The organism is Acinetobacter sp. IK40 (genome assembly GCF_035615075.1).
Taxonomy (GTDB): domain Bacteria; phylum Pseudomonadota; class Gammaproteobacteria; order Pseudomonadales; family Moraxellaceae; genus Acinetobacter; species Acinetobacter courvalinii.
On record NZ_JANBOE010000001.1, the window covers coordinates 57,672 to 288,357 of the forward strand.

Genomic DNA, 230,686 nt, shown 5'->3' on the forward strand with positions numbered 1-230,686 from the left:
TTCAACAAGATGACTCCAGAATTGAATCGGTTTTGGAGTGGCTTGCGGTTGATCAAACAGTGTTTTATTTAGTTTGAATTCATTACAAAAGTAATTGATCAGGTCTGTTCCATAATAAATAATATCGGTTTGCATGATTGAAAATATGGGATTTCCCTTTTCAAGGGGGGTACTCGGAATATAACGATGAGAGTAAACAGGGATCATTTTCGGATAAGCTTTAAACTGCTCCTCAAATATTACCAGACGGTCTGAGATTTCCTCTGGTGCGGCACCCCATTGATCTAACCAAAAGCCATTTTTAATATCAAAGAGAATGCCTTCATGAGGCCCGTTGAGCTGCGCTATCAACATATTTTTCGCTTTATCGCTATGAAGTGCTTCTCTCCAGCGAGGAAATTTCCATTCATTTTCTGAAACAGGAAGTCCGTACTTTAAAAATAGCTTCAAATCAGAAGGAAAGTGAAATCTAAAAAGCTGCTCTATTGCTTCTATTTCAGTTTCTGTTAAGCCAGTGTCAAACTGGATACCGTGCTTTAATAGTTCTGTATGAAGCAATTGAATGTTCATTAGCCCACTACTTCAATCCGACTCGAACCTGATCCAACAGGTTGTACCTGAATCTGCACGGGAATCCGTTCATGCATTTCCTGAATATGCGAAATTAAGATTACTTTACGACCTTGGCTTTGCAGCTGATCCAGCGCATTCATCACCATGTGCAAGGATGAGGCATCCAGCGTCCCAAAACCTTCATCAATGAACAGGGATTCGATTTTCATAGAGCCAGAGGCCATATTGGCAATCGCCAGTGAAATCGCAAGGGCCGTGAGGAAGGATTCTCCACCAGAGAGTGAGGCAACCGAACGGGTTTCACCATCCATATCATGGTCGATAATTGCCAGACTGAGTGAGTTTTCCAAGCGCTTTAATGTATAACGTTGCGATAGCATCGCCAATTGCTGATTGGCATATTCCAGCAAAATATCCAGATTATATTGTTGTGCCAAATCTCGGAAATCTTTGCCTTTAGAATCGCCAATCAAGCTCGAAATTTTATTCCAGCGATGTTCCTGTTGCTGAATTTGCTGGATCTGATCGGCAAACTGTTTTTGCTTGGCAAGGTTTTGCTGATGTAATTCGAGTTGAACTTTATATTGATCGCGTTGTTCAAGTTGCTGTTGTAGTTTTTCCTGATTTAGCTGAATCAATTCGATCAATTGTTCATGTTGAATCTCAGGCTGTTGCTGCTGATGCTCATTGAATAGCTGTTGTGCAGTTTTAAGCGCATAGGCTGCTTCACTCAAGACACGATCTGCATTTTGTAACGTTAAGCGAATCTGCTGTTCCTGCGTTGAAGAAATGGCTAGCAACTGACTGAGTTGCTGTTCTTCAAAATGCACATGCTGCTTCAACCATGCACCGATTTCTGTTGTGCATTGTGTGAATGATTGTTGGTTATGCTGATGCTGTGCTTTGAGCTGCTCTAGTTCATTCTTGTGTTGCTCAAAGTTTTGTCGTGCCTGTTCAAAATTCTGTTTCACCTGTTGGTATTGATGCTGCACTTGCTGGCGTTGTTGATCATGTTGATGCAACCATTCATTGGCTTTCAATTCAGTTGAACCAGCCATTGCCAGAATGAGTTGATTGGCAGCCTCACTATTTTGTTGACCCTTTTTCGCAATTTCCTGCAATTGCTGATTTAGCTCAGTATGTTGCGTGCTTAAACTATTCAGATTTGATATTAATAAATTGAGTTGTTGTGTGCTGTGCTGTTGTTGTTTGCTGAGTCCATCGGCATGATCAAGCTGTTGCAGGCGTTGTTTTAAACGCTGCACAATCTGTTGTGACTGGCGAAGCGGTTGTTCCAGCCAAAGTGTTTTTTCATTGATTTCCAGACAATCCACAATATGCTGAATCTGTCGCTGTAACTGCTGTACAGTTTCCAGTTGGTAGGCAGTGTTCTGGATAGACTGATTTAAATTAAACTGCTGTTTACTGGCCTGATTGAGCTGTTGTAATTGCTGATCAATCTGTTGTTTCGTTTGTGTAGATTGAGCGCTTAAGTGCTTTAATGATGCCTCAAGCTCGTGTTGAGCTAAATTGAAATCGAGTTGAATATGACTGTGAGTCAAATATTGCTGTAACTCTCGCTGTTGAGCGTTTAATTTTTCCTGAGTTTGTTGCAAGACTGTTTGGCGCTGTTTTTGCTCAGATTGAAGTTGGGTAAATTGTTGCTGTGTATTCTGCCAAAGCTGGAAGCACTGTTGCTCTTGCTGTAGCGCCTGTTGTTCCTGCTGTTGCTGTAATGCATATAGGGCTTTTGAAACAGAACTTTCATCCTCGCGATAGGGGTGTTCAGTACTGCCACAGACCAGACAGGCTTCACCTTGTTTCAGTTCAGCACGTAAATGTTCAATATTCTCGGCATGGAGTAAGCGTTGCTGTTGCAGGATATGCTGTAATTTTTCCCGCTCGGTTTTTGCTGCCTGAAATTCATTTTCTGCTGTTTGAGTATTTTGCTCGAGCTGTTGATACTGAACTTGTATCGTATTTAGTGTGTGTTGCAGCTCTGACACTTCATTTTTTAATTGAAAATGATGCTGTAGTTTTTGTTGAATCACATCCATTTGATTCAGCTGAGTCAACACTTGCTCTTTCTGTGTCTGTTTCTGCTCAAGGGTGCGATCAATCTGCTGCGTTATACCAAACTGCGAGATTAATTGCTCAAGTAAGCTTTTATCTTGCTCAAGTTTGCTTTGAGCCTGTTGAATATTCCCCAGCGTATTTTCAACTTTTTGATAATGCAGAATAAACTGCTCTAATTGTTGTACATGAGCATGGAGGCCCTTATCCAAAACCGAGAAGTGGCCACTGTGCTGTAATTGCTCAAGACAGGTTGCCTGTTGTGTACTCAAATTTTGAATATTTTGCTCAAGCTGCTGCTGCTGTTGTTGTAGAGGTTGTTGCTGAGTTTCAACATGTGCCAGTCTGCTTTTGGTCTTTTTATAATCTTCTGCAATATAGTCACGTTCTTGCACATATTTACGGACCTGATTCAACTCATCTTGATGTTGCAACTCAAAATTCTGAAACTGTTGTAGCGCCGTTTCTGCTTGCGTATAGCGGACTTTTTCCTGCTCAAATTCTGTAGTTAAGCGACTAAAATCTTGCTGTTTCTGCTGCAGTTGTGGTTCAAGCTGCTGCAATACTTTTTGGATTTGCTGCTGTTGAAAAGCAACAGGGCGAATCTCGGAAAAGATATCCAGTTGTTCGAGCAGTTGGCGATCTGTTGCTAATCCAGCATGGGCATTGAGTTGCGTCTCGTGCTGCTGTTGTTTGAAGATAACTTCACTTTTAAGCTTTTGTTGCTGCTCAAACCACTGTTGTTGTTGTTTAAGCTGGTTTCGCTCGTTCTCAAGTTGCTGGACTTGTTGTTGGAGCTGTTGAAACTGAGCCTGTAATTCGACAACTTCCTCATCGGAACGAATTTCGATATGGCCTAAAACATTTTCCAGCTGTTTGCGCTGATTGGTGATTTCTCGGGTCTTTTCAAAAGCCAGTTGTCCAATTTTGGCAAAGATACTGGAATTGGTCAGATACTCCAGCAATTCGCCCCGTTCGGTATCACGGGCTTTTAAAAATGCCGTGACCTCAGACTGCGCCAGTAAAACGGCTCGGGTAAACTGTTCAAAACTGAGTTGGGTAATCTGCTGGATATGGCTTTCGACGGCTTTGGTTTTGTCTGCCACCACCACACCGTCGGTGAGACATTTAAGCGAGCGCTGCACACTTTGCAGTTTCCCACTGGCATTTTCACGGGCACGTTTAATTTCCCAACGCGCCTGATAATGTTTTTGGTCTTGTGCCACAAAACACAGTTCAGCAAAGCCGTGTCCTGTACCGCGACGTAAAACGGTCAGGGGAGAGTTGGTCAGTAGCTCCGAACCATCCACATCCAGAAGCTTGCCATCACTTTCTTTAAGCCGGGGGATTTTATTAAACAGGGCCAGACACATGGCATCTAAAATAGTAGATTTACCAGCCCCAGTTTTGCCGACAACGGCAATCAGTCCCGCATTGGCCAAAGGGTCGCATTCAAAATCAATAAAGTGTTCACCCGCAAGAGATGCCAGATTTTTTAGTCGAATCGATAAAATTTTCATGGCAAATCCTTAAGAACTTTGATCATGTTCAAGTTTTTTCTGTGCTTCATTCACCAGACTTAAGAAATCTTTGGTGACGTCATCATCGGCGTGATAGCCCTTTTTCTCCCAGATCTGCTGGAATAATTTTTCTGGTGTCGGTGGTTCCAGGCTAATGCTCTGCTTGGTTTCAGTATTATTTTCATTGGATAAATACTGTCTGGAAATACGCACCAGACGATAGCGATCCTTCGGCAAGGCATCTTCAAATTGTTGGCGTAAATTCGGCTGTGGGGGAATCGCGGTATGATATTCGATATCAACATATTCACGATGCTCGAGATTTTCGATGGGGCCACTCGGTAGGTTTTTAAGCTGCTGCATGACCGCTGTGAGTTCATCTTTAATTTTATGCAGTTGAATACTTCGCGGAATTGTCAATGCTTCAAAATTTAGCTTATTTACTGGTTGGGTCGAGTCAATGGTGACATCAAGCACTTGATGCTTATAATTAATTTCACTAAATGACAGTGGAATTGGAGAGCCGCTATAACGAATATGTGGATGTTGTACCTTTTGCGGTTTATGCAAATGACCCAGCGCCACATAATCAATGCTGTCATCGAACAGGCTGATCGAAAGTGCTTCTTCATTGCCAATGATAATTGGGCGTTCAGAATCAGAAGTTTCCCCGCCTTGCATATGTGCATGCGACATCAGAATCAGCGCTTGATCCTCGGTTTTACGACGTTTGGCTTCTTCGATTAATTGTTGGTGTAGATAAGCAATGGCATTCTGGCTATTGGTGGTATGTTCATTAAATCCCGTGATTTCGGCAGAACGCAAGAAGGGTAAGGCAATACACCACGCGACAATCTGTTTTTGCTCATCATAAATCGGCAGAATTAAACGTTCCAGATCCAGTGTTTTATCTTCCTTCCAGCGAATCACGCCAACCGTTTTGGCATTATATTTGTTCAATAAGGGCTCAACCTGTTCAATTCGGTAGCCTGAATCGTGATTGCCTGCGATCATGAGGGTTTGCATATGCGGTGCAAGTTCATGCGCATCGGCAAGGAATTGGTAGAGCTGTTTTTGTGCCTGAGAACTCGGATTGATGACATCAAAAATATCACCTGCAATCAGCAAGGCATGTGGCTGTTTCTGTTTGATTTGCTCAAGTAACCATGTCAGAAATTGTTCATGTTCATAATGGCGGGAATGATTATAAAAGAATTGCCCCAAATGCCAGTCAGAAGTATGAAAAAAACGCACAGTCATAAATGAATCTAAAAAAAGAATTGAACCAGAATAAGGTAGCACGTATTTAAGTGGAAAGGAGAATCTTGCTGAGCAGAAAAGTAGTACATGATCGCGCTTGATCATTTTTAAACGTTGCTCTAGTTTGAAGATAAAGTCATGCAATAAAAAATGAGGCATCGAGATGAGCTTAGGTAAAGTAAGCCGTAAAGTGACGGATCAGATTATGTTGATTGGGCTGGATCGTGTGGAAAAACGGAATGCTTTTGATAGTCATATGATTCAGGATTTGTCACTGGCGTTAACCGAATATGAGCATGATCCTGAACTTCGTTGTGCGGTAATTTTTGCACATGGCGACCATTTTACAGCGGGCCTGGATCTGGTTGAGTTACAACCGAAGATATCCGAAGGCATCTTTAATTTTGCTGAACAACAAATTAACCCGTGGGGAACAGCGGGCCGGCATCGCAGTAAACCCGTGGTGGTGGCAGTACAGGGAATTTGTTATACCGCAGGAGTTGAGTTGATGCTAAATGCCGATGTGGTCATTGCCAGCGAGAATACCGTCTTTGGTCAGCTTGAAGTGCTACGTGGCATCATGCCATTTGGAGGTGCAACGGTGCGCTTTGTGCAGGCTGCGGGATGGCAAAAAGCCATGCCCTATTTATTAACCGGCAAAACTTTTGATGCGAAAACGGCGGATCAACTCAATCTGATTTCTGAGATTGTGGAAAATGGTCAACAGTTGCAGCGAGCCATTGAAATTGCCAAAGAGATTTGCCTCTCCGCACCACTTGCGGTACAGGCTTTATTAGCTTCTGCAACCGATGCGCTAACTCAAGGGCAGACGGCGGCCTTTGAAAAGATGAACAGTTATCTGATGCCATTGTTTGAATCGCAGGATGCACAAGAGGGCGTCCATGCCATGTTAGAAAAACGTCCGCCGCAGTTTAAGGGAAAATAATCATTTTGACTTCACTTGAGCCTGATCAGTTATTGCGCATTTTCATCGATTTCACAAATACCAAAGGTATTGTGGTCAGGATCAAGAAAATAGCCCTGCCAGCAACGATTCGGGATTGCGAATTTATCCATTGCCACAATGCCGCCGAGGCTAAGAATTTTAGCTGCTGTTTCATCAAAGTTTTCGACTTCTATGGTGCAGGTAAAGGCATTGGTCCCGCATCCTGTGGATGGAATCGCCACTGGGCGTTGTAGTAAGCCGCCGTGAATTCCCTCTGTTTCAATGCGATAATATTCAATCGGCAGGCCTTCCACTTTTTCAAAATGCCAGTCAAATGCAGACTGGTAAAAATGGACGTCGCGTTGAGGATTGGATGACTGAATTTCAAAATAGGCAACAGTATTCATGATTCTATTCCTTGGTCTTTATTGTGCTTGATTCATTCTAGACAGAACTGGCATGAGCGTGCTAAAGCTTTATGTAAATGAGTAAACTTGTCCTTTCTGATTTGATTACTCAAATAAATTTTATGAGTTTAACTAAAATAGCGGAGATTGATTAAACCTTGATGAAGATAATGAAGTTAGCCGATCATCCTAAGCTTTTGGATCAGGCTGCCAATTGGTTTTCGCAGAAATGGGAGATTCCTGTTGAAGCATACCGTGACAGCATGCAGACCTCGATTGAACAGTCACAAGCCATTCCACAATGGTATGTGATTCTGGATGACAGGCGGCACATTATTGCGGGTGCAGGGGTGATTGATAATGACTTCCATGACCGCAAAGACCTGACACCAAATTTATGTGCCTTATTTGTTGAAGAGACTTATCGAAAGCAGAATATTGCCAGACAACTATTAGATTTTGCTCGGACAGAGATGAAAAACGCTGGATTTAAAAAGTTGTATCTAGTGACAGATTTAAATGATTTCTATGAAAAATGTGGCTGGACATTTTTAACGAAGGTCACCGAAGATGATGGTGAGTTGATCAATATGTATGTTGCCGATACCTGAACAAACTCAAATCGCAGGCAAATAAAAACCGACGATTCGAGTGATGATAAATCGTCGGTCAAAATCTTTTTCAATGGTTATGGCTGCTAACACAACCATTGTTAAAGATGGAGAGTCATAATGAAAGGTCACCGAAAACATTGCGGATGCCGTGCAATGTCCAATCGGTTGCTGCGACCTTGTACCCTATATAACGCTGCTGGTTAAGGATTGGTTGACATAAAAATGAAAAAAAAGTGAAAAAAATTTATAATTATTTCTTAAAGCCAGTCTAATTAGGTTTATCTTTATGATTTCATTGCGTTTGTATTATCTCTGGTTTTTTATTATTTGTTTGGCCTCGACGTTAATTGCCGGTGTGCTGGCCGCGATTCTACCGAATAGCTTAGGTGGGGTACTCACTGCAATTCCTTATCTGATCGCGATTATCTTTGTTTTGTTTAAATTTCTCAAGCAACAGCGCCGTGCACCCAATGCGCAAGAGAAAAAGCGCTTAAGCATTGGCTTTAGTCTGATCTTTTGGGGGTACAATGCATGTGGTCTGTTACTCGGGCTATATATTTTTGCGCGTAAAGATCCTGAAATTTGGCAGAACTTCCTGCTTTATTTAAAACAGCCACAATTTTTACTTGCTGTATTGGGTATGTGGTTGGTGATTGCCTTACCTTTATTTCTCATTACTTATTGGTTTTATGGACCGCAGGCACAGAGAATGGCCACAAAGATGTTTCACTAATTAAAGAAAGTTTACTTGTCATTCACTTTTATTCTGCTAAGACTTAGGCATTGATCTGATCAATATCATGCAGGATGAGGATGTAATGCAGAAACAGACAGTTTTAATTACAGGCGCTAGCGGTTTTATCGGTTCGTATTTGCTGCCTTTCTTGTTAGAGCGGAACTATCAGATCATTGCACTGACCCGCCAGCCCAATCGGGTATCGTCGCATTCAGCACTGCGTTGGGTAACTGATCTTGATCAAATTGAAACACAACACATTGATTATGTGATTAATCTGGCGGGCGAAAATATTGGTGCAAAACGCTGGACGGAACAACGTAAGCAGCAGTTGATACACAGCCGTGTGGCAATGACTGAGCAGCTGTATCAATGGCTGGAACAACGGCAAATTTTTCCGACATGCATTATTTCCGGTTCTGCGATTGGTTATTACGGGATTGATCCTCAACAGCAATGGAAGCTTGTTTGTGATGAAAATACGCCACCACAGACGATTTTTATGTCTGAGTTGTGCCAGAGATGGGAGCAAACGACTTTAAAATTTACCCAGCAAAAGACCAAGATTATTCGTTTAGGCGTGGTTTTCGGGCAGGGCGGAATTTTGCCGCAGATGCTGTTACCGATCCGGTTAAATGCTGTTGCCAAAATTGCTTCAGGACAGCAACCGGTGGTGTGGATTCATATTCAGGACGTACTGAATGCCATCCTTTTTCTGCTGCAATCGGATCATCGCCAAAAGGTGTATAACCTGGTTGCTCCTGATCAGGTCAATCAACAACAGTTTGCTCAAGTGGCTGCCCACATTTTAAAGCGCAAACCTTTTATGACCCTGCCCAAATGTGTGTTTACATTGCTATTGGGCGAGCAATCACAACTGATCCTCAATGGACAGTATGTGGTTCCCAAGGCTTTGCTGGAACAGGGCTTCCAGTTTCAATATCCTGATTTAAATACAGCCTTAACCGAAATTCTAACAAGACATTAAATTCTGTTGTTTTAAGCGCAAGGGTGAATAGGCTTGGGGATCAACAATTGTCTCTTGTCCCAACAGCAGTTGGCGTAACAGTCGTGCTGAGCCAGAACCCATGCATAAGCCGTTACGGAAATGTCCAAAATTAGCCCAAAGGTTTTCCAGTTCAGGCATGGCACCAATATAGGGAATCCCTTGTGGTGAGCTTGGACGCAATCCAGCCCAACGTTTTACGATGGGGAATTGCGCTAACTCAGGAACCATCTCTAAGCAGGCAGCAAGAATATCCTGCTGGGTCTGTTCATCTAGCGCAGTGCTAAAGCCTGTATCTGCCATGCTTGAACCGCACACAATGTGTCCATCCTGACGTGGAATCAGGTACATCACCCGATTCATGCACATGGTTGGTAACCAGTTTTCAGGAGTTTTAAATAACAGCATCTGTCCTTGTACCGGTTGCACAGGAATATGGCATTGCAGTTGTTCGGCCCATTGCTGACTCCATGCACCAGAACTGATGACCACATGATCTGCCATAAATTTTCGGCCATCGTCAGCTTGTAGACCATAAACTTTTTTATTTTGAATAATCAGTTTTTCAATCGGACAATGTTCAAAAAAACGCACCAGTGGATGTTGCTTTAAGTAGCAAATTAATGATTGTAATAAACGTGGATTGCGGACATTGGAGAGTTGCGGGAAGTAGATAGCTTGCTGGAATTGTTGGGAAATATGGGGGTTAATCTGTTCGAGTCTGGAGCGATTGAGCAACTCGCATTGCTGCATCGGTTCATGATGTCGAGTGGCATAATTCAAGCCAGTTTCGAAATCTTCCTGATCAAAGATCAGCATGCCGGTATCGTGGATTTGAAAATCAATGCCAGTGACGGGGAGTAACTTTTCGTTCCAGGTTTGGTACAGTGATTTTCCGTATTGCGCCAGTTGATTGACTTCAGGCGCATAACGCCACGGATACATCGGGGAGAGAATACCGCCCCCTGCCCATGAGGCAGCTTGACCTGCAAGTTGTTGGTCAAAAATATCGACAGAACAGCCTTGTTCAGCAAGTTCCAATGCTGACATTAAGCCACTAATACCCGCACCAATGATGGCAATATGCATAACTTTAATTTAAGTGGTTTCTAAGATAAAACGTATCTTGAAATTTGCTACACGGAAGACGTCATTCGCAACCTGCGTGATATACGCTAAGAGAAGCCCTGTTATACATCCTCAATATCAGAAAAATGTAAGAAGTGAACAGGTTTTGCGAATGACAATGGTTTTGCCTACTTTTCCCGAAAGAAAAGTAGGTCGAGCCGAAGGCTAATCCAGAAATAAGGATGAGAGCTCAACAAGACTCTGGAGTAGATACTATCATTTTCAGATAGATGAAATATAACTTCTATTACATCTCTTTTAATTTACGTGCTGCATCTTCAGCAAAATAGGTCCAGATCCCATCAGCACCGGCACGACGGCAGCACATTAAGGATTCCAGAATTACGCTGTCAGATAACCAGCCGTTCTGAATCGCACCCGCTAGCATGGCATATTCACCACTGACCTGATACAGGAAAGTTGGCACGCCAAAAGTATCTTTGACTTCACGCACCACATCCAGATAAGGCATGCCTGGTTTAACAATCACCATATCTGCACCTTCTTGCAGATCCAGTGCGATTTCATGTAAGGCTTCGGCACGGTTGCCAATATCCATTTGGTAATTGTATTTATTACCGCCTTTCAGGTTGCTGGCAGAACCCACTGCATCACGGAAAGGACCGTAGAAGCTGGATGCATATTTCGCTGAGTAGGCCATGATGTTGGTATAGATAAAATCGTTTTGCTCGAGTGCTTGGCGAATCGCACCGATACGGCCATCCATCATGTCACTTGGTGCAATCACATCAGCCCCAGCTGCAGCATGACTGAGTGCCTGTTTCACCAGACATTCAACCGTTTCATCATTTAACACATAGCCTGTGTCATCAATAATGCCGTCTTGACCGTGTGTGGTATAAGGGTCAAGCGCACCATCGGTAATCAGCACCATTTCTGGTAATTCTTTTTTGAGTAGACGACAGGTGGTTTGAACTAAACCATTTTCGTCCCAAGCGGCTTCCGCTGTTAAACTTTTGTCTTGTTGTGGCGTCACAGGGAATAAAGCAAGTTTCGAGACACCGAGTTCAAGCAGGGTTTCCGCTTTCTTTAGCAGTAAATCAGCCGATAGACGTTGCACATTCGGCATGCTTGGAATGTCTTGAGTTTGTTGTTGTCCCGGTAATACAAACACTGGATAAATCAAGTGATCTGCCGTTAAATGCGTTTCGCTGACCATGGCACGAAGTTGGTCATTTTTACGGATACGGCGCATGCGAGTCGCAGGAAAAGCTGGACGATTGAACGTATAAGTCATAACAATCTCGATGTTCAGTATTACACTAGGGGAATAATTGAGGGATTCAGCCACGCTTGAGGGAGAGTTCAGCGACATCGCTCAATTACGAACCCCGCTATTGTAGCCCCATATTTTTAGATTTGTGCAAAATAATGGAAAGTTATTCTTTCCATTGAGTGTAGGCCGCGTATGAATGATGTAAAGAAAAACTGGACTGGTAATATTCAGTTAGGTGCCAAGGCAGATCACCAGGTGGTCTTGAAACAGCTATGTAAGGCTTTTAATGCCTGTCCATTTTTTAAATACAGTGGCATGGTCATGCGCGTGGTCGATGATCAGATTGAAGCCTATGTGGAGATGCAGCCAGAACTGGTCGGGAATCTGGCATTCCAGATTTTACATGGTGGTGTGGCGGCTACGATTCTGGACAGTATCGGTGGTGTAGCAGCGATGGAGCAACTTTATCGCCGTGCCGCACCCGAAGATTTGCCTGATACCATCAAGAAAGTATCCCGTCTGGCCACGGTGGATATGCGGGTCGATTATCTGGCGCCAGGGCGTGGCAAATATTTTATTGCCCGTGCTGAAACCTTACGTCTAGGTCGTAAAGGCTGCACCATGCGCATGACCATGGTCAATGATGAGGACAAACCGATTGCTACTGCAATCGCATCGTATGCCTATTAACCGGTTACTGCTTAAAATAGAACGATGTGAAGGCCTCTTATACCATGTTTGAGAGGCTGATTTCATTTCAGAAGCATTTTATTCTCCATTCCTATTATTTTATAGCAGGCCTAAGGCCTGCTTTTTTTGTGCCTGAATATTTGCATCGCGAGCTGGGTCAAAATGATTCACAAACTGGATAGAGATCTGGAAAAAGTGGATAGAGTCCAGCCATAAATCAGGCTTCAATCAATAAAAGGTTTTTATGGATTGGAGGAGATAAAAATGACGACACGTAATATTGCCGAATGGCAGGACTTTGTGAGTGGCTGTCTGGACTTTCGTCCGAAAGATGGAGTGTTCCGTATTGCGCGCGAGATGTTCACTGAAGCTGAACTGTTCGATTTGGAAATGGAATTTATTTTTGAAAAAGTCTGGATTTATGCCTGCCATGAAAGTGAAATTCCCAATAATCATGATTTCCTAACCGTTCAGATTGGACGCCAACCGTTAATCATTAGCCGTGATGGTCAAGGCCAACTGCATGCCATGATTAATGCCTGTGAGCATCGCGGTGCGACCTTAACCCGTGTGGCCAAAGGCAATCAGTCCACTTTTACCTGTCCCTTCCATGCGTGGTGCTATAAATCAGATGGTCGTCTGGTCAAAGTCAAAGCGCCTGCGGAATATTGTGAAGATTTTGATAAGTCCAGCCGTGGACTCAAGCAGGGGCGAATTGCCAGTTATCGCGGTTTTGTCTTTGTCAGTCTGGATACACAGGCTACGGATAGTCTCGAAGACTTCTTGGGAGATGCCAAAGTCTTTCTGGACTTAATGGTAGAGCAGTCACCGACTGGTGAGTTGGAAGTCCTGCAAGGCAAGTCGGCCTATACCTTTGCAGGAAACTGGAAACTGCAAAATGAAAATGGACTGGATGGCTATCATGTCAGTACCGTGCACTATAACTATGTCTCCACCGTACAGCATCGCCAACAGGTTAATGCAGCCAAAGGTGATGATCTGGATACCTTGGATTACAGCAAATTAGGCGCAGGTGATAACCAGACTGATGATGGCTGGTTCAGTTTTAAAAACGGTCATAGTGTTTTATTCAGCGACATGCCCAATCCAGCGGTGCGTCCTGGCTATGATACGGTGATGCCGTATCTGCTGGAAAAATATGGTGCCAAGCGTGCGGAATGGGCCATGCATCGTCTCAGAAACCTGAATCTTTATCCAAGTCTATTCTTTATGGATCAGATCAGTTCACAGCTGCGCATTGTCCGTCCAGTGGCATGGAACAAAACTGAAGTGATTAGCCAATGTCTGGCGGTAAAAGGCGAGTCAACCGAAGCACGTCGTAACCGTATTCGCCAGTTTGAAGACTTTTTTAATGTTTCAGGCTTAGGTACGCCAGATGATCTGGTGGAATTCCGTGAACAGCAAAAAGGCTTCCAGGCGCGTCTGGAACGCTGGAGTGATATCTCTCGTGGTCATCATAACTGGTGTTATGACATGACCCAAAATGCACAGGATCTTGGAATCCGGCCTGTGATTACAGGCCGTGAACTGACGCATGAAGGCCTATATGTCAATCAGCATGGTCATTGGCAACGTTTAATGCTGGATGGCTTAAATCGCAACGCTTTAAAAATGCAGGATATTACCTATCAACTTGATACAGCAACGGAAGAGGTATAAGTCATGACTGCTGAATTACATTTTGCTGTTTCACAATTTCTTTATCAAAAATCAGAGTTATGCGACCGCTATGACTGGGATGCCTATCTGGAACTGTATGATGAAGATAGTGAATATCACATTCCGCAATGGATTGATGATCATCGTTATGTCGTAGATCCAAATCAGGGCTTGTCTTATATCTATTATGCAGACCGTTCGGGTCTGGAAGATCGCGTATTTCGTATCCGTACGGGTAAGGCGGCCTCAGCGACACCTTTACCACGCACCCAGCACAGTATTCAAAATCTACAGGTTAAAAGCCTGCCAGATGGCTTGATTGAAGCCAGAGTCGGTTGGAGCACCTTATATAACCGTCAGGGGCTGGAAGGTTGCTTCTATGGCCATGCCACTTATCTGTTAAGACCAACCGCTGAAGGATTCCGTATTCGCCGTCAGCACACGATTTTGCTGAATGACAAAATTGATTCGGTCTTGGATTTTTATCATGTTTAAGGGAGCATCATGATGGAACATTCAGTTGCGCTTAATTTTGCCGATGGAAAAACCTTTTTTATTTCAGTCCAAGAGAATGAGTTGTTGCTGAATGCGGCCATTCGTCAGGGCATCAACCTACCCTTAGATTGCCGTGAAGGCGTGTGCGGAACCTGTCAGGGACAGTGTGAAACAGGCATTTATGAGCAGGAATATGTGGATGAAGATGCGTTAAGTGAACGTGACTTAGCAGAGCGAAAAATGTTGGCTTGCCAAACGCGGGTTAAATCCAATGCGGCATTCTACTTCGATCACAATTCTGAAATTTGCAACGCTGGCGAAACACAGAAAATTGCGACGAAAGTGACTCAGGTTGAACTGGTGTCCGAGACAACCGCGATTTTGCATGTTGATGCCAGTGCATCTGCCAAGCAACTCGAGTTTTTACCCGGCCAATATGCGCGTTTGCAGATTCCCGAGACGGATGACTGGCGTTCTTATTCTTTTGCCAATCGTCCGAATCAGACCAATCAATTGCAGTTTTTAATCCGCTTATTACCCGATGGCGTGATGAGCAATTATTTACGTGAACGTTGCCAAGTGGGTCAAACCATTTTGATGGAAGCACCTTTGGGTAGTTTCTATTTACGTGAGGTTGAGCGACCGCTGGTGTTTATTGCGGGTGGAACCGGGCTGTCGGCTTTTTTAGGCATGCTGGACAATATTGCGGAACAGGCAAATGCACCTGCAATCCAGCTGTATTACGGGGTCAATCAGGCAACCGACTTGTGTGAACAATCCCGTTTGCAAGGCTATGCGGAACGTTTACCAAATTTCAATTATCAACCTATTGTCACACAAGCTTCGGAGGCTTGGGCAGGCAAAACCGGTTATATCCACGAGCATCTGAATCGGGAACAACTCGCTGAACAGCCGTTTGACATGTACCTATGTGGCCCACCGCCGATGATCGAAGCGGTCAAAAGCTGGCTAGATGAGCAAGCATTAAGTAATTATCGCCTCTATAGCGAAAAGTTTTTACAAAGCAATACGGCTGGTCATTGATTGGCTGCGTTGCCAGACGATGAATACAAAACAGGGGGAGAGGAAATCCTCCTGGTTAAGATAAATAAGCCGTTTGAAAAATTAAAATCTCAACGTGAGCATACGTTGAAACATCGACTTTTAAGGGAATAAAAATGAAGACAATTGATGTGAATCATGTGATCAATCGGGAGCGGCTGTCTCCCTTACAATGGCTGGTGTTTGCCTTGGGCTTTCTGGTGTTTTTCTGTGATGGTTTGGATACCGGAATTATCGGTTTTATTGCGCCTGCCTTGCTGGATGACTGGGGTATCAGTAAACCTGAATTGGCGCCCGTGCTGAGCGCGGCACTGGTGGGGATGTCGATTGGTGCAATTATTTCTGGGCCTTTGGCGGATAAATTTGGACGTAAAGGCGTGATTGTATCCACGACTTTATTATTCTCTATATTTACCATCCTGTGTGGATTTGCTTCTTCTACACAAGACCTGATGCTTTACCGTTTTATTACCGGTGTGGGGTTAGGCGCGGCCATGCCGAATATCAGTACCATTGTTTCAGAATATATGCCTGCAAAACGCAAAGCTTTTTTAACAGGGCTGGCAGGTTGTGGATTTATGCTGGGCATTTCTTGTGGCGGGGTGTTGTCGGCCTATTTACTGGAAAATCTGGGCTGGGCCAAGGTGGTGATTCTGGGTGGGATTATTCCTTTATTTTTAGTGGTCGCTTTAATCTTGAAATTACCAGAATCTGTACCGTATTTGATTAAAAAAGATCAGCAACATAAAGCCCAAAGCATTCTGGAAAAAGTTCAGGGTCATGCTTTTGCTGATACGGTCAACATCGAATTAGCCCAAGTTGATGTCAATCATAGCGATAGCCCGGTCAGAACCGTACTAACGAAATATCTCTGGGGATCGGTGATGTTGTGGCTATGCTGTTTTATGAGTCTGTTGGTATTCTATTTACTGACCAGCTGGATGCCGACGATTCTAAAAACAGCGGGCTTTAGTACCCAGCAATTTAGCCTGATCGCTTCCATTTTTCCTTTTGGTGGTGTAATTGGTGCGGTGATCATGGGCTGGTATATGGATAAGCTCAATCCAACTCAGGTGATTAAATATGCCTACCTGACTGCATTTGTGCTATTCATTGTTGCAGGCTTTGTCAGCTCCAGTATCGTGTTACTCGGCATCAGTATTTTCCTGATCGGGGCATTGCTGACAGGAGCACAATCGTCACTACTGCCTTTGGCTGCTTTATTTTATCCATCACAGTGTCGTGCAGTGGGGGTGTCGTGGATGCATGGGATTGGACGAGTTGGCGCAATTTTCGGGGCATTTTTCGGTTCGTATATCTTTACCTATGACATTAGCCTCGGTGGTATTTTCTACCTTTTGGCCTTGCCGACTTTTATTGCCTTTGTCGCGCTCAGCCTGAAAGCGATGCATCAAAACAACAAAGCCAATCCAGTGTTAAGCACCAGTTAATGGCAAGAAAGCCCAGTACGTTGACTGGGCTTTTTTATTTAACAATGCTTACTCATGTTTATTTCGGGTTTCACTCGGTTTTTCGCCAAATTCATCTTTATATTCTTGAGCGAAGCGGCTGAGATGATTAAAGCCCCAGTCATAAGCGAGTTTGGAAATGGAAATTTTTTGATGCTTGGCGGCATTACTTAATATTTTATAAATTTGTTGTAGGCGATATTTACGTAGATAGGCCATCGGACTCAGACCATAATGCTGCTGAAACTCTGCATAAAGCTTGGATTTAGAGACACCTGCCAGGCGCTGTAAACTCTCGACATCGAAGGATTCACGTGCATGTTGCACAATAAAATTCTTCACTTTACGGATATAGGCGGGTTCCATCTGATTGCTGCGTTCATGCAGGGCTGCCGAATAATTATTTTCCTGAGACAGGAGCAGGGCTTTAATCACAAAATTTTCATAGTCTTCAGAAAACATCGGTAAGCCAGCAAAATCAGCATAATGTGATTTCAGTTGTAGAAAATTTTCAATATTATGCCACCAGGCTTGCATTAATCCGGTCATGCCGAGCGAGATTTCAGGGTTAAACACCAAGGCCTGCTCAAGCGGTTTATTCAGTAGTTCTGCAAGGACCTGATGCAGACTCTGTTCAGGAATCACCACCTGAAATTTTTGGCAATCCTGATGAATGACCAAGTCCTGTAAATCCTGATTGGAAACAATGAGCCCTGTATGGGCATCGGATTGGTATTTGGCGCCACCAATACTCAGTGTCTGCTTGCCATGAAAGGGCAGACTGATGCTATAGGCTTTCAGGTGGGAAATATTGATCGCGACATTGGCCCCATAACTGATAGTCCCGATGGCCATTTTTTTATGCGGGAGCCGCATACCATCATAATGGAAGTCGAGTGTCTCCCGACACAGCGTATCCAGACGGTGTTCGCCACAGATCATCGACATTACATTTTGTGCAAAATCGGCTTGATGCGAATGATGGATAAGATCCATATTTTGGCTGAGTGATGTCATCGTCCTTTCACCTAGCGAAGTGCTTATTGTTTTAGCAGCAAGAAAAATGCCATTTTGTTCCATAAATGACGCCATTTACGCTCATTGCCAGCAATCGGGAATTGAGCAGAAACTCTGATCCAGCTTGGTTTATTAGAACAAATTTGGCTCAATACGCAAGCCCGTAGGGAATATATCTTTATGCTTTATAGGTATGTTAAATGCTGTGATCTGCCAGATTGTATGGTTCGCTTAATCAATCAATAAGCAAACTTAAAGTTTTTAATCGTCATTAAAATATCAATTTATAAGAATTGAACGCATCAGTTATTTTTTTTAATCTCGTCATATGATTTTTTGCCGTTAAAATGCGAAATAATTTTTGTGCTTATGTTGCACTTTGGTTTTTAACATTCAGTTAAGTTTTTAAAATTAAACTGATCGGCTGATTAAACCAAAAGTTAAAAATCTCTTTAATTTTCAGGAATAACTTATGACTGACGCTCAAGCCAATTCACAGGATGCTGCTTCAGATTCGGCATCAGATGATGCAATGAAAGCAAAACGTAAAAAATTTCTCGGATTTTTCGCGCTCATTCTCATTCTTGCTGCAATTCTGTATGGCATCTGGGCGTTATTCTTTAATCATTCTATCAGTACCGATAATGCTTATGTGGGCGCTGAAACCGCACAGATTACCTCAATGGTGAGTGGGCAAGTTTCTGAAGTCTTGGTGAAAGATACCCAACAGGTGAAAAAAGGCGATGTGCTGGTGCGCATAGACGAGCGGGATGCCAAGATTCAACTGGCACAGGCACAGGCCGAACTGGCCAAAGCACAGCGCCAATATAAGCAGACTCAGGCAAATAGTAGCTCTTTAAATTCTCAGGTCGTGGTGCGTAATGATGAAATCAGCAGCGCACAGGCGCAAGTGACCAAAGCGCAGGCGGATTATGATCGTGCGGCATTGGAGCTCAAGCGCCGTAATGAGCTGGCTGCAACAGGTGCGATTTCTAAAGAAGAATTAAGCAAGGCACAAAGCGCAGTTTCGACGGCTAAGGCCAGTCTGGATCTGGCTCAGGCCGGTTTGGCGCAGGCTACCTCTAGCCGTAAAGCCGCTGAAAGTACTTTTGCTGCCAATGAGGCCTTGATTCAGGGGGTAAATGAAGCGTCAACACCTGATGTACTGGTGGCCAAAGCCCATGTGGAGCAGGCTGCGCTGGATCTGGAACGTACCGTGATCCGTGCACCTGTGGATGGGGTAATCGCGCGTCGCAATATTCAGATTGGGCAACGTGTCGCACCCGGTACCGTGATGATGTCTGTGGTGCCTTTATCGGCACTCTATGTCGATGCCAACTTTAAAGAAAGCCAGCTGGCGAAAGTGAGAGAAGGCCAGAAGGTCACACTACGTTCCGATCTGTATGGCGATGATGTGGTCTATCACGGGACGGTGCAAGGTTTCTCGGGTGGAACTGGCGCTGCATTTGCCTTGATTCCAGCGCAAAATGCGACAGGCAACTGGATTAAAGTGGTACAGCGCTTACCAGTACGTATTACTCTGGATCCCAAAGAGCTTGCACAACATCCATTGCGCGTCGGGTTGTCGATGCAAGCGGATATTGATCTCGCAACGAAGTAATCAGCCATGAAAACGCAAACTCCTTTTGCAGAACTCAGTGGCGGGCGCTTACTACTCGCAGCTTTTGTGATCGCCCTTTCAAATTTTATGGTGGTCCTGGATACCACCATTGCGAACGTGTCTGTCCCGCATATTACCGGCAACCTTGCGGTTTCCAGTTCCCAAGGGACCTGGGTAATTACCTCTTATGCGGTTGCCGAAGCGATTTGTGTGCCTTTAACCGGCTGGCTTGCAGGGCGGTTTGGGACAGTCCGTGTGTTTATATTCGGGCTGATTGGTTTTACCATCTTTTCATTCCTCTGTGGCTTAGCCACCTCGCTGGAAATGCTGGTGTTTTTCCGTATTGGACAAGGTCTCTGCGGTGGCCCGTTAATGCCACTCAGTCAAACCCTGCTCATGCGAATTTTCCCTCCCGAAAAACATGCACAGGCGATGGGTCTTTGGGCCATGACCACGGTGATTGGACCGATTCTCGGGCCGATCCTCGGGGGCTTGATCAGTGATAATCTGTCTTGGCACTGGATTTTCTTTATCAATATTCCGGTTGGTATTGTCTGTGCCTTAGCTGCCGTGCGCTTATTGTCTGTAGCTGAAACCAAAACCGAAAAATTGCGGATTGATGCTATTGGCCTAGGTTTGTTGGTGCTGTGGATTGGTGCACTGCAATTAATGCTGGACCTCGGACATGAGCGCGATTGGTTTAACAATACCAGTATCATTATTCTGGCGTTGGTGGCCGTTGTTGGTTTTATCGTGTTTATGATCTGGGAGCTGACCGAAAAGCATCCTGTGGTTAATCTGTATGTGTTCCGGCATCGGGGTTTTGCGGTTTCGGTACTGGCGCTGGCCTTTGGTTTCGGTTCCTTCTTTGGCAGTATTGTATTGATTCCCCAGTGGTTGCAGATCAATCTCGGCTATACCGCCACATGGGCGGGTTATCTGACCGCCACGATGGGCTTTGGTAGTCTGACCATGTCACCGATTGTGGCGAAGCTGTCGACCAAATATGATCCACGCGCACTAGCAAGTTTTGGGCTGGCCTTGCTCGGCGTGGTTACTCTGATGCGGGCATTCTGGGTCACTGATGCTGACTTTATGGCCTTGGCGTGGCCTCAAATTCTGCAAGGTTTTGCCGTGCCATTCTTCTTTATTCCGCTGTCGAATATTGCAATGGGCTCGGTATTGCCCCAAGAAATGGCATCTGCCGCAGGCTTGATGAATTTCCTTCGAACCATGGCTGGTGCGATTGGCGCATCAATTGCGGTCACCATTTGGGATGATCATGCCAAAGTGGCACGCAGTGAAATGGTCAATAATCTGCATCCGCAAGAAGTGCAAAACAGTTTACTGCAGAATGGATTTTCTCCCGATGCAACGCTGGGCGTGATTGCCAATCTGGTGGATAAAGAAGCGATTACCATGTCAGCCAATCATGTGTTTATGCTACTGGCGATTGTATTTGTCTTTGCCAGTGCCTTGATCTGGATGAGTCCAAAACCGAAAGGCAATAGCGGTGGCATGCCGACCCACTAAAAATTCTGAACCAAACACGCATCTCTCAGGAGGTGCTTTTTTTATGTATAAAAATAGTGTCTTAAGCCAGAATTGATAGATTTTGCCTGTTTTTATTCAGGCAAGGCATGCCAGAATTCAGCTGCAAATGATGAAAAGACATAATCAAAACAGGGAGGAGCATTGCTGGTAGAGGAACGTCAGCGCCAAATCATTCAATATTATTAAAATTTTATTTTGAGCAAAGATTAAAAGTTTTATCCCTGAGAACAAAGTTGCCCGCATGAAAATTGCATGGATTGGCATACACATATAGTGGAGTTATCACGTGAATCATCGATATTCATTTTGGTTGAGCAGCGTATTGGCTGCTGGTTTATTACAAGGATGTGGGAATGATTCCTCATCAGATCAATCAGGCACAGATCCAAATACAGGCCATCCTTCAACCCCCAACCTGATCGTTGATCAGGACCCAAGTAGCTGTAGCAAACGGGCAGAAGATGGCTCAAGTGTGGTGGTCGGTTCGGATCAGAATGGTGATCCCGCAGCGCCTGAAGGCGCATCGGGCTATCGGTTAAACAATACGGTGAAATATGCCGATAAATATATGGTGGTCGCCAACACGCCATTGGCCGTAAAGGCGGGCTGTGAAGTCTTGAAAGCGGGCGGCAGTGCGGTGGATGCTGCGGTTGCAGTACAGGCGGTATTGGGCTTGGTAGAACCGCAATCCAGTACCATTGCAGGCAGTGGTTTCATGATGTACTACGATGCAGAAAGCAAAACGGTCACTGCCTATGACGGACGGGAAACCGCACCTGCTGCTGCCAATGAATATTATCTGGTTCGACAGGATCTGCATGATCCGGCATCACCCGCACCGGTACCGAGTGCCCGTCGTAGTGGCCGTTCGATTGGTGTCCCTGGGGTCATGCGCTTGCTGGAACAGGCACAACAAGAGCATGGCAAACTGAAATGGGATCGGCTTTTTGATCAGGCCATTGAACTTGCCGATCATGGCTTCCGTATTCCTGGGCGTCTGGCAGATGCAATTGCCAGCAATGCAGACCATCTGGCACTGGATGCCAATGCAGTCGCAACCTATTTTTATCCAGATGGTAGCCCTCGAAAAGTGGGTGAGACCATGACCAATAAAGCTTATGCCAAAACTCTGGAAGCACTTGCGAGCCAAGGGGCAAAGGCCATGTATAGTGGGCCGATGGCGAAAAATATTGTGGCTAAAGCGGGCCAAATGGTCGGGGATGATGCAGCTCGGACACCCATCACTCCAAGTTTGATGACCTTACAGGATTTAGCGGATTATAAAGTCAAAAAACGCACGCCAATCTGCACCACTTACCGCGATCAGTACTATGTGTGTACCATGCCACCGCCATCATCAGGTGGGATTGCAGTTGCACAAACACTGGGCATTTTAGAAAATTTCGAGATGAGTAAATATCCGCCTAAAAAACCAGAGAATGAAGGTGGAATTCCGGATGTCATGGGCGTGCATCTGGTCACAGAAGCTGAGCGATTGGCCTATGCAGACCGTGATAAATATGTGGCAGACACTGATTTTGTAGCTTTACCAGCGAAGGGCATCGCCAGTTTGATTGATAAAAATTACCTGAAACAACGTGCCGGATTGATCAATCCAGATCAAAGCATGGGCGTGGCGCCAGCAGGTCAATTCAACTCAAATGCAGGGATAGATAAGACCGTTGAACATGGCACCACTCAATTCACCATTGTCGATGCTTATGGCAATGTGGTGTCGATGACCTCCACTGTTGAATCGAGTATGGGTTCATTCCATATGGTGGATGGTTTCCTGTTATCCAACCAGTTAACCGATTTTAGTGCCAATCCGGTCGATCAGACGGGTGCATTATTGGCGAATCGGGTGGAAGGTGGTAAGCGTCCACGCAGCACCATGGCACCAACGCTGGTGTTTAAAGGAACAGCACCTGGTGATTTTTATATGGCAACCGGTTCACCGGGTGGCGGCACCATTATTCAATATGTGGTAAAAACGCTGGTGGGGGCATTGGACTGGAACCTGAATGCACAACAAGCCACGTCTTTGATGAATTTTGGTGCGACCAACAGCCCAAATACCAATATTGACAGTTCAAATAGCCAGTTATCCTTACTTGAACTGATTGATGCTTTGAAAGCCAAAGGACATGGTATTTCCAATACGGCACAAACCAGCGGTATTGCGACAATAATGAAAGTGGATATTGATAAGCAAAGCAAATATGCGGGTGGTGTCGATCCACGCCGAGAGGGCATTGTATTAGGCAATGGTGCTCTATAGGTCAAATTGAAAAAAGCTGTCCCTGTGGCAGCTTTTTGATTTGTAGCTTGAAAAATGTCGTGCAGTCGCCATATACAGCAATAAGCGTATATTTTGCTGATTGGTTAGAAATTAAGATTTAAATTCTAACGATCTATGTTATGATTGCGCTGTACTTTGGGGATGTTTCTGGCTTCGACGCTGGTGATGAAACTCATAGATGCATGCCGAGAGCGCATTTTCTCTCGTAAATAAAATTTGCATTTTAATAGTCGCAAACGACGAATCATACGCTCTAGCTGCCTAAGGGCAGCTTGTCCGCTTCACTGAATACTTGTGGTCAGTGAACCCGACTGAAGCGCACGCACACAAGTCCGTATAGTGTTGAGCCTCGGGACACTATACCAAATCTAGAGGATCGCGCTGAGTACCCTGTTCGTCGGGTCGCTTAGCGTTAAAACAATAGACGATATCTAAGCATGTAGTATTCTCGAGCGTAATGCTGGCGGACGCGGGTTCAACTCCCGCCATCTCCACCAAAATTCTTTATAAAAAACAGGAACCTAATTAGGTGCCTGTTTGCTTTGACAGGTTTTTGACAGGTTTAGTCTGTCTTGAGTTTTCTCATCTCTATCTTGTTCTTATCGCCGTGCATCCATTTTGCATAATCTTTAATCATCTCCCAAACAAATAGATGAGTAGAGCAAAGCCATAGGGTTTTATTAGGAAGCTTTAGATCATGTAGCTCGACAAGGCTATGGCAATGCCAGCTTTGAGATGGGAGAAAGAGGCTGGATATTGTTGAAGAGTTTTACACAGATGAATCAAAATCAAAGTCGCATCAACAAGCCTCTGATTTAACTGAGGTGCAACATATTCAAAAAGGATTGCATTAGTTGGTTCACGCTTTGAAATGAGTGTTGAAAATGGAGTGTAATCGTTCTCAAATAACACTTAACTTTAAAAATAATTAATCCAAAAAGATTATTTTGTCGCTAAATGCGACCTTTTACCTGCAAAATGTCAGCTACAACCTCTTATCTTCAAAAAAAGATTATTTATAGTGAAGGACATGCCAATAATGAAATGTTAGGAGGACATATGTATAAGGCATTCAATTTTATCGCAAGTCTTTGTTTAATTACGGTTGGTTTATCCGCATGTGGAGATAATTCTAATGATCATGTAGTAAGTATCCCACCACCTGTTGAATCCAGTGATTGTTTTTGGCAGGGGCCCTATGTACGAGAAAATCCAGCCACGAACTTTGCTTTTCCAGACACTGGCAGTACCTACTGGAGTGCAAAATATACCTTACCAGAAGGAGCTATACTCAGATTGAAAGGTGAGTTCCCTTATGCTCGGTATATGTCAATTAATAGTTATAAATCCGATACATCCCCAGCAGATGCGATTAGTGATAGCAGTATTATTCCAGATGCAAACGGAATAAATCCTTTTGTTGATGGCAATGTCAGAAATAACCCAAATCGCTCATATACGTTAAATATTGCTGCGGGTGAGGCTGTACAAGGCCGACCAGCTAATACCATGTATGATTATGCAAAAGACGGCGCTGCAGCAGTATTGTTATATCGTGTGTATGTGCCAAATAAAGGTAACAATCAACTTGGTGGAGTTAAATTACCAAAAGTAGAACTTACAACAAGGCAAGGACAAGTCTTAACAGGACAAGAAGCATGTAAGGCATTAAATAGTGAAAATAAAATACTGAATATCCCTGTTATTCCAGCAGAGACTTATGCTAAAGCTCGACAAAATAACCCGGCTAAAGAAATTCCTGTGTGGCGGGCAAGTTATACAAGTGCCTTTACACTTCAATGTGAGTTCTATGGAATATGCGATACCAATCCTGTTCGTAGTGTGGCTTACTATGCAAATTTAGACAATCAGTATATATCCACTTTCTTGGATCGTAGTATCAAGCCCATTGTTGTGATTCGAGGAAAAATCCCTAAAGTGCCAAAAACATGGGATGGGGAAGATCGTTTTGATAGTAAGAAGGCACAGCTTCGTTACTGGTCGATATGTCAAAATGAATACTACTCACAGAAAGTGACAGATTGTTTATTCGATGAAAATACTTCGATTAATCCTGATGGGAAATATACAATTGTGACTGGTTTAGAGAGTGACCGCCCAAGTAATGCAACAAAAGAGTGTGGTGTTGACTTCTTAAAATGGCCTGAAAATGGAGACGGTTTCTCACTTGCTGAGGGACGTCAAGATAATAAAAATGACGCAAGGATTATTATCCGTAATATGCTGCCTGCAAGCAATTTCCAAAATGCGATTCAAAATACCAAAACTCCTGGTGATGAAAGTGCTGTAATGGGCGAATACTTGCCACAAGCTCGCTACTATACAAAAGCCGAGTTCGAAGCTTTAGGATGTAATGCTTACCAAAAGTTAAACTTCTAGAGATAGATGGCTATATTACAAGACGGGATTTAAAAATCTCGTCTTGTATTCTTTTGGAGTCATACCAAACCAAGTCTGGAAAGCTTTTAGGAACTGACTTTTAGCTTTATAACCTAGTAGTGTACTCATGTGTTGAGAAGTAAATTGCTGAGTCTTTAGGTATTCGATTACTCTTTTTTTTCTTTCTTCCAAAAGAATTTCATTAAAGCTCGTATCTTCATCCTTTAATCTTCTTTGAAGTGTCTTGACACTAAGATTCATGGACATGGCTATATGTTTAATATTAGGCGTAAGCACACCCAGTGTCGTACACAGAATTAAACTGATTTTTTCCTTGTAGGAAACTTCAGGAAACTGATTTTCTATAGAGTTTATAAAAGGATTGATAAATATGGATACATTCATAACAGTATAAGCAGTCGCATTGTAAATGAGTTTATTATCCTGTTTTTCAAATAGTGGATATCCTCTAAAGGTCTTGAGATAGATATTTAAATTGACAGGTTGAGGTTTGTGTTGGAACTCAATTTGATGAGGCCAATATTTTTGCAATTTGGCTATAAGTCTCGCTACGCCGAACATGGCGCCTTCAATTTGATGATAACTAAAGATTTCAGGTAAATTGGGCTTAAATATAAGACTGATTTTATCTTGATTTTCTTGCAACTCAATTGAGACAACTTCTGTCAATATTTTGAAATAGTGTACGACTAAACGGACAATAAAAATAAAAGGTAAGCTAATGTTCTTATTCAAAATTGGCCCGAGTGAGATACTCATAACTTTATATAATGGTGACTGCGTAACGTCCCCACTTGCGATAACTTCTAGGCCTAAATTGGGCTCATTGGCTAAAGTGGCCATTTTATTTATTTCATTGCTTACTATCTCTAGTGGAATACGATCACCAGGAAAACTGTCCAGTGAGGCCCATTCTTTTGAAATTGATTCGAATAGCTCATGCTTGCCACTTTTAATTGTCCATAAATAGAATCCTTTTCTATTATTTGAAACGACGTACTTATGAACACTAAATCCTTTTTTCATATTTAAAATATGTATTTGTGAAAGTAATAGATTATCTATTAATCAATATAAAAAACAGATCCCAATAAAAATAATTTAAATAAAATAAAAAATATCAATAGTTTATTTGATTTTAATATTTGGCTTAGCATTCGGGTTGATGAGCAGAGCAGCAACGTTTTATAGGGATGTTTTTTTATCATCATAGTGTGAAAGGACCTACAAAATAAGCTTTAAGTGGAGGTTAGAAATAGGGGGGTGTTATATTTGAGAATTTTTATAAATATAAATTCGGCTTTTAATCCAGAGGTCTCTTGGCAAAGTCAGTGATTGATGGGTTTTCATAATCTCAACAAAGAGACAGAGCAACCACTGAAAATGAGAACTTACCACAAATACTGAATTCCTTTTAAATTCCAGTTTTTCTTAAAAAATGCTTTTTTTCATAATGATTGACCTTTGTATATTTTTTAACTAACATCAATTAGTCCATTTGGATTAATTTCTGCATTTAAGGAAAAAGAGGAAATAAGGGATGATTTTAAAAACAAAAAAATTGAATATACTGCTGTTCACGGTGATGAGTGGCTTAGCCTTATCAGCATGTAATGATAATTCAGATGGTTCGAAAACTGTGGTCGAGAATCCGAAAGCAGAATTAACAGATTGTATGTGGCAAGATTCAGCAACAAGCCAAGATGGAACAGGAGGGGCCAATCCAATGAATTATGCCTTTCCTGACTCTAATGTAACTTATTGGTCAAGTGAGTTTACGGTACCTGAAGGAGCAAAAATCTTAATTGAAGGTGACTATCCATATGCCCGTCATACTTCACTTGTCAGTTATACATCCAAAGGTGAGCGTGTTAACTCTTTGCTAGATGCCCAGATTAAGCCAAATGCTGGATCGGTTAATCCTTTTATTCCGGGTAATAATCGTCTCAGTAAGGATCGTGGATATAAAGCAGAGCTGGTTTTAGGTGATCTGCCTGCCACTCCTCAAGAAAATACTTTGTATGCCCCAAAAACAGATACAAATGACGTTGCATTGATTTATCGTATTTATGTTCCAAATAAAGGCTTTAATGCCAAAGCAGGGGCGTCATTCCCACGATTTAAGGTGCAGTTAGCCAATGGTGAATCAAAAACAGGATCTGAGGTATGTAACGTCTTAAAGGTCAAGAAAAAAGCCTTGGATAAAGTTTTATCGGTGCCACTTGAAACCTCATTGGCCTTGTACAATAAACAACCTTATGTCGGTTTCCCAGCCCAGCAAGTACCAACCTGGTATACGGCGTATAATGGCCCTGCAAATATTAGTTGTATCTATAAATACAAGATTGATCAATGTGAGGGCTTTAAAACTGAGCGCAAAGTAAATCAATGGGCAACACCTGACAATGAATATACCTATTCGGTGATTAGCCGAAAACTAGGTAAGGTTGTTGTACTTAAAGGTAAGCTTCCTCAAATTGCTCCTACTACCAATAATGAACCTATTCTGGCTAAAGGTGATCTGCGTTATCTATCCATTTGTACCAATGAGTTGATCAGCACAGCGACAAACTTCTGTATATATGATGAGCAGATTAAACATAAGGATAAAGATGGGTATTACACCATTGTTGTATCCAGACCAGAAGATCGACCTGCAAATGCAAAAGATGAATGTGGTATTTCTTACCTGCCATTGAGTGAGCGTGGCGATGGCTACACCGGGGCTGATGCTGAAGAAAAAGGTCATACTGATTTAGGCTTCCTTATCATGCGAAACCTTCTACCTTATCCTCACTTTGATCAAGCAATTCAGAATACAAAAGTTTGGGGGGATGAAAAGTCTGTTATGGGTGATTATTTACCAGACATAACCTATACTTCAAAAGAAGATGTTGAAGCATTAGGCTGTCAAACTCTAAATTAAACAGTAAGCAAGTTAGAAGCCGGTCATAGGATGGGCTTCTAACTTTAATTTTTTATGTGTTGTAAATATGAACTCAACTAAACTTAAGTTAATTAAAGCAGCTATCCAACTCTATTCTGAAAATAATATCGAGAGTCTGTCTGTACAAAAAATTAATGAAATGGCAAAAGTTTCTAATAAATCTGCACTGTACTATCACTTTAAATCAAAGTCTGGTCTTGTTGAGGCTGCACTTGATCATATTCTTGACTCGTATGTTCATGAAGTTGAATACCTTATTCAACAAATTGATGAGGATACTGTACAAGTTAGCGAGGTTATCGACGCTTTAATGACACCCATGATTAAAATGCTTTTAGAAGAAAATGGTGTCATGAAATTAAAGTTCTTTTCAAAAGTGATTAGTGCTGGCGATGAAGGACGTATTTGGGTATCCAAAAAGGTAGGACCTGCTTCAATTATTGCTGTAGATCTGATTTGTAAGGCCTTACCACAAGCCAATCCAGACGAAATTTCCTTAAAAATCTTATTCACTTTTAATACGCTTATCAATATTGTCAGTGATGTTGGGATCGAGAATTTCTGGCCGACAAAAATCAAAGATCGCAAAGAAATAGGGAAATATTTGAAGAACTTTATTGAAGGTGGGTTGATCCATAGCTTACATCAAAAATAGATTGCTAAAATTAAGATAATTTAAAGTAAATTGAACCGTCTAAGAATAATGGACTCATATTGAGTTAAAAGAGAGCTTTGGGTCATTTTCCGTGAGCTATAACTTGTCACAGCCAGTTCATCAATAACTTTAAATAGCACTTATATATGAGCTATTGTCACGCTTACGATTACAACTCACTCTAAGAGAAAAAAGCCCTACGCAAATTTATTCTACCGGATGGATTTGATTTTTGTAATTCAACTATTTGATTTTAAATATATTTATTGCAATCATCTAAAATATTTTTGATCAGTTCAGGCTGAGTCTAAAGAAGGTTAAGACCTAGAAGCTCGATATTTTTAGCTCATATTTGCCAAAGTGGATGCTCTAAAATCAATTCATCCAACCATTCACGGAAAACCTTTACACGCTTGGGTATGTAACCAGAATAATAATATACAAAACTAATAGGCATGGCTTGCAGTGGATAATCTGTCAATACTTCTACCAAATCACCCTTTTTGAGATATGGCATAGCAAAAGCGAGTGGTACATAACCGATGCCTAATCCCGCTAATATAGCTTGGTAATAAGTTTGAGCGTTGTTGTAGGTCTGCTTTGGTGAGCCATGAAATAAATGGCCATCGATAACTTGAGTCTTGGACGTATCATCAACTATGACTTTAGCAATTTTACCTGTAGAAGCAAATTTAAAGGCAAGATAATCATGTTTTTGAAGATCTTGTACAGTATGAATTGGTGGATGAAGCTGTAAATAATTGGCTGTAGCACACAAGCAAAAAGGCATTTTCCCTATCATTTTTGCGACTAAATTATCATCAGTAATTACACCGCCACGCACGGCGCAATCAACACCTTCAGTCATTAAATCGCTTATTCGTTCACTACTACCGATTTCAACGCGTAATTGTGGATATTTGGCTAAAAAAGAGGGCAAGTTCGGCACAATAAGAAAATCTGCGACAGGTGATGGTAACTCGAGTTTAAGTAAACCAGAAATACTATGCTGCTGCTGTATTTCTTGATTGATCTCATCAAGTTCATCTAAAAGCGGCAAAATCTGTCGATAATATTGTAGGCCATCTACTGTGGGGAATACTTTTCGAGTAGTGCGGTGGAGTAATTTAATTCCAAGATATGTTTCAAGACTTTGGATTTGCCCTGAAAGTGTAGTCGAGGCGATATTCAAAGTATCTGAAGCTTTTTTAAAATTCCCGGTTTCAACGATGCGACAAAACGCACGCATAACTTCTAATTTATCAAACGCCATATAAGTGCTCTTAATTAACCGAGAAATCGTATAGATAAACCTTATTATCTATATTTTTGCTCATAATTGAAATAACTATAATGTTTGTATAGTCATAAACCAACCCGAGGTAAGCTATGAAAAAGGTAGCCGTACTTTTAACTACAATAATGTTAGCAAGCCAGTTAGCAATAGCTCATGACATTCAAGATACAGGTGGAAAGGGAGAAGTCGTTACTCCAATTACCGCTGTACAATTGCCGCAAACAAGCTCCACTAAAGCTACAGCATTACGAGTAGATTATGCTCCTGGAGGCTATTCAGGTGCACACAGACATCCAAAGCATGTTTTTGCGGTTGTTGTAAAAGGTGCTGTAGAAATAGGTCTAAACTCAGGAAAAACAAAAATTTATCATGAAGGTGAAGGGTGGTATGAATCTCCATCTGATATTCATAGTGTAAGCAGAAACGCCAGCCTAACTGAACCAGCCACTATCGTTGCATGGTTGCTTTCAGAGGGGAATCAAGAACTCGTTGTTCCAGAAGCTAAAGTAAATCTAACCAATGGGAAACCGTAACCATAAGATTCAAGCAGCTTTTTTCTTCACTTAATTAACTGGTTCTTATAGGAAAAAACCAATGGCGACCTTATTGATCAATGCTCATCCAAAGCCGCACTCTTCAAGTTATACGCAGAAAATGCAAAACTATTTTATAGAACAGTGGCAAAGATTGAACCCAAATGAAAAAATGACAATCATTAACTTATCTGAAATAGATATACCTTCTTTAGATGAAAGTGTATTAAATCTTTTTTCTAAACAAATCGCTGGTTTAAAATTAGATGATTTAGAACAAAGCCTTATGCTTAGAATGAAGCAAATTTTAGTACAGTTTAAGGCTCATCACCGTATTGTCATTGCAATGCCTATGCACAATTTTAATATCACTGCAAAATTAAAAGATTATATGGATAATATTTTAATAGCTCGGGAAACTTTTCGATACACTGAAAATGGTTCCATTGGCTTGATGACGGATGACCGTAAGATCTTTCTATTACAATCCAGTGGGGGCATCTATGTGGAAAATGAACGTTATACTCCCCTAGAATTTAGCCAAATGTATTTAAGAGAGATGTTTACTAATATTATGGGTTTTAACACCTTCTATATCGCTAGAGCTCAGGGAACTGCACTTCGTTCAGAAAGTGATGTATTAAAGGAAGGGTTCGAACGTATTGATTCTCAGCTGGTTAATTTCTGCCAATAATCAATATTTAGCTTCGATATACTTTGCTTCACAGTTCGTTTCGACAGGGATTAAGCAAAATTGATTCTTTGTCCAAGCATGGCGGAAGTTTGGCTTGGAAGCAACTGTTTCAAATCTAGCGTTATGTGTTACGAACTTGCTTTAGGTCATCTGCCTAATTTGGTACCAAACCAAAGCGGGCAGATCGCCATTTAATGCGGTGCTCGGTTGCGATGAGGATAGGGCGGCCGTAACCGAGATATAAATCAGCTTTAGAGTTGAATGTTGGCTCAAGAAGATTGAGCAAGTGAGCTCGGCTTTTGGCAATCGCTTCACTGTTGGCACAACTTACTAACGCGCATTCAAGATTACTACTGAAATGATCTCTAAAGATCAGATGCTAGAATTTGATCAAGCCCTGTAAAGAATTTGTTTTTGCCATGCAGTCCTCTATAAAAAGGGGAATTTCATGCATTTAACTCATTGTTATATTCGATTTGGTTAAAGATTAAAAATATCATAAGGGATTGTAAAAAATTACAAAATTTAATTACTAGGCAATGGATTAAAAATTGTTTTAAGTAATGCAATAATTTTTTCAACATCAGGATTATCAATTCGATAATGTAAAGTTTGTGATTCACGACGATAAGCCACCAAGCCTTCTTCACGCATTTTGGCTAAATGTTGAGATAGCGAGGATTGACTAATCGTGACTCTTTGCTGTATTTCACCTACGGTCATTTCTCCCTGCTCAATCAACAAACATAACACTAAAAGCCGATGTTCATTACTAATCGCCTTTAAAAGACTTGATGCTTTTTGCGTACCTTCAACTAAAAAAAGATCATTCGCATGTGAGGAACTCAGCGTCATATCAACCTCATATCAGTAATTAATGCTTAATTATAGCGGATAACAACATTTAAAATTGTATATTAGTAAAGTATAAATTAGATATTGATAAATTATAAAAACATAATATAATGCAATTCATCGTTCGTGGAGGCTACCTGATGGAGCGTGCAGTAAACATACAAGCTTTTCTTCATACTGAAAGTCATACCGTGACTTATCTTGTTTCTGATCCCGAAACTCATTTCGCTGCGATTATTGATCCTGTTCTTAATTATGATCATTTCACAGGAAATATCCGTACTCAGTCTATTGATCAAATATTAGATGCAGCGGATGAGCAAGCTTTAAAAATCGTTTGGGTATTGGAAACACATGCGCATGCAGACCATTTGAGTGCTGCACCTTACGTCAAAAAGTTGACCGGTGCTCTAATTGCGATTGGTGAGCATATTAAAGAAGTTCAATTATTGTTTAAGTCTCAATTTAATCTTGATGATGTTTCTGGTGAGGGCAGGGAGTTTGACCGTTTATTGCGAGATGGAGACAGCTTTATGCTCGGGCATTTAACTGTTGAAGTATTACATACACCGGGTCACACCCCTGCATGCGTTTCCTATCGAATCGGTAATGCTGTATTCGTAGGAGATACCTTGTTTATGCCTGATTATGGGACAGCACGAACAGATTTTTCAGGCGGAAGCGCGCAAATCCTATATCGCTCGATACAGAAATTATTGGAACTTCCACCAGACACCCGTCTATTTATGTGTCACGACTATATGACGCCAAAGCGTCCATATTTTGCCTGGGAAACGACCGTAGCAGAAACACGTATGGATAACATACATGTGAATCAGGCTATTTCTGAAGACGCTTTTATTCAGATGCGCCAGCAACGTGATGCCGGTTTGGCTCCGCCAAAGCTGTTGATTCCGGCCATTCAAGTTAATATCCGTGCTGGATATTTTCCTGAAGCAGAATCCAATGGGCGACAGTATTTAAAAGTGCCTTTGTCTTTTTAAGGATCTAAAGTCAGTAAAACACTGACTAATTTCATCTAACTCAATCTTCTTGATCCCGTTCTCTTGTTATTGCCTGCAATGAGCGTGGTGTCACTTTGCCTAAAAATTGGAAACTTGGTTATGAATACACCAACATGGGTACTACTCGCTTTTGCTGGATGGACATTGCTGATCTTGTTTAGCACGGTAGGAGTTTATCGCTGGTCTCGCATTCTTACTGGTCGTGCCACGGTGAGCGAATGGCAAGCAAATCAACCACAAGGGAGTGACTGGTATCAGCGAGCAATGGCAGCACATCGAAATTGTATTGAAAATCTCCCTGTATTTGCGGCTATCGTTATTTCTATCAATGCCTTAGATCTTCATGGCGCAGTTTTAAATAATTTAGCGCTGGCCATATTGATTGCACGTATTGCTCAAAGCCTTATCCATATTTGTCTTATTCAAACTGATCGGGTTGCAACTTGGCGCTTTATCTTCTTCTTCACTCAAATTGTTGCCATGATTTGGATGGGAATTTATATCGTACTCAAGCTTTGATGAGTTGTTTAAACACTTCAATGTGCGATCCAGAGGATGATTTGAATTGCACATTGTCTGAAGGTAGGAGAGTTTTATTGATGAATGAAATCAACTTATTGACCTTAGATAATTTTTCAACTTTGGTTACTGATAGACCTCATCAAGAAAAAGCAGCAGTCATTCTGTTTTCAGCATCTTGGTGTCAACCCTGTAAAAATATGAAACCGATTTTTCAGCAGGTTGCAGATGAAATGGGTACACAGGGAATCCTGTTTGGTGCTGTTGATATTGCACAATCACCAAGCTTAGCACAGCAATATGCCATTAAATCCGTACCATCGATTGCGCTTTTCAAGAGATCTGAACTAGTGACTGTGATTGCAGGCGAGAGCACGGTCAGTCAGCTTATTGCGCACTTAAAACATGAGCTAAAAGTTTGAAATTTTTTTGATTAGCTATCGGTTTAATTACAACGTTAGCCGTTCGCTAAAAGCGTAAATTGCAATAATATTTGCCGGGAAAATATCGACATGTGGATATTGGTTTTAGAAGGTTTATTGATTGGTTGTTTACTGGGCCTGACGGGTGCAGGTGGAGGTATTTTAGCTGTTCCTGTCTTAATGACCAGTCAGGGATGGAGTGTCGCGCAAGCCGCACCGATAGGCTTACTTGCGGTCACCTTATCAGCGTGCATCGGTATGCTACAGGGGCTTATAAAGCAGATCGTCCGTTATAAAGCTGCTTTATGGATTGCCTTGATAAGTATTCCTGCAGCAAAATATGGTCTCTATCTTGCGAAAGAGATTCCTGCTTTATGGCTTACATTAGGTTTTAGCCTGATTATGTTCTGGATTGCCTATCGTCTTCTATCAAATAAAATAAGTGATTTTGAGAATGCACCTTGTAAAGTAGATCAAGCCACTGGACGGTTTATCTGGAACTTTAGAGCCGCCACAATACTGGGCGGGATTGGTCTTGTAGCTGGACTCATGACTGGATTACTGGGTGTTGGCGGCGGTTTTGTGATTGTCCCTGGATTGCGTAAAACCACTGATCTGGATATGAAAAGTATTGTAGCAACCTCATTGATGGTCATTTTTCTCATCGGAGGCATTAGTATTACAATTAATATCCTTGAGGGTTTCCATTATCCGGCTAACGTTACATTAAGTTTTGTGCTGGCCTGTATATTGGGAATGTTGATTGGACGAAAGATCATGACATTTGTCAGCATTCAGAAAGTTCAAACTATTTTTGCAATCGCCCTAATCTTTGTTGCCAGCTATCTTATTTATTCAATTAAACAAAGTTGAGGGCAAATAAAGCTATGTTTTATCCTGACTATATGCTGTTAAAACATGTATAGATTGCTAGATTCTCTTATAAGATTGTTTCAGTATAGAGCCAGACTCTCGAATTAGTAGGACAATGATCATGGCAGTGAAGCATCGTATCTTTTTAAGGTATCTTTCTATTTTCGGTTTTGTAGCAAGTTCAGTTGTGACAAGTGTGACTTTTGCCAGCTCGGAGCAGGCATGGAACAAGCATGATCAGGAAATCAAAACGGCGTGTATAAAAGCCAGTCAACTTAAGAATGCCAAGGTAATGAGCAATATCATGTTGTTTGATGATCGTGTCGGATATTCTGCACTGTTGATTCAAGGGAAATATCCTCAAGCACATATGAAAAACAAAACGGGTCAAGAGCTGTGTTTATGGAATAAGTCTTCGAAGAAAGCTTATTTAAGTGAAACCAGCATAAAAGTAGGTTAAAACGATAAAGGGAAAATTGGATAAATTTTATATTTTCCATAAATAAAACAATAATTTATTTGTGTAACTCAACTCCCGCTATCTCCACCAAAATTTGCAATAAAAAACAGGCACCTAATTAGGTGCCTGTTTGCTTTGACAGGTTTTTGACAACTTTAGTCTGTTGTCAGTTTCCCCATCTCTATCTTGTTCTTATCGCCGTGTTTCTACTTTGCATCGTGTTTCATCATCATCTCTAAGCAATGTCCCCTCTGGTTGGATACAAACATGCTGTTCAATCCCTCAGCATCATAGCCACTTATCTGTAGCATTTATCGTCAGCAGTATAGGGACGAATACCGCAACCTTTTAAAGCAGTAATAAGTCTGTTGCGAGGTAGTTGCTCATCAAAGAAAGATTTCCCAGTCACAGGACAAATCATAAAATATAGCTTTCGAGTATTTTGATTCTTTAAGAGGGTTTGTAATTAAAAAATAATAAATATTAGTAACTTATGTTGATGTTTTGATTCTGGATAAATTAAATAAAACCAATACCGGAGTTAGAACTTGATGTATATAGATGCCCTTTAACTTCTCAATAATTTTTACTAATGATTTGGCATGAAATGATGAATGGTAGAGATTAATGTCAATTGTTCATTAATTTACTATGCTAATTTTATTTCAGTTTTAAGGTGGATAGGTTGGGTTGTTGATTTTATCAATGAACTCTATTTAAGCTATAAAGGGTTTAAAATGAGAAGGTTTATTTTGGTTGTAATCATTGCTTTATCTTTCACTGGCTGCTCGAATGCATCAAAAGTAGATCCTGAACTTGATAATATTGCTCATCTCATTTAATTAAAAATCAGCTTTAAATTGAAATTTTATTGTATTCGGTTTTTGAAGTTCATCATAAATATAAAACACATAAAAAAGAGAGCCTCTATCAGCTCTCTTTTTAAGTTTGGTTATTTACTAAAGCAATAAAACCAAGAAGTTATATTATTCTATTAAAATAAACTAAAACTTCTCTCTCACCCAGCCATAGGCCGCAGCAAAGGGGAGTGCAGTTCTCGCTAGATAAGGTACATGCCACAGACCGCCATGATTGGCATTTTCCATAATCAGCTGTAAAGGATGTTCGAGCTGTGTTTCAGGATTGGTCGCACTCTCTGGATTATTTAAATCATGTACCCACAGCGCAGCCATAATCGCATTTGTGGTTTCGGGACTAAAGGTTTCGACCTTAAACAGATCTGCACCTGAAAAAGCCGCTTTCAGGATCGGATTCTTCACCACCGAATGGGTGGTGGTAGAGGGCGCAATATTGATCACTGTTTTTTGACCACGCGCGCGGCTACAAATGGCAAACCACTGTTGCAGGCGTTTCGCGAGGGCATAGTTGGGCCCTTGCTCAATCACCATACAATCGGAAATACCATATTTTTGGCCATTATCCGATTCAATCAGCTGCTCAATATTCGACTTAAAAAAATGTCTTAAGGAAATATTGTGAATCGATTTGGTTAGTAACTTTTCAAGCAGTGGACGCTGCTTAATTTTTTGCTGGATCGACTGTACAACCGATGCTGGGATGGCATAAATATCAGTAGGCGTTAGCATAAACATGATACTGCTATCTGCTTTTTGACGACTCACCTGTTCCATGATGCTGATCATGGCAATTGAAACACGCACATGTTTCTCACCATCCAGATACGCAATCCCAGCCAGATCTAAGCTTTGCTCAAATGTAGTTAACCAGTTCGCAATCTCCGGCGTTTGAGTCAGGAGATTTGCACCGAGCTGCTTTTCACCATTTTCCGAGGTCATTTGGGGTGCAATAAGCGTGGCATTGCCTTGTTGAATGGTGCTGGTAATTTTTTGCCAGATTTTTGGATTCGGTAAATCAATCGCGACAATATTGGCACGCCATTTTGCTAACCAGCTTAAAGGCCCGGCTTCTGAGGCTGCACCGAACAGCACCATGGTACGTGAAGACAAGTCAAACCACTCAGGATGAGCCTGTAACAGGCGTAGGGCTTTGGCATGACTAGGTTCGATAATGTGTTGCTGTTCCCAGCACTCAATCTGCTTGAGTAAGGCTTGGCCTTGCAGTTTTTGCCCTTTAAAGGGGATAAACCAGGGTTCAATGCTAGGGTCGCCTGTTCCTTTGAGCACATAGCTTTCAAAAGGCTGGTCTTTAAAAACGGCCATGGCCTGTTCTAAAGAACTTTGCTGACCAGCACGATGAAAATTAAAGGACTTTTTCGCACTCTCCAGCCCGTGTTGGGCAATCCGTAGAGGATGTTGAACAGAACGAATACCTGTTTTCACCAGTTCTTCAAAATAAACCGGATATTTCTTTCTCCAGTTCTTTTCAGCTGTTAATTCAGAGGCATAAGGTGAATCGACACTTTTCAGTGCGGCATATAAGATATTCTTTGCGGTGGCTGTTGTGCTGGGCTTGTTTTTGCCAGATTGAATCGGAAATTGTATTCCATCCATATTTGACGATGATTTATTACTCAATGCGCTGCTCCAATCTACTGAATGCTAAAATTCAAAAAAGTAGAGGGACTCTTTGTCTCATCCATATTTATGTTTCCAGCATAAGTCGAAATGATGAAATTAAAAATAGCGGAAATAGGGCAATTCATCACGATTTTGGAACAACATAAAATGGAGAAAAAAGACCAGATCACACATTAAAAATAGTAATTACAGTGGTTTAGGTGCAGAATTTGGCTTAATTCTGTTTGTCCCAGATAGGTAAAATGTTACTTTGGAGGGGCTACAAACACTTTTAACTGTCTGTTTAGAGTAAATCACACATCATATTTTGGCTGAAGTTCATGCAGGACATGATTACTTAAATCCCTTTAAATCTTGCATAGCAAATGAATATCTTCAGGCTCGAGTTGCCATAGCTGCTGATCGGGTTTATCCAATACTTCTGCGCCATGTTTTAGATAAAAATCAACGGTTCGTTTGCTAGGCGTTGCAGAAATATACAGCTCGTTTCCACCCAGTTCTATTGCAGTGTTTATTGCTGCTTGCATGAGTTGCGCACCTATGCCTTGGCCTTGCTGATCGGCATCAACATAAAAGTAGTGCAGAAGTCTGGCTTCGGGGTAATCTTGAATGTGTTGATTCGAGACCACGCAAATGCCGACCAGTCTTGCTTGCAGGTTAAAAGCTCCGATGAATGCGGCATGCTCATGGTAGAGCTGTTTTAATTTCTGCGGATCATTTTGTAGATGGTAAGCATCCCAATGTTGTACATCATAAAAGCAGTCCATCAGTTGTAATGTCTGTTGTTTGACATAATTTTGGGTGATCAGTTCTCGCCGATTAATCTGTTGCCAGATCAAGTCAATTTCTGAATATTGAAGCGGTCTTAGAATAATAGTGATAGTGTTTTCCTTGTCATACTATTTATTTATATTTTAACGGCTAAGCTAGGCTTTAAACAGTTTATTTACATTAGAGACAATCTGTTAAGCAAATCAGCTATACCTCTCCTATAGATCAACTTATGCTAGCTGTAGTCATTAAAATAACAAGGAAAATCTCTGATGTCTTTACGGTTGATCTTCTCCCTGACTGGAACCAGTCTGCTTTTGATGTTTTCAGGCTGTACGCCATCTTCAAAATATTCAATTGCCGATAGTTTCGGCCCACAGCCCATTTTACCTAAACCTCAATCCAGCCTGATTCCGACGGTTAATATTGCTCCGGCCAAAGGCTGGCCGAAGGGCAAAATGCCCACTACGGTTGAAGGGCTGAAAGTTCAGGCTTTTGCCAGTGGACTGGATCATCCAAGATGGCTGTATGTATTACCAAATGGTGATGTGCTGGTGGCAGAAACCGATGCGCCGCCTAAACCGGAAGACAGCAAGGGCATTCGTGGCAAAATCATGAAAATGGTGATGAAACGTGCCGGTTCATCATTACCCAGTGCCAACCGCATCCGCTTATTACGGGATACGAATGGTGATGGTATCGCAGATCAGAATACGGTTTTTCTACAGAATTTGAACTCGCCCTTTGGCATGGCATTGGTGGGGGATATGCTTTATGTGGCCAATACCGATGCGCTGATGCGTTATCCCTATCAGGAAGATGCAACCCAAATCACGGCAAAGGGCACCAAGGTGCTGGATTTACCCGCTGGTCAGCTCAATCATCACTGGACTAAAAATGTGATTGCCAATCCACAGGGAAGCAAACTTTATATCACGGTCGGCTCGAATAGTAATGCCGGGGAGAATGGTCTGGATCAGGAACAGGGACGGGCACAGATTCTGGAATATGATATTGCTACTGCCAAAGTAAGGCCTTATGCAACCGGACTACGTAATCCGAATGGTATGGGTTGGCAACCACAGGGCGGAAAACTCTGGACAGTGGTTAATGAACGGGATGAACTCGGTAGTGATCTGGTTCCAGATTATATGACCTCAGTGAAAGAGGGAGCGTTTTATGGTTGGCCATATAGCTATTATGGCCAACATATCGATAAACGGGTCAAGCCACAAAATCCTGAGCTGGTGAAGCGGGCGCTTAAACCTGACTATGCCTTGGGTAACCATACCGCATCTTTGGGGCTGGCATTCTATGCGACCGAGCTTATGCCACAGTATCGCGGTGGTGCATTCATTGGGCAGCATGGGTCATGGAACCGAAAACCGCATAGTGGATACAAAGTCGTTTTTGTGCCTTTCCGAAATGGACAGCCTTCGGGTCAACCGCAAGAAGTGCTGACCGGTTTCTTAAGCGAGAAAGGTGAAGCTTATGGCCGTCCTGTGGGAGTGGCGATTGATTTTTCTGGTGCGCTTTTAGTCGCTGATGATGTCGGCAATACGGTTTGGCGAGTCTCGCCTGTTGCGCAAACCACTTATGAAAGCCCAATGCAAAAGTATCGGCAGTAAGTTAGATTTATGATTTAAATTTTACTTGGTGCTATCCAAATTGTCGTTATTCATATAAAGTCTATAGAAAATACATCTTCATTGTAAAACATTACAAATCTACTAAACTTTTCGTTCCATACTCAGTGGGACATAACAACATCAAGGATAGCGTCATGCCACAGTATTTGCGTATCGCTGATAATATTTACAGGCATTTTGAAGAGGAGAAAAAGTTTCATGCTCCGCTGCAAGATTGCCTAAATTTCATTGTTAAACAGTTACGTGAAGAACTTAAAGATACTGACTTAAAATTATTGTATAACTACATCGATTTTGTGGAAGGTTTTCAGGACAGGCCGACCAAAGACCATATTTGTATTGATGTCAGTTTAGTCCCCAACTATAAGAATAAAGATGAGTTTGTGTTGTGGTTAGCAGGGTTTATTGAACGTATCACAGAAGGTGGGGTAAAGAGGCTGCCACCCATCCATGAAGAAATACCGGCAGAGTTTACATTTGAACGTGACCTGAGCATTATTCTGGATCAGTTGAAAACCAGTTCTGCCGAACAGATCAAATCCTATTTTGAAAGTGATGAATTTAAGAATAGTTAGTGGGAATTTATGGAACCATCATTTTTAGTTTTAAGACTTTTAAAGTGCATCTTTATTTAATGATGCACTTTTTTATTTGTATCTTTGATCCACCATTTATAAGAGCATAAGATTTTCCTGTTGTTATCCGAATAATAGAATTAGAACATTTAAAATCAGCTGAGCTAAGACATGGCCGTTAGACGATTTTTTAAGATATCTAGTGAAATTAAACATATTAGGCCTAGTTTTTTTACATTATAATTATTTAGATTTTCTAATATACTTATCAAGTATAAATAAATACCTGTGAGACTCTATTCTCAATTAAAAAAATAATTTAGCTTAATAAGCATCAAAACTAATTTTTATTTTTCAAATATATAAATTTGAAAACTATTTTTAAAAGGACAAATTTTAAAAGGATTACAACAATGAAGACGGTCGATAACCCAGATGCGAGGACGAAAATTCATGCAGTTGAAATGCTCAGTGTGCATGAGTTTTCAGGTGGTATTGTTGGACCCAGTTTAAAAATGTTAGGTCCATTAAAGGATAGAGGGATTTTAAAAGCGGGTACTCCACCTGGCTGTTGGGGTCCAATGATTACCCCTGCTTTTCAAGGTGGCCATGAAGTCACTTTACCTGTAGCAATAGAAGGGGCTGAGATTGGAGATGCCGTTGCTCTAAAAATTAAAAGCATGAAGGTGACATCGACGGCAACATCTTCTGGTGTGATGACTTTTGTGGAAGGGCGTTATCACGGCGACCCATTCGTTGCGAAATACTGTGGTGCCTGCGGGGTGAATCAGCCCGAGAGTTATGTTGATGGCATCGGTCAAAATGCGATTCATTGTCAGCACTGTGGTACAGAAGTCAGTGCATTTCGGTTTTCTCATGGTTATGTGATTGTGTTCGATCAGAAAAACAACCTGAGCTTGACGGTTTCCCAGCCGATTGCCAATCGATTGGCTGGACAGGCGCATGAAATAGCAGCCTTGCCTGCGCAGGCAGCGCAACATTCTATTTTGTCATTGGCGCGTGCAGATATGCCTGGTGTTGCTGCGCATATGCGACCTTTCCTCGGTAATATCGGCACCAGTCCAGCCCGAGATCTGCCAGATTCGCATAACTGTTATGACTTTGGTCAATATCTAATTCAGGCACCTCATCAATATTGCATGACTGAGCAGGAACTTTGGGCTGCCAAAACCGATGGGCATATGGATACCAATTCGGTACGCCCTGGCTGCATTGTTATTTGTCCAGTCAAAGTTCCGGGGGCGGGAGTTTATTTAGGTGATATGCATGCGCAGCAAGGCAATGGTGAGATTGCTGGACATGCAACGGATGTATCGGGCGAGACTGAGCTTGAAGTACAGCTGATAAAAGGGTTGACACTTGAAGGGCCGATTCTCTTGCAAGCACTGGAAGATCTTCCTCTGCTGGCACGTCCGTTTACCGCGGAACAGAAGCTACAGATTCAAGCACTTGCGGCGAAATGGGGGCAAACAGAAGTTGAGGAGAGTGGTCCTATTACTTTTATGGGTACAGGTAAAAACCTGAACGAAGCCACTGAAAATGCTTTACAGCGCGCAGCCAAAACCACTGGACTTGCCTATGAGGAAGTGCTCAATCGCTGCACCATTACGGGTTCAATTGAAATTAGCCGCTTACCAGGCATGGTCCGTGCCACATTTCTTTGCCCGATGCCCATTTTAGAAAAAATGGGCATTGCAACCCTAGTTCGGGAACATTATCAGCTTTAAAAGAGGGAACTTAAATGAATAGTACAGCTCAATTACGCTGGGGAAACCTATATCCAGAATTAGGTCAGGACCCGATCCCTACCGAGGCGTGTATTTCGCCTAAAATTTTTGAACAAGAAATAGAGAAAGTCTTTTCCAAAGTCTGGCTTAAAGTCGGCAGGGTTGAAGAGATTGCAAACAAAGGTGATTACAAGGTTAAACGACTTGATTTTGCCAAGACTTCAGTGATTTTAATTCATGCTAAAGATGGACAAGTCCGTGGCTTTCACAATGTCTGCTCACACCGCGGCAATAAAGTCATTGTAGAAACGGGTGATGAGACCTTTGGACATAGTAAAGCTGCAGTGGTGAGCTGTCGTTTTCATGGGTGGGTATATGATGCCAAAGGTGACTTGGTCAATGTGCCAGAAGAGGAAAAATTTTCGGCATGTTTTGAAAAGAAAAACAATGGGCTCACGCCTATACGGACTGAGGTCTGGGAAGGATTTATTTTTATTAATCTGGACGCTGAGGGCGGGCAGAGTTTAACTGAGTTTTTAGGGACAATGGGACAGCATCTCGCGAGCTATCCTTTTGCCGAGATGGAGGAGTGTTTTGCCTATAACACGGTGTTGAACTGTAATTGGAAAGTGGCCCATGACGCTTTTGCCGAGGCCTATCATGTCGCAACCATACATGCAGGTTCTTTTCCAAATGTCTTCGCTTCAGGCTTACAAGATGTTCAACTCTTAGGGGATCATCGTACCTGCGCTGTCTGCCTTACTAAAAACGCGCATCCGAAACCGGCTGCAAAACTGTCTGGTGAAATTACAGGTGCTTCTTTAGTTCATCACTATCAACGTCAGCAATTACCGCCATCTGTTAATCCGCATGATCGGGATGATTTTTCTTTTGAACTCTCCGTGATTTTTCCGAATATTCTGGTCCATGTGACAGAAGGAGTCTGGTTTACCCATCAGTTTTGGCCGATCAGTCATAACCAGACTCGGTGGGAAGGCCGCTATTATTTACCCAAGGCCAAAACATATTCAGAACGATGGGCTCAGGAGTTTGCACAGATTTTACAGCGTAACGCCTGGCTGGAAGATACGGCAACCATGGAAGATACACAATCGGCACTTGAATCCCAAGCCAAGAAAGTGATGCACCTACAGGATGAAGAAATTTTAATTCGACATGGTTATCACGTTTTAGAACAGTATCTGAATGGTCGTAAGGAGCACATCGCATGAGTAAATGTATTTCTCAATTACCTGCAGATTTTTCCATGCTGCAACCTTTTGTGAAGATGTGGGCGTTGAATACAGCCCAGCAACGACATCGACAGCGCTTGAATGCTACTACAGATGCTTTGCATCTTTTCTACAACGCCATGTTACCTCAAATGCGTCATTTGCTAGCCATGCTGGATACTTATCCATTGGGACACCTGCCTGACGAACTGCATCCATTGTACTGGCTAAGTCACAGTTTTGCAGAGGTGGCACCACATATTGAACTGTATAAAGGACAAGTCGGTGTCCCTTTTGCCTTTGAAGAAAAAAGGTTTATTTATGAAAAAGCTGAACTTGTCGATTGCTGAGAGTGTGTAAGGTGAATATTAATAGTTTGCTGCAACGCCTGGAATATCTAGAGGCTTGTAATGCGATAAACCAGTTAATTGGCCGTTATGCCACTGCAGCAGATCAGCGGAATAATCCACAGATCATGCATAACTTATTTCATGAAGATGCGATCTGGCAAGCAGCGGGATTTGGCGCCTATCAAGGACGCCAAAGCATTGTGGCGGGTTTATCTGAAATTGCGCGTGAGCAAATTTTGTGGAGCCTGCATGTAATGGGTGTTCCTAATCTTGAGTTTTCCGAAAACCAGCAGCAGGCAAAGGTGCAGTGGGTACTCTGGGAAGTTTCAACTATAGCTGGTAGTGAGGCTTCACAAAATTATTGTCTAGGTGGGTTTTATCAAGCCAAAGCTAGAAAAGACTCCCAAGGAATTTGGCGTTTTGATGAGGTGCTACTGAATATCGCACTTAAGTATCCAATTGCGGCCAATCTTTATCAGGACAACTCAGCCTAAATAGAAGTTGTTGTGGCGAAGGCAATTGATGATTGAACTAAATCAGGGAGAGATGAGAAATGAATCATACTTCTATAAATTGTATTGTTGAAAAATTTCTTTGCAATACTGCACAGGTCGAAGCAGGAACAGGGTTACAAGTAATCCTGCAAGGATATCCCCCTTTGGCCGTCTTCCATTTGAACAATGGTGAATTTCACGTAACTGCCGATACTTGTACCCATGGTAATGCGTCATTGGCAGATGGTGAGCTAGAAGGTGAAGAAGTGGAATGTCCATTTCATGCAGGTAGTTTCAACGTTAAAACCGGAGCCGCCTGTAGCGCGCCATGTCATATTCCTCTCAGAATCTACCCAAGTGTAGTTGAGAATGGTCAGGTATTCTTGCTGGAGTAGGGTATGACATTCAAAATCACATTGGCAGAAGATCACTATTTTCACTGTGGGCAGAATGATGTCATTTTACGTGCGGGCTTACGGCACGGATTCGGCATGCCGTATGAATGTAATACGGGCGGATGCGGGACCTGCAAAATCGAAGTAGTAGCAGGTGAAATTGAGAATTTATGGCCTGAAGCGCCGGGATTAACCGATCGCGATCGACGAAAAGGTCGGGTATTGGCGTGCCAGAGTCGACCTAAGAGTGCTTGTAAAATCAAAGTGCATCTGGACGAGCAATGTAAACCTAATATTCAGCCTAAACAACATCGTGTACAACTTATTAAAGTTACCCCAGTAACACATGATATCGTTGAAATACATTTACAATCTCAACAGGCTGCTGATTTCTTGCCTGGACAGTATGCGCTGTTGCAGATAAATGGTGAATTACAGCGTGCTTATTCCATGGCAAATTTACCGAATAAAGAAGGACGATGGGTTTTTCAAATCAAGCGAGTCGTGGGTGGCCAGGCTACTGGTCTTCTGTTTGATGAGCTGCAACGACAACAGTTAGCCATTGTGCTGGATGGCCCCTATGGTTTGGCTCATCTCCAGCCTGAAGAGGGCTCAGTACGACCGATAATCTGTATCGCTGGTGGTTCTGGTTTGGCCCCAATGTTGTCTATTGCACGGGGTGCGGCTCAACAAGCACGCACACAGCAACAAAAGCTTTATTTTTTTCATGGTGGAAGGGAAGCACGCGATTTATTGAATCATTCCATTTTAAATGCATGGACTGGGCTGGGAGAGCAGTTGGTTTATGTTCCTGCGACCTCATTTACAGCGATTGCTGGAATCTCGCATGGTTTTATTCATGAGGTAGTGCAACAACATTTAGGCCAATCTATTGCTGATTATGAGGTGTATTGTGCTGGCCCTCCACCCATGGTGCAATCGATTGAGCAAATGGCACATGCCATGGGATTGCCTAGAAAGTATATTCATTTCGACCGGTTCTTCTAGCTTTAACTATTCACGTGATGAATGTATCTGAAAATGGGAGTTGAGAATAAAATAGGAATAGATAGACGGTTATGTATAGTTTGTGTGACGCATTATGTATTTATAAAATAAAGCGTGATATAAATAGCGCATTAACGATGAGCTTCTTTGATGAATGTCTATATCGTAATCCCATGTTCTTCCCCAAGAGCTTGGGATTTTTTTTATGTGCAAATTAATCTATGGCAGAATCAGAAAGCACAGTGTGGATTAGGAGGGGAGATATAAAGGAAAAGGATGAGCAACTGTTGTCGAGTTGAATGAAAGCATCTGGAGAACTGGTCTAAACACGTATCCTCCAAATGAGTTCACTGGTATGAAATATTATTTTTTTTGCTTAAAACGGTATTTGCATTTCAGACAGCGATAGTCCTGAAAAATATTTTTGTCGACCATGACACCTGCCTTTTTCCCGAACATATTGCCAATCACGCCCCCTGTGATTCCTGCACTGATCGCACCGACAAAAGTGCCGACCGTACCGCCAACAATCACACCTAAGGGACCAGCAACCGTACCAATTGCTGCACCGATGGATGCACCACCTGCAGCACCACCGACCGTACCTGCTGTCGTTCCTGCGGCTGTCAGTAACACACCACCTGTAGTTTTCAGTAATTTGTCATGATTACGTGTTTCAACTTCGGTGGAACCACATTTCGGGCATAGTATAGGTTTGTCCATAAAACTATCCTGTTTTCTCTATTGATAACGACATTCAGTGTATTGAGCAATTGCCGATAGCACTGGGTCAGGCTCAATTCTAGCTGATCGCTGCAATAAGTATTTATAGTTCATGTAAATACTTTTACCCTTATCCTAACTCCCGAGATTTGAAGCTTTTAAGTTCACAATAGAACTGCGGAAGAATAAGGCGAGAGAGGGGTCCTTATTCTTCAGTAGAAATAATAGGCTATGCAACCTCAGCCAGATTAGCTCAGGGCTGCAGCGTTGGCTTCGATCGTTAGCTCTAATTCCTGACCCAGTTCGAGCGCAAGCTGTTCTGCTTTGGCATAAGCATCAGCGACAGACTGACGATGTCGATCATCTGCAAATTCCTGATATTCAGAGGCAATTTCATAAATTTTGTCGACCCCCAAATATTTGCTGACGGTGTGCAGATGGGGCACCAGATGGCTCATCTGTGCTCTGATTCCACCTTGTTCAAAACCAAACTCACCACTTGAGGTGATAATCAGCAAGGTTTTACCAGACAAGGTTGGCTGTAAAGGAAAATCACCCCGTGCAAGATCAAAATCAAAGGTCTTGTTTACCCGGGCAATTTGGTCAAACCAGGCTTTGAGTTGAGCTGGCATGCCATAGTTGTACATCGGTGAGGAAATAATGATGAGGTCAGCAGCGACAATTTCAGCAATCAACTGATCAGAGAGCTTGAGTATGTCATGTTGTTGTGCCGTTCTATTTTGTTCTGGAGTAAATGCAGCTCCCATCCATTGCTGGGTAATAAAAGGCGGTGGATTGATACCGACATCACGATAGATATATTCATCTATGGCATATCGTGTTTTCCAGGTCTGGATAAAGTGATGGGCAATATTCTTTGAAATGGAATTATGGTTCGGGTTGGGATTACTGGCCGCACGGATACTGGCATCGATATGTAAAATGGTACTCATGTGATCGGACTCTACTGCGTTCAAGATGACACCATTCTGGAATGATACAGAGCGCTAGACAAACGAATAAATCACAGCTATAGATGATTTTAAGTCATCTATTATTTCTATAGGAGCGTGGCATGCAAGTTTCTTTACAGGCATTAAAAGCATTTGAGTCAGCCGCGCGTTTAGGTAGCTTTAAACTGGCCGCTGAGGAACTTTCACTGACACCGACAGCGATTTCACATCATGTTGCCAAGCTTGAGCATCGGTTAAGCGTTGATTTATTCCATCGCGAAGTCAGAAAAATTGTACTCACCGAAGTCGGTGCAAAATTCGCGAAGCAGATTTCAGAGGGATTTAGAAGCATTGAGGAGGCAGTAGAGCAGATCAGTCTGGCAAGTCATGTGGTGAACGTGACCACGACTTCATCTTTAGCGGCTCTGCTTTTAATACCAGCCCTGCATGAATTTTCTTTGATTCACCCTGAGATTTCTGTAGAAGTTTCAACAGGGGAGAGCTTGGACAATCAAGTTTATTATTTGCCTGTACGTTTGGGCAATATTGCGTCAGTACCTGCCTCCGAGATTATACGCTACGAAACATTTAATCTGTTCGGCCGAGCACAGCTTGATCTGCTTACTGCTGGCGATGAACCGATGCTGATTTTTACCACAACGTGGAAAAACAAGGCATTGGCTGCGCCCCCTTTGGAGGAGTGGTGTGCGCTAAATGGCATAGCGTCTTCAAATATTATCGTGAAAACTTTTGATCAGGAGCTGTTTGGTATTCAGGAAGCACTGGCTGGCAATGGATTTGTGTTTGCCTCTACCACCTTAGTGAGCCGATTGCTGAAACTGAACCAGCTGCAGGAATACCAGACCAAACCCATCCAGTCCGAACTATGTTATTACATCCCGAATAAAGCAAAAGTGAGCAATCGTAACACTCGCGATCTGATGGAGTGGCTGGAACAAAAATTAAATGAATGATTTCGGTTCAACCTCCATATTTGATGATTGCTCATCAATGAGTGCGCTTAAACCCGTCACAGTCTGAATTCAAGGCAAGAAAGTTTCTTGTAAATAACTCCACAACATTTTGCCATCAATTTCTTCAATCAATGCACAAGAACGGCGGATCAGAATGCCTGAATCTTTGGTATGTTTTTCGGTGTAGGTGAGTACGATCGCATCAGGTTTTTGCATCAGGATCTGTTCATCATAGATTTCAATCTGGATATCTGGCATCTTGCCCTGATTGTTGGCAAATAGACCTTTCACTTGTTCGAAAGAAATACGTTTACCGGCCGCACCGACCATTTCAAAATGATCAGCAAAATAGTCAATCAGTAGGGGAAGGTCTTGTTCTGAGTGTTTGCCGCTAAAAATTTTTTCGATCAAGACGTGCATGCTATGAATGCTTTCGATTGCCTGTTCTTTGTTAAGCGCCATGTTCATTTCCATTGAAAATTGATTATTTCATGTTATTTTAAAACAAAAATAAATGTAAAATTCAATATCATTTTAAAATAAATTTAGATTCCCTCTCTTGGGGCTGACTCTACATTTAACCTTTTTCTTTAAAGAACAGCTATTTTTTCAGTCGCTTAGCAGTATTTGAACTGGTTTTAAATCCTGATTTTACCTTCAAATGAACAATATTGCGTGCTGAATAGGTAAAAAAGGTATAACTTTATACCTGAAATATTATGGAAAATTCCATGTAAAAATAATAATTATAGGAGGGAGAAATTAACCTTATTGAAGCTGAGCCAGAAAAGGAGATGAATTCTGGTGATTACACCCTTCAATAAGCAGACACATGAGAACAATGACATGGACAAGGAAGCAAAATGGATACGCACTCAACCGAGCCAGCACGTGCTCACTCAAATCTATACGCCTGGTATGTGGTACTACTGTGCATGCTGGCCTATATCTTTTCATTTATCGACCGGCAAATACTGGCGCTGATGATCGAGCCGATCAAGGCCGATCTGGGTCTTTCCGATACCCAGTTCAGTCTACTCCATGGTTTGGCCTTTTCATTGTTTTATGCCTTTATGGGCTTGCCGCTGGCCTATCTGGCGGACCGGTTTTCACGTCCAAAAATTATTGCCATCGGGGTGGTGTTCTGGAGTATTGCGACCGCATTTTGTGGTCTGAGCAAGAATTTTATCCAGCTTTTTTTAAGTCGTATGGGCGTGGGTGTCGGCGAGGCTGCTTTGTCACCCGCAGCTTATTCGATGTTTAGTGATATGTTTAGCAAGGACAAGCTGGGCCGTGCGGTAGCGGTGTATTCGATCGGTTCCTTTGTCGGTGGCGGTATTGCTTTTCTGGTCGGTGGCTATGTGATTGGCTTGCTGAAAAATATGGACAGCATCATAGTTCCGGTATTTGGTGCACTCAAGGCTTGGCAAGCAGCCTTTATTATTGTGGGGCTGCCTGGGGTATTTATCGGTTTACTGGTGTTGTTGACGGTGAGAGAGCCGCAGCGTAAAGGCCAGCGTTTAAATGCGCAGGGGCAGGTTGAAAAGACCAGCATGAAAGATGCATTTAAGTTTATCAAAAAGCATGGGCGTACCTTCAAATGCCATTATTTAGGTTTTACCTTCTATGCAATGGCCTTGTATTGCCTGATCAGCTGGTCACCCGCATTTTATATGCGTAAGTTTGGATTAACCCCGACTGAAGCGGGTTATATGCTCGGCAGTGTGTTACTGGTGGCCAATATTCTAGGCGTATTCTGTGCGGGTTGGCTGAATGACTGGTTTATTCAGAAGGGGCGTAAGGATGCACCGATGATCACTGGTGTGATTGGGATTGTCGGTTTAGTGATTCCAATCATGGTGTTTACGCAAGTGAATGAGTTATGGCTATCGGTGGTGTTTCTGGTACCTGCAATGTTCTTTGCTTCATTCCCGATGCCGATTTCTACCACAGCCATGCAAATGCTGGCGCCAAACCAGTTACGTGCACAAATCTCGGCAGTATTCTTGTTGATCAGTAATCTGGTTGCGGTCGGCATTGGTACCACATTGGTGGCATTGATTACCGATAAAGTGTTTGAAAATCCATTGATGGTTGGAACGTCCTTGTCGATTGTCGGTACGATTTCTTGTGTATTGGCCTTTATTTTATTGAAAAAAGGCTGTCAGGCATTTAGCGACAGTATGCAGCAGGAACATGCTTCTTGAGCTGACCCGAGTGCAAGCATAAAGCCCATTCTTTTGTAATGGGCTTTGTGCTTTGCTGGCGAAACCCATAACAAGGGAGTGAAGTGATGCACGCGACATTTAAACTGGATCATTTGCATTATCTGGACGAGTTTTTATTATTTCAGTCCAGTGATTATAAAACCATTAAAGATCAAATCAGTCATTATCTCTGCCCGCATCGTTTTGATGTTGAGACCCAACAGCCGCTGAATACGCGCCTGAATGGTTTTAGCTTTGGTCATGCGGCACTGTATGATCTGAAATATAGTGCACCGGTCGTCATCTGTATTGATGACAGTTCGAGTTTTTACCTGTTCAGGATCACCCTGGAAGGGCAATGTCAGGTCGGGGGCGCAAATCAGCAACTGCTACAATCTGCAGGCATTATGTCGGTGACTCATCCGCATACCCGACAGCAGATTGTGACCAATCAGCATTGCCGCAATATTATTTTAAAATTACCCCAACAGGAGGTCGAAACCCAGCTGTTTAAAATGCTGGGCCATACTTGTCAGGCGCCCGTCTGCTTCGATAGTGGTCTATCCTGTACCGCAGAAGGGATGAGTGCCATTATTGAAACACTAAATTATCTCTGTCATGCTTATTACAATATTCAGAACTGGAGCTTTATCTCAGCCAGTTTTACCCAATACCTGATCGAGCTGATTTTGCTTAAAATCCCCAATAATTATAGTGAGCAGCTGAATGCACAGCGTCAGCAGCTTGTGCCAGGTTATATCAAAAAAGCGCAGCAGTATATTCAGGACAATCTGCATCAAGCGATTTCATTGGCAACGTTGAGCCAATATTGTGAGGTGTCGATCCGCAGTCTACAAAAGGGCTTTAGTCAATATTTACAGCAGACACCCGTTGAATATATCCGTGAGCAACGATTGGAACGGATACATTTGGCTTTGCAGCAGGCACAGACAGATGAAACCGTCACCGATATTTTACTGGATCATGGCATCCAAAGTTTTGGGCATTTTTCTACCTTGTATAAAAAGCGCTTCGGCTGTCTGCCTTCACATACCTTAAAAATGAATCCTGTACAACTCAGTGAAATGCGGTCGTAAATGGAATAATCACTGCGCATTTGGATAAGCCGGTTTATGCTGACCGTTCTATGCTGAATGACAAATCAATCAGCAGGAACGCACATGAAAATTACAGTACTCGGTGGTGGACACGGATGTTATGCCGCAGCAGCAGAGATGGCAGAAAAAGGCCACGAGGTGGTGCTATGGCGCCGTGACCGTGAGGCTTTGCAACAGCTGGCAGCAACCGGTGAACTCAAGATTAAAGATTATCAGGGCGATCGTAGCGTCACGGCCGGTTTTGAGCAGAGTCAGATTAAACTGACCGATGATTTACAACACGCCATCCAGCATGCCGAGCTGATTATTATTCCTTTACCCGCAACCACACATCTGGATTTGGCTCAGCAGGCCGCGCCGTTCTTTCAAACAGGACAGGTGGTGTATTTACCGCCTGCAACCTTTGGTAGTTTTATTTTTGCCAAAGCCATGCGTGAGGCAGGTAACACGGCTCAAGTGGCCTTTGCCGAAACCGGCACCTTACCGTATCTGGTACGTAAGCATGGCGTCAATCAGATCGTGGTGAGTGGCTATGCAACCCGTTTACCAACGGGGGTATTCCCAAGCAGCTTGTCCGAGCATGCATTTCAAATTTTGAAACAGGCCTATCCAAGTGTTGAGCCGATCGAAGACAGTCTCAGCGGTGCCTTGATGAATGCCGGGCCGATTATTCATCCACCGTTGATTTTGATGAACGCGGGGCCACTGGAACATTTTGAGGCTTGGGATATTCATAATGAAGGGACACAACCGTCGATTCGCCGTGTCACCAATCAGCTCGATGCCGAACGTATGCAAGTGCGGGAAGCACTTGGCTATGCTGCACCGCATTTTCCGCTGGCCGATCACTACAATAAAGCGGGTGAAGGCGATGAATGGATGTATGGCCGTGGCGCGCATGGAAAATTGACCGATAGTGGGGACTGGCGTGAGGACATTGACTTACAGACACACCGTTACATGCTGGAAGATACGCGTCTGGGGCTATCCTTTCTGGTTTCAGTGGGACGTTGGGCGGGTGTCGCGACACCTGTAGCAGAAGGGCTACTGAATATTGCGTCTGCGGTTACAGGCAAGGATTTGTATCAGGACGGACGGACGTTTGAGAATCTGGGACTCGCCGATAAAAGCAAGGCTGAGTTGCAAGCGACTTTGCAGCAAGGAGTCTGATATGACATCGATTCAACAGGTTGCCGTACTCGGCGCTGGGCGAATGGGCAAAGCCATTGCAATTGCCTTTGCCTATGCGGGACTCAAAGTAACTTTAATCGATGCCCGACAACGTTCGGAGTCTGAGTTTGCTCAATATCAGACCCAGATCCAAACCGACTTAAAACAAGAATTGCAGTTGCTGGAAAGTATCCAGTTTATTCAATCTAAACAAACCGTATTTATTCTGGATCAGATTAAGATTTTAAGTCGCACCGCTGCAATATCAGTCTTAGCCCACTGTGATCTGGTTATGGAAGCCGTACCCGAGCTCAGGCAAGCTAAAGAAGATATTTTTACTTGGCTGGATCAATATATTACCCCCACCTGTATTGTCGCTTCGACCACGTCAACCTTTCTGGTCACGGATATTGCGCAGATGATTTCTCATCCAGAACGTGTGGTGAATGCACACTGGCTCAATCCTGCCTATCTGATTCCACTGGTTGAGTTAAGTCGTTCTGAGCAAACTTCTGATAGGGTCGTTACACAACTGAAAAGCTTTCTACAGCTGATCGGTAAAGTACCTGTGGTGTGTCATGCCAAAGCAGGCTATATCGTGCCACGGATTCAGGCCTTAGCCATGAACGAAGCGGCGCGGATGGTGGAAGAAGGCGTGGCTTCGGCAGAAGATATCGATATCGCCATTCGGACCGGATTTGGTTTGCGTTTTTCTGTATTGGGCTTGCTGGAGTTTATTGACTGGGGAGGTGGCGATATTCTGTATTACGCTTCCCAATATCTGGAAAAAGAGCTTGGTGAACGTTATCGCACGCCAGAAATTATTGCCGAGAACATGCGACAGCAACGCAATGGTCTACGTGAACAGCAAGGCTTTTATGATTATCAGCAGGTCGATATTGCGGCCTATAAACAACAGGTTTTACATACTTTTGTAGACCGGATTGCCGCAAATCAGCTGAAACCACCGTTTAATATTTTAAATCCGTAGTCGGCCTGGTTTGAACTTTTGCCCATCTCTGTAGCGACATGGGCTTTTGTTGTTGCCTTAACTTGAAGGCATCAGATCAAACAGCTTTTTTAATTGACCGTTGAGCTGGTGCAATTCAGCATCGTCAAACGCATTTAGAATCCCGGAGAGGGTGACCTGACTGATCTGGTTAATTTGTTCAACCATTTCTTTTCCTTTATCGGTCAGTTTCACCATCGAAATCCGTTCATCTGACTCAGATGAAAAGACTTGCACAATACCGTCTTCTACCAGTCGGTAAACGGCTTTGGTTGCCGTGGTCAGCTTGAGGGTAGAGAGGTTGGCAATCTCGGTAATACTGGCTTGTTCAAGTGCATTGGTACTTAAAATGATTTTACGACGGGTATTGTCAATTCCTAGTTTTTTAATTGATTTTTCAATAAGTTGTGTGTATTTACCATTCACCTGCGAGATCCAGAAAAAAGGATAGCTTTGTAAGCTGCTCGGTTCATTGTTGGGTAGAAATTGTTCTAAATGCGTAAGCATAGCCAAGTCATTACTTTTATAAAAATGGACATTCAGTATTATACAAAAATTAGAAACATTTTCTTGATTCTTCGTATCGAAAAATACTTGACAATTACATTACTTTTTCCGATATTTGTATTAAGTATAAAAATACATGGAAAAGTGAATGAATATTATTGTACAAGAGGTACAAAAAGGTGCAGGCGCTTTGAAAGTGATGGTTAAGGATTCCATTGATATTCAAGGCATGAAGACCATGGCAGGCAGTCAAGCTTTAATGCAAAGCCAAGCAGCACCCGCCAATGCCGAAGTAGTGGATCGTATTCTGGCTGCAGATTGTCAAATTACCGCGAAAACCAATCTGCACGAACTGGCGTTTGGCATCACAGGGATTAACCATACCTTTGGTACGGCGATTAACCCGAAATATCCTGAACTGATTCCGGGCGGTTCTTCGAGTGGCTCTGCGGCAGCGATTGCGGCTGGTCTGGCAGATTTCACCTTAGGTACAGATACCGGTGGCTCCATTCGTATGCCAGCAGCGTGTTGCGGTGTGTATGGTTTAAAACCCACCTTTGGCCGTGTCAGCCGTGCTGGCGTACATCCTGCAAGCAGTTCACTAGATTGTGTTGGCCCTTTTGCAAACTCAGTCGAAATGCTTGAAAGCGCCATGCAAATCATTGATCCCACCTTTCATGCACAGGCTGAATTAGTACAGGCACCAAAACTGGCGTGGCTCAATGTCGCTGCTGATTCAGCCGTGATTGAGACGATCCAGCAATATCTGACCCAAGCCAATTTGACAGTGTCAACTGTAACGCTGGAAGGCTTTGCAGCGGCCTTCGATGCGGGCATGCAGATCATTAATTATGAAAACTGGCAGGCTTACGGTGAGTTGACCCAAACAGGCTTGCTCGGTGCAGACGTCAATGGGCGTTTATTGAAAGCCGCCGATACCACTTTGACCCAGGTCAAACAGGCGGAGCAGGTGAGAGCAGATTTTACCGCCGAACTTGATGCCTTACTGGCTCAATACGATGCCTTGATTTTACCGACTTTACCGCAGCTGCCACCTAAGCTGGCTGATGCTGAAAATACCGTGGCTTTTTTAAATCTCACCGCTTTGGTTCGACCATTTAACCTGTCTGGACATCCTGCGATTTCAGTACCGCTGCAAACAGAACAAGGTCAGCCCGTGGGGTTGCAGATCGTGGCAAAACGCAATGCCGATGAATATTTGTGTGCGCTTGCGAAATATATCGTCAGCGCTGCGCAATAAATCACAAGGAATAAGGGAATGAATCATTTAGCGACAAAGGAATTTGTAATGGATAGCAATACAACGCAATTAGATGCCTTATGTCAGGAAATTCGTGAACGTGCCTGTAGCGGAGAGTTTGATAATCAGGCCTATGTCAGTCAGGACATCATCGAGAAACTCAAACAGATTGGCGTTTACCGTGCTTTGGTTCCAAAACGTTTTGGCGGCAATGAATGGTCACCCAAACAGTTTTGTGAATTGATTGAACAATTGTCCAAGGCCGATGGCTCCGTCGGTTGGGTCGCAAGTTTTGGTATGAGTCCTGCTTATTTGGGCAGTTTGCCAGAAGCAACGCTTGAGCAGCTGTATAAAGATAGTCCTGATATTGTGTTTGCAGGTGGCATTTTCCCTCCACAACCCGCTGAAATTACCGATGCAGGCGTGGTGGTGAGTGGACGCTGGAAATTTTCCAGTGGCTGTATGGGTGCGGATATTGTCGGGGTCGGGATTTCTCCACAAAAGGACAATGAAGCACAAGGTTTACCGCGTATGGCGGTGATGCCAGCCAATAAAGCACAAATCGATATGACGTGGGATACTGTTGGCCTAAAAGGTACAGGTAGCCATGATCTGGTGGTGAAAGATGTGCTGGTGGCGAAGGAATGGACCTTTGTCCGTGGCGAACCTTCAAAACTGTCTGAGCCATTTTTTAAATATCCCTCTTTATCTTTAGCCACTCAGGTCTTAACCGTAGTCGGGATTGGTGTGGCAGCCGCAGCGATCGAAGAATTTCAAAAACTGGCACCCGGTAAATCTTCAATTACTGGCGGTGCGGAAATTGCCAGCCGACCTGTAACCCAATATGAATTTGCCCAAGCTGAAGCCGAGTTTAAGGCAGCGCGCGTCTGGTTCTACGACACCATGCAAATCGTCTGGAATGAAGTCGTCGCAGGACGTACCCCAAGCGCAGAACAGATCAGTGATATGCGTTTGTCCTGTACCCATGTGGCCCGTGTCTGTGCCCGTGTCACCCGCAAAATCCAGATGCTGGCAGGCATGACCGCCATTTATACCCATAACCCATTTAGCCGCTTTGTCAACGACACCAATGTGGTGACCCAGCATGCCTTTATGGGCGATGCCACTTTGCAAAATGCAGGTCTGGTCAGCTTCGGTATGAAGCCAGCACCCGGTTATTTATAAGCCGGACTGAATTAAAGAGAGTGATGGCAAGGATGAATGAGATGAATACGCAAGTGGATTTAACGGTTTTGTTACAACGCCTACAACAGCTTGAAGCCCAAAATGCGATTCGTAACTGCATCAATCGTTATATGGAAATTTGTGATGCCTTGAATGCCGATACCGACCTGAATGAATTGATGGATTTATTTGATCAGGACAGCATTTGGGAAGGTATAGGCGAAAAATATGCGCAGTCTTTTGGTCGTTACGCTTCATGGCAAACCATTTATGACATGTTCAAAAGCTATACCCAACAGCAGTCGCATTTTGTCATGAATGCGCATTTTGTTAGCTCAGAGCAAATCTATATAGAAGCAGATCAGGCCAATGCCAGCTGGTTGATGTTGCAAACCTCAACCTTCCGTGATGGGCGTAGCCATTTAAATGCCGCCAAACTCACGGTGCAATTTAAACAGCAACGCGATGATCGCTGGAAGATTAAACATTTTCAGACTGAAAACATTTTTAGTCGCCCCGTATCTCACTGGGACAGTACAGCCGCATTGCCAGTACCGTCGCAGCAATAAACAATGGATAGACCGAAAAGGATCGTGGATATGAACAGCAATATTATTCCAATGCAGAATATTGAGATGGATTACAGTAGCTTGGTGCAAAGTGATCGTGCGCATACCTCGTTATACAAAGATGAACGTATCTTTGAAGATGAGATGGAAAAGATTTATTACAGCACTTGGGTCTGGGTCGCACATGCCAGCGAGATTCCTGATGCAGGCAGCTATAAAACCATCAATATTGGCAAGCAACCTGTGGTGGTGGTGCGTGATCGTAAGAAAAAAGTGCATGTCTTACTAAACCGTTGTCGCCATCGTGCTGCAACGGTCTGTGAACATAAAAAAGGCAAAACCAATAGTTTTGTCTGTCCATATCATGGCTGGAGCTATGCACTGGATGGTTCATTACGTGGCGTACCTTCTCCTGAAAGTTATGGCGAATGTCTGGATAAATCAGAGTTTCCATTGATCAGCCTACGGGTTGAAGAATACAACGGCATGATTTTCGCCACCTTTAAACAGGATATTGAACCTTTAGAAAATTTCCTCGGCGCTGCGAAAAAATGGATCGACTTATTCATGAAACAAGGTGCAGGTTATCCGATCAAGGTGTTAGGTGAGCATCGTTTCCGTTTCCCGGGCAACTGGAAAATCCAGCTGGAAAATACCACCGATGCTTATCATTTCCCATTGGTACACAAGTCATTCCTCAGTTCAGTCGATGAAAAAACTGAAGAATTGTTTAACTTTGAAAATCAGCCCGGCTATGTCGAAGACCTCGGCAATGGTCACAGTGTGATGGTGATGATTCCTGAACTGGTTGATCTGGATGAAGAATTAATGGAACGTCCGATTCAGGAACGTTTTGAAGACCTGGCTCAAGCCTTGCGTGATGAAGGACATGAGGAACTGGAAGTGCGCCGTATTGTCCGCGCGGTGGGTGGTTCTGGATTTAACTTGAACATTTTCCCGAATATTGCCTGCTCAATGGCGTTCTTCCGAGTGATGCAACCCATTTCTGTGAATGAAACTGAAATTCACCATTCCGTCATTACCATGGATGGTGGCCCACAAATTGCCAATCAGTATCGTTTACGTCTGCATGAACATTTCCAAGGGCCATTTGGTTTTGGTACACCCGATGATTCAGAAGCATGGGAGCGTGTACAACATGGTGCCAATGCGGGAAATGATTTATGGATCATGCTGAATCGCGGTCTGCCCGGTGAAGTCAAAACTGAAGATGGCTTAAAGAGCGATGTCAGTGCTGAAACAGGGATGCGTGCTGCTTATCAGCAGTGGAAAAAGTTGATGACGGCTTAAGGAGAGCGCCATGAAAATCGATCTAAATTTACTCAATGAAGTGACCGCTTTTATCTGGGCCGAAGCCGATATGCTGGACCATTCTGAACATGATACTTGGCTGGACCTGTGGAATGAAAAAGGCGTGTATATCATTCCGATTGATCCGAAACTGACTGATTATGAAAATAATCTGAACTATGCCTATGACGATCATCACATGCGTAAATTACGCGTTGCCCGTCTGGAAAATGGTGAGGCGATTTCAGCTTCGCCAAAAGCCAATACGGTACGTAGCGTGTCACGCATTCGTATTCTTAAACATGAAGATGGCGAAATCGTCTTACGTTGCGCACAAAACCTGCGTGAGTTCCGCAAAGAAAATCTGAAACATTATACTGCTGACGTGACCTTTCACTTGGTACGTGATACGGAGCAAGGCTTTAAGATCAACCGCAAAATTATCAATTTAGTGAACTCGACCGATAGCTTGGCGGGTATCAGTTACATTCTCTAGGAGCAAAAAATGAAACAGGTTGTTTTAGTCACAGGTGCCGCTTCAGGTTTGGGGAATGTCATTGCCGAATATTTTGCAGCGCAAGGGCATCAGGTGATCCTGTCTGCCAGTACTTTAGAGAAAGCAGAGCAAGCCAAAGCACGTAGTCCGCATGCAGAGAATCTGTTCCCGCTGAAACTGGATATTTCGGTTGAAGCCGATTTTCATGCCGCCGTGCAGTGGATTCAGCAGACATTCTCAAAACTGGATGTGTTAATCAACAATGCCACCATGACCAAGGCAACGCCTGTTTTAGACATTAGCGCGGCGGATTTTGACATGATCACGCAAGTGAATCAGCGTGGCACGTTCCAGTCATGCCAGATCATTGGCAAATATATGGCAGCGCAAGGTTATGGCCGTATCGTCAATATGGCGTCTCTGGCCGGTCAAAATGGTGGTACCGCAACTGGTGCACATTATGCAGCCACCAAAGGTGCCATTATTACCCTGACCAAAATCTTTGCCAAGGAATTTGCAGCCAAAGGGGTGACGGTAAATGCGATTGCGCCGGGGCCAATGGAATCACCGATTGTGCATAGCGTGGTCTCTGACGAAAAAATGGAACAGTTCATCCAGAATATCCCGGTCAAAGCACTCGGCAGCATGGCGTTTATTGCCGAGACCTGTGCTTTATTGGCCAGTCCAAGTGCAGCCTTTGTCACTGGGGCGACATGGGATATTAACGGTGGATTATTTATGCGTTAAGCCTTGGGCGAGATGCATATCAGGGAGAGAAATCATGACGAAACTGTATAACGTGGTGGTAAAAAACCGTCATGTCGAAGGTGGGAATGTTGCAGTGATGGAATTTGAATCTGCAAATTCGAGCCTATTACCCAAAATTGAAGCGGGGGCGCATATTGATGTGCACCTCCCGAATGGCATGGTGCGTCAGTACTCATTGTGCCAGAACCCGAATGATGTCGGTAAGTTCCGACTCGGCATTCTACGTGATCCGGAATCACGTGGTGGTTCAGTCTCGGCCTTTGATGATTTAAAGGATGGCATGCAGATTCAGGTCAGTGAACCGAAAAACCTGTTTCCTTTAGTGAAATCTAAACATGCTGTGTTGGTGGGTGGCGGTATAGGGATTACCCCACTGATTACCATGGCTTATCAGTTGGCACAGGAAGGCACTTCTTTTGAACTGCATTACTGCGGTGCAAGTCCAGAACGCTGTGCTTTTGTCGATGAAATTAAACATGGCATCTTGGCGCCTTTCACGACCTTTCATTTTAAATCGGAAGGGGCCAGCCACCGTGAGTTTTTCCAATCCGCTATTCGAGACATTGATAAAGACAGCCATATCTATACCTGTGGCCCGAATGGTTTTATGGACTGGGTCATCAATTTGGCCCTGACACAGAACTTCCCTGAGCAGCAAATCCATAAGGAATATTTTCAGGTTGAGGTTGAAACCGGCGGCGATGCCTTTGAAGTGGTGGCACAGCAAAGTGGCAAGATCATTCTGGTCAATGCTGAAGAAACCATTTTGCAGGCCTTGGCACGTGAAGGTATCGAGATTGAAATGTCATGTGAACAAGGTGTGTGTGGCACCTGTATGTGTGATGTGATCGAAGGTGAACCTGATCATCGTGACGTGTATTTTACCGATGAAGAAAAAGCCAGTAACGAGCAGATATTGGTGTGTTGTTCACGTTCTAAGTCAGCACGATTGGTACTGGATATTTAAGCGATTTAATCAGGATAAATCTGTAGCAAATATTGGCCAGAAACAGGATAAAAGATTCAGGAGAGAATAATGAATTCACTAAAATCAATGGATGAAATCACAATAGATCCAATGCGATTCAGACGTGCTTTGGGGAATTTTGCCACAGGTGTCACCATCATGACCGCGCAAAATGAACAAGGTGAAAAGGTGGGCGTAACTGCCAATAGTTTTAATTCAGTGTCTTTAGATCCACCGCTAATTTTATGGAGTATTGATAAAAACTCATCTAGTTTCCCGGTATTTGAACAGGCTTCACATTTTGCCGTGAATATTCTATCGGGCTCGCAGATCGAGTTATCCAATAAATTTTCACGCCGTAATATCGATAAATATGAAGGCACCAGTTATCAGACTGGGGCAGGTCAGGCGCCGATTCTGGACCACTGTTCTGCGGTGTTTGAATGTGAGCGCCATCAGATTATTGAAGGCGGTGATCACTGGATTATTATCGGCAAAGTGGTGCGTTTCCGTGATGAAGGGCGTAGTCCATTGGTCTATCACCAAGGTGCTTACTCTGGTGTAATTCCTCATCCCTTACTTCAGTTAAAAGACACAGTGGAAGCAGAGGATATCGGTGAAATGCATCAGGGCCATTTATATAGCAATGTCTGCTATCTGATGAGCCGTGCGTTCAAGTTCTATCAGACCGATTATATTCCCAAGCAACTGGTAACGGGATTCCGTACCAGCGAAGCACGTTTACTGTTGGTGCTGGGTAGTGGAACTGCGTCGAATAAGGCAGATTTGCCACGTGATATTGCCATGCCGATGCGTGAAGTGGAGCAAGCTGCATCGATTTTGCAAAAGGATGGTTTGCTGATTGAAAGCGACGGATTTTTTAAACTGACCGAAAAAGGCAAGAAAACCGCCCATTATCTGTTTGATATTGCAGATAGCCATCAAAATGAGGTGTTTGAAAAATACTCAGATGAGCAAAAAGATATTTTTATTACCATGCTCAGGGATTTTGCTGGTGTAGCATAAGCAGGATGAGGCTGATAAGTTGAACTGATTTATCAGCTTTCTGATATCAATTCTCTAAGCAATCAATAAAAAGAATGTGCAAGGACGTATATTTGACAGAAAAATTTAACGTGTGAATACCGTGGCAACAAGGACGTGAGCGGATGAACCAATATGTAAGTGATGCACTGTTAAGCTGGACGCATCATATTAAAAATGTATGCGGCAATTTTGAAACGGATTTTGATGGTACCCGTAATTTATTCATTGGTGAGGTGCAGTGTTTTTTATTGGGCGATACCGAGATTGCTTTCATTAAAAATAACGCCAATAAAATTGTCCGAAAGGCGGATGAAGTTGATCGGGTCAATAATCGCTTCTGTTTTTTGATTTTGCAGAATTCGGGCAAAATGTTGCTCGAGTATAAAAATGAAACCTTAAACCTGAATGAGGGTGATATTGTTTTACTTGATCCTGTTGAAACCATTTCGATGTTTCCACAGGGGTTGGTCAGTCAAATTTCGGTGCATCTGTCGCGGGAAAAGTTACTGAATGAGCATATTAGTTCGGAATATTTTGGTAAGTTGATCACCCAAAATATGAGCGGGTTTTTACTCAAGAATATTCTGAAAAATATGTCGCCTGAAAATATTAAGCTCTGGTATGCGAGTGAAGATGGCAATGCCTTTGAAGATGCGCTGATTGCCCTAATCAAGCCGACTATTAATTATAAAAATATGAGTCATGCCGATAATCTTTTAGAAAAAGCTGAGCGCTATATTATTGAGAATTTAGCTAAACCTGATCTTTCTCCCAAGCTCATTGCCGCACATATTGGTGTGTCGCTACGGCATCTTTATCGATTATTTGTGCAGGAAAACCTATCGATTAATAAATATATACAGCTCAAACGTTTGGAAAGAGTCAAAACAGATCTGCTGGATAAAAAGAATAAACAAAGTTCGATTACCCAACTTGCCTTGAAATGGGGCTTTTGGGATGGTGCGCATTTCTCAAAAATCTTTAAAAAAACCTATGGCATCTCTCCGAAAGAATTTAGGGAAACGATGTTGGCTTAAGCATTTTTGATGTCATTTTTAGACAAGTTCGAGGTCATTCCTGAACAAGCTAGACCGATGCAACTGTGTTGAAATTAAATCAATAAGAGAAGGTTGGAACGATCAAAGAAAACCAAAATCGTAGGTTGATCTTACCTGTTTCACACATTGGAAAGTGCATTTTAACGGTCCATAAAAGATCGTTCAGGGATAGACAGAAAAGGATGAAGATGATGCTTAAACAACAGTTATTCAAAGAGATACAAAAAATATTAGCGCTTAACCTATCCATTGCTGCAAGTTTTTGGGGACTCAATACTCAAGCGTTTGCGCATGGTGGGCATGCTGAAATGGTACCGCTTTATCAAAATATGAGTGAGCAGGGCGCCAAAGTCGTTAAAGATGATTTTACCAATAGCTATACCATCAGCAAAGGTTCCATGCAGGTCAGAGCCAAACCTAATTCGGATCAGGTCTTGGTGAATGGGAAACCATTAAAACTAAGTGTCCCGTTACTCATTAAAGATGGCAAACCTATTATTGGTAAAGACTTTTTCAATGAAGTGTTTCAGTCGGGTTTAGATCAAACTTTTAAAGTTGAAAATACCTTTCATCCTCTCAATAGCCTCAATACAGATGAAATCAAAAAGACCTTTGATGTGATTAATCGCTCAAAGTATGCCTATAAAAATATGCGTTTTGCCGAGTTAAAACTGAAAGAGCCAGAAAAGGCTAAAGTCTGGGATTTCTTTATCAATCATAAAGAATATAAAGATGACCGTGTGGCATCGTTCATTTTATTGAAAGGCAATCAGGCGATTGAAGGTGAAGTGAATCTGAATACACAGCAAGTCACGACATGGAATGTCCTTAAAGATACGCACGGCATGGTGTTACTGGATAACTTCGAGACCGTACAACGTGTGATTGAAGCAAGCCAAGAATATCAGGACGCTTTACGGAAACGTGGCATCACCGATGTCAAGAAAGTGATTACCAATCCATTAACCGTTGGCTATTTTGGCGGTAAAGATGGCTTGGATAAACAGCTGAATGTTTTAAAAGTGGTGTCTTATCTCGATACAGGAGATGGCAATTATTGGGCACACCCGATTGAAAATCTGGTTGCTGTGGTGGATCTGGATAAAGAAAAAATTATTAAAATCGAAGAAGGGGCAATGATTCCTGTGCCAATGGTAGATCGTCCTTATGCCACCAAAAATACCAAAGCACCGAAAATTAAGCCGCTCAATATAAGTGAGCCTGAAGGCAAAAACTTTACCATTACAGGACAAACCGTACATTGGGGGAATTGGTGTTTCCATGTCGCACTAGACTCTCGTGTAGGTCTGCAACTTTCAACCGTGACCTATAAGGATAAAGGTGTAAAACGCAAGGTCATGTATGAAGGTAATCTGGGCGGTATGGTGGTTCCTTATGGTGACCCAGATATGGGATGGTACTTTAAATCTTATCTGGATTCAGGTGAGTATGGCATGGGAACCCTAACCTCAAATATTCAATTGGGTACCGATGCACCAGAAAATGCGGTGTTACTGGATGCAGTGATTGCTGACTATAAAGGCCAGCCACAAGTGATTCCAAATGCAATCGCCATCTTTGAGCGCTATGCAGGGCCTGAATATAAACACCAAGAGATTTTTGGTGATCAGGATGCCAGTGAAGCCCGCCGTGAACTCGTGGTTCGCTGGATTAGTACGGTGGGTAATTACGATTATATGTTTGACTGGGTCTTTGCCCAAAATGGCGTGATTGGCATTAATGCGGGTGCGACAGGAATTGAGGCGGTGAAAGGCGTTAAAGCCCGTACCATGCATGACAGTACCGCCAAAGAAGACACTAAATACGGCACTCTGATTGACCATAATATTGTCGGTACTACCCATCAACACATCTATAACTTCCGTTTAGATCTGGATGTCGATGGAGAGAACAACAGCTTTATGCATATGGACCCTGTGGTAAAGGCCAATGATCGAGGTGGTGTGCGTACAAGTACGATGCAAATTGACAGTAAAGTGATTAGCAATGAGCAAAACGCGGCTGAAAAATTTGATCCATCTACCATTCGCTTACTCACCAATTTCAATAAGGAAAATAAATTAGGCAATCCTGTTTCTTACCAATTGATTCCGTTTGCGGGTGGCACTCACCCAGTGGCGAAGGGTGCCAATTTTGCCCCGGATGAATGGCTATTCAAACGCCTCAACTTTATGGATAAACAAATTTGGGTGACGCAGTACAATCCAGATGAACGCTATCCTGAAGGGAAATATTCGAATCGTTCGACTCATGACACAGGCTTAGGTCAATTCATTAGCAACAATGACAATATTGAAAATAAAGACCTTGTAGTATGGATGACTACAGGAACCACCCATGTGGCACGTGCTGAAGAATGGCCGATCATGCCAACAGAGTGGGTTTATACCTTGATCAAACCGTGGAATTTCTTTGATAGTACCCCGACGTTGAATTTGGGTGAAGAAGAGCAAAATACGCAGCACGACCATCACTAAAAGTGCAGATGAGCCAGAAAGGGTAACCTGAGGTTACCCCGAGCTGAGCGTCCAGCAGCCCGCTGACAAAAAAGGAATTTTGTATGAAAACGCTACTTTCTCAAGTTATGAGAGGGACTCTCTTTGTCTCATTTTTTTCAACTGTACATGCAGGTGAGCTAGAAGTTAAACCGACTTTTGAAGCAACTTTTGGGGCTTTTAGTAGTGCTAAAAGCTATAACGGTGAAAACCTTGATGATGAACGAATCAATTGGCAAGAAGGTCATCTTAAATATGGTGCCAAAGGGCAGCAAACACTTCAAAACCATCAGCTCTATGCCAGTTTAAGCGGGATCAGCTCGGCAACCTTTGGGGATGGTGATGCCGGCCAAAACAGTAATGGCAAAGAACGTAAAACAGATCTGAATGAATGGATCATTGGTTTTAAAGACGGTACCAACAAAGATGAGTTGACGACTTATGATTTAAGTATTGGTCGACAAAATATCATGATTGGTGACGGGTTCTTCATTGCGGGTGATGCGTTAAACCTCGGTAAAGCACCTGCGGATGGCAAACTCGATCGGGGTGGTGCCTATTATCTGGCAGCCCGTCGAAGCTTTGATTTTACCAGTTTGCTTCAGTATAAACCGCAAGAAAATACAACTCTAAAGCTGGCTTATTTAAAATCGGACAATAAAGCACAATTTTCACCTGAACTGTTTGTGACTGATCTGATGTTTCAGCTTAAAGATAAGGGCATTGGTTTCACTTACTTAAATGTATTAGACCTTGAAGATACTGAACAGGTTTCAGGGCGTGAAGATCTTAAGAATTATGCTTTACGCTTGAATTATCAACCTTTGCCAGAACTACAAGTTAAAACTGAGTTTGTGGTGCAAGATAAAAAAGAGGGTCATGAAAATGCCGGCTATTTGGCACTGAACTATAATTTTTTATCCTCAAAATATACGCCTTCTTTAGGCTACCGTTTTAGCCATTTTTCCGACCAATATGATCCGATGTTTTATGGTAATACAGTTGGGTTCGGTACCTGGTTTCAGGGCGAAGTTGCTGGAAATTATGCTGGTCCATTCAATAAAAATGCAGATATTCACCAAGTTTCTTACAGTATGAATCTAAAAGAAAATTTTATGCTGGGTGCTTTGGCCTATAAGTTTCAAACCGTAAATAAGTCTTTAGGCAATGTCGATGGGCATGAGCTGGATGTGTTTTCGGTCTGGTCGGTCAATCAAAAATTCAACGTTATTCCTTTAATCGGTCTCTATAAACCGAAACACGATATCCATAGCGGTGGTACTCAAAACTACGATGACAAAACCAATGTGTATGCGCAGTTGATTCTGCAATACATCTATTAAATCAGGGCAAAGCAGAGCATGTTTATTGGCGGTGCATTGATAGAAATAAAATGAGGATGAAATCAGATGAATCAACAATATGACTATATCGTGATTGGTGCTGGCTCGGCAGGTTGTGTGGTTGCAGCACGACTATTAGAAGCCGAGGCAGGGCGTGTTCTTGTATTAGAAGCAGGAAGCCGAGATAGCAGTCTATTCCATACCATCCCTGCCACAGTAGTTAAAGTATTCCAGCAAAAATCATGGCAATACATGACTGTTCCGCAGAAATATTGTAATCATCGTAAAATGATCCTTGCACAAGGAAAAGTGTTGGGAGGTGGAAGCTCGGTTAATGGCATGATCTATTGCCGAGGTCAACGTCAGGATTATGATTTATGGGCCTCGGAATGGGAATGCAATCAGTGGTCGTATCAACATGTGCTGCCTTTTTTTAAGAAAGCAGAAAAAAATGAAAGTCTTGCTGATGAATATCACGGACAAGATGGCATTTTACCTGTCAGTGAAAACCGCTATCGCCATCCTTTAACGCTTGCTTGTATTAAAGCAGCTCAACAAATGGGCATGAATTACGTCAATGATATCAATGGCTGGGATCAGGCGGGTGTAGGGTTTTATCAAACGACCACTCAAAACGGTTCTCGGGCCAGTACCTCAAAAACTTATTTAAAGTCAGTCGAAAACCACCCAGACCTTACGGTTATTACGGATGCATTAGTTCATAAAATTGAAACTCAAGGGGATCAGGTGACTGGGGTGACTTATAGTATTGGCGGAAAATCACCGATTACGGTACAGGCTCAAAAAGAAGTCATTCTGAGTGCTGGTGCCATTGGTAGCCCAAAAGTTTTATTACTTTCTGGCATTGGTCCAAAACAGCATCTAGATGAACTGGGTATCCAATGTATTCAAGACCTACCTGTAGGTGAAAATTTTCACGATCATTTGCATATGTCGGTGAATGCGACAGTAACAACCCATAATAGTCTGCTCGGTGAAGACCAAGGTTTAGCCGCAGTACGACACTTTTTACAGTGGTGTTTCACCCGTTCAGGATTGCTAACCACCAATATTTTAGAGGGTGGTGGCTTTATTGACACCAATCACAATGGTCGACCTGATGTCCAGTTTCATTTTTTACCTGTACTGGATAATTTCGATAATACCCCTGGTGAAAAAGCAGTTGCTCAGGCACATGGCCTGACCATTAAAGTCGGACATGTACAGCCAAAAGCACGTGGGACTTTGCGTTTAAGCAGTAAAGATCCCAAAGATTTACCTATTATTGACCCTAATTATCTAGGTCATCAAGAAGATATTGACGCAAATATCCGTGCCGTACAGGCCGGACTTCGCCTATTACAACAACCGGCATTGAAAGCAATTGTCAAAGAAGTGATTGAGCCTGCAAATATCGATCCTGATGATATTGAAGCGATTGATCGATGGATGCGCCAGAACATTAAAACGGTCTATCACCCCGCGGGTAGCTGCAAAATGGGCAATGCTCCGCAAGATTCGGTCACAGATCAGACCCTTAAAGTACATGGTTTTAAAAACTTACGTGTGGTGGACTGTTCGATTTGCCCGCAAGTTCCTAGCGGTAATACCAACGCAATTGCCATCATGATTGGTGAACGCGGTGCAGACTTTATTTTGAATCAGGTCGCTTAGTTGCTGTCATAACAACATTTTAGAAATGAAAAGAGGAAAAGAACATGAGTGAAGTTCAGATTTTAGCAAGCGTACAGCAATTTATGGCACGTCAACATGGACATTTTATTGATGGAAAATTAGTTGCTGCCGAGCTTTTAGATAAAGTGGATATTGTGAATCCATCAACTGAACAAGTGGTTGCTCAAATTAGTATTGGTAGTCAACACGAGGTAGATAGTGCGGTGAAAAGTGCTGAACATGCTTTTCAACATGCTTGGGCTGAAACAACGCCGTATCAGCGTGGCGTTAAACTGAACAAGCTCGCCGATTTAATTGAGCAATATGGTGAAGAACTTGCACAGCTCGAGTCGTTATCTACTGGAAAACTTATCAATATTTCCCGCCATCTTGAAGTCGCACAATCTGTTATTTTCTTAAGATATTTTGCGGGTTGGGCAACTAAAATTAATGGTCAAACCATGCAGCCCTCTATCCCGTCTATGCAAGGTGAACAATATACGGCCTTTACTTTAAGACAACCGATTGGTGTGGTTGCAGGGATTGTGCCTTGGAATTTTTCACTGATGATTGGTGTCTGGAAAATCGGTTCAGCGTTAACCACGGGTTGTACCATTGTGCTGAAACCAAGTGAGTTTGCCAGCTTATCTTTATTACGTTTAGCCGAACTTGCCATCGAGGCAGGTATTCCAGCCGGTGTGATTAATGTGGTGACAGGTAAGGGGGAGACGGGACAATATTTAATTGAGTCACCCTTGGTTAAGAAAGTCTCATTTACAGGTTCAGTCCCAACAGGTATTGCGATTGGTAAACTTGCGATGAGCAGTGATTTAACCCGTGTCAGTCTGGAATTGGGGGGTAAAAATGCCATAGCCATCTTGGCTGATGCAAATATTGATGAGATTTTACCGACTTTATTGCAAGCAACTTTTGTGCATCAAGGCCAAGTTTGCGCATCCCCAGAGCGGTTTTTTGTACACCATACCAAATACGATGAGTTGGTCGAAAAACTCTCTAAAGCACTCTCTAGTTTCAAAATTGGACCGGCGATGGATGAGGCAAGTATGTTTGGTCCACTTGCTAACCAGCCCCATTTTCATAAAGTAAAACATTATTTAGATCTGGCCAAAGCCAACAAGCAGATTATTGCGGGTGGTGAGGCTCTAGATCAGACAGGGTATTTTGTACAGCCGACTTTAATTTCCTTTAAAAACACCGCTGATCCTTTATTTTCTGAAGAAACTTTTGGTCCAGTGGTGGGGGTGATGCCATTCGACACGGATGAAGAACTTGTTCAACTGATGAATCAGTCGCGTTTTGGCTTAACCGCAAGTATCTGGACCAATGACTTATCTAAAGCTTTGCGGTTAATTCCTAAAATTGAAGCAGGGACTCTATGGGTCAATATGCATACGTTCTTGGATCCATCCGTTCCATTTGGCGGGGTAAAAGCTTCAGGAATTGGCAGAGAGTTTTCAGATGCATTTATTGAAGATTACACCGAATTAAAATCGGTGATGATTCGCTATTAACTGAAAATGAGGTTTGTCATTAAATAACAAACCTCGTTTTTTAAGATCAGTTGAACTAAAAACTAATAATTTAACGTGATAGTTTGCTGGGCTGCTTGATCGATTTGCTTTTGACTCACCGCATCCTCTTTACATTTATAATTTTCAAATAAAGGCAGTTGATCTGCAAAGTGAGCATCCAGTTTTCCATTTTGATGGATAAAGCCACTTTGACCCGGGGCCAAAATTGAACACATGCTGACCTGATTTGGATTTAACACCACTCTAAAGGTCGCACTTCCCGTATTGCCATAAGTACTGAGCTGTTGTTCATGTGATGGATCAGCCCATGGAATACCGACCGAATTTTTGCTGGAAAAGCCCATGGTTGCCACTGGAATTTTCCAGTCATTCGGGTCAGTCGAATGATACTGTTTTGAAAGTTCAGTCAGTGCGTTTTCTAAAGCTTTTAACACCACATCATCTGCTGTTTGTCCTTTTAAGAAATCAACCGTCTGGGGAACACTGGCCTGTTTTCCTTGCAGCGCATTCCAGATTAATTTTGAAGCGCTGGCTGGCTGGGCACTACGCGGATCATGATTGACCGGATAAAGCGTATCGGTATAACGCTGATAAATATTTTCAGACAAGTTCGGTTTTAACACCAACACAATCATCTGATTCAGCCATGCACGCATAATCGCTGGTGCTGCACCCTGATAATACTTTGCTTCACGATCTGGGCGTAATTTTAGATCCCATTCTGCCAACAGTGGTGCGACTTTTTTAGCCTGTGTTGAGGCTTTGTCACTTTGTGCGGCCCTGATCATAGAGGGAATAAAATAGCGTGCATTCAGATCCGACCAGGCACCTGTTTTATTGATGTCCCAAATCTCTTGCTGGCTTAACTTGGGTTTGCTTTCTAAAGGTTCAATCAGTTCATTGACACGATCAACATAAGAGAAATTCGAGGAATCGGAACGTAACCCTGCAAAGGCTTTATTATTCCAGCTACTGATATAACCTTTTTTGGGATTATATTGTTTAGGGTTATGTGAGAAATCGTAGAAACCCTGCCATTCCATTGAACCATCGCCAAGTGCTGGAAGCTGAATATGCTGGTTTTCAGGACGGATCGGTAAACGGCCTAAAGCAGCCACTCCGATATTATTTTGGGTATCGGCATAAAACCAGGTGATTGAAGCTGCGACACGTTTGGCTTGGGCAAGAAACTCATTCCAGTTGCTGGCTTTGGCTGCATTGGCCCAGCCTAATAAGCTTTCAATTTCTACACCTTCCCAACTCCGTTTTTGAGCATAGGCGGTATGATTTTTTTCATCCCATGTACTGACGAAACCTTGTTTACTTTGATAAACATCTAAAATATGGTCGGCCTGATTTTTCACTTTTATTTTTACTTGTTTGTGCTCAAATGGAATATAAGCGCCTTTGTATAAATATTCTTTTGAATTGCTTGGATTTAAAGTGAGTTGGTAAACATCATTAGTATCCAGTGAACCGACGGTCGAGCCCCATGCGATTTTGCCATTGGTGCCAAATAAAATTGCGGGTAAACCCACAGGGGTAATTCCGGTTAAGTCATAGCCAGCGCCGTGTAGGCCAATTGCATAGGTAATGGCAGGGGTATACCAGCCTTGTTGTGGCCCATTATATAAAACAGTCTGGCCTTCGATGGTTTTATCTGCCTTCACCACCCAGGCATTGCTGGCTGTTGGAACACCATCAATCACGCTTTTTCCCATGGCAATACGGGCTTGGGCTAAATATGTTTCGGCCGCATGACTGGAGATCGGTAACACCTTTTTCGAGATAGTTTGCTGCCGTGCTGAAAACTGTGGGGCTTGTTCGGACTGAATAATGGTTGGGGCTTGAGGATCATCTAGCCAACGTAATTGTTGATAGACTTTAAGACCCTCAGCTTGCCCTTTTTCTTTTTGCAGTTGGGTGAGTAAATCTAGATTTGAAACCTCAGAACTTGCTGAAAAAAAGCGGTTGAGGATGAGGCCGACCCAAACCATGGCGATATCTTCTGATGCCCAGAGGGAGGGTTTAAAGCCATAATCAACAAACTCTTTGGGCATGAGTGCTGGATTGGCTAGTACTTCTTTGACCCGTTGATTAAAACCTGCTGCATAGCCCTCAAAAATTGCACGGTCTTCAGGTGAGAGTTGTGCAATTTGTTGTCTGATATTTTCTGGATTAAAGCGACTATGCGTGGCGATATCATATTGCAGATAGTCAGGACCCAATACTTCAGCCACAGTACCTAAACCTGTGCGCTTCGACATCTCCATCTGGAATAAACGATCGGTTGCAACCGCATAGCCATAGCCGTAAAACAGGCCAAAGCTATCTTTGGCATAAATATGAGGTATACCAAAGCTATCACGTTTGATGGTGATTAAATTTTTGGGCGGTGTCACTTCTGAATTCGAAGATGAATGACAGCCGATGAGAAAGGCGCAACCTAATGCCATGATTCCATTTTTCAGCACAGTCGGTTTATAAAAGGGGGAATGCTTGATCAATTTTAACGATCCTTATTGTTGCTATTGTTTAAATGTAATGTCGAGTCAATCTTCTGCTGGAAGCTGACGAGATATACCCATGAACATGCCTTGTTCATTAAATAAAATTATGATGATTTATCTATGTAATTTTCCATTACCTTGTGGGTATATCTTTATACTTTATAAGACAAGGCTTTTATCGGTTGATTGAAAGATTGATATGAAAAAAATCAAAACAAAAAACATTTAGGTCTGTTGAGCTGACTCAGATGATTTACGGATACAACAATGATTAGCACAGTAATTTTTTAGCCAGCCGATCCGGGTTGAGATAGACCATATTGAGGATTCCCACCACAATCAGATAAACACCTATAGCGCTAAAACCCTGATTCATACCCATGATTAAATTTTCTATCATCTGTGGACTAAGCGGAACGCCTTTACCCGGGTTGATATAACCTGCGTGATCCATCAAATATCCAATCATGGTTGGGGAAATCATTCCGCCTATAGATGCGGTTGCCACCAGTGTTGCCATAACTGCGGCACGTTGCTGCGGGCATACACTATAACTGACGGTCATGGTCGCCAGCGGAAAACACATCGAAAATCCGGCTGCTACCGTAATCAGGATCAGATTAAGATTTCCCGTTGAGTAAGGGAGCATATAAAAGGCACCACCTGAACATAACAGCAGTAAGCCAAAAATAACCCCAAAAGCGACATGAACACTTTGGCGTTTTTGTAGAAGTACCTTTGAAATATAGCCAGCAAGTGCCAAGGTGATGGCGCCTAAAATCCACGGAAAGCTGGAAATAAAAGCAATCATTTCAGGTGCGAATTGATGGGTTGATGCAATATATTTAACTGCCCAAGTGGTTAAAAAACCTAAAGACCAAAAACATCCTAAACCGGCAAGCAAGGCAGCAATAAACATTTGAGAAAAAAATACGTTGAAAATCGGGACAGGTTTTAATTGATCTACAAAATCTATGATGTTTTGGCGACTGGTCTCAGCTTCTTTGCTTTCAGGAATAGAGGAAGCTGCTGAAGTTTGGGCTTGATGAAAATGACTATAAGGGCCTTCTTTACAGATACAACGCCATAAAATACTCCAGATGATGCCGACAATACCGAGAAAGCCAAAGGCCCAACGCCAGCCCCAATCCGGATGCGCAATGATATATGCTAAAATAGGTGCTGCAATAATGGGGCCAAGCATGGTTCCTGAAGCGACCAGACTGCTTGGGAAACCACGGGCACTGGGTTCAAACCAACCTTGGACATGCGTCAAAAATATGGAAGAAGCAGGACCTTCTGCTGCACCGAGTACAATCCGAGTAATCAATAAGGTGGTTAACCCCCCACCGAAGAGCATGGGGAACTGTAATAGTGCCCAACTTGCGCCCATGATCAACAGTAGCCAGCGGGTTTGAACTTTTTCTGCGAGAAAGCCCACCGTAATTCCTGAGATTGCAAATAAAAAGAAAAAGGCACTGCCGATAAAACCAAATTGAGTTGCAGTGAGTCCCAACTCAGCCATGACGGGTTCGGCAACAAGCGCTAAAACAGCTTTATCTGCGAAATTAATCATCTGAAACAGCACCAGCAGGGCGGTAATAAGCCAAGCCCGTTGCCTATTTGCAGAAGATAATAAGGATGCTGAAACCGTTTTATTTTGTGAATTGTTATTATGCATTGCATGATCCTTATGCAGAGACCCAAGACATATTGGTCTAAAAATAATGGCTTACCATTGATTTAAATAAATATATTTCTTTGGCAAAGCTTATTCAGGTGGTGCGTGTTTTTAGTTCTACGATCAAGCGCTGCTTATGAAGCAGCGCTTGATTTCAATTCGGTAGTGGTTATAAAGCTGAATACTGCCTGATTAAATGCATCGACCTGTTCAATATTGGAAATATGTGAGGCACTGATTTGTACCAGTTGGGCATCTGCAATCTGCTGTTGCATAAACTGTCCATCTGCAACGGTAGTAACGGGGTCTTGGGTTCCGGCAATGATCAAAACAGGGAGATGGATGTCTTTGAGTTGATCTCGGACATCCGCTTTAGCCAAAGCCTCACAACAATTGGCATAACCGTCTGCGTTGCCAGCACTTAAGTCGTTACACAGATTATTGACAATGGCAGGATGACTTTGGATAAAGGGATCTGTAAACCAGCGAGAAGCTGCTGTAGTGGCGATAGGACCTAAACCTTGCTTTCGAACCAGCTGGGCGCGATCCAGCCAGGCCTGTTCCTGTCCAATTTTTGCTGCAGTATTGGCAATCACCACGTGGCTAAATCGTTCTGGATAATGAATTGCCAGCCATTGGCCAGTGATCCCACCCATGGAAATCCCACAAAAACTGGCTTTTTCAACTTGCAAATGATCCAGTAAATGGATGACATCTTCGCCCAGTTGTTGCAGGCTATATGGACCTGATGGGGTAGAAGAAGACCCATGACCACGGGTGTCATAACAGATCACATAAAAGCGTTGTTTAAAATAATTGAATTGCTGTTGCCACATCCCGTAGTTGGTCCCCAAAGAGTTGGAAAACACCAGTGCAGGGGCGTTGGGATCGCCAAAGGTTTGATAGTGAATTTGCGCATCGGCAGACTGAAAAACTGACATTATTCTTCCTTTATTTTAATCAACACGTTGAATAATCAAGGCAATCCCTTGACCGACACCAATACACATCGAACACAAGGCATACTGCCCCTTGATCTGTTCAAGCTGGTTTAAGGCCGTGGTCACCAGACGCGCACCAGAGGCACCTAAGGGATGACCCAAGGCAATTGCACCGCCATTCGGATTAACCCGTGCATCATCATCCGCCAAGCCTAAATCACGGGTTACCGCCAAAGCCTGTGCCGCAAAAGCTTCATTCAGTTCAATCACATCCATTTGTTCTAGCGTGAGATTGGCCTGTTTCAGCAGTTTCTTGATCGCAGGTGCAGGTGCAAAACCCATAATCCGTGGTTCAACCCCAACTGTGGTAGCCGCAATGATTTTGGCGCGTGGGTTGAGCTGGTATTTTTCTACCGCTTCGTCCGACGCAATCAACACAGCAGCAGCACCGTCATTAATTCCAGAAGCATTACCCGCCGTGACAGTACCTTCGGCTTTAACTACACCTTTAAGTTTGGTTAAGGCTTCCAATGTGGTTGAGGCACGTGGATGCTCATCAGTATCCACCACAAGAGCATCGCCCTTACGCTGAGGAATGTTGACAGGCACGATTTCATGGGCAAAAAAGCCTTTGGCTTGCGCCGTTGCAGTACGCTGCTGACTGTTAAGCGCAAACTGGTCCTGATCGGCACGATTGATATTGAACTGTTCCGCCACGTTTTCTGCGGTTTGTGGCATGCTGTCCACGCCATACATGTCTTTGAGCTTTGGATTGATGAAACGCCAGCCCATGGTGGTGTCTTCAATTTTTTGACTACGGCCAAAGGCACTGTCTGACTTGCCCATCACATAAGGCGCACGGCTCATGCTTTCGACACCACCTGCAATAATCAGGTCGGCTTCATTGGCTTTAATGGCACGGGCAGCCATGGCAATGGCATCCAGTGATGAACCACATAAACGGTTCACTGTGGTAGCAGGCACCTGATAAGGTACGCCTGCCAATAAGGCTGACATACGCCCCACATTACGGTTATCTTCACCTGCTTGGTTGGCACAACCATAGATCACATCATCCACCTGTTGCCAATCCACAGTTGGGTTACGCTGCATGAGTGCTTGGATTGGAACTGCCCCCAGATCGTCAGCACGGACAGGTGCAAGACCGCCTGCATAACGCCCAAATGGGGTACGGATGGCATCAATGATATAAGCGTTTTTCATTTTAAATCTTGTCCTTTACTTCAGGCCTTCCAGCCATTCTCCGTAGGTATCTCGCGGTGGCGGCATGGATGCCGCCCGTTGGACTGTGGTATATGGATATACCATCAGTCCTACAAAGGTTTTTGTTACTTTTGACCTTTCAAAAGTAAGGTATTGCCTATACAAACGGTTTTCGAAAATCACTTTCATTTATCGGCAGTGATGGTATTACTCGCTTTCATTCATAAGAGTTAGTCACGACGGAGTCTTAAGGTGCTTAATCCAATACACATCGCTAGTTCTCGTCACTTTTTTAAAAAGTGACCAAAAACCTTTGTTACTCAGACACAACTTCCTTGTTGTGCTGAGTAACGGGGCGACATCCCTGTCGCCAATCACGATAGCAACTCTCAATTTATCTTCGAATATGTGAAAATCTCGATCTGAGACTTTCCCATAAGCATTTCGCGATGGCGGCATGGATGCCGCCCGTTAGACTGTGGTATATGGATATACCATCAGTCTAACAAAGGATTTTTGTTACTTTTTATCCTTAAAAAGTAAGGCAATACCTATACAAAAAGCCTCTGCTTGAACCCGTAATTATTGGCTGTGTAAACATTATCCTTGCGTCGCATCAATCAGTTTCGCACCCGTCAACGCCTGTAACGCCTCAAAGCTCAAACCTTCGACTTTCTCAATCACTTTCAAACCGTCTTGAGTCACATCAATCACACACAAGTCGGTATAAATCCGATCGACACATTTCAATCCCGTTGCCGGATAAGTGAGTGCTTCAACAATCTTCGGTTCACCTTGCTTGGTGGTGTGATCAGTAGTAATAAATACTTTCTTGGCACCGACCGCGAGATCCATGGCACCACCTACTGCAGGAATGGCATCTGCTGCACCGGTATGCCAGTTGGCCAGATCACCATTGGCCGCCACCTGAAATGCACCGAGTACCGCAATATCCAGATGTCCGCCACGCATCATGGCAAAGGAATCACCATGATGGAAAAAGCTGCCACCCGTCAGCATGGTCACATATTCTTTACCTGCATTGATTAGTTCAGGATCTTCCTCACCTTTGGCAGGAGGTGGACCGAATGCGAGTAGGCCATTTTCCGAATGCAGGAATACATCTTTATCGGCTGGAAGATAATTGGAAATCTTGGTGGGAAGGCCGATGCCGAGATTGACATAAGCACCATCGGGAATATCTTGTGCGACACGTTCAGCGATCTGGTCACGGCTTAGTTTCTGATAGCTCATGTTTATGCTCCTATGCCATTGGCTGCATCGACAGCGACCACATGCTGGACAAAAATTCCAGGGGTAATAATGTGTTCAGGATCAAGTTGACCGAGTTCAGCTAGTTCAGACACCTGTGCAATGGTGACATCTGCGGCCATTGCCATGATCGGGCCGAAGTTACGGGCGGATTTGTTATAGACCAGATTGCCCCAGCGATCGCCTTTGTAGGCCTTGATCAGTGCGAAGTCGGCTTTAATCGGATATTCGAGTACATAGTCTTTGCCATCGATATGACGGACTTCTTTGCCTTCTGCCAATAAAGTACCGAAACCTGTTGGGGTAAATACGGCACCAAGGCCCATTCCTGCGGCTTGAATACGACAGGCCAGATTGCCTTGCGGGACCAGTTCCAGTTCAATCTTGCCGGCACGATATAGTTCATCGAAGACCCATGAATCTGACTGACGCGGGAAGGAACAGATGATTTTACGAACCGCACCTGTTTTGAGCAGTTTGGCCAGACCGTAATCGCCATTGCCTGCATTGTTATTGACAATCACCAGATCCTTGATGCCGAGTTCGATCAATCCATCAATCAGTTCAGCGGGTTGTCCTGCAGTGCCAAAGCCACCGATCATGATGGTTGCGCCATCCTTGATCTGTGACAGTGCCTCAGTCAATGTGAGCGTACTTTTATCAATCATAAGGCCAACCTTTTATCCATGTTTTCAAATTTCTATACATACCAGTTTCGCTATAAACGGATATGCATAGAAATTTAAAAACCGTGAGCTAATGAATAGCTCACAGTCATTTTTTAGAAAATTAAGCACCAACGCGACGACGTTCTACCTCTGAACTTGGTACACCGGCATGTTCCTTCACCAGTTCTACATTGAAGGTAATGTGTTTGAATGGTTTATTCACACCACGACGGGCAATTTCGGCTTCATCAGTTACGTCTACCGCAGTTGCGATGAGGCCTTCACGTGTTGCAAATGCGAAGTCATCCCATAGGTATTGATCGCCTTCGATATTGAACTGTGTGGTTAATTTGCGATAACCCGGCGCAGACACAAAATAATGCACATGAGAAGGGCGGTTACCATGACGGCCTAACTGATTTAATAATGCCTGAGTGGTGCCTTCTGGTGGGCAGCCATAACCGACAGGCATCGTGGTTTGCGCGACATAGTGACCGTTGGCATCAGACAAAATGGTACGGCGCAAGTTAAAGTCTGATTGTGACTTATCAAAGAATGAATAATTGCCTAAGCTGTTGGCATGCCACACTTCAACTTTAGCGCCTTCGATAATATTGCCTTCAGGATCAGTCACGGTTCCTTCGATGAATAAGGTATCGACTTTATCCGATTCAGAACCATCATCCATACGGGCAAAACCGACAGATTCAGGCGCGCCTGCAACATAGAGTGGGCCTTCAATGGTGCGTGGTGTGCCACCGGTAATCCCTGCCTTGGCATCGGCTTCATCGGCACGTAAATCCAGATAATGTTCAAGACCTAGACCTGCTGCCAATAAACCCAGTTCATTGGCCTGACCTGCATCGGTAAAGTATTCCAGACCTTTCCATAGTTCGCTTTGTGAGATGTCCAGATCTTCAATCGCCTGAAAAAGGTCACCGAGCAGACGAACCACAATTTGTTGTACACGTGGATTGACGTCACCTGTCGCGGTATCCACATTCATTTTTTTAACCAGTGCATCGATTTCTTGACGGTTCATACATATTCTCCTGAAGTATGATAATTTTTGGTGGCTTACCGACTTGCTGTTTTTACTGCTTGCTTGGCTTGCCACATTCCTTGTTCAAATCCTGTTTTTCACTTTACCGGCTATGCGCGTTTAGCTGTCATCTTCACGAATGGCAGAGGGATGACGGTTCAAGGCCATCACTTCGATATTCATGTAGGGATATAAAGGCAATCCCTGCAAAATATTGTGTAATTCCTCATTACTTTCCACATCAAAAATACTGATGTTTGAGTATTGTCCCGTGATGCGCCAGATATGACGCCATTTGCCCTGACGTTGTAAATCTTGAGAATAAGCCTTTTCTACGGCTTTAATTTGATTGGCTTGTTCAACTGGCATATCCAGCGGGATGTTTACATCCATTCGTACGTGGAAAAGCATGTCAACTCCTTGAATTATTGACGACGCAGGTTGTCGATTTTGTCTTGATCCAGTTCAATGCCGAGGCCGGGACCTGTTGGCAGTTTGAGCTCAAAATTGCCATATTGAAGCGGTGTTTTTAAAATTTCTTCCGTGAGTAACAGTGGGCCAAACAGTTCAGTTCCTGCTGCAAGATTACTAAAAGTAGAGAATGCATGTGCAGAAGCGATCGTCCCTACAGGTCCTTCCAGCATGGTGCCACCATACAGGTCGATCCCTGCCAGATTGGCGACTTTGGCAACATCACAGGCTTCAATCAGACCGCCAGATTGGGCAATTTTGACTGCAAACACTGAGGCTGCATTGGTTTTTGCCAGTTGATAAGCACTTTGCGGACCAGTTAACGATTCATCCGCCATAATGGCAATATCAAACTTACGGGTCAGACGTTGCATGGCATCAATATTGTGAATTGCACACGGTTGCTCGATCAGATCAACACCGCCATCCTGAAGCATTTGAATCCCTTTAATCGCATTAAGTTCAGACCAGGCACGATTGACATCGACACGGATTGAAACGTCCTTGCCTAAGGCTTTTTTAATGGCCAGCACATGTTCAACATCTTGCTCCACCGGACGTGAACCGATTTTTAACTTGAAAATATTATGGCGTTTGAGTGCCACCATTTTTTCTGCTTCAGCAATATCTTTTTCGGTATTGCCCGAAGCCAGTACCCACAGCACAGGTACGCTATCACGTAAGCGTCCACCCAAAACTTCACTGAGCGGCAATCCCAGACGTTGTGCCTGAATATCTAATAGGGCTGTCTGGATGGCACATTTTGCAAAACGGTTCCCATTAATATTTTGCTGAATGGTTTTTAGGGTTTGAGCCACATTAAAACCGTCCAGTGTTTTTAACAATGGCGAAAAGTATTGCTCAATATTGGTTTTGACACTTTCAGGACTTTCTTCCCCATAACCTAACCCTCCAATGGTCGTTGCTTCGCCCCAACCGGTAAAACCATCTGCTGTGGTGATTTTAATCAGTACCAAGGTTTGGGTTTGCATGGTTGCAACCGCCATCTTATGCGGACGGATGGTTGGAATCTCGACAAGTAAGGTTTCTATGGATTTATACATCTTTGGTATTTCTTCAATCTTTGCCTGTTTACATACCCTAAATTAATGTAATATTTAGAACTAGGCTGAATTTGGTATTTTTAGATACTTAAAAGGTATATTAAATGGAATTAAGACATCTTCGTTATTTCGTGACGGTGGTCGAGGAACAGAGCATTACCAAAGCGGCGGAAAAGTTATGTATTGCGCAGCCCCCTTTGAGTCGTCAGATTCAAAAGCTGGAAGAGGAACTGGGCATTTTGTTATTTGAACGTGGTTCACGTCCAGTAAAAACCACAGAAGCGGGGCAGTTCTTTTATCAGCATGCGGTGCAGATTTTGACCCACACTGCCCAAGCGGCTTCCATGGCAAAACGCATTAGCACAGTTAATAAGATCGTGCGTATTGGTTATGTCAGCTCCTTACTGTATGCGCTATTACCGCAGGTGATTTATTTATTTCGCCAAAATCATCCCGAGATTCAGGTCGAACTGATTGAACATGGCACCAAAGACCAGATTGAAGCGTTAAAACTGGGTAAAATTGATTTGGGTTTTGGACGTCTTAGAATCAGCGATCCAGCAATAAAACGGATTTTATTGCGTAAAGAAAAACTCAAATTAGCCATCCATAAAAATCATCATTTAACCCGGTTTATTGATCAGGGGATTTACCTGTCGCAGATTATTGATGAGCCTATTTTTTCTTATCCCGCCACACAAAAACCGAATTTCTCTACGTTGATCCAGTCAATTTTTACTGACTTGGGATTGGTACCCAAAGATATGGTCGAGGTACGTGAAATTCATATGGCCTTAGGGCTGGTGTCTTCTGGCGAGGGCATTTGTCTTATTCCGGAGAGTGCCAGCGATATTGGCATGAAAAATCTGGTCTATATTCCGATTCTGGATTTGGAAGCCTATACCCCGATTTCACTGGCGGTGCGCAATATGGATCAGAGTCCGTATTTGCCGCAGATACTAGAATGTATTAAGCAGGTATTTGAAGAAGAGGGAATACCGATACAACTGGATGGTGATTAAGGCAGATCCAAAAATTAATTATGTTTAGAGCGGTCCTAAAGACCGCTTTTTTAATGCGATACGATGGTCTACAGCTAAAACCAGACTTAAAAGGTATAACTATATACTTCGCTATCTATGGAAAATTACATTAATTATTCAAATAATAAATCCAGCCTGAATCTTTCTTTAAAGATATTTTCTTGAATTTCCGGATATTTAAAAGAAATGGAGCTCAGGTCTGCAGGACTAGGCAAGTTGTGAAACTTTATTTACAGCAACAAGAATTTTAAAAACTCAGGAAAGGATTTCCCATGTTAATACCGAATAGGCTGTATAAAGCCCAGCGCGTGGCGTTATATACGCTTTTTGGCTGTCTCAATGTCAATGCGGCTTATGCCGACTTTTTAAAGGACAGTGAAAAGAGTATTTATTTACGAAATTTCTATGTCGAACGTGATTTTGAAGGCACCAATCAAGACCTGGGCAGTTGGTCACAAGGCTTATCAGGGCGGTTTGAGTCAGGCTATACCGATACACCGCTTCAAGTCGGTCTGGATTTAGGTTTTCAATATGCATTGCGTTTGAATGACCATAATGATGAACGGCTGGATACCGTGTTTAAATATGATCAGCATGAACGCCGTCAGGAACGTGATTACTTAAAATTAGGTGCGACCTTAAAATTGAAATATCACAATACCGAATTGAAAGTGGGGGAACTTTTTCCTAAAACACCGGTACTGTTTATTGATGACTCACGGCAACTGGTTACGACTTATGCCGGTGCAATGCTGGAAAGCAAAGAGATCAAGAATTTAAAAGTATCTGCGGGCCGTTTTACCCATGTGAATGCCCGTGATGATGACGAGTATCGAAAATTCACATTAGGCAACTCGACTGATCCGGCGAAAAGAAGTGATGGACTCAATTTTCTAGGTCTGGACTATAATTTCACGCCGAATTTATCCGGGGCTTACTGGTTTGGACAACTGCAAGATATTTATCAACAACACTATATCAATGTGGCCTATACAGAGCAGATTAAAAACAGCAAGTTAAAAGTAGATGCCCGCTATTTTAACTATAAAGAAGATGGTGACGCCTATTTCGGCGATATCGATACGCAATCAATCGGGCTGCAAGCCAGTGTGCAGAATGGTCCGCATACCATTCTGACCGGTCTGCAAAAGCATATGGGCGAAGACAATATTCCTTTGTTAAACGGTTATGTGCCACAAGCCTATTTACAGAGCTGGTCTGCGCTTGCCTTTTATAAAGCCAAAGAATTGACCTGGCATGTTTTATATAGTTATGACTTTAAAGAGCAGGGTATCCCCGGATTAAAACTGACGCTACGCTATTTAAATGGTAGTGAAATCTATCGGGAAGGTTTCAAGGACAATAAAGAAACCGAGAAAAATGTCATCATCAATTACAGCATCCCTGAAGGTAAACTCAAAGGTCTCGGCTTTGAATGGCGACATATTCGGGCTGATATCAAATATGGCGCAGGCAACAATCCTGGAACAGATTTTGTTGAAAACCGCATCATGACCACCTACACGCATAAGTTTTAATGATCTGTTGCCCACCTGAGCAAGAGTATTGCTGTTCAGGTGGGGATACTGCAGTGCTACAGGATTTAAGACAGATTTTGCGATTGCAACATTTCCTGGCCGACAATCATTTTGGCAAATTGATTGGCAATTCGACCAGAACGATTGCCTTGTTGGGTGGCATATTGAATGGCCTTTAACTGTAAGCTGTCCCAGTTTTCCTGTTGTTGCCAGTGGTATTCATTTAACCAGAACTGCACGGTTTTCAGGTATTCGGGCTGACTGAAGCCATAGAAATTGATTTGCAGACCAAAACGGTCAGCCAGAGAAATCTTTTGTTCCAGACTATCACCCGGACGCAACTCACCATTTTCGCTCTGATTGATCTCGGTATTGTCCTTGTTATATTCCGCGACCATATGTTTACGGTTCGAGGTGGCATAAATCAGGGTATTGTTTGAACTGGTGGCCAGCGAGCCATCCAATACGGTTTTCAAGGTTGCATAACTGCTATCACCTGCTTCAAAGGCCAGATCATCACAGAAAATAATATAGCGTTCATCGCGTTCATTGAGCAGATTGATAATCTTGGGAAGATCTTCAAGATATTTTTTTTCCAGCTCAATCACCCGTAAGCCGTACTGGTGATATTCATTTAAACAGGCTTTCACAATTGATGATTTTCCCGTCCCTCGTGAACCTGTCAACAGCACATTATTGGCCAATAATCCTTTGGCAAAGGCCTCTGTATTCAGCTTTACTTTGGCCAATTGGTTGTCAATATTACAAAGATTCTTAAACGAGAGCAGTTGGGGTTTACGGATTGGAATCAGGTGACCTTTATTGTTTTCTCTTTCCCATCGGAATGCGATGGCCTGATCCAGTACTTCCAGTGAGATTTCCTGATGGTTGGCAATTTTCTCAATCGCCTGGGTCAGTTTCTGAATTTCACCGATAAGACTGAAAATCGTCTGATTTAATTCCATAAGTTTTACCCTGAGAGATGACACGGTGTGCATTTGAAAATTTAAACATAGGATGATAGTATCATTGGATGTTTTTGAGTGCCAGTAGAAATTTTAATGATCGAACAGATCCAGAAAAGATCGCTTGTTGACGAAGTGATTGCGGTTGTCCGTCAGAATATCCAGACCGAACTGTGGAAGGTCAATGATAAAATTCCGACAGAACCTGAACTGGTTCAAGGGCTGGGGGTGGGACGCAATACCATTCGAGAAGCCATTAAGATATTGGAATATCTCGGTATTCTGGAAGTTAAACAGGGGCATGGAACCTTTGTTCGTAGCAAACACGATTTCTCCAGTATGATTCACTCCATTCAACAGTCAGCGTTGTATGAACATCTCGAAGTCAGATGTGTTCTGGAAATTGAAATTGCAAAACTTGCAGCCAGAAACCGCGATGCAACTGATCTGCTGAATATTCTGGCATGCCTAAATACACGGGCTGGAACGGATGCCAGTGATGTGGCTGAGTTTATGCTGAGCGATAAAAAGCTGCATTTGGCTATTGCACAGGCCACCCATAATCAGGCGCTGTATGCCACCTATGAATATTTTCTCAACTCCAGCTATCAATACACCTTTGAACTGGTGACCAATAGCCAGCTACCCGATCCGGATCAAACTATTCATGCCCAACTGGTCGATGCCATACAGGCACAGTCTGAGTCGCAGGCGGCTGAAATTGCCAAAGCCATGCTTGATCCCTTATTGCTGTCGCTACAGACCAGTGATTATTCAGTCCGCTGAGTCGATCGAAACAGTTATGCAAGATTTTATTATTGTATCCCGGCATTTTGGCAAATCGTATTTTTTAAATCAGCGGCAACAAGCTGGCATGACCGCCTATTTCTGGTCCTTGGAGCAAACTCAACTGGCACGTTTTAACAGCTATGCCTTGGCCTATCAATTTTATTTTCCTTCACGACATCTGTTAATTCACAGTGACATTGTGCAGCTCGGGGCAAATGATGAGCCCTAAAATCGCTGTATATGGAGAAGCTTCTGAAGCATGGCCACGGGTGCAATATATCGCGCCAGATCATCAAAAGGTCTATGTGGTGGGCGATATTCACGGTTGCTATACGCTATTGATGCATCAACTTAAGCAACTGCAGTTTGATTTTGAAAAAGATCTGCTAATTGGCGTGGGAGATTTGATCGATAAAGGCCCGGAAAGCTGGCAATGCCTGCAGTTATTGCAACAACACTGGTTCAGGATGGTACGCGGCAATCACGAGCAGTTATGTATTCAGGGGAGTCAGCATCCTTATTTTAAAAAGCTGCATCAAAAATATGGCGGAGAATGGTTCTACCAGTTAAAACCACAACAACAGGCCCAGATTATCGCGTGTCTCAAACAATTGCCTGTGTTGATCCAGTTGAATTTTGCTCATAAAACAGTGGGCATCGCACATGGCGATATTGGCGTAGATGATTGGAACCTGCTTAAGCAAACCCTTGAGTTAAGCGATCATGCCGATCAGGCCAGTTATGCCCCTGTATTATGGGGAAGGTCAAGAATCAGGGATGAGCAAAAATATGGCCAGGTCCGCAATATTGATGAGATTTATCTGGGGCATACCATTGTTGCCGAGGTGCTGCAAAAACATAATTGCTTCTTTATTGATACAGGCGCTTATCAAAGCCAGCAGTTGACAATCCTGCAGGTCAGTCCTTAAATCCCGAATCGACCTAAACCTCATATATTTTTTACCTCAATTACCAAATTTTCTATTTCGATTAGCAAAATGCCTTAACCTTAAGATTAAAATGAGATTAATTCTCATTATTATTGTTATTTTTGTTGATTTTGATTATGATGCCTTGATTTTTTAAGGCTGATTTAAGCTTGGTCAGGTTTGCCATTGGCATTACCAGATCAAATACCATGCACATGAGATGGGGTGTTGCATAGGTTATCGGCTAAATCATCCGTATTTTCATGGCTCTATATAAAGGTGGACATCATTTCCGTTGATGTCATTTTGTCCGGTGTTGTTTATGTCTATTGAAGCGTCTGTACCCTTGGTGAGCAGCACAAGGGTGGTAAAAAAGAAGGTTGCACCGTCCTCATTGATTCGATATCGATTGATGATTTTTTCACGTTTTGTACTCGCAATTTTTGGGGGCTATTATTTTGCTGCGATTGCGGCAATGCTGATCGGTTGCTTGTTTTCATCTGAGCCATCCAGAGCGAATGCGGTTTTTAGTGCAACCATGCTGGCTTTCGTGGTGCATTGCATCCTGTTTATCTGGATATTCATGGTCAACTCGACCCTGAAAGTCTGGTTGGGCGTCATTATTCCTAGCCTGATCATGACCGTCATGTATGGCTTGTTAAAAGGGTAAGCTCATGCGTGTTGATGGTAAAAATGAAGGCCCACGCCAATCGATGTCATGGTTACATACCTGGACCAGTCTGTTGCTGGGTTGGTTGCTGTATGCAGTTTTTCTCACAGGCACACTCAGTTTTTTTCAAAATGAAATCACGGTGTGGATGAAACCGGAGCTGCATCAATCAGTAAATACAACTTCGCAGCAACAACAATTAACTTATGCCTTGCAATATTTAAATCAGAAAGGCCAAGCTGCCGAGAGCTGGAATATCCGGTTTGCCAATGAAAGACAGCCTGCGATCATGCTGAATGTCCGCAAGCCGGGTGAGGGACGTCGCCGTGGCGGCGAAATCTATCTGGATGCGCAAACGGGGCAGGAAATTAAAGCCAGAGAAACCCGGGGTGGTGGTTTCCTTTATCGCTTTCATTTTGAACTGTACGGTATGCCGCGCATCTGGGGGCGCTGGATTGTTGGTATTGCAACCTTGTTCATGTTTGTTGCGATTATCAGTGGCATTATTACCCATAAAAAAATCTTCAAGGATTTCTTTACTTTCCGTCCAGCCAAAGGCCAGCGTTCATGGCTGGATGCCCACAATGCAACCGCCGTGTTTGCCTTGCCTTTTCATCTGATGATCACCTTTAGTGGGCTGTTGTTATTGATGCATCTGTTTATGCCATGGGCAATGAACACGCACTATGGCAATGTCCGGAACTTCTACCAGATTTTAAATGAACCTGTAGCGCAAACACCTGAACAGGCACGTTTACTGGCAGAGCAGAAACAGAAACAAGCCGCAGAAGAAGGACGTGGCAATCGAGGTGGTGGCCGTGGTGCCGAAGCTGAACAAGTCGTGCCCAAGCTTGCAGCAGCACCCATGGTCAACCTAGTGGCATTAAGCCAGCAGGTTCAACACGGTTGGGGGGATAATCCGATTGCCTCGGTTCGGGTGAATCAACCGAATACGGTAAAAGCGGATGTACAATTTAATGCAACCCATGCCACGACCTTGCTGGATCGGGAAAGTGTACCGTCACTCAAGTTTAATGCGCTAACAGGACAACTGATCGATGAAGCCCAGCCTGTAAATTCAGCATCCAAAGCTATTTATACCTTGGTGACATGGCTGCATATGGCACGGGGTGTCGATTCGGTCTTACGCTGGTTATTATTTCTATCAGGCATCTTAGGCACGATGATGATCGCTTCCGGATTGATTTTGTGGGTGGTAAAACGTATTCCAGAGGTACAAAAACTAGGTTATAAATCCTTTGGCCATCGTGTGGTTGAGGTCCTGAATATTACGGCGATTACAGGGCTACCGATTGCCTGCGCAGCGTATTTCTTTGCCAACCGTGTTATCCCTGCCCAACTCGCAGAGCGTTCGCCGCTAGAAATTAATGTGTTCTTTAGTGTCTGGTTATTGTGTTTGATACATGCTGCTGTTCGGGCACATCGTGTAGCGTGGCTAGAGCAACTTGCGTTGGCGGCTGCCATGTTCCTGTTTATACCGTTTTTAAACGTTTTTACTGGTGGACAGGCCTTATGGATGAGTATTTATCATGGACAATGGATGATTGCCAGTTTTGATCTGGTCTGCATTATTTTAGGTCTGATTTTTATCTATTCTTATTACAAATTAAAGCGTTATCAAGGTCTACCTGTTAAGCAGAAAAAACAGCCTAAGGCTCAGTTGGCACAGGAGCAGGCATGATGGCAGCATGGATGTTGTGGTGTGTTGCCGTGGTGGCGCTATCGAGTCTGGCGTGTGGAATGAATAAACATCAGCGCGATATCTTTAGCTCTCCGGTTTCAGCACAAATGAGTCGGGCTTTTGAAATTGCAGGCTGGGTCATTCTACTCATTTCTGCGTTGATCATGATTTATGTGAAAGGTGCTTCAATCGGTTTATCCGAATGGTTGGGATGTACCAGCTTTGCGGCTTTGGCAGTGGGACTTGCATTGACCTACCAGCCTAAAAAGCTTTTGCAGACTAATCTGATCGTGATAGTTCTATTTGCGCTGCTACTGATTGTGACATTGAGGTAAAGCTGGGGCGCATGGCGTTCAACCAAAAGAGCAAACAGATGTTTGCTCTTTTTATGTCTGGACTAAAGGACCAGTTTACGGGGGGATATTCCCGGTTAAAAGTTAGCGACCTTGGTGTGCTTGCCTGATCCATGGCAGCAAGATAGCTTGGCTATTGCTGAGACAAACAGAAAGCTGGGCAGAAATTTGTTTAACTGCCCACATGCAGCATTACGGTTATTGATGATTTTATTTTTGGATTTATTACTGCAATCATTACGATTTCTTTGTGTATTATTCTTGAGCAGGCCGCAATTCCAGTTTCGGTGTCATCTCCATGCGTTTATGTAAAATTTAGTAGTTAATCAAGCAAATAGCGATCTGATCTGTAGAATAAAAAACAGTCATTTTATTCAAGAATTAACTTAAACATAAAACAACTCAGATCTTTATTTTTCCTCTTCATCCCAATCTGAGATAAAGGAGCAAACATGATTGTACTATTAATATTGCTTGGTCTACTGATACAACTCTTTGTGATTTGGGCTCTCTTTTATTTTGAAGCCAGTCGAACTGTCGGTAGTGTGCTGGCAATTGTCACTGCGATTTTGTGTAGTGTGCTGATTACCCCATGGAGTCTGTTACTGGGCGTACCTATTATTATCGCCAGTATTATTCTGCTGATTACGCCATTGCGTGATGCTTTGATTAGCCGACCTGCTTTTAATGTGTTGTCCAATGCCATGCCGAGTATGAGTACCACTGAACGAGAGGCTCTGGATGCCGGTACCAGCTGGTGGGAAAAAGAACTATTTATGGGGGCGCCGGATTGGGAAAAGTTTGATCAATATCCTTATCCCGTGTTATCGGCAGAAGAACAGGCTTTTTTAGATAACGAAGTACAACAGCTGTGCTCAATGTTGGATGAGTGGAAGATTCATCATCAGGACAAGGACCTACCGCCAGAGGTGTGGCAATTTATCAAGGACAATGGCTTCTTGGGGCTGATCATTCCAAAATCATTTGGTGGCAAACAATTTACCCCCTTTGCGCAAAGTCGCATCATGAGCAAAATTGCTTCCCGTTCACTGACTGCTGCGGTGAGCTGTATGGTACCCAATTCGCTTGGGCCAGGGGAGTTACTGCTGCACTATGGTACAGAGGAGCAAAAACAACGTTATTTACCCGGGCTTGCTAATGGTAGCGAAGTGCCTTGTTTTGGCCTGACCAGCCCTGAGGCTGGTTCGGATGCTGGGGCGATCCCGGATACTGGTGTGGTGTGTCATGGGCAATATCAAGGCCAACAAGTATTAGGCCTGAAAATGAATTTCTCCAAGCGCTGGATTACCCTGGCTCCGATTGCAACCGTGATTGGTCTGGCCTTTAAGTTATATGATCCGGAAGGTTTGCTGGGCGATAAAACTAAAGTGGAATATGGCATTACCTGTGCCTTGATTCCGGCTGATCATGAAGGCATTCAGATTGGGCCCCGCCATAATCCGGGTGCACCATTTATGAATGGTACGGTTGAAGGTCGTGATGTATTTATTCCTTTGGACTGGATTATTGGCGGTCAGCAAAATGCAGGTAAAGGCTGGCGGATGCTGATGGAATGTCTGGGTGTAGGACGTGGTATTTCGCTGCCTGCTTTGGCAACTGCAGCAGGGGAAATGAGTTATCTGCTGGTCGGGGCATTTGCCAGTATTCGTCAACAGTTTAAAATTTCGGTTGGGCATTTTGAAGGGGTACAAGAGGCGACCAGTGATATCGCCAGTGATGCTTATATGCTGGAATCATTCCGTTATCTGGTGACCTGTGGTTTGAACCAGGGCGGAACCCCTGCGGTAATGACCGCCATGGCCAAATACTATGCCACTGAAACCATGCGTAAAGTGGTTAATCATGGCATGGACGTGGTGGGTGGTCGGGCGATTCAGTTAGGCCCACGTAACTTCCTTGCCCTGACTTATCAATCCATTCCCGTTGCCATCACCGTAGAGGGGGCCAATATTCTGACCCGTTCTCTGATGATTTTCGGTCAGGGCTCAATGCGTTGCCATCCTTATCTGTTTGAAGAGTTGCAGCTGTTACAAGCTGAAGATAAAGCGGCTGCTTTTAAGGAATTTTCGCCATTATTGTTTAAACATCTGGCCTATACTTTCAATCGCGCCGCCAAAGCACTGGCATTTTCGATTACGGGCGGTTCAGATGAGGGCTCTAAACAGGCCGATGATTTTTCGAAAGCCTATTATAGTAAAATCAACCGTTTCAGTGCCGATTTTGCCTTAACCGCCGATATGGCACTGGGAATTCTGGCGGGCGATTTAAAGCGTAAGGAAATGCTGTCTGGACGTCTGGCGGATATTCATGCGCATTTATTTATTGCGACTGCAATCCTGAAATATTATGAACAGGGTCAACGCACCGAAGCAGAACAGAAACATGCCGAATTAGCCCTGAATAAAGCCCTGTATCAGGTGCAAGAAGCCTTCTTTGGCTTCTATGATAATTTTCCGATGCCGCTTGCCGCTGCTATGGTGAAACTGATCTGTTTCCCATTTGGCCGTCCTATTGCAGCGCCGTCAGATCAGTTGAAGCAAGAGGTCGCGCAATTGATGATGCAGGAACATGCGTTCCGGGAGCAGTTGAAGCAACATGTCTATTACAATACGGATGCCAACGATGTGATGGGACGGATGGAGTCTACTTTCCAAAGCCTGTTACAGCTACAACCGTTGTGGAACAAGTTTAAAAAAGCCGAATCCAAAGATCAGTTTAGCGGTCTCACCTTTGAAGCGCATATTGCCAATGCAATCGAGACAGGTTTTATCACTACAGCTGAGGCGGAGTCACTTTTAGACTACAATGCCAAACGTTATGACAGTATGTTGACGGATATTTTTGATGAGCATTTAGTCGATGACCTGCCGTTGGAAAATCCTCATCTTCGCAACTTATGATTGAATCGTGTAAGCACAGCTTGAAGCAGTCCTGAATGTATCTGAGATGAAGCGTCATCTACGCCTCTTTTGCTTATGTTCAGGGCTGTTTTCATAACAGTCTCGAGTTTTTAAGCTCATCTGTTATATTTTTTTTGGAAAACTCTGTGTCTTTTTTTGTTCTGTTACTTCCTGCACTATAACAGTATGAGTTGAGCAAAGCCAAAGGTGCCGATATGAGTTTTTTGAAAAAAAAGAATAATGCCAGTTTTGTATTCTTCATTATTACACTGTATGCCTTTTTGGGCTTTGGTATTGGTTATGTAATCTGGGAATATCTGTTATAGGCTCGGGCGCTGTCCGGTTTTTACATGCAGAGCTGGCTGATTCAGTTCCCAGTTTGAGATGGCATATTTCTATTCTTGTGATCCAGTTAAACCATCGAACCAGTTCTTCGATGGTTTTTTTATATCTTTAATGGGTTGTTCTAAAATAAAAACGAAATGTTTTAACAAGATGGCTGTGTTGTTGCTGGATATTTGGCATATTAGAAGCAGATGCGCAAGAACAGGAAAACTGGCTGGGTGCGCGATGCGGGTTAATCAGTCTGGAGCTTGAGAAAATGGGGCGATATGAGCAACTATTGGCCAAATTGGTGCTGCTTGGCTTTATTCTTTTCAGCTTGTCGGCCTGTCAGTTGGTGAAATTGCAGCAACGAAGTTTAAGCGCCTCCTTAACCGATAAAACCCAGACCATTCTGACCCGATCCCAGTTGAGTGATGCCACACAAAATAACTTGCTGCTGTCCGGAGTTCCGGTCGAAGCTTGTCTAAGTCAGCCTGAGCAATGCGTACAAACATTACAACAGAAACTGGCCGATAGTCCTGAACAGCGTTATGCCGCTGCCAGTGAGATTTATCTGGCACGGGCCCTGCAACTCGGTCAGGAGAAAAATTGCCAGATTACATTGGCTCAAACGTCGCATTCTGCACAGCAAAACCGCTGTCTCGATGAAGTCTTAAGTTTGCTTGATCAAAGTGTTCGCTTTAGCTTTGCCTATTTATTTGCAACGCCCTCTACGCCACAGAAACGTATTTTTGATCAACGCCAGATCCAAGTTCGGCTTTTTTACAATGTCGCTCTGTCACGTTTGATCACTACGGCCTATTTACGGCATCGATTTACCCGCTTTCCTCAGCAGTTACAGATTAACCAGCGACATTACCAGTTCAATTTTGATCATTATCCGGAATTGGCGAACACCGATATCCAGTTATTGCAGTCCAGCTACAATATGCGGTTTTCCGGATTTTACAGTGTTAACCGATGCGATGGTCTGGGATCGGAATTTGTTCTGGTGGCCAAAAATCAGCAGTCTTTAAGCCCTGATTATATTTATGATCCTGAAAGCTATTATGCCGGTAAAGAAAATCCTTATATTCATGCGGCCAGATATCTGTCGGTCACCGCCGTGGCTCAGCCTGCACCCAATACTTCGGTCGAGCAGTTACTTGGTACGGCTCCCTTGCAGATCCAGCTGATCGATCCGTTCCGTTATGAGCAGCTTCAGGTGGCACAGCAGGACTATTTACTTACTGCCAATTATTCAGCACCTTATGGTCTGTGGCTGGCTGAAAACAATCTGGGAGGAACCGGCTATAAAACCCTGATCGATCGCAAAGAGCAATTCAGCATGCCACATCTGTTCATGCTGGAACCCTATAATCCAGATAAAAAAATCATTATTTTTATTCATGGGCTGGCCAGTAGTCCAGAAGCCTGGATCGCCTTGACCAATGATATCCTGGGAGATGACAGCTTACGTCAGCACTATCAGGTCTGGCAGGTTTTTTATTCCACCAACATGCCGATTCTTGAGAGTCGTGCCCAGATTTATGCTTTGTTAACACAGGCTTTTGCCATGCATGATCCGCATGATGCTGCCATGCAGGATGCGGTACTAATCGGACACAGTATGGGGGGCATTATCAGCCGTTTGCTGATGGGGCAGGGCGACATTCGCCAGCAGGCCGTCGAGGCGATCCAGAATGATAAGGCGCATGACTTTATTTTTTCTGCTGCGGTGAGCAAGCGTTTTATGTTCCGTCCGATTGAAAATATTAACCGAGTGATTTTTATTGCCACCCCTCATCAAGGAACAGCCTACGCAGATCGCTGGTTTACCTTGGCTTTGCGCAAGATAATTCATTTACCGGCCAAGTTCTTAACGGCGGCTGAGCTGGCGGTGGCAGACCACAACATCAATATTCATCAAATGAAGAAAAATCTGGCAGCGGGGATTATCGAAAACGGTCCCAGTGATTTAAGTTATCAGTCCAAATTCATGAACATGACTCAGGCCATCCAGCCAGTACAAGGGCTGGCTTATCACTCCATCATTGGCAATATCACCCGGCATCAGGAGCCAGATAAAATGACCGATGGTATCGTGCCGTATAGCAGTTCGCATCTGTCAGGTGCCATCTCGGAAAAAGTCATTCAGGGCGGGCATTCGATTCAGGAACAGCCCGAAGCGATTCTTGAGTTAAGACGGATTTTAAAACAGCATATGCAATTGTATCCGCTGGTGCCACCCGCACAGGCTGTTAAGAATTAACGGTCTTGGTATTTTTCAACTGAAGCGGCGGTTGATCGAGTAACCACTGAATGGAGGCATCGAACAGTTTGAGGCCATCTTCTGAAAGATTGGTAAATGTCTCATTATTAAGAAAGAACATCAGCCGTTTTGCTGGTGCCAGCGATTCATAGTCCATGGTTGCACCTTTTTCATAGCCCCAGATAGCCACTTTTTCTGGTTGCCCATATATCGTTGCAATAATGGTCGCGCCTAATCCCGGCTTGCCCCAGCTCATGGGTGCCTGTGCTTTATAGACGTTGCGCGTTCCCGCAGGAAGATGCGCAGAGAGGGAATGCGGTGCATTGACCAGCCACAAGTAACGTTCTTTTTCGACTTCACCAAAATCGGTATCAATCCTCTTGCCGGTCATGGCCAGATCATCGAGATAATCATTTTCCCAAGTCATCAGTGGAATGGGGAGTTGGCGCCAGCCTGTTTTTAAATTTTTGGATGCAACCGTTGAAGAAAGGATGACCAGATCAGGCAGGTTTAAGTCGCTTGGCGAAACCGATTGATCCAGCATCTCGACATGGTAACCTTTGCTTTGCAAGTATTTCTGAATGGCAATATCGGTACTCGCTGACGCACTGTTCAGTTGTGAGATCAGCACAATTCGGGTTTGAGCATACGCAGTAGAGCTCAATAGCAGGCCAAGCAACACAATGACAGAAAGAAACGTTTTCATCTTGATCTCAAACAAGGGCAGTGAACCCATCACTGCCTTGACTCCATAATTAGAATTTAAAAGTGGCACGCAATAGTGCTTGGCGAGCGTCACCTTGTGATACTGCCAGATTATTGACGCTGGCTGTATAGTAGGTTTTATCGAAGATATTATTTAAATTAAACTGGAAGTTCACTGCCTGTTTGGCAATGGTGGTGTCATAGCTGATAAAGGCATTAGCCAGTGCATATTCAGGTAGGTCAAAGGTATTCTCTGAGTTACCGGCACGTTTACCGACATAATTACCGCTCAAGCCCAAACGTAAATGACCATTGTAGAGTTCGCCATAGTTATAAGCCAATGCCAGAGACGCCGTGTCTCGTGCGACATTATTTAAACGATTACCTTGCAGACCGGTTTCATCTTCAGTGACTTTGGCATCGGTATAGGCATAGGTCAGGGTGGCGTCGAGTTGATCGGTTAGACGGCCTGTGAGGTCGAGTTCAACGCCTTTGGAACGGACTGCACCTGTGGTGTGTAATTCTACTTCTTTGCTGGATGGGTTGGTGATTTTGGCAAGCACATTACGCTTTTTAATATCGTACAGCGCAAAATTGGCCTTAATACGGTCATTGAATTCGTATTTTGCACCAACTTCATAAGACTTGGCTTGTTCCGGTTGGACATCCGAGTCAATTACGGCATTGCCCCCTAAAGGTGCAATCGAGGAGTTCGGTTTGAGTGATTCGGTATAGCTGCCATACAATGAAAGCTGGTCGTTCCATTGATAGACCAAGCCTGCATGCGGCAGCCAGGCATCATCATTGGTATTGGTATTTTCCTTAAACGGTCTGCTGCGCCCAGCCGTTTGCTGATAATGTAAGTAACGCCCGCCGAGTACGGCAATCCATTTTTCATTTAAGTGAATCGCATCCTGCAGATAAAAACCATAGGTATGCAATTTATCAGTTTGATCACTATCGTCATTGCTGATCTGACGAGATGCTTCCACAGCGCCAAAATCCGGATTTAAATAATCTAAAGTTGAGTTAGCTCCACGAACCATATCAGGACGGAAATATTTGCGGTACTCAATGTCTGAACCGATTTGAATATTATGTTTTAAACCGAGCAGATTGGCTGAGCCATTGAGATAGGCTTGGGCATTACTGTCTACGCTTTGTGCATTTAAGGTCGCATCGGTACGACGCTTCACCGTATGATTCTTGGTATCTAACGAGGTGACGCGTAACTGGTTGGCATCATAAGTTTCATAATTGTAGGTATAGCCGAAATGAGCTGACCAAGTATCATTAATTTGATGATCTACCAGCAATTGCGCCAGATGATCTTCACCTTTCATCTGGTTAAAGGCTTCATCCAGACGCTGGTATTTTGAGATCGGCAACGCTTTTTTAGTGTTGAGATCAAAAATGGTGGAGCGATCAAAAGGGACATCAAAATGACGATATTGATAGCTGAGATTGACTTTGGTCTGACCATTATCCCATGCCACCGACGGCGCAATTAAGGTCTGTTTGAGATTGCCAAAATTACGCCAATAGTCTGCATCAGAATGATCGACAATAAAACGATAGGCAAAGTTACTGTCATTAATTGCGCCTGTTGTATCCAGACTTGCACCTAAACCATTTTTACCGGCCGCAAAGCTTGAACCATAGATGGCCATTTCGGTTTTCTGGGTCATTTCAGGTTTTTTAGTCACTACATTGACCACACCGCCGGGGTCCATAATGCCGTAAAGTAGGGAGGCTGGGCCTTTTAACACTTCAACCTGTTCAACCGCCGCATTCATGGTACGACCTTGTACAATCGGCATGCCATTCACGGTAATTGAACCATCACGGTTGTCACCAAAACCACGTTTCATCACCGTATCTTGAGTGCCGCCCAAGGTGTTGCCTTGAGTAATACCGCTGACTTGGGTCAGTGCATTATCCAGATTCGCAGGCAGATAATCTTTGACATATTGTTTGGAAACCACATTGACCGTTTGAGGCGTCTCCAGATTGTTGTGCTTACCTCTTAAGATCGATGCGGTTTGAGTTCCGATATAGCTCGAGTTAGATTCCGCTTGTACTTTGATGGTGTCTAGCTGTGTGATTTCTGGCGTTGTTATGTCTGCCCAGCTCAGCACAGGAAGACAAGACAGAAGCAATGAACCGCTATATTTTAAAATTTCAATTGTGATGAGATTTTTACGCGGAGAAAATGCAGACATAAGAATACCTGAGCGATAGCGAAAAGCGGGTAGAGACTGGAAAGAAACGACTTTCAATTGAATGACAATGTTGGCCAATACAGCGATAAAAGCGTGCTCAGTATATTTAAATAGGAATCATTTACAAGAACTTGTTGGAAAGATATGCCCTTGGAAAATTAACAGATTGATAATGCATGAGTTATTTTTAAATTTTTATTCGGTCGTGTATCGACAATAGAACCAGAAAATAAAATGATTTAATTTATTGAAATTCATAATGAACTTATATTTTTGGAAAGGGTACAGTAAAAAATAAATGAATCGTATTCATACTGTTATATTGAAATAAATCATTTTATTCATACTGACTTGTTCGGTAGGCTACATTGATCAAATAGGATGAGTTACATAAAGCATCGCCATTTTTAAAAATAATGATATCGAGTGAACGCATGGAAGAATTAGGCTTTTCGATCATTGATCCGCATATTCATCAATGGGATCCTTATCACACACCGCATTCTGCTGCTGTATTGGTAAAAACTTTAGGCAAATATCCCGCTGTCATGGATCGCGTAGTGCGTTTGGTCAAACCCAAGCCTTTATTAGAGACTTTAGGGATAACCCGATACGCATTGAATCCTTATTTACCCAAGCATTATCAACAGGATAGTGCTTTATTTCCTGTAGAGAGCGTAGTGCATGTCGAAGCGAACTGGCATCATCACACAGGCTTTGGTGTGGTGGAAGAAAGTCACTGGATCAAGCAATTAGAGTTTAATCGTCACGGTTTAAAGCTGGGTGCCATCGTTGCTGCGGCTGACCCAAGAGACCGAAAGTTCAAAGACATTCTTAAAGCGCATCAGCAGGCGAGCCCACTCTTTCGGGGCATTCGTAAAATGGCGGCCTGGCATGAGGATAGTGGTATTTATCGATGGTGTGATCGGCCGCATCTTTATCGTGACAAGAAATTCTTAAAAGGTTTTGAACAGCTGGCAAACATGGATCTATCTTTTGATGCATGGGGGTATTCCACACAGTTAGCAGAAATCACCAGTCTGGCGAAACAATTTCCTGACACCCGGATTGTGGTCGATCATCTGGCGACACCCGCTGGCTTGTTTGGGGCCGTGGGTAAGAAAACGGGAATTACAGCATCGCAGCGTGAGACCATTTTTAAACAGTGGCAGCAGGACATTGCCATGCTGGCTGAACAGAAAAATGTCTATGCCAAAATTTCAGGCTTGATGATGCCGGTATTAGGACATCGCTTCTACCAACACAAACGCACTGCGACAACTGCTGAAATCGTCAATTTACTGACCCCCATGATTCAACATGCCGTTCAGGTCTTTGGCGTCAACCGCATTATGTATGCGTCTAATTTTCCGATGGACAAAGTCAATGCAACACTCAGTAATCTGGTTCAGGCTTATATCCAGATGTTTCGTCCCTATGGTGAACAGGCAATGCGCGCCATGTTTAGACAAAACGCAGCCCATTTTTATCAACTTCATCTAGAGTCTAGCCATGAAAAATTTTAATCAGAAAGTCGCAGCCATTACCGGTGCAGGGTCAGGGATTGGTCGACAACTTGCAATTTTACTGGCACAGCAAGGCGCACATTTGGCTTTGAGCGATGTCAATGAACAGGGATTAGCCGAGACCAAAGCCTTGTTACAGCAATATCCTGTCAATGTCACCCTGACACAGCTGGATGTTTCTGACCAGAACGCAGTTCGTGAATGGGCAGAACAGAGTTTTAAGACACACGGCAAGATCAATCTGATTTTTAATAATGCCGGTGTAGCACTGGCGAGTACCGTCGAAGGGATGGATTATGAGGAACTGGACTGGATCTTAAAGATTAACTTTTGGGGTGTGGTTTATGGTACCAAAGAATTTCTGCCTTATTTAAAGCAAAGTGGCGAAGGGCACATTGTGAATATTTCCAGTCTGTTTGGCTTAACGGCTCAACCGACCCAAAGTGCCTATAATGCAACGAAATTTGCAGTTCGTGGTTTTACCGAGTCATTGCGCCAAGAGCTCAAGCTGCAACACAATGGCATCAGCTCGACCTGTGTGCATCCTGGCGGGATTCGAACCAATATTGCCAATAGTGCACGTATGAGTGACAGTATTCGGGCTTTGGGCATGAATCCAGCTAAAGCCAGTCAAGCCTTTAACAAAGTGTTGAAAACACCACCTGAACAAGCTGCCAAAATTATTCTTGAAGCTGTGAAAGCAGATAAAGCACGGGTACTGATTGGAAATGATGCCAAAATCATTGACCTGATCCAGCGGATTACGCCAAGCCACTACTCACATGCATTGAGTTTCTTTAGCAAGAAATCCAAGAAAAAACGGGCTTAAAAGTCGGAATGATATGCATTAAAGTGAAACTGATATCCAATAGGAATCAGGTGACTTTGTTGTTGGGACTGGCATAAAAGAAGATGTAAAGAATGCTCTTTTATGCCGCTCCAGCTTAATTCAGACTCTCTACAATATTGATCATCACATCAGCACAATCTTTACGGGCCAGGCGTGCTTTCAAATATTCTTCTGAATGGTAACAAGCCTGCGCTGTTGCTAAGTCAGCAAATTCAATAATGACATGACGCTGATATTCTGAACCTTCCAGGCAAGTCGAGTTACCGCCTCTGGCAAGAAACTTTGCTCCATATTTTTCAAAAGCATGCGGTGCCAAGGCCATATATTGTTGATATTGCTCCAGATCATGGATGGTAACGTGAGCAATCCAGTATGCAGACATGCTTATATCCTTATGTAAGTTAAGGCTTCATCGGCCTTATGGTTCCGTTTTCGTAATTAACTATTCAAAATATTTTTTGCTACAGATGCCGCTTCTGCAATATGTTCCGCAACAGCTTGCTTGGCTTTATTGGCATCTTTATGTAAGTAGATGGCTTCACACATATTTTTGATTCGTTGGTAACCTGAAATTTCACGTTTGCTGGATTTCATGGTCATGGCGCGAAGACGGCTAATGCGGCCATTCAAGCGTTGCACCACTTCCCAGGCAATATAATGTTTTGCGGTGGTAAAAATGGTTTCATAAAGTTTTGCAGAGGTGGCAATAATTAAATTGATATCATCCGCGGCAAATGCCTGTTCAAGCTCTGCCAGTAAGTGCTGCAATTGCTGGGTGGTATGATCGGTCAGATTTTGGGTGCAATCTGCAACCGCACTTTGCTCGAGTAAAAGACGAATCTCATAGATTTGTGAGGCAATTTCCCAGTCCAGTAATGAAACAATCGGACCTTTATTGGGCAAGATTTCAACCAGACCTTCTGCTTCCAGATAGCGAATCACTTCCCGCACCACAGAACGGCTTACACCCAGTTCTTCACAGAGTGTCCGTTCAACCAGTCTTTTTCCAGAAGGAAAATAACCTGTAATAATGGCATTACGCACTTTATCCAGACAGAGCTCGCGTAAAGTCACAGGCGGGTTTTCAATTTTAAGATTCATAGAAATCCATCTTTCCATATTTCAGTAAGGCAGAATTTTGTTACATGTTCTTTGCTAAAAATTAGCATAGCAAACTCTTGCTTTTTTTTCATTATGTATTATGGTATACCATAATACGAATGGCAAGATAAATTCACACGCAAGGAAGAACAATGAATCTAATCCGTAAAACTGTGCTCCATGTGGAAACCACCTATATTGATGGTGGCAAAGCAGCACCCACACCTTTAAAAATGGTGGCAGCAGCAGCTGTGATCAAAAATCCTTGGGCAGGTCAGGGCTATGTCGAAAACCTTGCACCTGAGATCCGTCGTATTGCACCTCTACTGAGTGAACATTTGACCCAACTGATTCTTGATGAAGTCGGTTCTGGCGAAGCGGTACAAGCCTTTGGTAAAAGTGCTGTGGTGGGGCTGGAGGGCGAACTTGAACATGCCTCTGCACTGATTCATACCCTGCATTTTGGCAATACCTATCGCAGTGCCGTTGGTGCGAAATCCTATCTGGCATTTAATAATACCCGTGGCCCAGCCAATGCACCGATCTTGATTCCAATGATGGACAAGAATGATGAAGGGCGTCGTTCCCATTATTTGACTTTACAATTTGCAATTCCAGATGCACCTGCTGCTGATGAGCTGGTGGTGGTGATTGGTGCTGCGACAGGTGGTCGACCACATCATCGTATTGGAGATCGTTATCAAGATTTGGAAGAGTTAGGTCATGATCTCAAAAACCCTGCAGCTGTCAAATAACCGCATTGCTCATTATTTTGAGCAGGGCGAGGGAGAACCGCTGGTTCTGATTCATGGTGTTGGGATGCAAGCAGCAGCATGGTATCCACAAATCGAATTCTTCTCGAAACACTATCGGGTGATTTCAGTGGATATGCCAGGCCATGGACAAAGTACCAAATTAGCAGATGATGCCCAGCTACAGGATTTTGTGGACTGGACCATCGAATTGATTATCGCTTTGGATGTTGGCGCTGTGAATTTGGCAGGGCACTCCATGGGATCACTAATCACTACAGGCGTCAGCGCAACCCGTCCTGATTTAGTCAAGCGTATGGCTGTGCTCAATGGGGTTTATAAGCGTTCAGCGCAAGCAAAAGATGCCGTGATTCAACGCGCCGAAGCGTTAAAAACAGGTCATATCGATATCGAGACCCCATTACAACGCTGGTTTGGTCAGAGTGAGGTTGAACGTCAGGCTGCCTCAAAGGTGAAATCCTGGTTACAGCAAGTGGATATGTCGGGTTATGCCACTGCGTATGCTGCCTTTGCACAAGGTGATGCAGTGTATGCAGATCAATGGCCAAAAATAGGATGTCCTGCCTTGATTTTAACAGGTACGGGCGATCCTAACTCTACTGCGGAAATGGCAATACAAATGGCCAGTCAGGCAAAAAAGGGTAAGGCGATCGTGATTGAGAATGAGCGTCACATGGTCAACCTGACGGCTCCGGATCAAGTCAATAGTGCAATGCAAGCGTGGTTGGAAACCAGCGTCTAAGTTGCTCAATGAAGGAATATGGCAATGAGTGAAATGGATACAATAAACAAGATACGTGAACTACGTGATGCTTTTGGCTCTTTTATGACGGGCGTTACCGTAGTGACGACCTGTAAAGATGATGGAATGCCATTAGGATTTACCGCAAACTCTTTTGCTTCGGTGTCTTTGGACCCAGCTTTGCTGCTCGTCAGCATTGCCAAGACATCAAGCAATTATCAATACTTTGCAAATACAAAACACTTTGCCATCAATATTTTGGCAGAAGAACAAAAGGATGTGTCGAATACCTTTGCCCGTCCAAGTGATGACCGTTTTGCAAATCTTGCATGGACAAAAAGTGAATACCAAAACCCGGTTATTGATCATGTCAGCGCATGGTTTGACTGTTCCACCTATCAAATCGTTGATGCAGGTGACCACGCCATTCTGATTGGTAAAGTTGAAAATTTTGCTTCGGCAGGTTTTGCAGGTCTTGGTTATTATCGTGGTGCCTATTTTACGCCAGCGAAATCATCGACCGATGTCATTTCAAGCATGAAGGTGATGATGATGGCCTTGATTGGTCATGAGAACCAGATTCTGCTGGAACAAACTGCGGACCATAAATGGACTTTGCCACATCTGGTGGTCGACAAAGATGGTGCGGAAAAAGCCTTAGAAAAAATCTTTGCAGCTTATCAACCTGATGCATCAGCAAGTTTTATTTATTCCGTGTATGACGATGTGACGACACAGCAGCAATATATTGCGTTCTTGTGTAATACCCCGGTTGCAACTGCATATAAAGGTCAATTCATCGATTTGAATGATCTTGAGCAGCTCACTTTTGTAGATGGGGCTTTGCAAAGCATGTTGATGCGTTATCGCAAAGAAAATTATCTTAAAACTTATGGTGTTTATTACGGTAATCAAACCAGTGGTACGGTTCGTCAAATTGTTAAAGAGGAAGTTTAACTATGCGTTTTTCATTATTTGTACACATGGAACGTGTTTCTGATCAGCAAACGCAGAAACAGCTTTATGATGAGATGATTGAACTGTGCCAGATTGCGGATCAGGGAGGCATGCATGCGATCTGGACGGGTGAGCATCACGCCATGAATTTTACCATTGCACCGAATCCGTTTATTAATTTGGCTGATCTGGCCAATAAGACCAAAAATGTGCGCTTGGGTACAGGCACAGTGGTTGCTCCTTTCTGGCATCCGATCAAGTTGGCAGGCGAAGCGGCCATGACCGATATTATTACCAACGGTCGTTTAGATATCGGGATTGCACGAGGCGCTTACTCATTTGAATATGAGCGGATGGTCCCGGGGATGGACGCATGGAGTGCAGGGCAACGTCTGCGTGAAATGATTCCTGCCATCAAAAATCTCTGGAAAGGCGACTACGAACATAAAGGCGAGTTTTGGCAGTTCCCAAAAACCACCTCCGCACCACAACCTTTACAACAGCCATTCCCTCCAATCTGGGTGGCGGCACGTGATCCAAATAGCCATGAATTTGCAGTACAGAATGGTTGTAATGTACAGGTCACACCGTTGCATTTTGGCGATGATGAAGTTGAGAAACTGATGGGGCATTTTAATGCCGCTTGTGAAAAGTTTGCTGATATTCCACGTCCGGAAATTATGTTACTCCGCCATACTTATGTAGCAGAGAGTGAGGCAGATGCACAAGTTGCAGCAGAAGAAATTAATGCCTTCTATAATTATTTTGGTGCATGGTTTAAAAATGAGCGTGAAATTAATCAAGGTCTCATCGCACCAATCAGTAAAGAAGAAATGGCTCAACATCCTTTCTATACGCCAGAAGCAATGCGTCAAAATAACGTGATTGGCGAAGCGCAAGAAGTGATTGACCGTTTAAAAGCCTATGAGGCGATGGGATATAACGAGTATTCATTCTGGATTGATACTGGAATGAGCTTTGAACGTAAAAAAGCCTCGTTACTGCGTATGATCAATGACGTGATGCCTGCATTTGCATAGGAGAGAAGAGCATGACTTCTCAATTCCAGTTATATATTAATGGTCAATTTGAAGATGGTGCTGCCCAGTTTGACAGTATCAATCCGGCAACAGGACAAGTCTGGGCCAAAATGCCGGAAGCACGCCGTGATGAAGTGAACCGTGCTGTGGCAGCTGCCACTCAGACTTTACAGGATAATGCCTGGGCGGGATTAACGGCTTCTCAACGAGGTAAACTGCTTTATAAACTGGCAGAGCTGATTGAACAAGCGGCGCCACAACTGGCTCAATATGAAACCAGCGATACAGGCAAAATCATTCGCGAAACTTCAAGTCAGATTGCCTATATCGCTGAGTATTATCGCTATTACGCAGGCATTGCCGACAAGCTTGAAGGCAGTTATTTACCGATTGATAAGCAGGATATGCAGGCCTGGACAATCCGCGAACCTGTGGGTGTCATTGCTGCAATTGTGCCGTGGAATAGTCAGTTGTTTCTCTCGGCAGTCAAACTGGGGCCCGCTTTGGCCGCTGGATGTACTGTTGTACTGAAAGCATCAGAAGAAGGACCAGCACCGTTACTTGCTTTTGCGCGTTTGGTGCATGAAGCCGGTTTTCCAGCAGGTGTGGTTAATGTCATTACCGGTTTTGGCCCCGAATGCGGTGCAGTGTTAAGTAGTCATCCAGATGTTGCACATGTGGCATTTACCGGTGGTCCTGAAACAGCACGGCATATTGTGCGTAATTCTGCTGAAAATCTAGCAAAAGTATCGCTTGAGTTAGGTGGCAAATCTCCGTTTATTGTATTTGCTGATGCGGATCTGCAAAGTGCGGTCAATGCTCAAGTCGCTGCAATTTTTGCGGCAACAGGACAGAGTTGTGTTGCAGGTTCACGGTTACTGGTTGAGGCAAGTATTAAGGATGAGTTTGTGCAGCGTCTGGTTGAACGGGTCCAAACCATCAAGATAGGTTTGCCTGAAGACCTGGCAACGGAATACGGGCCCTTATGCACATTACGTCAACGTGAAAAAATTGAGCAGGTCGTGGCTAGCTCAATTCAGCAAGGCGCAAAATTATTAACCGGCGGAAAATCATTGCCAAGAGCAGGGTATTACTATCCCCCAACAATTCTAGATTGTAGTGATGTCCCACAGGCAGATTGCGTCATGACTGAGTTATTTGGGCCAGTCCTGTCTGTGGTGAGTTTTAGTAGCGAAGCAGAAGCGGTTCAAAAAGCCAACAATACCCCTTATGGACTGGCAGCAGGTGTGTTTACCAACAACTTAAGCCGCGCACATCGTATGACCAAAGCCATTCGTTCAGGCATTGTCTGGTTGAATACTTATCGCGCCGTTTCTCCACTGGCGCCTTTTGGCGGTCATGGTTTATCTGGTCATGGTCGTGAAGGTGGAGCAGATGCCGTGCTGGATTACACCACCACAAAAACGGTCTGGTTACGGACCTCGGATCAACCGATTGATGATCCTTTTGTAATGCGATAGCGCTATAAAAGGTCGAGTTCAGGATTGCTAAATTTCAAGGATGAAAATATGAAAATACAGAACGCTGAAATTCCATAAATCTCATGCCGGGTGAGAAAAACTAGATTTTGTTGAGCATGCTTCATGTCTTGACTAGACCTCTTTTATCTTTTTTCCCGTGCTTCCATACCTATCGCTCAATAATGAGCTGAAAACAATAGAAATAAATGTCAGGTCATCCGGATATGGCACTGGCAAGGCAGGTTGTGAAACCTACGTTTACTCTCACGAATTGCTATTGAGGAAATGAGTTCCTCAAAGAGAGATTAAGGATATGAGCCAAAATGAGAAAAATGCTTTCGCGATAGAAAGTCATTCAATTGATTATGTGGGTCCTTCGGAACGTCACGGAAAAGTTCGGGATCTATTCACTTTGTGGTTTTGTACCAATATTGCACCTTTGGCTGTGATTACCGCGGTGCAATGTCCATGTTAACCTTTAACTTAAGCCTAGTTAGTGCATTGGCCGCGATTTGTTGTGGTCATTTTTTTGGTGCAGCTATTCTGGCATTGACTTCAGCGCAGGGACCACAGGTGGGTATTCCACAAATGATCCAGAGCCGTGCACAGTTTGGACGTTATGGTGCGTTACTGGTTGTATTATTTACCACGTTAATTTATCTCGGTTTTTTTATTTCCAATATTATTCTTTCCGGCAAGACACTGCATACCGTTGTACCAGCGATCCCTGTGGCAACTGCGACGGTGATGGGGGCGATTGCTGCAACCATGATCGGTATTGTTGGCTATCACCTGATTCATAAGTTCAACAAGATTGGTACCTGGTTTATGGACGGTTCATTGTTAATCGGTCTGATGATCATGATTCCGCATATTAATGCAGAGGTCTTGGCCAAAGGATCGTTTAACCTGAAAGGCTGGTTTGCCATGTTTGGTTTATGTGCGGTCTGGCAAATCAGTTTCTCACCTTATACCTCAGATTATTCGAGATATTTGCCTAAAAGTATCGGGATTTATAAACCCTTTATCTATACCTATTTAGGCGCGGCGCTTGGCACCATGTTTGCGATGAGCTTTGGAACGGTTGCAGTCAGTATTGGCTCAAGCACCGATGCCATGGAAGCCGTTAAATCTGGAACAGGACTGTTTGGCTATGTGCTGATGATTTTATTCCTGTGTAATATTATCGGACACAATGCCATGAATTTATATGGTGCAGTGCTGTCTTGTATCACCTCGATTCAGACTTTTGCGGGGCAGTGGATGCCGAGTAAAAATGTGCGTATCAGTTTGTCCATTATTGTTTTAATTCTGGCGACCTTTACCGCACTTTGGGCTTCGAGCAACTTTATTAGTTTCTTCCTCAATGTCATTTTTGCCTTGTTATTTATTCTGGTTCCTTGGGTATCGATTAACTTGCTGGATTTCTATGTCATCAACAAGAAATCTTATGATATTGCCTCTATTTTCGCTCAGGACGGTGGCATCTACGGTAAATTCAATGCCAAAGCTTTAATCGCCTATTTCTTAGGTATTGTGATTCAGATTCCTTTCCTCACCAATGCTTTCTTTACTGGGCCATTTGCCAATATTATTCCTGATGTCGATATTTCATGGGTGATTGGTTTGGTGGTGAGCTTCGTGGTGTATTACGCCTTTAATCTTGGAAAGATTAAGTGTAATCGTCCTGCATTTAATGCAAATGCATAAGCGGAACTGAATAAGAAAGGAATCTGGAAAATGAAAAAAATTGATTTGCAGTTCGCCCTAACCACGGTTTTGCTGAGCATGATCTCGTCAAGTTATGCGGGGATCAGTTTTGGAGATGCGACAGCCGATACAGGTAAATTGACGATATCGGGTTATGTCCGTGCCAATTATCAAGACAAGGATTTTGGTGAAGCAGCCTCTGAACATAAAATACGTTTTGATGCAGCACAGCTGAAACTGGACTATGCACGTGGACAGCTATTTGGACATGCTGAATATCGTTGCTATCAATACGATACCCTATGTGATTTTTCGAGTTTGATTGATGCTTATGTGGGCTATCATCTGAATCAGACGGATCAAGTGGTGATAGGCATGCAACCGATTGCTTTTGGACCGGCACGGTTCTGGGGCAATAGCCTATATGGCAGTATCAATACCACAGCAGGTTTAGAAGATGTGCATAACCTTGGTTTAAATTACCACTTTGAATTACCCAGCGCGACTCAATTTGATGTCGGTTATTTTGCTACAGATGCAGGTCATTACGAAGGAAGTACGCGAGACTCTGGACGCTATACGGCCAATTATGTGAGCTCAAATGACAGTAGTAAAAGCGATCTACAGGAAAAAAATATGTGGGTGGGGCGTATAACGCAAGATATCTCTTTAGGGCTAACTGGCTTAAGCACCCAAGTTGGCGGCTCTTACTGGACTTCGGAAATTGAAAATAAAACCATGTCTAAAACAGGAAGACGTAACGCCTGGGCATTATTTAGCACATTTAATTATGGCAATCTGGGACTCACATTAACGGGCGGGAAAAATGATGTCACCAATAAAGACTCATTTGACTCTGCAGTTTCACTCATGGGTTCATACGACAGCGAATATTATGTTGCCAACAAAGCAACGTATTATACCGCTGATATTGGCTATGCCTTTAAAGATGTCAAACAGATTGGCAATATTACGCCTTATTTCATGCATAGCCGTTACAACAAAGATCAGGCTGGTGCACAGGATTCGACCCGTAATATTCTGGGTGTCGCAATCGACCATAAACAGCTTTCTTTGGTTGCTGAATATATCATGAGTAAAAATGATCCCTTTATTGGAGGAACTCAAGACTCACTGGCGCTGGGCGATGATGGGAAGTGGAACAAATTATTAAACCTGACATTGTTCTATTCTTTTTAGGATGAGTCATCAAATTCGGGCGACCGAAAATTTTTTTCAAGATTTATTTGGTATGCCATAATACAAGATGGAGTGGTTTCCAGATTTTTCATTATCTGTTGACCTATTCCAACGCCGATACAGGATAACGTGTATGCAACTTCAACAAATGCAATTATTCCACCAACAAGCGCTTATTGCTGGACAGTGGTGTGATGCTGACAACCAGCAAACTTCAGAGATTTATAATCCTGCGACACAAGAAATGATTGGTACTGTGCCGAATATGGGGAAAGCTGAAGCGGATCGTGCAATTCAGGCTGCTGTGAAGCATTGGGCAACGTGGAAAAATAAGACAGCTAAAGATCGTTCTATTATTTTAAAGAAATGGTTTGATCTCATGGTCGCACATGCCGATGAGCTGGCATTTATTTTAACCAGTGAACAGGGCAAACCTTTAGCAGAGGCAAGAGGAGAAATCCTATACGCTGCCAGTTTTGTAGAATGGTTTGCAGAGGAAGCAAAGCGGGTCTATGGGGATACCATTCCAAGCCCATATCCTGATGCACGTATTATTGTGAGCAAGCAGCCGATAGGTGTCATTGCCGCGATTACCCCGTGGAATTTTCCAGCAGCCATGATTACCCGTAAAGTTGCACCTGCTTTGGCAGCAGGATGTCCTTGTATTGTAAAACCTGCACCAGAAACACCTTTTACGGCTTTGGCTTTGGTTGATCTTGCTATTCAGGCTGGTATTCCAGCAGAAATTTTTAGTGTCATTACGGGTGATGCTGTGACCATTGGTGATGCGATTTTTGAAAGTGATGATGTACGCAAATTCACCTTCACTGGCTCCACTCCCGTGGGGAAATTACTTTACCAGCGTTCAGCTCAGACCCTGAAGAAAGTTTCTCTCGAGTTGGGTGGCAATGCGCCGTTTATTGTGTTTGATGATGCAGACTTAGACGCTGCGATTGAAGGGGCATTGATTGCCAAATATCGCAATGCTGGGCAAACCTGTGTTTGTGTGAATCGTTTTCTGGTTCAGGACGGTATTTATGAACGCTTCATTACCGCATTAACTGCCAAAGTGAATGCTTTTGCCATTGGTAATGGACTCGAAGCTGGAAATGAAATTGGCCCTTTAATTAATAGCAATGCCGTGAAAAAAGTTGAAGTACATGTTGCAGATGCTTTAGCCAAAGCAGGACGTTTAATTACGGGAGGCAAGCGTCATCAGGCAGGCGAACTTTTTTATGAACCGACCATTATTGCCGACGCGACAACGGAAATGGATGTTGCAACTCAGGAAACCTTTGGGCCTTTAGCTGCAGTTTTTAAATTTGAAACGGAACAGCAGGCGATAGACATGGCGAATGCGACGGAGTTTGGTCTAGCTGCTTATTGTTATACCAAGGATTTAGGACGAGCATGGCGCATGAGCGAGCAACTTGAATATGGTATGGTGGGAATTAATAAAGGCCTGATTTCCAATGAAGTTGCTCCTTTTGGGGGAATTAAACATTCAGGTTTAGGCCGAGAAGGCTCAAAATACGGCATCGAAGATTATCTTGAAATCAAATACACCTTATTTGGAGGATTGAATCCATGAGCAATGAAAAGTTTGAAAAAGGTTTAGCAATCCGTAAACAGGTGCTTGGAGAAAGTTACGTCAATAATTCAATCAACAATGCAGATGACTTTAATCTACCTTTACAGGAATTGGTAACCGAGTATTGTTGGGGTGCTGTTTGGGGACGTGAGGAGCTCAGCAAGCCAGAACGTAGCATGATCAATCTGGCTATGATCTCTGCGCTCAACCGTCCGCATGAACTTAAACTTCATGTCAAAGGTGCGCTACGAAATGGCGTGCCGAAAGAAAAGATCCGTGAAGTGCTACTACAGGTTGCAATCTATTGTGGCGTGCCTGCTGCAGTAGACAGTTTCCGGATTGCCAAAGAAGCGATTCAGGAATTTGAACAAGAAAATAACTAAAATTTTTGTTGAGCAAGCAGGCCTCAGATCCTGATTGAAATGAGGTCTGTATAAAATATTTGTTTATAAATTATCTATCTATATAAAAAACCTACAAAATATCGCCATAGATGGACTACAAATGTGCATTATTAGCGAGTACTATTTATTTCCTAAATGTTGAATCACTTTACATACCGTCAGATTATTCGGTTTCGAGGGCGGATTAGTGTAAATTATTCACTTCGCCAGAATTCTTTTTGCATAAGAATTTAAGCAACGAAATTTTATATATTTGACGGATAATCTCAAGAGTAAGGTATGCCTGCGAACCCGAGTAAAATCAAAAAACCTTTATATATTCCCTATGCTGGGAATGCTCTTTTAGAACTTCCGCTGTTAAATAAAGGCTCTGCTTTCTCTGAAGAAGAAAGAGAAAATTTTAATTTACATGGTCTGGTTCCATACAATATTGAAAACATTGAAGAGCAAACACAACGCTCTTATCAACAGTACCTTTCATTTGACAGTGACCTAAATAAGCATATTTATTTACGAAATATCCAAGACACCAATGAAACCCTGTTCTATAGCCTATTGAGTCAGCATTTGGATGAAATGCTACCAATTATCTATACCCCGACGGTAGGCGAAGCCTGCCAGCGTTTCTCGGATATTTATCGTCGTCATCGTGGTATCTTCATTTCTTATCCAGAACGTAAGTACATTGACCAGATTATTCACAACGTGAATAAGAAAAATGTCAAAGTCATCGTGATTACCGACGGCGAACGCATTCTGGGACTAGGCGATCAGGGCATTGGCGGTATGGGGATTCCCATCGGTAAATTATCACTGTATACCGCATGTGGGGGGATCAGTCCTGCCTATACCTTGCCGATTACCATTGATGTCGGAACCAACAACGAAGAATTGCTAAACGATCCAATCTATATGGGCTGGAAACAACCCCGTATTCGTGGTGAGCAATACTATGAATTCGTTGAGCAGATTATTACAGCAGTGCGTCAGCGCTGGCCAGATGTACTGATCCAGTTTGAAGACTTTGCGCAAATGAATGCCATGCCGTTATTAACCCAGTATCGAGACAAGATCTGCTGTTTTAATGATGATATTCAAGGCACGGCTGCTGTAACAGCGGCAACCCTGATTGCGGCATCTCGTTCACAAGGCAAGCAGCTTAAAGACCAAACCATTACTTTTGTTGGTGCCGGTTCGGCAGGTTGCGGTATCGCAGAGCAGATCGTTCGTCAAATGATGGATGAAGGGCTAAGTGATCATGAAGCACGTTCACGTATCTTTATGGTGGATCGTTTTGGTCTGATGACTGACCAACAGCTAAATTTACTCGATTTCCAGCAAAAGCTGGCGACACCAACCAGTGCCATCAGTGACTGGGAATATACCGGTGAATATGTCGGTTTACTGGATGTAGTGAAAAATGTCAAACCGAGTATCCTGATTGGTGTTTCTGGTCAGGCGGGCTTGTTCAGTGAAGAAGTGATCAAAACCTTAGCAAAATACTATAAGCATCCGATCGTTCTGCCACTGTCGAACCCGACTTCACAAGTGGAAGCACAACCTAAAGATATTATCGAATGGACAGATGGCGCGGCGATTGTTGCGACAGGTAGTCCATTTGCGCCTGTTTATTATCAGGGCAAGGCCTATAGCATTGCACAATGTAATAACTCCTATATCTTCCCGGGAATTGGTTTGGGTGTCATTGCATGTGGCGCAACGCATATCAGTGACTCTATGCTGATGGCTGCTAGCACGGCTTTGGCAGATTGTTCGCCACGCCTGAAAAACCCGGCAGCGGACTTATTGCCGAATATTAATGATATTCAGCAAGTGTCCAAGTTTATTGCCTTTAAAGTGGCAAAAGCGGCAATGGCGGATGGCTTGGCTGTTCCGATGAGTAATGATGTGTTGAAAACAGTGATTGATGATAATTTCTGGACACCAGAATATCGCAGTTACCGTCGTGTCACTGCATAAGCGATAAATGATTTTTTAAAGGGCGCATGATCATTTCGATTGTGCGCCCCTATTGATGTCGGCAATCTTTGACTTTTAGTCTGATCAGGTTTTATAGGTCGACAGTAAAATACTGGTTTCGCTATTGTAAATACCTGAAATATTTCGGATTATCTCCAAAGCCTTATCAAAATTTTCCAGACTGTCAGATTGTAGTTCGACCAGAATATCCCATTTGCCATTGGTGGTATGCAGCCGTTCTACCGCAGATTCGAGACGCAATTCGCGGATCACGGCTTGGGCTTTGGTCCCTTCCACCATAATATTCATCCATGCCCGAATGATATTCTTCTCTGCACTGGGGCGGAAGCGCACCGTGTAACCAGTAATAACGCCAGTCGATTCCATATATTCAATTCGTTTCTGTACGGTTGCGCGTGACACCCGTGTTTTGGCCGCCAGATCGGTAATGGACATCCGTGCATTGTCTTTGAGTAATCCTAATATAATATGATCGATATTGTTCATTTTGATATTTACTATTAGCAAATTGATAAAAAATAATTCATTTTAATCATTATAACGAATTTTGTGAATCAATTTGATTCTTAATAATAATCTTATACAAAACCCCAAGCATTTTTGATTCAGTGAAAAGAAGCACAATGCCGATTAGGGAGGATGGGGTAGGACGCCCTGAAAAAAAGGGAATCTGTGAATAACAGGGACAAATGATTAATTAAGGAATAGATGATGTCTTTATCATATGCGGCTCAAAACGGTAGTGCTTGGCAAACCTTTCTCACTCAAGTTGATCGGGTAGCTCCTTATCTGGATGCCGACCTCAGCAACTTTATCAACACACTGAAAACCCCAAAACGTACCTTGATTGTTGATGTTCCAATCGTGATGGACGATGGTTCAATCCGTCATTTTGAAGGCTATCGTGTACAGCACAATTTGTCACGTGGGCCGGGTAAAGGCGGTATTCGTTATCACCAAGATGTTGAATTAAATGAAGTCATGGCATTGTCTGCATGGATGACCATTAAAACTGCCGTTTTAAATCTGCCATTCGGTGGCGCGAAAGGCGGTATCCGTGTGAATCCAAAAGAATTGTCGACACGTGAACTCGAGCGTTTAACCCGCCGTTTTACCAGTGAAATCAGCCCAATTATCGGTCCACAAATTGATATTCCTGCGCCAGATGTCGGTACCAATGCCAACATTATGGGCTGGATGATGGACACTTATTCAAGTATCAAAGGCCATACGGTTACAGGTGTGGTTACAGGAAAACCAGTTCATTTAGGCGGTTCGCTGGGCCGTGTTCGTGCCACAGGCCGCGGTGTATTCGTAACCGGTATGCAGGTGGCAGAACGCATCAAGTTACCGGTTGAAGGCAGTAAAGTGGCTGTGCAAGGCTTTGGTAACGTAGGTAATGAAGCGGCTTATCTGTTCAGTCATGCCGGCGCAAAAATTGTTACGGTACAAGACCATACCGGCACCATCTTCAATGCAGAAGGCTTGGATGTGAAAGCCCTGCAAAAACATGTGGTGGAAACGGGTGGCGTAAAGGGCTTTGCCGATTCAACTGTGATTTCGGATGAAGAATTCTGGACAGTTGATATGGATATTCTAATTCCAGCAGCATTGGAAGGCCAGATCACGGTTGAACGTGCACAAAAACTCAAAGCCAAAATCGTGCTTGAAGGCGCCAATGGTCCGACTTATCCAGAAGCCGATGATGTTTTCGTGAGCCGTAATATTACCGTTGTTCCAGATGTAATCTGTAATGCGGGTGGTGTAACCGTCAGTTATTTTGAATGGGTTCAGGATATGGCGAGCTACTTCTGGAGCGAAGACGAGATCAATGAACGTCTGGACAAATTAATGATCCAGGCCATTGCGGATGTCTGGAATACCGCCGCACAGAAAGAATGCAGCTTGCGTACCGCAGCTTATATTCTGGCGTGTGAACGTATTCTGAAAGCACGTAAAGAACGCGGGATTTTTCCGGGCTAATCAGTCCCTCAAACAATAAGCGTAAAGGGCTTGTTGAGCATTCAACAGGCCTGAAGATTAAAACAGGAAGTGAGTAAATAAAATGAGCGAAGTCGCAATTACACGTAGCAATTTTAATGATTGGATGGTGCCAGTTTTTGCCCCGGCAAATTTCATTTTAGTACGTGGTGAAGGTTCTCGTCTTTGGGATCAAAACGATAAAGAATATATTGATTTCGCAGGCGGGATCGCGGTAAACGCTTTGGGTCATGCACATCCTGTGGCAGTAAATGCCTTAACTGAACAAGCGCAAAAGTTGTGGCATATTGGCAATGGTTATACCAACGAGCCAGTGTTACGCCTTGCAAAGCAACTGGTTGACAGTACCTTTGCCGACAAAGTCTTTTTCTGTAACTCAGGTGCAGAAGCCAATGAAGCGGCGTTGAAGCTGGCACGTAAAGTTGGTTTGCTCAGCGGTAATGCAAACAAGAACCAGATTGTTGCGTTTAAAAACGCCTTCCACGGTCGTACTTTATTTACCGTAACGGCGGGTGGTCAGCCAAAATATTCTCAAGACTTTGCACCATTACCAGGTGGTATTGAACATACGGCATTTAATGACCTTGAAGCAGCCAAAGCCGCGATCACTGAAAATACCTGTGCCGTGATTGTTGAACCGATTCAGGGTGAAGGTGGTGTGCTACCAGCAGATATCGAATTCCTGAAAGGCTTACGCGCGCTATGTGATGAAAAAGGTGCGGTACTGATTTTTGATGAAGTACAAACCGGTGTCGGCCGTACCGGTTCGCTTTATGCTTATATGAATACGGGCGTAACGCCTGACATTTTGACCACAGCAAAAGCATTGGGCGGTGGTTTCCCGATTGGTGCCATGATCACTACAGATCATTATGCCAACATGTATGCCGTGGGTGATCACGGTACCACCTATGGCGGCAACCCATTGGCCTGTGCGGTGGCGGGTGCGGTATTTGAATTTATCAATACACCAGAAGTGTTAGAAGGCGTAAAACAACGTCATCAATATTTCATTGAAGCCTTAAATAAAATCAATGCGCAATATGGCCTGTTCAAAGAGATTCGCGGTCAAGGTTTATTAATTGGCTGCGTGCTGAAAGATGAACATGCCGGTAAAGCCAAAAATATTGTGACCTTAGCGGGTGAAGAAGGTTTATTGGCTTTGGTTGCAGGGGCTGATGTGGTTCGTTTCACACCATCATTGATCATTCCTCAACAGGATATTGATGAAGGTCTAAACCGTTTTGTTCGTGCATTAGCACGCCTCTAAGTCTGCTGTGAGCATCTAACCATGATGATTGTTAGACATGCAGCGCATCGGGACTTAGATGATATTTATCGTTTAGCGCAACGAGCGGGGGAGTCAGGCATTGGCCTGACCTCCTTACCACAAAATAGAGACATTCTGGCTGAACGTATTACACGCACCACGCGTACTTTAGCGGGTCTGACCGAAAAGTGTGAGGCAAGTTATCTATTTGTACTGGAAGACACCAGCATTCGCAAAATTGTGGGTGTGAGTGCAATTGAAGTTGCAGTCGGGCTCAATGAACCCTTTTACAACTTTCGTGTGGCAAAACAGGTGCATGCGTCTAAAGCCTTAAATGTGTATAAGACCCTGGATACATTGTTTTTAAGCAATGACCATACGGGTTGCAGTGAACTCTGCACCTTATTCCTTGATCCTGAATATCGTAAAAACCAGAACGGTAAATTTTTATCCAAGGTCCGTTTTCTGTTTATTGCAGCTTTCCGTTCTTTTTTTGAAGAGCGACTGATTGCAGAAATGCGTGGTTTTTCCGACCAGAATGGGCGGTCACCCTTTTGGGATTCACTCGGCTATCTGTTTTTCAATATGGATTTTGCCGCAGCGGATTATCTCAGCGGTGTCGGGCAAAAAGCCTTTATCGCGGAGTTGATGCCGAGATTTCCAGTCTATGTTGACTTGTTGTCTTCAGAGGCACGTGAGGTGATTGCAGAAGTGCATCCACATACGCTGCCAGCAGCCAAAGTGTTGATGTCTGAAGGTCTGAAATATCAGGGTCATGTCGATATTTTTGATGCGGGGCCCACACTGGAAGCCAATACGGCCGAGTTACGGGCGGTGAAAGAAAGTCGGTTGCTTAAAGTCAGACTCACTGAGCAGGTCGAAAGTACCGAGACGCATTTTCTGGTTGCCAATGACCAATATAAAGATTACGCCGTGCTGCTGATCAATAACAAAGTCGATGACAGCGAGACTTTGCATTTAACTGCAGCACAAGCACAGGCACTGAATATTGCTGAACACGATGAAGTACGGGTTTTAGCATTAGAAAAAATGGAGAACAACTAATGTCACAAGGTGCATTATTAATTGATGGTGCTTGGGTACAAGGACAAGGAACCGCATTTCAAAAAACCAATCCGGTCAGCAATCAGCAAATTTGGTCGGGGCATGAAGCCAGTCAGGCCGATGTCGAACAGGCATGCCATGCCGCACGTCAGGCATTTCCAGCTTGGGCACGCTTAGCACTAGAAGAACGTATTGCAATTATTGAGCGCTTTGCGGGCTTATTGGAACAAAATAAAACCCAGTTGGCTGAAGTGATTAGTCAGGAAACCAGCAAACCGCTTTGGGAAACCTTGACTGAAGTACAGTCGATGATCGGTAAAGTGGCGATTTCGATTCGTGCTTATCATCAACGTACAGGATTCAGCGAAACTGAAATGCCAGATGGCGTGGCGTCATTACGTCATCGTCCTCATGGTGTTCTAGCTGTATTTGGTCCCTATAACTTCCCGGGTCACTTACCGAATGGCCATATTGTTCCTGCATTGATTGCGGGTAATACCGTGGTATTTAAGCCAAGTGAACTCACGCCTTGGACTGCGGAAGAAACTGCAAAATTATGGCAACAGGCCGGTTTACCCAAAGGTGTACTGAATATCGTACAAGGCGGACGCAGCACCGGTGAAGCACTTGCTGCGGCTGAACAGATTGACGGTTTGCTGTTCACGGGCAGTGCCAATACGGGTTATCACTTGCATAAACAAATGGCGGGTGCGCCTGAAAAAATTCTCGCCTTGGAAATGGGCGGCAATAATGCCCTGATCATTGATGAAGCAACCGATATTGATGCGGTGGTGAATTTAGCTATCCAGTCTGCTTTCGTTTCTGCGGGACAACGTTGTACCTGTGCACGCCGTATTATCGTTAAACAGGGTGCCAATGGGGATGCCTTCATACAACGTTTTGTTGAAGTCGCTAAAAACCTGGTGGTTGGGGAATGGAATGCAGAACCACAACCGTTTATGGGCGGTGTCATCTCTGCACATGCCGCGGAACAGATGTTGGCAGCACAAAGCAAACTGATTGCTTTGGGTGCAAAAGCATTGTTGGAAATGACGCGTCCACAAGCAGACAGTTCATTGCTTACGGCGGGTATTTTAGACCTTACCCAAGTGACCGATATCCCTGATGAGGAATACTTTGGTCCATTGACCACGATTTATCGTTATCACGGTTTTGATGAAGCCTTAAATATTGCCAATAACACCCGCTTTGGTTTGGCCGTGGGTCTGGTGTCACCTGACCGTGATTTATTTGATCGTGTATTGATTGAAGCACGGGCAGGGATTGTGAACTGGAACAAGCCATTAACAGGTGCATCAAGTGCGGCACCATTTGGTGGGGTGGGCGCATCGGGTAATCACCGTGCCAGTGCCTTCTATGCAGCGGACTATAGTGCATGGCCAATGGCATCACTGGAAAGTGACAGCGTTACTTTACCTTCAAAATTATCACCGGGCATTGTGCTTTAAGTCGGCTTGTATCGGGACACAGGGAGAAAAAAATGTCAGGTTATGAAATTAATTTTGATGGTTTAGTGGGACCGACCCATCATTATGCGGGTTTATCGTATGGTAATGTCGCATCGACTAAAAACCGGAATAATGCATCCAATCCGAAATTGGCTGCAAAGCAAGGCTTGAAGAAAATGAAAGCGCTTGCGGATTTGGGACTCAAGCAAGGCGTGTTTGCCCCACAAGAGCGTCCGCATGTGCCAACGCTGCGCCGGTTGGGTTTTACCGGCAGTGATATTGACGTGATTACCCAAGCCATGCGCACTGCGCCAGCATTGTTATCATCGCTCAGTTCAGCATCATCGATGTGGACGGCGAATTCATGTACGGTGTCGCCATCGGCAGATAGCGCGGATGGTCGCATGCATTTTACTGCGGCAAACTTGAATAATAAGTTCCATCGATCAATTGAGCATCATACGACCACACGTATTCTGCAAGCAATGTTCAACAATGATGTATATTTCGCGCATCATGAAGCATTGCCTGAAGCAGCACTGTTCGGTGATGAAGGTGCAGCCAATCATAACCGCCTTGGTGGTGCTTATGATCAGGCCGGTGTACAGGTCTTTGTTTATGGTCAGCAACAGCTCGGTGGAACCGTTGCACCGCAGAAATTCCCTGCACGTCAAACCCGTGAGGCGAGTGAAGCGATTGCGCGTTTACATCGTCTAGATGCGAAACGCACGGTGTTCATTCAGCAAAACCCAGATGTGATTGATCAAGGCGTATTCCATAACGATGTGATTGCGGTGAGTAATCAACAGGTCTTGTTCCATCATCAGCAGGCCTTTTTAAATCAGGCAGATGCCTTGCATGAAATCCGTGAAAAAATGGCGGGGATCGGGCAAGACTTTATCTCGATTGAAGTGCCGGAAAATAGGGTGAGTGTGGATGATGCAGTATCGACTTACTTGTTCAATAGCCAGATTCTGACCCGTGCAGATGGTGGCATGAGCATTGTGGTACCCGAAGAATCACGCCAGAACAAAGCCGTGTGGGACTATTTGAGTGACATGATTCAAATGGGTACGCCTATTGATGACATCAAGGTGTTTGATTTGCGTGAAAGTATGCGTAATGGCGGTGGCCCTGCATGTTTGCGTTTGCGTGTGGCGGTGAATGACGCGGAACTTGCTGCGGTGAATCCAAACCTGTTTATGAATGATGCATTGTTCAAAACCCTGAATCAGTGGGTCGATCAGCATTATCGTGACGAGTTAACCCAGGATGATTTGGCCGATCCAAATTTATTGATCGAGAGTCGTACTGCACTGGATGAACTCACCAAGATTCTGGGTTTAGGTTCGGTTTATCACTTCCAGAGATAAATATTTAATAACGGCTTTTAAGGATGAAAGTACATGGTTGATCTACTCGCATTGACTTTGGCGCAACAGCCACCTGAGCAAACACAAGGTGAAACGGCTGGATTTTCATGGCAATGGCTTGGTGAAGGGCTATTGCAATGTACGCCAAAAACGGCTTATCGAAAAACCATCGTACTTTCTGCCGGTATTCATGGCAATGAAACTGCACCGATCGAACTGCTGGCACAGATCATTCAGGATGTGTTTGCCGGTCAGCTGGCTTTGGCGGTTCGTGTGCTTTTCGTATTGGGCAATCCGGCTGCAATCCGACAAGGGGTTCGTTATCTTGAAAATGATATGAATCGCATGTTCTGCGGTGGATATCAGAATTTAACTCAGGATCAGGAAACTGGACGTGCTGCACAATTGGAGCAGGCGGTAGCAGCATTCTTTGAACAGGATCAACTTGCTACGCAACGTTATCACTATGATTTGCATACCGCTATTCGCGCTTCGTTATTGCCCGTATTTGCCTTATTTCCGTATCAGACACAGCCTTATGATGACTTCCTGATTCAAAGCTTAAATGCTGCGAATCTGGATGCTTTGGTCTATCACAATGCGGCTGGAAAAACCTTCACCCATTTCAGCACTGAACGTTTTCAGGCCGCCAGCAGTACTTTGGAATTAGGCAAGGCCAAGCCATTTGGTGAAAATAATCTGGCCGAATTTGCCAGTACTGACCAGATGCTGCGTGCTGTACTTGCAGAGCAGCCTTTACCGGTCAGACAAAAATCCGCCGTTCGCCAGTTTAAGGTGGTGGATTCCATTTTAAAGCAAAGTGAAGATTTTCAGCTGAATCTGAGCGCGGATGCGCCGAATTTTTCTACCTTCCAGCAAGGTGAAGAGATTGCAACACAGCAAGCCGGGGCCTATATTGCGCATGATCAGCAAGTCTGGATTTTATTCCCGAACCCGAATGTGAAAACAGGGCTTCGGGCTGGGTTGATATTAAAAGAAATCAAATAAGACCTCGCCAGTGCAGTGGCTAGATGCCGTTATGGAATAGTAATACATGGAGTTTGAATATGGATGTTCAGTAGAACAAAACGCCTCAAGCAATATCATCTAGATATTCGTTTTTATGAATCAAAAGCAAGGACAGGTTGTCATAAGAATACAGTTGGAGTGACCATGTATGAGTAACAATAACGAAAAGACATTTCCATCAGGCCAGGCCCTGAGTGGACAATATGTACCACAGCAGGATGTCGCCAGTTTAGCGGGGTCTTCTAGCGCAGAGATTGAAGTCGGCAAACCATTGAAACGTGCCATGACCAAGCGTCATCTGGTGATGATTTCATTGGGTGGTGCAATCGGAACCGGATTATTTTTAGGCTCGGGTGACGTGATTTCTCAGGCGGGTCCCGTGGGCGCGATTTTTTCTTACCTGCTGGGTGGCGTGATTGCTTACATGGTGATGCTGTGTTTGGGCGAGTTGGCGGTACAGATGCCGGTTTCAGGTTCGTTTGGTGAGTATGCCAGAACCTATATTGGCCCAGGAACGGGCTATATGATTACCTGGTTGTACTGGCTGACCTGGACGGCAACGCTAGGCACCGAATTTACCGCTGCGGCCTTACTGATGCAGGAGTGGTTTCCTTCTATTTCCATGTGGACGTGGACCTTATTATTTGCAGGGCTGGTATTTACCCTGAATGTCAGCTCTACGCGGCTATTTGCGGAATCCGAATTCTGGTTATCTTTGGTCAAGGTCTTGACCATTATCTGTTTTATTGGCTTGGGCTTAGCGGCAATTTTTGGCCTGATTTCCTATCATGGGCATGAGTCAGCACCCTTGTTTAGTAAATTGACCGAACATGGCTGGTTCCCGAATGGGATTTTCCCGATTTTTGCGACCATGCTGATTGTAAATTTTGCCTTCTCAGGCACGGAACTGATCGGCGTTGCGGCAGGTGAGGCAGAAGAGCCAGCCAAAACCGTACCAAAAGCCATCAATGCGGCCATCTGGCGTTTATTGATTTTCTTTGTCGGAACCATTGTGGTGATCTGTGCATTATTGCCTTATGAAATGGCAGGCTTAAATGCCAACAGCGTCAGCAATAGCCCATTTGTTACGGTCTTTAACTACATCGGCATTCCATATGCAGAAGACATTATCCGCTTTGTGATCATTACTGCGCTTTTATCGGCTGCAAACTCGGGGTTATTTGCAGCTTCACGCATGATGTGGTCATTGTCTGCCAAGAATCAGTTGCCAAAAGTATTTTCAAAACTGACCCGTTCAGGCACACCGATTATTGCGATTATTGTCACCATGTTTGGCGCAATTCCAGGTTTATTGTCAGAACATTTTGCCCCTGAAACGATTTTCAAGAACTTACTTGGTGTTGCTGCTTTCACCATGGTGGTGGTGTGGATTTCGATTTGTGTGTGTCAATTTAACTTCCGCAGACAATGGATCAAATCAGGTAAAACCGTCAAGGACCTGAAGTTTGCTGCACCGTTGTTTCCGTTAACTCCGATTTTGGGCGGTTTATTCTGTGTGATCACCTGTATCAGTATGGTGACAGATCCTTCGATGCAGGTCGGTTTTGTCTGCTGTATCCTGTTCATTATTGCCTGTTATGCCAGCTACAATATTTTTTATAAAAACAAAATCAATTAAGTTATAAGTTTCATCTAAAAATTATATTATCGACGGAGAGCTGCTAGATATTTTCTAGTGTCTCTCCGTTTTTTATGGATCAACGTTTTGAAATGCAGTCAGTCACGCTTCGATCTGCTGATTGGATTTAATAAACAATTTAATTGCTGATATGTTTATATATTGTGTAACAATGATCGCCTGTGGTTGTGATTGTTAAAAGAAAAGGTATAACTGGTATACGTTTAAACACGAAAGAATTTTTACAATGGGCAGGGCATTATGGCGAATAAAAATAATCAGCCCTTAGCAATCGGTCAGCAGGTCAGACTGTCTGAACTGGCAGGTTGTGAAGAATGTGATGCGATTTACCGCAGGGTTGAGCTTTCATCTGGTGAACGGGCTTACTGTACCTGTTGCGGTGCAGAATTGTACCGTAGAGGTCAGTCCTTTTCCGCGCTACTGGCTTTAGTGATTACGGCATTAATCGTGTTTGTGATTGCCAATAGTTTTCCTATCGTGATTGTGGAGCTGCAAGGCAATATTTCACAAACGACCCTGATTGGTGCAGCATGGACCATGTTTCATATCGATCGGGCGCTGGTCGGGATATTGATCCTGATCACCACCTTTATTGTGCCTTTGGTCGAGCTATTATTGCTGAGTTATGTGCTGTCTTGCATTAGTCTATTTCGGCGTCGACCAAAATATTTAACCTCAGCACTCCGAATGCTGTTTTTATTCCGGACCTGGGGCATGGTTGAGGTGTTTCTCATCGGTGTGTTGGTCACTTTGGTCAAACTGGTGGGGATGGTGACCGTGATTCCAGGGGTAGCGCTGTGGGCATTTACCTTATTAAGTGTACTGTTGGTCTATATTGCTTCGGTTAAGATCAAGGATCTCTGGGACGAAGTGGATCGGAGTCTTGGATGAATAACAACAACGAAGATGAAATTGGAATGATGGCGCCTCATCTTGCTGCCGCTGATTTAAAAGTTAAAAACTATCTCAGGGCAAAAGATGCTGGCTTGATCCAGTGCCATTGCTGTGGATTACTCAACGCTGCTGCGAATAAAGAGGTGGCACAAGATCATCTACATTGTTGCAGATGTAACAGTCGCTTGCATGTACGTAAGCCACAAAGTTTAAATCGTACCTTCGCTTTGGTGATCGCAGCTGCTATTTTATATATTCCAGCCAATGTAATGCCGATGACCGTCACAGATTCATTATTGGGCCGTCAGCAAGACACCATTATCAGTGGGGTCATTTACTTTTGGCAAAATGGCGATTATCTGGTGTCTGTGGTCATTTTCATGGCCAGTATCTTTATCCCGATTTTAAAATTACTGATTCTGGTTTTTTTACTGGTTGCCGTTTCTATGCAGTCTTCGGCAAAACTGCATTTTTCACCTGAACATTGCGCATTGCTGTACCGGATTGTTGAGTTTATTGGACGCTGGTCCATGATTGATGTATTTGTGGTGGCATTATTGACTGCCCTGATCCAGATCCAGTCGCTTGCCACCATTCTGGCTGGGCCGGGTGCTGTGGCTTTTGGGGCGGTGGTGGTACTCACCATGTTTGCTTCCATGAGTTTCGATCCACGGATTATCTGGGATAATTATTTCAAGGCAAATGCGGTGCATGATCCACTGGCTGAGCATTTAAAAACAAGCACGCTTCAACAACTGAAAAGTTAAAACTGTAAAACCCTGTTTTTGACCCATAAAAGAACGATCACTATGTCAGAAAATACACACAATAGCCAAGATTCTGAACAGAACCTGACCGAGTTAACTCAACAGGATCCGGTTCTCGCGGAACCTGAAAAAAAGAAAGGCCGCTGGAGACCTGCGCTGATCTGGCTGGTTCCTTTTATCGCCCTGTTAATCGCGCTTTCACTTGCTGCCAAAGCGGTGCTGGATACTGGCCCAACCATTCAAGTGTCATTTCGTACAGCTGAAGGTTTAGTTGCTGGGAAAACCACGGTGCGCTATAAACAGGTGGATATTGGCCTGGTGCGCCAGATTGATTTGTCTGATGATCGTTCCCATGTCATTGCCAAAATTGAGCTACGCAAAGATGCCAGTAATTTTGCGGCCAAAGATTCACGTTTCTGGGTGGTACGACCGCGTATTGGCACAGGTGGAATTTCCGGCATTGATACCTTGCTTTCGGGTGCCTATATTGGTGTGGATGGCGGCAAGGCTGAAGAAAAGCAGGAAAATTTTATCGGACTTGAGGTGCCTCCAGTAGTGTCCTCAGATATTCCCGGGAAAGTCTTTTTCTTGAAAGCACAGGATTTAGGTTCGCTGGATATTGGGGTGCCGATCTACTACCGCAGAATTAATGTCGGGCAAATTACCGCATATAAGCTGGCGAATGATGGCAAAAGCGTAGAACTGCAAACATTTATTCAATCGCCTTATGATAAGTTCGTGACTACCGATGCACGGTTCTGGCAAGCCAGTGGGGTCGATGTCACCCTGAATGCTTCAGGCTTTAATTTAGACACGCAATCTCTTGCCAGCATTGTGGCGGGCGGTATTGCATTTGGCTATCCAGAGAACTCTACAGGTGCAATTGCGCCGAATCACAGCTATTTTAGTTTGTCGGACTCCCGAAAAGAGGCGATGAAAGAACCGGATGGTAAACCGCGCCCGATTATCATGTATTTTGATCACTCGTTACGTGGCTTAAGTGCTGACGCGCCGATTGATTTCATGGGTATTGAAATAGGCAATGTCAAAGCCATCAATGTGGAGTTTGACCAGAATTATACCCAGTTGCGTATGCGCGTGGATGCGGTGATTTATCCATCACGTTTGGCGCATGGTAAAGAACTTGATCCGGATGGTGAAATTTTCAGGAAATTCATTGCAAAAGGCTGGCGTGCTCAAATGCGTACCGGCAATCTGTTAACGGGTCAAAACTATATTGCATTTGATAAATTTCCAAAAGCCAAGCCTGCTGCATTAATCATGCGTCCAGATGGGCGGGCCGAGGTGCCCACCACTGCGACAGAGCTGAGTGGATTACAGGCACAAGTGTCACAGATTGCCGATAAGGTGAGTAAGTTCCCGCTTGAAGAGATTGGCCAGGATGTGCGTAAAACCTTAAACAATATGAATACCACCATCGAATCAACTGACAAGCTGGTAAAACAGCTGGATGGCAAAGTGGCCCCTGGTTTACAGGCCACCCTGAATGATGTGCGTAAAACCATGCAATCCAGTGAATCGATCCTATCCAGTGATGCACCGATGCAACAGGACGTGCGTAAGGCATTACAGCAAATGACCAGAGCAGCTGCTTCCTTGCAATTAATGGCCGATTATATTGAACAACATCCTGAATCGCTGATTCGCGGGAAAAAAGCAGAGAGCAATAAATAATGATGACACTATCTAAACAAGCATTCACTGCTCAAAAGATGATACGTGGTGCGGGCATTGTTGCTGCGACTTTATTGATTGCTGCATGTTCTGGATCACCTACGCCGAATTATTATACCTTGGCCAATAAAGTCACGCCTTTGCCGAGTTCCAAAGTGAAGGTGATTGAAGTCTTGCCTGTAGGCTTACCGGATCGAATCAATCGCGCACCGCTGGTGATACAGGAAATCAATGGCCGTTCAAATATTCTGGATAATGAGCGCTGGACCTCAACCTTAGCGGCCGAGCTCAGAGACAATTTATCGGCAGGCTTACAGCAAAAGCTTGGCGCGGTGGATCGCTATAACAGCGGCATGATCGGTGGAAAGGTATCTTATCGTGTGGCAACCGACTTTTCCCATTTTGATATTGTGAATACTACTTCTGCCAACACCAAGAATGTTGAAGTTTCGGTGGCATGGATTATTAAACGTAACGATCCGAATATCACCATCGATCAAAATTCTACCCAGAATCAGCAGTTGGCTTGCCGCATGACATTCAGCCAGCCTGTCAGCGCCAGCAATAACCAGATTGCACCGATTGTAAGCACGGCAAGTACGTCACTGGGTCGTGTGATTGATGCCATGGCTGTTTCGATTGCGGCATTGGATAGCAAAGCACCCGTCAGCGTAGCAGGGGCGGTGTGTTCTTAAACTACCCGGAAAAATGCATCCAGGTGGCAGTGATCTAAGAAAAATGATTGCTGCTCAAGCGCATCCATAATTTTACAGGAGGATGGGTATTATTTTATACAATACCCATCTGAGCGCTGAGGCAGGGTTAAGATCGCTGTATCTGATAAATAAAGGCATCAGACAATATGTGCGCTGGTGCCTTTTCTATGACTTTTTCGCGTAGACGGCGCTGTAATGGTTTAATGCGCGGTCGAGGCTGGTTTTGATTTAAAACAGGCCAGGCAAACAACAATAAAAGCCAATAACAGGAATGATGCTCCGAATCGGCTTAAATCCAGACCGCCGTGGTTCAGCGGCTTATCGAGAAAATCACCCAGCACAGCGCCGAGAGGTCGGGTTAAAACAAAAGCTGACCAGAACAGAAAGGTTTTGGAAATTTTAGTCCAGTAATAGCCACCCACCAACAGTAACAGTAATGAACCGAAGATCAATGCTGCCGCTGTATAACCGAGACCTTGGGTATCAGCAGTCCAGTCACCAAGCGCTGTCCCTAGTGTTTGAGAGAACATAATGGTGACCCAGTAAAAGGCCTCGGTCTTTGCGGACTGAACACTGTTTACTGCAATATTTCCACAATGCCAGTACCAGACAGCGAGCGTGCTGATTAATAAGGTGAACAGGATGAGACTTCCACCAAGATAACCGATACCTAAGGAGCGATCGACAAAATCGGCAATCGTGGTTCCTAGGGTTGTGGTTGAAATAATGGTTGCCCAATATAACCACGGTTTATATTGTTTCGCTTTTATCTGCAATGAAACAAGCGCAATAAAAATAACAGTGAAAATACAAGAGCTGAGGATATAACCTAAATTCATCGACATCGATAAAGCATCGCCAGCCGTTTCTCCAAGCGTCGTCGCTGCAATTTTTACAATCCAGAAGAGCAGGGTCAGCTCAGGTACTTTACTGAGCGTTTCAGATATCATCTTTGGATTATTCATAAGGTATTCCAAATTGTATTTAGATAAAATTTAAGCGTCTTTTATTAATAAAGACTTAAATAAAATTTATAATTTACTTATGCATTCATAGAAAAAATTAATTTTGTTTTAAGCTACTTTTTTTATTGTGCCGCTATCAAATCATCATGGATCGATTGGCAATGTCAATTGAAGATGTCAATATTGCTTTGTTTCAGTGGGTTAATGCAGCTGCAACTCAAAATTCATTTTTGGATAAAATCGCTATATTTGCTTCGCATAATCTGATTGGCGGTTTATTCGGATTTCTGATTGTTTCTGTCGTGTTTAAGGATAAAAAATACAGAACGCAATTTATAAAGACCTTAATGTTCATATTGGTCGCCTTGCTATTTAGCCAAGTGATCCATGCTTTGTATTATCATCCTCGTCCATTTGCGATGGGGCTAGGACATACGCTGGTCGGGCATGGTTCAACCTCATCGTTCCCGAGTATGCACACACTTACCGTGGCGACGATTGCCTTTTCTTATCTGTTGTCTGGCTTTAGAAAAATTGCAACTGTCGGGTTATTCCTGGGGATTATTGTGGGCTGGTCCAGAGTGTATGTCGGTGTGCATTTTCCTTTTGATATCGCCGCTTCATTTATTTTTGCCTTTATAATCGTTTCGGTTACTGATTATATTTATGAGCTATGCAAAGCAAAATTGAGCAGAATCGTATCTATTCCGGTATTTGGTGAAAATATAATTTAAATCATATGATTAAAGACTTATGGTGATTTTGGTTTGAAACAAAGACAGATAGGCATGTAGATAATCTGTCTGGATACGTTAATCACTATGAATCACCTGTTCGCGCTGTTAATTGACCTTCAGCAATCAGTTGATCTGCCATTTCCTTGGTTTTCTTTAAACCTGGCATACGATATTCGGTATGACCATAATCCTGAATTGATTTCCAGCGACCGCCCCAGGTCAGGCCAACCGATTCGGCAACCTGGCCATAGAGTTGATAACCCCGCATTGCCCACGGGTCCCGTTCACTAATCACCACTTTACCATTGCGTTTAAAGGCAACATCCGCAGCCAGACCAAACTGGTGGTAACTTTGATAGCCTTTTGCACGCGTGGTATTCGGGTTGCCTGCCAGCATGTTTTGACGATTCGGACTACGATAACCTTCGAGTAAGACCAGTTCATAGCCATGCTGTTCTTTCATGATTTTAAAGACCATGAGTAAACGCTGTTTATAACGTGGATTAATTTTATCCCATTTACGATCCACCATTGATGAATCCAGACTGCCATGAGAATGGGTTAGCGGCACTTCAATTTGTGACGCGTCAATGCTCGGATCAGTCGTATGTTGAGCCTGATAGGCCTGTTCTAAACGAGTTGCCTCTACAATCGCATCTTGAATCAGGGTCTCGTCCACATCTGGTGGAGGGCTCAGCATTTCGCCATTCAAGAGGGCATAGACCTGGGGATCAGTTTCCTTTAAATATTCAGCTTCAATCCGTGTGGAACTGATCGGACGGGTAAAGGCAAAAATCAGAATGCTGGCAAATAAAAAGAAACCTGCGATCAGGATCCACCATTGTTGCAAATGCCAATGCGACTGTAATTTTTCCGGAGAGGCTGCCTGATGCATATGCTCTGCAAATTGCATGGCATTGGCGATTTTCTTTTTCCCGCTTGGGAGTAGCGATTGTAAAAGCTGCGTACATTTGTAACGCAGCTCATAGGACATCAGTAAAGTCAGCCCAATTGCAACCCCGACAAAGCAGAGAAAAATAAACCAGATCATCTGTTATTTGAGTTCATTGACAGCAAAAGGCTTCTGGGTGACTTTAATCTGCACGGTGGCATCAGGTGCTTCGGCTTCAGGTTCTTTTGCTGGTACAACTTTCGCGGGTTGAGCAGCGGGTTTAACCACTTTGGCTGGTACTGCTTCACTTTTTGCAACGGGTGCTTTTGCTGGAGCTGCCGGTTGAGCTGCTCTGACATGCGGTTCGTTGGCAAAAGGTGAGGCATGTTGCGCTGTTTGGGCCGGTGCAGCCGCTGGTGGTGGCGTGCGCTGGAAGAACTTGTTCAGGTCATTGCTGCCTGGCTGGGTAAAGTTACTGTCTTCTTCTGACTCAGTCGATTCATATTGAACAGGAGCAGCGGCTTCAGTTACCTGAGTGGTCTGTTTGGCGCCAGGAAGTACTGTGGTATTTTCTTCTACAACCTGAGTCGGTTCAACATATTCACTGGATGATCCTGTTCCGGTGGACAACATGAAGAAAAACAATGTAGTTAAAATAATCCCCGAAATAAATCCGATCAGTAAATAGATCACAGGAGATAACGTTTTTTTCTTATTTGTCTGTAAGATGCGTAAAGAGGTGGTTCTTTCCTGACTCATACTTCAATCAACTAAGGCAAATGGATAGTAATATGTGCTTCTTCCGCTGGCGCTGAAATCACATTTTGATAAGGTGTTAAAGCATTATGATTTTGTTTATTCAGCATAAACTTTAACCCTGCAAAGGCGAGCGCTGCGAATAACAATAAGAAAATCAGGATCCAGAAAAATGGCAGCTCATGATGAATAATATGCTTGATCTGGTCAGGAATCGCGGCAAACGGAGAGAACGCGGCTTTCTTGCCTTTGAGATAATCAATTTCATCACCGACACGTGCCACCAGATGATTGAGGCTTTCCACCGATTCGAGACGATATTTACCTTGGAAGCCTAGCAGTAAGCAGTAATGAAACACTTCAAGCGAGGCCAGACGTTCTTTGCCGCGGCTACGGAGCTGTTCCAGAATTTCAAAAAAGCGATAACCGGCCAACTGAGAGCCAAATAAGCTCAATTGTAACGGGCTGATGAGCCAGCTATTTTGCAAGTTAAAGTAAGCTGCATCCTGCTGCGTGGCAATGGTTTCATCAATCAAGGCACAAAATGCATATTTCGCATCATGAATATCCTCTGCAGAAAATTGCAAACGCTTCGCCTGTTGCTCAAAACGGTTGAGTAAATCCAGAATTTTTTCACGGAAATCACCCGGATTTGAGGGGATATAACGGTTACGAAGCAAGAACACCAAATAAAATCCATCGTGTAACAGATCGATCAGATTTGTTGCTTGGACCTTATTCTGTGGCTGGTCAGTACTAGGTAAGCCTGAACCGATTTTGCCATCATCAAATAAAGAAGGAATACCCGCTGGATGTTGAGTCATTGTGATTCTCTTAACTATTCATTACAGCAATGAGTTCAATACTAATATCTTGGAAACCAGCTGGTACATAGACACAGATGGATTCTGACTCAAGCATACGTTGATAGAGTTCATGATGCGGTTCAATTTCAAAGTAACTCACACCTGAACGCACTGGAATTGCGGTTGGGACTTGCATTAAATGATGCAGTGGAACTGCAGGCAGGGCTGCAATCACACGTTGCTCAACGTCAATGGTACTGCCCACTTTAAAGCGTAACGGCACGATCTGGATCAGTTCATGGGTTTGCATCATACTGCTCGAAACCGCAATATAAAGACGTGTATCACGGGTAATCTTGTCAGACTCAAGGCTGCCGACCCAGTAGGATGGACGTGTTTCTTTCAAGGCAATACTGAAATAACGGCTTGAAATAATGGTATCCAGCAAATCTCTCAGAATAACATCGAGTTGCTGGAAACTGTCCTGTAGCTGATGATGCTTGTAATGCGGTAAATGGTCGACATCATAAGCGGTTGAGAAGGTTAGCAGGGAACCAGTCAAACGCAATAATTCAGAGAATAAACGTTCTGGATGAATTTGCGGATAATGCAGTAAATGATTCAATCCTGCATAAGCGGTATTCAGGGCATTGATCAACCAGAATGAAACAATATCGCCGGAACGGAACTCGATCAGTTTCTGTTCGTTTTCACGGTTGTTGCTTTGAATGGTTTTAATCTTGGCCTTAATTACATTCAAGGTACGTTTTAAGTTATTGATTAAAGACTCTGATGCAGCCACATGTAAAATCGGTGGAATGAATTTGCTATCCAGCTCGAAAGTCCCCGAGCTTTGGCGTTTTAATCGTCCTACCGCCAGATACAGGAAGCCATCCAGGTTCTGGGTCGGTTGAATATGCGGATCAAGCAGCTTGAATTCAGCACGACGACGCAACAAACTCAGCTCGGCAGGGCTGGCATCGGTAAACAGGTCATGGGTTTCTGACAGATAGTTATGATAACGGCTCGACAGCGAACGGGTTTCATCGGCAATATTTTTCTTATTCGCCTGTAAAATAGGCAGGGCAAGGTAAACAATCATTTCACCTTGCAGATTTAAATCGTCCAGCAACAAGGGTTCTGGTAATAGATCCTGTGCAGGTGCATGGTAGATTTCACCATCCTGCCAGATGATCTCAGCCTCTTCTAAAGCCAGAATATGAGTTGAAAGCTGTACTTCATCAAATTTGAGCTTCTGGACGCCATACGCATGCGGAATTAACGCCCGAACCGTATGGTTCAAGCGTTGCTCGTGGTAGGTGTCCTGAATCTGGAAATGCTGAGGACGTAAAAACAGGCCCTCACCCCAAAGAATTTTCTCTGCTTTAAACATATCGATTTACCAACAATTATTCGTATTCATTCTTTGGTTGCACACCGAGCGTATCTTGCAGCATTTGTAACGGATGCTCATCTTTAATCACTTGGGTTAACCATTCATGTAGTGGCATTTGGCTCCACTTAATGGTTTTTTGCAACATATAGCTCACAGGACTATGCGGTTCATTTTTTTGAAAATAAGTCGCGATTTCCTGTAAAACGCGCATTGCTTGCTCACGATTTTCAACATGCGATTGAACTTGTGGCTGAAAGGTCGGTTGCGCTTGAGCTACAGTCGGCTGAGCGGTCAGATTTTGTGGTGTCGTGGTCATAGCGGTTTCACTGTCAGTCGCCACGGTTTGAGTTACTTGCTCAAACTGTTCTGTTTTATAAATTTTCTTCAGACTAATATGAATATGATCGAGGCTGGAGTCAATTGCAGCAAAGCTTGGTGAATCTAAACCAAGTAAACCATCCAGCACATTTTTCAGGGTCGACCACTGTTGGAAAATCTCACTGAAATGTTGATAATTCTGGCGTTGGAAGGCTTTGTCTGTATTCAGTAAAGCCTGCTCAAACTGCTCTAGCTCACTGGTACTGCCCGCACTTTCATAGTCATCACTCTGTTTACGACGAATATTTTCATGATAAAGAAAATTATCATAGTCGAGTAAATGATAAAAAGGAGCATGATTGATCAGCGGGACTTTTTTAATCAGTAGGGGTAACTGGTTAATTAAACCCTGTAATAATCCAATCCGTTGATCCAGATCATCATCTTCCACTTCTGGATGTAGTGTCAGCCAGTATTGTTCAAGCAAGCGATGACTGAGCTCAAGGCTCTTGGCAATTCCTTCGAAGCCATAGAGATTGGCCCAGGCTTCAGACAGCCAGGTGAGGATACGGATATCTTTACTTTTGCTTTGCAGTAAATCAATTGAGGTGGCTGCAACAAAGTCCCAATCGGCCTGTTTCGGTTCTGTGACCCAATCGCCTTGATCAAGCAGCAGATCATCTTGAGTCCTGGCTTTTTTAATGGCATGGAACTCATTTGAAAAAGAGTAATCTTCACCGCAAGGCGACTGCTCATTAATCGGGTTCAGTAATGGGTTAATATCCATATGTATCACAGTGTTGGCTCAATCTTAAAGTTCAGCTTTCGCTTTTTTGCTGGTACGCTTTTTCGTGGTTTTGGCAACAGGATCAAGCTGATAGATGATTTCATCATCTTTGGTATCAATGTTGATCAGTTTCGGCAATTTATGCTCAGCTAAAGCCACCAGAATTTCTGTCGCAAGTGCTGGTAAAACGGTCGAGTTTAAAATGTTATCTACATTGCGCGCGCCGCTATCAACTTCGGTACAACGACTTAAAATCAGTTCAATTAAATCGTCTGAATATTGAACCTGAGTTGCATATTGTTTTTCAATACGTGCAACAATCTTCCCAAGCTTATGTTTGATGATTCGAACCAGTAAGTCATCATGTAAAGGGAAGTAAGGAACAATGCGCATACGACCAATAAATGCGGGCTTGAACTGTTTATACAAGCTTGGCTTTAAATGCTCGATCAGATCATCCGCATCCGGCCATTCTTCGACAGGCTGATTTAAGCAGGCCTGCATGATGGCGCTAGAACCCGTATTCGAGGTCAGGATAATGGTGGTGTTTTTGAAATCGATGACACGGCCTTCACCATCTTCCAGGGTGCCTTTATCGAAGACCTGATAAAACAGTTCCTGAACGTCGCTATGCGCTTTTTCAATTTCGTCCAGAAGCACAACACTATAAGGGTTACGACGTACCGCTTCAGTTAAAACACCGCCTTGGCCATAACCGACATAACCTGGAGGCGCACCTTTTAAGGATGAAACCGTATGCGCTTCCTGATATTCAGACATATTAATGGTAATGAGATGCTGTTCGCCACCATATAACTCATTGGCCAAGGCAAGGGCAGTTTCCGTTTTACCTACACCACTTGGACCGATCAACATAAATACACCTTGCGGTTTATTTGGATCTTCCAGCTTGGCTTTAGAGGTCTTGATGCCTTTTACCAATTGATTCAATGCATAATCCTGACCCATGACGCGCTCACCGAGCTTATCTTCAAGGCTTAGAATCTGTTTGATTTCATCATTGACCATATTGCCAACCGGAATACCGGTCCAATCAGAAATGATCTCATTGATGATGCGTGCATTGACACGCTCAAAGACCAATGGGGTCTGACCTTGTAACTGAGTCAGTTGATCTCTTAAAGCAGCGACCTGAGTGCTATGTTGTTCCGTCTCATCTTGCTTGCTCAGTTGCTGGATCTGTTTGACCAAATCCAGTTCTTGCTGCCATTTCACTTCAACATCCTGTATTTCTTTATCTAAAGAAGCCAGTTGCTGATTGAGCTCTTCCAGACGTTCATGATGAATCGGGAAGTGCTGATGTTCATTGCTTAAAATCTGCTGTTCTAATTTCAGGTTATGCTGTTGCGCTTTTAACTGGTCGAGCACCACCGGTTGCGCATTTTGGGTTAAGGCAACACGAGCAGCTGCAGTATCGAGTACACTGACGGCCTTATCCGGAAGCTGGCGTCCACTGATATAACGGTGAGAAGCCTGAACAGCAGTAATGATGGCCTGATCTTCAATTTGCAGATTGAAATGCTTCTGCATCACCGGAATCATGGCACGTAACATATCAATCGCGACTTCTTCAGTCGGCTCTTCAACCTTGACCACCTGAAAGCGGCGACTTAAAGCCGCATCTTTTTCAAAGTACTGTTTATATTCAGCCCATGTGGTTGCGGCGATGGTTCTTAGTTCACCACGTGCCAAAGCCGGTTTAAGCAAGTTGGCAGCGTCATTTTGCCCCGCCTGACCACCCGCACCGATCAGGGTATGTGCTTCATCAATAAACAGGATGATCGGGTGTGTTGAAGATTGAACTTCCTGAATCACCTGTTTTAAACGATTCTCGAATTCACCTTTAACGCTCGCACCGGCCTGCAACAAACCCATGTCTAACACATGCAGATGCACATGTTTAAGTGCATCTGGTACCTGACCTTGTGCAATCTTTAAAGCCAGGCCTTCTACCACAGCTGTTTTACCAACACCCGGCTCACCGGTCAAAATCGGGTTGTTTTGACGGCGACGCATCAGGATATCGAGCATCAACCGAATTTCAAACTCTCGACCAATGACCGGATCAATGCCGCCTTTCTTGGCTTTCTCGGTCAGGTTAATCGTATATTGATCAAGTGCCGGGGTTTTTACGCTGCTTGTTGTGGTCGCCGGTTTTTCTTCCGAGGATAGGTCCGCAGCGGCAGAGGGTTCGGAAGCTGGCTGTTCCGTGCTGTTGCCGCAAATATCCAGAAACTTGTGTTTCATGGTATCAATCGGGAACAGCTCAAATAGACTGGAAGCCCTGAACGCAATCTGTTGTAAATCTGGCGCGGTGAGCAGGGCAATCAGTAAATGACTGCTACGAATCACGGGGGTTTGTTCAGCAGACGCTAGCAACCAGGCCTGTTCAAATAATCTTACAATTGATTTGGCAAAAATAGGGGTACGGGTATTGCCTTTCGGTAAAGAACCTATAGTTTCTTTTAAATCATTAATTAAGGCTTCAGCAGAGATATTATTTTTTTTTAGTAAAATGTGTAAATCATTGGCAGGATTTTGATTTAATAACTCAACCAGCAAGTGTTCAATCTCAATCTCATAATTTAATTGGTTAATACAGTAATTTGCTGACTTTTCTAATGCAGTACGAGTAGGAGGTGATAGTTTTGTAATTAAAACCTTTAAGTTACTCATTTAATACTCACAGTAATTTTTAAATACCAAGTTCTATTCGGTACGTATTAACTTGATATGGTTGTTTTCTCTTAAAAATATTTTTTGAATAAAATCAAAAACTTAACTAAACTCTACACGAGTATACAGATTATTCTACAACAAAAAATGTCACTTTTAAACAAAAAATGCACGTTATTTAAGTTTTTTTTTACAGGAATGTCTGTCATGAAACTTTAATAATGTTAATAAACGTAACTGGTATTGACTTTATGTGTGTTTTTTTTGTTAAATTCGCGGAAATGATGTAAATGTACAAAAATTGACGAGTAAGAGGGTTTTTTAACAATAATTGTCAGCTCTTCAATTATAAGTTAAATAATGACGAGGCATATTTTGAAAAAAGGTATTGTAATATCAATTCTTTGTATAGCGACTGGTTTAATCGGCAATTCAGTTTATGCTGAAGAGCAGGCTGCGAAACCAATTAAATTAAAAAGCAAATGTATTAAACAGAATCCGTTGGTGGCAGGCCAGACGGATCAAACGCTATTGGGAATTTATCAACAGGTTTGTGATAAAGATAATGCTTCACGTGTCAATGACCTGTTAGCTCAAGCTGCAATGCGCATGTATGAAATTAAACAGCCGATGAATGCCTTAAAACTGGCGACACAATTACAAGAGCAGAATGTCCGTGGTGCAGCGTTAACCGATGTTGCTTTCTTGGCTAGTGTTGAGCTGGCGAATCAATCGCTTCAGCACATGCGCTCAAGTGAAATGCGTTATTTAAGCAATGAGTTGACGTACCCACCTGCAAAGCAGTTGAGTGACAATATCCGTGCAGCAGTGCCCGCACCTGATACCTCAACCAGCAAAGCCATTACTGACGAATCTTTAAAGAAAGAAGTTCGAAATACTGTGTCGAATACAAATACTCGACGTACAACAAACAGAAAAGCACCTACAACCCAACCAGCACGTAATAATGTAACTCGTACTGCTGCACCTAAGCGACCAGCAGCTGCAGCAGCACCAGCGACTAAACAATCAAATACTGTTCAAAAGACAGGCTCGAATCCTTTTGATTCGTTGAAATAATAAGCAAGGGTAGAAAGTTATGGCAAAGAGAGAAAGCGTACAGAAGAAACTGCAACGCATACGTCCTCCTCGTGTACAGCTGACATATGATGTTGAAGTTGGTGACGGTAAAGAGTCAAAAGAATTGCCTTTTGTTGTCGGCGTCATGGGTGATTTCTCTGCTGCATCCGAGTTAGAGAAAACCAAATTAAAAGATAAGAAATTCATCAATGTAGACCTCGATAACATTGATGAAGTCATGGAATCATTGGCACCACGTGCAGCCTTCCAGGTTGAGAATACCTTGACTGAAGAGGGTGGTCGCATGTCTGTTGACCTAACGTTTAACTCGATGGAAGATTTCCGCCCAGAGCAGGTGGTACAGCAAGTTGATCCATTACGTAAACTGGTTGCGGCGCGTGAGCGTTTAACGGATTTACGTAACAAGATTTCCAATAGTGAACGTCTGGAAGACTTGTTGGATGAAGTATTGAAAAATACCGATCAGGTCCGTCAATTAAGTGCGGAGGCTGACAATGAGTAATTTACAGGCAGCTACTGCTGCGAGTGTGGAAGCTGAATCAGCGAACCTGCTTGACTCCATCGTTGAGCAAAGCCGTATTGCACGTAATGATGATGAACATGTTCGTGCAAAAAGCCTGATTGGTGAGTTGGCAAAAGAAGTGATGGCGGGAACCATTACGGTTTCTGAAAATATGACCTTGTCGATTGATAAGCGTATTGCCGAGATTGATGCATTAATTTCAAATCAATTGAGTGAAATTATGCACCATGAGCAATTCCAGAAAATTGAGTCGACCTGGCGTGGTCTTTACTATTTCTGCCAAGAAACACCTTCTAACTCGATGATCAAGATTCGTATGTTGAATACGACCAAAAAAGAGTTGGTGAAAGACTTTCAGGGTGCAACTGATTTCGATCAAAGCACACTGTTTAAAAAGATTTACGAAGAAGAGTATGGCTCATTCGGTGGTGCACCGTATGCGGCCCTGATTGGTGATTTCGAGTTTGATCGTACACCGTCAGATATGTATTTACTGGAACAGATCTCTCATGTGGCTGCTGCGGCTCATGCACCCTTTGTTTCAGCGGCAAGTCCAAGTATTTTAGGCCTTGAATCATTTACGGATATTGATCGTCCACGCGATGTTTCAAAAATCTTTGAAACAGCCGAATACGTGCAATGGCGTTCTTTCCGTGACAGCGAAGACTCACGTTATGTTGCATTGACCATGCCTCACGTGTTGGGTCGTCTGCCATATCATCCAAAAGAGGGAACTGCGACTGAAGGTTTCAACTTCATCGAAGATGTCTCTGGTGAAAACCATGATGATTATTTATGGATGAATGCGGCCTATGCCTTCGGTACCCGTTTAACCAATGCATTTGATATGCATGGCTGGTGTGCAGCGATTCGTGGGGTAGAGGGTGGTGGTCTGGTTGAAGGCTTGCCAGTGCATACCTTCAAGACCTCAGATGGCGAAGTGGTATTTAAATGCCCAACTGAAATTGCCATTACAGACCGTCGTGAGAAAGAACTGAGTGATCTTGGTTTCATCCCGCTCGTTCACTGTAAAAATACAGACTATGCTGCTTTCTTTGGTGCGCAATCGACGCAAAAGCCGAAGAAATATGACAGCGATACGGCCAATGCCAACTCTGCACTTTCGAGCCAGATCCAGTACATCATGGCAGTATCACGTATTGCGCATTACTTAAAAGCAATGATGCGTGACAAAGTTGGAAGTTTTGCATCTGCAGGCAATGTTGAAGCCTTCTTAAATGAATGGCTATCTCAATATGTCTTGCTAGATGATGGTGCATCTCAGGAAGCAAAAGCACAATATCCGCTTCGTGAGGCATCTGTAAAAGTTGTAGAAGATCCAGCTCAGCCGGGTCACTACAAGTCTGTGGTTTTCTTAAGACCACATTTCCAGCTGGATGAGTTGTCTGTTTCTTTACGACTCGTGACTGAACTACCTCAGTCCTCAAATTAACAATGAGATCAGCTAGATAATAACTTTAAATAAAATAGAGGTAATGTTTAAATGAAAGATATATATGTTGAGTTTCGTGGCAAGTACAAGGTAGACGGAGAATCTCGCGATTCTGAACACAAAGGTTGGCTTGAAGTTAACTCTTGGTCTCATAACATTCGTCAACCAAAATCTGCGACTTCTAGTAGCGTTGGTGGTCACACTGCTGAACGTGTTGAACACTCAGACATGATTTTCGTTAAAGATTTGGATGCAACTAGTCCAAAACTTTGGGAAGCATGTTCTGCGGGTTACACTTTTGATGAAGTACAAATCGATTACTACCGTGCAAATGGTGACAAGCGTATCAAGTACTTACAAATCAAATTGAAACACGTTCTTGTTTCAAGCGTAACGCCAACTGTTAATGAGGAAGGTGTTCCTACTGAAACATTTGGTTTGAAATATGCTGCTGTTGAGTGGACATATAACCAACAAGACATTAACGGTACTGCGAAAGGTGCTGTTACTAAGAAATGGTCACTTTCTAACAACACAGCGTCATACGCTGCGTAATAGAAACCGTGATGTTCTAGTAGAGGTTAATAGTTGCCTATTAGCCTCTATTTTTCCAAGATTTGTTCTTAAAAATGAATTTAGATCATTTATATCCTTATGGCTTCCGGTCAACTTTATTTGATCGTCTGGTGCCTGAGCAGGAAGATTATTTAAGAGGCATGTCGATTCAGCAATTACGAGAGTCTGTTGCTCGGGATCTGGAAGACTTGCTCAATAGTCGGATTGCACAATTTGATCGTGATATGGATGAATATCCACTCGCCAAGAAATCGATCTTGCAGTTTGGAATTATTGACTTCGTTGGCCTGTCAACCGCCAACCCGCTGGATCGGGATAAAATTTGCCAGTCAATCGAGCAGTCAATTGCTGCACATGAGCCAAGATTGAGACAGATAAAAGTCGAGATGCTATTAGATGGTCACAATATGGGTTCACTGTGTTTGAGTATTCAAGCTTACTTAAATATCCATCCTTTATATGAGCCTGTGTTTTTTGACGCTTTACTCAAACCGACAACACAACAATATGTTATTTCTGCCAGAACCTAGTGTGAGCGAACTGTGATAGAGCAACTTTTACCGTATTATGAAAAACAACTACAAGAATTCGGTCAACAGTCCAGAGAGTTCGCGCAGAAGTATCCCAAAATTGCGCAGCGTCTTTCCCTAAATCAGGAACAGATTGATGATCCGCATATAGAACGGTTAATCCAGGCTTTTTCCCTGATCGCTGCACGTATTGATAAAAAACTAGAAGACAGTTACGACGTATTTACCCATTCACTGTTTGAGGTGATGTTTCCTCAATATTTACGTCATTTCCCTGCCTGTACAGTGGTCAGCTTTGAAGATATTAATAAACTGAAACAGCTCACGGCAGCACATGTCATTCCACAAAAAACAGCCTTGAAATCGCGTAGTTTTAAAGGCGTGCAATGCGAGTTTAATACCACCAATGAAGTTCGCTTATTGCCGATTTCATTGACGCAGCTAGAGTTTCAAACCTCACCCAGTATTCATATGCATTTGAACCAAAATGCGACTTTAAGCCTGAAATTTGAAATTTTTAATGAGGCGCAAAAGTGGATGCTGGATGAGAAACTGTCGATTTATCTGGATGCGATTTCAAACTTTCCATTACAGGTGCTGGACAGTATTTTCCGTAAAGATACCGGCTTTGCGCTCCGTGTCGGGCCGCGCGTGGTAGAAATCAGCAATCCGTTTGAGGTGATGGGGTTTACCGAGCAGGAAAGCCTGTTACCGATTGATCAGCATACCCATCATGCTTATCGTTTATTGATGGAGTATTTCTGTTTTCCTGAAAAATTTAACTATCTCAATCTGGATTTAAGTCGCTTAAAAGGCTTGCTGGGTCAGCAGAATCAGTTTGAAATCCTGATCCATCTCAAGCTCAATTTAAACGATCAGGCGGTGGTACGGAATTATTCCGAGCTGAATGTCGCAAACTTTAAGTTGTTTACCACACCTGCAATCAATCTGTTTGAAAAACAGGCCGAGCCGCAGAAAATTTCTCATACCCAATTACAATATCCACTCATCACCGATGCACATCATCCCGAGCTTTATCAGGTTTATTCGGTGATTGAAATGAATATGGTGCGGGAAAAAACCAATCAGGAACAGACCCATCTGCCGGTATTGCCGTTTTTTGCAATGAGTCATTATCATAATGATAAAGTACAGTTCTTTTATTCGCTGAATTATGTACCCGCACAAAATAAAACCACGCAAATGGGCTATTCAATCGTTTCAAAACATTTGAAACCTTATGAAATTAAATCGGATTTTATTAGTACCCGTTTACTCTGCTCAAATGGCGACTTGCCGCATGAAGCATTAAGTCAAAGTAATAATATCCTGAACCTGAATGACAGCAGCCTGGCACGACGTGCATTAATTTTAAAACGTCCGACTTCGCCTTTCTATTTTGATAAGAATAAAAATGAGCAGTGGCGGATTATTTCTCATCTTTCATTGAATACGCTGGCCTTGATGAAAGGGGATGCCCTGAGTCATGTGAAAGAGCTGTTGGCTTTATATAATTTGCCGCACTCAAAAGAAAATATCTTATTGATTGATGCACTCAAGCAATTGAGCTTTTCAACCACCAATAAACTGGTTAATTCCAAGCCTTTCCCGATGTTCATTCGAGGGGTGAAAGCTGAACTTGCAGTCAACAAGAGTGTGTTTAGAGGGCATAGTTTATATATTTTCAGTCAGCTGCTCAGCCATGTGTTTAATTTGAAAGTTCAGATTAACAGTTTTGTCGATGTGGTCGTAAAAGACAGTCTTAATCAGCAGGAGATATACCAATGCGTGCAGAACGTTGGTGGCAAGACTCTTCTGTAGTCGACCAGATTTTTAAAAAAGCCGGCTCATTTGAGTTTATTCAGTCGACACGGTTATTACGGCATTTACCTGCACCATCCCGTCAGCAGGACTGGTCAGATGATTTCAAATTTGGAACCTCATTTAGTTTAAGTTTCCCTGCCACTGAAATTGAGGAACTGAGTTATCAAGATCAGCGGATTCATTTGACCAATCTGGTGGTCGGTTTAACCGGTACCCAGGGTGCACTGCCTTATACCTATACCAATAAACTCAAGCAGAGTTCCCGCCAGCAACGTCTCGAAATCAAAGCCTTTTTGGGATTGTTTAATCATAAACTTACGACCAAATATGTCGATGCCAGTATTGCCTATAATTTACCGGTACGTTATGAGATTGAGCAAAAGAATCACTATCTCGATATTTTACATGCCTTAAATGGTTATATTCGTTCCCAGCATCAGCAGCATGATCTGGATGAATATTTTGCCGAATTTTCTGGTTTGATGCAGGGACAGAATAATACTGCCCATGCCTTGAAAACCATTTTAGGACGGGTGTTTGATACTCAGGTACAGATTCAGGAGTTTGTTAAAGAGAAATTCCAGTTGGGCGATGAACAGAAAACCACTTTGGGCGGCAGTCACCCAAGTTTACTGGGCATTAATACCTTCTGCGGAGATACTGTTGAGCAGATTGACGGAAAAATAGAAATTCAAATTGGCCCATTAAACCGCGAACAGTATCTGGCTTTTTTACCGAATCAGCCGCTGAATAAAAAATTAAAAGATCTAATCCAGACCTGGTGCAGTCCGACGTTGTTTATTGATGTGCGCTTGATTCTCGACAAAAATGAAATTCGCCCGATTTCGCTGGATTCATCGCATGCAATGGGCTTGGGACAAGGTGCATTTTTAATGCCGTCAGAACAATTACAACATAACAGTGAAACGCGTTATGCACTTTTAGGAGCCGCATAATGATCAAGAAAATCCTGGCGACGTTAATTACCTGTTTTATTCTGGTGGCACTGATTGTGATCTTCTATTGGAGAGATACGCAATATTTACCTGAATCTGCAGACCTGATTAATTACTTCCTGATTCTGCCTGTTGTCATTACCTTTATTTTACTTTCGCCCTGGCTCATCTATAAGGGCTATCAAACATATAAAGAGAGAAAAGAACAGGCTTTGGCCGCTGAGCAAAATAATAATCAGGCAGAAGATGAGCAAGCGCCGATTGCTCAGGCAAGTAAATGGTTGAATGTCAATCTGTACTCTGCTGCGGTTTATAATGCATTGGGTGAAAATGATGCCATCCTGACGGGGATTAAAGAGTTTGCCAGCCCGAAACTGGATCCGCATTTATTGAGCTTTCAGGGATTACCGATTTTATCCTATCGTATTGAGGAGCTGGATCAGCTGTTGGGTCCGGATGAAGAGGATGAGTCACAGTTTTTAGCTATTCGACAACAACGCATCATGGCATTGATTCGACATCAGATTGAACAGCACCATGATGTACTCGTTTCCATCTCAGAGCATTTGAAACGCTCCAGCCTGTTTTACGAAAGTCAGAACCTGCATGAATACCAGATGCATCCTGCATGGATTGATCCCGGATTTTCCGGGGAAGAACAAAGTGAAGAGTTGCAGATCGAGCAGGTCTATCGTTTAGATAAGTTAAATTTACATATTTTGCTGTCTGAGGATGTGGTACATACCTGGAATGACCAAAGTAGTAATGAAATGCTCCAAAGTATTTTTTATGATTTGGGCATCATTCCACAAAAATTCCATATTGAATATCATTTTATCAGTGCCGCATCGACAGAGCAGCAGATGGTCGAGTTAGTGGAGCGCATCCAGAAACAGGCGCATGAAATTTCCTTGATTATTGCTGCAGACTCAGAAATTGATCAGGAAATCGTGGATGAAAAGGTGTGGGGAATGAGTGCCTATACACCTGCCGAGTTTGTCGGTAGCAGTTGTCTGGCGCATCCCGAAGTGCAGCTGATGCAACAACAGCCTTTAAAAAGCTTAAAGCTGGTCGCTCATCAAAATAATTTAGATCAAATATTCAAAGAGCTAGAAATACATGATTTACCACAATATCAAGATGAACAACCTTTTGTACTGGTGGTCGAGGATGCGACCGATATCAAGGCGGTCAAAAAGCTGGAACAGTTTTTTGCACAAAGCCCGGTAGAGCAGCATCACTACCTGTATTGTAAACCGGCTGCTGGACATACCCAGAACGTGGCAAAAGTTTTTGGATTGATGTTGGGGGCACACCTTCCAGATCAACAGGTTGCCTTTGTTTATGGACAAAATTTAAAAGCATTTATTCAAACTTTCCCAGAGATCTCACCGGATCAGGAAAGTGTAGCAATTGCTGATTGATTAACTTTATTAAGAATTTGAGAACTCAATGTATACCATTTTAGGTTATCTGTGGCAGTACATCACTAATCCTAAGGCAATCATTGCTTTGTCCTTGTTTGTGGCGCTTATTTCTTCATATTCGTCCATTCCGCGTCATATCTTCTGGGCGTTGGCAGCGACTTATGCGTTGGGCCTGATTGTGTATGGCATTTACTGGTTGATCCAGCGCAAGCGCCATGCTGAACAGGGTGAAGAACTGGCCAATGCGATCGAGCAGGACAGCAAGGCTGAGTACGGACAACAAAAAGATAAAGCCGAATTACAGTTAATCCAGCAACAGATGAAAGAGTCGATCCAGTTGATTCGCAAATCCAAACTGGGCGATAAAAAGGGCAATGCGGCTTTATACGAATTGCCTTGGTATATGGTGATTGGTAACCCGGCTGCAGGTAAGAGTTCGGCCATTTATAATTCCGGATTAAAGTTCCCCTTTGAAGAAACCCATCAAAAGATGGTCTCTGCGGGTTTGAGTGGTACACGTAACTGTGACTGGTTCTTTTCTACCGAAGGGATCTTGCTGGATACTGCAGGCCGTTATTCAGTGTACTCGGAAGACCATTCTGAATGGTTGGGTTTCCTTAATATCCTGAAGAAGAACCGTTCTAAAGCCCCGGTGAATGGTCTGATCGTGATTGTCAGTATTGCTGAACTGATCAGCCAGAGTCCTGAAAACTCCTTGAAACTGGCCAAGAATTTACGTGCCCGTATTCAGGATTTAACCGAGCGACTTGAAGTGGTGGTGCCGGTTTATCTGGTGTTCTCGAAAATGGACCTGATTGCGGGCTTTACCGAGTTCTTCGATTGTTATGAGTCGCAAGAATACAATCAGGCTTGGGGCGCAACCTTGCCTTACGAGCAGAACTCCTCCCTGAATGCGGTTGAATTATTCGAAAAACATTACACGATTCTGTATGACGGTTTAAAGAGTGTAAGTACGACGCATTTGAGCCGCCGTCATTCGCAGAATATTTCTCCAAGTGTGATGACCTTCCCGCTGGAATTCAAAACGCTAAAACCGGCATTAAAAAGCTTTATTGGTACTTTGTTTGAAGATAATCCATATCAGTTCCAGCCGGTATTCCGTGGTTTTTATTTTACCAGTGCTTTGCAGGAAGGCATTATTGAAAGTCCAATGACGGAAAATATTGCACAGGAATTCCAGCTTCAGCAGGTTCCGCTCAATGGTCAGGATGGTCCGAGTCCATCACTTGCACCGAATCACGGCTATTTCTTGCAAGGCCTGTTTTCGAATGTAATTTTACGCGATAAGGATCTGGTAAAGCAGCATATCAATCCTGCGAAAAAGCGTCAGCGCTATATCGGATTCATTGCAGCGCTGGTCGGTGTTTCACTGGTCTTGGGCGTATGGGTCTGGTCATATCGCAATAACCAGCAACTGATTGCCGATGTACAGGCAGATCTGGATAAAGTGGTGCATCTGGAAAAAGCTTCTGGACAACAGCTTTCCACCCAGCTTGAAGCTTTACTGATCTTGCAGGAACGCTTGCAACAACTGGATGAGTTCAATGACCATCGTCCACTTAAATTCAGCTTTGGTTTATACCAAGGCAATCAGTTACGCGAGAGCTTAAAAGCAGAATACCTGAAAGGGATCAAGCAGATTGTCCTGACTCCAACTCAACAGAATATTGCACAATACCTGCAACGCGTTAAGAACAATGAAGCAACCCTGAAAGCCAACCATGTCAATGTGGAAATCAAACAGGTTGCCAAGACACAGCAGTATCTGGAGCCTTCGGATACCAATCCGCAAGATGCCTATAACGCATTAAAAGCCTACTTGATGATGAGTAATCCGGAATATATGGATAGCAGTCATTTAAGTGATCAGGTGTCGCGTTTCTGGCGTTCTTGGCTAGATGCCAACCGTGGCCAGATGCCACGTGGTGAAATGATTCAGGATGCGGAAAAAATTCTTTCTTATGCCATGACCTTGGCCAATCAGGAAGGCTTCCCGATCCTTGAAACAGATGCGCAAGTGGTTGATCAAACCCGTCAGGTACTCTTGTCAGTCATTCGTGGTATGCCAGCGCGTGATCGTGTCTATAACGAAATCAAGATGCGTGCAGCGGTACGTTTCCCGGCAGTGACCGTTGCACAGATTGTGGGTGAGCAAAACCGTTCAATTGTGCTGGGTAGCTATGCATTACCAGGTGTATTTACGCAAAAAGCCTGGGATGAATATGTCGAAAAAGCGATTGATGAAGCGGCGAATAAACCAACAGACAGTAAAGACTGGGTGTTGAATAGCCGTCAATCTGATGACTTGACCTTCTCGGGTAGCCCGGAGCAGATTCGCAAACAACTGGTGGCCTTGTATAAGCAGGAATATGTGACGGAATGGAAGAAGTTCCTGAGCGGTATTTATTATGCCAAGGCCGATCAGTTTAGCCAGCAGGTCAAGACCATTGATATCTTGGGTGAACCTCAAAACTCACCGATCCGTACCCTGTTACAACGGATCGCAATCGAGACCAACTGGGATAACCCGATTGTTCAAGCTGAGCTTGCTGTCCCTGAAAAAGGCTTTGTGGCCTGGTTCAAGCGTAAAGTCTTGAATAATTCGGATGATAGAGCAGCGGCTCAAGCTATGGACCGTGCGCAAGGTGCAATTTCTCAAGAGTACCAGATGTTCTATCAATTGGTGCGTAAGCGTGATGATTTGCAGGATAAGTCGCTATTTGATGAATACATGAATAATCTTGCGCAAGTCCGCAGCAAGTTTAATGATCTGAAAACCGCAGGCGAGATTGGTCCAAGTGCGATGGCTTTAGTGAAACAGACCATCAATGATCAAACCTCAGTTTTCAACATCACTCAGAAATATGTGGATGAGAAAATGATGGTGGGTCTGAAGGATACTGACCAGCAGTTATTGCAAAAGCTGTTGATGGGACCGTTAACTCAATCATTTGCCAGCTTGATTGCACCGACACAAGATGAATTGAACAAATTGTGGGGCATTCAGGCCTATCAACCATTCAAAACCAATTTGAGCCAGAAGTATCCATTTAACTCAAGTGTGACTTTACAGGCAACCAGTAATGAAATCGGTCAGATCTTTGGTGAAACAGGTAGCATTGCACGCTTTGTCAAAGAAGCCTTGGATCCATTTGTGATTCGCCGTGGCTATGTGTTGACTTCTAAAACCTGGAAAGACCTGGGCATTAGCCTGAACCCGCAATTTGTGATGGCGTTCCAGCAATATGTGGCGCCAATCAATGGCATGGCGACCGGTAGTCTGGATCAGCCAGCCGCTGCGCCTGTATCAAATCAGTCGAACTTCCAGTTCTATCCATTACCGAATCCACAGTACTTGTCGTACACCATTGATATTGATGGTCAGCGAATGGTGTTTGAAAATGGCATTCAGCAATGGGTGAACTTCGTCTGGCCGAATCAGGGTGCGATTCCAGGTGCTCGCATTACAGCTGTCGATCTTGAAGGCAAGACCCATACCATTTTCGAAGAGCCAGGTGAATATGGCATTAACCGGTTGATCGATGCGGCACAGCGTAAAGAGCAAAACGGTAGCTTCGAAATGACCTGGACCAGCAAAGCTGAACCATCATTAACCTTAAAAGTGAACTTCCGTCTGATTAGCGGTAATAGCTCAGGCAATATCGGTTCGAGCCGTGGTTATGCTGGCCTGCAACTGGTAGATAAAGTGGTGACAGAGAAGGCGGTACGCGTGGTTTCTGCGCAAGCAACCCCTGCGGGTGCTGCACCGAAGCCACAACCGGCTGCACCTGCTCAGCCAGGAGTCACACCGTAATGTTAGGGATAATCACGGAATATCAGGAGGGGCTGGGATGCAACAAGTGAAGACCACACCTTTGTATTACGGAAAGACACCCGCACGGGGTGACTTTCTGAAGTCCAAAGGGCAATATGCGTTGATTCAGGTGCTTGATCAATGGATCACTGAAGCACTTGAACATGCCATGCGAGCGCCTGACTTCAAACAACGTTATGAGTCTTTACCAGCGCTGGATTTCTTTATCGCCAATCCTGCTGAACCGATGTTTCTGGCAGCCAACCTGATCGCCAGTCAGGATAGCTCAGGGCGAGCATTTCCAATGGTGTTAAGCCAACTGCTGGAAGTCGAACAACCTTATCAGAATCTGTTGCTGGCGCCGTATTATTACAAGTCGGTACTGGTTGATCTGTTCCAGCGTAATCGGGTACTACGCAGTATCCGTGATACCAATATCATGCTGGAAAAGCTGAATAATCTACCCAACGTGGTTCAGTTATTTACCTCGACCGAATGCAATGGTTTCTATGAAAATCATACCATGCACTCATTTGCACAATTGATGAAGATCAATGTCTATGAACTCGCACAAAGCATGATTGGCTTGGGATTGTTATTGCAGCCGATTTTAAAGAATGGCACCAGTCGCTTAAATAAGGTGCTGATCCTGCCGATCAATAACCATATGTATTGTTATGAAATTGCTGCCTTCTGGGTTGGCATGATTGGACGATTCTTAGGCATTAACAATACCGAAATCCTGATTGGCATCTTGCACCGAGAGGAGCCGATTCTATTTATCGGTTTCCAGGGCGCAGATATCATGGCATTGAGCGATATCTTTACCCAGAATATGCAGAGTGAACATTGGGTTTCATTGATTCAGGCGCAATGGATTGATGCTTATCTGGAGCAAAATGCAGGCCTTGCAACACTCGAACAGTCACTTTGTCAGCGTCAGATGAGCCTGAATCAGGGCTTAAAGCTATTCCGACAAACTTTTTTAGATGAATAAATATGAGAAATAATTTGAAATCTGTATCGGCGGGTTGGGTCTTTGCTTTAACACTCTTAGGCCAAAGTACTGTGCTCAATGCAGCTCCGATCGTGGTGGAAGGCGTAGTGCCGAACGATGCCAGCAAACAGGCAATTCTGGTCAAGATGCAGTCGGTGTATGGCGCCGATCAAGTGGTCGATAAAATTCAGGTCCGTCCAGTGTCAGCACCGAATGGATGGAGTGATTCCGTAACGCGTGTGATTACACCTGACTTGAAAAAGGTCAAGCAGGGGCAATTGCGAGTCAGAGGAACACAGGTTGAATTAACCGGCAAAATGACAGACCCGAATGACATTCAACCGACCACCAATAATTTTCAGGCTTTAGTGCAGCAGCCTTATCGTTTTAATGCACAGCTTTCTGTGAATCAGGCAGAGCAAAAAATTATTGATGAAGCATTGAAAAACCGAATTATCGAATTTGAGTCTGGGAGTGCAATCTTGACCGCGGCAGGGCAACAGATTCTGGATGAAATGGCGGTGGCTTTAAACAAGGTGGGCGGCAAGAAAGTCAAAATTATTGGACATACCGATAGTTCTGGTGATGCTACCAAGAATACGGTGTTAAGCCAGCAGCGTGCTGCAGCGGTACAAAGTTATCTGGTCAGTAAAAGTATTGCTGCTGACCGTTTGAGTACTGAAGGCAAGGGCTCTAGCCAGCCTGTTGCTGATAATGCAACGGCAGACGGGCGTCGGAAAAACCGTCGAATTGAATTTGAAGTGCTTTAACAGTTTAAATACCTACATGTGAGGGATGTGATTATGGCAACACCCTATATAGTTGTTGGTTGTCCAACCACAGGCGGTGGACAGGTGATTAGTGGTAACAGTAGCTTCTTAATTGAAGGGATTCCGATTGCCTGTGTCGGTGACAAGGCGACCTGCCCAAAACATCAAACTGTTGCGACCATTGTCGCTGGCGATCCGAATATGCAGGTGATGGGTAAAGCAGCAGCGCGTGTCAATGATCCCTTATCTTGTGGTTGTAAGTTATTACCGAAACAGAACTTAGCTGTGAGAGGTTAAAACTTTTTTAAAGCTCTTGGAATGAACAAAGGGCTTTAAAATTTAATCTATCTCGGCAAGGTCGCTGGTTAGAGCAATAGTTTGGTCGTTGCAGCAGGCTCACTCAACTGTGTATTTCGCATTTTAATGGACAGATCAATGCTTGATTTTTTGGATGAGCATGGCTGATGTTAAAACAATTGCCTATAATGAGTTTGGATTGTTAGATAGTTCATTTAAGTATAAAGAAAATGTTTTTGATGAAAAATTATCGATTGATATATATGAAGAAAGTTTAAAAAAATTATCGAATAAACAAAGCAAGTATATTTTCTGTATTGATACTTCAAGCATAAAAGCAGGTACTCTGGAGACACAGATCAGATTGGAAATTAAAAAAGGAAAGTATCTGAGGCAGTATGAATTTATAAATTTTTCATGCCTGTCGGCACGTAATTCTAAGTTGAATCTATCAAAAAATGAAATGATAAAAATATTTAGCTTCTAGATGAGGCTAAGTAAAGTCCAATATGATGATGTTTAATCAATTTTTATTAAATTTTTAAAAGATTTTATTTCTTCTAGAACGTTTTTCCAATGAGCTTAATTTTCACGCCAGTAGCGATTGCTTAAAAAACTAGAGCTTTGCGGGGACCAATCATTGATGTCGAAATGCTGCATTGAGTAGCTATAAAACTTATTTTTGCACCCAAAGTCGCGATCTTGCCACTTTTCAGCGCCATACTCGTCTTTAAACAAATGACGGATAAAACCTAACAAAACTGGCGAAATGTTATTTTTAGTGTATCTTTATTCAGCGATATATTTTTAAAAACATATCGAAATCTGAGGACAGGATGATGACAATAACGATGAAAAAATTAGGTCTATGCAGTGCCATTTTCGGGGCGGGATTATTGATTCAGACCCCTGCATTTGCTGCCGAATCAGTTACAGTATATGCCGCTGCCAGCTTAACCAATGCAGTGAATGAACTCGATGCAATCTATCAAAAGAAGAATAAAACCCAGATCAAGACCTCATATGCCGGTTCCTCTACTTTAGCCAAACAGATTGAAGCTGGTGCACCTGCTGATGTATTTATCTCGGCTGATACGCAGTGGATGGATTATTTGCAAAACAAACAGTTGCTTGCAGCGATAGATCGCATCAATTTATTGGGTAATCGTTTAGTGATGATTACACCTAAAGATCGGCCGATTAAATTAAAAATGGATAAAAGCTTTGATCCAAGTAAGGTGATTCAGGGCAAGCTGTGTACAGGCGATACCAAAAGTGTGCCTGTAGGGAAATATGCCAAGCAGGCATTGAATTCGCTGGGCTGGTGGGACAAGGTTCAACCTCGTCTAGTGGAAACAGAAGATGTCCGTGCTGCCTTAAACTTTGTAGCCCGCGGTGAATGTCAGGTGGGAATAGTTTACGCAACTGATGCTGCCATTAGCAAAGATGTGGTTGTAGCCGGTATCTTCCCTGAAAATACCCATCCAGCGATTATTTATCCTGTGGGACTGATCAAGAAAAATACCGAATCGATTAAATTCTATAAGTTTTTACAAAGTGGGCAGGCCAAAGCTGTATTTAAAAAATATGGGTTTAGCGTGTCGCAGTAATTGAATGATGATCCTTAGTCCCGAAGAAATTGAAGTCCTCAAGCTATCGTGTAAAGTGGCCGCCGTATGTCTGGTGTTTAGCCTCATTCCTGCAACGTTAGTGGCTTGGGTATTGGCCCGAAAAGAGTTTTGGGGAAAATCACTGTTCGAGACCTTGGTGTTCTTGCCTTTGGTTTTGCCACCTGTGGTGCCGGGCTACTTGTTACTGCAATTGTTTGGTAATCGCGGATTATTCGGACAATATCTGGCACCTTTCGGTTTAGAGTTTGCCTTTAACTGGAAAGGGGCGGTATTGGCCTCGGCGGTCATGGGCTTTCCCTTGTTGGTACAATCGATTCGACTGGCGATTGAACTGGTAGATCAACGTTTGGAAATGGCTGCGAAAACCTTGGGCGCATCCTCCCTTGGCGCTTTTATACAGGTGACCTTGCCATTGGCCAGTAGCGGGATTTTGGTGGGTAGTATTCTGTGTTTCTGTCGTAGTTTGGGAGAATTTGGTGCAACCATTACCTTTGTTGGCAATATTGCCGGTGAAACCCGGACTTTACCGCTGGCGATGTATAGCTTGATGCAGCAACCGGATACCGAGGCAGCAGTATGGAGATTGATTATATTGTCTTTAACCGTGGCGTTCTTTGCGCTCTGGTTTGCACAGTGGTTCAGCCGATATCAGAAAAATAAGCGTGGGTATTCAGCATGATTGATTGTCATATACAGCTACAGCAAGGGCAATTTTGTCTGGATCAACGCTTTCAATCTGATCAGACAGTAATTGGTTTATTTGGGGCTTCGGGTTCGGGGAAAACCACAATATTACACAGCATTGCAGGCTTAATTCGACCGCAATCGGGCTGGATTAAAATTCAGGATCAGATCTGGTTTGATCAAGATCAGAATATTCATCTCAGTACACAGCAGCGTCGCGTGGGCTTGGTTTTTCAGGATGCACAACTGTTTCCGCATAAAAACGTCAAACAGAATTTACTGTTTGGTTTTAAGCATATTGCACCACAACAACGTCAGTTTGAAGTGGACTATATTGTTGAGTTACTCAAATTGGGACATTTGCTGGAACGTATGCCGATTAAGCTGTCTGGAGGCGAAAAACAGCGAGTGGCTTTGGGACGAGCATTATTATACTCGCCACAATTGCTGCTTTTAGATGAGCCACTGTCTGCACTGGATACGGCGCATAAAGCCGAGATCATTCCTTTTTTTCAACGTGTCAAACAGGAAATCAAGATTCCGATGTTATATGTGAGTCATGATCATGCCGAGATCGAGCAACTGAGCAAGACGATCTGGTATTTATAGATAGCGTTGTAATAAGGTGAAAAACTTTTCTACTTCTTCCTCATCGACATGATCAGCACCTTTTAATACATGTTCTTTTAGGTGTTGTTCGATCAACTGGTTCATTAAACCATTCACTGCACCTTTGACTGCTGCAACCTGCTGTAAAACCTCTATGCAAGAACTTTCAGGATTGGTGAGCGATTTCTCGACTGCTGCGAACTGTCCTTGAATCCGCTTAAGACGATTTAAAATTTTCTTATCTTGATGTAGGTGAGACATACTTTTTTTCCTAAAAAAATATATACTAGGGGGAGTATATTGGAAGACTAAAATAAATGCAGCATAGTAACCTAGAACGACGTCATTCTCATCAGTTTGATCAAGGAAATCCCTTGGCGCAAAAAAGAATTTTAATTGCCACCCTTTTAACTGCGGTGATGATGGTGCTGGAAATTCTGGGCGGCTGGTTTTTTAATTCGATGGCTTTACTTGCCGATGGCTGGCATATGAGCTCGCATATGCTGGCCTTGGGACTGGCTTATTTTGCTTATCGTATGGCACGACATTATGCCCACGATCAACGCTTTAGTTTTGGGACCTGGAAAATTGAAATTCTGGCGGGATATAGCAGTGCGATTTTACTGATGGTAGTAGCCCTGTTAATGGGGATTCAGTCACTGGAGCGCTTATTCAATCCGGTCACCATTCATTTTAATGAGGCGATTCCGATTGCGATTATTGGCCTGATGGTCAACCTGATTTGTGCTTGGCTATTACATGAAGGTGGTCATGATGATCACCATCACCATCACCATCACCATCACCATCACCATCACCATCACCATCACCATTCGCATAGCCAGCATCATGAAGCACATCAACATGCTCATGACCATCATGACTTAAATCAAAAAGCTGCATTTCTGCATGTGGTTGCCGATGCGGTAACCTCTGTTCTGGCCATTATTGCCTTATTTGCAGCCAAATATTTCGGCTGGAATTTTCTGGATGCTTTGCTTGGAATTGTGGGTGCATTGCTGGTGGCGAAATGGTCTTGGGGGTTGATGCAGGAAACGGGAAAAACCTTGCTGGATGCCGAAATGGGTCATCCTGTGGTTGAAGAAATACGGGAGGTGATTGCCGGGTTTTCACAGGTTGACATTACCGATCTGCATGTGTGGAAAGTGGGGAAAGGCAAGTTCTCGTGTATTGTCGGTCTGGAAACGACATTGACCGGTCTTAATCCTGATCAGGTCAAAGCCGCGCTGGCGATTCATGAGGAAATTGTGCATGCCTCAGTCGAAATACATCATATTTAAGATTGAGTGGCATCGAGTAGGATTTTGCGCTACCCGATGCATCTGCTTAAGCACCGATATATAAGATCAGGCCACAAAAGGCTGAGGCAAATATCACATACAACACATTGATCTGGAATTTGAATAAGGCAATCAGTGCTGCAAGGGTAATACAGGCTGCTTCATAATTAAACGGGTGGTTAAAGCCCTTTGGCCACAGCACATGATAGCTAAAGAATAAAGCCAGATTTAAAATGACCCCGACCACGGCGGCCGTAATGGCGGTGAGGGGTGCCGTGAATTTCAGTTCATTATGGGTCGATTCAATGATTGGCGCGCCTGCCAGAATAAATACAAAGGAAAATAAGAAGGTAAACCATGTGACAATTACAGCGCCGAGTGCACCTGCTAAAAACAGCTGTTCAGCACCCAATACAGCATGATTGTACGCCCCTAGAAAACCCACGAATGCCACGACCATGATCAGAGGACCGGGAGTACTTTCACCCAGTGCCAGACCATCAATCATTTGAGTGGGACTTAGCCATGCATAATAATTGACTGCACCCTGATAGACATAGGGCAATACGGCATAAGCACCGCCGAAAGTGAGTAAGGCGGCCTTGGTAAAGAACCATGCCATCTGGGTATAAGCATGGTGCCAACCCAATCCCAAAGTTAAAAGCAGCATCGGCACACACCAAAGTAATGCTGCAATGAGCAGGATTTTGACGAGATTGCGCCAGCGGAAAATGGCATGCGCTGGTGTCGGGGTATTATCATCAATCAGGGCAGTTCCATAGCTTTTATGACTGTTTTGATGAGCTACCTGAGCTGTAAATAAATCCGGTTTTTTCCTGCTGAGCAGATAGCCGGTCAAGGCAGCTGCTAAAACGATCAGGGGAAAAGGGACATTAAACATAAAGATGGCAATAAATGCGGCAGCGGCGATTCCCCACAAAAATGGATTTTTAAGTGAGCGACTGCCAATACGATAAGTCGCATGAAACACAATCGCCGTGACTGCAGGTTTAATGCCATAAAATAGTCCTGCAATGATCGGTACATCACCAAACTGTACATAAATCCAGGACAGGGCAATCAGGATAAACAGCGAGGGAAGTACAAACAGAATCCCTGCCACCAGCCCACCCGCTGTTCGATGCATGAGCCAGCCAATGTAGGTGGCCAGCTGTTGCGCCTCGGGACCGGGCAGAAGCATGCAATAATTCAATGCATGTAAGAATCTTTTTTCAGAAATCCAGCGTTTGTTTTCGACCAGTTCCTGATGCATCACTGCAATCTGGCCTGCCGGTCCGCCAAAACTGATAAACCCCAGTTTCAGCCAGAACAGCAAGGCTTGCCAAAAGGGTACAGCGGCGATGGGCTGATCGAGCTCATTGATTTGTTTTTGTTGCATGATCATTCTCGAGAAAAATTGGCATAGAGGCCATCAAAGACATAATTAGAGAGTTCAAGTAACTGATCATCATCCGTAATTTTAGTTCTTAAGCCTTGGATGACTTTTTCAATTCCGATTGCTTCGGGTGGCTCCACACCACCAACATCAAGAAAATGCACAATTTCCGCAATCTGCTTTAAAGCAGAATGTTGATGCAGAGCAAAACTGTGCAATAAGGTTTCAAACGTGACCCAATGATCGATATGACTAAAGCGGGCGCCATCAAAATCAAATCCCAGAGCAGTGGCTGGGCAATCGTTTGGTGTGTCTAACCAGATGAAGGTTGCCTCAGGGTCAATAAAATTCTGGATCAGCCAGGCGGATGCTAAACGATCAATCCATGGGCGTTTTCTGGTGGCCCAAACCTTATTTTGAAAGTCCTGTTTGCGTAGGATCTGAATATCGCCGTATAGAGCATGCGGTTCATCGCTTTCACCGCAACGTAAAATACTCTGTTCAACTGCATTGAGTTCCCGAACCGTTTGCTGCTGTGCTTCGGTTGGGAAATAGTCAATTTCAATTAATGCAGCGAGCTGCTTGCGTAGCTTGCGGATCTGTTTCAGCAGTTCTTTTTTATCGGTCTGGTTGAGTGCCTGTCTTAGCTGGCTGAGCTGCTGATAGAGCGCTTCATAGTCTTCTTTCCGGTTAAATAGCTGTACGAGATCCAGATGTTCTGAGGCAATGGTTTCAAATAGATAGGCACTGCCATGTTCTGCAATTAAATTTTCGGCAATCGCATTAAACTTTTCTGAGTGCTCTACCGGCAAAATATATACCCCATCTCTTAGTGTGGCTGCACCGCAGGCTTTGAGTGATCGCCATACCCGCATCCGTGTTGTGGTGTTCTGGGTGGGGAGAGAGGAAATGAGTAAGGTTATTTTCATGTAATATACTCAACTTATTTGTTAAATATATTACACTTAAATTTTATTTTATAAATCTAAAAAATTCATATCCTTTTAGGGTTTATATATAAGTTATTTGAATGTTTTATGACAGATTCAAGGCTTTTAAAAATGCCCAGGGAAAGATACCTTGGTCATGTCCATCATCAAAACAGATTTGAATGCCGTAACCTTGTGAGTAGATCGCAGAGATGGCAACATGCTCTGGATATTGAATTTCTTGCTGACGTAGGCGTTTGGCTCGACAAAATCCGCAAGGACAACTGGCTCTCAGTTGGCCATGGCTAAAATCTTTTTCTGTACCATCCTGCCAAGACAGCAACAGGCGTTGCTGCTCGGTATCGACTTTAAGCTGTTCTGGTTCAAGCGACATCTTGTTTCTCCTGAATCAGCGCCAGCCCGATACGGATCGATTTACGTACTTCCGGGTCTGGGTCTTCGGCATGTTGCAATAAAATATGCTGGGCCTGTTCTCCACCAATTTCCCCTAAGGCGATCGCCACTTCTTTGCGCAAGTTACTGATGTCATGCTGGAAATTTTCCTGAAGTTTGGCAATCGCAGCTTTGGACCGAAGTAAGCCTAAACTGCGGGCCACCGCAATCCGTACTTGCCAGTAAGTATCATCCAGCTGTTGCAACAGTGGCTGTTCTAATTCGAAGGCTTTTAGTTTTCCAATGGTCAAGGCAGCTTCGACCCGGAGTTGCCATGCTTCGGCAGTCAGGGAGCTGTGCAAGGCCGATAAAATTTCGGACGTTAAAACTTGACTGGCTGCCAAACCGCCTGTGGCGATACGACGGATTTCAGTTTCAACATCAAACTGGGCAATCTGTGCCAAAGCAGATAATCCCTCAGGCTTCTGCAACCAGCTTAAGCTGCTGACGGCTTCCTTACGTACCAAAGGATTGGCATGTTGTAGCTGTTGCAAAATATCATCAAACAGCTGCTCAGCACGTAACTCCTTAATTGCTCTTAACACTGAGGCAAGCACAAAGTCATCTTGATGCTTTAAATAGCTGGCCAAATGTCCAGCAGATTCGGGATATTTAATTTCACTTAAGCTTTGCGCAGCTGCAACACGCACATTTTCATGTGGATCGCTCAAGGCTTGGGCCAAGGTATTTAAAGACTTTGCATCCTCCCAGCCCTCTAAACGGGTGGCTGCCAACTCACGAACCTTGCTGGCAGGATCATGTAACACCGCGTGCTGTAACCAAGCCAATAATTCTGTTTGTTCCTCATCGGCAATATTCATCATTGCGACAAAGCGGATATTTTCATCGTCCTGATTCAGTTGATGGAGATAATCGGCATAATCAGCATCAATATCTGTCAGGATTGGGTAATTTAAACTCATCTTTTATGCTTCCTAAACAGCGGCTTTCTGATTTAAACCGAGTGGATTTAACCGGCTCAGTTCGGCTTGGGTGGCCTGTTTTAATACTTGTATGCAATGTTTTTTAATTTGGGTAAATTCAGTCGAAGTGACCAGATCAACATGACGTGGACGTGCAAAATCCAGTTTGATTTCTTCAATAATACGTCCCGGACGATGACTCATGATCAGGACTCGATCCGCTAGAAACAAGGCCTCATCAATATCGTGGGTAATGAACAGCACCGAGGTCTGGATGCTTTGCCAGATTTCAAGTAAAAGTTCCTGCATCTTTAAACGGGTTTGCGCATCCAGCGCGCCAAAGGGTTCATCCATCAGCAACACACGCGGTTGATTAATTAGCACTCGTGCAATTTCAACCCGCTGTTGCATGCCACCGGATAACTCGGCAGGATATTGATGTTCAAAACCTTTTAAGCCGACCAGTTCAATCATTTGTGCTGCCTGTTCCTGTCTTTGGGCTCTGGAAATGCCTTTCATTTTCAAGCCAAAGCAGACATTGTCCAGTACACTTTTCCAGGGGAACAGGGTGTGTTGCTGGAACACCAGACCGCGATCGGAAGAGGGTTTTTCAATGGTTTTTTGATCGAGTAACATGCTGCCCGAGCTAATCGGTAAATGTCCTGCCAGTGCACCGAGCAGCGTTGATTTACCGCAACCCGAAGGACCCAGTAAACAGACAAATTCGCCTGCCTGAACGTCAAAAGAGACCTGATCCAGTGCCTGAAAGCGTTGTTTATCCTGACCCAGATGCAGGTTGATATTGTTTAAATGAATATGACCGTACTGACGCATGTTATGCCTTCCTTAACTGATACCACGGGGTGAGTTTCTTGCCTAGATAACGCAGAAAAGCACTGCTGAACATGCCTAATGCGCCGATCAACAACATGCCGACAATAATGTCTGCGTAGTTTTGCAAGGTGAAGGATTCCCAGGTGAAATAGCCAATCCCAAGCTGACCAGAGATCATTTCAGCTGTGACCAAACAGAACCAGCAGGTACCCATGCCAATTGCAAGACCAGTGGTGATACTAGGTAAAGAGCCTGGAATAATCACTTCTCGCAAAATGGCAAACTGACCCGCCCCCAGACTTTTTGCGGAAGCAATTAAACGTTGATCCACGCCTTCAACGCCATGAATGGTATTGAGCAAGATTGGAAATAACGCACCTAAAAAGGTAATAAAAATCATTGAGGCTTCTGATGATGGAAACATTAGAATTGCCAAGGGAATCCATGCCACAGCCGGAATCGGACGCAAGATTTCCAAAGGTGGCATCAATAGAGCCGCCAGCATTTTGGAATAACCAATCAATAATCCTAAAATGCCCCCAACCACTGACGCGAGTAAGAAGCCAACCAACACTCGAGTAATACTGGCTTTGACATGTGCAAGCGCGGTATCCAGTTCGGCAAAAGCAACTAAAGACTGAATCACTTCTCGTGGCGAAGGCACATTGGCAAAATTGATTAGCCCTAAATTTAAATGATGCTGTGAAGCCAGTTGCCAAAATACCAGACTGAATACCAGTGACACGGCACTTAAGCTGTATGAAATGACACGACTTTTTGAAAATTTCAGCACAGGGCGGATTGCCTTAGACTGAATCGGTTGGGTATCCGCTAAACTATTCATATTGTTTTCTCCTGAATCTCAAAATCCCCCTAAATCCCCCTTTAAAAGGGGGACTTTTCACGAGTCTAAAGACTGACTAAGATTCGTGAGGCTCCTCCCTTTCTAAAGGGAGGTTGGGAGGGATTTGATCACTTCACCAGCTTTTGGGCATTATTAAAGTCATAGACTTTGCCGCCATGTGTTTTGGCCCAATTGTTGGCATCCCCACGCAGTAAGAATGCACTGATCTGACCGTTTTTATCGGTGGCATACCATGCCAGATTCGCCAGTAATTTGATTTTTAAATTACGATCTTGGTTGTAGACCACACGGATATTTTTACCGCTCTGCTTTAATTTATTTAAATCTGCAAAGGCCGTTTCAGGTGTGGCATAACTACGCACTTGGCCTTCGCCTTTCACCCAAATTTGTGTGACCCGATCAAAACTTTGAATCGGTTTTTGCGTCAGGGCATCTTTGGCAACGAGAGGGGATTGAGCGTAATTTTTGAGTTGTTGCGCGTAATTCAGGCCGGCACTCTGGAAGGCTTTTTTAATGTATTGCTCATCAATGAATTGATTGACATTAAGATCAACATCATCACGACCCAGATATTTCAGGGTATCGACTGCGGTTTGTGTGGCACGTTTGTATTCAGGTTTCCAGGTCAGGTCACGGGTCTGTACGCCGAGAGGTCCATGAAATAAATACACCACTTCGGCAGGGATACCGGTTTTAGCTGCAATCAGTTCACTATATTTTTCAGGTTGTTTACGGATCAGTTGATCGGCTTCAATGGTCGCGCGTAAATAGGCCTGAATAATTTCCGGGTATTGTTGAGCATAAGATTTGCTGGCTAAAGAACCATGAAAGGTTGGGGTCTTGGCCTGTGCGCCGTCATAAATTTTGCGGGCAAAACCTTGGTAGGGAAATAATTCTGCAAAAGGGACGAAGTCGGCATGGGCATCAATCTTGTTACTTTTCAGGGCTGGGCCTGCGACTTCAGGCGCTTGGGCAATAATTTTGACATCCTTTTTTGGGTCCCAACCTTGCGCAGCAACAGCACGCAGTAATAGACCATGTGCAGTTGAAGCAAAAGGGACAGAAATGGTTTTTCCTTTTAAATCTTGGATCGAGTTAACTTCCGAACCCAGCGGAACCACAATACCGTTACCACTACCTGTCGTGCTGCCTGATAGCACACTCAGGAAAATACTTTCTTTGCCTGTCTTTTTAAACGCGACATTGTTATTCACCGCGGGGAAGTCTGCCATGGCGCCAATATCCAGACGACCAGCCACCATTTCGCTGGTTAATGGTGCTCCAGAAGTAAAATTTTTCCAGACAATATCGTATTTGGCATCTTTGTATTTACCTGTTTTTGGCAAATATTTGGGTAGTAGATTTAACTCGCGAATCAGCAAGCCGCCTGTAGCACAGTTAATGGTGGTATCTTGCGTACCAATGGCGATGCGGATATTTTCTGCATGTGTCGGGCTAAAGATCAGCAGTAAACTACTGCTCAGAATCAGGCTTTGGGCCAAGTGGTTAAGTCTCATGTAGTTCCCCTCATTTAAGTAAATATGGAATGTTGACCTGAATGGCATCGGTCGGGCAGTCTTTCTCGCATGGCATGCAATACCAACATTCATCAAACTGCATATAGGCTTTGTTACTTTCTGGATGAATCGCCAATAAGTCCATTGGGCAAACATCAACACAGACGGTGCAGCCTTTGTCGGCAATACATTTATCTTCATCCACCAACACAGGTGCAGCAGTGCGGTGGGCAATTTCTTTAAAAATAAAAGCCATGTGATGTTCCTTATTCGACTGTTTCAGCGACTAATTTTTTATTGATACGTAGCAGGTTGTAAGCGTTGGCTTCATCTTGTTCAATTGGGATCAGATAGGGCTCAACCGCTTTTTTGAAGCTGATCATATTGCCGTGCTGATCCTTTTTCAGATGGGTATGACAGAACCAGTCCTGATCATTTTTTTCAGGGCAATCTGCACGGTAGTGATACAGCCCCCAGCGGCTTTCTTCACGGAACAGCGAAGCCCGTGCGGCCATTTCGGCACAGTCACGAATCACAGCGACTTCGGCTGCACGCATCAGCTCATGGGGATGGCTGGCATTGATCTGGGCGATATCTGTTTTGATTTCCTCAAAGCGTTTCAGCGCAATCTCAATTTTCTGTCGGGTTTTCGGTGGCTGTAAGTAGTCATTGACCATACGACGCAACTTGTATTCCACTTGTTCCGGTGATAGCCCTTCTGGACGGTGTAAAGGCGCAAAAATACGGGCTTTTTCAGCTTCAACTTCCTGCGCATTCAGTTCTGAATCGGCTTGTGCTACGACAAATTCGGCGGCATTGACCCCAGCAAACCAGCCATAGGTAAAGGCACCCAGCATGTAGTTATGTGGAACAGCGGCCATATCGCCCGCGCTATATAGGCCTTTGACCGAGGTTTCGGCTTTTTCATTGACCCATACCCCGGAAGCACTATGACCACTACAGAATCCAATTTCTGAAATCTGCATTTCCACCATATCTTGTCGGTAATCGGTACCACGGCCTTCATGGAAACGGCCTCGACTTGGGCGTTCATTGCTATGCAGAATTTCTTCAATAGTTTGAATGGTTTCTTCCGCCAGATGATCCATTTTCAGGAACACTGGGCCATTGCCACTTTGCAGTTCCTGATAAAACTCCCACATCATTTGACCTGACCAATAGTCACATTCAATAAAGCGTTCACCTTTACTGTTGGCGGTATAACCACCCAATGGACCGGTCACATAGGCACAGGCAGGGCCGTTATAATCTTTAATTAGTGGGTTGATCTGGAAGCATTCCAGATTGGAGAGTTCAGCCCCTGCATGGTAAGCCATGGCATAGCCATCGCCGGCATTGGTCGGGTTTTCATAGGTGCCCATCAGATAGCCAGATGCAGGCAAGCCTAATCGTCCAGCAGCCCCACAACATAAAATCGCAGCCTTGGTTTTGATCACATAGAAATCACCATTGCGACAGTCAAAGCCAAGTACACCGTTAATGGCGCCTTCGGCATTTTTCAGCAGGCGGGTGGTGACAATGCGGTTATTGATCTTGACCTGAGCACGTTTCAGTTGGCGATACAGGACTTTTTTAATGTCATGGCCTTCAGGCATCGGCAGTACATAAGCGCCCATGTGATGGACTTTTTTGACTGCGTATTCACCGGTTTCATCTTTTTCAAATTTCACCCCCCATTGATCCAGCTGCTGAATGGTGGTGAAACTGTGTTTGGCATAGGCATAGACGGTGGCTTGATTGACAATGCCATCATTGGCAATGGTAATTTCCTTGGTATATTGCTCAGGTGTGGCGTAGCCTGGAATGACGGCATTATTCAGGCCATCCATGCCCATTGAAATTGCGCCACTGCGTTTCACATTGGCTTTTTCAATCAGTAAAACTTTCAGGTTGGGGTTGGCTGTTTTGGCTTTGATGGCTGCCATTGGGCCAGCCGTCCCCCCACCGATGACGACAATGTCATAGTCCAGTGTAATCGTATTCATGTTGTGCCTTTTTGAGTGCGTTTTAATTCACACGGTTAGTGACGTTAGGTATTTCTTTTTCGATCTACTCTTAAACGGTATTGGAAGGTCTCTCCCGAGAAGTAGAGATATTCGAAGTCAATTGGATGTCCAGCATGATCGTGAGTCAGTCGCTCTACTCTTAACAGCGGTGCATTGATATCGACTTGCAGAAGTTCACTGAGTTCTTCGTCAGCCAGAGTGGCATCAATGTTTAAATCTGCATGTCCCAAGGCAATCGATAAATCTTCTTCAATCGCTAAAAACACATCACGCGTGGAGAGATTGATCTCTTGCAAAGCTAGTCCAATCGCTTCGGGTAAATAGGTCAGTTCAAATGAAACGGGTTTACGGTTAAGTAAGCGAATGCGTTTGATTTCCACCACGGTACTGTTCACTGAAAGTTTTAATTTCGATGCAATTTGTGGCGTGGCGGGAATAAAGCGAAATTCTTTGACCACGTTAAATACCTCATGTCCCATATTGGTCATAGCTTCTGCAAAGCCTTGTAACTGGGAAATGTTTTGGAAGGTTTTCGGTGCGCTCACGAAAGTACCTTTGCCTTGAATCTTGTAAACCAGGTGTTCGAGCTGAAGTTGATTAAGTGCCTGACGAATGGTGATACGACTGACATTAAATAATTCACTCAGTTCTTTTTCAGATGGCAATTGCTGATGAATCTGATAGCTCCCCTCGACGATCTGCTGAAGCAGGGCCTGATAGACTTGGTCATACAATGGGCGTTCGCCACTTACTTTATTCACAATCGGTTGGTTCATTGCACTTAAACTTGTTATAACAACTTGGTTGTTAGATTAGCGATTATGCAAAATGAAGAAAAATAACTTATGCAGCAAAAAATATCTGTTTTTGTGCATTGTCTATTGCGCAGGCTGAAAATAAAGATGCTTTTTATCGTTTTATGAATGGATGATTTCTATTGAGATATAAATGAAAATCAAGATTTTAAGATACATTGATTTTCATTTGGTTTGCTATTGTCACTAGATTTATAAATGAAAGTGATCGTTTTAGCTTGGCGTATTTTGCGGAAATAAGACCGGTTCTGCAGCTAATTTTTCCGCCAGATATTGAATGAAGACACTCAATTTAGGTGGAACATGACGGGTAGGTGGATAGAGCAACCATGCACCACCACTGTAATGGGTCTTAAAATGCCAATCAGGTAAAACCTGAACCAAACTCCCTTGTTCTAAGGCATGGCGTGCCACGAAGTAAGGCAAACTGGCAATGCCGAGATGCTGTAAAGCGGCACTGAGACGCACGCCGGTATGATTGGCTGCATAACGACCACGGACTGGCACCGTAATCGATTTCTGTTCCTGCTGGAATTTCCACTTCGAATCATTGGGCTGTTCACCCAAATAAATACATTGATGCTGCTTTAAATCATGTGGATGTTGCGGGATGCCATGTTGCTGCAGATATTCAGGCGTGGCACAAATTAAATGATCAATATCAATCAGTTTTCGTCCCATCAGGCCACCCGGTGGCTGTTCGGTAATACGAATCGCCAGATCGACACCATCATCAATCAAGTCAATATAACGGTCTTCCAATAGCAACTGAATATCAATTTGGGGATAAAGTGCCAGGAATTCGGGCAAATGTGGGTGCAGCATAAAATGCCCAACGGCTTTGGGCACACTGATCCGAATTACGCCTTGTGGTTCAATATGAAACTGTCCCGAGCTTTCCATTACCGCTTGTGCCGCATTGACCATGTCGACACAGCGTTCATAGACCTGTTGACCACTTTCACTTAAGCGCAGTTTACGTGTGGTGCGATGCAATAAGCGTGTACCTAAGGCCCGTTCTAAACGGGCAATCGCACGGCTCACTGCAGAAGGGGTAGAACCGAGCTGTCGTGCCGTTTCAGAAAAGCTTTCCGTTTCGACAACTTTGACAAAAGTTGCCATTTCATTTAACAGAACCAGACTTTGATTTGTGCTCATGAAGCAAAAGTTATTTGGATTTTGATTGGATTATCGCGCTTTAAAAATCGCAATACAATCTTTTTCCTGTAGTCATGATGGAGATAAATCAAATGTGGCAGTTGTATGGACATGAGTTTCTGGCCTTGGCATTGATCCATTTTATGGCAGTCGTTTTACCGGGTCCTGATTTTATTATTACAGTACGACAAAGTGTGCGATATGGTTATCTAATTGGCTGTATCACTGCAATCGGCATTGGTGTCGGCATTTCGGTACATGTGTTTTATACCTTGGTGGGTGTTGGCGTGCTGATCCAGCAAAGTGTCTGGTTAATGTCGGTATTGCGCATAGCTGGGGCGGCTTATTTGATTTATTTGGGCTGGCAATGTTTACGTAGTCAACCGAATGCCAATCTGGATATTCTAGCGGGGGAAGCGCTGGGCAAACCGAGCTTGATCCAGGCCTTTAATATGGGCTTTTTGACCAACGCTTTAAATCCGAAAGCGACCGTGTTTTTTCTGGCGATTTTTACCACGATTGTGAATCCTGCAACACCGCTAAAGGTTCAAATCGGTTATGGCATCTGGATGTGTCTGGTGAATGCATCATGGTTTATCTTGGTCAGTATCATGTTTGCACAACCGATTGTACGGAAACGCTTTTTAGAGTTTGGGGTGTATTTCGAGCGGGTGATGGGGGTTATCTTGAGTGCAGTGGCAATACGATTGATCTGGAGCGTTGCCTTTGCCTGAATAGAAAAAAGACTGCACTGAGGCAGTCTTTTTTATTGCAGAGCGTTTAAGTACTGCGTTTTTTTCTGCTCAGTTGATGTAAGACTGACACCAGCAAATCAATTTCTTCCGTGGTATTATAAAACGCCAAAGATGGGCGCACCGTCTGTTCCACACCAAAACGACGCAAGATCGGCTGAGCACAATGGTGTCCTGAACGTACTGCAATGCCATGTTGATTCAATGCCTTACCCACTTGCTCGGTTGAATAACCTGCAAGGGTAAAGGACATGACACTGGCTTTGTTTCTGGCCGTGCCAATCGGTCTCAAACCTGCGACGCTGCTTAATGCATGCTGACCATATTCGAGCAAGTCATGTTCATAACGGGCAATATTATGAATGCCGAGGCGTTCCACATATTCCAGTGCAGCACCTAAACCGACTGCATCGGCAATATTACCCGTGCCTGCTTCAAACTTGTTTGGAGCCGGTTGATAAACCACTTGTTCAAAGCTCACATCCTGAATCATATTGCCGCCACCTTCCCACACTGGCATGGTTTCCAGGATTTCAGGTTTGGCATAGACAGCTCCAATGCCTGTCGGTCCAAACACTTTATGTCCAGAGAATACAAAGAAGTCAGCGTCAATGGCCTGAACATCGGTTGGCATATGCGAAACCGATTGAGCCCCATCGACCAAGACCCGTACACCTTTGGCATGCGCGATTTTGATCACCTCGGCGACAGGCGTGACCGTACCTAAGGCGTTGGACACCTGGGTAATCGAGATCAGTTTGGTCCGTTCATTAATCAGTTTTGGTAGTTCTTCCAGAATGATTTGACCGGTATCATCCACTGGAATGACACGAAGTTTGGCGCCGACTTTTTTGGTGAGTTGGAACCACGGTACGATGTTGGCGTGATGCTCAAGATGCGACACGATGATCTCATCGCCTTCAGCAATATTCTGCTCCCCCCAGGTCTTGGCAATCAGGTTAATGCCTTCGGTGGTGCCACGAACAAAAATGATTTCCTTGGATGATTTTGCTCCAATAAAACGGGCCACCACATTACGCGCATGTTCATAGGCATCAGTTGCACGTGCTGCCAGTTCATGTGCAGCACGATGAATATTGGAATTTTCGTGCTGATAAAAATAAGCTATACGATCAATCACGCTTTGTGGTTTCTGTGTGGTCGCTGCATTATCAAACCAGACCAGAGGTCGACCATTGACGCGTTCTTGCAGAATGGGAAAGTCACGACGAATCGCCTGAATATCCAAGGGCTGAGCAGCACTGGCAACAAACTGCGGTTGTGAAGCTTGATAATTGCCATAACCCGGATTGTGTTGCGGCAGATCCAAGAAGTAAAAGCCTGAAGATGCATTATTTTGTGCTTGAGTTGAAGCTTGAGAATCTTGCTGTAACACGCTTTTTAGCGCATCGCCGTGCGGTAATTGAAATGATTGGGCGGTCGCAAAACTGGCAGCATCAAATTCAGAGCTGGATGTGCTCGGTGCTGCAAAATCATTTAAAAAATAAAATGGTGAAGCTTCACTTGCCGATGGACGAGACGGTTCAACCAAAGGCACATTCGGTGCGCTATGAATGGCCTGTGGAAAATTTGGTTCAATCGGTGGGCGAGGTAAATTTGCCCCACCGACCACGGGCGCAGAGGCAATGGCACGACGTTCAGGATAATCGGGATAGTTTGGAATATGCTCAGGATATTCAGGATTCAAACTTTTTTCATAGGCAATATTGGGCGCTCGACCACTTAACGCTGCTAAAGGTTCAGCAGGTTGGGGTTGATGGGGTGGAGTACCGATATTGGGCAAGTCCAGATTCAAACCAGAAGGATGGTCACTACCTGAGCTTGGCAATGCAGCAAAAAATTCAGTGGCAAGCCTTGAAAGTGTTGCTTCATCCGGGAAGTTGGACGGTGGTTGAACACCGGCCACTTCAGAACCCGTCGGATGACCTTGCCCAGCAGCTGTGGACGAAAGCTTACTTGTAGTTAACTGGGTAGTCATGATATTTGTCCACCTCCACATCTTCGAGTACAGCCAACGCATCCTCGGTCAATACTGCCAATGAGCAGTACAGTGAGATCAGATAAGACGCAATTGCATTGCGGTTGATACCCATAAAGCGTACGGAAAGACCAGGGGATTGCTCGCCTGCCAAGCCTGGTTGGAACAAGCCCACTACACCTTGGCGTTTTTCACCTACACGGAGGAGCAGGATTTTGGTTTTACCATCTTCCACTGGAATCTTGTTGGATGGAATCAGTGGTACACCCCGCCAGGTAATAAACTGAGAACCGAATAAACTGACGGTTGGTGGTGGCACGCCACGACGGGTACATTCACGACCGAATGCAGCAATCGCATCTGGATGTGCCAGGAAGAAACCGGGTTCTTTCCAGACTTTACGCAGTAAATCATCAAAGTCATCTGGGGTTGGCGGGCCATTTAAAGTTGAGATAAGCTGTTCATCTGCGACGCTGGCCAATAAACCATATTCAGGATTATTAATCAGTTCGCTCTCCTGACGTTCTTTAATGGTTTCAATGGTTAAGCGTAATTGTTCTTTAATTTGATCGTGCGGACTGCTGTAAAGATCGGCAACTCGGGTATGAATATCCAAAACGGTAGACACACCATTTAAGAAATATTCACGCGGTTGCGCATCATAATCAACAAAGGTTTGCGGCAATGTGGCTTCATCACGTTGCGTACATGCCACTTGGATGTCATCGGTATTGCTGACACGGTTAACACGATAAATACCTGCTTCAACAGGAATCCATTGTAATAAATGTGTGAGCCAACGCGGGGTAATGGTCGAAAGTTGTGGAACAGTCTTGGTGGCGTTAGCAAGCTGTCTGGCTGCATGATCGCCAAGTGCAAGTTGGGCTTTGTCGTTGGTTTTTGCCATGAATCAATTTTCCTGTTGTTTTTTGGCTTTGTTAATAAAAAGGGTTGGTTTTATTACAATGTGGTTTAATCATTTATTGAATTAGACTAGAGCTGATTTATTATTTTTAAAAATATTAATATGAGATAAATAATGCTGGATTGTGATTATATGACTCATAAGAATATATTTATAAAAAATAAATATAAAATACGAATATAGACGGTTTAATCTAAAAACCATCTGCTTCATTTAATTAAACTTTACTGTTATGCAAGGACTCGCTGGGGGATTGTAAAATCTGGCTGCCTGCTGCAACGCTATGGGTGAGCCAGACATTGCCGCCAATAATGGAGCCTTTACCAATAGTGATGCAGCCTAAAATGGTTGCACCTGCATAAATCACCACGTGGTCTTCAACAACCGGATGACGGGCATAATCTTTTTTCAGTGCGCCATCTTCATTGACTTCGAAGCGTTTTGCGCCGAGCGTGACCGCCTGATAGATGCGGACATATTCACCAATCACCGAGGTTTCACCAATCACCACGCCGGTACCATGATCGATAAAGAAGCCTTTCCCGATTTGTGCTCCAGGATGAATATCAATCCCGGTGGCTGAATGGGCCAGTTCAGAAATAATTCGTGAGAGCAGCGGTACACTGTGATAGAGCTGATGGGCGACACGATGATGAATAATCGCTAAAATCCCGGGATAGCAGAGTAGGACTTCATCAACGCTATGTGCTGCGGGATCGCCTTCATAGGCTGCACAGACATCAGCATCCAGTAGACGACGGATGTCCGGCAGGGTGTTGGCAAAGTCCTGTACGATGGTCTGTGCCAAAGCGACCTGCTGTTCATACAGCAGCCTGTCGTTATTCGAAATGGGAACCTGCTTCACCCGACTTTTGGCTTCATAATTTAAAGCCAGTTTGACCTGTGCAAACAGGGCATTCAAAACCCGGTCAAGTGTATAGGCAATATAATAATCTTCTGTTTCCTGACGCAGCTCACTGGGTCCAAGCCGCATTGGAAATAGAATGCCGCACAGATCATCCAGTATTGATTTAAGCGCCTCTTTGGATGGAAGTTCGCGTCCACCAAATTCCTTGATACGGTGTTGCCGTTCCCGCCATTCGTGTCGTGCTTGTTGTAAGCCTTCGACCACCGGCTGTATTTTCCATTGGCTCACGAGAGTTCCTTGCAAAATGAGGGGTTAAAAACATCAAGCTTCAAAGGTCATATCAATCTTGTAGCCAAGGTAATTGATGAATACGCCAGCCATTGCTTTGATTTCGTTGTTGCTGTTCGTTCAGATCGCCTTCAAAGCCTTCTAGCACGTTATAGACTTGGGCAAAACCAGCACTAAAGGCCGCAGTCGCTGCCAAAGCCGAGCGTTTACCACTACGGCAGAGTAAGAGAATGGTTTTATCTTTGCCGACCTTGCTATCCAGTTCTTTCAGGAAACGTGGATTTCGGTTGAATGAGGTACCGGTTGCCCATGCCACATGGACACTTTCAGGCACATAACCGACAAATTTACGTTCTTCATTGGTGCGGACATCCACTAAAATGGCATGACCTTGTTGAACCAGAAACCATGCTTCAGCAGGCGGAACACTGCCGGTAAAATCAAGCTCATTGTCTTCTGCATATTGTTGTGCGCGTTGCAGGATATCTTGTGGGTCGTTTGAAGAACCGTCTGAAGTGAAGTTGGATTCTGCAGCTTGAGCAGAATCAAATTGAGCATTCATTGTTATAACCTTTATATACATCAGCGGGATGATGTTTTTATCTTAGGACTGTTTTTATATTCAGGAAAATAATCAAAATTTATTTATATATCTATTTTTGATAAATGATGGGTATTTATTAACTTATTCGGAATATGGTTTAAAATGGTTTTTTTAATAAATACATTTATTAGATTTAAAGATGAAATTATCAGGAATAAATATTTTACTTTTCCATTAAGTTGCATCATTAATATTTAAAAAGGGGAGTTTGGAAAATTAAATGCAAGAGCACTGAAAAATATCGCTATTGATGATAAAAACAGCATAAATTGTCTAAGACTTATTCTTATCTCATAAAGGAATAAGCAACTCACTTTTTCTTATTTTTAATCATAAGGCATGCCGCATACCATAAGCCTATATTGTTGAAAGATCATCTAATTATGGGCATCAAGAACACCAAGCCGCTAATTGTTACAGCGATCGTCCTTGTGGCGATTGTTGCTTTTATTGTCTATCAAAATCAAAAAGATGCTGCGCCTGTTCAGTCTAAAAACAAGGCAGTGGTGATTGCCTACCAGACTGGTGTTGATCCAACCAAGGTTGCACAGGCCAATGGTGATTATGAACGTGACAGTAAGCAAGCCATTCAATGGCGTAAGTTTGATGCAGGTTCAGATGTGGTCAATGCATTGGCTTCGGGTGATGTGGTGATCGGCAATATCGGTTCCAGTCCACTGGCCGCTGCAGCAAGCCGTGATTTACCGATTGAAGTCTTTCTGGTCACAGCAAAATTAGGTGGTTCAGAAGCCCTCGTGGTCAGCAATAAATCCGGCATCAAAAACCCGCAAGACTTGATTGGCAAAACCATTGCGGTGCCGTTTGTTTCAACCACACATTACAGCTTGTTGTCAGCACTCAAGCATTGGAATATTGCCGATAACCAGGTCAAGATCATTAATTTACGTCCACCTGAAATCACGGCTGCTTGGGAGCGTGGTGATATTGATGCCACTTATGTCTGGGAACCTGCATTAAGCAAAGTCAAAGCCAGTGGGCATGTCTTGACCGATTCGAAACAGGTCGGCGAGTGGGGTGCACCAACTTATGATTTATGGGTAGTACGTAAAGATTTTGCTGAAAAAAATCCAGAATTCTTAAAAGCCTTTGTGCAAACCAGCTTGAAACAAGTTGAAGCGTATCAGCAAGATCCGAAAGCATTTGAACAAAATGCCGATCATATCCAGAAAATTGCTCAGCTGACAGGCTCTGATGTGAAAGATATTCCTTTACTGTTATCCGGCAATATTTATCTGAATAGCCAGCAACAACACGCGACTTTAGCGGGTGAGTTTGCCAAAAATATTTTCGATACCGCAACATTCCTAAAAAGCCAAGGCAAGGTGGATCAAGTCAAACCTGATTATCAAGCGAATGTCACCACCCAATTCTTACAGCCATAGGAGATCGAAATGAGCATATTAGCTGCCGAGCATCTTCATTTAACCTTTCCCAAACAGAACGTGCCTGTATTGCAAGATATCAATCTTAAGATTGAGGAAGGCACCTTGACTGTGGTTTTGGGTGAGTCTGGCTGTGGTAAAACAACATTGCTGAATATCTTGGCGGGCTTTCAACAGCCAAGTTCGGGCCAGATTACACTGGATCATGAAGTGGTGACTGCACCCGATGCACGTCGTGCGGTGGTGTTTCAGGATCATGCGCTGTTACCTTGGTTAAATGTCTCTGAAAATATCGGTTTTGCTTTACAGCTCAAAGGCTTGAAAGCGCAAGAAATTCAACAGCAAGTCGATGCAATCCTGAAAATTGTGGGTTTAAGTCATGTGGCACAAGCCAATATCTGGGAACTGTCTGGTGGTATGAAACAACGTGTCGGTATCGCACGTGCCTTGATCAGCCATGCGGCATTCATTTTGCTGGATGAGCCTTTTGCTGCGCTGGATGCCTTTACCCGTGAAACCATGCAGCAGTTGGTACTGGATTTATGGATTGAACAAAATAAATCGTTCTTCCTGATCACACATGACATTGAGGAAGCGCTTTTGCTGAGCAATCAGCTGGTGTTGATGACGGCTCGTCCTGGAAAAATTGTCGAGACTTTAAAACTGGATTTTGCAGATCGTTATCAGCAGGGTGAATCGATCCGTGCGATTAAGTCGGATCCACAATTTATCCAGTTACGTGAGCAACTGTTTGAACGCTTACGCGTACAGAAGCAGGCAGGACATGAGGTGGCTGTATGACGGGTCAAGCAAAAAACACCGCTTATGAGCTGAGCAAGGCAGAACAACTGCAAGCGACCAACAATGCACAGCCGGATTCAATCTTGAGTTCAATTGGGGCTTTTGTTGCTCGTCATCGCAGTTTGGTCCTCAGTCTTTCCAGTGTACTGAGTGTATTGGTGATCTGGTATCTGATCACGGCATTAAAAATTGTTCCAAGCCTGTTTTTACCAAGTCCACAAGCGGTATGGCAGAAGTTCCTTGAAGTCAGCCAGCAAGGCTTTATGAAAGCCACCTTATGGCAGCATCTGGCCGCGAGTATTTCTCGGGTCTTATTGGCCTTGGTTGCCGCAATTGCGATTGGGGTGCCTTTAGGTTTATGGATGGGACTGAATAAATGGGTGCGTGCAGTGCTTGATCCATTGGTTGAGTTATTGCGTCCGATTCCACCTTTGGCTTATTTGCCACTCTTGGTGATCTGGTTCGGGATTGGTGAAACCACCAAAGTACTTTTGATTTTCTTTTCGATCCTGGCGCCTGTGATTATCAGCAGTACCCATGGTGTACTGAGCCATCAGCTCAATCGTGAGCGTGCAGCTTTATCTTTGGGAGCGAGCCAGTCGCAAGTATTCTGGCATGTGATTCTGCCGACCGCATTACCGCATATTTTAACGGGTGTCCGTATTGGTTTGGGTGTAGGCTGGTCAACCTTGGTGGCTTCGGAATTAGTTGCAGCAGATCGGGGCATTGGTTTTATGGTGCAGTCGGCGGCACAATTCCTGATTACCGATACCGTGGTTCTCGGCATTATTGTCATTGCGATTGTCGCAGTAAGTTTTGAATTGTTTTTGCGTTGGTTACAGAAGCAATTATCTCCTTGGTATGGCCAACAGTTATAAGTGTGAGTAGTAGAAGATGACGTTAAATATTGAAGTTATTAAACCAACAATCGGTGCCATTATTCACGATGTTGATTTAAACACGGCTGATGAAAATACTACACAACAAATTCAACAGGCTTTGCTGGATCATCATGTGATCTTCTTCCGCAACCAGCAGCTTGCCCCTCAGGCACAAGCTGAACTGGCGCGTGGTTTTGGTTCTTTGCATATTCATCCGATCTATCCATCGGTAGACAATGTTCCTGAAATCATTGTGCTCGATAGCTGGAAACAGGATTTGCGTGACAATGAACTCTGGCACACTGATGTGACTTTTAGCCAGAAACCGCCATTGGGCTGTGTATTGCAAGCTATCAAGATTCCACCTGTAGGCGGTGATACCCTGTGGTCGAGTGGCGCGGCGGCATTTGCTGCCTTGGATCAAGACTTGCAGCAAAAGTTAAAAGGTTTAACCGCAACCCATGACATCCGTCAGTCTTTCCCGATTGAACGTTTTGCGCATAATGATGTTGAACGTCAAAAACTGGAAGAAACCTTTAAGCGTAATCCTCCTGTTGTTCATCCTGTGGTGAGAACGCATCCGGTCACGGGTCAACCGATTTTGTTTGTGAGTGAAGGTTTTACTACCCGTATTAATGAACTGGATGAAACCGAAAGCGCTGAATTGCTACAGTATTTATTTGCGCATGCCACCAATGAGCAGTTCCATTTGCGTTGGCAGTGGCAGGCAGGCGATGTGGCAATTTGGGATAATCGTTGTACGCAGCATAAGGCTTTATTTGATTATGGTGATGCGCATCGGATTATGCATCGTGCCACGATTAACGGTGATGTACCATTTTATCAGGCAGCGAGTTAAGGTTTGATTTAGATGAGAAAGCTTGGGTAAAATCCTGAGCTTTTTTATTCTTGGGGCTGAGGTTATTTCCTGTATTTGATACTCGGTAATCTCATCCACAACCTGCGTGGTTTTTATAAAGTATAGTTTCTGCGAAAGATTTAAAAAGATTACAAGAAGTGGACAGGTTTTGTGGATGAGGATGCTTTTGGTTACTTTGGGCGAAACCAAAGTAACTCCAGCTGAAGGCTTATCCTTAAATTGGATGAGAGCACGGCACGACTCCGTTAAAGCCTATCCTTCAATAAATAACGGTCTTTAGTGGCTGATTTCACAGGTCTGCTTGTAAACCGAAGGCGCTTGTCCGGTCCAGCGTTTAAAGGCACGTCGGAATTCACGTAATTCGCTAAAACCCAGTTGCAGGCTAATCTCACTCATTGACAGGTTCTGTTCAATCAGTTGCTTGGCCTTGCGTTCCAGTACATTTTGCCGGATTTGTTGAAAACTCAAGCCCTCTGCTAATAATTGCCGTCTTAAATGGCGTTCGCTGATCCGTAAATGTTCAGCAGCGTGTTGCATCTCAAAACGCTCAGGTAAATGCTGTTCAATCAAATGATCAAGTAAATGCACATAGCCAACCTGATTGAGCCGGTCGATTTCTTTTAGGGCCTGTTCACAGATCTGGATGGCAGTTGCATAGTTAGCGGGGCTGTAATTTTTTAAGCTGCGTTGCAACAGGCGGTGACTAAAACGCATGACATTTTTATCACGGTTAAACTGGATGGGGCAGCCAAACAGATCGTGATATTGTTGTTGATAGTCGCTTGGGAAATAGCTGAGCTCAAGACTGATGACATCCTCATGATCGCCTAGCATTGCATTTAAACAGGTAATGATGCTGCTAAATAATTCATCATAGAAAAAGGCTTTCAGTTCATTGCAGGGATAGGGTTCAGTGACTTCCAGCTCACACAGATCATCGTGGATGGAAAAGTTAATATTCAAGACACTGCCAGAAATCCGATGGTAGCGCAGCGCAATGTCCAAAGCATCTGCCACGGTTTTACACGATTGCATGGCAAAGCCCAAAATTCCCATCGAAATCAGACCTTCACTACTGCCAAGTTTTAAACCGAGGTCGGGTTGCTGATAGGCTGCAATGGCTTGACGAACAACATCACAGAGTTGGCTAAAACGAACTACCCCTTGGGTTTCCTGTATTTGAGCAATGTCCAAACCTGAATCTTGAAACCATGCGGCATAATCCCACTGCTGTTGCTCTGCATAATGAATCAGGCTCGCCAGAATGGTGGGTAGAATAAACTGTTGTTGCTCATTTTTATCGCTGCTGTGTATAGGCATAAGTCCGTTTAGCCCCCCAAAGAAAAGTGTCTTTAACCCTGTTGGGTATCGCATAATTTTGATTAACTTTCAACATGCTTTAAGACAGTTAAAAAAAGAATTGAAAAGGAAGTCGTAATGTATCAGGTGGGTTGGGACAAGCAGAAAATCAAAATCACAGCCAAAGGCTATGCCATGTTTGGTTATGGACAATGGTCACATCGGGCCTATGAGCAGCGCACAGCTTTATTTGCCAGAAGTGTCAGTATTGTCGATCAGCAGCACAACCGACTGTTGATCTGCTGTCTGGATTTAGGCTGTATTACCCATGCCATACGCAGCCAAACTGTAGCGCAACTTACACAAATTCTAGATTCGAAATTTGATGAAAATCAACTGCTTCTCATGGCCACCCATACCCATTCTGGGCCTGGCGGTTGTGGCTATGAAGCTTTGTATAATATGCCGACCCCTGGATTTGTGCCTGAACATTTAAAGGCGATTGTTGAGGCAATTGTACAGAGTATTCAAAATGCGATTGCGTCTGAACAAGACACCGAGATTTTTTTAGCGACTCAGCATTTCTCGGAACAGACAGCTGTGGCATGGAATCGTTCAATCAAAGCCTATAATCGTAATCCAGAAGTTCAGTCACGTACCGAAGCTGAAACGCATTTGGCCTTGAATCGTGAAATGCAGTTGATTGGTTTCTATCGGGAACAAAAGCTCCAGTCCTTTATTTCCTTATTTGGAGTTCATGCAACCTGTTTGGGGAATTCCTTAAACGCCTATGATGGCGATAATAAAGGTTATGCAGCCGCATTTTCCGAGCAGGCTTTAACTGAGCAAGGGATTCAAAATCCAGTGACGATTTTTGCTCAGGCAACTGCAGGGGATGTATCACCGCATTTTCATGGCAAAGACCAACTCAAGATTCGCAAAAAGATCAAAGGTGAGCAGGAATATCAGTACGCGCAACAAAATGGTCGTTATCAAAGTGAACTGGCTCTGAATGGCTTACAGCAGAATATCCCTAAAAATTTGCAAAAAGTCGAAAGCAAGATCGATGCTGTTTTGTCCTATGTCGATCTGAGTAATATTGAAATTCCAGAGGTGTTCGCAGCAGGGCAAAAGCATGCCAAGACCAGTCAGCCTTGTCATGGCACCGCATTTTTTGCAGGCACACCTGTCGATGGTTTAGGCGCACCCAAACCCTTAATTATGGGAATGCAATTTTTAGCCGATCAATTTCGCAAACAGAAAACCAGGCATTCCAATGCAGCTGATTTTGTAGCGTATCAGCAACTATATGCCTCACAAGGGCCGAAACAGATTGTACTGGAAGCGGGTGCCAAAAAGATTTTAGGTCAACCGATTGGTTTTCCGCCCGGTATTCTTGATCCGTTGATAGCAGAAATGAATCGACAAGTGAAAGCTGGGGCGATTCAGCACAGTCCCTTAGTTCCAAGTGTAGTTCCATTACAGATCGTGCGATTAGGTCAATTGGCTTTGATTTGTTGTCCAGGAGAATTTACCACCATCGCAGGACAGCGTGTCGTTGATACGGTTAAACAGACGCTTGCCGCACAGGCTTCAATTGAAAGCGTCTGGTTAGCATCCTACTGCAATGATTATATGGGCTATGTCACCACCTATGAAGAGTACCAGGTGCAAGCCTATGAAGGGGGACACACCTTGTTTGGTCAATGGACACTGGCTGCCTGTCAGAGCAAATTCAAAGCATTAGCAGAACAATTAGGATTAGAAAAAAACAAACGTCATTACGATGAAATGACAAGACCACAACCGATTCCAGCACAGGAACTCGCAAAACGTAGCAATCATGGCAACCTAAAAACTGCCGTTAGCCAGGGAGAGGCAGTATGAGTAATCTAAAACAAGGCATCTGGTCAAACTGGTCCGGTTTTCAACAATCCAAACCGCAACAGGTTTTACAGCCTGCTAATATTCAAGAACTACAGAGCATCGTTGCTCAGCAACAAAAAATACGGGTAGTGGGTGCAGGACATTCCTTTACACCCTTGGTCTGTACCGATGCCACCTTATTGTCTCTGGATCAGATTGCAGGCATTGCATCAACAGATCATGCCCGATGCCAAAGCAGTATTTATGCGGGTACGCGTTTATATGATCTAGATCAGCACCTCCAGCAGCAATCGATTAATCAGGCCTTGATGAATCAGGGTGATATTGATCAGCAAAGTCTTGCGGGGGCGGTTTCTACGGGCACACATGGGACAGGAGCAGATTTACATTGTATTTCGGCCTATGTGGAGGCTTTTGAGCTGTTGACGGCTTCTGGTGAAATCCTGCAATGCAGTCGAACAGAGCATCCTGAAATCTTTGCCGCAGGACGGGTGTCTTTGGGGAGTTTGGGTATCCTGACTCAGATCACCATGCAGAATCGCCCGCGCTATAAACTCAAAGAGCATATTCAACTGTGTCCGGTCGAAGACATGATGCAGCATATTCAGCAATGGAAGCAGCAGCATCGACATATCGAATGTTTTGTGTTTTCCCATGAAAAGCAGTTGATGCTGAAAACCTTGGATGAGACCGATGAAGCGGTTTTGCCGCGTAAGGAAAATTTCCCGTCTGACGATACGCTGCTGACCCTTTGTTCCGAGTTAACCAGAAGCTTTCCTGCACTGAATCCGTATTTACAGAAGCTATTAGGTATTTTTGTTAAACCGACCACCTATGTGGATTGGTCGAGTAAAATTTTTCCGACACCGCGTAATACCAAGTTCAATGAAATGGAATATCAGATTCCTGTAGATCGTGGAGTTGAATGTCTGGATGAAATACTGTATGCCTTAAGAAAATATAAAGTGGCTACCTTTTTTCCACTCGAATTTCGCTTTGTGAAAGGGGATGATATCTGGCTCAGTCCGTTTTATCAGCAAGATTCCATTTCAATTTCAGTGCATCAATACCACAAACAAGATCCGAAGTTAATTTTTGAGGTAGTTGAGCCGATTTTGCAAAAATATCGGGGTCGTCCGCATTGGGGGAAAATGCATACCATGACAACCACTCAATTACAGACTTTATATCCAAAGTGGGATGATTTTATGGCGTTGCGTCAGCAGCTTGATCCGGAAGCCAAGTTTTTAAACCCCTATCTGGAAAAGCTGTTTTTAGGTTAAATCGAATGTTTATGAGTTGAAAGTGCTTAATAGCGTTATATCGGGCTTGCATCCAATGAAGGGTTAAGCTTTTAGCTGCAGTTACCTTGTTTTCACCCTGAGCAGCGTTTCAAGTCTCGTAAGATGTATTTTTCTTGCACTCTGCCAAAGCTTTAGCCGCTTTGGCTCGCTCAGGTTGTAGATGACTTTTCACGTATCAAATTGTATGTAAATTTTCTTGGATTGAAAAAGGTATAGCCATGTTGGATCATTATTTTAAACAGCTCAATCTGGACCTGAAAAAACAGGGGATTGCGACTCCACAACTGATCATCGATGAAGCCGCGTTAAAACAAAATATCCAGCATGTTCAGATTCGCCTTGCTCACGCCAAACATTTAAAAGCACGCCTGGTGGTGAAATCATTAGCCAGTCTGGATTTACTCAAGTTGTTATCTGCCCAGATCAACACCCAGCGTTTTATGGTATTTCATCAACCGCATATTATTTCGATATTAGAAAATTTTGCTGAAGCCGATATTTTGTTGGGCAAACCGATGCCGGCTCAAGCGGTACGCCATTTTTTTGAACAACATGCAGCATGGTCGAATGCCAATATCCAGTGGCTGGTGGATACCCAGCAACGTGTGCAGCAATATCTTGAGATTGCCCAGACTTATTCGCGCTGTCTAAAGCTGAATATTGAGATTGATGTGGGTTTACACCGTGGTGGGGTACAATCGACACAACAGCTGACCGAAATATTAAAGCTGATTGAGCGAAATCCACAGTATTTAAAACTTTCTGGCTTGATGGGCTATGATGCGCATGTCACCAAAATCCCTGCCATCATTAAAAAACCTGAACTGGCTTATCATAGCTCCCAGCAGACTTATGCGCATTATCAGCAGCTGATTCAAAAACAGTTCCCAACCTTGTGGAATGAGGCGTTGTGTTTTAATGGCGGTGGCAGTCCAACCTTTAGCTTGCATACCACTGCAAGTGTCTGCAATGACTTGTCTTTTGGTTCAATGTTGTTAAAACCAAGTGATTTTGAGAGTGATTTTTTACAGGCATTGCAACCTGCATTATGGATCGCTGCACCTGTGCTTAAGGTATTGCCATTTACCCAACTGCCTTCGATGTCGTTACTGGATAAATTGCCGCATAAATGCAAGGCGCTGTTTATTTATGGCGGCTACTGGCTGGCTGATTATGTTTATCCTGATCAGTGTCATACCCATGCCTTATATGGGCGCAGCAGTAATCAGGAGCTGGTCAATGTACCGAAGAATTGTGATATTCAGGTCGATGATTTTGTGTTTTTAAGACCCACACAGAGTGAGGCAATTATTCCTCAATTTTCCGAGTTAAAACTGTATCGCACACATGCTTTTGAGACATGGCAAACTTTTAGTGAGTGACGATGAGTCACCAAGCTTTGCTCATTAATATTCGAGCTAAAAGCTTGTCGTGTACCCAGAGCTTTAAAAAAAATCGGCCAAATGACAGCTTTTTGCTTCAGTCAGGTTTTCAATGGAATCGACTAATAGAATATTGATATCTTTTTCACTTTTATAGGCCGCGATCACTTCTGCATAAATCGGCTGTTTTAGTTTGGTGGCGTTTGAGAGAAAATCTGATACCGCCTTTTCCTTAGACCAGTCGGCATCTTTCAATACATATTCATTCTGCGCAATATCGCATCGCGTTAACATGGCTTTATTATCCTGAATAGTTAAGGTGCCCATAAAAATATCCATGCTCTCTTTGGGATCAGGCGAATTGGCAAAAGTTGTGAAAGGAAAAACTAAGCCAGATATAAATATTGCAAAGACAACAGTGATTTTTTTCATTGGATTTTCCTGAAGATGACATTCATTATTAAAGTAATACTTTGAGATTTTAATCTCAGAGGTGGATTGAATGCCAGAAAATAGCCAAGTAGGCGCAGGAATTAAACTGGATCATGAGTCTACTTGGCTGGATAAGACTGAATGACTAAAAACGATAACCCATCTTCAAACCATAGCCAATGGCGCTGTTATCTTTAAAATCGGCTTGTTCAGCAACCGGTTTGATCCCTGGTACAGGAATGTAATAGGTACCATCTTCGGCCACTACATCGCCTAACCAGAAGTATTTAACGCCTGCGGCAATAAAGTAGTTCGGGGCAGGATTAAACTGGGCACCTAGACCAATCCCCCAAGAGCCTTTGGTGGGGTTCAAGGTAGAGGCCGGGTTGCCTGTACCCGAGTCCCAACTGACTTCTGTGGAGGCACTCCATTTTTCAGTAAATTGATGTCCAAGTCCGAGATTGACCGTCCATTGATCTTTTTGGTAGCTATCCAGATCAAAACCACCGCTATAGCTGCCTTCGCTGATCAAGTCAGTCAGGTATTCGGTGACTGCGCCAAACTGGGTCGGACGGATATGAAAATCTTTCCAGTTGACCCAACGTAGGTTGGTATAGAGCAATGTGTCTTTATACACACCCGTCTGAAAATCAATATTCACGGATTGTGGTGTACTAATTTTAGTCTTGCCCGGTGTGGTGACTTCCAGAGGTTCACCAAACATGGTCTCAGTTACCTGCATATCGTGGTCGATCTTGGAGCGATAGGTCACTGCGGCTTTTAAGGCAATATCCGGGATTTGATAACTCAACCCTGCCAGCCAGCCCACCGCATGATCCTGTTTAAATTTGGCATCATAACCATTAAAGGCTTCACTGTATGAGTTACCACGCAGCGCGACATCCCCTTTGACCGATTGATAGACAGCACCGCCATAGAGTTGAAAGTTGCTAAATGGACTGACACCCAAAATCATGCTAATGCTTTCAGTATCAACATTGACCGATGTGCCTTGATGGGTGAATTCATTGTCCGAGAAGGTATTATTGGACTGCATCGGATAAGTAATGTCCGCACCAAAAGGCTGGTCATAGAGCAAGCCAAAGCTGATCCGGTCGGTCAGTTGCAGCTTGAGCGCAGCAGCATAATATTGAAAGCTGTTGCCCATATTGCCTGAGTTCAGGTTCTGCGGATCATTGACCAGTTCAGGACGATTACGGATTTTTCCTGAAATATCAGGATCGACCGCTGTGGCACCAACCTCGACATAATTGCCATTTTCCAGAAAGGGTAAAATAGATTGGCCGGATTGATCCAGTGCCGCAGCATGATTGAGGGTGGCGGCAAATAGGCTACAGATGCCGATTAAAATTGGATTGCGTTTCATAGTGATCATCCTTGGAAAACCGTGTCTTATTTTTAGCGCTGATATTTTTATTAACGGTCATTTTTTCTATTAGCAGTAAATTGATTTCACTCAATATTTTTAAATAGAAAAGCAATGTCCATGCTTGTAGTGAAGCATTTTTTCAAGAGCGGGAATAGGGTTATAAATGTTCAGGATGGGGGGCTAAGCGGTCAATTCTTTTTATTCTGATAAGAAAAAAACCTTGTGATCGGGCACAAGGTTTATGAAGCAAATGGGGGAATTATTGCTTGACGATGAGTACAGGAATATGTGATTCAGTTAAAACCGCACGGGCCACACTACCCAGCAATAAACGTTTGACGCCTGTACGTCCATGTGAGCCCATCACAATCAGGTCGGCACCGACTTCGTCGGCAACAAAAATAATGCCTTCACTGGCGGAACCATGATGGATCTTGGTCTCGACCTGAATACCGTCGCGCACAAAGGACTGGGCAATATCCTGCAACTGGTTTTTGGCGTGTGCTTCAGCCTGCATAAAATAATCGGTTACTGCAGGGGCCAACTGGTAAAAATCAACGCCAACAAAAGGGTCAACCACAACCACGCTCAGGATAGTGACTTTCGCTCCGGATAGTTTGGCTAAAGATAGTGCATGTTGAACCGCTGCATAGGAAATTGGAGAATCGTCGACCGGGACTAATATATTTTGATAGGACATCTTATAGTGCTCCTTTATGGTTATAAAAAATGATAAAGCATAAGATGTTGATAACATATTGAGCTGGCGCGAGCAAATCAGCGCAGACTGAATCTGTATGATAAAACTGAAAATAATCTAGAAAAACAGCGGAATCCCCCGCAAAATAGAGCGATAAGAAAATCACTGTATTTTTGTAAGTCAGCTTAAGATGAACCTGAGTGCCAGCGACAACCTTTCAACTGTATTTGAATGTATAAGGAACTTTTGTGTTATTGAGTCTAGAGGCATTTAAGCAACAAAAATTTGACCAGATGGCTGCGAAAATCATGGCTGATCCAGACGTGTATCTGGATTTTGATTCGGTTTCAGATTTTTATAAAGCGGCATGGTTAAATGAGTTTCCGCAAGGCACCACATGGTCAGCCACGGGGCTGGATGACGGGGCCGAACAATTTTATGCAGTGATCGAATATGGAGATCATTATCTGTATATCAGCCGAATGGAACGTGTTACGGTCAAATTAGGCATACGCCATCATTACAATAAAAATAACTAATCCGAGCAGTCATCTGTTTTCAACGGCTCAGACTTTGAGATATTGCCTTGAATGTTATACTTTTGCGCAATGATGAAATCCTAATAAAACAAAATGGACATTTAAAAATGGCACATCAATTTACGGTGAATGAAACAATTCATGGTGTTTCAATTGAGGACTTTTCTAGACTGGTGGCGGATACGTCATTGCATGAAGCGGTGTGTAAACGTATTCCTGGGGAAAACCTGGAAATTATTGAATCGGCGGTAAACGGCGATATTTATACCTTGCGCCGTGAATATAATCTGGATGTGAATATTCCAGATGTGGCAAAAAAATTATTAAAAAATGCATTCCGTTTAAAACGTGCTGATGTGACTCATTTAAAAAACTTAACTTCTACGGTTGAATTGGGTGCAAACCTGCCTTTGGAAGCCAAAGGTGAACGTAGCGTGACTGGCGACAGTGAAAAAGTGAATATCTCTTTAACATGGACGGTTAAAGTCAAAGTGCCATTGATTGGTGGCATGTTAGAGAAGCATGCAGAAGGTGAAATCCGTAAATTCAGCAATCTTGAAATCGAGATTGTTGCTGATGAATTAAAGAAACATCTTTAATTTTTTTCAATGAATAGAAGACTCTCCAATTGGGGAGTTTTTTGTTTTTAGAAGCGCAGAAAATAGGGAATAACCGAAAGGATGATCCCCATGATGCTGATCAGCGCCGTACTTTCAATCAAGTAGGTGAAAAACATCAGGACCAGACCACAGACCAAAGGCACGGTCATCTTCTGCTTTTTGCCATACAAAAAATAGCCTAAGCCAATCGAGCTAAAGATCACACCTAAAAACAGTTGTGTTGCATTCATTGGGATTTGCCCGTGTTTTTTTTTCGCAAATATATTATGACAAGATTCTTAAATGAAAATTATGGTAACTCGATAAAATATCCAATACGATAATATCCACTATTTGGTCAAAACAATTATAAGGGCGTGGGATGAGTGTAATTCTACCTGTAGCACAACGTGGTGAAGAGATTTTAAAAATTAAAGCGGCGGCAGTCGCGAACGGGGAATTCAATAGTGAATGGTTATTGCAACTGGCGTCTGCCATGCATGCGACCATGCTGGAACGCAATGGTGTCGGTATTGCTGCACCTCAAGTCTATATTTCTAAAAGATTAATTATTGTGGCATCACGCCCGAATCCACGTTATCCCGATGCACCTGAAATGGATGCGGTGGTAATGGTCAATCCTGAAATTTTAGCGTTTTCTGAAACCACCTGTTTCGGGGAGGAAGGCTGTCTAAGTGTGCCGAATGAACGGGGACAGGTCGAACGGGCACAAGCGATCAAAGTCCGTTATTACACCTTACAGGGTGAAGTGATTGAAACCGCGTTTGAAGATTTTCCTGCACGTATTGTGCAGCATGAAGTTGATCACCTAAACGGGATTTTATTTGTTGAAAGAATAAATGAGTAGCTATAACCGGTAGCAAGCGGATTGTAGTTGCAGCAATGCCGTCAGAGCTAAAATCATTACAAAAGCTATAATTTCAATATTATCAGTGTTCTGTATTATAAATTTTCACAAGATTAAAATTCGACTGTTGTAAGGCGACTGAACATGAAAACTCCGCTTCCTGATTATTTGGCTCATGTGATTGAAGCCTGCGATACAGATAACAGCGGTCATCTCGCCGATTATATTCCTGAACTGGCCAATGCCAATCCAGACCGTCTGGCGCTGGCATTATCGACTGGTGATGGTGAAATCTATTCCGTAGGAGATGATGAGATTGAATTCACCATTCAATCGATGTCTAAACCATTTACTTATGCCTATGTGCTGCAACAGTTGGGTATTGATGCCGTATTAGAAAAAGTCGGGGTTGAACCTTCAGGGGAAGCCTTTAATGAAATTTCATTGGGAAAAGATCGCCGTCCCAAGAATCCGATGATTAATTCGGGTGCCATCACCACACATTCCTTGATTCCAAGCAAAGACGATCTGTCCGGCGCAGAAATTTTACGTCAGTTTATGAGTGAGCTGGCTGGTCGTGAACTACAATTTGATGATGCGGTATATGAATCAGAAGTAAAAACCGCTTATCGCAATCTCTCGATCGGTTATATGTTGCGAACCGTGGGGATTTTGGAATCCGATCCTGTTGATATTGTGAATGGTTATATTCGTCAATGCGCGATCTTGGTCACGGTCAAAGATCTGGTACGCATGGGCAGTGTTTTTGCCAATGGCGGAGTTGATCCTAAAACTGGAAAGCGTTTATTGAATCGTGCTGTGGTTCGCCAAGTCCTGAGTGTGATGATGAGCTGTGGGATGTACGATGCAGCGGGGGACTGGCTCACGATGGTTGGCATTCCTGCTAAAAGTGGTGTCGCAGGTGGAATCTTGGGTGTGTTGCCGGGTCAGGTCAGCATAGCGGCTTTTTCTCCTCGACTCGATGAACATGGCAATAGTGTACGTGGCATTGATATCATGGAAAGACTCTCACGTGATATGGGCTTGCATTTAATGGAAGGCACACCTTCCGCACAAACCATTGTGCAGAGTCATTATCGGACTGGAAAAGATGCTTCTTTAAGTGTCTACGTACTACGTGGTGTATTGAAATTTACTGAAGCGGAAATGTTGTTACGAACGTTGCAATGTGAGCCAGTCGATAACAGTAGTATCGTGATTGATTTATCCCAGATTTCCTTGATTCATGATGTCGGGAAACGGATGTTTTTAGAAGGCATTGATCGCTTGATAGATGATGGGCATAGCTTACTTTTGGTTGATCCTGAGCAGCGTCTGGATAACGCGCGAACGCATAAAGATCGGGTGTTGCATGTTTATCAGAATCTTGAGGATTTGATTGAGAAGCATAAAGAGTTGTGAGAGTAGAGAGCCTATATTGAAATGATATAGGTTCTAAATAGCATTTATATATTGTGCTAGTTAGATCAGGTTGAGCGTCTGTTTTAAAAGTAGGTATTGATGAAGCCTTATAATAAAAACCTAAAGCAAGCATCTCGAAATTTAAGAATTAATATGATAGATACTGAGCAACTGCTATGGCAAAGAATCAGACGTAAACAGATTTTAGAATTAATGCTAAAAATTTTTTAAATTAATAATTTTTTTATTGCAAAAAATGAATTTATAATTAGAAATAAGGGATAGCGCCTATACTTGAACGAGAGTAGAACAGCATTAATAAATAGTCAATTACACATCCATAAATTGGCTTAGTTTAAACTCGTTCCTAAGTATTTTAGGTGTTTTTTATGACTAATTATAGTAATTTTATTCTTAAATTAGATATTTCTGAAATTAAAAGTTTAGCGGGATCTTTTAAGGTTCTATTTGATACTGCAGCATATTCACTTAATGAAAATATGTTGCCTTTTGAAGTTTTTGAATTTCCTAGTTATCAACAAATCATTGAAATATTAGCAAAGAAAATTGGCTATAACTCGTTTAATTCTCTAAAAAATGATGAAAGAAAATATTTTGTTTTAGATTTGGATAAGCTTGTTCCCGAGGATTTTATTAATATATCAAAAAATAAAATAATGTTTTATAGTTTTAGAAATGAATTATTCCCAAAAATTGTTTTAGAGTGTAAATACACACGAGAAATCCAAAGAGAAATTTTTAAAAATGTTTTGATTAAAGTTATTAATGAGATCAAAAGTTACTTTCCTAATAATTTTATTAATCTTAAATATATTTCATCTTTACAATTTGAGTCTGATCTAAAACTATTTTTTTCGGGTTTTTTTTGGTGTGAGAATTACCTTACAAGTAAGAAAGATAATTTTGAAAAAAAACCTTTATCTTTAATGGCTGTAATGTTAACAATTTTTTCAAATAAAAATAAAGCTGTTAAAGTATTAAATAACTTCAATCCTATTTTTAGGTTGCTATATGTTTGTGAAAAAGTAATTACATTTGATATAGATAAAATTTTTAAAATTAAATTGAATGAATTTGAAAAAAATAACTTAAAAATTTTTTTAGATACATTGTTTGTTGAATTTGATTATTTTAAGAATGAGTTTTTTAAAACAGAATTTGATCTTACTAGTTATATTGGTAATTGTGAATTTATTACTCTGGAAGAAAAAGTAAAAAACATAGAAAATGAGCTAAACTTTAAAAATGATGAAAGTAAATACTTTGCTTTAATTGATTTTTTTGTTTTAAATAATTTTAGCGAAATTAAGGGAAAAGTTTTATTCTTCAACGATGTGGAGGTTGGTGAAATTATTGATCTTAATAAACTAATAATGCACTATATAATTAAAACTAATTCAATCTATGATTTTGAGAATGAATTAATTCCCGAGTTTGATACAGATGAAGGTATGAGAAAACTCGTTCAACTGGCAATTGCTCAAATGAATTTAGAGTATTATTTTATATCGCTAGGTAGTGAAAAAAAATTAAAGCAATGGTTTTCTGTAAATGAAGAGAACTTTAAAGAAAATGAGGTTTGGGATTTTTGCAATGATTATTTAGATATCGAGCATTGGGAAGGTAATATAGAGTTAAAAAAAATATTACTTTCAACCGAACCAAATTATGAAAAATATATAACTATAATAAGAGAATCTTATAAATAGTTGAAAAAATCCCCTCAATCGAGGGGATTTTTTCTTACAGCTTAACCAATCGAATCATCCAAATTCGGCGCTAACCAACGTTTCGCTTCATCCAGTGTCCAGCCTTTACGTTTTGCATAATCCTCAAGCTGGTCTTGAGAAATCTTGCCTACGTTAAAGTATTCACTTTCAGGATGCGAATAATAGAAACCACTCACAGAAGAAGGCGGCATCATGGCAAAATGTTCAGTCAATTTGGTACCAATCTTCGCTTCCGAACCTAACCAGTCAAATAACACCGCCTTTTCAGAATGCTCTGGGCAAGCAGGGTAGCCTGGAGCAGGGCGAATACCGACATACTTCTCTTTGATCAATTCTTCATTGCTCAAAGTCTCATCAGCTTTATAGCCCCAGAACTCTTTACGGATACGCTCATGCAAATGCTCAGCAAAAGCTTCTGCAAAACGATCGGCCAATGACTGAACTAAAATTGCTGAATAATCATCTCCTTTGGCTTTATATTCATTGGCCAATTCTTCCGCACCAAAGATTGATACAGTAAAACCACCGAGATAATCGGTATTGTCTTTAGAGGTGCTAATAAAGTCGGCTAAAGATAAATTTGGTTTGCCTGTGACTTTATCAGATTGCTGACGGATATGCTCAAAGGTATGCGTAACCTGTTGACCAGATTCATCAAACACACTCACTGTATCCGCACCGGTACGCTGTGCAGGGTATAGACCAAATACAGCACGGGCATCGAAACGATTATTCTCGATAATGTCTTTCAGCATCGCTTGCGCTTGGTTATACAAATCAGTAGCTGCTTCACCGACCACTTCATCTGTCAGGATTTTCGGAAATTTACCCGCCAAGCTCCAAGAGATAAAGAACGGCGTCCAGTCAAAATATTCAACCAGTGTTGCCAATGGATAGTTGGTAATGACTTGCGTACCTAAGGTATTTGGAATCGGTGGCACATAGTTATCATCCACCTTGAAACCATTTTCAATCGATTCCGCATAGCTGAGTTTGGCGGCTTTCGGTTGCTTGTTAGCTAGACGCTCACGAATCTTGGCATATTCAGCACGATGCTCGGCAATAAAGTTGCCACGCATTTCTTTCGACAGCAGGGTGGTTGCAACACCGACTGCACGTGAAGCATCCGCTACATAGATCACCGCATCATTTTGATATTGTGGATCGATTTTGACGGCAGTATGTGCTTTCGACGTGGTTGCCCCACCAATCAGTAAAGGAATGTTAAAGCCTTTACGTTGCATTTCTTTGGCAACAAACACCATTTCATCCAAAGATGGGGTGATCAAACCGGAAAGGCCGATGATGTCGCATTTCTCATCAATCGCGGTTTGCAGGATTTTTTCTGCTGGTACCATCACGCCAAGGTCAACGATGTCATAACCGTTACAACCCAAGACCACACCCACGATATTTTTACCAATATCATGTACGTCACCTTTTACCGTCGCCATCAACACTTTACCTTTAGACTGGCTACCGGTTTTTTCAGCTTCGATGTACGGGTTCAGCCATGCCACGGCTTGTTTCATCACACGTGCAGATTTCACCACTTGTGGCAGGAACATTTTACCTGAACCGAACAGGTCACCGACCACGTTCATACCATCCATCAAGGCGCCTTCAATCACATCGAGTGGACGTTTGGCTTTTAAACGGGCTTCTTCGGTATCTTCATCAATATACGTGGTGATACCTTTGACTAAGGCATATTCCAGACGTTTTTCAACCGACTCGTTACGCCATTCAAGGTTCTCAGCTTCGCGTTGCGCGCCACTATGACCACGGTATTTCTCAGCCACTTCAAGCAGTTTCTCTGTGGCGTTTTGACCCGATTCACCTTGGTTCTGGTTTAGAACGACATCTTCAACAGCTTCTTTCAGTTCTTTTGGAATATCGTCGTAAATCGCCATTTGACCTGCGTTCACGATACCCATGGTCATGCCTTGCTTGATGGCATGGTACAGGAATACCGAGTGAATCGCTTCACGCACCGGTTCATTACCACGGAAGGAGAAGGAAACGTTCGATACACCGCCAGAAATCATGGCATGCGGCAAGTTTTGTTTGATCCAGCCCGTAGCCTCAATAAAGTCAACGCCATAGTTGTTGTGTTCTTCAATCCCGGTTGCCACGGCAAATACGTTCGGGTCAAAAATAATATCTTCAGCAGGGAAGCCGACATCATTGACTAACACATCATAAGAACGTTTACAGATTTCACGTTTACGTGCAGCGGTATCAGCCTGACCAGCTTCATCAAAAGCCATCACAATAATCGCAGCACCATATTGACGGCACAGGCGTGCTTTTTCGACAAACTCGTCATAACCCTCTTTTAGGGAAATCGAGTTCACTACAGGTTTACCTTGTACGCACTTCAAGCCTGCTTCAATGATTTCCCATTTTGATGAGTCAATCATGATCGGTACGCGAGAGATATCCGGTTCAGACGCCACCAGATTGAGGAAATGTACCATCGCAGTTTGCGAATCCAGCATCCCTTCATCCATGTTGATATCGATGATCTGTGCACCGGCTTCAACCTGTTGCTGAGCCACTTCCAAAGCTTCGGCAAAGTTTTCTTCACGAATCAGGCGCAGGAATTTTTTTGAACCGGTGACGTTGGTACGTTCACCAACGTTAACGAACAAAGAGTTTTCATCAATGTTAAATGGCTCTAAACCACTTAAACGGCAAGCAGGAATGGTTTCCGGCACTTGGCGTGGCTGAATATCTTTGACCGCATGATAAATGGCACGGATGTGGTCGGGTGTAGTCCCACAGCAACCACCGGTAATATTGATCAAACCGCTTTCAGCAAATTCTTTAATGAATGCTGCGGTTTGTTCCGGGGTTTCATCATATTCACCGAAGGCATTGGGCAAGCCAGCATTCGGATGAGCAGAAATAAAGGTATCTGCAACATCAGCAATGGTTTTGATGTGTGGACGCATCGCATCTGCACCCAGGGCACAGTTAAAACCGATCGAGAGTAAATCACCATGACGCACCGAGTTCCAGAATGCTTCTGCGGTTTGGCCGGTTAAGGTACGGCCTGAGGCATCGGTAATAGTCCCTGAAATCATCAGTGGCAGTTCATGACCGATTTGCTTGAAGACCTCTTTTACTGCAAAGATCGCAGCTTTACAGTTCAAGGTATCGAACACGGTTTCGATCAGCAGGATGTCTGCTCCACCTTCGATCAGCGCATGAGCAGCTTCAATATAGTTTTCTTTTAGTTCATCAAAGGTAATGTTACGGAAGGCCGGATCATTAACATTTGGTGAAATCGAACAGGTACGTGATGTCGGACCAAGCACACCGGCAACAAAACGGGGTTTGTCTGGAGTCGAATATTTGTCACAGGCTGCACGTGCCAAACGTGCTGCTTCACGGTTGATCTCCGGTACCAGATCTTCCATGTGATAATCCGACATGGAAACGCGGGTGCCGTTAAAGCTATTGGTTTCAATAATGTCCGCGCCAGCATCCAGGTAGGCTTCATGAATGCCCTGAATAATCTGTGGTTGTGTCAGAACTAATAAATCATTATTGCCTTTCAGGTCTGATGCCCAGTCTGCAAAGCGTTCACCACGATAATCTGCTTCTTCTAGTTTATGGCGTTGAATCATGGTTCCCATTGCACCATCAATAATCAGGATGCGTTGGGCAAGAAGTGATTGTAGGGTGGTAAGCGTGGACATTCAGAAACCCCGGTCGATGATGAAGATAAAAAGCAGGGGCATTGTAACAGAAGCTAGGTCAAAGCGCGTATTTTCAACAACTCAGAACAGTGATTCATCGGGTCATTTCGAAAATGTCATAAAATGTTCATTCAATTGTCATAATCGAACGGAATAATGCTTAAAAAGCCAACAAATTAATCAGAATATGACAAAAATATGTCATCTTTCGTAGCATTTGTTGCAAAATCAGACAAACAGTTTGGTTAGATATGATATGTTTATAAGTTATTGTTTTTATTTTATTAAATTTTAAAACAGGACAAAATTATCGTAAAAAAAAGCTAAAAAACGCTATAAAAATATGAAATTTTGGCTTTATATGACAGTCCTTTGTCATATAATTGTCATAATTTAATTAAACAATACAGAGGATTTTATTATCCTCTCACCGTCTACATGAATTCTAATCTTCCTCCTGTTTCGGATTCACCGCTTGCCAGTTCTCAGGCAAAATCGACGAATGTACATGTACCTACACCGAAATTTTTTATGCCGGTGTTTTTGACAATTATTGTTGCAACACTGGTTTATATCGGTTTTCAGTTAAGTGCTGATCTGGCACATGTACCGCCGTTAAGCTTATATTCAGTTATTCTTTTATCGACGGCACTTTTCATCGCTTTAGGCTTTGAATTTGTAAATGGTTTTCACGATACGGCAAATGCTGTAGCGACGGTTATTTATACCAATGCTTTGCCTGCACCGGCAGCAGTAATGTGGGCTGGCTTCTGTAACTTCCTTGGGGTTATGGTGGCGAGTGGTGCGGTTGCATACGGTATTATTGCATTACTTCCTGTGGAAATGATCATGAATGTCGGCAGTGGTGCTGGCTTCGCGATGGTTTTTGCACTGTTAATCGCGGCGATTCTGTGGAATCTGGGCACGTGGTTCTTGGGAATTCCTGCATCAAGTTCACATACTTTAATCGGTTCGATTTTAGGTGTGGGCATCATGAATCATATATTGAATGCGTCTGCTGGGGCGACCAGTAGCGGTATTGATATTGATCAGGTGATTAAGGTGGGTAAGGCGTTATTATTCTCGCCATTGATCGGTTTTGCCTTTGCAGCCGTTCTATTCTTACTGGTGAAGAAAGTCTTTAAACGTCAAATGGAGCTGTTTCAGCCACCAGAAGGCAATAAGCCGCCGCCACCACTAATTCGTGCAATCCTGATTTTTACCTGTACAGGCGTAAGTTTTGCGCATGGTTCAAACGACGGTCAAAAGGGCATGGGTTTAATCATGTTGATCCTGATCGGCTTGGTACCATTGGCTTACTCATTGAACAAAAATCTGGATGCACAACATTTACAGTCTTTTGAGCAACTTTCTACTCAGACTGCGGTTGTGTTGAATGTGAATCAAAACGAGCTGACCGATGAAAAAGCACGTGATGTATTAACCAAATATATCCAGACCAAAGAGCAAACCTCTGAAGTTGTTCCTGCACTTGCAAGCATGACTTCTCATATCGGTACACGTGTTGCAGGCTATGGTGATCTTAAATTGATTCCTGAAGCGGCAGTGAGTGAAATCCGTAATGACATGTATTTGAGCACCACGACATTCAAACGTTTAGACAAGGCTGAAGCTTTACCAGCAATGGATGAAAGTCAGGCCAAAGTGGTCAAAGAATATCGTAATAGCCTGGATTCATTCCTGCAGTACATTCCAAACTGGGTTAAAGTTGCAGTAGCACTGGCACTGGGTCTAGGTACGATGGTGGGCTGGAAACGTATCGTAGTGACTGTGGGTGAACGTATCGGTAAGAACCATATGACCTATGGTCAGGGCATGTCTGCTGAACTTGTGGCAATGAGTACCATTGCTGCGGCTGATGGTTTAGGTATGCCAGTTTCAACCACTCACGTATTAAACAGTGCAGTTGCAGGTACCATGGTCGCCAATAAATCCGGTTTAAACTTCAATACTGTGAAAACCATTCTTTCTGCATGGGTGTTCACTTTACCGGCAACGATTGCATTGTCTGGTGGTCTGTACTGGTTGTTCTTACAGTTTGTCTAATGATGCTGAATCATTAGATTCAAATAAAATTTAAAGGCTTTGCTACGGCAAGGCCTTTTTTATGCGTGTCGATTGATTGCGTAACAGACCTCTGCTTGTGAAAGCTCTATCAAATCCTACAAGGCGATTTAACCTGAGCAGCACAAAAGGGATGGTTATGGGGCGAAATGGGTGTAGACGTGGCTTTAAGTGGGCATGCTGTACAGAAAAATTCATTACCGTCTAGGTGAGGACGAGTATTCTTGAAAATGACCCCAATAAAAGCGTTTTATTCCCCAAAAGAGGAATATTTTTTAAAGCATTTATCCGTTAGTATCAATAGACAGATCGTGCCAGGTTGTGCTGACCTATCTCAATAAGAACAAAAATTTTTTGTTGTTTTACACTCCGCCATTCTCTAGGGAATGGCTTTTTTTGCTCTTGTTAAAATAAGGCCCATAAAAAAAAGAGCTATCGAAATAGCTCTTTTTTATTGCTCAAGACAATTAAGCTTGTTGAATTCCCGCAACCACCCAGTCTTGTTGTGAACCGGCAGGTTTTACAAAATGCCAGATCTCAGTAAAAGGTTGTGGCAAGCTGTTCAGATCTTCACTTACTGTGCCGGTAAAGCGTACGCTCACCACATATTGACCATTTTCCGTAGTACTTTCGACCACCATCGCATTCAGATTGCTAAACTCGGCAACATCCTGATCCTGATTGGCCATGATATCGCTGTGCATTGAACTATAAAGCTCAGGGGTTAAATAACGACGGATTTCCTCAATATTGCTGGCGCTGTTAACCGATTGAATATGGTTAAAACGTTGACGGGCAATACGTAAGAATGCAGCAGGTTCAGTGCCATCTGGTAATTGATTGCCACTGCTCATAGACGCGCCACCAAATGGGGCTTGAGGAGCAGCGCTACCACCAGCGACAGACTGACCAAAGATATTGGTGTTATCTGCTGATTGACGTGGAGCCGCTTGAGGTGGAACCTGACGGCCAAAGTTGTTTTGACCGCCATTGTTAGGCGCGTAAGGGTTATTGCTGGCTAATTTTTTTTTTGCGCCCAATTTGCGGAACACAAAGAAGGCGATGGCAGCAGCAAGAAGGACCCAGATCCAGCCAGGAATTCCACCTTTTTCTTCCTGTTGCTGTTGTGCTTGCTGAGCGGCTTGTTCTTGCTCGGTTGTAGTCGGGTTATGTTGTTTGTCATCCGCCAATGCATTGGCAGCTACAGCACCAACGGCTGCACCTGCGACACCCGCAGCAACCATAGAGCCCACACCTGGACCTGATCGTTGAGGCGCAGTTTGTTGTTGAGGCGCTGGCGCTGCTTGACGTGACGGCTGGTAAGATTGGCTAGATGAACTAGATCTGCTCATGCCATGGCTTTTACCGCCACCTGCACGTTTTGCTTCCGCAAGCGGTGCAGCGACCAAAGTTGCCATCAAAAGAGCTGCCATCAAGCCACGCTGGTGTACTTGCATCGAAATTTCCTATTTAAATTCAATTTGTAAATGTATTTATGAAGGTATTTACATCGAATTTCAACTAGAAAAGTATGTTTTTTTATGTCAGACACCGGTTATAGCTCATCACTGAGCTGCATGGCTTCGGTTAAGGCTTCATGCAAACGTGCCACAGCAATGATTTGGACGCCCTCAATTGGTTTTTGTGGGGCATTGCCTCGCGGTAAAATCACATACTTAAAGCCATGTTTGGCCGCTTCTTTTAAGCGTTCCTGACCATTCGGTACAGGGCGAATCTCGCCAGATAAACCCACCTCGCCAAAGACAGCCAGTTGTTGTGGCAAGGCTTTGCCCCTTAGGCTGGACGCACAGGCCAGTAATACCGCTAGATCAGAACCGGTCTCGGTAATTTTTAAACCACCGACCACATTGACATATACATCTTGTCCTGAGGTTTGCACACCTCCATGTCGGTGCATCACCGCCAAGAGCATGTTTAAACGGTTTTGTTCCAAACCGAGTGCCACCCGACGTGGCTGCCCATGGGCATCATCCACCAGTGCCTGAACTTCGACCAGAAGTGGGCGAGTGCCTTCACGGCTAATCATCACGATTGAACCCGGAATGGCTTCATCATAACGACTCAGGAAAATTGCGGAAGGATTGGCAACTTCACGTAGACCTTTATCGGTCATGCCGAATACGCCCAATTCATTGACTGCACCAAAACGGTTCTTGACTGCACGGATCATACGGTAGCGCGAATCGGACTGGCCTTCAAAATACAGCACACAATCGACCATATGTTCTAAAACACGGGGACCTGCCAGCGCGCCTTCTTTGGTCACGTGACCCACAAGGAATAAAGCCGTGCCGCTATTTTTGGCAAAACGGGTCAGTAACGCTGCAGATTCACGAATTTGCGACACGCCGCCTGGCGCTGACTGTAAGGTTTCGGTATACAGTGTCTGAATTGAATCCAGAATTGCAACAGCAGGACGTTCTTGAGCCAGTACTTCACAAATCCGTTCGACACAGGTTTCAGCCATGACTTTCAGCGAATCGGTCGGCAGATCGAGGCGCTGGGCACGCAAGGCAACCTGTGACAGGGATTCCTCACCGGTGACGTATAGCGCAGAACTTTTCTTGCTGGCCATATGGGTTGCGGTTTGCAGCAGGATGGTTGACTTACCAATCCCCGGGTCACCGCCAATCAAGACCACTGAACCCGTCACCAGTCCGCCACCCAAGACCCGATCAAACTCGCTAATCCCGGTTTGCAGACGGGTTTCCTGTGAAACCGAGATCTGGTTAAGTGTAGTCAGATTCGCCACTTGCCCGGCATAACCTCCGCCCATCTTAGGCTGGCCACGATGTGTCACCACCGGTTCAACACGGACTTCGAGCAGGCTATTCCATTCACCACACTCTGAACATTGACCTGCCCATTTCGGATGATCTGCACCACATTGTTCACATCTGTAAACGGATTTAATTTTTGCCATAAGATAAAATTGAAAACTTTCTTAAAATTAGATAAAAAAGAATCAGGACGAAAAATTTCTAAACATGTCCATCGTTGTTTAAGGAATAACAAAACGAAGACGGCATGATTTCGTCGCAGATTGGTTAAAGGGAAGTGCTCAGAAAAATAACATGATATACGACTTTTACAAGTTATAGACCGTGTGTTTTTAGCAATCGCTTTTTTTGTTCAATTCACTTTTTCCATGGATGGTGTTGGTGTATTTGCTTATTTGTTGTCAGGAGATTTTGATCGAATGGCATAGATATTGCTCATGCTCAGACGAATGAAAAATTCAACAGTGACTATCTTTTCAAAATATATAATAAAGGTTGATGTCTATGAGTGCAGCAGAGATTGTAAATTGGGTAAATGGAATTATCTGGAGTCCAGCGCTAATCTATTTATGCCTCGGTGCTGGTTTATTTTTTTCTATTTTAACTCGGTTTGTACAGGTTCGTCAGATCAAGGAAATGGCGAAACTGTTAATTAATGGTTCCTCCTCCGCACAGGGAATTTCTTCATTTCAGGCCTTGTCGGTCTCCTTATCGGGACGGGTCGGGGTCGGTAATATTGCCGGTGTGGCAGCAGCGATTGGCTTCGGTGGCCCAGGCGCGGTGTTCTGGATGTGGCTGGTGGCATTTCTCGGCGCCAGTACGGCCTATGTCGAGTCCACCCTCGGTCAAATTTATAAGGTTGAATATCAGGGGCAATATCGTGGTGGTCCTGCTTTTTACTTTGACCGGGGTTTAGGCCAGCGTTGGTTAGGGATTCTGTTTGCGATTGCTGCCATTGTTTCGTGTGGTCTGTTTTTGCCGGGAATTCAGGCCAATGCCGTCGGGAACGCCTTTACCCAGATTACAGGACAGGGTGCCATTGTCTTTGGTGATATCGGTGTATTCAAATTACTGGCGCTGATTGTGGTAGTGTCTCTGCTGTCGATCATTATTTTTGGTGGCATTAAGCGGATTGCGCGCTTTGCAGAGCTGGTGGTACCTTTTATGGCGCTGGGTTATATCCTGATGGCGGTGATTATTGTAGTCATGAACATTCAGGAATTGCCTGGGGTAATCAAGCTCATTTTTACAGATGCTTTTTCACCGATGGCAGGGATTGGTGCTGCAATTGGTTGGGGAGTAAAACGTGGTGTTTATTCCAATGAAGCGGGGCAAGGCACAGGGCCACATGCTGCTGCAGCTGCAGAAGTGCAACATCCGGCACAGCAAGGCTTTGTACAGGCTTTCTCGATTTATGTAGATACCCTGTTTGTATGTTCGGCAACGGCCTTTATGATCCTGATTACAGGCATGTATAACGTACAAGGCACTTTAGAAGCCGGGCAGTTTATTGTGCAGCATGTTTCGCCGGCAACCGAAATCGGTTCACCTGCATTTACCCAAATGGCAGTCAGCACAGTTTTTGGAGGTTTTGGTCAAATCTTTGTAGCGCTGGCTGTATTCTTCTTCGCATTTACCACGATTGTGGCTTATTACTATATTGCAGAAACCAATATTACCTATCTGAGCTATATCACCAAAACACCTTCACTGCTCTTTATTACCAAGTGTTTTATTATTCTTTCAGTTGCCTACGGCATTATCAGTGCAACCGGTTATATCTGGGGTATTGGTGATATTGGAGTAGGACTAATGGCCTGGATCAATATTATTGGCATTATCGTGACCTATTTTGTGTGGAAACCGACCATCAAAGCCTTGAAGGATTACGAAGAGCAACAGAAAGCAGGGGTTAAGGAGTTCATCTTCGATCCGGTGAAACTCGGCATCCGTAATGCAACCTTCTGGGAAGAGCGTCTTAAACGTAAACAGCAGTCAAGATCTGATGATTAAGTTATAAATTCATTTTTAATAGCTAAGAAGTGGCCTTGATCGCCACTTCTTTTTTTATTTCTGCTTGTTTTCAGGATGACCAAGTTGCCCGCACAAGTTCATTGTATTGTTTTGGCCTTGTGCGTATGATCGAATTCAATTGTATTTTGACAAATACAGGTACAACATTACTTAGCTAAAACAAGCCCAAGCATGGATAGCGAAAAAAGATACTGAAAAGGGTATGTATCGTTATAAACAGCTGGTTTTAGCTAAGGGATTAAAAAACACTGGAGAGTTTTTGTAAAATGTCGAATCAAAATCTGAGTGAGGCTGCTGAGCAAAGCGGACTTCACCGTAGTCTATCTAATCGACATCTACAGTTGATTGCGATTGGCGGTGCAATCGGAACAGGATTGTTCATGGGGTCTGGTAAAACCATCAGTTTGGCTGGGCCATCTATCCTGTTTATTTATATGACCATTGGTTTGATGGTGTTCTTCGTAATGCGTGCATTAGGGGAACTGTTACTGTCTAACCTGAACTACAAATCTTTTATCGATTTATCGACCGATCTGATCGGCCCTTGGGCGGGTTATTTTGTCGGCTGGACCTACTGGCTCTGTTGGGTCACCATCGGTATCGCTGATTTATCGGCCATTATTTACTATCTGGAATTCTTTAATGGTGGAGAGTCATTTACGCCATTAGGTGGATTGCTGATTAGTACGGTCGCGATCATGTTTGTACTGGGCCTGAATCTGGTCACCGTTAAATTATTCGGTGAAATGGAGTTCTGGTTTGCAATGGTGAAGATTACTGCAATTATTGTGTTGATTGCGGTGGGCCTATGGATGATCTTTACCGGCTTTACCAATGCTTCAGGAACAGTCGCAAGTGTTTCAAATCTCTGGACTCATGGCGGCATGTTCCCGAAAGGTCTGGAAGGGTTTCTAGCGGGCTTCCAGATTGCAATTTTCGCCTTTGTCGGGGTGGAACTGGTTGGTACCACGGCTGCTGAAACGCAAGATCCAAAACGTAACTTACCAAAAGCGATTAACTCGATTCCGATCCGTATCATTATTTTCTATGTATTGGCCTTGTTTGTGGTGATGTGTGTGACGCCTTGGGATCAGATCAATCCTAAAGTGAGTCCATTCGTTAATATCTTCTCACAAGCAGGTATTGCATCTGCTGCGATTATCATGAATCTGGTGGTGTTGTCTTCGGTGATGTCATCCATGAACAGTGGTGTTTTCTCGACCAGTCGTATGTTGTTTGGTCTATCGACAGATCAACAAGCGCCTAAACTGTTTGGAAAACTGTCTAAATCGGCTGTTCCGTCTAAAGCATTGATCTTCTCGTCAATCTGTATCTTTATCGGTGCATTCGTGCAGTTTGTTTATAAGTTGCAGACCGGTACCAATGATGAAGTCACAGCATTTACGCTTGCAACAACACTATCAACCATTCTGTTCATCTGCGTATGGATCATTATCATGTGGAGTTATATTAACTACCGCAGAAACCGTCCAGAGTTGCATGCGCAATCAAGCTTTAAACTTCCAGGTGGAGTGTTCACTTGCTGGGTCGTGATTTTATTCTTCCTTGCAACGATTTACTTCCTTGCACTGGATGAAACCACATTAGAATCGCTCAAAGTCAGCCCGATCTGGTTTGTCATTCTGGCGATTGGTTATTTCTTCTATAGAAAAAAATAAGCAGTAACCAGATTGAAGTATCACAACGTCGACCTTTAAAGTCGGCGTTTTTTTTTAGGGTTATTGCCTGATTCATTCAAGTTTAGACTTTAGCCAATCCAATGATCACGCTATACTGCTCCGAATTGTAAAAGTTAGGTGCTCAGATGCTTAAAGTCATTTGTTCGATCAGTTTATTATTAAGCAGTATTGTTTTAACTGCCTGTGGCCAGACGGGTGAATTGCATTTGCCATCTGATCCAAACCAAGATAAACGCGCAAAATATCTGCTTTATAAAAATGAAGCGACTCAGGCTAAAACCTCATCTGATGTAAACACTGATGACGTAGAACAGGACAGCCAGGCAACATCATTGCCGCAATCACAGACCATCTCACCTTAAGTTTGTAAATAAGGACATCTTCATGAGTTTCACTCGCATTAATGGAGTATTGCACGCTGAGCAATGTTCACTGGATCAGCTCGCGCAGCAATATGGCACGCCTTTATATGTGTATTCAAAAGCCACTTTTGAAAAGCATTATTTGGATATGCATCGTGCTTTTGATTTTATTGATCATCAAATCTGTTTTGCAGTTAAGTCAAACTCAAATCTGGCTGTTCTTCGTGTATTGGCAAAAGTGGGTGCGGGTTTTGACATCGTGACAGGTGGCGAATTGGCACGGGTACTGGCAGCCGGTGGTGAACCTGCAAAAATTGTTTTCTCCGGTTTGGGTAAATCTGAAGCGGATATCGAAAAGGCTTTAAATGTTGGGATTGCCTGCTTTAATGTGGAGTCGCATGCCGAACTGGACCGCATTCAGAAAGTCGCAGCAAAACTTGGCAAAAAAGCACCGATTTCGTTGCGTGTAAATCCTGATGTGGATGCCAATACGCATCCTTATATCTCAACCGGTTTGAAAGAAAACAAGTTTGGTATTCCAAGTGATACGGTGAATGAAACTTATCAATATGCAGCGTCATTACCGAATCTGGAGATTGTCGGAATCGATTGCCATATCGGTTCACAGCTGACGGAAAAGCAACCCTTTGTCGATGCGCTGGATCGTGTCATTTTAATGATCGAGCAGTTGAAAAGTCTGGGGATCAACCTCAAACATATTGATATTGGCGGTGGTTTGGGCGTGCGTTATAAAGATGAAACGCCGCCAAGTGTTGAAGAATATGCCAATGCCATGCGTCCAGCTTTAGAAAAGCTCGGCCTCAAAGTCTATATGGAGCCGGGGCGTAGCATTTCTGCCAATGCGGGCGCATTATTAACCAAAGTGGATTTACTCAAACCAACCAGCCACCGTAACTTTGCCATTATTGATGCGGCGATGAATGATTTAATTCGTCCTGCCTTATATGAAGCATGGATGGATATTCAATCGGTGAATCCGAGTGCTGATGTTGAAGTGAAAACATGGGATTTAGTCGGTGCGATCTGTGAAACAGGCGATTTCCTCGGTAAAGAGCGTGATTTGGCGCTTCAGGAAAATGATGTACTGGCGGTGCTGGGTGCCGGTGCATACGGTTTTGTGATGAGCTCTAATTATAATACCCGTGGCCGAGCTGCCGAAGTGATGGTCAGTGGTGATCAAGCCTATTTAATTCGTGAGCGTGAAACCATAGAATCACTTTGGGAAAAAGAACATTTATTGCCTGAGGAATAAGTTGAGATGTATTTAGAATTTACCAAAATGCATGGTTTGGGCAATGATTTTATGGTCGTTGATCTCGTTACCCAGCGCGCTTATTTAGATACAGTCACGATTCAGCGTTTGGCAGATCGTCATTTTGGGGTGGGTTTTGATCAGCTATTGATTGTTGAACCACCCGATTTACCGGACGTTGATTTTAAATATCGAATTTTCAATGCCGATGGCTCGGAAGTTGAGCAATGCGGTAATGGGGTGCGTTGTTTTGCCCGTTTTGTCCATGAGCGTCAACTGACCACCAAAACCAAAATCCGTGTACAAACCAAAGCGGGGATTGTTGAACCTGAATTGGGTGCCAATGGCTGGGTGCGTGTCAATATGGGGCAACCGAAGTTTCTTCCAGAAGAGATTCCGTTTGTGACGCAAGCGCATGAAGATACTGAAGGCTTATACGCACTAGCATTGGCAGATAATCAAAGTATTAATATTGATGTAGTGAACATGGGAAATCCGCATGCGGTGACCATCGTTCCTGATGTATTAACGGCAGATGTAGAACGGATGGGGCCACAAGTGGAATCACATGCGCGTTTCCCTGCACGTGTTAATGCGGGGTTTATGCAAATTATGGATGAAAAGCATATCCGTTTACGTGTGTATGAACGAGGTGTTGGCGAGACTTTGGCCTGTGGTACAGGGGCTTGCGCAGCCGCAGTCAGTGGGATGCGCCGTGGCTTACTTGCCAATGAAGTTGAAGTTCAGCTTGCGGGCGGTAAATTACACATTGCTTGGCGTGAAGGGGATGTGGTGTGGATGACAGGTCCAACCACGCATGTCTATGATGCCCGTCTGGATTTAAGATATTTTCAGGGGTGATCAACCCAGATAAAAAAAGCGCGTTTTTAAAACGCGCTTTTTTTATGCTTTATCGTTTGCTGAAAGCCAGCTTGAGTGCAAACAGGATAAATACACTGCCTGTGATCCGATCCATATATTGAATAAATTTGGGTTGTTTTAAATAGGCTGAAATGGACTGCATTGCAACAATCAGGAATATCGACCAGAACAACCCAATTACCACATGAATCATCACCAAGCCCATGGTCCAGATGATTGGAGATGAGGACTGGGGAATAAACTGCGGTAAAAAGGAAATATAAAAAATACCGACTTTAGGATTAAGCAAATTGCCCCAAAAACCTTTGATAAACCAGTTTTGCGCCGTCGTAGAATCATTCAGACCAGTGAGCTGGCTACGAGGTTTCAAGATCAGATTGAGCCCTAACCAGGCCAGATAAATGGCGCCCATCCATTTTAAAATATTAAAGGCCAGATCCGAGGTCATCAATAAGGCGCCCAATCCGCAGGCCACAATGACTCCCCACACGATACAACCCAGATTAATCCCCAAGGCCGCTTGAAATGCTTTGGCCTTACCTTCAAGCGTTGCGGTACGGATAATCAGTGTGGTATCAAGCCCGGGGGTAATGGTCAGCAGGGTAATTGCAATCAGATAGGGAATAAGCATTGTTGTCATGATGAGGGCACCACTTAAAACTTGAAAAATGATTGTAGTACAGTGCACTACATTGTTCGAGCAGGTTTAGCAGGAATCGAGGGAAAAATTTGCTAGACTGTCGCTAGGTCTTGTTTTCAGCATGGAGCGTCATTTGGAAACCCCTGCAAAACTTCTATCCATGTGGTTAAAAGAACGGATGATTCAAAATCAGTCGGAACATACCATTGCGGCCTATCAACGCGACTTGACTGATTTCTTCCGGTTTTGTGAACAAAAGCAATTACAGTTCCAGGATATTGAAGCTTCTGACCTGAGAGAATATCTGGCTGCCCGTGTCGAACGAGATCAATTGAGTAGCAGTAGCTTGCAGCGACATTTGACTTCTATTCGCCAATTTATGAAGTGGGCAGAGCAAGGACACTATCTGGAGCAGAATCCATCTGAAGATTTTAAATTAAAGCGCCAGCCACGTCCTTTACCGGGCATGATTGATATTGAGACGGTTCATCAAATTCTAGATCAGGCTGCCCCCGAAAAACCTGTTGAGCAGCAATTATGGCGACGCGATAAAGCCATGCTGGAACTGCTATATTCCGGTGGTTTGCGTTTGGCAGAATTGCAAGGCTTAAGCATCAAGGATATTGATTTCAATCGGCAGTTATTACGTATCACAGGTAAAGGCAATAAAACCCGCATAGTCCCATTTGGAAGCAAAGCCAAAGATAGTCTGGTGGAATGGCTAAAAATCTATCGGATCTGGCAAGGTGGCTTTCATGCGGATTCTGCGGTTTTTATCTCGCAACGTGGCAATGCCTTAACGCCACGTCAAATTGAAAATCGGGTCAAGCTGCAAGCACAACGAGCAGGTGTCAATGTCGACCTGCATCCGCATTTATTACGGCATTGTTTTGCCAGTCATATGCTTTCTGCCAGTGGCGATTTACGTTCTGTGCAGGAAATGTTGGGACATAGCAATCTTTCTACCACCCAGATCTATACCCATGTCGACTTTGATCAGTTGGCGAAAGTGTATGATCAAACCCATCCGCGGGCGCAAAAGGCGAGTTCCTGATATATTATGTTGCAAATTTGAACGATTAATCGTCGTCTACTTTTCCAGTTTATTCCGTACATTTGTTGAATTGATGTTATTACTTAATTGCCACGTTTTTATAAAAGTGAAAAGGCAACCAAATTTGCAGGAAACGATCCGTTACAGATCGTTGCAATCCTGATGAAAAATGCTGGTTTAGATCGTTGAATTTTATAAAATATTAAAAAAATCAAAGTTTAATATTCATCATCTTGATGAGCTAAATAAATAGAATGAATCATTATTTTCAATTTGTGAACTGAGCGTTTCATGTTTTTTATGGCTGTAGCGGAAATTGTGACTTGACCGAAATGCCAAATACATTGCAAGATAGGGCACCTAAAAAGTTTCAATCGAAGAGTTAGAATACTCTTCATTACATTTACTTGCTTAGAACAGCCGAGGATTACATGAAGGCTCTTGTCGCTGTAAAACGTGTGGTTGATGCCAACGTTAAAGTTCGTGTTAAGCCGGACAATAGTGGGGTTGACCTTACCAACGTTAAGATGTCAATCAACCCATTCTGTGAAATCGCAGTGGAAGAAGCGGTTCGCTTAAAAGAAAAAGGAACAGTTTCTGAAATCGTTGTGGTTTCAGTGGGTGCTAAAGAAGCTCAAGAACAAATTCGTTCTGCAATGGCGCTAGGTGCTGACCGTGGTATTTTAGTTGAAACTGCTGATGAAGTTGGCGCTCTTGAAGTTGCTAAAATCTTGAAAGGCGTAGTTGATGCTGAAAAACCGGAACTTATTCTTCTTGGTAAACAAGCAATTGATGACGACTCTAACCAAGTAGGTCAGATGCTTGGTGCTTTACTGGGTGCAGGTCAAGGTACTTTCGCATCTGAAGTTAAAGTTGACGGCGGTAAAGTTCAGGTAACTCGTGAAATCGACGGTGGTTTACAAACTGTTGAGCTTGCACTTCCTGCAATCATCACGACTGACTTACGTTTGAATGAGCCACGTTATGCTGCTCTTCCAAACATCATGAAAGCGCGTAAAAAGCCACTTGATACCAAATCACCTGCTGATTATGGCGTTGCAACAGGCACTAAGCTTAAAACAATTAAAGTTGAAGCTCCTGCTGAACGTAAAGCTGGCGTACAAGTGAAGTCTGTAGACGAGCTTGTTGAAAAATTGAAAAACGAAGCGAAAGTGATCTAATACAGAAGGATAAAATCATGAGTATTTTAGTTATCGCTGATCACAACAACCAGACACTTAACGGTGCAACTTTAAACGTTGTTGCGGCAGCTCAAAAAATCGGTGGTGATATTACTGTATTGGTTGCTGGTTCTGGCGCTCAAGCAGTTGCAGACGCTGCTGCTAAAGTTGCTGGTGTGAGCAAAGTATTACTTGCTGACAATGCTGCTTATGCAAACCAATTGGCTGAAAACGTTGCTGGCTTAGTTGCTGACATCGCGAAAGGCGGTTACAAATACGTATTAGCTGCATCTACAACAACGGGTAAGAACATTCTTCCACGTGTTGCTGCACTTCTTGACGTCAGCATGATTTCAGACATCATCGCTGTTGAATCTGCAAATACATTCAAGCGTCCGATCTATGCAGGTAATGCGATTGCAACTGTTCAATCTGACGAAGCAATCATCGTGGGTACCGTTCGTGGTACAGCATTTGATGCAGTTGCTGCTGAAGGTGGTTCTGCTGCGGTTGAAGCGGTTGCTGAAGCAAAAGACGCTGGTATTTCTACCTTTGTAAACGAAGAAATCGTGAAACTTGATCGTCCAGAGTTAACTGCTGCACGTATCGTGGTTTCTGGTGGTCGTGGTGTAGGTTCTGGTGAGAACTATCACAAAGTCCTTGATCCATTAGCTGACAAGCTTGGTGCTGCTCAAGGTGCTTCACGTGCTGCGGTAGATGCTGGCTTCGTACCAAACGATTTCCAGGTTGGTCAAACGGGTAAAATCGTTGCGCCTGATCTTTATATGGCGATTGGTATCTCTGGTGCGATTCAGCACTTGGCAGGTATGAAAGACTCTAAAGTGATTGTTGCAATCAACAAAGACGAAGAAGCGCCGATCAACAGCGTTGCTGACTACTGGTTAGTGGGCGATTTAAACACTGTTGTTCCAGAATTGGTAAGCAAACTGTAATTTATAGTCTGCTACTTATTCAAGAAAACGCCCTTGTGCTATACATTGCACAAGGGCGTTTTTTATTGGATAGATGATGAATACTGATTCTGCTGCTACGATGGATGCACAGCATTTACATCATTCGCTGGTCAGCTTGGCACGTGCAGATATGGCGCGGGATTACTTATGTATTCGGGCGAAAAACCAGCATGGGCTAGCGAATATTCAAGTGAACCAGTTGCATATGGGCATGATTTTGCATGGGCAGAAACAATTAAAGCTGTATCATCAGCAGGTGAATCTACGTGCGGGTGACCTGTTTATTATCAAGCCCGATACTGTTGCCGATACCGTCAATATTCCAGATCCGGAAACGGGCGAATATCTAACCATTCTGGTGCCGATGTGTGAAGAGGTGATTCAGGCTGCACAGATGATCTGGGCCAAGCCGATTACCGATAAAACAGAAGCAATCTTACGGTTTTCAATCCATGATTTTGCACCTCATCTTCTAAGCTGGCAAACCGCTTTATTTGAACAGGATCTGGTCAAGGCACGTTTGTCGATTGCAGCGATACTGGTGCAGCTATGTCAACAGCATTGTTCCGATGTATTGATTGTTCCTGCTCCACAACTCTCCAAACGAATTTACCAGTGGGTGCTGGAGCAGCCACAACATGCATGGCAATCCAGTGAATTTGAGGCGCGCCTAGGTTTAAGCAGTGCCACGTTGCGGCGTAAACTCAGTCAGGAACAGACTTCTCTAAGGGAAATCATTACCCGTGCTAGGCTTGCCTATGCACTGGAGTTGTTGTATTCAAACAAACTGCCGATGAAAACGATTGCAGCGAAGTCCGGCTATCAATCGGTTACGACGTTCCGTGCCCGATTCATACAGCGTTATCAGGTTGATCCTAACGTTTTAGCTTTGTAATCATCCAGATTGAGCGATTCACGTCGATGATTGAGCGATTTTGAACACTAGAAATACTTAGAGTTAAATCAATCCAATGTCGAGGTGATGAACGTGAAATTATTAAAACCGGTTCTGTTTGCATTATTGTTTAGTGCAGCTACTGTCCATGCTGAATCCAGTCCTCAGCTCAAGCAGGTCGCAGGATATTTTTTACAACCGATTGGAAATCTGAAAGTGACGGCGCTGTTTGATGGCGAACTTGGCTTGCCTCGTAGCGATTTGCTGGGAATTTCATCGGAAAAAGCCAATCAGTTATTTGCTCAGAATTTTGTACCTGTCGATGAGCACAATCAGATCGTGACTGACTTTTCGGCTTATCTGGTCCAAACTCCCACCCAGAATATTTTAATTGATGCGGGCACGTCCCAATGCTTTGGTTCAAGCTTGGGACATGTCCCGGAAAACCTGAAAAAGGCAGGGGTACAGCCCGAGCAGATTGATACGATTTTGATTACCCATGCCCATCCTGATCATTTATGTGGCATTAGCCTAAACGGAAAAATGCTCTACCCAAATGCCAAGGTATATCTGGCCAAAGCGGATGTCGACTATTGGACATCAGCAGAGAACGAAGCAAAAGCCACTGATTTCTTCAAACCTTTATTTAAAATGACCCGCGATGCATTACAACCTTATCAGCAGGCAGGACAGTTGAATGCCTTTACCAAAAGCTCTTTCCATGTGCCGAATGTTGAACTGATCACCACGCAGGGACATACCGAAGGCCATTCCTCATATCTGGTGGATGGACAAAATGGACAAAAATTTTTGGGACTGGGGGATGTGGTGCATTATGCTGCGGTGCAATTTCCTTATCCCGAAGCCAGCTATAAACCGGATACGGATTCCCGAAGTGCTATTGCAGTGCGTAAACATATCTTTGAACAAGCCTATCAGCATCAATGGTGGATTGGCGCTGCACATGTGGCTTTTCCCGGCATTGGTCATATCGGCAAGAATGCGCACGGCTATCAATGGATTCCAGCCCAATATCGCCCAGAACAGTGAAGGGTGGCTTTGATTTTTTCTTCGCTGATAGAAGCTTCAAGCTTATGAGACAGAGCGTTTCCTTTATGCAACGATACTGTTGCTAATTTAACGTACTGATTTAAATCGTATTAAATTAAGTTTTTCTTAATGGTTAATTTCAATCAAGCTAAAAGTGTACTGATTAGTACACTTTTGTTAGACTTTTATTTTCGCTGGTTTTTTTGTTGAATAATGAAGTTTGATTTCCGCTTAAATGGCGTTGTATTGTTTTTATTCTCCCTTTTAACTCTCACCGCATTTCTAGCCATTGCCCAAAGTGCTGTACTGTTGACATGGAATGTCCATGTTCTGGAAGCTTTTCAGGCCATTGTGTTATTGGCTTGTGTTCCGTTCACCTGGTTCTATGTCAAACCCAAGACCTTAACTGAGCAGAAGAAATGGTTCTGGATCTGGGCCATGGCGTGGTGGTTGATGTTCTTTGGACGAAGCATTAGTTGGGGGCGTGATTTTTTTCCTGAAGTTCCGCATGTCTATTATCGGATCATTTCAATTTTTGTGATTGCACCTGTGGTTCTGATGCTGTTTTCTCCGCACTTAAGAGCTGAAATCAAGTATAAGTGGCAACAGCTCAAGTTGCCGTTCTGGTATTTGCTGATTGCTGTTGTATCGTTATTTTTCGCCGATAGCGTCGAGCATCATCGCTTTATAGATACTTGGTTATTAAGCTATTCTGCAAATCAGGATATCGTGGAAGAGCTCTACGAAAATCCATTTATCCTGGCACTGTTCTGTTCTGCTTTTTATTTTATGCAGCAGGATCGGGTGACTGAACAGGACAAGCTCATGCCGGCGATGCAGTCAGAACTTTCACCCAAGCCCTATCAATAAAAATAGAGACTTTTTAAACGGTTTAGCTCGGGTCTTAACCGATGCGGAATTACGTTAAATCAGCGACTTTTGCAGCAGGGTTTGCTGCTTTTTTATCCAAACCGCTGGGCAAAGTATTTTTATCGGCGCTTTTCTGTTTTTAGCAATTTTAAGTCATTCATTTATATATCCTTTTTATTGTAAAAAAATGCTATTTTTGCAGGCTTAAACTTACCGTTATTTTGTGCTTTATGCTATAATTTTTCGCTGTATTTTTTATTTTAGTTCAAGTCTTTGAGCTGAATTTTTGCAAGATTGAAGACATAAAAACAGGTACAACTCTCTACCTGTAAACAAGGAGTATGCATGAGCGTATCGGAAATCAGACCGATTGCCATTGAGGACGAACTCAAGCATTCATATCTAGATTACGCGATGAGCGTAATCGTATCTCGTGCATTGCCAGATGTGAGAGACGGTCTAAAACCTGTTCATCGTCGCGTATTATATGCGATGCACGAATTGGGCAATGATTATAACAAAGCGTACAAAAAGTCTGCTCGTGTTGTCGGTGACGTAATCGGTAAATATCACCCGCATGGTGATAGCGCAGTATATGAAACAATCGTTCGTATGGCGCAGGACTTTAGTTTGCGTTACATGCTGGTGGATGGTCAGGGTAACTTCGGTTCGGTCGATGGGGATAGCGCGGCAGCAATGCGTTATACCGAAGTTCGTATGCAAAAGCTCACCCATGAAATTTTGGCCGATCTGGAAAAGGATACGGTTGACTGGGAAGATAACTACGACGGTTCCGAGCGTATTCCTCAGGTGATGCCAACGCGTATTCCAAATCTACTGATTAACGGTACGACGGGTATTGCAGTGGGTATGGCGACCAACATGGCGCCACACAACATGACCGAAGTGGTCAATGCATGTCTGGCGTATGCCAATAATCCGAATATTTCTGTAGAAGGATTGATGGAGCACATCACGGGCCCGGATTTCCCTACAGGCGGTATCATTTACGGTAAATCGGGCATTGTAGATGCCTACCGTACCGGTAAGGGCCGTTTGCATATTCGGGGTAAATATCACTTCGAAGAAGACCAGAAAACAGGTCGTACCACGATCGTCTTTACTGAAATTCCTTATCAGGTCAACAAAGCAAAAACCATTGAACGTATTGCCGAGTTAGTCAAAGAAAAGAAAATTGAAGGTATTTCTGAGCTTCGTGACGAGTCTGATAAAGAAGGGATGCGTATCGCCATCGACTTGAAACGTGGCGAAAATGCAGAAGTTGCAGTGAATAACCTGTTCTTGCATACCCAACTTCAAAACTCGTTCAGTATCAACATGGTCTGCCTGGATAATGGTCAGCCGAAGTTGATGAACCTGAAGGATATTATTGCGGCATTTATCCGTCACCGCCAAGAAGTTGTGACGCGTCGTACCATGTACGAACTGCGTAAGGCGCGTGAGCGTGGTCATATCTTGGAAGGTTTGACCGTTGCCTTGGCTAATATTGATGCCATTATTGAGACTATCAAGACTTCTGCCAATCCGGCTGAGGCGCGTGAGCGTTTACAGGCTGGCGAATGGGCAGGTGGCGGTGTGGTTGCCTTACTGGAAAAAGCAGGCGCGATTTCTGTTCGTCCAGACGAGATTGAAGGCGAAGATCCGGCACGTCCATTTGGCTTGTCAGGTGATATTTATCGCTTGTCACCAACTCAGGTTGGCGCGATTCTAGAATTGCGCTTACACCGTTTAACGGGCTTGGAACAAGACAAGTTACACGCTGAATATACTGAAATCTTAGGCCAAATTGCTGAATTAACAGCGATTCTGAATGACTTCAATTTGTTGATGAACGTAATTCGTGAAGAGCTGGCGTTGATCTTGCAACAATATGGTGATGGCCGCCGTACTGAGATTGTCGAGTCTGGTGTTGATTTCTGTCGTGAAGATCTGATTCCTGAAGAACAGGTGGTATTGACAGTTTCACAAACCGGTTATGCGAAAACCCAGCCGCTTTCTGATTATCAGGCGCAACGTCGTGGTGGTCGTGGTAAGTCTGCCACTGCAATGAAAGATGATGACATCATCCAGCATTTAATTGTGGCGTCGAACCATGCAACCGTGCTGTGCTTTACCGATGTCGGCAAGGTATATCGCTTACGCGTATTTGAAGTACCGCAAGCATCTCGTGGTGCCAAAGGTCGTCCAATTATCAATTTACTTCCTCTCGAAGCGAATGAAACCGTTACTGCTATTTTACCGTTGACTGAATTCCCTGAGAACCATTACGTATTCATGGCGACTGCATCAGGTACGGTAAAACGTGTTGAACTTGCACAATTTAGCAATGTCCGTTCAAACGGTTTACGTGCGATTGAGCTGAATGAAGAAGATACCTTGATCGGTGTTGCGATTACCGACGGTAACCAGCAGATCATGCTGTTCTCGAATGAAGGTAAGGCGATCCGTTTTGCTGAAACTGATGTTCGTGCGATGGGTCGTACCGCCAAAGGTGTACGTGGTATGCGCGTCAGCTTTGCAAGCAACAGTATCGAAGCTGAAGATGCTGACGTTGAAAATGATGACAGCGATGACAATGATGATTCATCAGATTCAAATGTCATCAGCCGTATCGTTTCGCTTGTAGTTGTACCTGAAACGGGTGAAGTGCTGTGTGCATGTGCCAACGGTTATGGTAAACGTACTCCAGTAGATGACTTCCCGACCAAGAAACGTGGTGGTAAGGGTGTAATTGCGATCAAGACCAGCGAACGTAATGGTGAGCTAGTGGGTGCAGTATCGATTGATGAAAGCAAAGAACTGATGTTGATTTCTGACGGCGGTACATTAGTACGTACCCGCGCTGCTGAAGTGGCAACCACAGGCCGTAATGCGCAAGGTGTACGCTTGATCCGCTTAAGCGATGCTGAAACCCTGGTGGGCGTGGTTTCGATTGAAGCTGTAGAAGATGACGAAGAGTTAGATGCTATAGATGAAGTTGAAAATACCGAAGCTGAAACAGTGACTTCTGAAGAAGTGGTTGCTGAGCCAAAAGATGATGCGCCTGAAGCGTAATCATTGAGGTAATAAAAAAGGAAGCTTATGAGCTTCCTTTTTTTATGGGTTGCATCATTACTAAACGGTAATAAGAAATTGCCAGTAAAATTGCAGCGACAGTAGCTAGATAAATCAGTTTTGGTACCACAATAGAGGTTGGTACACCCATTTGATTGAGCTGGACAAACATCTGGACACCATGTGTTGAAGGAAAAATCCAAGCCAACCATTGCATCCAGTGCGGCATGGCTTCATGCGGCCAGGCTGTGCCAGTCAGTAAGAACAATGGAACAGAAGTCACCACAATCAGATGCCCAACTCGTTCAGGCATATCCACCAGTGAACCGAGCAGCATGCCCAAGCCAATCACACAGCTGACATAGATTGGAACGGCAAGCAACATGCCCCAGAAGTTGCCACCGTGTGGAAATTCATACAACCAGAAGGTAAAGCCGAATAAATATAGACAGCTCAGGCAGCCAGTGGTAAAAATGGCGGCAAATGTGGCCCAAAATTCAACCGGTTTTGCCACCCAGCCCTGTTCACGGTAACTGGCAATCAGCATGGCAAGACCCAATACAATAGTCTGATGAATGATCAGGCTGGCCACAGCAGGGAAGATATAACTGCCATAACCTGACATGGTATTAAACAAGGGAATCTGATGAATCGAAAGTTCTGGTTCGAAAGCAGAGGCATTACCGAATTTCTCTAAATGTTCTTTCAGGGTGTATTCGATTGAGCTTGCCAAACCCACGCCAACCTCTTTGGTCCGAATAAAATAGGCTGTACTCAAGTACAGGCCAATGCCGCCCATTTCCCCGCGTTTCAAGCTATTAGTGAGGTTCTCAGGCAGTAACAAGATACCTTCCGCTTGCTGGTTCTGCACCATGCGCTGTGCTTCCAGAAAATTATCCGTCACCGTGGTGATCTTGATATGCGGACTATTCGAGGCCTGACTAATGATCTTTGAAGTCAAAATGCTTTGTTCTTCATCCACAATCACAATCGGAATATCTTCTGCGGTTTGTGCTTTATAAGCGGTTGGGTAGAAGAAGCTATATAGCAGGGTTGCTGCAATCAGGGTGGTAAATACCGAATTGTTGGCAAAAATATTCTTAAAGGTCTGTAGGTAATAGCTGAAAAATGACTTCATGCGCTCAGCTCCTGAGTATTTTTCTTCAACAGACGCACGCTTAACGCAAAGAATAAGCTCGCGAAGACCAGCAAAATAGCAAAGGGAACCATCGAGACATGCAGATCGCTGCCGATAATCCACTGTTCGGTTTGCAGCTTGGCATAAGGGGTATAGGGAATAATCATTGACCAGAACTGGGTAAATGCAGGCGCATTGTTCAAGGGTAAGGTAATTCCTGAGAAGCTGGGTGAAGAACCACCATAAAGAGCAATAAAACCAAAGGTTTTAGGTAGCGAGTACCACGGTGCTGCTGATCACAGCATAGGAAAAATACAGTAAAAATTGTGCTACCAAAATCAGCGTGAGTGAACCTGCAATGAAGTAACCGCGGATCTGTGCTAACCAGAACATCCAGCACCAGGTCCAGGCACAGAAAATAAAGACATAGAGCAATATTTTACCGAGTAGGCTGGAAACCACTTGTTTGGAACTGACCCATTCACCCACTGTTTTGCGCTTAAACTCTTGCCCTATGGCAAAAGCCACGCAGCAACAGAGCAATAAGTGTAAAACGGCTGGCACCATAAACGGTTCAAGAAATAACTCATAACTCATGCTTGGGTTATATAAGGTCGAGATCTTGATGTGTGGGGTGGGCATGTCCAGATAGGGGATCGTATTGGACAGATAGCTTTGTCCCATATATTCCGCCATGCCATTCAGGGTGCTGATGAGCATGGCTGAGGAAATGGTATTCCCGATACTAAAAAATGACTGGTTATAGGCGATACTGATTTGTGCATCTTGTGCTTTGACCAGACGTTGCTCAGCACCTTCGGGAATCATCACGAATCCCCAGGCTTCTGTTTTATTGATGAGGCGCTCTGCTTCATCCTGACTGGCAGTGATGGTCTTGACCTGTAACGTATGGTTCAGACTTAAGCTACGAATCACCTTACGGCTCATTTCACTCTGGTCCTGGTCAATCACTACAATGGGCAGATGCTCAGCCTTACCGGCTGAAAACATACTGCCAAACAGCAGAATCACCAGCAATGGGGCGATAACCGCCATAAACAGATCGACTTTATGGCGTTTGAGATAGCGTAATTCCCGAAGCATGACAGCAAACATCGGTTATTTGGCCTCTTCGATTTTGAAGAGTACGCTCATACCGACTTTTAAATCTGGAATGCGTTGCTCGGGCACCAAATGGAATTTAAAGCTGCGGATGTCATAACCACCAGTTTGACGCGTGGTTTTAATGGTTGCAAAATCACCTTCGGCATCAATGTTTTTGACTTTAAAAGTGACTTTCTGGTTTAAAGCCGGAATAAAACCTTCAATGGTTTTCATTTGATACACAGCGCTGTACATGTCTTCGCGAACATTTAAGCTGACCCATAAATCATGATCTTCAATAATACTGACCACAGGCACGCCTGTTGCGACTAACTCTGTCGGTTTACCATAGGTCTTAGAAACAGTTCCGTCAGTTGGTGAATACAGTTTGGTTTCTGCTGTCAATGCGTTGGCTTCTTTGACTGCCGCTTGCGCCATCGCCACTTGTGCATCCGCAGTTGATTTCTGTTGTTCGGTACTACCACGTTTGGCACGGGCATACTGTTGATAAGAAGCTTCGGCAGTCTCACGTGCAGAGGTCTGTGCAGCCCGCATTTCATCGCGACGTTGACGAGAAATCACCCCTTGCTGATAAAGGGTTTCACCACGTTTATAGGTGGTTGCTGCCAATTCTGCCTGGGTTTTCATGGCTTGCCAGTTGGCATACAGGGTCTCAATATTTTCCTGTTGAGCACCACGATAAACGGTGGAATGGAATGCAGTTGCACTTTGTAAAGCTGCTTGAGCCTGTTCTTTTTTTGCTTCAAGTTCCGGGCTGACAAAGCGGACCAGTGCCTGACCTTTCTTAACCGGCTGGCCTTCAGAAACATAGAACTCTTCGATACGACTAGGCACTTTGGTGCTGATATGCACGGTTTCTGACTCAACCCGACCTTGCAACTCAATGGCTTGCGGTTGATAAGCTTTCCACAAGCCAAAAGCAATTAAACCCAAAAGCAGAATCAAAATAATCAGGCCGATGATTTTTGCCTTGCCTTTTTTAGTGGGCTCGTTCGATGGCTGCTGTGTATTGGAATTTGATGTCTCAGGTTGTGGCTGCGCAACTTGCTCAGTTGTGGTTACTTGCGCTTGAGCTGATTCAGACGCTTGCGTTTCAGTCTTGTTGTCCACTTGATTTTTATCGCGTTCTGAATTGGATGATGATTGATCTTGGCTCATAAAATTCTCCAATTAACGGATATAGTCAGTACGTGGTTGATGAACATACAGCTTGAACTCATCAATCGAGCCATAGCTTTGTAAAAGTGTTGCTAAAGATAAAATGTATTTATATGAATTAAGCGCCATTTCGCTTTTTAAAGCACTGAGGGCGTTTTGTGCATCAATCACTTGTGTCGCCGTGCCCATACCTTCCTTAAAGGAAAGCTGCTGGATACGTAAGTTTTCTTGTGCCGCTTTGGTGTTTTGAACCAGCAATTGATGGCTATTCTGTGAGGAACTTAATTCGCTATAAGACTTATACAACACATTTTCGACTTCCTGCTTGGTGCGTTCAGTCATCAGTTCGGCTGCATACTTTTTAAGTTCGGCGGCACGGATGTTTTTATTGTTATCGATACCCGAAAATAAATTGTATTTTGCCATGACGCCGACAATCCAGTTCTCTTTGCTGTCCAGTCCATATTCACCAAAGGCAAAAACACTCGGTTTTTTGGCTGACTGCTGAACCTTGACATTTTCATTGGCCAGTTGGGTGTCCATTTGCAGCTTTTTGATCAGACTGGAATTCTGATCATAATTTGCCAGCATTTTATCCAGAGAATGGTTTTGTGCATTATTCACAAATAGGGGCGTAGTGAGATTTAAACTTTCTCTGGTTTTAAGCAAATTTTGCAGGCTAAACTGACTGGCTTGTAAGTTCGATTGAGCATTTTGATAGCTACGTTGCGCATTATTACGTGCTACCTCAAATTGCATGCGCTGGCCCTTATTAATAAAGCCTTGCTTCTCCAGTTTAAGGGCATTGTCATAATGTTCCTGCATGGCATTTAAATTAAACAGGCTGGCATTGAGTAATTGCTGCTGTAATTGCACATTAAAATAAGACTGGATCATCTCAAAACGTTGCGAGTCTTGTTGTTGTTTTTCGCTAATATTTGAGCGTTGTGCCTGAATGGTGGCAATCTGTTTGGCGCTGCTAATTTTACCGCCGGTATAGAGCGGCATCACCATGGAAACTGAGGTACGCACATCATGGTCTTTAACCGTAACATCTACATTGTTCGGCACCTGATTCAGGCCTTCACTTACGGTTTGATCAAATCCCTGACTAACCTGATCAATCACTTCAGGCGGTAATACATTTTCCCATTGCGATAACTTGTCATCAAAACCACGGGCCAATGAATTTTCCAGTCGTCGTTTGCTTGAGCCTAAAGGCACGCTGGTTTCACTATGGAATGAATAAGCACGGGCATTTAAATCAATACGGGGAAGGCCCAAGTTTTTAACCGCTTCCATCTCAAGTTGTGAAGCTTGTTGCAGAGCTTGTTGGGCTTGGGAGGCATAGGCATTTTCGACCACATACTGTTCAGCCTCGCTATAGCTGAATGTCTGGGCCCATACAGAAGATGAAAATAAGGCACAGCTGATCAGGCTTATACTCAAGCTTAACATTTTGGGAAAGCGTTTGACCTTGAAATCCGGTCGGTCATGTTGTTTCAACATCAGGTTATGTCGCAATTTAATAATATCCTGCGTTAGTCTAAATTCTTTTTATAAAATTAAAATATTATGTTTTTAATTAAATAGTTATATGGCTCAGATTGGTGTAGTGAATTTGTAAAAAGTAGAGTTTTTAATCTAAATAAAATGGTGAAAAACTGGGACGTTTTAGGTTCGGGAAAAGGGCTGGCAAGTTTGGCCTAAAATAATTGTAATGACAAAACATGATTGAAAAATTAATACTTTTTTTGCAGTCAAATTGAAATATTTACTGCATAAGCTGCTGCAAGCTTCGCCAATCTATGATTAAATTCCCATTCCAATTTGTTCCACTTTAACAAGGGAAAACTCATGCGTGCTTATAATTTCTGCGCTGGTCCTGCTGCATTACCTACTGCCGTTTTAGAAAAAGCTCAACAAGAATTGTTGAATTGGCAGGGCAAAGGTCTGTCGATCATGGAAATGAGTCATCGTAGCAATGACTATGTTGCCGTGGCAGAGAAGGCTGAAGCTGACTTACGTAAGCTCATGAACATTCCAGAAAACTATAAAGTACTGTTTTTACAAGGTGGGGCATCCTTGCAGTTCTCGGCGATTCCGCTGAACCTGTTAGGTAAAAATAACAAGGCAGACTATATCCATACCGGCATCTGGTCTGAAAAAGCGCTAAAAGAAGCGAAACGCTATGGCGATATTAATATCGTTGAAGCGGGTACGCTTATTGATGGTAAACATGCGATCACTGAACAGAGTACTTGGAATCTGTCGAATGATGCAGCCTATGTGCATTATGCAGATAATGAAACGATTGGTGGTTTGCAATTCGCTGCTATTCCAGATGTGAATGCACCTTTGGTCTGTGATTATTCATCTAGCATTTTGTCTGCACCATTGGATGTCAGCAAGTTTGGTCTGATTTATGCCGGTGCGCAAAAAAATATCGGCCCAGCAGGTTTGACCATCGTTATTATTCGCGATGATTTACTCGATCAGGCCAAGCCGGAAATTCCAAGCATCTTGAAATATGCAGATCAAGCCAAAAATGGTTCAATGGTCAATACCCCGGCGACCTACGCATGGTATTTATCAGGTCTGGTATTTGAATGGTTGCTTGAGCAGGGTGGAGTAGATGCCATCTATAAAGTGAATCAGGAAAAAGCCAAGTTATTATATGGTTATATTGATTCGAGCGACTTTTATAACAATCCGATTGCAGTGCCAAACCGTTCAATGATGAATGTACCATTTACCTTGGCGGATGAAGCACTTGAAAAGACTTTCTTGAAAGAAGCTGAACAGCATCACTTATTGAACTTGGCAGGCCACCGTTCAGTAGGAGGCATGCGTGCAAGTATTTATAATGCCGTCCCGTTAGAAGGTGTACAGGCTCTTGTTAACTTTATGGATGATTTTGCGAAACGTCATGGTTAAGCCATAAACAGCAGTTAAAATAAAAGCCCTCATCATTGAGGGCTTTTATATATGAATAAGGGTATGGGCAAAAATCAGAAAAAGCCAATTTGATGAAAAATAAGTGCTGCTAAGAACATACCGAGTAAGAAAAAGCAAAAAGCACCAACATCAAGTTTAAGACCTTGATCACTCGAATGAATCAGACTGGTGGTTGTTTGTTCTGGTATAATTTTCATTAGAACGCCTAAAATGCCATTTATGTGATTTTTTGTCACTCAAGAGCAGTTTTAGCATAAATATCAGTATGAATAAAGATCAATTTCACTGTAATACATACCGTTTCACAAAAAACATATAAACTTCAATTCTCAGCTTGTTTCACCATTACCAACCATTTCATAATGCAACACTCTATTTCATGTCATTTGTGTACATATTCGTGTACATAATGGCTTATTCTGATTTTTAAATCAGTTTTGTGTACATATTATTTTTAGAGTTTGAAATGGCATTATCTGAAGCTTGGCTGAAAGCAAATAATGGTAAAGAGCGAGATGCGGTTGAAGTTGTTGCCGACCGTGACTCTATGAGCGTTAGAATATCACCTAAAGGCAAGATTGTCTTCCAGTTGCGGTATAGATTCAATAATAAGCAAGAAAGGGTTGATCTTGGTACTTACCCCCACATAAGCCTCAAAGATGCACGCTTGGAGGCTACACGCCTCCGTGGGCTGTTAGACCAAAATAAAAACCCAAAATTAGAACTACTGGTTGAGAAAGAAAAGAATATAAACCCTGTCACATTCAAAGAAGTTTTCTTAATGTGGTATGAATCTTATTGCTCTAAAAATAAGAAAGAGCATAAAAGCATTAAGCGCATGTTTGAGAATCACCTATTTAATAAGTTGGGTAATCATCCTATTGATCGAATTGATATAAGTGATTGGCTAGGGATTTTTGAAGATTTAGCAGGGCGTATACCCGGCACAGCAAAAAACCTTTTATCGAATACCAAACAAATGCTGAAATGGGCCGCTAAGCGTAAATATATTCAAACCAATATTCTTGCTGATGTATACCCAAAAGCTGACCTTAATATTACATCGATACCAACCAAGCGTGTTTTAACAGACGATGAAATTGTAGTTTTCTATGAATGTTTAAAATGGTCAAGATTAAGTGCTAAAAATAAAATATTTTTAGAATTGTGCTTGATCTTTGCGTGTCGCAATGGTGAGTTAAGAAGGGCAGAAAAGAAACATTTTGATTTGAACCGCAAAATCTGGAAGGTCCCACCATCTAACCATAAAACCGGGTATAAGAACGAAAAGACCTTGATTCGCCCTATTTTGCCATACATGGAAGATTTAATCCGTGAGGCTATGGAGTTAAGTGAAGGTAAGTATTTATTCAGCAACGGTAAGAAAATTGAAGAGTACATGACGGATCCAGCATCTACAGCATTACCGAATAGTGTGATCGGCTGGGTGAAAAGATTCAAAAAAGAAACTATGGAACATTGGACGCTTCACGATCTGCGCAGAACAGCACGTACTAACTTTAGTGCAATCTCAAAAAATCGAGATATTCATGAGATCATGATTGGGCATGTACTGCCTAATAACCAAGAGGTATATGATTTGTATGGGTATGTGCTTGAACAGGCAGAAGTTTATGAAAAATGGATTGAAAAATTACAGAGATTAAAAGGGTAAAGCGGTCATGCGACCGCTTTCTTTCCAATACATTGTTTTTCCCATTTATGCACATCTGATAGTAGATAGCGTTTTGGCGCACCACCAACAGATGGGAATGCAGGGGCAGGAAAAGGGATTCCCCATTGTGTCTTAACTTCCCAGCGCCAAAGTGTGACCTTGGTAATACAGAACATGTCACATACTTGGTCAGAAGTAATATATTTAGCCATTCACCCCTCCGCATCCGCTTTTGCTTCTTTCGCAGCATCTGTTAACTGTTCAATGGCCTTAACAATGTCATCGATCTCAAAGTCTTTTCTGGAACTGAATTCAAATAAACCGCATAAGTGACCATGTATTTTATAAATCCCACGTTCCCATCGATCTTTTCGAACAATCTTGCCGTCTTGTCTAAATTCGAAATGCTCTGGCTTCAAATCTCTAATCTGGAACTCAGGGCAGCGCAGGTCGAATTCTGTTACTTCGCGTTTACTCATTTCCGCCCCTTGCTGCTTCTACCATTGCTTTGTATCCAGTTTTGCTTAGTGTCGACATTGGCGCAACTGAATGCTTTTCATATGCCTGATACATCGCTTCAGTCGGCTCAACAGGCACCACCACGCAGCCTTCAAGCTTTTTAAAAACACTGCTAAGCATTTCAGCAAGTTCATTAGCATCAATAATTGGTAGCTGTGGATGTGCATCCTCAACTGCAAATGATTTAACTGCAATCCATGACTGAATTTCATTTTCAAGATTTTCAATATTCATGCCGCCACCTCAAATTCTGCTGCCAAGTCATGCATTAATAAGTTGCCTGATCCTGATTCGTACCAGATGCCCAAAATGCCTTTATGCCTAAATCTTAAAAGTTCGTTTTGTTCTGTTTGGCTGTAAACATCAGCGCCAATATCTACCAGCCAGTTTTTAAAATCTTCAAGCTTTGAAACAGGCAGTGCTTTACGATTCTTATAGCTTCGAGTGCTACCATATCGGCTTCTTAAAATCTGCCAGTCATTCATACCGTCACCTTTGCCTTAATGCGCTCTTGATATAGTTTTGAGTAGTACTCTTGAGCGTGTGGAATTTTGTCTTTGATCTTCTGGATCATTGATTCATCACGTTCATAACGAACAGTTGTAAGGCGTTCGCGCAAATCAATCTGCTCGACAAGATCAATCAATTGTTCTCGATCATCCCAATCATTTGTAAGCTCAACCGGGCAAGGGAATAGCCAAAAATCGACCTCAGCGGCTTGGCAATCGTAAAGCCACATATAACCTTGCATCTGCCAGTCATAACCCGACTTTTTAGCCTTCTCTTGAGCCTCATCCTGAAAGAATGGGTGAGTGCCAATATCCCATGTACATTTCGTGTCGATGATTAAGCTATTGTTTAAATCCAGCACATCACATTCGCCGGTGATCAAGTCGTTGCTGACCCGACCACTGTGTTTTTGAAGTTGACGAAAGCGAACCTTTCCAGATAAATCAATCGCAATATCTTCAAGAGCATTGCCTTTAGCTGTGTACTGGTTGCCCTTGAAAGACTTGAACGTGGTCAAGTCCTCCTTAACGATTGAGCGAATTTCAGTCTTAGCGGTGTCACTAAGAATGACTCCTTTAGTTTTTGGCTCGCCCATTAGCTTGTGAAGGCTTGAGCATCTGAATAGTTTCATAGTGCATTCACCTCGGCTTTTTGAGCATCAGTTAATGCATAGCCTTCCAGAACGTAGTCCTTAGATATTGCATCAGCCTTTAATTGCTCAATTAGAGAAGGGAAGTCCTGCTCTGAAACAGTAGGCTTTTGCACTTCAACTTCACCAACTTCTTTAGATACAGCATTTTTAAACCAATCCTTTGGGGTGCTCATGCCATCCCGCAGACTTGTGAAAATCTTGCGTAATGAAACAATGTTGGCAGCGGTGATAGCTTCTAGACGACGTTGGATATAATCCTCAATGTCCTTCTTGCTTACACTGAACTGCTCAAATGCTTGGACTAGCTTCTGCACAGCTTCCGGTGAAGTATCAGCGCTTGCATGAATCGTACGTTCACACTGAGCAACTGCATCATCAATAACATCACCTGGAATAACGCCCAAGATACATGCACGAAGTCGTCGAGCACCGTTGTTGGCTACAAGCTCATAAATGTCCCGTGGGTCAGAAAGCTTTTTAGATCCGTTGCGGGTGTAACGCATGTGAGGAACCTGAAAAACCTTCGTTTGACGTGTATTTGTCTCAACATCCCAAGCAAACGCCTCAACTGTGGATTCTCCATTTTCCGAAGACAATTCCCGGATACCGTACTGAATGTTCCCCCAGTTTTGAGCAAGCATTTCAGCTAAACGAATTGACGGCCCAGTTACTGAGCTTCCACCACGGGCATAAGAATAAACAGCAGATTGGGCCAAGCCAGAACGCTGGCAAGCATTCATAATCTTGTCGTAAGCTTCAATCGGATTGCGTGGGAACTGTTTGGCAATAACCAAAGCAGCTTGAACCTCTGCAATCGCACGCTGACTATCTGCTTGAACAGTCGACATTGCTTGAGTTGTAGGAGTTGATACTGCAAAAGGATTCTGTCCTACGTGTTGTACTGGCGCATTCATAATCTTCTCCTAAGCCGCTAAAACTTTTAAAAGTTGTTCAGTATTTTTGGCTTCGACATTTCTAATAGTCTCTTGCCATTCACGATATTCTTGAGAGCTGATCACATTGAACTGAAAAGCGAACTCGACTACTTGTTCAAGTGAGTTGAAATCTTTCTGTGACAACTCTTTGATGTATGCTTGAGCGTTCATTGTTGGGGCTCCTCATCATCATTGTTTTGATTCAGTTCCTCTTCCCACAAGAACTCTCGGCACTCTGTGCAAATCCACCTTCCAGAAGGAGGGTCAACTTTAAGATCGTCATACTCTCCGCAATAATCACAATCACCTAGAATACTCATCCCTTAATCCCCCTCAGCGCTGCAACAACTTGCTTGATTTCTTCTTCGGTGCGCCACATTCCAATCCATATATCATCTTTGTGCTCACACCATAGAGTAGAGTGTGCATAACCAGATGCATGCTCATCACTGATGTAATAAAATATCTCACCAGTCTTTGGCTCAAAAGGCGCAGGAATCTCTAGCTCAAGCTTTATCGTGCGGGGTTTGAGGCGGAACTTAAAAGATGGGTGACTAAACTCTCGAATTTGCCACTCATCAGTCACATCCTGAAATGCATCACCTGTCATCCACTGAACTAATTGACCATCCGCCAAAGCTCTTAAAGCATCAGCCCCACTAATCAGGCATTGTTCTGGTTCAGTAGGTTGTGGTTTAGGCTTAACCTTTTTCCACATTGCTTGACGCATCTCATGACGCTGCAACTCATCCCAACCTTGTTCACGGAAAATGAATGATTTTCCGTTCGAGTCTTGATAAATCTGATCGTCGCCTTCGGTTACCCAATTTGCGTCGTGGATATCATTCCGATGCAAAACAACAAGGTCTCGAAGCTGAGGGAGGGTGAGTTCTTTAAATCTATCCCCCAAGCCGCCCCAAACATAAGGAGCCAAATAACAGCAAGTTGAGTTTTCAGCATATAGGTGCGAGTACCAACCATTTTCTGGATGATCACCAGCCCATTTAAAACCCAACAGCTCAAACAACTCCTGAGCCTCTTTACTCTCAGCCTCATCATTCACTTTGATTTTGTAGTTATCCATCTCAATCACCTTGATATCGACCAGCAGGGTAGATCGGATTTTCGATGTACCAAGACGGTAAAGTTTGTTTAATTCGAATATTTGATTTTGTTGGTACTGGTCCATAATTCGGATTCTTGCAAACGCCTTTGCCACTTTCTTTGAACCACTTCTCGAAGCGCTCAATTGCTGCTAGTGCATCACTCATGCTGCCCACCAACACGAGCCGTCATTTCTACGACTTCACCTTTTTCTAATTGTTGGATTAGGGCTTGGGTTTCTAGTTCTTGTTTTGACTGGTAATAAGCTGCAATGTGAAGAACCAAACCAATGAAGGAAATACACATCACAAGGACGGCAAGCAGTGCGATTGATTGGATAGCCACAGTTTTAATCGTTGTGAACTTCTTAGTGTTCTGACGTTTAATACACTGACCAATGAAGGCTTTATGCTCTTCGTTGACTACGTTCGTTTTTATGTTCATACTTATCTCGCTCTTTGAGTAAAAGCACACTTGATTTTGACCGTCGGTGTGCTTTTTTATGTAAGGAATGAATATATTAAACCAAAGGTATAAAATTATTGCAAGTATAATTTAAACCATAGGTGAAAATAATTTATACCTCGGTTTAAATATGTTTTAATAGACAAAAGAAAACCCACGCAGGGTGGGTTGTATGGAGTTTATTATGAGTGAAAATATTGCAATATTACCAAAAGGCACCAAAGTTCAGATTATGGGGAGCACATATACTTTATTAGATAATGTAAAAGTAGATGATAATCAAACAAACCTCAATAATGTCTTAAAGGCGCAAGAAGAATTCCAGAATGGCGTCAATATTAGCCATGGAAATGGCCTTAAGAGTTCATCCAATTTGTAACATCATTGGGAATGTTAGATGCGGCCCATCGATCACCATTCACCTCGATAACAAATAAGATATCATCCGAATCCATATAATCTTTAAGAAAATCTTTGACTTGTTCTGCCGTTTTGGTAGATGTGATAATCCATTGGGATTTTGTAGGACGAGCCCAGTTGTCCACAGAAACCTTCTTTATTCCATCAATCATTTTCGTATAGTCTTTCGATTTTATTAAGTCATATGTTACTGAATAAACGGTCATTAATTTCTCCACCCGATCTGTTGTTAAGACTGTGTCGGGTTCACAGTTTTATTAATATTTAAATTCCCTGTTATGACGTACTACAACACCAATAATAGAAATATCGATCTGCGTAGAATTATATGTTGGGAAATCAGGGTTAAGTGGCACCAATTCAATTACATCCACACCATACTCATTAACACCAATTACTCTGTATTTCTTAAAAGTTGTACGGGCGATACCATGTTGTATCTCTTGAGCAATTACTAGGGAACCAGGTCTAGGAACCAAAGAAGCATCAACAATCAGTTCATCTCCAGGCATAAATTCAGGGGCCATGCTCAAGCCCTCAATCTTTAAACCAAAAACACATTCTGGTTTATGGCTTTCATATGTAGTCCAACTATCCCCAATAGAATTTATACCGTCATAACCTACATCATGAAATAAACCAGCTTGCACAAAATCTAAGAGAGGAATCCGTTTTAGTTTCTTTTCAGAATGAGTAACTTCATCTTTAACATTATCTTGTGAATCTTCTGTTTTATTAGGTACTTGTTCGCTATCACCATTTCCAGTTAAAAGCCAGCCCACATCCACCCCGAGCAGACCTGCTAACTTTTCCAGATTCTCTTTACTGATCTGTCCCTTTTTCCATTTTGATGGAGCTTGTGCAGAAAGACCAATCGAAGTCGCAGCTTTAGACCAAGAAATCTTTTTAGCTTTTAGCGCAGCCTGAATTCTTTCCACCATTGTACTCATAGCAATCATCACATGTAACCTGTGGTTAAATTTTCGTTTAAAAAAAAGTATTTGTGAAGCAACCATAGGTTGAAATTAATTTTAACTCATGGTTTAATAAAAAATATAAATAAGGTTTAAATAAGGTTTAAGATATGAATCCTATTCAACAAGCCATTGATGCTGTTGGTGGGCGAACCTCAGCAGCAGCCTTGCTAGGGATTTCCTATGTAGCAGTGCGGAAAATGGCAGAGAAGGGTGTTTTACCAAGAACAGACTACACGGGTGAAACAAATTACGCCCAGATTTTTGCTGAGCACAGCAATGGGAAAGTAACTCAAGCATGGTTACTAGATAAAGCAAATCCAAAACACTTAGCGGCATAAGGACAAATTTATGAGCCTTGAAAAAAAATCGACGCATGTGCGTTTATCTCCTGAAAACCATGAACGAGCAAAAGTTCTGGCTGAAATTAAAGGTAAAGACCTTGCTCAATATCTTGCTTACCTTCTTGAGAAGGAAATAGCGGGTGAGTGGCATGTACTTAATTTACAAGCAAAATCATTTGAGCGCTTGGGATTAGGCGCTTTGATGCGGGATCTTTCAACAGAAGTAATTTTTGCTGAGGGATCGGAAGGGATTACTGGGAATCAAGGGCAATAAAAAACCGCTTTCCAGTTACAGCTGGCAGCGGTCGTATTCATAGGAGTCGAATCGAATGAACATAGAAATTCTAACACATCATTCCAGACAGGTGAAGCACCCGAGGAGTGCACAGGGTGAGGGACATGATGAGTAATAAGATTGTAAATGAAATCCGTGAACTGCCAATTCACAGCACGCCTAAGCACTTACTTTGGGTGATAGCTGATATTGCTGATGACAACGGACAAACTGGCTGGTATGCACCTACTTCACGCTTGATTAAAGAAACTGGCTTGAGCAATAAAACAATAGCTGAATGTGTTTCTTACCTAAAAGATTGCGGAATTTTATCTGTAACAGGTGGCGCAGGCAGACAAAATCACTACTCAATTAATGCTCAAAACTTTAATCCAACTGTTAAATATTCGCCTAAAAAACAATCAAAACCAGTGAGCGAGGTTCACCAGTGTGACAGTCTCACCAGTGAACTAGGTTCACAACCACCAGTGAACCTCTCTCCAAAACCAGTGAACTTTGCGCAAAAACCAGTGAGCGAGGTTCACACTATCCATCATATCCCTCAATATCCCTCTGTTTATCCATCTATAGGTGATTCAGAGAATGCACCTAATGTTAAGCCAGAACCTAAGGTAAAACGCATTACTAAAAAACAAGCTGGCATCAATCGACTTGTTGAACTTGGTTGTGATGAGAAATACGCACATGACTGGATGGTTGCACGCAAAGGATCTGAGCTTACAGATTCAGTTCTTGAGAACCTGATTGAGCAAGCAAGCAAAGCAAACATCACTTTGGCTACAGCAGTTCAATGGACAGCTAAGAAGGGCTATCAAGGATTTAAAGCGGATTGGTACTTGAAAGACCAACATCTGCAACAGAGCTTCACTGGCAGCTATCAATCCTCTGCTCAACAAACAGCGAATGAACATGACCGTTGGAGACAAGCAGAAAATGAAGCTTTCGGGCAAACCGAATGGGATGTAACTCCAAAAAAGCAATTACTGGTAAGTGAGGTGGGTCATGCGTGAGTTCACCTACGAAGATGCTATGACTCTGATTAACAAAATGCGAGTCAGACTTGGAAAAAAATTCTCTGACCAGTGGGCAGGAGTTTCACCACGCGAATTAGCTACTGCAATGGTTGAAGACTATCAGGGTTTAACCCAAGAAGATTTTAACCGTGGTCTTGAAAAACTCAAAAAAGCGATCTTTGCACCAACTGTTTCTGAGTTCAAAGAGTGGTGTGAGCCGAAAGCAGATGCATGGCTGGATGCGCATGAGGCGTGGGCAATAGCGAAGGATTCAATTGAGTTTGGTACTGGTCGTGAATTGACTGTGATCTGGACTGAGCAAGCCGCTAAGGCATTTGAGAAGTGTGCTGACTTGGTTGCAACTGGTGACAAGTTCCAATTGGCTGAGGCTAAAAAGACCTTTGTTTCGATCTATGAACGGTTAGTAACAGAAGCGAAGGATCAGGGATTAAAACCAGTCTACAGCGTGAGTTTAGGTGTTGATCCTGATCAGCGTATCACAGCAATCAAACAAGCCGAAGTGGCAGGGTTTTTAACTGGCCGAGAAACTCAATTACAGCTTGAGCATAAGCAAACCAAAGCAGAGCAACAGGCAGAAGCTGAGCAATACAAATCAACTGCTCAAAAGGCCATTGCTGATTTGCGCGAAAAACTAAAGCTGAAAGCACCAGTGAACAAAATGTCTGATGAGATCAAAGAGGTTCAACCTTGGGAACTCAAAGAAGATTCTGAGTATTGGCCAGATCCTTTCGATAACCAGGATGAATATTTAAAAAACCTGAAAGCTGAAAACAAACCTGTGCCTATGGCTCTGAAGGGGGCGGCATGAAACATCCAGATGATCAACAAACCGTAGATTGGGTAGAAGAATTGGAGGTGATTTCATGAGAATGACCGAAGAGCAGTATCAGAACATGCGTTTAAACGCAAAAAAACAGGGTTTAGAGCAAGGTAAAAGCAAAAGTGATGCAGTGGTAGCGGAAGAGGTTGAATCAGCGAATCTGAGCGATTTTAGCCGCATTCTGTGCAAGGAAGAAAATGTAATTCTTCACTGTGAAATTGCAACCGTTCCACCGTCTGTAAATCACTACTGGGTTGCAGCAGGCAAAAGAAGATTTTTAAGCGATAGAGCAAAGGCGTTTCACCGGGTTGTGAGACAACTTGTACCAGCACACAAAACTATAGAACGACTAAAAC

General features: G+C 43.4%; 213 protein-coding genes, 1 other RNA gene and 5 pseudogenes (2 of these 219 only partly in view). 138 read left to right on the forward strand and 81 right to left on the reverse strand.

What is annotated here, in order from left to right; translation table 11 throughout:
* The 3 genes in view from MSG93_RS00305 to MSG93_RS00315 are tightly spaced (at most 9 nt apart) and all read right to left on the reverse strand, a layout consistent with a single transcriptional unit that may run on beyond the window.
* Positions 1-570, reverse strand: partial view of a hypothetical protein gene (locus MSG93_RS00305; protein ID WP_005256407.1) — the 5' portion only. The gene continues 15 nt to the left of window position 1, outside the view; the window shows 570 of its 585 coding nt (coding positions 1-570); its start codon is at positions 568-570; its stop codon lies off the left edge, out of view.
* On the reverse strand, positions 570-4,166 hold the full coding sequence (locus MSG93_RS00310; RefSeq protein WP_324618950.1) for an SbcC/MukB-like Walker B domain-containing protein: 3,597 nt from the start codon (positions 4,164-4,166) through the stop codon (positions 570-572). The genes MSG93_RS00305 and MSG93_RS00310 overlap by 1 nt, the downstream gene beginning before the upstream one ends.
* Positions 4,167-4,175: 9 nt before the next feature.
* A complete protein-coding gene (locus MSG93_RS00315; protein ID WP_324618952.1) occupies positions 4,176-5,426 on the reverse strand; it encodes an exonuclease SbcCD subunit D in 1,251 nt (416 codons plus the stop codon).
* A 163-nt stretch (positions 5,427-5,589) separates the two neighbouring features.
* On the opposite strand from MSG93_RS00315, the gene MSG93_RS00320 reads away from it, so the two are divergent.
* Complete coding sequence (locus MSG93_RS00320; RefSeq protein ID WP_324618955.1) at positions 5,590-6,372, forward strand: crotonase/enoyl-CoA hydratase family protein; 783 nt, start codon at positions 5,590-5,592, stop codon at positions 6,370-6,372.
* 29 nt (positions 6,373-6,401) lie between these two features.
* Here MSG93_RS00320 and MSG93_RS00325 read toward each other — a convergent pair whose 3' ends face one another.
* Positions 6,402-6,779: a VOC family protein gene (locus MSG93_RS00325; RefSeq protein WP_324618957.1), complete on the reverse strand. Its 378-nt coding sequence runs from the start codon at positions 6,777-6,779 to the stop codon at positions 6,402-6,404.
* 161 nt (positions 6,780-6,940) lie between these two features.
* Here MSG93_RS00325 and MSG93_RS00330 point away from each other — a divergent pair, with 161 nt between their 5' ends.
* The 3 genes from MSG93_RS00330 to MSG93_RS00340 all read left to right on the forward strand — a co-directional run bounded on the left by MSG93_RS00330 (position 6,941) and on the right by MSG93_RS00340 (position 9,117).
* Positions 6,941-7,390 (forward strand): GNAT family N-acetyltransferase, encoded by a 450-nt coding sequence (locus MSG93_RS00330; RefSeq protein ID WP_005284031.1) that lies wholly within the window; start codon positions 6,941-6,943, stop codon positions 7,388-7,390.
* 289 nt (positions 7,391-7,679) lie between these two features.
* Positions 7,680-8,126: an ABZJ_00895 family protein gene (locus MSG93_RS00335; protein WP_005284034.1), complete on the forward strand. Its 447-nt coding sequence runs from the start codon at positions 7,680-7,682 to the stop codon at positions 8,124-8,126.
* An 85-nt stretch (positions 8,127-8,211) separates the two neighbouring features.
* Positions 8,212-9,117: a TIGR01777 family oxidoreductase gene (locus MSG93_RS00340; RefSeq protein ID WP_324618961.1), complete on the forward strand. Its 906-nt coding sequence runs from the start codon at positions 8,212-8,214 to the stop codon at positions 9,115-9,117.
* On the opposite strand, the gene MSG93_RS00345 is transcribed toward MSG93_RS00340, so the two are convergent.
* Both MSG93_RS00345 and hemB read right to left on the reverse strand, forming a co-directional pair.
* Positions 9,103-10,224 (reverse strand): NAD(P)/FAD-dependent oxidoreductase, encoded by a 1,122-nt coding sequence (locus MSG93_RS00345; protein ID WP_324618963.1) that lies wholly within the window; start codon positions 10,222-10,224, stop codon positions 9,103-9,105. The two genes, MSG93_RS00340 and MSG93_RS00345, sit on opposite strands and share 15 nt — an antisense overlap.
* A 286-nt stretch (positions 10,225-10,510) precedes the next feature.
* Entirely contained in the window at positions 10,511-11,521 is a 1,011-nt protein-coding gene (hemB, locus tag MSG93_RS00350) for a porphobilinogen synthase (protein ID WP_324618965.1), read from the reverse strand.
* A 171-nt stretch (positions 11,522-11,692) separates the two neighbouring features.
* Here hemB and MSG93_RS00355 point away from each other — a divergent pair, with 171 nt between their 5' ends.
* The 5 genes from MSG93_RS00355 to MSG93_RS00375 all read left to right on the forward strand — a co-directional run bounded on the left by MSG93_RS00355 (position 11,693) and on the right by MSG93_RS00375 (position 16,878).
* A complete protein-coding gene (locus tag MSG93_RS00355; protein WP_005229102.1) occupies positions 11,693-12,190 on the forward strand; it encodes a thioesterase family protein in 498 nt (165 codons plus the stop codon).
* Between the two features lie 264 nt (positions 12,191-12,454).
* Positions 12,455-13,870, forward strand: coding sequence for an anthranilate 1,2-dioxygenase large subunit (antA, locus tag MSG93_RS00360; protein WP_324618968.1), 1,416 nt, complete (start codon positions 12,455-12,457; stop codon positions 13,868-13,870).
* A gap of 3 nt (positions 13,871-13,873) precedes the next feature.
* On the forward strand, positions 13,874-14,365 hold the full coding sequence (antB, locus tag MSG93_RS00365; RefSeq protein WP_324618970.1) for an anthranilate 1,2-dioxygenase small subunit: 492 nt from the start codon (positions 13,874-13,876) through the stop codon (positions 14,363-14,365).
* Positions 14,366-14,371: 6 nt separating this feature from the next.
* Positions 14,372-15,409, forward strand: a complete 1,038-nt coding sequence (gene antC / locus MSG93_RS00370) for an anthranilate 1,2-dioxygenase electron transfer component AntC (RefSeq protein ID WP_324620633.1) — start codon at positions 14,372-14,374, stop codon at positions 15,407-15,409.
* A gap of 134 nt (positions 15,410-15,543) precedes the next feature.
* Positions 15,544-16,878 (forward strand): MFS transporter, encoded by a 1,335-nt coding sequence (locus tag MSG93_RS00375; RefSeq protein ID WP_324618972.1) that lies wholly within the window; start codon positions 15,544-15,546, stop codon positions 16,876-16,878.
* A gap of 48 nt (positions 16,879-16,926) precedes the next feature.
* Here MSG93_RS00375 and MSG93_RS00380 read toward each other — a convergent pair whose 3' ends face one another.
* On the reverse strand, positions 16,927-17,913 hold the full coding sequence (locus MSG93_RS00380) for an AraC family transcriptional regulator (protein WP_324618974.1): 987 nt from the start codon (positions 17,911-17,913) through the stop codon (positions 16,927-16,929).
* A 472-nt stretch (positions 17,914-18,385) separates the two neighbouring features.
* Between MSG93_RS00380 and MSG93_RS00385 the strand changes: the two genes are divergently transcribed.
* The 6 genes and pseudogenes from MSG93_RS00385 (at position 18,386) to MSG93_RS00410 (ending at position 25,790) form a co-directional block, all read left to right on the forward strand.
* Positions 18,386-19,534: an HlyD family efflux transporter periplasmic adaptor subunit gene (locus tag MSG93_RS00385; RefSeq protein WP_324618976.1), complete on the forward strand. Its 1,149-nt coding sequence runs from the start codon at positions 18,386-18,388 to the stop codon at positions 19,532-19,534.
* Positions 19,535-19,540: 6 nt separating this feature from the next.
* The gene (locus MSG93_RS00390; RefSeq protein ID WP_005229111.1) at positions 19,541-21,067 is read left to right on the forward strand and encodes a DHA2 family efflux MFS transporter permease subunit; all 1,527 of its coding nucleotides are present in this window, start codon (positions 19,541-19,543) and stop codon (positions 21,065-21,067) included.
* Between the two features lie 307 nt (positions 21,068-21,374).
* Positions 21,375-23,369 (forward strand): gamma-glutamyltransferase, encoded by a 1,995-nt coding sequence (gene ggt, locus MSG93_RS00395; RefSeq protein ID WP_324618979.1) that lies wholly within the window; start codon positions 21,375-21,377, stop codon positions 23,367-23,369.
* Between the two features lie 158 nt (positions 23,370-23,527).
* Positions 23,528-23,887, forward strand: a transfer-messenger RNA (tmRNA) gene (gene ssrA / locus MSG93_RS00400).
* Between the two features lie 163 nt (positions 23,888-24,050).
* A pseudogene (locus MSG93_RS00405) lies at positions 24,051-24,244 on the forward strand (hydrolase or metal-binding protein); the annotation flags it as partial.
* A gap of 124 nt (positions 24,245-24,368) precedes the next feature.
* Positions 24,369-25,790 carry a hypothetical protein gene (locus MSG93_RS00410; protein WP_324618981.1) on the forward strand — a complete coding sequence of 474 codons (1,422 nt, stop codon included), beginning with the start codon at positions 24,369-24,371 and terminating at the stop codon, positions 25,788-25,790.
* A 15-nt stretch (positions 25,791-25,805) separates the two neighbouring features.
* Here the strand turns inward: MSG93_RS00410 and MSG93_RS00415 are convergent, their stop codons facing one another.
* Positions 25,806-26,837: a helix-turn-helix domain-containing protein gene (locus MSG93_RS00415; RefSeq protein ID WP_324618983.1), complete on the reverse strand. Its 1,032-nt coding sequence runs from the start codon at positions 26,835-26,837 to the stop codon at positions 25,806-25,808.
* A gap of 514 nt (positions 26,838-27,351) precedes the next feature.
* Here MSG93_RS00415 and MSG93_RS00420 point away from each other — a divergent pair.
* Positions 27,352-28,737, forward strand: a complete 1,386-nt coding sequence (locus MSG93_RS00420; protein ID WP_324618985.1) for a hypothetical protein — start codon at positions 27,352-27,354, stop codon at positions 28,735-28,737.
* A 67-nt stretch (positions 28,738-28,804) separates the two neighbouring features.
* A complete protein-coding gene (locus MSG93_RS00425; RefSeq protein ID WP_004655006.1) occupies positions 28,805-29,413 on the forward strand; it encodes a TetR/AcrR family transcriptional regulator in 609 nt (202 codons plus the stop codon).
* Between the two features lie 346 nt (positions 29,414-29,759).
* On the opposite strand, the gene MSG93_RS00430 is transcribed toward MSG93_RS00425, so the two are convergent.
* Positions 29,760-30,686 carry a LysR family transcriptional regulator gene (locus MSG93_RS00430; protein WP_324618988.1) on the reverse strand — a complete coding sequence of 309 codons (927 nt, stop codon included), beginning with the start codon at positions 30,684-30,686 and terminating at the stop codon, positions 29,760-29,762.
* A 116-nt stretch (positions 30,687-30,802) separates the two neighbouring features.
* Between MSG93_RS00430 and MSG93_RS00435 the strand changes: the two genes are divergently transcribed.
* Together MSG93_RS00435 and MSG93_RS00440 are read left to right on the forward strand one after the other, a co-directional pair.
* On the forward strand, positions 30,803-31,243 hold the full coding sequence (locus MSG93_RS00435) for a cupin domain-containing protein (RefSeq protein WP_324618990.1): 441 nt from the start codon (positions 30,803-30,805) through the stop codon (positions 31,241-31,243).
* 61 nt (positions 31,244-31,304) lie between these two features.
* Positions 31,305-31,937, forward strand: coding sequence for an FMN-dependent NADH-azoreductase (locus tag MSG93_RS00440; RefSeq protein ID WP_324618992.1), 633 nt, complete (start codon positions 31,305-31,307; stop codon positions 31,935-31,937).
* Between the two features lie 6 nt (positions 31,938-31,943).
* Here the strand turns inward: MSG93_RS00440 and MSG93_RS00445 are convergent.
* Positions 31,944-32,310 (reverse strand): annotated as a pseudogene (locus tag MSG93_RS00445) (SOS response-associated peptidase family protein); the annotation flags it as partial.
* 152 nt (positions 32,311-32,462) lie between these two features.
* Positions 32,463-32,792: a metalloregulator ArsR/SmtB family transcription factor gene (locus MSG93_RS00450; RefSeq protein WP_324618994.1), complete on the reverse strand. Its 330-nt coding sequence runs from the start codon at positions 32,790-32,792 to the stop codon at positions 32,463-32,465.
* Between the two features lie 110 nt (positions 32,793-32,902).
* On the opposite strand from MSG93_RS00450, the gene MSG93_RS00455 reads away from it, so the two are divergent.
* The 6 genes from MSG93_RS00455 to MSG93_RS00480 all read left to right on the forward strand — a co-directional run bounded on the left by MSG93_RS00455 (position 32,903) and on the right by MSG93_RS00480 (position 36,933).
* Positions 32,903-33,796 (forward strand): MBL fold metallo-hydrolase, encoded by an 894-nt coding sequence (locus tag MSG93_RS00455; protein WP_324618996.1) that lies wholly within the window; start codon positions 32,903-32,905, stop codon positions 33,794-33,796.
* 120 nt (positions 33,797-33,916) lie between these two features.
* Positions 33,917-34,336: an MAPEG family protein gene (locus MSG93_RS00460; protein WP_324618998.1), complete on the forward strand. Its 420-nt coding sequence runs from the start codon at positions 33,917-33,919 to the stop codon at positions 34,334-34,336.
* An 80-nt stretch (positions 34,337-34,416) separates the two neighbouring features.
* Positions 34,417-34,758, forward strand: coding sequence for a thioredoxin family protein (locus MSG93_RS00465; protein WP_324619000.1), 342 nt, complete (start codon positions 34,417-34,419; stop codon positions 34,756-34,758).
* 90 nt (positions 34,759-34,848) lie between these two features.
* Positions 34,849-35,631 carry a sulfite exporter TauE/SafE family protein gene (locus MSG93_RS00470; RefSeq protein WP_324619002.1) on the forward strand — a complete coding sequence of 261 codons (783 nt, stop codon included), beginning with the start codon at positions 34,849-34,851 and terminating at the stop codon, positions 35,629-35,631.
* Between the two features lie 121 nt (positions 35,632-35,752).
* Complete coding sequence (locus MSG93_RS00475) at positions 35,753-36,091, forward strand: hypothetical protein (protein WP_324619004.1); 339 nt, start codon at positions 35,753-35,755, stop codon at positions 36,089-36,091.
* Between the two features lie 614 nt (positions 36,092-36,705).
* Positions 36,706-36,933 carry a hypothetical protein gene (locus MSG93_RS00480; protein WP_324619006.1) on the forward strand — a complete coding sequence of 76 codons (228 nt, stop codon included), beginning with the start codon at positions 36,706-36,708 and terminating at the stop codon, positions 36,931-36,933.
* Positions 36,934-37,095: 162 nt separating this feature from the next.
* Here MSG93_RS00480 and MSG93_RS00485 read toward each other — a convergent pair whose 3' ends face one another.
* Entirely contained in the window at positions 37,096-38,607 is a 1,512-nt protein-coding gene (locus tag MSG93_RS00485) for a hypothetical protein (RefSeq protein ID WP_324619007.1), read from the reverse strand.
* Positions 38,608-38,957: 350 nt separating this feature from the next.
* Positions 38,958-39,485 carry a GNAT family N-acetyltransferase gene (locus tag MSG93_RS00490; protein WP_324620634.1) on the reverse strand — a complete coding sequence of 176 codons (528 nt, stop codon included), beginning with the start codon at positions 39,483-39,485 and terminating at the stop codon, positions 38,958-38,960.
* 168 nt (positions 39,486-39,653) lie between these two features.
* Here MSG93_RS00490 and MSG93_RS00495 point away from each other — a divergent pair, with 168 nt between their 5' ends.
* The 8 genes from MSG93_RS00495 (at position 39,654) to MSG93_RS00530 (ending at position 46,832) form a co-directional block, all read left to right on the forward strand.
* Entirely contained in the window at positions 39,654-41,009 is a 1,356-nt protein-coding gene (locus tag MSG93_RS00495) for a sorbosone dehydrogenase family protein (protein ID WP_324619009.1), read from the forward strand.
* A 155-nt stretch (positions 41,010-41,164) separates the two neighbouring features.
* Entirely contained in the window at positions 41,165-41,605 is a 441-nt protein-coding gene (locus MSG93_RS00500; protein WP_005229162.1) for a hypothetical protein, read from the forward strand.
* Between the two features lie 413 nt (positions 41,606-42,018).
* Positions 42,019-43,353: an acetamidase/formamidase family protein gene (locus MSG93_RS00505; protein ID WP_324619012.1), complete on the forward strand. Its 1,335-nt coding sequence runs from the start codon at positions 42,019-42,021 to the stop codon at positions 43,351-43,353.
* 14 nt (positions 43,354-43,367) lie between these two features.
* The gene (locus tag MSG93_RS00510) at positions 43,368-44,585 is read left to right on the forward strand and encodes an aromatic ring-hydroxylating dioxygenase subunit alpha (RefSeq protein WP_324619014.1); all 1,218 of its coding nucleotides are present in this window, start codon (positions 43,368-43,370) and stop codon (positions 44,583-44,585) included.
* Positions 44,582-44,935, forward strand: coding sequence for a hypothetical protein (locus tag MSG93_RS00515; protein ID WP_324619016.1), 354 nt, complete (start codon positions 44,582-44,584; stop codon positions 44,933-44,935). Before MSG93_RS00510 ends, MSG93_RS00515 begins: the two co-directional genes overlap by 4 nt.
* 11 nt (positions 44,936-44,946) lie before the next feature.
* Positions 44,947-45,429, forward strand: a complete 483-nt coding sequence (locus tag MSG93_RS00520) for a nuclear transport factor 2 family protein (RefSeq protein WP_005284139.1) — start codon at positions 44,947-44,949, stop codon at positions 45,427-45,429.
* 59 nt (positions 45,430-45,488) lie between these two features.
* Entirely contained in the window at positions 45,489-45,824 is a 336-nt protein-coding gene (locus tag MSG93_RS00525; RefSeq protein WP_005284141.1) for a non-heme iron oxygenase ferredoxin subunit, read from the forward strand.
* A gap of 3 nt (positions 45,825-45,827) precedes the next feature.
* Positions 45,828-46,832 (forward strand): 2Fe-2S iron-sulfur cluster binding domain-containing protein, encoded by a 1,005-nt coding sequence (locus MSG93_RS00530; RefSeq protein WP_324619019.1) that lies wholly within the window; start codon positions 45,828-45,830, stop codon positions 46,830-46,832.
* A gap of 363 nt (positions 46,833-47,195) precedes the next feature.
* On the opposite strand, the gene MSG93_RS00535 is transcribed toward MSG93_RS00530, so the two are convergent.
* Both MSG93_RS00535 and MSG93_RS00540 read right to left on the reverse strand, forming a co-directional pair.
* Complete coding sequence (locus MSG93_RS00535) at positions 47,196-47,555, reverse strand: hypothetical protein (protein WP_005229164.1); 360 nt, start codon at positions 47,553-47,555, stop codon at positions 47,196-47,198.
* Positions 47,556-47,803: 248 nt separating this feature from the next.
* A complete protein-coding gene (locus MSG93_RS00540) occupies positions 47,804-48,508 on the reverse strand; it encodes an FMN-dependent NADH-azoreductase (protein ID WP_324619022.1) in 705 nt (234 codons plus the stop codon).
* A 122-nt stretch (positions 48,509-48,630) separates the two neighbouring features.
* On the opposite strand from MSG93_RS00540, the gene MSG93_RS00545 reads away from it, so the two are divergent.
* A complete protein-coding gene (locus MSG93_RS00545) occupies positions 48,631-49,482 on the forward strand; it encodes a LysR family transcriptional regulator (RefSeq protein WP_324619024.1) in 852 nt (283 codons plus the stop codon).
* A 69-nt stretch (positions 49,483-49,551) separates the two neighbouring features.
* On the opposite strand, the gene MSG93_RS00550 is transcribed toward MSG93_RS00545, so the two are convergent.
* A complete protein-coding gene (locus tag MSG93_RS00550) occupies positions 49,552-49,944 on the reverse strand; it encodes a DUF4440 domain-containing protein (RefSeq protein WP_279695080.1) in 393 nt (130 codons plus the stop codon).
* Between the two features lie 401 nt (positions 49,945-50,345).
* On the opposite strand from MSG93_RS00550, the gene MSG93_RS00555 reads away from it, so the two are divergent.
* From MSG93_RS00555 to MSG93_RS00570, 4 genes are all read left to right on the forward strand, one after another.
* Positions 50,346-51,689, forward strand: a complete 1,344-nt coding sequence (locus tag MSG93_RS00555) for a spinster family MFS transporter (RefSeq protein WP_005284157.1) — start codon at positions 50,346-50,348, stop codon at positions 51,687-51,689.
* 86 nt (positions 51,690-51,775) lie between these two features.
* Positions 51,776-52,786: an AraC family transcriptional regulator gene (locus MSG93_RS00560; RefSeq protein WP_324619028.1), complete on the forward strand. Its 1,011-nt coding sequence runs from the start codon at positions 51,776-51,778 to the stop codon at positions 52,784-52,786.
* Between the two features lie 84 nt (positions 52,787-52,870).
* Positions 52,871-53,977, forward strand: a complete 1,107-nt coding sequence (locus MSG93_RS00565; protein WP_324619030.1) for an NAD/NADP-dependent octopine/nopaline dehydrogenase family protein — start codon at positions 52,871-52,873, stop codon at positions 53,975-53,977.
* A gap of 1 nt (position 53,978) precedes the next feature.
* Positions 53,979-54,968, forward strand: a complete 990-nt coding sequence (locus MSG93_RS00570) for a 3-hydroxybutyryl-CoA dehydrogenase (protein WP_324619032.1) — start codon at positions 53,979-53,981, stop codon at positions 54,966-54,968.
* A 57-nt stretch (positions 54,969-55,025) separates the two neighbouring features.
* Here MSG93_RS00570 and MSG93_RS00575 read toward each other — a convergent pair whose 3' ends face one another.
* Entirely contained in the window at positions 55,026-55,493 is a 468-nt protein-coding gene (locus MSG93_RS00575; RefSeq protein WP_032873109.1) for a MarR family winged helix-turn-helix transcriptional regulator, read from the reverse strand.
* 148 nt (positions 55,494-55,641) lie between these two features.
* Here MSG93_RS00575 and MSG93_RS00580 point away from each other — a divergent pair, with 148 nt between their 5' ends.
* The 13 genes from MSG93_RS00580 (at position 55,642) to MSG93_RS00640 (ending at position 71,220) form a co-directional block, all read left to right on the forward strand.
* Positions 55,642-56,754, forward strand: a complete 1,113-nt coding sequence (locus tag MSG93_RS00580; RefSeq protein ID WP_324619035.1) for an amidase — start codon at positions 55,642-55,644, stop codon at positions 56,752-56,754.
* A gap of 18 nt (positions 56,755-56,772) precedes the next feature.
* Positions 56,773-57,939 (forward strand): acyl-CoA dehydrogenase family protein, encoded by a 1,167-nt coding sequence (locus MSG93_RS00585; RefSeq protein WP_420714289.1) that lies wholly within the window; start codon positions 56,773-56,775, stop codon positions 57,937-57,939.
* A gap of 41 nt (positions 57,940-57,980) precedes the next feature.
* Positions 57,981-58,508: a nuclear transport factor 2 family protein gene (locus tag MSG93_RS00590; RefSeq protein WP_324619039.1), complete on the forward strand. Its 528-nt coding sequence runs from the start codon at positions 57,981-57,983 to the stop codon at positions 58,506-58,508.
* 30 nt (positions 58,509-58,538) lie between these two features.
* Complete coding sequence (locus tag MSG93_RS00595; protein ID WP_324619041.1) at positions 58,539-59,819, forward strand: aromatic ring-hydroxylating dioxygenase subunit alpha; 1,281 nt, start codon at positions 58,539-58,541, stop codon at positions 59,817-59,819.
* 10 nt (positions 59,820-59,829) lie between these two features.
* Positions 59,830-60,315, forward strand: coding sequence for an aromatic-ring-hydroxylating dioxygenase subunit beta (locus MSG93_RS00600; RefSeq protein WP_324619043.1), 486 nt, complete (start codon positions 59,830-59,832; stop codon positions 60,313-60,315).
* 9 nt (positions 60,316-60,324) lie between these two features.
* The gene (locus tag MSG93_RS00605; protein WP_032867720.1) at positions 60,325-61,062 is read left to right on the forward strand and encodes an SDR family NAD(P)-dependent oxidoreductase; all 738 of its coding nucleotides are present in this window, start codon (positions 60,325-60,327) and stop codon (positions 61,060-61,062) included.
* Between the two features lie 34 nt (positions 61,063-61,096).
* Positions 61,097-62,050 (forward strand): PDR/VanB family oxidoreductase, encoded by a 954-nt coding sequence (locus MSG93_RS00610; RefSeq protein WP_324619047.1) that lies wholly within the window; start codon positions 61,097-61,099, stop codon positions 62,048-62,050.
* A gap of 66 nt (positions 62,051-62,116) precedes the next feature.
* Positions 62,117-63,076: a p-hydroxyphenylacetate 3-hydroxylase reductase component gene (locus MSG93_RS00615; protein ID WP_324620635.1), complete on the forward strand. Its 960-nt coding sequence runs from the start codon at positions 62,117-62,119 to the stop codon at positions 63,074-63,076.
* Positions 63,077-63,219: 143 nt separating this feature from the next.
* The gene (feaR, locus tag MSG93_RS00620; protein ID WP_324619049.1) at positions 63,220-64,134 is read left to right on the forward strand and encodes a transcriptional regulator FeaR; all 915 of its coding nucleotides are present in this window, start codon (positions 63,220-63,222) and stop codon (positions 64,132-64,134) included.
* A gap of 203 nt (positions 64,135-64,337) precedes the next feature.
* Positions 64,338-66,653: a primary-amine oxidase gene (tynA, locus tag MSG93_RS00625; protein WP_324619051.1), complete on the forward strand. Its 2,316-nt coding sequence runs from the start codon at positions 64,338-64,340 to the stop codon at positions 66,651-66,653.
* Between the two features lie 83 nt (positions 66,654-66,736).
* The gene (locus tag MSG93_RS00630; RefSeq protein WP_324619053.1) at positions 66,737-68,014 is read left to right on the forward strand and encodes a hypothetical protein; all 1,278 of its coding nucleotides are present in this window, start codon (positions 66,737-66,739) and stop codon (positions 68,012-68,014) included.
* Positions 68,015-68,080: 66 nt separating this feature from the next.
* The gene (locus MSG93_RS00635; RefSeq protein WP_324619055.1) at positions 68,081-69,688 is read left to right on the forward strand and encodes a GMC family oxidoreductase; all 1,608 of its coding nucleotides are present in this window, start codon (positions 68,081-68,083) and stop codon (positions 69,686-69,688) included.
* Positions 69,689-69,732: 44 nt separating this feature from the next.
* Entirely contained in the window at positions 69,733-71,220 is a 1,488-nt protein-coding gene (locus tag MSG93_RS00640; RefSeq protein WP_324619057.1) for an NAD-dependent phenylacetaldehyde dehydrogenase, read from the forward strand.
* Positions 71,221-71,282: 62 nt separating this feature from the next.
* On the opposite strand, the gene MSG93_RS00645 is transcribed toward MSG93_RS00640, so the two are convergent.
* The 9 genes from MSG93_RS00645 to MSG93_RS00685 all read right to left on the reverse strand — a co-directional run bounded on the left by MSG93_RS00645 (position 71,283) and on the right by MSG93_RS00685 (position 82,114).
* Positions 71,283-73,697 carry a penicillin acylase family protein gene (locus MSG93_RS00645; protein WP_324620636.1) on the reverse strand — a complete coding sequence of 805 codons (2,415 nt, stop codon included), beginning with the start codon at positions 73,695-73,697 and terminating at the stop codon, positions 71,283-71,285.
* A gap of 325 nt (positions 73,698-74,022) precedes the next feature.
* Positions 74,023-75,432, reverse strand: coding sequence for an MFS transporter (locus tag MSG93_RS00650; protein ID WP_324619059.1), 1,410 nt, complete (start codon positions 75,430-75,432; stop codon positions 74,023-74,025).
* A 134-nt stretch (positions 75,433-75,566) separates the two neighbouring features.
* Positions 75,567-76,373, reverse strand: coding sequence for a 3-oxoadipate enol-lactonase (pcaD, locus tag MSG93_RS00655; protein WP_324619061.1), 807 nt, complete (start codon positions 76,371-76,373; stop codon positions 75,567-75,569).
* Positions 76,374-76,388: 15 nt separating this feature from the next.
* A complete protein-coding gene (pcaF, locus tag MSG93_RS00660; RefSeq protein WP_324619063.1) occupies positions 76,389-77,597 on the reverse strand; it encodes a 3-oxoadipyl-CoA thiolase in 1,209 nt (402 codons plus the stop codon).
* 600 nt (positions 77,598-78,197) lie between these two features.
* Positions 78,198-78,851 (reverse strand): 3-oxoacid CoA-transferase subunit B, encoded by a 654-nt coding sequence (locus MSG93_RS00665; RefSeq protein ID WP_324619065.1) that lies wholly within the window; start codon positions 78,849-78,851, stop codon positions 78,198-78,200.
* A 2-nt stretch (positions 78,852-78,853) separates the two neighbouring features.
* Positions 78,854-79,537: a 3-oxoacid CoA-transferase subunit A gene (locus tag MSG93_RS00670; protein WP_324619067.1), complete on the reverse strand. Its 684-nt coding sequence runs from the start codon at positions 79,535-79,537 to the stop codon at positions 78,854-78,856.
* 121 nt (positions 79,538-79,658) lie between these two features.
* Entirely contained in the window at positions 79,659-80,579 is a 921-nt protein-coding gene (gene catA / locus MSG93_RS00675) for a catechol 1,2-dioxygenase (protein WP_324619069.1), read from the reverse strand.
* 120 nt (positions 80,580-80,699) lie between these two features.
* On the reverse strand, positions 80,700-80,990 hold the full coding sequence (catC, locus tag MSG93_RS00680; RefSeq protein WP_005229200.1) for a muconolactone Delta-isomerase: 291 nt from the start codon (positions 80,988-80,990) through the stop codon (positions 80,700-80,702).
* Between the two features lie 14 nt (positions 80,991-81,004).
* The gene (locus tag MSG93_RS00685) at positions 81,005-82,114 is read right to left on the reverse strand and encodes a muconate/chloromuconate family cycloisomerase (RefSeq protein WP_199974979.1); all 1,110 of its coding nucleotides are present in this window, start codon (positions 82,112-82,114) and stop codon (positions 81,005-81,007) included.
* 104 nt (positions 82,115-82,218) lie between these two features.
* Here MSG93_RS00685 and catM point away from each other — a divergent pair, with 104 nt between their 5' ends.
* Positions 82,219-83,136 (forward strand): cis,cis-muconate-binding transcription regulator CatM, encoded by a 918-nt coding sequence (gene catM, locus MSG93_RS00690; protein WP_005229202.1) that lies wholly within the window; start codon positions 82,219-82,221, stop codon positions 83,134-83,136.
* Between the two features lie 293 nt (positions 83,137-83,429).
* On the forward strand, positions 83,430-84,695 hold the full coding sequence (locus tag MSG93_RS00695; protein WP_324619075.1) for an OprD family outer membrane porin: 1,266 nt from the start codon (positions 83,430-83,432) through the stop codon (positions 84,693-84,695).
* 65 nt (positions 84,696-84,760) lie between these two features.
* Here the strand turns inward: MSG93_RS00695 and MSG93_RS00700 are convergent, their stop codons facing one another.
* The gene (locus tag MSG93_RS00700; protein ID WP_324619077.1) at positions 84,761-85,660 is read right to left on the reverse strand and encodes an ATP-binding protein; all 900 of its coding nucleotides are present in this window, start codon (positions 85,658-85,660) and stop codon (positions 84,761-84,763) included.
* A 96-nt stretch (positions 85,661-85,756) separates the two neighbouring features.
* Here MSG93_RS00700 and MSG93_RS00705 point away from each other — a divergent pair, with 96 nt between their 5' ends.
* From MSG93_RS00705 to MSG93_RS00745, 9 genes are all read left to right on the forward strand, one after another.
* On the forward strand, positions 85,757-86,446 hold the full coding sequence (locus tag MSG93_RS00705; protein ID WP_324620637.1) for a FadR/GntR family transcriptional regulator: 690 nt from the start codon (positions 85,757-85,759) through the stop codon (positions 86,444-86,446).
* A gap of 16 nt (positions 86,447-86,462) precedes the next feature.
* Positions 86,463-86,678 carry a hypothetical protein gene (locus MSG93_RS00710; protein ID WP_262768347.1) on the forward strand — a complete coding sequence of 72 codons (216 nt, stop codon included), beginning with the start codon at positions 86,463-86,465 and terminating at the stop codon, positions 86,676-86,678.
* Complete coding sequence (locus MSG93_RS00715; RefSeq protein WP_324619079.1) at positions 86,668-87,378, forward strand: metallophosphoesterase; 711 nt, start codon at positions 86,668-86,670, stop codon at positions 87,376-87,378. The genes MSG93_RS00710 and MSG93_RS00715 overlap by 11 nt, the downstream gene beginning before the upstream one ends.
* A 322-nt stretch (positions 87,379-87,700) precedes the next feature.
* Positions 87,701-88,048 carry a hypothetical protein gene (locus MSG93_RS00720; RefSeq protein ID WP_032873115.1) on the forward strand — a complete coding sequence of 116 codons (348 nt, stop codon included), beginning with the start codon at positions 87,701-87,703 and terminating at the stop codon, positions 88,046-88,048.
* 4 nt (positions 88,049-88,052) lie between these two features.
* On the forward strand, positions 88,053-89,750 hold the full coding sequence (locus MSG93_RS00725) for a PepSY-associated TM helix domain-containing protein (protein WP_324619082.1): 1,698 nt from the start codon (positions 88,053-88,055) through the stop codon (positions 89,748-89,750).
* Positions 89,750-90,085 (forward strand): DUF3325 domain-containing protein, encoded by a 336-nt coding sequence (locus MSG93_RS00730; RefSeq protein WP_324620638.1) that lies wholly within the window; start codon positions 89,750-89,752, stop codon positions 90,083-90,085. Before MSG93_RS00725 ends, MSG93_RS00730 begins: the two co-directional genes overlap by 1 nt.
* Before the next feature lie 470 nt (positions 90,086-90,555).
* Entirely contained in the window at positions 90,556-93,024 is a 2,469-nt protein-coding gene (locus tag MSG93_RS00735) for an acyl-CoA dehydrogenase (protein WP_324619084.1), read from the forward strand.
* 215 nt (positions 93,025-93,239) lie between these two features.
* Entirely contained in the window at positions 93,240-93,350 is a 111-nt protein-coding gene (locus MSG93_RS00740; RefSeq protein ID WP_005229212.1) for a hypothetical protein, read from the forward strand.
* Positions 93,351-93,625: 275 nt separating this feature from the next.
* A complete protein-coding gene (locus MSG93_RS00745) occupies positions 93,626-95,620 on the forward strand; it encodes an alpha/beta hydrolase (protein WP_324619086.1) in 1,995 nt (664 codons plus the stop codon).
* Here MSG93_RS00745 and MSG93_RS00750 read toward each other — a convergent pair.
* Positions 95,610-96,326, reverse strand: a complete 717-nt coding sequence (locus MSG93_RS00750; RefSeq protein WP_324619088.1) for a hypothetical protein — start codon at positions 96,324-96,326, stop codon at positions 95,610-95,612. The two genes, MSG93_RS00745 and MSG93_RS00750, sit on opposite strands and share 11 nt — an antisense overlap.
* Before the next feature lie 49 nt (positions 96,327-96,375).
* The gene (locus MSG93_RS00755; protein WP_324619090.1) at positions 96,376-98,547 is read right to left on the reverse strand and encodes a TonB-dependent siderophore receptor; all 2,172 of its coding nucleotides are present in this window, start codon (positions 98,545-98,547) and stop codon (positions 96,376-96,378) included.
* Between the two features lie 434 nt (positions 98,548-98,981).
* Here MSG93_RS00755 and MSG93_RS00760 point away from each other — a divergent pair, with 434 nt between their 5' ends.
* Together MSG93_RS00760 and MSG93_RS00765 are read left to right on the forward strand one after the other, a co-directional pair.
* A complete protein-coding gene (locus MSG93_RS00760) occupies positions 98,982-100,073 on the forward strand; it encodes an amidohydrolase family protein (RefSeq protein WP_324619092.1) in 1,092 nt (363 codons plus the stop codon).
* The gene (locus MSG93_RS00765) at positions 100,060-100,902 is read left to right on the forward strand and encodes an SDR family NAD(P)-dependent oxidoreductase (protein WP_324619094.1); all 843 of its coding nucleotides are present in this window, start codon (positions 100,060-100,062) and stop codon (positions 100,900-100,902) included. The genes MSG93_RS00760 and MSG93_RS00765 overlap by 14 nt, the downstream gene beginning before the upstream one ends.
* Positions 100,903-101,017: 115 nt before the next feature.
* Here the strand turns inward: MSG93_RS00765 and MSG93_RS00770 are convergent, their stop codons facing one another.
* Positions 101,018-101,305, reverse strand: coding sequence for a DUF1330 domain-containing protein (locus MSG93_RS00770; RefSeq protein WP_032867660.1), 288 nt, complete (start codon positions 101,303-101,305; stop codon positions 101,018-101,020).
* A 56-nt stretch (positions 101,306-101,361) separates the two neighbouring features.
* On the reverse strand, positions 101,362-102,024 hold the full coding sequence (locus MSG93_RS00775) for a GntR family transcriptional regulator (RefSeq protein WP_324619097.1): 663 nt from the start codon (positions 102,022-102,024) through the stop codon (positions 101,362-101,364).
* A 152-nt stretch (positions 102,025-102,176) separates the two neighbouring features.
* On the opposite strand from MSG93_RS00775, the gene MSG93_RS00780 reads away from it, so the two are divergent.
* The 10 genes and pseudogenes from MSG93_RS00780 to MSG93_RS00825 all read left to right on the forward strand — a co-directional run bounded on the left by MSG93_RS00780 (position 102,177) and on the right by MSG93_RS00825 (position 113,902).
* Positions 102,177-102,779, forward strand: a complete 603-nt coding sequence (locus tag MSG93_RS00780; RefSeq protein WP_005284269.1) for an amino acid synthesis family protein — start codon at positions 102,177-102,179, stop codon at positions 102,777-102,779.
* Positions 102,748-103,539 (forward strand): alpha/beta fold hydrolase, encoded by a 792-nt coding sequence (locus MSG93_RS00785; RefSeq protein WP_324619100.1) that lies wholly within the window; start codon positions 102,748-102,750, stop codon positions 103,537-103,539. Before MSG93_RS00780 ends, MSG93_RS00785 begins: the two co-directional genes overlap by 32 nt.
* A gap of 24 nt (positions 103,540-103,563) precedes the next feature.
* A complete protein-coding gene (gene tgnA / locus MSG93_RS00790) occupies positions 103,564-104,496 on the forward strand; it encodes a flavin-dependent trigonelline monooxygenase reductase component (protein WP_324619102.1) in 933 nt (310 codons plus the stop codon).
* Between the two features lie 2 nt (positions 104,497-104,498).
* Positions 104,499-105,536: a flavin-dependent trigonelline monooxygenase oxygenase component gene (gene tgnB, locus MSG93_RS00795; RefSeq protein ID WP_062846744.1), complete on the forward strand. Its 1,038-nt coding sequence runs from the start codon at positions 104,499-104,501 to the stop codon at positions 105,534-105,536.
* 11 nt (positions 105,537-105,547) lie between these two features.
* Positions 105,548-107,017, forward strand: a complete 1,470-nt coding sequence (gene tgnC, locus MSG93_RS00800; RefSeq protein WP_324619105.1) for a (Z)-2-((N-methylformamido)methylene)-5-hydroxybutyrolactone dehydrogenase — start codon at positions 105,548-105,550, stop codon at positions 107,015-107,017.
* A gap of 313 nt (positions 107,018-107,330) precedes the next feature.
* Positions 107,331-108,727, forward strand: a pseudogene (locus tag MSG93_RS00805) (purine-cytosine permease family protein).
* 30 nt (positions 108,728-108,757) lie between these two features.
* Complete coding sequence (locus tag MSG93_RS00810) at positions 108,758-109,927, forward strand: hypothetical protein (protein ID WP_324619107.1); 1,170 nt, start codon at positions 108,758-108,760, stop codon at positions 109,925-109,927.
* A 133-nt stretch (positions 109,928-110,060) separates the two neighbouring features.
* Positions 110,061-111,518 carry an NAD-dependent succinate-semialdehyde dehydrogenase gene (locus MSG93_RS00815; RefSeq protein ID WP_324619109.1) on the forward strand — a complete coding sequence of 486 codons (1,458 nt, stop codon included), beginning with the start codon at positions 110,061-110,063 and terminating at the stop codon, positions 111,516-111,518.
* Positions 111,515-111,901: a carboxymuconolactone decarboxylase family protein gene (locus MSG93_RS00820; protein ID WP_004771163.1), complete on the forward strand. Its 387-nt coding sequence runs from the start codon at positions 111,515-111,517 to the stop codon at positions 111,899-111,901. The genes MSG93_RS00815 and MSG93_RS00820 overlap by 4 nt, the downstream gene beginning before the upstream one ends.
* Before the next feature lie 300 nt (positions 111,902-112,201).
* The gene (locus MSG93_RS00825) at positions 112,202-113,902 is read left to right on the forward strand and encodes an NAD-dependent malic enzyme (RefSeq protein WP_324619113.1); all 1,701 of its coding nucleotides are present in this window, start codon (positions 112,202-112,204) and stop codon (positions 113,900-113,902) included.
* Between the two features lie 84 nt (positions 113,903-113,986).
* On the opposite strand, the gene MSG93_RS00830 is transcribed toward MSG93_RS00825, so the two are convergent.
* Positions 113,987-114,409, reverse strand: coding sequence for an Lrp/AsnC family transcriptional regulator (locus MSG93_RS00830; RefSeq protein ID WP_324619115.1), 423 nt, complete (start codon positions 114,407-114,409; stop codon positions 113,987-113,989).
* Positions 114,410-114,631: 222 nt separating this feature from the next.
* Here MSG93_RS00830 and MSG93_RS00835 point away from each other — a divergent pair, with 222 nt between their 5' ends.
* The 11 genes from MSG93_RS00835 (at position 114,632) to MSG93_RS00885 (ending at position 127,841) form a co-directional block, all read left to right on the forward strand.
* Positions 114,632-115,906 (forward strand): Glu/Leu/Phe/Val family dehydrogenase, encoded by a 1,275-nt coding sequence (locus MSG93_RS00835; protein WP_104021888.1) that lies wholly within the window; start codon positions 114,632-114,634, stop codon positions 115,904-115,906.
* Positions 115,907-115,988: 82 nt separating this feature from the next.
* Complete coding sequence (locus tag MSG93_RS00840) at positions 115,989-117,194, forward strand: aspartate aminotransferase family protein (RefSeq protein ID WP_262765172.1); 1,206 nt, start codon at positions 115,989-115,991, stop codon at positions 117,192-117,194.
* A gap of 21 nt (positions 117,195-117,215) precedes the next feature.
* Entirely contained in the window at positions 117,216-118,259 is a 1,044-nt protein-coding gene (astA, locus tag MSG93_RS00845) for an arginine N-succinyltransferase (RefSeq protein WP_005229222.1), read from the forward strand.
* A complete protein-coding gene (gene astD / locus MSG93_RS00850) occupies positions 118,259-119,728 on the forward strand; it encodes a succinylglutamate-semialdehyde dehydrogenase (protein WP_324619121.1) in 1,470 nt (489 codons plus the stop codon). Before astA ends, astD begins: the two co-directional genes overlap by 1 nt.
* Positions 119,729-119,760: 32 nt before the next feature.
* Positions 119,761-121,101 carry an N-succinylarginine dihydrolase gene (astB, locus tag MSG93_RS00855; RefSeq protein ID WP_032871875.1) on the forward strand — a complete coding sequence of 447 codons (1,341 nt, stop codon included), beginning with the start codon at positions 119,761-119,763 and terminating at the stop codon, positions 121,099-121,101.
* Positions 121,102-121,134: 33 nt separating this feature from the next.
* Positions 121,135-122,109, forward strand: coding sequence for a succinylglutamate desuccinylase (gene astE / locus MSG93_RS00860; protein ID WP_324619124.1), 975 nt, complete (start codon positions 121,135-121,137; stop codon positions 122,107-122,109).
* 169 nt (positions 122,110-122,278) lie between these two features.
* On the forward strand, positions 122,279-123,769 hold the full coding sequence (locus tag MSG93_RS00865; RefSeq protein ID WP_009514674.1) for an amino acid permease: 1,491 nt from the start codon (positions 122,279-122,281) through the stop codon (positions 123,767-123,769).
* A 261-nt stretch (positions 123,770-124,030) separates the two neighbouring features.
* Positions 124,031-124,681, forward strand: a complete 651-nt coding sequence (locus MSG93_RS00870) for a paraquat-inducible protein A (RefSeq protein ID WP_309351718.1) — start codon at positions 124,031-124,033, stop codon at positions 124,679-124,681.
* Between the two features lie 26 nt (positions 124,682-124,707).
* Positions 124,708-125,451 (forward strand): paraquat-inducible protein A, encoded by a 744-nt coding sequence (locus MSG93_RS00875; protein WP_324620639.1) that lies wholly within the window; start codon positions 124,708-124,710, stop codon positions 125,449-125,451.
* A 36-nt stretch (positions 125,452-125,487) separates the two neighbouring features.
* Positions 125,488-127,146, forward strand: coding sequence for an intermembrane transport protein PqiB (locus MSG93_RS00880; protein ID WP_392389963.1), 1,659 nt, complete (start codon positions 125,488-125,490; stop codon positions 127,144-127,146).
* Positions 127,146-127,841, forward strand: coding sequence for a PqiC family protein (locus MSG93_RS00885; protein ID WP_324619130.1), 696 nt, complete (start codon positions 127,146-127,148; stop codon positions 127,839-127,841). Before MSG93_RS00880 ends, MSG93_RS00885 begins: the two co-directional genes overlap by 1 nt.
* A gap of 221 nt (positions 127,842-128,062) precedes the next feature.
* On the opposite strand, the gene MSG93_RS00890 is transcribed toward MSG93_RS00885, so the two are convergent.
* Positions 128,063-128,827 (reverse strand): hypothetical protein, encoded by a 765-nt coding sequence (locus tag MSG93_RS00890; protein WP_324619132.1) that lies wholly within the window; start codon positions 128,825-128,827, stop codon positions 128,063-128,065.
* Between the two features lie 161 nt (positions 128,828-128,988).
* On the opposite strand from MSG93_RS00890, the gene MSG93_RS00895 reads away from it, so the two are divergent.
* The gene (locus MSG93_RS00895) at positions 128,989-129,561 is read left to right on the forward strand and encodes an undecaprenyl-diphosphatase (RefSeq protein ID WP_324619134.1); all 573 of its coding nucleotides are present in this window, start codon (positions 128,989-128,991) and stop codon (positions 129,559-129,561) included.
* 85 nt (positions 129,562-129,646) lie between these two features.
* Here the strand turns inward: MSG93_RS00895 and MSG93_RS00900 are convergent, their stop codons facing one another.
* From MSG93_RS00900 to tssH, 6 genes are read right to left on the reverse strand one after another with little or no spacing between them, the layout of a single operon-like run.
* Complete coding sequence (locus MSG93_RS00900) at positions 129,647-130,615, reverse strand: M15 family metallopeptidase (protein ID WP_005284326.1); 969 nt, start codon at positions 130,613-130,615, stop codon at positions 129,647-129,649.
* A 3-nt stretch (positions 130,616-130,618) separates the two neighbouring features.
* Positions 130,619-131,215, reverse strand: coding sequence for a hypothetical protein (locus tag MSG93_RS00905; protein WP_005284329.1), 597 nt, complete (start codon positions 131,213-131,215; stop codon positions 130,619-130,621).
* Between the two features lie 11 nt (positions 131,216-131,226).
* Positions 131,227-132,036, reverse strand: a complete 810-nt coding sequence (gene icmH / locus MSG93_RS00910) for a type IVB secretion system protein IcmH/DotU (protein WP_032871882.1) — start codon at positions 132,034-132,036, stop codon at positions 131,227-131,229.
* Positions 132,037-132,046: 10 nt separating this feature from the next.
* Positions 132,047-133,411, reverse strand: coding sequence for a type VI secretion system baseplate subunit TssK (gene tssK / locus MSG93_RS00915; RefSeq protein WP_005229252.1), 1,365 nt, complete (start codon positions 133,409-133,411; stop codon positions 132,047-132,049).
* A gap of 16 nt (positions 133,412-133,427) precedes the next feature.
* Positions 133,428-134,519 carry a type VI secretion system protein TssA gene (tssA, locus tag MSG93_RS00920; RefSeq protein ID WP_227556508.1) on the reverse strand — a complete coding sequence of 364 codons (1,092 nt, stop codon included), beginning with the start codon at positions 134,517-134,519 and terminating at the stop codon, positions 133,428-133,430.
* Positions 134,520-134,543: 24 nt separating this feature from the next.
* Complete coding sequence (gene tssH / locus MSG93_RS00925) at positions 134,544-137,216, reverse strand: type VI secretion system ATPase TssH (protein ID WP_324619139.1); 2,673 nt, start codon at positions 137,214-137,216, stop codon at positions 134,544-134,546.
* A 375-nt stretch (positions 137,217-137,591) separates the two neighbouring features.
* Here tssH and MSG93_RS00930 point away from each other — a divergent pair, with 375 nt between their 5' ends.
* The 16 genes from MSG93_RS00930 (at position 137,592) to MSG93_RS01005 (ending at position 154,429) form a co-directional block, all read left to right on the forward strand.
* A complete protein-coding gene (locus MSG93_RS00930; protein ID WP_262755160.1) occupies positions 137,592-138,296 on the forward strand; it encodes a hypothetical protein in 705 nt (234 codons plus the stop codon).
* A 19-nt stretch (positions 138,297-138,315) separates the two neighbouring features.
* The gene (gene tssB / locus MSG93_RS00935) at positions 138,316-138,819 is read left to right on the forward strand and encodes a type VI secretion system contractile sheath small subunit (protein ID WP_005229256.1); all 504 of its coding nucleotides are present in this window, start codon (positions 138,316-138,318) and stop codon (positions 138,817-138,819) included.
* Positions 138,812-140,293 carry a type VI secretion system contractile sheath large subunit gene (tssC, locus tag MSG93_RS00940; RefSeq protein ID WP_005229258.1) on the forward strand — a complete coding sequence of 494 codons (1,482 nt, stop codon included), beginning with the start codon at positions 138,812-138,814 and terminating at the stop codon, positions 140,291-140,293. Before tssB ends, tssC begins: the two co-directional genes overlap by 8 nt.
* A 51-nt stretch (positions 140,294-140,344) precedes the next feature.
* Positions 140,345-140,848 (forward strand): Hcp family type VI secretion system effector, encoded by a 504-nt coding sequence (locus MSG93_RS00945; RefSeq protein WP_004654761.1) that lies wholly within the window; start codon positions 140,345-140,347, stop codon positions 140,846-140,848.
* Between the two features lie 74 nt (positions 140,849-140,922).
* Positions 140,923-141,399, forward strand: coding sequence for a type VI secretion system baseplate subunit TssE (gene tssE, locus MSG93_RS00950; RefSeq protein ID WP_004771197.1), 477 nt, complete (start codon positions 140,923-140,925; stop codon positions 141,397-141,399).
* Between the two features lie 12 nt (positions 141,400-141,411).
* Positions 141,412-143,220 (forward strand): type VI secretion system baseplate subunit TssF, encoded by a 1,809-nt coding sequence (tssF, locus tag MSG93_RS00955; protein WP_032867610.1) that lies wholly within the window; start codon positions 141,412-141,414, stop codon positions 143,218-143,220.
* Complete coding sequence (tssG, locus tag MSG93_RS00960; RefSeq protein ID WP_032867608.1) at positions 143,184-144,179, forward strand: type VI secretion system baseplate subunit TssG; 996 nt, start codon at positions 143,184-143,186, stop codon at positions 144,177-144,179. The genes tssF and tssG overlap by 37 nt, the downstream gene beginning before the upstream one ends.
* A complete protein-coding gene (locus MSG93_RS00965; protein WP_324619149.1) occupies positions 144,179-145,603 on the forward strand; it encodes a hypothetical protein in 1,425 nt (474 codons plus the stop codon). Before tssG ends, MSG93_RS00965 begins: the two co-directional genes overlap by 1 nt.
* A gap of 28 nt (positions 145,604-145,631) precedes the next feature.
* On the forward strand, positions 145,632-149,441 hold the full coding sequence (gene tssM, locus MSG93_RS00970) for a type VI secretion system membrane subunit TssM (RefSeq protein WP_324619151.1): 3,810 nt from the start codon (positions 145,632-145,634) through the stop codon (positions 149,439-149,441).
* Positions 149,442-149,478: 37 nt separating this feature from the next.
* Positions 149,479-150,438 carry a type VI secretion system-associated protein TagF gene (tagF, locus tag MSG93_RS00975; protein WP_009514829.1) on the forward strand — a complete coding sequence of 320 codons (960 nt, stop codon included), beginning with the start codon at positions 149,479-149,481 and terminating at the stop codon, positions 150,436-150,438.
* Between the two features lie 2 nt (positions 150,439-150,440).
* Complete coding sequence (locus tag MSG93_RS00980; RefSeq protein ID WP_324619155.1) at positions 150,441-151,208, forward strand: OmpA family protein; 768 nt, start codon at positions 150,441-150,443, stop codon at positions 151,206-151,208.
* A gap of 33 nt (positions 151,209-151,241) precedes the next feature.
* Positions 151,242-151,505, forward strand: a complete 264-nt coding sequence (locus MSG93_RS00985; RefSeq protein ID WP_005229270.1) for a PAAR domain-containing protein — start codon at positions 151,242-151,244, stop codon at positions 151,503-151,505.
* Between the two features lie 160 nt (positions 151,506-151,665).
* On the forward strand, positions 151,666-151,992 hold the full coding sequence (locus tag MSG93_RS00990; RefSeq protein WP_324619157.1) for a hypothetical protein: 327 nt from the start codon (positions 151,666-151,668) through the stop codon (positions 151,990-151,992).
* Positions 151,993-152,344: 352 nt separating this feature from the next.
* The gene (gene modA / locus MSG93_RS00995) at positions 152,345-153,115 is read left to right on the forward strand and encodes a molybdate ABC transporter substrate-binding protein (protein ID WP_420714293.1); all 771 of its coding nucleotides are present in this window, start codon (positions 152,345-152,347) and stop codon (positions 153,113-153,115) included.
* Between the two features lie 4 nt (positions 153,116-153,119).
* The gene (gene modB, locus MSG93_RS01000) at positions 153,120-153,815 is read left to right on the forward strand and encodes a molybdate ABC transporter permease subunit (protein ID WP_324619161.1); all 696 of its coding nucleotides are present in this window, start codon (positions 153,120-153,122) and stop codon (positions 153,813-153,815) included.
* Positions 153,812-154,429, forward strand: a complete 618-nt coding sequence (locus MSG93_RS01005; RefSeq protein WP_324619163.1) for an ATP-binding cassette domain-containing protein — start codon at positions 153,812-153,814, stop codon at positions 154,427-154,429. Before modB ends, MSG93_RS01005 begins: the two co-directional genes overlap by 4 nt.
* Here the strand turns inward: MSG93_RS01005 and MSG93_RS01010 are convergent.
* Positions 154,424-154,690: a metal/formaldehyde-sensitive transcriptional repressor gene (locus MSG93_RS01010; RefSeq protein ID WP_016651958.1), complete on the reverse strand. Its 267-nt coding sequence runs from the start codon at positions 154,688-154,690 to the stop codon at positions 154,424-154,426. The two genes, MSG93_RS01005 and MSG93_RS01010, sit on opposite strands and share 6 nt — an antisense overlap.
* 56 nt (positions 154,691-154,746) lie before the next feature.
* On the opposite strand from MSG93_RS01010, the gene dmeF reads away from it, so the two are divergent.
* On the forward strand, positions 154,747-155,730 hold the full coding sequence (dmeF, locus tag MSG93_RS01015; protein WP_324619167.1) for a CDF family Co(II)/Ni(II) efflux transporter DmeF: 984 nt from the start codon (positions 154,747-154,749) through the stop codon (positions 155,728-155,730).
* A gap of 46 nt (positions 155,731-155,776) precedes the next feature.
* Here the strand turns inward: dmeF and chrA are convergent, their stop codons facing one another.
* The 11 genes from chrA to MSG93_RS01070 all read right to left on the reverse strand — a co-directional run bounded on the left by chrA (position 155,777) and on the right by MSG93_RS01070 (position 166,647).
* Positions 155,777-157,129: a chromate efflux transporter gene (gene chrA, locus MSG93_RS01020; protein WP_324619169.1), complete on the reverse strand. Its 1,353-nt coding sequence runs from the start codon at positions 157,127-157,129 to the stop codon at positions 155,777-155,779.
* Between the two features lie 2 nt (positions 157,130-157,131).
* The gene (locus tag MSG93_RS01025) at positions 157,132-158,055 is read right to left on the reverse strand and encodes a chromate resistance protein ChrB domain-containing protein (RefSeq protein WP_324619171.1); all 924 of its coding nucleotides are present in this window, start codon (positions 158,053-158,055) and stop codon (positions 157,132-157,134) included.
* A gap of 106 nt (positions 158,056-158,161) precedes the next feature.
* The gene (locus MSG93_RS01030; RefSeq protein WP_324619173.1) at positions 158,162-158,449 is read right to left on the reverse strand and encodes a DUF971 domain-containing protein; all 288 of its coding nucleotides are present in this window, start codon (positions 158,447-158,449) and stop codon (positions 158,162-158,164) included.
* Positions 158,439-159,431 (reverse strand): HEAT repeat domain-containing protein, encoded by a 993-nt coding sequence (locus MSG93_RS01035; protein WP_324619175.1) that lies wholly within the window; start codon positions 159,429-159,431, stop codon positions 158,439-158,441. Before MSG93_RS01035 ends, MSG93_RS01030 begins: the two co-directional genes overlap by 11 nt.
* 12 nt (positions 159,432-159,443) lie before the next feature.
* Positions 159,444-160,265 (reverse strand): ABC transporter ATP-binding protein, encoded by an 822-nt coding sequence (locus tag MSG93_RS01040; protein WP_324619177.1) that lies wholly within the window; start codon positions 160,263-160,265, stop codon positions 159,444-159,446.
* Position 160,266: 1 nt separating this feature from the next.
* Positions 160,267-161,109, reverse strand: a complete 843-nt coding sequence (locus tag MSG93_RS01045; RefSeq protein ID WP_324619179.1) for an ABC transporter permease — start codon at positions 161,107-161,109, stop codon at positions 160,267-160,269.
* A gap of 128 nt (positions 161,110-161,237) precedes the next feature.
* On the reverse strand, positions 161,238-162,647 hold the full coding sequence (locus MSG93_RS01050) for an ABC transporter substrate-binding protein (RefSeq protein WP_324619181.1): 1,410 nt from the start codon (positions 162,645-162,647) through the stop codon (positions 161,238-161,240).
* Between the two features lie 10 nt (positions 162,648-162,657).
* The gene (locus MSG93_RS01055) at positions 162,658-162,903 is read right to left on the reverse strand and encodes a 4Fe-4S dicluster domain-containing protein (protein WP_005229296.1); all 246 of its coding nucleotides are present in this window, start codon (positions 162,901-162,903) and stop codon (positions 162,658-162,660) included.
* A gap of 10 nt (positions 162,904-162,913) precedes the next feature.
* Positions 162,914-164,653, reverse strand: coding sequence for a fumarate reductase/succinate dehydrogenase flavoprotein subunit (locus tag MSG93_RS01060; RefSeq protein ID WP_324619185.1), 1,740 nt, complete (start codon positions 164,651-164,653; stop codon positions 162,914-162,916).
* 44 nt (positions 164,654-164,697) lie between these two features.
* Positions 164,698-165,450: a GntR family transcriptional regulator gene (locus tag MSG93_RS01065; RefSeq protein WP_324619187.1), complete on the reverse strand. Its 753-nt coding sequence runs from the start codon at positions 165,448-165,450 to the stop codon at positions 164,698-164,700.
* A gap of 252 nt (positions 165,451-165,702) precedes the next feature.
* On the reverse strand, positions 165,703-166,647 hold the full coding sequence (locus MSG93_RS01070; RefSeq protein WP_324619189.1) for a LysR family transcriptional regulator: 945 nt from the start codon (positions 166,645-166,647) through the stop codon (positions 165,703-165,705).
* 92 nt (positions 166,648-166,739) lie between these two features.
* Between MSG93_RS01070 and MSG93_RS01075 the strand changes: the two genes are divergently transcribed.
* Complete coding sequence (locus MSG93_RS01075; protein ID WP_032871905.1) at positions 166,740-167,381, forward strand: LysE family translocator; 642 nt, start codon at positions 166,740-166,742, stop codon at positions 167,379-167,381.
* A 46-nt stretch (positions 167,382-167,427) separates the two neighbouring features.
* Here the strand turns inward: MSG93_RS01075 and MSG93_RS01080 are convergent, their stop codons facing one another.
* The 4 genes from MSG93_RS01080 to MSG93_RS01095 all read right to left on the reverse strand — a co-directional run bounded on the left by MSG93_RS01080 (position 167,428) and on the right by MSG93_RS01095 (position 172,041).
* Positions 167,428-169,398 carry a family 2A encapsulin nanocompartment cargo protein cysteine desulfurase gene (locus MSG93_RS01080; RefSeq protein WP_324619192.1) on the reverse strand — a complete coding sequence of 657 codons (1,971 nt, stop codon included), beginning with the start codon at positions 169,396-169,398 and terminating at the stop codon, positions 167,428-167,430.
* Positions 169,373-170,305 (reverse strand): family 2A encapsulin nanocompartment shell protein, encoded by a 933-nt coding sequence (locus tag MSG93_RS01085; protein WP_324619194.1) that lies wholly within the window; start codon positions 170,303-170,305, stop codon positions 169,373-169,375. The genes MSG93_RS01080 and MSG93_RS01085 overlap by 26 nt, the downstream gene beginning before the upstream one ends.
* Positions 170,306-170,540: 235 nt before the next feature.
* The gene (gene epsC, locus MSG93_RS01090) at positions 170,541-171,497 is read right to left on the reverse strand and encodes a serine O-acetyltransferase EpsC (RefSeq protein ID WP_324620640.1); all 957 of its coding nucleotides are present in this window, start codon (positions 171,495-171,497) and stop codon (positions 170,541-170,543) included.
* Between the two features lie 34 nt (positions 171,498-171,531).
* Positions 171,532-172,041, reverse strand: coding sequence for a rhodanese-like domain-containing protein (locus tag MSG93_RS01095; RefSeq protein ID WP_324619196.1), 510 nt, complete (start codon positions 172,039-172,041; stop codon positions 171,532-171,534).
* Between the two features lie 407 nt (positions 172,042-172,448).
* Between MSG93_RS01095 and tauA the strand changes: the two genes are divergently transcribed.
* Genes tauA through tauD form a run of 4 tightly spaced genes read left to right on the forward strand, consistent with a single transcriptional unit; the run spans position 172,449 to position 176,027 of the window.
* Positions 172,449-173,486, forward strand: a complete 1,038-nt coding sequence (gene tauA / locus MSG93_RS01100) for a taurine ABC transporter substrate-binding protein (protein ID WP_324619198.1) — start codon at positions 172,449-172,451, stop codon at positions 173,484-173,486.
* Positions 173,487-173,495: 9 nt separating this feature from the next.
* Positions 173,496-174,287: a taurine ABC transporter ATP-binding protein gene (locus MSG93_RS01105; protein WP_324619200.1), complete on the forward strand. Its 792-nt coding sequence runs from the start codon at positions 173,496-173,498 to the stop codon at positions 174,285-174,287.
* Positions 174,284-175,165, forward strand: a complete 882-nt coding sequence (tauC, locus tag MSG93_RS01110; protein ID WP_005284433.1) for a taurine ABC transporter permease TauC — start codon at positions 174,284-174,286, stop codon at positions 175,163-175,165. Before MSG93_RS01105 ends, tauC begins: the two co-directional genes overlap by 4 nt.
* Before the next feature lie 16 nt (positions 175,166-175,181).
* Complete coding sequence (tauD, locus tag MSG93_RS01115; protein ID WP_005229319.1) at positions 175,182-176,027, forward strand: taurine dioxygenase; 846 nt, start codon at positions 175,182-175,184, stop codon at positions 176,025-176,027.
* A gap of 297 nt (positions 176,028-176,324) precedes the next feature.
* On the opposite strand, the gene MSG93_RS01120 is transcribed toward tauD, so the two are convergent.
* The gene (locus MSG93_RS01120; RefSeq protein WP_324619204.1) at positions 176,325-177,422 is read right to left on the reverse strand and encodes an AraC family transcriptional regulator; all 1,098 of its coding nucleotides are present in this window, start codon (positions 177,420-177,422) and stop codon (positions 176,325-176,327) included.
* A 63-nt stretch (positions 177,423-177,485) separates the two neighbouring features.
* On the opposite strand from MSG93_RS01120, the gene MSG93_RS01125 reads away from it, so the two are divergent.
* The 3 genes from MSG93_RS01125 (at position 177,486) to MSG93_RS01135 (ending at position 181,920) form a co-directional block, all read left to right on the forward strand.
* Entirely contained in the window at positions 177,486-179,234 is a 1,749-nt protein-coding gene (locus MSG93_RS01125; RefSeq protein WP_324619206.1) for a neutral/alkaline non-lysosomal ceramidase N-terminal domain-containing protein, read from the forward strand.
* Positions 179,231-180,517, forward strand: coding sequence for a D-arabinono-1,4-lactone oxidase (locus MSG93_RS01130; RefSeq protein ID WP_324619208.1), 1,287 nt, complete (start codon positions 179,231-179,233; stop codon positions 180,515-180,517). The genes MSG93_RS01125 and MSG93_RS01130 overlap by 4 nt, the downstream gene beginning before the upstream one ends.
* A gap of 239 nt (positions 180,518-180,756) precedes the next feature.
* Entirely contained in the window at positions 180,757-181,920 is a 1,164-nt protein-coding gene (locus tag MSG93_RS01135) for an alanine racemase (RefSeq protein ID WP_324619209.1), read from the forward strand.
* 63 nt (positions 181,921-181,983) lie between these two features.
* On the opposite strand, the gene MSG93_RS01140 is transcribed toward MSG93_RS01135, so the two are convergent.
* The 3 genes from MSG93_RS01140 to MSG93_RS01150 form a co-directional block, all read right to left on the reverse strand.
* The gene (locus MSG93_RS01140) at positions 181,984-182,352 is read right to left on the reverse strand and encodes a hypothetical protein (RefSeq protein ID WP_324619211.1); all 369 of its coding nucleotides are present in this window, start codon (positions 182,350-182,352) and stop codon (positions 181,984-181,986) included.
* Between the two features lie 145 nt (positions 182,353-182,497).
* A complete protein-coding gene (locus MSG93_RS01145; RefSeq protein WP_324619213.1) occupies positions 182,498-183,739 on the reverse strand; it encodes an OmpP1/FadL family transporter in 1,242 nt (413 codons plus the stop codon).
* A 262-nt stretch (positions 183,740-184,001) separates the two neighbouring features.
* On the reverse strand, positions 184,002-184,442 hold the full coding sequence (locus MSG93_RS01150; RefSeq protein ID WP_324619215.1) for a universal stress protein: 441 nt from the start codon (positions 184,440-184,442) through the stop codon (positions 184,002-184,004).
* Between the two features lie 248 nt (positions 184,443-184,690).
* Between MSG93_RS01150 and MSG93_RS01155 the strand changes: the two genes are divergently transcribed.
* Both MSG93_RS01155 and MSG93_RS01160 read left to right on the forward strand, forming a co-directional pair.
* Positions 184,691-184,981: a hypothetical protein gene (locus tag MSG93_RS01155; protein ID WP_005284460.1), complete on the forward strand. Its 291-nt coding sequence runs from the start codon at positions 184,691-184,693 to the stop codon at positions 184,979-184,981.
* Positions 184,982-185,088: 107 nt separating this feature from the next.
* Positions 185,089-185,580 carry a DUF2505 domain-containing protein gene (locus tag MSG93_RS01160; protein ID WP_005229336.1) on the forward strand — a complete coding sequence of 164 codons (492 nt, stop codon included), beginning with the start codon at positions 185,089-185,091 and terminating at the stop codon, positions 185,578-185,580.
* A gap of 47 nt (positions 185,581-185,627) precedes the next feature.
* Here MSG93_RS01160 and MSG93_RS01165 read toward each other — a convergent pair whose 3' ends face one another.
* Positions 185,628-185,831, reverse strand: coding sequence for a hypothetical protein (locus tag MSG93_RS01165; protein ID WP_005229337.1), 204 nt, complete (start codon positions 185,829-185,831; stop codon positions 185,628-185,630).
* A gap of 131 nt (positions 185,832-185,962) precedes the next feature.
* Between MSG93_RS01165 and def the strand changes: the two genes are divergently transcribed.
* The 4 genes and pseudogenes from def (at position 185,963) to MSG93_RS01185 (ending at position 189,600) form a co-directional block, all read left to right on the forward strand.
* Positions 185,963-186,448 carry a peptide deformylase gene (def, locus tag MSG93_RS01170; protein WP_032867531.1) on the forward strand — a complete coding sequence of 162 codons (486 nt, stop codon included), beginning with the start codon at positions 185,963-185,965 and terminating at the stop codon, positions 186,446-186,448.
* Positions 186,449-186,592: 144 nt separating this feature from the next.
* Positions 186,593-187,870, forward strand: coding sequence for a glutaminase (locus MSG93_RS01175; protein WP_324619222.1), 1,278 nt, complete (start codon positions 186,593-186,595; stop codon positions 187,868-187,870).
* 99 nt (positions 187,871-187,969) lie between these two features.
* Positions 187,970-188,083: pseudogene (locus tag MSG93_RS01180) on the forward strand (DUF559 domain-containing protein); the annotation flags it as partial.
* A 176-nt stretch (positions 188,084-188,259) separates the two neighbouring features.
* On the forward strand, positions 188,260-189,600 hold the full coding sequence (locus MSG93_RS01185) for a hypothetical protein (protein ID WP_324619224.1): 1,341 nt from the start codon (positions 188,260-188,262) through the stop codon (positions 189,598-189,600).
* 41 nt (positions 189,601-189,641) lie between these two features.
* Here the strand turns inward: MSG93_RS01185 and metH are convergent, their stop codons facing one another.
* Entirely contained in the window at positions 189,642-193,328 is a 3,687-nt protein-coding gene (gene metH, locus MSG93_RS01190) for a methionine synthase (protein WP_324619226.1), read from the reverse strand.
* A gap of 438 nt (positions 193,329-193,766) precedes the next feature.
* Between metH and MSG93_RS01195 the strand changes: the two genes are divergently transcribed.
* Positions 193,767-195,395: an inorganic phosphate transporter gene (locus MSG93_RS01195; RefSeq protein WP_324619228.1), complete on the forward strand. Its 1,629-nt coding sequence runs from the start codon at positions 193,767-193,769 to the stop codon at positions 195,393-195,395.
* A 485-nt stretch (positions 195,396-195,880) separates the two neighbouring features.
* On the opposite strand, the gene MSG93_RS01200 is transcribed toward MSG93_RS01195, so the two are convergent.
* Together MSG93_RS01200 and radA are read right to left on the reverse strand one after the other, a co-directional pair.
* The gene (locus MSG93_RS01200; RefSeq protein ID WP_032871925.1) at positions 195,881-196,870 is read right to left on the reverse strand and encodes a Tim44 domain-containing protein; all 990 of its coding nucleotides are present in this window, start codon (positions 196,868-196,870) and stop codon (positions 195,881-195,883) included.
* Positions 196,871-196,968: 98 nt separating this feature from the next.
* Entirely contained in the window at positions 196,969-198,357 is a 1,389-nt protein-coding gene (radA, locus tag MSG93_RS01205) for a DNA repair protein RadA (protein WP_262768433.1), read from the reverse strand.
* A 361-nt stretch (positions 198,358-198,718) separates the two neighbouring features.
* Between radA and MSG93_RS01210 the strand changes: the two genes are divergently transcribed.
* From MSG93_RS01210 to dapF, 5 genes are all read left to right on the forward strand, one after another.
* Positions 198,719-200,227 carry an alanine/glycine:cation symporter family protein gene (locus MSG93_RS01210; RefSeq protein WP_005229353.1) on the forward strand — a complete coding sequence of 503 codons (1,509 nt, stop codon included), beginning with the start codon at positions 198,719-198,721 and terminating at the stop codon, positions 200,225-200,227.
* A gap of 287 nt (positions 200,228-200,514) precedes the next feature.
* On the forward strand, positions 200,515-201,927 hold the full coding sequence (locus MSG93_RS01215) for an amino acid permease (protein WP_032871928.1): 1,413 nt from the start codon (positions 200,515-200,517) through the stop codon (positions 201,925-201,927).
* A gap of 146 nt (positions 201,928-202,073) precedes the next feature.
* Positions 202,074-202,310 carry an LPS translocon maturation chaperone LptM gene (gene lptM / locus MSG93_RS01220; protein WP_324619234.1) on the forward strand — a complete coding sequence of 79 codons (237 nt, stop codon included), beginning with the start codon at positions 202,074-202,076 and terminating at the stop codon, positions 202,308-202,310.
* Between the two features lie 22 nt (positions 202,311-202,332).
* Positions 202,333-203,583, forward strand: coding sequence for a diaminopimelate decarboxylase (gene lysA / locus MSG93_RS01225; RefSeq protein WP_324619236.1), 1,251 nt, complete (start codon positions 202,333-202,335; stop codon positions 203,581-203,583).
* Positions 203,584-203,589: 6 nt separating this feature from the next.
* Complete coding sequence (gene dapF, locus MSG93_RS01230; RefSeq protein WP_324619238.1) at positions 203,590-204,444, forward strand: diaminopimelate epimerase; 855 nt, start codon at positions 203,590-203,592, stop codon at positions 204,442-204,444.
* 49 nt (positions 204,445-204,493) lie between these two features.
* On the opposite strand, the gene MSG93_RS01235 is transcribed toward dapF, so the two are convergent.
* Positions 204,494-205,105 carry a LysE family translocator gene (locus MSG93_RS01235; protein WP_324619240.1) on the reverse strand — a complete coding sequence of 204 codons (612 nt, stop codon included), beginning with the start codon at positions 205,103-205,105 and terminating at the stop codon, positions 204,494-204,496.
* 160 nt (positions 205,106-205,265) lie between these two features.
* On the opposite strand from MSG93_RS01235, the gene xerA reads away from it, so the two are divergent.
* The 7 genes from xerA to gyrA all read left to right on the forward strand — a co-directional run bounded on the left by xerA (position 205,266) and on the right by gyrA (position 214,204).
* Positions 205,266-206,159 (forward strand): site-specific tyrosine recombinase/integron integrase, encoded by an 894-nt coding sequence (xerA, locus tag MSG93_RS01240; protein ID WP_324620641.1) that lies wholly within the window; start codon positions 205,266-205,268, stop codon positions 206,157-206,159.
* Positions 206,160-206,590: 431 nt separating this feature from the next.
* Entirely contained in the window at positions 206,591-207,340 is a 750-nt protein-coding gene (locus MSG93_RS01245; RefSeq protein ID WP_004771287.1) for an electron transfer flavoprotein subunit beta/FixA family protein, read from the forward strand.
* Between the two features lie 17 nt (positions 207,341-207,357).
* A complete protein-coding gene (locus tag MSG93_RS01250) occupies positions 207,358-208,293 on the forward strand; it encodes an FAD-binding protein (RefSeq protein ID WP_004771288.1) in 936 nt (311 codons plus the stop codon).
* 76 nt (positions 208,294-208,369) lie between these two features.
* Positions 208,370-209,209 carry an AraC family transcriptional regulator gene (locus MSG93_RS01255; protein WP_324619245.1) on the forward strand — a complete coding sequence of 280 codons (840 nt, stop codon included), beginning with the start codon at positions 208,370-208,372 and terminating at the stop codon, positions 209,207-209,209.
* Positions 209,210-209,296: 87 nt separating this feature from the next.
* The gene (locus MSG93_RS01260) at positions 209,297-210,259 is read left to right on the forward strand and encodes an MBL fold metallo-hydrolase (protein WP_324619247.1); all 963 of its coding nucleotides are present in this window, start codon (positions 209,297-209,299) and stop codon (positions 210,257-210,259) included.
* Positions 210,260-210,472: 213 nt separating this feature from the next.
* Entirely contained in the window at positions 210,473-211,129 is a 657-nt protein-coding gene (locus MSG93_RS01265) for a hypothetical protein (protein ID WP_262768441.1), read from the forward strand.
* A gap of 345 nt (positions 211,130-211,474) precedes the next feature.
* Positions 211,475-214,204, forward strand: coding sequence for a DNA gyrase subunit A (gene gyrA, locus MSG93_RS01270; protein WP_005284510.1), 2,730 nt, complete (start codon positions 211,475-211,477; stop codon positions 214,202-214,204).
* A gap of 25 nt (positions 214,205-214,229) precedes the next feature.
* Here the strand turns inward: gyrA and MSG93_RS01275 are convergent, their stop codons facing one another.
* The 4 genes and pseudogenes from MSG93_RS01275 to MSG93_RS01290 form a co-directional block, all read right to left on the reverse strand.
* Positions 214,230-215,342 (reverse strand): ABC transporter permease, encoded by a 1,113-nt coding sequence (locus MSG93_RS01275; RefSeq protein ID WP_202740109.1) that lies wholly within the window; start codon positions 215,340-215,342, stop codon positions 214,230-214,232.
* Positions 215,339-216,458, reverse strand: a pseudogene (locus MSG93_RS01280) (ABC transporter permease). Before MSG93_RS01280 ends, MSG93_RS01275 begins: the two are co-directional and overlap by 4 nt.
* A gap of 3 nt (positions 216,459-216,461) precedes the next feature.
* Positions 216,462-217,625, reverse strand: coding sequence for an HlyD family secretion protein (locus tag MSG93_RS01285; protein ID WP_324619252.1), 1,164 nt, complete (start codon positions 217,623-217,625; stop codon positions 216,462-216,464).
* 12 nt (positions 217,626-217,637) lie between these two features.
* Complete coding sequence (locus tag MSG93_RS01290; protein WP_324619254.1) at positions 217,638-219,134, reverse strand: TolC family protein; 1,497 nt, start codon at positions 219,132-219,134, stop codon at positions 217,638-217,640.
* Positions 219,135-219,482: 348 nt separating this feature from the next.
* On the opposite strand from MSG93_RS01290, the gene serC reads away from it, so the two are divergent.
* The gene (serC, locus tag MSG93_RS01295) at positions 219,483-220,562 is read left to right on the forward strand and encodes a 3-phosphoserine/phosphohydroxythreonine transaminase (protein WP_324619256.1); all 1,080 of its coding nucleotides are present in this window, start codon (positions 219,483-219,485) and stop codon (positions 220,560-220,562) included.
* Between the two features lie 74 nt (positions 220,563-220,636).
* On the opposite strand, the gene MSG93_RS01300 is transcribed toward serC, so the two are convergent.
* Positions 220,637-220,780 carry a hypothetical protein gene (locus tag MSG93_RS01300; RefSeq protein ID WP_004771301.1) on the reverse strand — a complete coding sequence of 48 codons (144 nt, stop codon included), beginning with the start codon at positions 220,778-220,780 and terminating at the stop codon, positions 220,637-220,639.
* Between the two features lie 269 nt (positions 220,781-221,049).
* Here MSG93_RS01300 and MSG93_RS01305 point away from each other — a divergent pair, with 269 nt between their 5' ends.
* Complete coding sequence (locus MSG93_RS01305; RefSeq protein WP_324619259.1) at positions 221,050-222,258, forward strand: integrase family protein; 1,209 nt, start codon at positions 221,050-221,052, stop codon at positions 222,256-222,258.
* A 5-nt stretch (positions 222,259-222,263) separates the two neighbouring features.
* Here the strand turns inward: MSG93_RS01305 and MSG93_RS01310 are convergent, their stop codons facing one another.
* From MSG93_RS01310 to MSG93_RS01355, 10 genes are all read right to left on the reverse strand, one after another.
* Positions 222,264-222,470 (reverse strand): hypothetical protein, encoded by a 207-nt coding sequence (locus MSG93_RS01310; RefSeq protein WP_324619261.1) that lies wholly within the window; start codon positions 222,468-222,470, stop codon positions 222,264-222,266.
* Positions 222,471-222,737, reverse strand: a complete 267-nt coding sequence (locus MSG93_RS01315) for a hypothetical protein (protein ID WP_324619263.1) — start codon at positions 222,735-222,737, stop codon at positions 222,471-222,473. It abuts the gene before it with no gap.
* A complete protein-coding gene (locus tag MSG93_RS01320; protein ID WP_324620654.1) occupies positions 222,730-223,011 on the reverse strand; it encodes a hypothetical protein in 282 nt (93 codons plus the stop codon). The genes MSG93_RS01315 and MSG93_RS01320 overlap by 8 nt, the downstream gene beginning before the upstream one ends.
* On the reverse strand, positions 223,008-223,262 hold the full coding sequence (locus MSG93_RS01325) for a hypothetical protein (RefSeq protein WP_324619265.1): 255 nt from the start codon (positions 223,260-223,262) through the stop codon (positions 223,008-223,010). The genes MSG93_RS01320 and MSG93_RS01325 overlap by 4 nt, the downstream gene beginning before the upstream one ends.
* The gene (locus MSG93_RS01330) at positions 223,259-223,918 is read right to left on the reverse strand and encodes a hypothetical protein (RefSeq protein WP_324619267.1); all 660 of its coding nucleotides are present in this window, start codon (positions 223,916-223,918) and stop codon (positions 223,259-223,261) included. Before MSG93_RS01330 ends, MSG93_RS01325 begins: the two co-directional genes overlap by 4 nt.
* Positions 223,915-224,853: a hypothetical protein gene (locus tag MSG93_RS01335; RefSeq protein WP_324619269.1), complete on the reverse strand. Its 939-nt coding sequence runs from the start codon at positions 224,851-224,853 to the stop codon at positions 223,915-223,917. The genes MSG93_RS01330 and MSG93_RS01335 overlap by 4 nt, the downstream gene beginning before the upstream one ends.
* Positions 224,854-224,862: 9 nt before the next feature.
* Positions 224,863-225,045 carry a hypothetical protein gene (locus MSG93_RS01340; RefSeq protein ID WP_324619271.1) on the reverse strand — a complete coding sequence of 61 codons (183 nt, stop codon included), beginning with the start codon at positions 225,043-225,045 and terminating at the stop codon, positions 224,863-224,865.
* 145 nt (positions 225,046-225,190) lie between these two features.
* Positions 225,191-225,958 carry a hypothetical protein gene (locus MSG93_RS01345; protein ID WP_324619273.1) on the reverse strand — a complete coding sequence of 256 codons (768 nt, stop codon included), beginning with the start codon at positions 225,956-225,958 and terminating at the stop codon, positions 225,191-225,193.
* A 1-nt stretch (position 225,959) separates the two neighbouring features.
* Complete coding sequence (locus MSG93_RS01350) at positions 225,960-226,145, reverse strand: hypothetical protein (RefSeq protein WP_324619275.1); 186 nt, start codon at positions 226,143-226,145, stop codon at positions 225,960-225,962.
* The gene (locus MSG93_RS01355) at positions 226,138-226,422 is read right to left on the reverse strand and encodes a hypothetical protein (protein WP_324619277.1); all 285 of its coding nucleotides are present in this window, start codon (positions 226,420-226,422) and stop codon (positions 226,138-226,140) included. Before MSG93_RS01355 ends, MSG93_RS01350 begins: the two co-directional genes overlap by 8 nt.
* 205 nt (positions 226,423-226,627) lie before the next feature.
* Between MSG93_RS01355 and MSG93_RS01360 the strand changes: the two genes are divergently transcribed.
* Positions 226,628-226,822: a hypothetical protein gene (locus MSG93_RS01360; protein WP_324619279.1), complete on the forward strand. Its 195-nt coding sequence runs from the start codon at positions 226,628-226,630 to the stop codon at positions 226,820-226,822.
* Here MSG93_RS01360 and MSG93_RS01365 read toward each other — a convergent pair.
* Positions 226,800-227,069: a hypothetical protein gene (locus MSG93_RS01365; RefSeq protein ID WP_324619281.1), complete on the reverse strand. Its 270-nt coding sequence runs from the start codon at positions 227,067-227,069 to the stop codon at positions 226,800-226,802. The two genes, MSG93_RS01360 and MSG93_RS01365, sit on opposite strands and share 23 nt — an antisense overlap.
* Before the next feature lie 51 nt (positions 227,070-227,120).
* Positions 227,121-227,813 carry a LexA family transcriptional regulator gene (locus MSG93_RS01370; protein WP_324620642.1) on the reverse strand — a complete coding sequence of 231 codons (693 nt, stop codon included), beginning with the start codon at positions 227,811-227,813 and terminating at the stop codon, positions 227,121-227,123.
* 134 nt (positions 227,814-227,947) lie between these two features.
* Here MSG93_RS01370 and MSG93_RS01375 point away from each other — a divergent pair, with 134 nt between their 5' ends.
* The 5 genes from MSG93_RS01375 to MSG93_RS01395 all read left to right on the forward strand — a co-directional run.
* The gene (locus tag MSG93_RS01375) at positions 227,948-228,178 is read left to right on the forward strand and encodes a hypothetical protein (protein ID WP_309350403.1); all 231 of its coding nucleotides are present in this window, start codon (positions 227,948-227,950) and stop codon (positions 228,176-228,178) included.
* A 10-nt stretch (positions 228,179-228,188) separates the two neighbouring features.
* A complete protein-coding gene (locus tag MSG93_RS01380) occupies positions 228,189-228,455 on the forward strand; it encodes a hypothetical protein (RefSeq protein WP_324619285.1) in 267 nt (88 codons plus the stop codon).
* A gap of 125 nt (positions 228,456-228,580) precedes the next feature.
* The gene (locus tag MSG93_RS01385; RefSeq protein ID WP_324619287.1) at positions 228,581-229,486 is read left to right on the forward strand and encodes a hypothetical protein; all 906 of its coding nucleotides are present in this window, start codon (positions 228,581-228,583) and stop codon (positions 229,484-229,486) included.
* Positions 229,479-230,318 (forward strand): hypothetical protein, encoded by an 840-nt coding sequence (locus tag MSG93_RS01390; RefSeq protein ID WP_324619289.1) that lies wholly within the window; start codon positions 229,479-229,481, stop codon positions 230,316-230,318. The genes MSG93_RS01385 and MSG93_RS01390 overlap by 8 nt, the downstream gene beginning before the upstream one ends.
* Before the next feature lie 55 nt (positions 230,319-230,373).
* Positions 230,374-230,686: the 5' portion of a RusA family crossover junction endodeoxyribonuclease gene (locus MSG93_RS01395; protein WP_324619291.1), read on the forward strand. 185 nt of this gene lie beyond the right edge of the window; 313 of the gene's 498 nt are visible here — the first part of the coding sequence; the start codon lies at positions 230,374-230,376; the stop codon falls past the right edge of the window.

What these genes read in the sequence shown, in the direction of transcription:
- MSG93_RS00635 (WP_324619055.1), top strand. Translation starts at nt 68,081, where the DNA reads ATGAATCAACAATATGACTATATCGTGATTGGTGCTGGCTCGGCAGGT.
- MSG93_RS01010 (WP_016651958.1), bottom strand. Translation starts at nt 154,690, where the DNA reads ATGTCTCACCTACATCAAGATAAGAAAATTTTAAATCGTCTTAAGCGG.
- MSG93_RS01055 (WP_005229296.1), bottom strand. Translation starts at nt 162,903, where the DNA reads ATGGCTTTTATTTTTAAAGAAATTGCCCACCGCACTGCTGCACCTGTG.
- MSG93_RS01300 (WP_004771301.1), bottom strand. Translation starts at nt 220,780, where the DNA reads ATGAAAATTATACCAGAACAAACAACCACCAGTCTGATTCATTCGAGT.
- MSG93_RS00355 (WP_005229102.1), top strand. Translation starts at nt 11,693, where the DNA reads ATGAATGATGTAAAGAAAAACTGGACTGGTAATATTCAGTTAGGTGCC.
- MSG93_RS01215 (WP_032871928.1), top strand. Translation starts at nt 200,515, where the DNA reads ATGTCGAATCAAAATCTGAGTGAGGCTGCTGAGCAAAGCGGACTTCAC.
- lysA (WP_324619236.1), top strand. Translation starts at nt 202,333, where the DNA reads ATGAGTTTCACTCGCATTAATGGAGTATTGCACGCTGAGCAATGTTCA.
- MSG93_RS01045 (WP_324619179.1), bottom strand. Translation starts at nt 161,109, where the DNA reads ATGAATAGTTTAGCGGATACCCAACCGATTCAGTCTAAGGCAATCCGC.
- MSG93_RS00875 (WP_324620639.1), top strand. Translation starts at nt 124,708, where the DNA reads ATGATGGCGCCTCATCTTGCTGCCGCTGATTTAAAAGTTAAAAACTAT.
- MSG93_RS00500 (WP_005229162.1), top strand. Translation starts at nt 41,165, where the DNA reads ATGCCACAGTATTTGCGTATCGCTGATAATATTTACAGGCATTTTGAA.
- MSG93_RS00990 (WP_324619157.1), top strand. Translation starts at nt 151,666, where the DNA reads ATGGCTGATGTTAAAACAATTGCCTATAATGAGTTTGGATTGTTAGAT.
- MSG93_RS01390 (WP_324619289.1), top strand. Translation starts at nt 229,479, where the DNA reads ATGCGTGAGTTCACCTACGAAGATGCTATGACTCTGATTAACAAAATG.
- modB (WP_324619161.1), top strand. Translation starts at nt 153,120, where the DNA reads ATGATGATCCTTAGTCCCGAAGAAATTGAAGTCCTCAAGCTATCGTGT.
- MSG93_RS00320 (WP_324618955.1), top strand. Translation starts at nt 5,590, where the DNA reads ATGAGCTTAGGTAAAGTAAGCCGTAAAGTGACGGATCAGATTATGTTG.
- MSG93_RS00705 (WP_324620637.1), top strand. Translation starts at nt 85,757, where the DNA reads ATGATCGAACAGATCCAGAAAAGATCGCTTGTTGACGAAGTGATTGCG.
- tssE (WP_004771197.1), top strand. Translation starts at nt 140,923, where the DNA reads ATGAATTTAGATCATTTATATCCTTATGGCTTCCGGTCAACTTTATTT.
- MSG93_RS01085 (WP_324619194.1), bottom strand. Translation starts at nt 170,305, where the DNA reads ATGGCAAAAACCAACGACAAAGCCCAACTTGCACTTGGCGATCATGCA.
- MSG93_RS00755 (WP_324619090.1), bottom strand. Translation starts at nt 98,547, where the DNA reads ATGTCTGCATTTTCTCCGCGTAAAAATCTCATCACAATTGAAATTTTA.
- MSG93_RS00430 (WP_324618988.1), bottom strand. Translation starts at nt 30,686, where the DNA reads ATGGCGTTTGATAAATTAGAAGTTATGCGTGCGTTTTGTCGCATCGTT.
- MSG93_RS00825 (WP_324619113.1), top strand. Translation starts at nt 112,202, where the DNA reads ATGCCTGCGAACCCGAGTAAAATCAAAAAACCTTTATATATTCCCTAT.
- chrA (WP_324619169.1), bottom strand. Translation starts at nt 157,129, where the DNA reads ATGCAACAAAAACAAATCAATGAGCTCGATCAGCCCATCGCCGCTGTA.
- hemB (WP_324618965.1), bottom strand. Translation starts at nt 11,521, where the DNA reads ATGACTTATACGTTCAATCGTCCAGCTTTTCCTGCGACTCGCATGCGC.
- MSG93_RS01105 (WP_324619200.1), top strand. Translation starts at nt 173,496, where the DNA reads ATGAGCATATTAGCTGCCGAGCATCTTCATTTAACCTTTCCCAAACAG.
- MSG93_RS00460 (WP_324618998.1), top strand. Translation starts at nt 33,917, where the DNA reads ATGAATACACCAACATGGGTACTACTCGCTTTTGCTGGATGGACATTG.
- MSG93_RS00330 (WP_005284031.1), top strand. Translation starts at nt 6,941, where the DNA reads ATGAAGATAATGAAGTTAGCCGATCATCCTAAGCTTTTGGATCAGGCT.
- MSG93_RS01185 (WP_324619224.1), top strand. Translation starts at nt 188,260, where the DNA reads ATGACTAATTATAGTAATTTTATTCTTAAATTAGATATTTCTGAAATT.
- MSG93_RS00570 (WP_324619032.1), top strand. Translation starts at nt 53,979, where the DNA reads ATGACATCGATTCAACAGGTTGCCGTACTCGGCGCTGGGCGAATGGGC.
- MSG93_RS00595 (WP_324619041.1), top strand. Translation starts at nt 58,539, where the DNA reads ATGAACAGCAATATTATTCCAATGCAGAATATTGAGATGGATTACAGT.
- catC (WP_005229200.1), bottom strand. Translation starts at nt 80,990, where the DNA reads ATGCTTTTCCACGTACGAATGGATGTAAACATCCCGCTGGATATGCCA.
- serC (WP_324619256.1), top strand. Translation starts at nt 219,483, where the DNA reads ATGCGTGCTTATAATTTCTGCGCTGGTCCTGCTGCATTACCTACTGCC.
- MSG93_RS00965 (WP_324619149.1), top strand. Translation starts at nt 144,179, where the DNA reads ATGATCAAGAAAATCCTGGCGACGTTAATTACCTGTTTTATTCTGGTG.
- tgnA (WP_324619102.1), top strand. Translation starts at nt 103,564, where the DNA reads ATGAGTGAAATGGATACAATAAACAAGATACGTGAACTACGTGATGCT.
- MSG93_RS00665 (WP_324619065.1), bottom strand. Translation starts at nt 78,851, where the DNA reads ATGAGCTATCAGAAACTAAGCCGTGACCAGATCGCTGAACGTGTCGCA.
- astD (WP_324619121.1), top strand. Translation starts at nt 118,259, where the DNA reads ATGTCACAAGGTGCATTATTAATTGATGGTGCTTGGGTACAAGGACAA.
- MSG93_RS00900 (WP_005284326.1), bottom strand. Translation starts at nt 130,615, where the DNA reads ATGATCTGGTTTATTTTTCTCTGCTTTGTCGGGGTTGCAATTGGGCTG.
- MSG93_RS00890 (WP_324619132.1), bottom strand. Translation starts at nt 128,827, where the DNA reads ATGAATAATCCAAAGATGATATCTGAAACGCTCAGTAAAGTACCTGAG.
- MSG93_RS01135 (WP_324619209.1), top strand. Translation starts at nt 180,757, where the DNA reads ATGTTGGATCATTATTTTAAACAGCTCAATCTGGACCTGAAAAAACAG.
- MSG93_RS01070 (WP_324619189.1), bottom strand. Translation starts at nt 166,647, where the DNA reads ATGAGCACAAATCAAAGTCTGGTTCTGTTAAATGAAATGGCAACTTTT.
- MSG93_RS01260 (WP_324619247.1), top strand. Translation starts at nt 209,297, where the DNA reads ATGAACGTGAAATTATTAAAACCGGTTCTGTTTGCATTATTGTTTAGT.
- MSG93_RS00985 (WP_005229270.1), top strand. Translation starts at nt 151,242, where the DNA reads ATGGCAACACCCTATATAGTTGTTGGTTGTCCAACCACAGGCGGTGGA.
- MSG93_RS01050 (WP_324619181.1), bottom strand. Translation starts at nt 162,647, where the DNA reads ATGAGACTTAACCACTTGGCCCAAAGCCTGATTCTGAGCAGTAGTTTA.
- MSG93_RS01310 (WP_324619261.1), bottom strand. Translation starts at nt 222,470, where the DNA reads ATGGCTAAATATATTACTTCTGACCAAGTATGTGACATGTTCTGTATT.
- MSG93_RS01315 (WP_324619263.1), bottom strand. Translation starts at nt 222,737, where the DNA reads ATGAGTAAACGCGAAGTAACAGAATTCGACCTGCGCTGCCCTGAGTTC.
- MSG93_RS00510 (WP_324619014.1), top strand. Translation starts at nt 43,368, where the DNA reads ATGAATAGTACAGCTCAATTACGCTGGGGAAACCTATATCCAGAATTA.
- MSG93_RS00785 (WP_324619100.1), top strand. Translation starts at nt 102,748, where the DNA reads ATGATCTCAAAAACCCTGCAGCTGTCAAATAACCGCATTGCTCATTAT.
- MSG93_RS01130 (WP_324619208.1), top strand. Translation starts at nt 179,231, where the DNA reads ATGAGTAATCTAAAACAAGGCATCTGGTCAAACTGGTCCGGTTTTCAA.
- MSG93_RS00775 (WP_324619097.1), bottom strand. Translation starts at nt 102,024, where the DNA reads ATGAATCTTAAAATTGAAAACCCGCCTGTGACTTTACGCGAGCTCTGT.
- MSG93_RS01080 (WP_324619192.1), bottom strand. Translation starts at nt 169,398, where the DNA reads ATGACTACCCAGTTAACTACAAGTAAGCTTTCGTCCACAGCTGCTGGG.
- MSG93_RS00905 (WP_005284329.1), bottom strand. Translation starts at nt 131,215, where the DNA reads ATGAGTCAGGAAAGAACCACCTCTTTACGCATCTTACAGACAAATAAG.
- MSG93_RS00525 (WP_005284141.1), top strand. Translation starts at nt 45,489, where the DNA reads ATGAATCATACTTCTATAAATTGTATTGTTGAAAAATTTCTTTGCAAT.
- MSG93_RS01325 (WP_324619265.1), bottom strand. Translation starts at nt 223,262, where the DNA reads ATGAATGACTGGCAGATTTTAAGAAGCCGATATGGTAGCACTCGAAGC.
- MSG93_RS01320 (WP_324620654.1), bottom strand. Translation starts at nt 223,011, where the DNA reads ATGAATATTGAAAATCTTGAAAATGAAATTCAGTCATGGATTGCAGTT.
- MSG93_RS01040 (WP_324619177.1), bottom strand. Translation starts at nt 160,265, where the DNA reads ATGCGTCAGTACGGTCATATTCATTTAAACAATATCAACCTGCATCTG.
- MSG93_RS00605 (WP_032867720.1), top strand. Translation starts at nt 60,325, where the DNA reads ATGAAACAGGTTGTTTTAGTCACAGGTGCCGCTTCAGGTTTGGGGAAT.
- tssA (WP_227556508.1), bottom strand. Translation starts at nt 134,519, where the DNA reads ATGGATATTAACCCATTACTGAACCCGATTAATGAGCAGTCGCCTTGC.
- feaR (WP_324619049.1), top strand. Translation starts at nt 63,220, where the DNA reads ATGAACCAATATGTAAGTGATGCACTGTTAAGCTGGACGCATCATATT.
- gyrA (WP_005284510.1), top strand. Translation starts at nt 211,475, where the DNA reads ATGAGCGTATCGGAAATCAGACCGATTGCCATTGAGGACGAACTCAAG.
- MSG93_RS00560 (WP_324619028.1), top strand. Translation starts at nt 51,776, where the DNA reads ATGCACGCGACATTTAAACTGGATCATTTGCATTATCTGGACGAGTTT.
- MSG93_RS00740 (WP_005229212.1), top strand. Translation starts at nt 93,240, where the DNA reads ATGAGTTTTTTGAAAAAAAAGAATAATGCCAGTTTTGTATTCTTCATT.
- MSG93_RS01290 (WP_324619254.1), bottom strand. Translation starts at nt 219,134, where the DNA reads ATGTTGAAACAACATGACCGACCGGATTTCAAGGTCAAACGCTTTCCC.
- MSG93_RS00470 (WP_324619002.1), top strand. Translation starts at nt 34,849, where the DNA reads ATGTGGATATTGGTTTTAGAAGGTTTATTGATTGGTTGTTTACTGGGC.
- MSG93_RS00450 (WP_324618994.1), bottom strand. Translation starts at nt 32,792, where the DNA reads ATGACGCTGAGTTCCTCACATGCGAATGATCTTTTTTTAGTTGAAGGT.
- tssC (WP_005229258.1), top strand. Translation starts at nt 138,812, where the DNA reads ATGAGTAATTTACAGGCAGCTACTGCTGCGAGTGTGGAAGCTGAATCA.
- MSG93_RS00345 (WP_324618963.1), bottom strand. Translation starts at nt 10,224, where the DNA reads ATGCATATTGCCATCATTGGTGCGGGTATTAGTGGCTTAATGTCAGCA.
- MSG93_RS00710 (WP_262768347.1), top strand. Translation starts at nt 86,463, where the DNA reads ATGCAAGATTTTATTATTGTATCCCGGCATTTTGGCAAATCGTATTTT.
- MSG93_RS00385 (WP_324618976.1), top strand. Translation starts at nt 18,386, where the DNA reads ATGACTGACGCTCAAGCCAATTCACAGGATGCTGCTTCAGATTCGGCA.
- MSG93_RS00640 (WP_324619057.1), top strand. Translation starts at nt 69,733, where the DNA reads ATGAGTGAAGTTCAGATTTTAGCAAGCGTACAGCAATTTATGGCACGT.
- tssK (WP_005229252.1), bottom strand. Translation starts at nt 133,411, where the DNA reads ATGTTTAAAGCAGAGAAAATTCTTTGGGGTGAGGGCCTGTTTTTACGT.
- xerA (WP_324620641.1), top strand. Translation starts at nt 205,266, where the DNA reads ATGTGGTTAAAAGAACGGATGATTCAAAATCAGTCGGAACATACCATT.
- MSG93_RS00730 (WP_324620638.1), top strand. Translation starts at nt 89,750, where the DNA reads ATGGCAGCATGGATGTTGTGGTGTGTTGCCGTGGTGGCGCTATCGAGT.
- modA (WP_420714293.1), top strand. Translation starts at nt 152,345, where the DNA reads ATGACAATAACGATGAAAAAATTAGGTCTATGCAGTGCCATTTTCGGG.
- MSG93_RS00630 (WP_324619053.1), top strand. Translation starts at nt 66,737, where the DNA reads ATGAAAACGCTACTTTCTCAAGTTATGAGAGGGACTCTCTTTGTCTCA.
- astE (WP_324619124.1), top strand. Translation starts at nt 121,135, where the DNA reads ATGGTTGATCTACTCGCATTGACTTTGGCGCAACAGCCACCTGAGCAA.
- MSG93_RS00380 (WP_324618974.1), bottom strand. Translation starts at nt 17,913, where the DNA reads ATGACATCACTCAGCCAAAATATGGATCTTATCCATCATTCGCATCAA.
- MSG93_RS00515 (WP_324619016.1), top strand. Translation starts at nt 44,582, where the DNA reads ATGAGTAAATGTATTTCTCAATTACCTGCAGATTTTTCCATGCTGCAA.
- MSG93_RS00835 (WP_104021888.1), top strand. Translation starts at nt 114,632, where the DNA reads ATGATGTCTTTATCATATGCGGCTCAAAACGGTAGTGCTTGGCAAACC.
- tssG (WP_032867608.1), top strand. Translation starts at nt 143,184, where the DNA reads ATGCGTGCAGAACGTTGGTGGCAAGACTCTTCTGTAGTCGACCAGATT.
- MSG93_RS01200 (WP_032871925.1), bottom strand. Translation starts at nt 196,870, where the DNA reads ATGCAAGTACACCAGCGTGGCTTGATGGCAGCTCTTTTGATGGCAACT.
- MSG93_RS00420 (WP_324618985.1), top strand. Translation starts at nt 27,352, where the DNA reads ATGATTTTAAAAACAAAAAAATTGAATATACTGCTGTTCACGGTGATG.
- MSG93_RS00600 (WP_324619043.1), top strand. Translation starts at nt 59,830, where the DNA reads ATGAAAATCGATCTAAATTTACTCAATGAAGTGACCGCTTTTATCTGG.
- tssM (WP_324619151.1), top strand. Translation starts at nt 145,632, where the DNA reads ATGTATACCATTTTAGGTTATCTGTGGCAGTACATCACTAATCCTAAG.
- MSG93_RS00550 (WP_279695080.1), bottom strand. Translation starts at nt 49,944, where the DNA reads ATGGCGCTTAACAAAGAACAGGCAATCGAAAGCATTCATAGCATGCAC.
- MSG93_RS00555 (WP_005284157.1), top strand. Translation starts at nt 50,346, where the DNA reads ATGGATACGCACTCAACCGAGCCAGCACGTGCTCACTCAAATCTATAC.
- MSG93_RS01025 (WP_324619171.1), bottom strand. Translation starts at nt 158,055, where the DNA reads ATGAAAATAACCTTACTCATTTCCTCTCTCCCCACCCAGAACACCACA.
- MSG93_RS01375 (WP_309350403.1), top strand. Translation starts at nt 227,948, where the DNA reads ATGAATCCTATTCAACAAGCCATTGATGCTGTTGGTGGGCGAACCTCA.
- MSG93_RS01345 (WP_324619273.1), bottom strand. Translation starts at nt 225,958, where the DNA reads ATGGATAACTACAAAATCAAAGTGAATGATGAGGCTGAGAGTAAAGAG.
- MSG93_RS00530 (WP_324619019.1), top strand. Translation starts at nt 45,828, where the DNA reads ATGACATTCAAAATCACATTGGCAGAAGATCACTATTTTCACTGTGGG.
- MSG93_RS00725 (WP_324619082.1), top strand. Translation starts at nt 88,053, where the DNA reads ATGCGTGTTGATGGTAAAAATGAAGGCCCACGCCAATCGATGTCATGG.
- pcaF (WP_324619063.1), bottom strand. Translation starts at nt 77,597, where the DNA reads ATGAAAAACGCTTATATCATTGATGCCATCCGTACCCCATTTGGGCGT.
- MSG93_RS01285 (WP_324619252.1), bottom strand. Translation starts at nt 217,625, where the DNA reads ATGAGCCAAGATCAATCATCATCCAATTCAGAACGCGATAAAAATCAA.
- MSG93_RS01035 (WP_324619175.1), bottom strand. Translation starts at nt 159,431, where the DNA reads ATGAGTTTAAATTACCCAATCCTGACAGATATTGATGCTGATTATGCC.
- MSG93_RS01365 (WP_324619281.1), bottom strand. Translation starts at nt 227,069, where the DNA reads ATGACCGTTTATTCAGTAACATATGACTTAATAAAATCGAAAGACTAT.
- MSG93_RS01305 (WP_324619259.1), top strand. Translation starts at nt 221,050, where the DNA reads ATGGCATTATCTGAAGCTTGGCTGAAAGCAAATAATGGTAAAGAGCGA.
- MSG93_RS01245 (WP_004771287.1), top strand. Translation starts at nt 206,591, where the DNA reads ATGAAGGCTCTTGTCGCTGTAAAACGTGTGGTTGATGCCAACGTTAAA.
- MSG93_RS01275 (WP_202740109.1), bottom strand. Translation starts at nt 215,342, where the DNA reads ATGAAGTCATTTTTCAGCTATTACCTACAGACCTTTAAGAATATTTTT.
- MSG93_RS01030 (WP_324619173.1), bottom strand. Translation starts at nt 158,449, where the DNA reads ATGTCGCTTGAACCAGAACAGCTTAAAGTCGATACCGAGCAGCAACGC.
- MSG93_RS01150 (WP_324619215.1), bottom strand. Translation starts at nt 184,442, where the DNA reads ATGTCCTATCAAAATATATTAGTCCCGGTCGACGATTCTCCAATTTCC.
- MSG93_RS01060 (WP_324619185.1), bottom strand. Translation starts at nt 164,653, where the DNA reads ATGAATACGATTACACTGGACTATGACATTGTCGTCATCGGTGGGGGG.
- MSG93_RS00310 (WP_324618950.1), bottom strand. Translation starts at nt 4,166, where the DNA reads ATGAAAATTTTATCGATTCGACTAAAAAATCTGGCATCTCTTGCGGGT.
- MSG93_RS00720 (WP_032873115.1), top strand. Translation starts at nt 87,701, where the DNA reads ATGTCTATTGAAGCGTCTGTACCCTTGGTGAGCAGCACAAGGGTGGTA.
- MSG93_RS00315 (WP_324618952.1), bottom strand. Translation starts at nt 5,426, where the DNA reads ATGACTGTGCGTTTTTTTCATACTTCTGACTGGCATTTGGGGCAATTC.
- MSG93_RS01095 (WP_324619196.1), bottom strand. Translation starts at nt 172,041, where the DNA reads ATGAATGCTCAATTTGATTCTGCTCAAGCTGCAGAATCCAACTTCACT.
- MSG93_RS00590 (WP_324619039.1), top strand. Translation starts at nt 57,981, where the DNA reads ATGAATACGCAAGTGGATTTAACGGTTTTGTTACAACGCCTACAACAG.
- tynA (WP_324619051.1), top strand. Translation starts at nt 64,338, where the DNA reads ATGAAGATGATGCTTAAACAACAGTTATTCAAAGAGATACAAAAAATA.
- antA (WP_324618968.1), top strand. Translation starts at nt 12,455, where the DNA reads ATGACGACACGTAATATTGCCGAATGGCAGGACTTTGTGAGTGGCTGT.
- MSG93_RS00580 (WP_324619035.1), top strand. Translation starts at nt 55,642, where the DNA reads ATGAATATTATTGTACAAGAGGTACAAAAAGGTGCAGGCGCTTTGAAA.
- MSG93_RS00885 (WP_324619130.1), top strand. Translation starts at nt 127,146, where the DNA reads ATGATGACACTATCTAAACAAGCATTCACTGCTCAAAAGATGATACGT.
- MSG93_RS00375 (WP_324618972.1), top strand. Translation starts at nt 15,544, where the DNA reads ATGAAGACAATTGATGTGAATCATGTGATCAATCGGGAGCGGCTGTCT.
- MSG93_RS01340 (WP_324619271.1), bottom strand. Translation starts at nt 225,045, where the DNA reads ATGAACGCTCAAGCATACATCAAAGAGTTGTCACAGAAAGATTTCAAC.
- MSG93_RS00780 (WP_005284269.1), top strand. Translation starts at nt 102,177, where the DNA reads ATGAATCTAATCCGTAAAACTGTGCTCCATGTGGAAACCACCTATATT.
- MSG93_RS00980 (WP_324619155.1), top strand. Translation starts at nt 150,441, where the DNA reads ATGAGAAATAATTTGAAATCTGTATCGGCGGGTTGGGTCTTTGCTTTA.
- MSG93_RS00480 (WP_324619006.1), top strand. Translation starts at nt 36,706, where the DNA reads ATGGTAGAGATTAATGTCAATTGTTCATTAATTTACTATGCTAATTTT.
- MSG93_RS00425 (WP_004655006.1), top strand. Translation starts at nt 28,805, where the DNA reads ATGAACTCAACTAAACTTAAGTTAATTAAAGCAGCTATCCAACTCTAT.
- MSG93_RS00865 (WP_009514674.1), top strand. Translation starts at nt 122,279, where the DNA reads ATGAGTAACAATAACGAAAAGACATTTCCATCAGGCCAGGCCCTGAGT.
- MSG93_RS01145 (WP_324619213.1), bottom strand. Translation starts at nt 183,739, where the DNA reads ATGAAACGCAATCCAATTTTAATCGGCATCTGTAGCCTATTTGCCGCC.
- MSG93_RS01165 (WP_005229337.1), bottom strand. Translation starts at nt 185,831, where the DNA reads ATGAATGCAACACAACTGTTTTTAGGTGTGATCTTTAGCTCGATTGGC.
- MSG93_RS00760 (WP_324619092.1), top strand. Translation starts at nt 98,982, where the DNA reads ATGGAAGAATTAGGCTTTTCGATCATTGATCCGCATATTCATCAATGG.
- MSG93_RS01120 (WP_324619204.1), bottom strand. Translation starts at nt 177,422, where the DNA reads ATGCGATACCCAACAGGGTTAAAGACACTTTTCTTTGGGGGGCTAAAC.
- MSG93_RS00415 (WP_324618983.1), bottom strand. Translation starts at nt 26,837, where the DNA reads ATGAAAAAAGGATTTAGTGTTCATAAGTACGTCGTTTCAAATAATAGA.
- MSG93_RS00870 (WP_309351718.1), top strand. Translation starts at nt 124,031, where the DNA reads ATGGCGAATAAAAATAATCAGCCCTTAGCAATCGGTCAGCAGGTCAGA.
- icmH (WP_032871882.1), bottom strand. Translation starts at nt 132,036, where the DNA reads ATGACTCAACATCCAGCGGGTATTCCTTCTTTATTTGATGATGGCAAA.
- MSG93_RS00610 (WP_324619047.1), top strand. Translation starts at nt 61,097, where the DNA reads ATGACGAAACTGTATAACGTGGTGGTAAAAAACCGTCATGTCGAAGGT.
- MSG93_RS00700 (WP_324619077.1), bottom strand. Translation starts at nt 85,660, where the DNA reads ATGGAATTAAATCAGACGATTTTCAGTCTTATCGGTGAAATTCAGAAA.
- antB (WP_324618970.1), top strand. Translation starts at nt 13,874, where the DNA reads ATGACTGCTGAATTACATTTTGCTGTTTCACAATTTCTTTATCAAAAA.
- MSG93_RS00495 (WP_324619009.1), top strand. Translation starts at nt 39,654, where the DNA reads ATGTCTTTACGGTTGATCTTCTCCCTGACTGGAACCAGTCTGCTTTTG.
- tssB (WP_005229256.1), top strand. Translation starts at nt 138,316, where the DNA reads ATGGCAAAGAGAGAAAGCGTACAGAAGAAACTGCAACGCATACGTCCT.
- MSG93_RS01335 (WP_324619269.1), bottom strand. Translation starts at nt 224,853, where the DNA reads ATGAATGCGCCAGTACAACACGTAGGACAGAATCCTTTTGCAGTATCA.
- MSG93_RS00670 (WP_324619067.1), bottom strand. Translation starts at nt 79,537, where the DNA reads ATGATTGATAAAAGTACGCTCACATTGACTGAGGCACTGTCACAGATC.
- MSG93_RS00815 (WP_324619109.1), top strand. Translation starts at nt 110,061, where the DNA reads ATGCAACTTCAACAAATGCAATTATTCCACCAACAAGCGCTTATTGCT.
- MSG93_RS00765 (WP_324619094.1), top strand. Translation starts at nt 100,060, where the DNA reads ATGAAAAATTTTAATCAGAAAGTCGCAGCCATTACCGGTGCAGGGTCA.
- tgnC (WP_324619105.1), top strand. Translation starts at nt 105,548, where the DNA reads ATGACTTCTCAATTCCAGTTATATATTAATGGTCAATTTGAAGATGGT.
- tauC (WP_005284433.1), top strand. Translation starts at nt 174,284, where the DNA reads ATGACGGGTCAAGCAAAAAACACCGCTTATGAGCTGAGCAAGGCAGAA.
- MSG93_RS00535 (WP_005229164.1), bottom strand. Translation starts at nt 47,555, where the DNA reads ATGGACAAACCTATACTATGCCCGAAATGTGGTTCCACCGAAGTTGAA.
- MSG93_RS00410 (WP_324618981.1), top strand. Translation starts at nt 24,369, where the DNA reads ATGTCAGCTACAACCTCTTATCTTCAAAAAAAGATTATTTATAGTGAA.
- MSG93_RS01065 (WP_324619187.1), bottom strand. Translation starts at nt 165,450, where the DNA reads ATGAACCAACCGATTGTGAATAAAGTAAGTGGCGAACGCCCATTGTAT.
- MSG93_RS01160 (WP_005229336.1), top strand. Translation starts at nt 185,089, where the DNA reads ATGGCACATCAATTTACGGTGAATGAAACAATTCATGGTGTTTCAATT.
- MSG93_RS00455 (WP_324618996.1), top strand. Translation starts at nt 32,903, where the DNA reads ATGCAATTCATCGTTCGTGGAGGCTACCTGATGGAGCGTGCAGTAAAC.
- MSG93_RS00745 (WP_324619086.1), top strand. Translation starts at nt 93,626, where the DNA reads ATGGGGCGATATGAGCAACTATTGGCCAAATTGGTGCTGCTTGGCTTT.
- MSG93_RS01195 (WP_324619228.1), top strand. Translation starts at nt 193,767, where the DNA reads ATGAATTCTAATCTTCCTCCTGTTTCGGATTCACCGCTTGCCAGTTCT.
- MSG93_RS01370 (WP_324620642.1), bottom strand. Translation starts at nt 227,813, where the DNA reads ATGAGTACAATGGTGGAAAGAATTCAGGCTGCGCTAAAAGCTAAAAAG.
- MSG93_RS01330 (WP_324619267.1), bottom strand. Translation starts at nt 223,918, where the DNA reads ATGAAACTATTCAGATGCTCAAGCCTTCACAAGCTAATGGGCGAGCCA.
- MSG93_RS01140 (WP_324619211.1), bottom strand. Translation starts at nt 182,352, where the DNA reads ATGAAAAAAATCACTGTTGTCTTTGCAATATTTATATCTGGCTTAGTT.
- MSG93_RS01235 (WP_324619240.1), bottom strand. Translation starts at nt 205,105, where the DNA reads ATGACAACAATGCTTATTCCCTATCTGATTGCAATTACCCTGCTGACC.
- MSG93_RS01175 (WP_324619222.1), top strand. Translation starts at nt 186,593, where the DNA reads ATGAAAACTCCGCTTCCTGATTATTTGGCTCATGTGATTGAAGCCTGC.
- MSG93_RS01360 (WP_324619279.1), top strand. Translation starts at nt 226,628, where the DNA reads ATGAGTGAAAATATTGCAATATTACCAAAAGGCACCAAAGTTCAGATT.
- MSG93_RS01125 (WP_324619206.1), top strand. Translation starts at nt 177,486, where the DNA reads ATGTATCAGGTGGGTTGGGACAAGCAGAAAATCAAAATCACAGCCAAA.
- MSG93_RS01210 (WP_005229353.1), top strand. Translation starts at nt 198,719, where the DNA reads ATGAGTGCAGCAGAGATTGTAAATTGGGTAAATGGAATTATCTGGAGT.
- tgnB (WP_062846744.1), top strand. Translation starts at nt 104,499, where the DNA reads ATGCGTTTTTCATTATTTGTACACATGGAACGTGTTTCTGATCAGCAA.
- def (WP_032867531.1), top strand. Translation starts at nt 185,963, where the DNA reads ATGAGTGTAATTCTACCTGTAGCACAACGTGGTGAAGAGATTTTAAAA.
- MSG93_RS00465 (WP_324619000.1), top strand. Translation starts at nt 34,417, where the DNA reads ATGAATGAAATCAACTTATTGACCTTAGATAATTTTTCAACTTTGGTT.
- MSG93_RS00540 (WP_324619022.1), bottom strand. Translation starts at nt 48,508, where the DNA reads ATGAGTACCATTTTACATATCGATGCCAGTATCCGTGCGGCCAGTAAT.
- tauD (WP_005229319.1), top strand. Translation starts at nt 175,182, where the DNA reads ATGACGTTAAATATTGAAGTTATTAAACCAACAATCGGTGCCATTATT.
- MSG93_RS01250 (WP_004771288.1), top strand. Translation starts at nt 207,358, where the DNA reads ATGAGTATTTTAGTTATCGCTGATCACAACAACCAGACACTTAACGGT.
- radA (WP_262768433.1), bottom strand. Translation starts at nt 198,357, where the DNA reads ATGGCAAAAATTAAATCCGTTTACAGATGTGAACAATGTGGTGCAGAT.
- MSG93_RS00325 (WP_324618957.1), bottom strand. Translation starts at nt 6,779, where the DNA reads ATGAATACTGTTGCCTATTTTGAAATTCAGTCATCCAATCCTCAACGC.
- dapF (WP_324619238.1), top strand. Translation starts at nt 203,590, where the DNA reads ATGTATTTAGAATTTACCAAAATGCATGGTTTGGGCAATGATTTTATG.
- MSG93_RS00685 (WP_199974979.1), bottom strand. Translation starts at nt 82,114, where the DNA reads ATGTATAAATCCATAGAAACCTTACTTGTCGAGATTCCAACCATCCGT.
- pcaD (WP_324619061.1), bottom strand. Translation starts at nt 76,373, where the DNA reads ATGTCAGTTTTTCAGTCTGCCGATGCGCAAATTCACTATCAAACCTTT.
- MSG93_RS01380 (WP_324619285.1), top strand. Translation starts at nt 228,189, where the DNA reads ATGAGCCTTGAAAAAAAATCGACGCATGTGCGTTTATCTCCTGAAAAC.
- MSG93_RS00695 (WP_324619075.1), top strand. Translation starts at nt 83,430, where the DNA reads ATGTTAATACCGAATAGGCTGTATAAAGCCCAGCGCGTGGCGTTATAT.
- MSG93_RS00565 (WP_324619030.1), top strand. Translation starts at nt 52,871, where the DNA reads ATGAAAATTACAGTACTCGGTGGTGGACACGGATGTTATGCCGCAGCA.
- MSG93_RS00645 (WP_324620636.1), bottom strand. Translation starts at nt 73,697, where the DNA reads ATGGCATTAGGTTGCGCCTTTCTCATCGGCTGTCATTCATCTTCGAAT.
- astB (WP_032871875.1), top strand. Translation starts at nt 119,761, where the DNA reads ATGTCAGGTTATGAAATTAATTTTGATGGTTTAGTGGGACCGACCCAT.
- MSG93_RS01265 (WP_262768441.1), top strand. Translation starts at nt 210,473, where the DNA reads ATGAAGTTTGATTTCCGCTTAAATGGCGTTGTATTGTTTTTATTCTCC.
- MSG93_RS01255 (WP_324619245.1), top strand. Translation starts at nt 208,370, where the DNA reads ATGAATACTGATTCTGCTGCTACGATGGATGCACAGCATTTACATCAT.
- MSG93_RS00820 (WP_004771163.1), top strand. Translation starts at nt 111,515, where the DNA reads ATGAGCAATGAAAAGTTTGAAAAAGGTTTAGCAATCCGTAAACAGGTG.
- MSG93_RS00545 (WP_324619024.1), top strand. Translation starts at nt 48,631, where the DNA reads ATGCAAGTTTCTTTACAGGCATTAAAAGCATTTGAGTCAGCCGCGCGT.
- MSG93_RS00335 (WP_005284034.1), top strand. Translation starts at nt 7,680, where the DNA reads ATGATTTCATTGCGTTTGTATTATCTCTGGTTTTTTATTATTTGTTTG.
- tagF (WP_009514829.1), top strand. Translation starts at nt 149,479, where the DNA reads ATGCAACAAGTGAAGACCACACCTTTGTATTACGGAAAGACACCCGCA.
- MSG93_RS00945 (WP_004654761.1), top strand. Translation starts at nt 140,345, where the DNA reads ATGAAAGATATATATGTTGAGTTTCGTGGCAAGTACAAGGTAGACGGA.
- MSG93_RS00830 (WP_324619115.1), bottom strand. Translation starts at nt 114,409, where the DNA reads ATGAACAATATCGATCATATTATATTAGGATTACTCAAAGACAATGCA.
- catA (WP_324619069.1), bottom strand. Translation starts at nt 80,579, where the DNA reads ATGAACCGTCAAGAAATCGATGCACTGGTTAAAAAAATGAATGTGGAT.
- MSG93_RS00650 (WP_324619059.1), bottom strand. Translation starts at nt 75,432, where the DNA reads ATGCATAATAACAATTCACAAAATAAAACGGTTTCAGCATCCTTATTA.
- MSG93_RS00810 (WP_324619107.1), top strand. Translation starts at nt 108,758, where the DNA reads ATGAAAAAAATTGATTTGCAGTTCGCCCTAACCACGGTTTTGCTGAGC.
- catM (WP_005229202.1), top strand. Translation starts at nt 82,219, where the DNA reads ATGGAATTAAGACATCTTCGTTATTTCGTGACGGTGGTCGAGGAACAG.
- MSG93_RS01005 (WP_324619163.1), top strand. Translation starts at nt 153,812, where the DNA reads ATGATTGATTGTCATATACAGCTACAGCAAGGGCAATTTTGTCTGGAT.
- dmeF (WP_324619167.1), top strand. Translation starts at nt 154,747, where the DNA reads ATGCAGCATAGTAACCTAGAACGACGTCATTCTCATCAGTTTGATCAA.
- tssH (WP_324619139.1), bottom strand. Translation starts at nt 137,216, where the DNA reads ATGAGTAACTTAAAGGTTTTAATTACAAAACTATCACCTCCTACTCGT.
- MSG93_RS00895 (WP_324619134.1), top strand. Translation starts at nt 128,989, where the DNA reads ATGTCAATTGAAGATGTCAATATTGCTTTGTTTCAGTGGGTTAATGCA.
- MSG93_RS00575 (WP_032873109.1), bottom strand. Translation starts at nt 55,493, where the DNA reads ATGCTTACGCATTTAGAACAATTTCTACCCAACAATGAACCGAGCAGC.
- lptM (WP_324619234.1), top strand. Translation starts at nt 202,074, where the DNA reads ATGCTTAAAGTCATTTGTTCGATCAGTTTATTATTAAGCAGTATTGTT.
- MSG93_RS01350 (WP_324619275.1), bottom strand. Translation starts at nt 226,145, where the DNA reads ATGAGTGATGCACTAGCAGCAATTGAGCGCTTCGAGAAGTGGTTCAAA.
- MSG93_RS00750 (WP_324619088.1), bottom strand. Translation starts at nt 96,326, where the DNA reads ATGAAAACGTTTCTTTCTGTCATTGTGTTGCTTGGCCTGCTATTGAGC.
- MSG93_RS00440 (WP_324618992.1), top strand. Translation starts at nt 31,305, where the DNA reads ATGGCGACCTTATTGATCAATGCTCATCCAAAGCCGCACTCTTCAAGT.
- MSG93_RS00505 (WP_324619012.1), top strand. Translation starts at nt 42,019, where the DNA reads ATGAAGACGGTCGATAACCCAGATGCGAGGACGAAAATTCATGCAGTT.
- MSG93_RS00585 (WP_420714289.1), top strand. Translation starts at nt 56,773, where the DNA reads ATGAATCATTTAGCGACAAAGGAATTTGTAATGGATAGCAATACAACG.
- MSG93_RS00735 (WP_324619084.1), top strand. Translation starts at nt 90,556, where the DNA reads ATGATTGTACTATTAATATTGCTTGGTCTACTGATACAACTCTTTGTG.
- MSG93_RS00840 (WP_262765172.1), top strand. Translation starts at nt 115,989, where the DNA reads ATGAGCGAAGTCGCAATTACACGTAGCAATTTTAATGATTGGATGGTG.
- MSG93_RS00475 (WP_324619004.1), top strand. Translation starts at nt 35,753, where the DNA reads ATGGCAGTGAAGCATCGTATCTTTTTAAGGTATCTTTCTATTTTCGGT.
- MSG93_RS01385 (WP_324619287.1), top strand. Translation starts at nt 228,581, where the DNA reads ATGATGAGTAATAAGATTGTAAATGAAATCCGTGAACTGCCAATTCAC.
- astA (WP_005229222.1), top strand. Translation starts at nt 117,216, where the DNA reads ATGATGATTGTTAGACATGCAGCGCATCGGGACTTAGATGATATTTAT.
- MSG93_RS00435 (WP_324618990.1), top strand. Translation starts at nt 30,803, where the DNA reads ATGAAAAAGGTAGCCGTACTTTTAACTACAATAATGTTAGCAAGCCAG.
- MSG93_RS00770 (WP_032867660.1), bottom strand. Translation starts at nt 101,305, where the DNA reads ATGTCTGCATACTGGATTGCTCACGTTACCATCCATGATCTGGAGCAA.
- MSG93_RS01075 (WP_032871905.1), top strand. Translation starts at nt 166,740, where the DNA reads ATGTGGCAGTTGTATGGACATGAGTTTCTGGCCTTGGCATTGATCCAT.
- MSG93_RS00715 (WP_324619079.1), top strand. Translation starts at nt 86,668, where the DNA reads ATGAGCCCTAAAATCGCTGTATATGGAGAAGCTTCTGAAGCATGGCCA.
- MSG93_RS00340 (WP_324618961.1), top strand. Translation starts at nt 8,212, where the DNA reads ATGCAGAAACAGACAGTTTTAATTACAGGCGCTAGCGGTTTTATCGGT.
- MSG93_RS01355 (WP_324619277.1), bottom strand. Translation starts at nt 226,422, where the DNA reads ATGAACATAAAAACGAACGTAGTCAACGAAGAGCATAAAGCCTTCATT.
- metH (WP_324619226.1), bottom strand. Translation starts at nt 193,328, where the DNA reads ATGTCCACGCTTACCACCCTACAATCACTTCTTGCCCAACGCATCCTG.
- MSG93_RS00390 (WP_005229111.1), top strand. Translation starts at nt 19,541, where the DNA reads ATGAAAACGCAAACTCCTTTTGCAGAACTCAGTGGCGGGCGCTTACTA.